At 57.1% G+C, this 189,687-nt stretch carries 155 protein-coding genes, 1 tRNA gene, 2 pseudogenes and 1 riboswitch; of the genes and pseudogenes, 62 read left to right on the plus strand and 96 right to left on the minus strand.

The window, feature by feature from the left end; genetic code table 11:
* Positions 1–70 precede the first annotated feature (70 nt).
* The 21 genes from BBB56_RS11795 to wbaP all read right to left on the minus strand — a co-directional run bounded on the left by BBB56_RS11795 (position 71) and on the right by wbaP (position 25,195).
* Positions 71–967, minus strand: a complete 897-nt coding sequence (locus BBB56_RS11795; protein WP_158673936.1) for a glycosyltransferase family 2 protein — start codon at positions 965–967, stop codon at positions 71–73.
* Positions 968–1,051: 84 nt separating this feature from the next.
* Positions 1,052–1,600, minus strand: coding sequence for a dTDP-4-dehydrorhamnose 3,5-epimerase (gene rfbC / locus BBB56_RS11800; RefSeq protein ID WP_123801151.1), 549 nt, complete (start codon positions 1,598–1,600; stop codon positions 1,052–1,054).
* A complete protein-coding gene (gene rfbA, locus BBB56_RS11805; RefSeq protein WP_123801152.1) occupies positions 1,600–2,481 on the minus strand; it encodes a glucose-1-phosphate thymidylyltransferase RfbA in 882 nt (293 codons plus the stop codon). The genes rfbC and rfbA overlap by 1 nt, the downstream gene beginning before the upstream one ends.
* 37 nt (positions 2,482–2,518) lie before the next feature.
* A complete protein-coding gene (rfbD, locus tag BBB56_RS11810) occupies positions 2,519–3,406 on the minus strand; it encodes a dTDP-4-dehydrorhamnose reductase (protein WP_123801153.1) in 888 nt (295 codons plus the stop codon).
* Positions 3,406–4,485 carry a dTDP-glucose 4,6-dehydratase gene (gene rfbB, locus BBB56_RS11815; protein WP_123801154.1) on the minus strand — a complete coding sequence of 360 codons (1,080 nt, stop codon included), beginning with the start codon at positions 4,483–4,485 and terminating at the stop codon, positions 3,406–3,408. Before rfbB ends, rfbD begins: the two co-directional genes overlap by 1 nt.
* A gap of 432 nt (positions 4,486–4,917) precedes the next feature.
* Positions 4,918–5,931, minus strand: coding sequence for a UDP-glucose 4-epimerase GalE (gene galE / locus BBB56_RS11820; protein ID WP_123801155.1), 1,014 nt, complete (start codon positions 5,929–5,931; stop codon positions 4,918–4,920).
* A 52-nt stretch (positions 5,932–5,983) separates the two neighbouring features.
* Positions 5,984–6,880 carry a UTP--glucose-1-phosphate uridylyltransferase GalF gene (galF, locus tag BBB56_RS11825; protein ID WP_123801156.1) on the minus strand — a complete coding sequence of 299 codons (897 nt, stop codon included), beginning with the start codon at positions 6,878–6,880 and terminating at the stop codon, positions 5,984–5,986.
* A gap of 275 nt (positions 6,881–7,155) precedes the next feature.
* Positions 7,156–8,496 (minus strand): MOP flippase family protein, encoded by a 1,341-nt coding sequence (locus BBB56_RS11830; RefSeq protein WP_123801157.1) that lies wholly within the window; start codon positions 8,494–8,496, stop codon positions 7,156–7,158.
* A complete protein-coding gene (locus BBB56_RS11835; RefSeq protein WP_123801158.1) occupies positions 8,493–9,716 on the minus strand; it encodes a glycosyltransferase in 1,224 nt (407 codons plus the stop codon). Before BBB56_RS11835 ends, BBB56_RS11830 begins: the two co-directional genes overlap by 4 nt.
* Before the next feature lie 4 nt (positions 9,717–9,720).
* Positions 9,721–10,983 (minus strand): colanic acid biosynthesis pyruvyl transferase WcaK, encoded by a 1,263-nt coding sequence (gene wcaK, locus BBB56_RS11840; protein WP_123801159.1) that lies wholly within the window; start codon positions 10,981–10,983, stop codon positions 9,721–9,723.
* A 185-nt stretch (positions 10,984–11,168) separates the two neighbouring features.
* On the minus strand, positions 11,169–13,379 hold the full coding sequence (locus BBB56_RS11845) for a phage tailspike protein (RefSeq protein WP_123801160.1): 2,211 nt from the start codon (positions 13,377–13,379) through the stop codon (positions 11,169–11,171).
* Positions 13,380–13,468: 89 nt separating this feature from the next.
* Positions 13,469–14,503, minus strand: coding sequence for a glycosyltransferase (locus tag BBB56_RS11850; protein WP_123801161.1), 1,035 nt, complete (start codon positions 14,501–14,503; stop codon positions 13,469–13,471).
* A 40-nt stretch (positions 14,504–14,543) separates the two neighbouring features.
* A complete protein-coding gene (locus BBB56_RS11855; RefSeq protein WP_123801162.1) occupies positions 14,544–15,296 on the minus strand; it encodes a glycosyltransferase family 2 protein in 753 nt (250 codons plus the stop codon).
* A 65-nt stretch (positions 15,297–15,361) separates the two neighbouring features.
* On the minus strand, positions 15,362–16,279 hold the full coding sequence (locus tag BBB56_RS11860; protein WP_123801163.1) for a glycosyltransferase family 2 protein: 918 nt from the start codon (positions 16,277–16,279) through the stop codon (positions 15,362–15,364).
* Positions 16,280–16,355: 76 nt separating this feature from the next.
* Positions 16,356–17,558, minus strand: coding sequence for an acyltransferase family protein (locus BBB56_RS11865; RefSeq protein ID WP_123801164.1), 1,203 nt, complete (start codon positions 17,556–17,558; stop codon positions 16,356–16,358).
* Positions 17,559–17,590: 32 nt separating this feature from the next.
* A complete protein-coding gene (locus BBB56_RS11870) occupies positions 17,591–18,316 on the minus strand; it encodes an SGNH/GDSL hydrolase family protein (RefSeq protein WP_123801165.1) in 726 nt (241 codons plus the stop codon).
* Between the two features lie 13 nt (positions 18,317–18,329).
* Positions 18,330–19,466 (minus strand): EpsG family protein, encoded by a 1,137-nt coding sequence (locus BBB56_RS11875; RefSeq protein ID WP_123801166.1) that lies wholly within the window; start codon positions 19,464–19,466, stop codon positions 18,330–18,332.
* A 227-nt stretch (positions 19,467–19,693) separates the two neighbouring features.
* Positions 19,694–21,871, minus strand: coding sequence for a tyrosine-protein kinase Wzc (gene wzc, locus BBB56_RS11880; RefSeq protein WP_123801167.1), 2,178 nt, complete (start codon positions 21,869–21,871; stop codon positions 19,694–19,696).
* Between the two features lie 12 nt (positions 21,872–21,883).
* On the minus strand, positions 21,884–22,318 hold the full coding sequence (locus BBB56_RS11885) for an arsenate reductase/protein-tyrosine-phosphatase family protein (protein WP_123801168.1): 435 nt from the start codon (positions 22,316–22,318) through the stop codon (positions 21,884–21,886).
* An 8-nt stretch (positions 22,319–22,326) separates the two neighbouring features.
* Positions 22,327–23,466, minus strand: coding sequence for a polysaccharide export protein (locus BBB56_RS11890; protein ID WP_123801169.1), 1,140 nt, complete (start codon positions 23,464–23,466; stop codon positions 22,327–22,329).
* A 295-nt stretch (positions 23,467–23,761) separates the two neighbouring features.
* The gene (wbaP, locus tag BBB56_RS11895; RefSeq protein ID WP_123801170.1) at positions 23,762–25,195 is read right to left on the minus strand and encodes an undecaprenyl-phosphate galactose phosphotransferase WbaP; all 1,434 of its coding nucleotides are present in this window, start codon (positions 25,193–25,195) and stop codon (positions 23,762–23,764) included.
* An 800-nt stretch (positions 25,196–25,995) separates the two neighbouring features.
* Between wbaP and BBB56_RS11900 the strand changes: the two genes are divergently transcribed.
* Positions 25,996–27,570, plus strand: a complete 1,575-nt coding sequence (locus BBB56_RS11900; RefSeq protein ID WP_123801171.1) for a TerC family protein — start codon at positions 25,996–25,998, stop codon at positions 27,568–27,570.
* Between the two features lies 1 nt (position 27,571).
* On the opposite strand, the gene asmA is transcribed toward BBB56_RS11900, so the two are convergent.
* From asmA to udk, 3 genes are all read right to left on the minus strand, one after another.
* Entirely contained in the window at positions 27,572–29,389 is a 1,818-nt protein-coding gene (asmA, locus tag BBB56_RS11905; RefSeq protein ID WP_123801172.1) for an outer membrane assembly protein AsmA, read from the minus strand.
* Between the two features lie 20 nt (positions 29,390–29,409).
* Positions 29,410–29,991, minus strand: coding sequence for a dCTP deaminase (gene dcd, locus BBB56_RS11910; protein WP_033750209.1), 582 nt, complete (start codon positions 29,989–29,991; stop codon positions 29,410–29,412).
* A gap of 84 nt (positions 29,992–30,075) precedes the next feature.
* Positions 30,076–30,717, minus strand: coding sequence for a uridine kinase (gene udk / locus BBB56_RS11915; RefSeq protein ID WP_081140483.1), 642 nt, complete (start codon positions 30,715–30,717; stop codon positions 30,076–30,078).
* A gap of 296 nt (positions 30,718–31,013) precedes the next feature.
* Between udk and BBB56_RS11920 the strand changes: the two genes are divergently transcribed.
* From BBB56_RS11920 to yegD, 3 genes are all read left to right on the plus strand, one after another.
* Entirely contained in the window at positions 31,014–31,628 is a 615-nt protein-coding gene (locus tag BBB56_RS11920) for a phosphatase PAP2 family protein (protein WP_123801173.1), read from the plus strand.
* Between the two features lie 166 nt (positions 31,629–31,794).
* Complete coding sequence (locus BBB56_RS11925; protein ID WP_123801174.1) at positions 31,795–34,359, plus strand: diguanylate cyclase; 2,565 nt, start codon at positions 31,795–31,797, stop codon at positions 34,357–34,359.
* A gap of 63 nt (positions 34,360–34,422) precedes the next feature.
* Positions 34,423–35,775: a molecular chaperone gene (gene yegD, locus BBB56_RS11930; protein ID WP_123801175.1), complete on the plus strand. Its 1,353-nt coding sequence runs from the start codon at positions 34,423–34,425 to the stop codon at positions 35,773–35,775.
* A 209-nt stretch (positions 35,776–35,984) separates the two neighbouring features.
* Here yegD and BBB56_RS11935 read toward each other — a convergent pair whose 3' ends face one another.
* Both BBB56_RS11935 and BBB56_RS11940 read right to left on the minus strand, forming a co-directional pair.
* A complete protein-coding gene (locus BBB56_RS11935; RefSeq protein WP_123801176.1) occupies positions 35,985–37,325 on the minus strand; it encodes a carbohydrate porin in 1,341 nt (446 codons plus the stop codon).
* A gap of 215 nt (positions 37,326–37,540) precedes the next feature.
* Positions 37,541–38,500, minus strand: a complete 960-nt coding sequence (locus BBB56_RS11940; RefSeq protein ID WP_123801177.1) for an aldo/keto reductase — start codon at positions 38,498–38,500, stop codon at positions 37,541–37,543.
* Between the two features lie 237 nt (positions 38,501–38,737).
* On the opposite strand from BBB56_RS11940, the gene BBB56_RS11945 reads away from it, so the two are divergent.
* The 13 genes from BBB56_RS11945 to BBB56_RS12005 all read left to right on the plus strand — a co-directional run bounded on the left by BBB56_RS11945 (position 38,738) and on the right by BBB56_RS12005 (position 58,519).
* Positions 38,738–39,964: an MdtA/MuxA family multidrug efflux RND transporter periplasmic adaptor subunit gene (locus BBB56_RS11945; RefSeq protein WP_123801178.1), complete on the plus strand. Its 1,227-nt coding sequence runs from the start codon at positions 38,738–38,740 to the stop codon at positions 39,962–39,964.
* Positions 39,964–43,086 carry an MdtB/MuxB family multidrug efflux RND transporter permease subunit gene (locus BBB56_RS11950; protein ID WP_123801179.1) on the plus strand — a complete coding sequence of 1,041 codons (3,123 nt, stop codon included), beginning with the start codon at positions 39,964–39,966 and terminating at the stop codon, positions 43,084–43,086. The genes BBB56_RS11945 and BBB56_RS11950 overlap by 1 nt, the downstream gene beginning before the upstream one ends.
* Positions 43,083–46,157: a multidrug efflux RND transporter permease subunit MdtC gene (gene mdtC, locus BBB56_RS11955; protein WP_123801180.1), complete on the plus strand. Its 3,075-nt coding sequence runs from the start codon at positions 43,083–43,085 to the stop codon at positions 46,155–46,157. The genes BBB56_RS11950 and mdtC overlap by 4 nt, the downstream gene beginning before the upstream one ends.
* A 15-nt stretch (positions 46,158–46,172) precedes the next feature.
* Positions 46,173–47,579 carry an MFS transporter gene (locus tag BBB56_RS11960; protein ID WP_123801181.1) on the plus strand — a complete coding sequence of 469 codons (1,407 nt, stop codon included), beginning with the start codon at positions 46,173–46,175 and terminating at the stop codon, positions 47,577–47,579.
* The gene (gene baeS / locus BBB56_RS11965; RefSeq protein WP_123801182.1) at positions 47,576–48,964 is read left to right on the plus strand and encodes an envelope stress sensor histidine kinase BaeS; all 1,389 of its coding nucleotides are present in this window, start codon (positions 47,576–47,578) and stop codon (positions 48,962–48,964) included. The genes BBB56_RS11960 and baeS overlap by 4 nt, the downstream gene beginning before the upstream one ends.
* A gap of 6 nt (positions 48,965–48,970) precedes the next feature.
* Entirely contained in the window at positions 48,971–49,678 is a 708-nt protein-coding gene (gene baeR, locus BBB56_RS11970; protein WP_123801183.1) for an envelope stress response regulator BaeR, read from the plus strand.
* Between the two features lie 121 nt (positions 49,679–49,799).
* Positions 49,800–51,161 carry a prephenate-dependent tRNA uridine(34) hydroxylase TrhP gene (gene trhP / locus BBB56_RS11975; protein WP_123801184.1) on the plus strand — a complete coding sequence of 454 codons (1,362 nt, stop codon included), beginning with the start codon at positions 49,800–49,802 and terminating at the stop codon, positions 51,159–51,161.
* 222 nt (positions 51,162–51,383) lie between these two features.
* A complete protein-coding gene (gene yegS, locus BBB56_RS11980) occupies positions 51,384–52,283 on the plus strand; it encodes a lipid kinase YegS (protein WP_123801185.1) in 900 nt (299 codons plus the stop codon).
* Between the two features lie 331 nt (positions 52,284–52,614).
* Positions 52,615–53,829, plus strand: a complete 1,215-nt coding sequence (manD, locus tag BBB56_RS11985) for a D-mannonate dehydratase ManD (RefSeq protein WP_123801186.1) — start codon at positions 52,615–52,617, stop codon at positions 53,827–53,829.
* Positions 53,830–53,839: 10 nt separating this feature from the next.
* Positions 53,840–54,850 (plus strand): Zn-dependent oxidoreductase, encoded by a 1,011-nt coding sequence (locus tag BBB56_RS11990; RefSeq protein ID WP_123801187.1) that lies wholly within the window; start codon positions 53,840–53,842, stop codon positions 54,848–54,850.
* Positions 54,851–54,924: 74 nt separating this feature from the next.
* The gene (locus BBB56_RS11995) at positions 54,925–56,208 is read left to right on the plus strand and encodes an MFS transporter (RefSeq protein WP_123801188.1); all 1,284 of its coding nucleotides are present in this window, start codon (positions 54,925–54,927) and stop codon (positions 56,206–56,208) included.
* 64 nt (positions 56,209–56,272) lie between these two features.
* Positions 56,273–57,733 carry a mannitol dehydrogenase family protein gene (locus BBB56_RS12000; RefSeq protein WP_123801189.1) on the plus strand — a complete coding sequence of 487 codons (1,461 nt, stop codon included), beginning with the start codon at positions 56,273–56,275 and terminating at the stop codon, positions 57,731–57,733.
* A 99-nt stretch (positions 57,734–57,832) separates the two neighbouring features.
* Complete coding sequence (locus tag BBB56_RS12005) at positions 57,833–58,519, plus strand: GntR family transcriptional regulator (protein ID WP_123801190.1); 687 nt, start codon at positions 57,833–57,835, stop codon at positions 58,517–58,519.
* A 631-nt stretch (positions 58,520–59,150) separates the two neighbouring features.
* On the opposite strand, the gene fbaB is transcribed toward BBB56_RS12005, so the two are convergent.
* From fbaB to BBB56_RS12025, 4 genes and pseudogenes are all read right to left on the minus strand, one after another.
* A complete protein-coding gene (fbaB, locus tag BBB56_RS12010) occupies positions 59,151–60,203 on the minus strand; it encodes a class I fructose-bisphosphate aldolase (RefSeq protein ID WP_123801191.1) in 1,053 nt (350 codons plus the stop codon).
* 148 nt (positions 60,204–60,351) lie between these two features.
* Entirely contained in the window at positions 60,352–61,152 is an 801-nt protein-coding gene (gene thiD, locus BBB56_RS12015) for a bifunctional hydroxymethylpyrimidine kinase/phosphomethylpyrimidine kinase (RefSeq protein ID WP_123801192.1), read from the minus strand.
* Complete coding sequence (gene thiM / locus BBB56_RS12020; protein WP_123801193.1) at positions 61,149–61,988, minus strand: hydroxyethylthiazole kinase; 840 nt, start codon at positions 61,986–61,988, stop codon at positions 61,149–61,151. Before thiM ends, thiD begins: the two co-directional genes overlap by 4 nt.
* Positions 61,978–62,074: riboswitch (TPP riboswitch) on the minus strand. It overlaps the preceding gene by 11 nt.
* 268 nt (positions 62,075–62,342) lie before the next feature.
* A pseudogene (locus BBB56_RS12025) lies at positions 62,343–62,711 on the minus strand (integrase); the annotation flags it as partial.
* A gap of 640 nt (positions 62,712–63,351) precedes the next feature.
* Here BBB56_RS12025 and BBB56_RS12030 point away from each other — a divergent pair.
* Together BBB56_RS12030 and BBB56_RS12035 are read left to right on the plus strand one after the other, a co-directional pair.
* Positions 63,352–63,549, plus strand: a complete 198-nt coding sequence (locus BBB56_RS12030) for a hypothetical protein (RefSeq protein ID WP_123801194.1) — start codon at positions 63,352–63,354, stop codon at positions 63,547–63,549.
* A gap of 77 nt (positions 63,550–63,626) precedes the next feature.
* Entirely contained in the window at positions 63,627–64,586 is a 960-nt protein-coding gene (locus BBB56_RS12035; RefSeq protein ID WP_123801291.1) for an AEC family transporter, read from the plus strand.
* Positions 64,587–64,635: 49 nt separating this feature from the next.
* On the opposite strand, the gene ahpF is transcribed toward BBB56_RS12035, so the two are convergent.
* Together ahpF and ahpC are read right to left on the minus strand one after the other, a co-directional pair.
* Positions 64,636–66,204: an alkyl hydroperoxide reductase subunit F gene (ahpF, locus tag BBB56_RS12040; RefSeq protein ID WP_123801195.1), complete on the minus strand. Its 1,569-nt coding sequence runs from the start codon at positions 66,202–66,204 to the stop codon at positions 64,636–64,638.
* Positions 66,205–66,275: 71 nt separating this feature from the next.
* Positions 66,276–66,839: an alkyl hydroperoxide reductase subunit C gene (gene ahpC, locus BBB56_RS12045; RefSeq protein WP_033750273.1), complete on the minus strand. Its 564-nt coding sequence runs from the start codon at positions 66,837–66,839 to the stop codon at positions 66,276–66,278.
* Between the two features lie 227 nt (positions 66,840–67,066).
* Here ahpC and BBB56_RS12050 point away from each other — a divergent pair, with 227 nt between their 5' ends.
* Entirely contained in the window at positions 67,067–67,495 is a 429-nt protein-coding gene (locus BBB56_RS12050) for a GNAT family N-acetyltransferase (RefSeq protein ID WP_123801196.1), read from the plus strand.
* A gap of 23 nt (positions 67,496–67,518) precedes the next feature.
* Here the strand turns inward: BBB56_RS12050 and apbC are convergent, their stop codons facing one another.
* Positions 67,519–68,631 (minus strand): iron-sulfur cluster carrier protein ApbC, encoded by a 1,113-nt coding sequence (gene apbC, locus BBB56_RS12055; RefSeq protein WP_123801197.1) that lies wholly within the window; start codon positions 68,629–68,631, stop codon positions 67,519–67,521.
* A 163-nt stretch (positions 68,632–68,794) separates the two neighbouring features.
* Here apbC and metG point away from each other — a divergent pair, with 163 nt between their 5' ends.
* The 6 genes from metG to sanA all read left to right on the plus strand — a co-directional run bounded on the left by metG (position 68,795) and on the right by sanA (position 75,936).
* On the plus strand, positions 68,795–70,825 hold the full coding sequence (gene metG / locus BBB56_RS12060; RefSeq protein WP_123801198.1) for a methionine--tRNA ligase: 2,031 nt from the start codon (positions 68,795–68,797) through the stop codon (positions 70,823–70,825).
* Positions 70,826–71,144: 319 nt separating this feature from the next.
* The gene (locus BBB56_RS12070; protein WP_123801200.1) at positions 71,145–71,534 is read left to right on the plus strand and encodes a CidA/LrgA family protein; all 390 of its coding nucleotides are present in this window, start codon (positions 71,145–71,147) and stop codon (positions 71,532–71,534) included.
* Entirely contained in the window at positions 71,527–72,219 is a 693-nt protein-coding gene (locus BBB56_RS12075) for a CidB/LrgB family autolysis modulator (protein ID WP_123801201.1), read from the plus strand. Before BBB56_RS12070 ends, BBB56_RS12075 begins: the two co-directional genes overlap by 8 nt.
* Positions 72,220–72,336: 117 nt before the next feature.
* Positions 72,337–73,227 (plus strand): cytidine deaminase, encoded by an 891-nt coding sequence (cdd, locus tag BBB56_RS12080; protein WP_123801202.1) that lies wholly within the window; start codon positions 72,337–72,339, stop codon positions 73,225–73,227.
* Positions 73,228–73,385: 158 nt separating this feature from the next.
* Positions 73,386–75,083, plus strand: a complete 1,698-nt coding sequence (locus tag BBB56_RS12085) for an NAD-dependent malic enzyme (protein ID WP_123801203.1) — start codon at positions 73,386–73,388, stop codon at positions 75,081–75,083.
* 133 nt (positions 75,084–75,216) lie between these two features.
* Complete coding sequence (gene sanA / locus BBB56_RS12090) at positions 75,217–75,936, plus strand: outer membrane permeability protein SanA (protein WP_123801204.1); 720 nt, start codon at positions 75,217–75,219, stop codon at positions 75,934–75,936.
* 291 nt (positions 75,937–76,227) lie between these two features.
* Here sanA and mglC read toward each other — a convergent pair whose 3' ends face one another.
* The 7 genes from mglC to BBB56_RS12125 all read right to left on the minus strand — a co-directional run bounded on the left by mglC (position 76,228) and on the right by BBB56_RS12125 (position 84,494).
* Complete coding sequence (gene mglC / locus BBB56_RS12095) at positions 76,228–77,238, minus strand: galactose/methyl galactoside ABC transporter permease MglC (protein WP_123801205.1); 1,011 nt, start codon at positions 77,236–77,238, stop codon at positions 76,228–76,230.
* 19 nt (positions 77,239–77,257) lie between these two features.
* Positions 77,258–78,778, minus strand: coding sequence for a galactose/methyl galactoside ABC transporter ATP-binding protein MglA (mglA, locus tag BBB56_RS12100; protein ID WP_123801206.1), 1,521 nt, complete (start codon positions 78,776–78,778; stop codon positions 77,258–77,260).
* Between the two features lie 69 nt (positions 78,779–78,847).
* Positions 78,848–79,843 carry a galactose/glucose ABC transporter substrate-binding protein MglB gene (gene mglB / locus BBB56_RS12105; protein WP_123801207.1) on the minus strand — a complete coding sequence of 332 codons (996 nt, stop codon included), beginning with the start codon at positions 79,841–79,843 and terminating at the stop codon, positions 78,848–78,850.
* Positions 79,844–80,158: 315 nt separating this feature from the next.
* Positions 80,159–81,199 (minus strand): HTH-type transcriptional regulator GalS, encoded by a 1,041-nt coding sequence (gene galS / locus BBB56_RS12110; protein WP_123801208.1) that lies wholly within the window; start codon positions 81,197–81,199, stop codon positions 80,159–80,161.
* A 143-nt stretch (positions 81,200–81,342) separates the two neighbouring features.
* The gene (gene yeiB / locus BBB56_RS12115; RefSeq protein ID WP_123801209.1) at positions 81,343–82,506 is read right to left on the minus strand and encodes a DUF418 domain-containing protein YeiB; all 1,164 of its coding nucleotides are present in this window, start codon (positions 82,504–82,506) and stop codon (positions 81,343–81,345) included.
* A gap of 69 nt (positions 82,507–82,575) precedes the next feature.
* On the minus strand, positions 82,576–83,241 hold the full coding sequence (gene folE / locus BBB56_RS12120) for a GTP cyclohydrolase I FolE (RefSeq protein WP_033750312.1): 666 nt from the start codon (positions 83,239–83,241) through the stop codon (positions 82,576–82,578).
* Positions 83,242–83,363: 122 nt separating this feature from the next.
* Positions 83,364–84,494, minus strand: coding sequence for a YbfB/YjiJ family MFS transporter (locus BBB56_RS12125; RefSeq protein ID WP_123801210.1), 1,131 nt, complete (start codon positions 84,492–84,494; stop codon positions 83,364–83,366).
* Between the two features lie 105 nt (positions 84,495–84,599).
* On the opposite strand from BBB56_RS12125, the gene ptrR reads away from it, so the two are divergent.
* The 3 genes from ptrR to fghA all read left to right on the plus strand — a co-directional run bounded on the left by ptrR (position 84,600) and on the right by fghA (position 87,579).
* Positions 84,600–85,511, plus strand: coding sequence for a putrescine utilization regulator PtrR (ptrR, locus tag BBB56_RS12130; RefSeq protein ID WP_123801211.1), 912 nt, complete (start codon positions 84,600–84,602; stop codon positions 85,509–85,511).
* Positions 85,512–85,600: 89 nt separating this feature from the next.
* The gene (locus BBB56_RS12135) at positions 85,601–86,725 is read left to right on the plus strand and encodes an S-(hydroxymethyl)glutathione dehydrogenase/class III alcohol dehydrogenase (protein WP_123801212.1); all 1,125 of its coding nucleotides are present in this window, start codon (positions 85,601–85,603) and stop codon (positions 86,723–86,725) included.
* An 11-nt stretch (positions 86,726–86,736) separates the two neighbouring features.
* A complete protein-coding gene (gene fghA, locus BBB56_RS12140) occupies positions 86,737–87,579 on the plus strand; it encodes an S-formylglutathione hydrolase (RefSeq protein WP_123801213.1) in 843 nt (280 codons plus the stop codon).
* A gap of 169 nt (positions 87,580–87,748) precedes the next feature.
* On the opposite strand, the gene BBB56_RS12145 is transcribed toward fghA, so the two are convergent.
* From BBB56_RS12145 to BBB56_RS12165, 5 genes are all read right to left on the minus strand, one after another.
* Positions 87,749–88,537, minus strand: coding sequence for an ABC transporter ATP-binding protein (locus BBB56_RS12145; RefSeq protein ID WP_123801214.1), 789 nt, complete (start codon positions 88,535–88,537; stop codon positions 87,749–87,751).
* Positions 88,534–89,592, minus strand: coding sequence for a FecCD family ABC transporter permease (locus BBB56_RS12150; RefSeq protein ID WP_123801215.1), 1,059 nt, complete (start codon positions 89,590–89,592; stop codon positions 88,534–88,536). The genes BBB56_RS12145 and BBB56_RS12150 overlap by 4 nt, the downstream gene beginning before the upstream one ends.
* A gap of 142 nt (positions 89,593–89,734) precedes the next feature.
* A complete protein-coding gene (locus BBB56_RS12155) occupies positions 89,735–91,201 on the minus strand; it encodes an amino acid permease (RefSeq protein WP_123801216.1) in 1,467 nt (488 codons plus the stop codon).
* 129 nt (positions 91,202–91,330) lie between these two features.
* Complete coding sequence (gene yieE, locus BBB56_RS12160) at positions 91,331–92,197, minus strand: DNA-binding transcriptional regulator YeiE (protein ID WP_123801217.1); 867 nt, start codon at positions 92,195–92,197, stop codon at positions 91,331–91,333.
* A gap of 9 nt (positions 92,198–92,206) precedes the next feature.
* A complete protein-coding gene (locus tag BBB56_RS12165) occupies positions 92,207–92,587 on the minus strand; it encodes a YkvA family protein (RefSeq protein ID WP_123801292.1) in 381 nt (126 codons plus the stop codon).
* A gap of 100 nt (positions 92,588–92,687) precedes the next feature.
* Between BBB56_RS12165 and BBB56_RS12170 the strand changes: the two genes are divergently transcribed.
* Complete coding sequence (locus BBB56_RS12170; RefSeq protein WP_123801218.1) at positions 92,688–93,740, plus strand: YeiH family putative sulfate export transporter; 1,053 nt, start codon at positions 92,688–92,690, stop codon at positions 93,738–93,740.
* 54 nt (positions 93,741–93,794) lie between these two features.
* Positions 93,795–94,640 (plus strand): deoxyribonuclease IV, encoded by an 846-nt coding sequence (nfo, locus tag BBB56_RS12175; RefSeq protein WP_123801219.1) that lies wholly within the window; start codon positions 93,795–93,797, stop codon positions 94,638–94,640.
* Between the two features lie 260 nt (positions 94,641–94,900).
* On the opposite strand, the gene fruA is transcribed toward nfo, so the two are convergent.
* From fruA to BBB56_RS12195, 4 genes are all read right to left on the minus strand, one after another.
* Positions 94,901–96,592: a PTS fructose transporter subunit IIBC gene (fruA, locus tag BBB56_RS12180; RefSeq protein WP_123801220.1), complete on the minus strand. Its 1,692-nt coding sequence runs from the start codon at positions 96,590–96,592 to the stop codon at positions 94,901–94,903.
* Between the two features lie 16 nt (positions 96,593–96,608).
* A complete protein-coding gene (gene fruK, locus BBB56_RS12185) occupies positions 96,609–97,547 on the minus strand; it encodes a 1-phosphofructokinase (protein WP_123801221.1) in 939 nt (312 codons plus the stop codon).
* Positions 97,544–98,674 (minus strand): fused PTS fructose transporter subunit IIA/HPr protein, encoded by a 1,131-nt coding sequence (gene fruB, locus BBB56_RS12190; protein ID WP_123801222.1) that lies wholly within the window; start codon positions 98,672–98,674, stop codon positions 97,544–97,546. Before fruB ends, fruK begins: the two co-directional genes overlap by 4 nt.
* Positions 98,675–98,949: 275 nt before the next feature.
* Positions 98,950–99,204 (minus strand): YkgJ family cysteine cluster protein, encoded by a 255-nt coding sequence (locus BBB56_RS12195; RefSeq protein WP_123801223.1) that lies wholly within the window; start codon positions 99,202–99,204, stop codon positions 98,950–98,952.
* A 160-nt stretch (positions 99,205–99,364) separates the two neighbouring features.
* Between BBB56_RS12195 and yeiP the strand changes: the two genes are divergently transcribed.
* The 9 genes from yeiP to yejF all read left to right on the plus strand — a co-directional run bounded on the left by yeiP (position 99,365) and on the right by yejF (position 110,244).
* On the plus strand, positions 99,365–99,937 hold the full coding sequence (yeiP, locus tag BBB56_RS12200; protein ID WP_123801224.1) for an elongation factor P-like protein YeiP: 573 nt from the start codon (positions 99,365–99,367) through the stop codon (positions 99,935–99,937).
* 73 nt (positions 99,938–100,010) lie between these two features.
* A complete protein-coding gene (locus tag BBB56_RS12205; RefSeq protein ID WP_123801225.1) occupies positions 100,011–100,988 on the plus strand; it encodes a CobW family GTP-binding protein in 978 nt (325 codons plus the stop codon).
* 42 nt (positions 100,989–101,030) lie between these two features.
* Positions 101,031–101,750 carry a phosphatase PAP2 family protein gene (locus BBB56_RS12210; RefSeq protein ID WP_123801226.1) on the plus strand — a complete coding sequence of 240 codons (720 nt, stop codon included), beginning with the start codon at positions 101,031–101,033 and terminating at the stop codon, positions 101,748–101,750.
* Positions 101,751–102,278: 528 nt separating this feature from the next.
* Positions 102,279–102,848 (plus strand): bifunctional murein DD-endopeptidase/murein LD-carboxypeptidase, encoded by a 570-nt coding sequence (gene mepS, locus BBB56_RS12215; RefSeq protein ID WP_123801227.1) that lies wholly within the window; start codon positions 102,279–102,281, stop codon positions 102,846–102,848.
* 228 nt (positions 102,849–103,076) lie between these two features.
* The gene (gene pdeN, locus BBB56_RS12220; RefSeq protein WP_123801228.1) at positions 103,077–104,657 is read left to right on the plus strand and encodes a cyclic di-3',5'-guanosine monophosphate phosphodiesterase PdeN; all 1,581 of its coding nucleotides are present in this window, start codon (positions 103,077–103,079) and stop codon (positions 104,655–104,657) included.
* Positions 104,658–104,722: 65 nt separating this feature from the next.
* Entirely contained in the window at positions 104,723–106,522 is a 1,800-nt protein-coding gene (locus BBB56_RS12225) for an extracellular solute-binding protein (RefSeq protein ID WP_123801229.1), read from the plus strand.
* A 10-nt stretch (positions 106,523–106,532) separates the two neighbouring features.
* A complete protein-coding gene (locus BBB56_RS12230) occupies positions 106,533–107,621 on the plus strand; it encodes a microcin C ABC transporter permease YejB (protein ID WP_123801230.1) in 1,089 nt (362 codons plus the stop codon).
* Positions 107,621–108,643, plus strand: coding sequence for an ABC transporter permease (locus BBB56_RS12235; protein WP_123801231.1), 1,023 nt, complete (start codon positions 107,621–107,623; stop codon positions 108,641–108,643). Before BBB56_RS12230 ends, BBB56_RS12235 begins: the two co-directional genes overlap by 1 nt.
* Positions 108,640–110,244 carry a microcin C ABC transporter ATP-binding protein YejF gene (gene yejF / locus BBB56_RS12240; protein ID WP_199756233.1) on the plus strand — a complete coding sequence of 535 codons (1,605 nt, stop codon included), beginning with the start codon at positions 108,640–108,642 and terminating at the stop codon, positions 110,242–110,244. Before BBB56_RS12235 ends, yejF begins: the two co-directional genes overlap by 4 nt.
* Here the strand turns inward: yejF and BBB56_RS12245 are convergent.
* The 3 genes from BBB56_RS12245 to rsuA form a co-directional block, all read right to left on the minus strand.
* Positions 110,231–110,551 carry a YejG family protein gene (locus BBB56_RS12245; RefSeq protein WP_123801233.1) on the minus strand — a complete coding sequence of 107 codons (321 nt, stop codon included), beginning with the start codon at positions 110,549–110,551 and terminating at the stop codon, positions 110,231–110,233. The two genes, yejF and BBB56_RS12245, sit on opposite strands and share 14 nt — an antisense overlap.
* Before the next feature lie 396 nt (positions 110,552–110,947).
* Complete coding sequence (locus tag BBB56_RS12250; protein ID WP_123801234.1) at positions 110,948–112,144, minus strand: Bcr/CflA family multidrug efflux MFS transporter; 1,197 nt, start codon at positions 112,142–112,144, stop codon at positions 110,948–110,950.
* A 10-nt stretch (positions 112,145–112,154) separates the two neighbouring features.
* Positions 112,155–112,874 (minus strand): 16S rRNA pseudouridine(516) synthase RsuA, encoded by a 720-nt coding sequence (gene rsuA / locus BBB56_RS12255; protein ID WP_123801235.1) that lies wholly within the window; start codon positions 112,872–112,874, stop codon positions 112,155–112,157.
* A 164-nt stretch (positions 112,875–113,038) separates the two neighbouring features.
* Between rsuA and radD the strand changes: the two genes are divergently transcribed.
* Positions 113,039–114,793, plus strand: a complete 1,755-nt coding sequence (gene radD / locus BBB56_RS12260) for a DNA repair helicase RadD (protein ID WP_123801236.1) — start codon at positions 113,039–113,041, stop codon at positions 114,791–114,793.
* A 142-nt stretch (positions 114,794–114,935) separates the two neighbouring features.
* The gene (gene rplY, locus BBB56_RS12265; RefSeq protein ID WP_123801237.1) at positions 114,936–115,220 is read left to right on the plus strand and encodes a 50S ribosomal protein L25; all 285 of its coding nucleotides are present in this window, start codon (positions 114,936–114,938) and stop codon (positions 115,218–115,220) included.
* Positions 115,221–115,276: 56 nt separating this feature from the next.
* Here rplY and yejK read toward each other — a convergent pair whose 3' ends face one another.
* Entirely contained in the window at positions 115,277–116,281 is a 1,005-nt protein-coding gene (gene yejK, locus BBB56_RS12270) for a nucleoid-associated protein YejK (protein WP_123801238.1), read from the minus strand.
* A gap of 158 nt (positions 116,282–116,439) precedes the next feature.
* Here yejK and BBB56_RS12275 point away from each other — a divergent pair, with 158 nt between their 5' ends.
* The 3 genes from BBB56_RS12275 (at position 116,440) to BBB56_RS12285 (ending at position 118,592) form a co-directional block, all read left to right on the plus strand.
* Positions 116,440–116,667 carry a YejL family protein gene (locus BBB56_RS12275; RefSeq protein ID WP_123801239.1) on the plus strand — a complete coding sequence of 76 codons (228 nt, stop codon included), beginning with the start codon at positions 116,440–116,442 and terminating at the stop codon, positions 116,665–116,667.
* Between the two features lie 22 nt (positions 116,668–116,689).
* Positions 116,690–118,444, plus strand: a complete 1,755-nt coding sequence (yejM, locus tag BBB56_RS12280; protein ID WP_123801240.1) for an LPS biosynthesis-modulating metalloenzyme YejM — start codon at positions 116,690–116,692, stop codon at positions 118,442–118,444.
* Between the two features lie 71 nt (positions 118,445–118,515).
* A tRNA-Pro gene (locus BBB56_RS12285) sits at positions 118,516–118,592 on the plus strand.
* A gap of 1,298 nt (positions 118,593–119,890) precedes the next feature.
* Here BBB56_RS12285 and BBB56_RS12290 read toward each other — a convergent pair.
* Together BBB56_RS12290 and BBB56_RS12295 are read right to left on the minus strand one after the other, a co-directional pair.
* Positions 119,891–120,754: an ATP-grasp fold amidoligase family protein gene (locus tag BBB56_RS12290; RefSeq protein WP_123801241.1), complete on the minus strand. Its 864-nt coding sequence runs from the start codon at positions 120,752–120,754 to the stop codon at positions 119,891–119,893.
* 1 nt (position 120,755) lies between these two features.
* On the minus strand, positions 120,756–122,000 hold the full coding sequence (locus BBB56_RS12295; protein ID WP_123801242.1) for an oligosaccharide flippase family protein: 1,245 nt from the start codon (positions 121,998–122,000) through the stop codon (positions 120,756–120,758).
* Between the two features lie 890 nt (positions 122,001–122,890).
* Between BBB56_RS12295 and BBB56_RS12300 the strand changes: the two genes are divergently transcribed.
* Complete coding sequence (locus BBB56_RS12300) at positions 122,891–123,094, plus strand: hypothetical protein (protein WP_123801243.1); 204 nt, start codon at positions 122,891–122,893, stop codon at positions 123,092–123,094.
* 63 nt (positions 123,095–123,157) lie between these two features.
* Positions 123,158–123,895, plus strand: coding sequence for a 4'-phosphopantetheinyl transferase family protein (locus tag BBB56_RS12305; protein WP_123801244.1), 738 nt, complete (start codon positions 123,158–123,160; stop codon positions 123,893–123,895).
* A gap of 121 nt (positions 123,896–124,016) precedes the next feature.
* Here the strand turns inward: BBB56_RS12305 and BBB56_RS12310 are convergent, their stop codons facing one another.
* The 3 genes from BBB56_RS12310 to apbE form a co-directional block, all read right to left on the minus strand.
* On the minus strand, positions 124,017–125,687 hold the full coding sequence (locus BBB56_RS12310; protein ID WP_123801245.1) for a multidrug ABC transporter permease/ATP-binding protein: 1,671 nt from the start codon (positions 125,685–125,687) through the stop codon (positions 124,017–124,019).
* 84 nt (positions 125,688–125,771) lie between these two features.
* Positions 125,772–126,413 (minus strand): DNA oxidative demethylase AlkB, encoded by a 642-nt coding sequence (alkB, locus tag BBB56_RS12315; RefSeq protein WP_123801246.1) that lies wholly within the window; start codon positions 126,411–126,413, stop codon positions 125,772–125,774.
* Positions 126,414–126,432: 19 nt separating this feature from the next.
* Complete coding sequence (gene apbE / locus BBB56_RS12320; protein ID WP_123801247.1) at positions 126,433–127,464, minus strand: FAD:protein FMN transferase ApbE; 1,032 nt, start codon at positions 127,462–127,464, stop codon at positions 126,433–126,435.
* 374 nt (positions 127,465–127,838) lie between these two features.
* On the opposite strand from apbE, the gene BBB56_RS23635 reads away from it, so the two are divergent.
* Positions 127,839–127,997 (plus strand): hypothetical protein, encoded by a 159-nt coding sequence (locus BBB56_RS23635; protein WP_199756234.1) that lies wholly within the window; start codon positions 127,839–127,841, stop codon positions 127,995–127,997.
* Here BBB56_RS23635 and BBB56_RS12325 read toward each other — a convergent pair.
* Positions 127,978–128,163, minus strand: coding sequence for a hypothetical protein (locus BBB56_RS12325; protein WP_123801248.1), 186 nt, complete (start codon positions 128,161–128,163; stop codon positions 127,978–127,980). The genes BBB56_RS23635 and BBB56_RS12325 overlap by 20 nt on opposite strands.
* A 452-nt stretch (positions 128,164–128,615) precedes the next feature.
* Positions 128,616–129,728, minus strand: a complete 1,113-nt coding sequence (ompC, locus tag BBB56_RS12330) for a porin OmpC (RefSeq protein ID WP_123801249.1) — start codon at positions 129,726–129,728, stop codon at positions 128,616–128,618.
* A gap of 953 nt (positions 129,729–130,681) precedes the next feature.
* Here ompC and BBB56_RS12335 point away from each other — a divergent pair.
* From BBB56_RS12335 to rcsB, 3 genes are read left to right on the plus strand one after another with little or no spacing between them, the layout of a single operon-like run.
* Positions 130,682–131,836, plus strand: coding sequence for an MFS transporter (locus BBB56_RS12335; RefSeq protein WP_123801250.1), 1,155 nt, complete (start codon positions 130,682–130,684; stop codon positions 131,834–131,836).
* 20 nt (positions 131,837–131,856) lie between these two features.
* Entirely contained in the window at positions 131,857–134,511 is a 2,655-nt protein-coding gene (gene rcsD / locus BBB56_RS12340) for a phosphotransferase RcsD (RefSeq protein WP_123801251.1), read from the plus strand.
* A 1-nt stretch (position 134,512) separates the two neighbouring features.
* Positions 134,513–135,163 carry a response regulator transcription factor RcsB gene (gene rcsB, locus BBB56_RS12345; protein ID WP_013509853.1) on the plus strand — a complete coding sequence of 217 codons (651 nt, stop codon included), beginning with the start codon at positions 134,513–134,515 and terminating at the stop codon, positions 135,161–135,163.
* Between the two features lie 40 nt (positions 135,164–135,203).
* On the opposite strand, the gene rcsC is transcribed toward rcsB, so the two are convergent.
* Together rcsC and gyrA are read right to left on the minus strand one after the other, a co-directional pair.
* A complete protein-coding gene (gene rcsC, locus BBB56_RS12350; protein WP_123801252.1) occupies positions 135,204–138,056 on the minus strand; it encodes a two-component system sensor histidine kinase RcsC in 2,853 nt (950 codons plus the stop codon).
* A 200-nt stretch (positions 138,057–138,256) separates the two neighbouring features.
* A complete protein-coding gene (gyrA, locus tag BBB56_RS12355) occupies positions 138,257–140,896 on the minus strand; it encodes a DNA topoisomerase (ATP-hydrolyzing) subunit A (RefSeq protein WP_123801253.1) in 2,640 nt (879 codons plus the stop codon).
* A gap of 177 nt (positions 140,897–141,073) precedes the next feature.
* On the opposite strand from gyrA, the gene ubiG reads away from it, so the two are divergent.
* From ubiG to yfaE, 4 genes are all read left to right on the plus strand, one after another.
* Positions 141,074–141,802 (plus strand): bifunctional 2-polyprenyl-6-hydroxyphenol methylase/3-demethylubiquinol 3-O-methyltransferase UbiG, encoded by a 729-nt coding sequence (gene ubiG, locus BBB56_RS12360; RefSeq protein WP_123801254.1) that lies wholly within the window; start codon positions 141,074–141,076, stop codon positions 141,800–141,802.
* 397 nt (positions 141,803–142,199) lie between these two features.
* Positions 142,200–144,485, plus strand: a complete 2,286-nt coding sequence (nrdA, locus tag BBB56_RS12365) for a class 1a ribonucleoside-diphosphate reductase subunit alpha (protein WP_123801255.1) — start codon at positions 142,200–142,202, stop codon at positions 144,483–144,485.
* Positions 144,486–144,563: 78 nt separating this feature from the next.
* The gene (nrdB, locus tag BBB56_RS12370) at positions 144,564–145,694 is read left to right on the plus strand and encodes a class Ia ribonucleoside-diphosphate reductase subunit beta (RefSeq protein ID WP_123801256.1); all 1,131 of its coding nucleotides are present in this window, start codon (positions 144,564–144,566) and stop codon (positions 145,692–145,694) included.
* Positions 145,695–145,696: 2 nt separating this feature from the next.
* Positions 145,697–145,957, plus strand: a complete 261-nt coding sequence (gene yfaE / locus BBB56_RS12375; protein ID WP_123801257.1) for a class I ribonucleotide reductase maintenance protein YfaE — start codon at positions 145,697–145,699, stop codon at positions 145,955–145,957.
* A 68-nt stretch (positions 145,958–146,025) separates the two neighbouring features.
* Here the strand turns inward: yfaE and BBB56_RS12380 are convergent, their stop codons facing one another.
* Both BBB56_RS12380 and elaB read right to left on the minus strand, forming a co-directional pair.
* Entirely contained in the window at positions 146,026–147,222 is a 1,197-nt protein-coding gene (locus BBB56_RS12380; RefSeq protein WP_123801258.1) for a nicotinamide mononucleotide deamidase-related protein YfaY, read from the minus strand.
* Positions 147,223–147,388: 166 nt separating this feature from the next.
* Entirely contained in the window at positions 147,389–147,700 is a 312-nt protein-coding gene (gene elaB, locus BBB56_RS12385; RefSeq protein ID WP_123801259.1) for a stress response protein ElaB, read from the minus strand.
* 272 nt (positions 147,701–147,972) lie between these two features.
* On the opposite strand from elaB, the gene BBB56_RS12390 reads away from it, so the two are divergent.
* On the plus strand, positions 147,973–149,631 hold the full coding sequence (locus tag BBB56_RS12390; RefSeq protein ID WP_123801260.1) for a glucan biosynthesis protein D: 1,659 nt from the start codon (positions 147,973–147,975) through the stop codon (positions 149,629–149,631).
* A 32-nt stretch (positions 149,632–149,663) separates the two neighbouring features.
* On the opposite strand, the gene BBB56_RS12395 is transcribed toward BBB56_RS12390, so the two are convergent.
* The 15 genes from BBB56_RS12395 to lrhA all read right to left on the minus strand — a co-directional run bounded on the left by BBB56_RS12395 (position 149,664) and on the right by lrhA (position 166,900).
* The gene (locus tag BBB56_RS12395; protein ID WP_123801261.1) at positions 149,664–150,113 is read right to left on the minus strand and encodes a GNAT family N-acetyltransferase; all 450 of its coding nucleotides are present in this window, start codon (positions 150,111–150,113) and stop codon (positions 149,664–149,666) included.
* Positions 150,114–150,177: 64 nt separating this feature from the next.
* Positions 150,178–151,635, minus strand: coding sequence for an NADH-quinone oxidoreductase subunit NuoN (nuoN, locus tag BBB56_RS12400; RefSeq protein ID WP_123801262.1), 1,458 nt, complete (start codon positions 151,633–151,635; stop codon positions 150,178–150,180).
* Positions 151,636–151,641: 6 nt separating this feature from the next.
* Complete coding sequence (gene nuoM, locus BBB56_RS12405) at positions 151,642–153,162, minus strand: NADH-quinone oxidoreductase subunit M (protein ID WP_123801263.1); 1,521 nt, start codon at positions 153,160–153,162, stop codon at positions 151,642–151,644.
* 207 nt (positions 153,163–153,369) lie between these two features.
* On the minus strand, positions 153,370–155,205 hold the full coding sequence (gene nuoL / locus BBB56_RS12410; protein WP_123801264.1) for an NADH-quinone oxidoreductase subunit L: 1,836 nt from the start codon (positions 155,203–155,205) through the stop codon (positions 153,370–153,372).
* On the minus strand, positions 155,202–155,504 hold the full coding sequence (nuoK, locus tag BBB56_RS12415; protein ID WP_120453094.1) for an NADH-quinone oxidoreductase subunit NuoK: 303 nt from the start codon (positions 155,502–155,504) through the stop codon (positions 155,202–155,204). Before nuoK ends, nuoL begins: the two co-directional genes overlap by 4 nt.
* On the minus strand, positions 155,501–156,040 hold the full coding sequence (gene nuoJ / locus BBB56_RS12420; RefSeq protein WP_123801265.1) for an NADH-quinone oxidoreductase subunit J: 540 nt from the start codon (positions 156,038–156,040) through the stop codon (positions 155,501–155,503). Before nuoJ ends, nuoK begins: the two co-directional genes overlap by 4 nt.
* Before the next feature lie 10 nt (positions 156,041–156,050).
* Positions 156,051–156,593, minus strand: a complete 543-nt coding sequence (gene nuoI / locus BBB56_RS12425; RefSeq protein WP_123801266.1) for an NADH-quinone oxidoreductase subunit NuoI — start codon at positions 156,591–156,593, stop codon at positions 156,051–156,053.
* 12 nt (positions 156,594–156,605) lie between these two features.
* Positions 156,606–157,583 (minus strand): NADH-quinone oxidoreductase subunit NuoH, encoded by a 978-nt coding sequence (gene nuoH, locus BBB56_RS12430; protein WP_033750471.1) that lies wholly within the window; start codon positions 157,581–157,583, stop codon positions 156,606–156,608.
* Entirely contained in the window at positions 157,580–160,303 is a 2,724-nt protein-coding gene (gene nuoG, locus BBB56_RS12435) for an NADH-quinone oxidoreductase subunit NuoG (RefSeq protein ID WP_123801267.1), read from the minus strand. Before nuoG ends, nuoH begins: the two co-directional genes overlap by 4 nt.
* Positions 160,304–160,406: 103 nt before the next feature.
* The gene (gene nuoF / locus BBB56_RS12440) at positions 160,407–161,747 is read right to left on the minus strand and encodes an NADH-quinone oxidoreductase subunit NuoF (protein WP_199756235.1); all 1,341 of its coding nucleotides are present in this window, start codon (positions 161,745–161,747) and stop codon (positions 160,407–160,409) included.
* 2 nt (positions 161,748–161,749) lie between these two features.
* A complete protein-coding gene (gene nuoE, locus BBB56_RS12445) occupies positions 161,750–162,265 on the minus strand; it encodes an NADH-quinone oxidoreductase subunit NuoE (RefSeq protein WP_123801269.1) in 516 nt (171 codons plus the stop codon).
* 2 nt (positions 162,266–162,267) lie between these two features.
* A complete protein-coding gene (gene nuoC / locus BBB56_RS12450; RefSeq protein ID WP_123801270.1) occupies positions 162,268–164,067 on the minus strand; it encodes an NADH-quinone oxidoreductase subunit C/D in 1,800 nt (599 codons plus the stop codon).
* Between the two features lie 117 nt (positions 164,068–164,184).
* The gene (locus BBB56_RS12455) at positions 164,185–164,862 is read right to left on the minus strand and encodes a NuoB/complex I 20 kDa subunit family protein (RefSeq protein ID WP_033750488.1); all 678 of its coding nucleotides are present in this window, start codon (positions 164,860–164,862) and stop codon (positions 164,185–164,187) included.
* A gap of 15 nt (positions 164,863–164,877) precedes the next feature.
* Positions 164,878–165,315, minus strand: a complete 438-nt coding sequence (locus tag BBB56_RS12460; RefSeq protein WP_033750490.1) for an NADH-quinone oxidoreductase subunit A — start codon at positions 165,313–165,315, stop codon at positions 164,878–164,880.
* Positions 165,316–165,976: 661 nt separating this feature from the next.
* Positions 165,977–166,900, minus strand: coding sequence for a transcriptional regulator LrhA (gene lrhA / locus BBB56_RS12465; protein WP_123801271.1), 924 nt, complete (start codon positions 166,898–166,900; stop codon positions 165,977–165,979).
* 963 nt (positions 166,901–167,863) lie between these two features.
* Here lrhA and BBB56_RS12470 point away from each other — a divergent pair.
* Together BBB56_RS12470 and yfbR are read left to right on the plus strand one after the other, a co-directional pair.
* Complete coding sequence (locus BBB56_RS12470) at positions 167,864–169,081, plus strand: pyridoxal phosphate-dependent aminotransferase (protein WP_123801272.1); 1,218 nt, start codon at positions 167,864–167,866, stop codon at positions 169,079–169,081.
* Between the two features lie 68 nt (positions 169,082–169,149).
* Positions 169,150–169,749 carry a 5'-deoxynucleotidase gene (gene yfbR / locus BBB56_RS12475; protein ID WP_123801273.1) on the plus strand — a complete coding sequence of 200 codons (600 nt, stop codon included), beginning with the start codon at positions 169,150–169,152 and terminating at the stop codon, positions 169,747–169,749.
* Positions 169,750–169,766: 17 nt separating this feature from the next.
* On the opposite strand, the gene BBB56_RS12480 is transcribed toward yfbR, so the two are convergent.
* From BBB56_RS12480 to yfbV, 3 genes are all read right to left on the minus strand, one after another.
* Complete coding sequence (locus tag BBB56_RS12480) at positions 169,767–170,426, minus strand: sugar phosphatase (RefSeq protein ID WP_123801274.1); 660 nt, start codon at positions 170,424–170,426, stop codon at positions 169,767–169,769.
* Positions 170,427–170,438: 12 nt separating this feature from the next.
* Positions 170,439–170,933, minus strand: coding sequence for a YfbU family protein (locus BBB56_RS12485; protein WP_123801293.1), 495 nt, complete (start codon positions 170,931–170,933; stop codon positions 170,439–170,441).
* A gap of 143 nt (positions 170,934–171,076) precedes the next feature.
* Complete coding sequence (gene yfbV, locus BBB56_RS12490; RefSeq protein ID WP_123801275.1) at positions 171,077–171,529, minus strand: terminus macrodomain insulation protein YfbV; 453 nt, start codon at positions 171,527–171,529, stop codon at positions 171,077–171,079.
* 338 nt (positions 171,530–171,867) lie between these two features.
* Here yfbV and ackA point away from each other — a divergent pair, with 338 nt between their 5' ends.
* The 3 genes from ackA to gabT all read left to right on the plus strand — a co-directional run bounded on the left by ackA (position 171,868) and on the right by gabT (position 176,724).
* Entirely contained in the window at positions 171,868–173,070 is a 1,203-nt protein-coding gene (gene ackA, locus BBB56_RS12495; RefSeq protein WP_123801276.1) for an acetate kinase, read from the plus strand.
* Positions 173,071–173,137: 67 nt separating this feature from the next.
* Positions 173,138–175,282 (plus strand): phosphate acetyltransferase, encoded by a 2,145-nt coding sequence (gene pta, locus BBB56_RS12500; RefSeq protein WP_123801277.1) that lies wholly within the window; start codon positions 173,138–173,140, stop codon positions 175,280–175,282.
* 179 nt (positions 175,283–175,461) lie between these two features.
* Complete coding sequence (gene gabT, locus BBB56_RS12505; protein WP_123801278.1) at positions 175,462–176,724, plus strand: 4-aminobutyrate--2-oxoglutarate transaminase; 1,263 nt, start codon at positions 175,462–175,464, stop codon at positions 176,722–176,724.
* Positions 176,725–176,906: 182 nt separating this feature from the next.
* Here the strand turns inward: gabT and yfcD are convergent, their stop codons facing one another.
* Both yfcD and yfcF read right to left on the minus strand, forming a co-directional pair.
* Positions 176,907–177,425: an NUDIX hydrolase YfcD gene (yfcD, locus tag BBB56_RS12510; RefSeq protein WP_123801279.1), complete on the minus strand. Its 519-nt coding sequence runs from the start codon at positions 177,423–177,425 to the stop codon at positions 176,907–176,909.
* 113 nt (positions 177,426–177,538) lie between these two features.
* Positions 177,539–178,180 (minus strand): glutathione transferase, encoded by a 642-nt coding sequence (yfcF, locus tag BBB56_RS12515; RefSeq protein WP_123801280.1) that lies wholly within the window; start codon positions 178,178–178,180, stop codon positions 177,539–177,541.
* A gap of 172 nt (positions 178,181–178,352) precedes the next feature.
* Between yfcF and BBB56_RS12520 the strand changes: the two genes are divergently transcribed.
* Complete coding sequence (locus BBB56_RS12520) at positions 178,353–179,261, plus strand: TIGR01777 family oxidoreductase (protein ID WP_123801281.1); 909 nt, start codon at positions 178,353–178,355, stop codon at positions 179,259–179,261.
* Between the two features lie 51 nt (positions 179,262–179,312).
* On the opposite strand, the gene hisP is transcribed toward BBB56_RS12520, so the two are convergent.
* From hisP to truA, 12 genes and pseudogenes are all read right to left on the minus strand, one after another.
* Complete coding sequence (gene hisP, locus BBB56_RS12525) at positions 179,313–180,086, minus strand: histidine ABC transporter ATP-binding protein HisP (protein ID WP_123801282.1); 774 nt, start codon at positions 180,084–180,086, stop codon at positions 179,313–179,315.
* 8 nt (positions 180,087–180,094) lie between these two features.
* On the minus strand, positions 180,095–180,811 hold the full coding sequence (locus tag BBB56_RS12530) for an ABC transporter permease (RefSeq protein ID WP_033750535.1): 717 nt from the start codon (positions 180,809–180,811) through the stop codon (positions 180,095–180,097).
* Positions 180,808–181,494 carry a histidine ABC transporter permease HisQ gene (locus tag BBB56_RS12535; RefSeq protein ID WP_123801283.1) on the minus strand — a complete coding sequence of 229 codons (687 nt, stop codon included), beginning with the start codon at positions 181,492–181,494 and terminating at the stop codon, positions 180,808–180,810. Before BBB56_RS12535 ends, BBB56_RS12530 begins: the two co-directional genes overlap by 4 nt.
* 106 nt (positions 181,495–181,600) lie before the next feature.
* Positions 181,601–182,383 carry a lysine/arginine/ornithine ABC transporter substrate-binding protein ArgT gene (gene argT, locus BBB56_RS12540; protein WP_123801284.1) on the minus strand — a complete coding sequence of 261 codons (783 nt, stop codon included), beginning with the start codon at positions 182,381–182,383 and terminating at the stop codon, positions 181,601–181,603.
* A gap of 268 nt (positions 182,384–182,651) precedes the next feature.
* Entirely contained in the window at positions 182,652–183,221 is a 570-nt protein-coding gene (locus BBB56_RS12545) for a UbiX family flavin prenyltransferase (protein ID WP_123801285.1), read from the minus strand.
* Between the two features lie 112 nt (positions 183,222–183,333).
* On the minus strand, positions 183,334–184,851 hold the full coding sequence (gene purF, locus BBB56_RS12550; RefSeq protein WP_123801286.1) for an amidophosphoribosyltransferase: 1,518 nt from the start codon (positions 184,849–184,851) through the stop codon (positions 183,334–183,336).
* A gap of 36 nt (positions 184,852–184,887) precedes the next feature.
* Complete coding sequence (gene cvpA / locus BBB56_RS12555; RefSeq protein ID WP_021509181.1) at positions 184,888–185,373, minus strand: colicin V production protein; 486 nt, start codon at positions 185,371–185,373, stop codon at positions 184,888–184,890.
* A 252-nt stretch (positions 185,374–185,625) separates the two neighbouring features.
* Complete coding sequence (gene dedD / locus BBB56_RS12560) at positions 185,626–186,387, minus strand: cell division protein DedD (RefSeq protein WP_123801287.1); 762 nt, start codon at positions 186,385–186,387, stop codon at positions 185,626–185,628.
* Positions 186,377–187,651 carry a bifunctional tetrahydrofolate synthase/dihydrofolate synthase gene (gene folC, locus BBB56_RS12565; RefSeq protein ID WP_123801288.1) on the minus strand — a complete coding sequence of 425 codons (1,275 nt, stop codon included), beginning with the start codon at positions 187,649–187,651 and terminating at the stop codon, positions 186,377–186,379. The genes dedD and folC overlap by 11 nt, the downstream gene beginning before the upstream one ends.
* 86 nt (positions 187,652–187,737) lie before the next feature.
* The gene (accD, locus tag BBB56_RS12570) at positions 187,738–188,649 is read right to left on the minus strand and encodes an acetyl-CoA carboxylase, carboxyltransferase subunit beta (RefSeq protein ID WP_123801289.1); all 912 of its coding nucleotides are present in this window, start codon (positions 188,647–188,649) and stop codon (positions 187,738–187,740) included.
* A 164-nt stretch (positions 188,650–188,813) separates the two neighbouring features.
* Entirely contained in the window at positions 188,814–189,464 is a 651-nt protein-coding gene (locus BBB56_RS12575) for a DedA family protein (RefSeq protein ID WP_123801290.1), read from the minus strand.
* Between the two features lie 28 nt (positions 189,465–189,492).
* Positions 189,493–189,687: pseudogene (gene truA, locus BBB56_RS12580) on the minus strand (tRNA pseudouridine(38-40) synthase TruA); the annotation flags it as partial.

Consider the following 189,687-nt stretch of genomic DNA (forward strand, 5'->3'; position numbering starts at 1 on the left):
TAAATTACTATCTTCAGAAAAAATCTGATAATCATAAAAACAATTCGTTTCATATTCACACCATCATTCATTAAACCAATTTTCTAAAGACATTCATGATAAAAAAGGCACATGTTTCAACGAAGCTTTGTCTGTAAAAACCGCCAAATATAAAACTAGCAATCCTTTTTACCAGACCTTTCTTTAAAGACTTAAACCTAACATAATTAACCTGATTCTCATTCGGCATACTCTCTTTAATACAATCCAGCGCCGTACAGTTCATTCTGCTCCAGATTTTGAATTCTCCAGAAAAAAGTCGATTAAATCTTCTAAATTTTGACAGCAACCCTATGTTACTCCCGACAAGATTATGTGCATGTTGTCTGTAAAGAATTAGAGGTTCTCGATCATAAATAACAACGCCATTCATAGCACTGCAGATAATGTAAAGAATCCAATCGTGGGAGACGATTTTTAAGTCGGCAGGAAACGTTTCAAAGAGTTGCTTCAATCCCCGACTGAACACCATAGTATTCCCACCAGCATAGCTTTGTAAAAGTGCATTATTGAAGCAAAATGCTTTCTTAAAACACGGTGAATAACCGATACAATTGCCATTTGAGTCGATCAATTTGGTACGCGAGCCATACAATTTGTATTTATTCTGCGGCACTGAGTTTAACTGCATGACAGCAGATTCAAGCTTGCCATCCAGCCAAATATCATCCTGATCACAAAATGCATAATAATCGGAATCTATATCGCTACGTTGCAGCATACTTAAAAAGTTCGCTGCGAACCCTTTCCCTGGTCCTTTATGTAGTACGACTTTATTAGGATACTTTAGCGCAAAATGCTCAATAATTTCACAGGTACTATCTGTTGAACCATCATCAGAAACAATAAGATTCCAATTAGTGTACGTTTGTGAAGCAATTGACTGGAGTTGCTCTGCTAAATATTTTTCACCGTTATAAGTACCCATCAGGATACTCACTGTACCTTTATTGCTCATCATCATTAGCTACATAAAAAGGATGCATAAATAACGCATCCTTAGTTTTAGGAATCAATCAAAGGTTACTGCTTGTGAAAATGCTATTCCGTCTTTATCTTTAGCGGAAAGAGCAGGACTATCACCTTCAGGGATCGGCCAATTGATATTCAAATCTGAATCATTCCATAGCAAAGAATGCTCATATTGTGGATTGTAGTAATCGGTGCATTTGTAAACAAATTCGGCACTTTCAGAAGTCACATAAAAACCATGAGCGAATCCTTCTGGCACCCATAGCTGCCGCTTATTTTCTGCCGAAAGGTATACGCCTACCCAGTTTCCAAATGTAGGCGATGACTTTCTCATATCAACTGCCACATCAAAAACTTCGCCTGCAACTACCCGGACAAGCTTGCCTTGTGTATTTACGGTCTGGTAGTGCAAACCACGCAAAATTCCTTTTGAAGATTTTGAATGATTATCTTGTACAAAAGTTCGTGGTGAAACTTGTTCTTCAAATTTCTTTTGCTGCCACGTTTCCATAAAGAAACCACGTTCGTCGCCAAACACTGACGGCTCTATTATCTTTACGTCAGGAATTTCTGTATCAATGATTTTCATTATAGTTTCCCGTTGTATAATGCCATCAAATATTTGCCATAATCATTTTTAAGTAGCGGTTTCGCGAGCTCTTTGAGCTTTTCAGCATTAATGAATCCCATACGATATGCAATCTCTTCCGGGCAAGCGACTTTTAGCCCTTGGCGGGTCTCAATAGTTTGAATGAAGTTATTTGCTTCAATCAGACTTTGATGCGTGCCAGTATCCAACCACGCGTGACCACGGCCCATAATAGAAACCGATAGTTCGCCTTTTTCCAAATACAGGTTGTTGATATCGGTAATTTCCAGCTCTCCACGTGGAGAGGGCTTTAGGTTCTTCGCCAATTCAACCACGCTGTTGTCATAGAAGTACAAACCAGTCACGGCATAGTTGCTTTTCGGCTCGGTGGGCTTTTCTACCAGTGATATGGCTTTGCCAGATTTATCGAACTCAACAACGCCGTAACGCTCTGGATCATGAACATGATAGGCGAAGACCGTCGCACCCTTCTCTTTATCAGAGGCATCTTCAAGCTGCTTATGCAAGTCATGACCATAGAAGATGTTATCGCCCAGTATCAATGCGCAATTATCTTCACCAATAAATTCTTCACCCAAAATAAATGCCTGTGCCAGACCATCCGGTCTTTCCTGAACGATGTATTTCAGATTAAGACCCCACTGTGAACCATCACCTAGCAGGCTTTCAAAACGAGGGGTATCTTGCGGAGTACTGATGATCAAAATGTCACGAATGCCCGCAAGCATAAGCGTGCTGAGCGGATAATAGATCATCGGTTTGTCATATATAGGCAGGAGCTGTTTACTTACCGCCATGGTGACCGGATAGAGGCGCGTACCTGAGCCGCCTGCGAGAATTATTCCTTTTTTACTTTTCACAACGTTACCCTTAGAATTTTACAGGACCTGAAATGACTCAGTCATATAGTTCATTCAACATGCGAATAACACCTTGTTGCCATTCCGGCAGTGTTAAACCAAATGCGGTCGTCAGTTTTTCAGTATTGAGTCTGGAGTTAGAGGGACGCTTAGCGGGTGTTGGAAACGCTGCGGTATCTACAGTATTAATTGCAGTGATCTTAAGCGGCAGCCCCCTATCCCGGACATATCCAATAACCAATTCTGCATACTCGTACCAAGTTGTAACACCTGAGGCAATCAAGTTGTAAATGCCTGCTTTTTCAGGCTGAGCCAAGGTTGCTTTGATTGCATGCACAGTACAGTCAGCAATCAACTCGGCACCAGTGGGTGCGCCATACTGATCGTTAATTACAGATAGCGTTTCTCGTTCCTGTGCCAGGCGGATCATGGTCTTGGCAAAATTGTTACCTTTTGCCGCGTATACCCAACTGGTGCGGAAGATGAGATAGTTAGGCACATGCGCAATTATTGCCTCTTCGCCCTGGCGCTTAGTTTTGCCATAAACATTCAGGGGAGAAGTGACATCGTCTTCCCTCCAAGGGCGCTCACCGCTGCCATCGAAAACATAGTCGGTAGAATAATGAACCAGCAAAGCGTTCACATCCTTCGCTGCACATGCCAGCGCCTCCACACTGACGGCATTAATTAACTCAGCATTATGGAAATCAGTTTCTGCCTTATCTACGGCGGTATAGGCTGCGGCATTCACAATTACGTCAGGTTTTATATCCCGCACGGTTTTTGCAATGCCTTCTGGATTTGTCAAATCACCACAGTGATCACTAGAATGACGGTCCAGCGCCACAACTTTACCCAACGGAGCCAGCGCACGCTGCAATTCCCACCCTACCTGACCATTTTTACCGAACAGAATAATATTCATCAGCTGCGTTTCTCATAGTTCTGTTCGATCCAGTTCTGATAGGCCCCACTCTTTACGTGCTCAACCCACTCTGAATTGTTGAGGTACCATTCGACCGTTTTTTTCAGGCCCGTTTCAAAAGTCTCTTCCGGTTTCCAGCCCAGATCTTTTTCAATTTTAGCGGCATCGATCGCGTAGCGACGATCGTGCCCCGGCCGATCCTGAACGTAAGTAATCTGGTCGCGGTAAGGCATTGCTTTTGGACGCAGTTCATCAAGCAGGTCGCAGACTTTCATCACAACATCGATATTTTTCTTTTCGTTGTGTCCACCAATATTATACGTGGTGCCAGTCTTTGCGTTTTTAACAACGGTATAGAGCGCACGCGCGTGATCTTCGACATAGAGCCAGTCACGAATCTGGTCGCCTTTACCATAGATAGGTAAAGGTTTGCCTTCCAGCGCATTGCTGATAATCAGCGGGATGAGTTTTTCCGGAAAGTGATAAGGACCATAGTTGTTTGAGCAGTTGGTCACAATAACCGGCAATTTATAGGTGCGTCCCCATGCGCGAACCAGATGATCGCTGGCCGCTTTAGTCGAGGAGTAAGGACTGCTGGGCGCATAAGGGGTTTCTTCCGTAAACAGCGGCAAATCGCCGTCCATTTCATCTGGATGCGGTAGATCGCCATACACTTCGTCAGTAGAAATATGGTGGAAACGAAATGCCGCTTTTCGTACTTCAGGCAATGCGCTCCAGTATTGACGGGCCGCTTCTAACAGTGTGTAGGTACCTACCACGTTCGTCTGAACAAATTCGGCCGGGCCGGTGATCGAACGGTCAACATGGCTTTCAGCGGCCAGATGCATGATGGCATCAGGCTGAAATTCATTTAATGCTTCGGTGATAGCCTGGCCGTTGCAGATATCGATCTGCTTAAAGGTGTAGCGTGGATTGCCGCTCACCTCTTTCAACGATTCAAGATTGCCTGCATAGGTTAGTTTATCAACGTTTATGACTTCATCATTCGTATTGTTAATAACATGACGAACAACTGCCGAACCGATAAAACCTGCACCACCAGTGATAAGTATCTTCATAACGTGTTTATTCCTGAAAAGCTATCTGAGGCATGAGCGCCCGAATAAAATGCATACAATTATATGCGCTTAGGGCACGCTACCGCCCTTGGGTTACAGCTCCCACAATGCTAATTATCTTTAGACGAATGAGTATGCTGGTAATGTGAACTTCAACATAATCAGCATTTCATTGATTGATATCACTTTATTAATGAAATTGTTTGACTGGGTTTATCATTCAACAATCTTAAATTCTATCACTCGGGTATAGCTATTACGAATAAAAAGCGATTATGACACAGGTGTTAGTTCAACTCTTGAGCGCTTCACTGGCGCAGGAGATGGTTGCTGATGCGTCAGGGCGATGCAATCAGAATAGTGGGAAAGAACTGATAAGATAATTCAAATCAAATATAAGAAAGGCGAACCGGAGTTCGCCCTTCTTTTCAACTAACGAAACCCGTTCGGGTTCTTGCTCTGCCAGTTCCACGTATCGCGCATCATCTCTTCGATCCCGCGCGTCACGCGCCAGTCCAGCTCTCTGTCAGCCAGGCTGGCATCCGCCCAGAAGGCGGCCAGATCGCCGTCGCGACGCGGTTTGATCTCATAAGGAATCTGCTTACCCGAAGCCGCTTCAAACGCCTTGATCATCTCCAGCACTGAGTAACCTTTACCCGCGCCCAGATTGTAGGCTTTGTAACCTTCAACTTTCGGTAAATGATCCAGCGCTTTCAGATGACCTTCCGCCAAATCGACGACGTGAATGTAGTCGCGCTGACAGGTGCCGTCCGGCGTCGGGTAGTCACCGCCGAATACGCCCAGCTGCGGCAGACGGCCAATCGCCACCTGAGCGATATAGGGCAGCAGATTGTTGGGAATGCCGGTAGGATCTTCGCCGATTTCGCCCGACTCGTGCGCGCCGACCGGATTGAAATAGCGCAGCGCAATAGCTTTAAATTGCGGTTCAGCAAAGGCGAAGTCGCGCATCACTAACTCAATCATCAGCTTGGAAGTGCCGTAAGGGCTGGTGGTGCCGCCAATCGGCGTGGTTTCCACATAGGGAACCGGCGCGTCAGCGCCGTAAACCGTGGCGGATGAGCTGAAGATAAAGTTGAATACGCCTGCGGCGCGCATCTCTTCCAGCAATACCACGGTGCCCGCTACGTTGTTCTCGTAATACTCCAGCGGCATACGGGTGGATTCCCCTACCGCTTTCAGCGCGGCAAAGTGGATCACCGCCGAGATGTCGTTGCTGGCGAACAGGTCGCGCAGACAGGCGCGATCGCGAATATCGCCTTCGACAAAGGTCGCTTTTTTACCCGCCAGCTTCTCAACGCGGTTAATCGCCTCGCGCGAGGCGTTGCACAGGTTATCCAGTACCACAACGTCGTCGCCGCGCTGCAATAACGCCAGCACCGTGTGCGAGCCGATATACCCCGCCCCGCCCGTTACCAAAATTGCCATGTCAGCTCCTGTCAAAGCTGCCGCGTCGGTGCGCGGCAAAACCTAAGAAAACTTATTTTGCCAGAATTTTTTCGATGGCGGCGCGGAATTCTTGTCCCATGCCGTTGCTGCGCAGACCGTACGAGACAAACGCCTGCATGTAGCCGAGCTTGCGACCACAGTCAAAGCTGCGCCCCGTCAGCAGCGCGGCATCGACCGGCTTCTTCTTGCCCAGGCTGGCGATGGCGTCGGTCAGCTGAATACGGCCCCACGCGCCCGGCTCAGTGCGCTCCAGTTCGCCCCAGATGTCAGCTGACAGCACATAGCGGCCAACCGCGGCCAGGTCGGAGTTCAGCGGCGCTGGCTCTTCCGGCTTCTCAACAAAGTCAGTGATGGCGCTAACGTCGCCTGGGTTATCCAGCGGCTGTTCAGTGGTGATCACCGAGTACTCTGAGAGGTCGGCAGTCGGCATATGCTGCGCCAGCACCTGGCTATGGCCCGTCTCTTCAAAGCGCGCCACCATGGCCGCCAGGTTGTAGCGCAAATGGTCAGCGGTAGAGTCATCCAGCAGCACGTCCGGCAGCACCACTACGAAAGGATTGTCGCCGATCATCGGGCGAGCGCACAGAATAGAGTGGCCCAGGCCCAGCGGCTGCGCCTGGCGCACGTTCATAATCGTCACGCCCGGCGGGCAAATGGACTGCACTTCGCTCAGCAGCTGACGCTTAACGCGCGCTTCGAGCAGGGCTTCCAGCTCGTAGGTGGTATCGAAGTGGTTTTCCACCGCATTTTTGGAAGCATGGGTGACCAGCACAATCTCTTTGATGCCCGCGGCAACGCATTCATCAATGATGTATTGAATCATCGGCTTATCAACGACAGGCAGCATCTCTTTAGGAATTGCTTTTGTCGCCGGAAGCATATGCATACCGAGACCCGCAACCGGGATTACTGCTTTAAGCTTGGTCATATTTTTTCCATTTCATGAAGTGAATACGTGCGGTCGATTATGCAGGATCGGCCAGAACTGCAAGTATAATCTTTATCCGAAAATCCGACACTAAATGCCTGTCATCCCTTAGAAATTCATCTTTTTCCCACTGTTCAGACGCGCCATAAAGTGAGTAAAGACAAACGCTAACCTGTGCGAAAAAAACCTCGCTATCCGCATTCGGCGCTGCAGGATAAGGCCAGGCTAAAAAAGAACCGGGCGGCACAGTGGCCGCCCGGAATAACATCGACAGATTACAGCCAGCGTTCAAACCATTCCGGCATGATAAACAGGTTAAAGTGGCTCACCAGCACAATCACCGCGACAAAGATTGCCGAGACCGACACCCACTGACGCGCATAGGGCATAAAGCGGATGCCGATTACCGGTTTGATAAAGAACGGATGCGCAAAGGCGGAGATCAGCACCTGTGAGATGGACAGCGTCAGCGCGACATAGAGCACATTCGGCCAGATAAAGGTGGTCGCCAGTACGGCAAGCACCACCAGGCTGGCGACGATATTCCAGTAGAACTCCACGTTGGTCCGCCCGTTCGCCTGGGAAATCGCGCCGGTCAGTCCGCCCATCGGGCGCAGCATACCGAACAGCAGCATCAGCGGGATCAGATGATAAACCTGCTCGTGCGACGCGCCGTAGAGCACCCGTACAATCACCGGCGAGAGGATGCCGATCGCGAGGTACATGGCGCTGCTGAACAGCATGATGACGAAGGTTCCCTTCAGGAACAGCTTTTTCAGCTGCTCCGGGTCCTGCTGTTTCTCGGCGAAGCGCGGCAGCGCCAGGCGGTTAATCACCGGCGATACCAGCTTCAGCGGTTGCAGGATGAGCTCTTTCGCCAGCGAGTAAATGCCGAGCATCTCCGCGCCCATCACCTTGCCGACAATCAACGCATCCGCCTGAGTGCGCAGCTGGTTAATGGTCTGCGAGCCAAGCTGATAGATGCCGTAGCGTACCGCGCTGATAAAGGTCGCTTTATCGAACTCCCAGGTGGGTCGCCAAGACTTCTCGCCGAAAGCGATCATACACAGGATGCGGGTAAAGGCGTTGATAAACAGGCCGAGGATAGCCGCCGCTACCGTCAGCGAAGTGAAATAGAGCATCGCCACGGTGCAGAGAAAAGCAAACAGCTTGGTGGCCATCTCGATTTTCGCGAGCAGCACCATGCGTTTGGTTTTAATGTAGTGCGCCTGATACTGCGACAGGTGGCCCAGCACGAGGAAGTTCAGGCTGGTGAGCATAATCAGCCCCACCAGCTCCGGCAGATGATAAAACCAGGCGATCGGATACGCGATGCCCAGCAGAATCAGGCCGGTCGCCAGACTCAGCGAGACGTTGACCCAGTAGATAGTGCTCTGCTCACGGCGCGTAATCTCCTGGCGATGCACGATATAGCTGCTCATCCCCATATCCTGAAGCACGGTTGCCACCGCCAGGATAGCATTAATGATCGCCAGCAGGCCCAGCTCGTGCGCCTCCAGCTTGCGCGCCAGTACGCTGAGTTGCAAAACCTGAAGAAGCGCGGCGAAACAGGTGCTGCCAAACAGCCATACCGCCTGTTTTTTTAAACCACTCACGCCAGTCGCTCCAGAAGCTGCGCCAGCTCACCGTAGGCAATATGCTGGTTGAATTCCGTTTCGACTTTACGACGCGCCGCTGCCACCACCGGCGCGACGTCCACATCGCCCTGCGACAGCTTCAGCAGCGTATCGGCCAGCGCCTCGGCGTCATCTTCCGGCACCAGCCAGCCTGAAACATTGTTTTCAATCAGCTCTGGAATGCCGCTGTGAAAGGTCGAGACAACCGGCAAGCCTACCGCCATCGCCTCCATCAGCGCCACCGGAATGCCTTCCATATCGCCATCCGCGGCGGTTTTCGACGGCAGCAGGAAAATATCCGCTTCGTTCAGCGCGGCGCGGATCTCTTCCTGCGGCTTAAAGCCCGGCATGGTGACGCAATCCTCCAGCCCGGCGCGAGCGATATGCTCCCGCATCATCTCATCCTGATCGCCGTTGCCGATGATAGTGAACTCAAACTGGCCGCCCCGCTGCTTCAGGATTTCACTGGCCTTCACCGCCACATCCAGCCCTTTCTTTTCGGTAAGGCGCGCCACGGAAACAATGCGCAGCGGCGAGTGAAACGCCTGGCGCGGCTGGAAGTTGAACTTCTCCGGCTCAATGCCCATGCGCGTGACGTGAATCTTCTCTGGCGGGCAGCCCATCTCAATCAGCTTGCGCTCCCAGAGATGGCTAATCGGCAGCAGCAGCTCGCTCTGCTCGAACAGGTTAACGTAGTCCTGCTTGTGCTCTTCCAGAATATGACGACGCGAAATATCGGCGCCGTGAAACACCGTCGCCTGCTTGCCAATCAGCACGCCCAGCTCACGCAGCTTGTTGGCCAGCGCGCCCGCGTAGCCAAAGTGCACCAGAAACACGTCAGCGGTATAGGGCTGGCTGGTATTGGCCACGATAGAGGGCAGCAGCAGCTTGCTGGACTGGGCGCCGTAGCGGCGCACGTTCAGCGAGCGGATCAGCGCCGGTTTCGCCACCTTCGGCAGCACCAGCTTCAGACGCTGGTTCAGCTTGTCGATGTTCGACACTTTCTCTTCAGGCAGCAGATAGTGCGTCCGCGCCGCCAGCTGATACTCATCAAAGGCGGCGTGGCGATTTACCATATCGCCGGGGAACACAGAGATAATCTCTACGTCATAACCGGCGTCGATAAAATGGGTCACCTGATTCAGCACGAAGGTCTCAGAGGCGACCGGGAAACGCATGGTGAAAAAAGTCAGTTTCATAGCATTACCCCAATACGTTGAGGATCTCTTCTGTGATCCGGTTTCCGACTTCGCGCTCGTGCGCCACCGCCGCATCGACCTGCTGTTTAATGGCGTCATGATTCGCCAGTACATCTTTGACTTTGTTAATCAGCGAACCGTCCATCAGGCTCTTCACATCCGTCGCCATCTGCGGCAGGCCAAGCTGATTCATGACGCCCATCGATTTGTGTTCATAGTTAATGGCAACGGCCGGAGTGCCGAAGTTCATCGAAATAATGGCGGAGTGCAGACGCGTGCCGATGGTGAGGTGGCAGTGGCCCAGCAGAATGCCTAGCTCCAGGTCGTTAAACTCATCCATGATGACGTGATAATGTTCGGGCTGTTCAACGCTGTCACGCAGCGTCAGCGCGACCATGCGGTCATCTTTGGCATAGCTGTCGATGCCGGTACAGGTTGAAAAAGCCACCACCTGATAGCCTTCGGCAATCATCGCATTGATGACGCGGCCAAACGCGGCCTCATACTCTTTCTGCGTCACGCCCAGTCGTTTATCGAAGGGAGCCAGCTCGCGCACGGTAATCGCAATGGTTTTGCGGCTGCTGATGATGTTTTGCCAGTGCAGCAGGTTATGGCTGGGCTGCTCTACGCTGCGCGCGCGCACCAGAAAGGCGGTATCCACCCCAGGCGCGACTTTGCGCGTGGTGACGCCATCTTTTTTCATCAGATCCAGGCTAACCGATTCACGCAGCACCAGACTGTCGACGCGATCAAAAACAAAATTAGCCAGCGCGTTAGTGCGCGGATTCTGGAAGGGACCGACCGAATGGCCGATCATATAGAGAGGTTTTTTTGCCATCAGGGCGCACAGCGCATGATCGAACTGGGTGACGCCATACAGATCGACGAAGAAAGAGCCGCCGACCTGAATAATGGCGTCGTACTGTTTCAGGCTGTCAGTGAAGGCTTCCAGATGCGCCGGCACGGCGAAGGATTTAAACAGGCCGCCTTTACCCAGATGCGCCATCATAATATTCGGCATCAGGCGATTGGCGACTTTACGCTTTACCGTCCCGACCAGGCCTTTCGCCCCTTTACTGTTGTGTAAAAACAGCGAGTCCTGCTTGATGTCTTGCTGGAGCAAATACCCAGAGCTAGTTGGATAACGGCTAATCACATCGATTTCAAGATCGCTGCGCGCAGCATTCATTGAATCGATCAGCCCACGAAGAATCGCGCCATCCCCGCGATTTCCACACGTATGGTTACCCACCAATAAAATTTTCATCAAAAAACTCCGAAAAAATTTCTTTTAATTTTTTACCCGACCGGTTGCTGCTGCGATGTGTCGGATAAACAAGCCGCCATGTCCTGAACTGGCAAAGTGAACTCTGTGTTTAAAAAAAACCAAAATACAAAAAAAAGCTCCAGAGAGTGCTGCTCGCGCCCTTCCCTGCGCGCGATAAAGAAGCGTTAACTTTTAATAGCGAAGTAAGGCACGGCGCAGGGTTCGCCATTAATGACCATCGAGATAAAGCCTTTGGGTTTGCTGGTATCCACCTGCTCTGCATTGAGCGCGCGCGAGGCCAGCAGCAGATCGCCCTGCTCATTGCCGCCGATGCCCGCTTTACCGTTATGCAGACTAAAACGCTGCGGCGCGGCCACGTTGCCAGAGGGCGGCGTCGCTTTCTCCATACGGGCGCTGACGCGTGCGCAGCGACCCGTGGCGAAACGGTCTTTGCTGGTGGTTTTCATCAGCACGACCGCCGACGGCGTCCAGCCCGCCAGCTTAACGAAGAGGCGCACTTCGCTGTCGTTCGCCGCCACGTAGCGCACCTCAGCTACCGGGCTGCTGCCTTCCGCCGACCAGCTCGCTTCCGCCTTGTTCTTTTTGCGCTGCACATGAATCACTGCGCGCCCGCCGGTTGAGCGGTCGGAAATCGGGTTCATCAGCGGCTGGCTGGTGCTGCCGTTGCTAAATTCCGACTGACCGAAAATTTCGATCTCCCAGGCGTCACCCACGGTGGGTGAATAGAGCGTGCCCAGCTCAAACCACGTCTGCTGATCGCTGTTGTTTTCCAGTCGCCAGCGCGACGTGATGTAGTTGTATTTCAGGCTGCCGTCGATCGCGACGCCATACGACTCCACGCGCGTGGAACCCATCTCCCAGACGTTCAGCCAGCGATCGCCCTGATCGGAGTTGTCAATCCAGCTCCCGGATTGCAGATTGGTCTGGCGCATATTCAGGCGCGAGTTGTGGGCGATCAGCGGATTTTTACAGTCTTCAAGGCTCAGCGCGTCGACGATCCACTGACCGTTAGAGATGTCGCCCGGATGGTCGCAGTGCTCGATCCAGCCGTTGTGAATAATCGACTGGCTACAGCGCGGCAGGTTCAGCACCATGCCGCCGCGGCAGTTTTGCGCATTGAAGTTAGAGAGTTCGATAGCGGTGCTGTGATCCCAGGCGCCCGCCTTGCGGCCTGACCAGCCCGCTTTAATCACATCGCCGGTGCAGCGCGAGGCGTACCACTGGTCGATTTTGCAGTCCAGCGTGTCGAGCAGGCTGAGCGCCGTGCCGCCCACCGCGTTGAAGCGCAGGCAGGCGCCGCGGAAGAACTGGCCGCCATCGCAGGTATTGCGAAACAGCCCCTGCTGGTTAGGACGTTTGTCCGTATTGCCGTTGAAGATCAGGTTGGAAATCTCGACCCAGCGCGCGTTGACGCTGAAGACAAAGTCTGACTTTCCGTCAGAAACAATGGTGGTCGCCGGGAAATAGCCAAAATTAACCATGGCGCCGGAAATACGGAAGAAACGGCGACCTTCCTGGCCAAAGTCACAGGCGGAAACAAAGAAGGTTCCGGCGGGAAACTGTACGCAAATCGGCTGCTGCGCCTGTTCCGACCACTGATACATCGCCTTAATCGCGGGCGCCGCGTCGGTTTTACCATCGGCGATGGCGCCGAAGTCAAACAGCGACAGACGGTTAAAATCGTCAACCACGCGACGCCAGGAAAAACCGTCGCCGGCGATGTTGACGCCGCCGTCATCTCTGACGTTCTGAAAGCTGCCGACGAACTCCCCGCCGCCCACTTCCAGCCCTTCATGCCAGCTTTTCAGCTTGATCTTCGCCCCTTCGAACAGCGGACGGGTTTTACGCAGCTCGTCCACCGAGGCGATTTCGCCGATCAGCTGATAGCCGCCCGGCTGCGCCAGCCGCTGGCTGAACGCCGCCTGCCCCGGTCGGCTGACGTCAGGGATAGCAAACAGGGTGGCGCCGTCGTTATCCTTCACCGTCATAGAGTGCGCCGGATCGGCGATCAGCGCGGCGTTGTCGTGAATAAAGCGGGCGAAGCTGCCTTTATTGAGGGCGATCGGCTGGGTAATCTGCGACAGCTTGCCGCTGTCGTCGCGCAGAAACACCGGAATCTGGTTTCCGGCCTGGCTGGCATCGCTGCCGGCTTTGCCGATCCATAGCTGGCCTTCGAAGCTCTGCCAGAACTGCGGCGGCATCGCGTAGAGGTTTTCCGGCGTCAGAATCGGCACGTCCCCTTTCGGCACTGCCGACGGATCGACCGTTTTCAGCGCGACGCCGCTGCTTTTCGCTGCGTGGCTGGAAAATGCGCTGACGGACAGCGCGGCGACAATGGAGGAGGCTGCGGTTTGCAAGACTTCTCTTCTTTTCATGCATCAAATCCCGTAGTCAGTGGGGCCACGCAATGGGCCGTAACAGTGTCCCCTGAGGCACGTTCCAATAGGCCTGCTCTTTGCCGCGGCTAAACCAGCGCCAGCCAGCTCTGCTTAATCTGCTTACCGTCGAATTTCAGCGCGGTAATTTGCGTGTTTTGACTCATGGCGTAGAACAGCGCGTCATCGCTGGCGAGCCGATCCATACGCGCCAGGAAGGTCGCTTTATCGTTCATCGGCACCAGGAAACCGTCTTCGCCCTCGTTGATAATCTCTTGCGGACCGGTCGGACAGTCGTATGCCACCACCGGCAGCGACCAGGATTTCGCTTCCAGCAGCACCAGCGGCAGCCCTTCGTAGCGCGACGTCATCAGCGCCATATCGCTGTCGCGATAGTAGTCGTTGATGTTGCTGACGCGGCCAACGAAGTTAACGCTGCCCGTAATGCCGAGCGCCGCCGCCTGATCCTCCAGCTGCTGACGCAGTTCGCCATCGCCTGCGATCACCAGCGTCCAGTCCGGATGGGTTTGCGCAAAGTCACGCCAGATGTCCAGCAGCAGATCGAACCCTTTTTGATGATCGAGACGGCCCACCGCCAGCGCCTGACGGCTGCGCGAACGACGCTCAAAGGCTTTGTACACCACCGGGTTGGGAATTTGCTTGCTTGGAATGCGCCAGCGAGAGAAGACCTGATGGTCTTTGTCGGTCAGGACGATAACCTGATCGTAGTAGCGCAGCAGCAGGTACTTGAGGAGTTTGATCGGCTTGCTGAAGGAGTTAATCGCAATGTGTTCGCAGGCGTAGGCCTTGAAGCGTTTTTTCTTGCCGGAGAGCAGGCTCCAGAAGGCGAACATTACGCTTAAACGCCCCATGCTGATCAAAAACACGCTGTCGACGTCTTCTTCGTGAATACGCTTTACGATGCTTTTGATCGGGTTACTGTGTCCTTCGAAGCTGACAATCGATTTCGCATGTTCAAAGGGGTAGAAAGGTTTACCGCTGCCTTCCAGCGAGTAGATAGTGACGTCGTGCGTTTCGCCCAGACACTCAGACATAAAGTTACAGATGTTCTCAGTGCCGGCGTATGAGTAGGCATCTTTGATCACCAGGACGATTTTTTTCATTTAACGCAACCCACCTCAAAAGAGTAAAAAGACAATCCTGTTATCGATGCTTCAGGGTAAACAGCACGCCGTTCACCATATACCAGCCGTAATAGTAATAGATTTTTAAAGGATTGTTTTTATAGATAATTCTTAATAATTCGAGATGCCATTTCGCCGCTTTATTCTTATTGCGCGAAAGGGAATCGCCTAACTCGTAATAATTGACCAGAATGCTCTGAATCACGCGCGCCTGTTTATAACGGGTGAACAGTTCATAAAGAAACAGGAAGTCTTCGTGCCCTTTGCGCTGGAAGAAAATGCCCTGCGGCGGACGACGGAAACAGACCGACGAGAAGCAGACGCGATACTGCTTCTTCACAAAGTTTTCCTGCTGAAGATAGGGTTTGCTGTAGGTAATGTCGTGATCGGCTTTTTTGGTTTTATAGTGATATTCCGTGATAACGAAATCGTCGCCCGCAGCGATAGCCGCAGCCTGCTGCGCCAGCTTATCGACGTGCCATTCGTCATCGCTGTCGAGAAAGGCGATGATCTCTTCTTTCGCCGCACGCAGCCCAACGTTGCGCGTCTCCGCCGCCCCAAGGTTGACCTCATTATCGAGAATGGTGATGCGCGGATCGCGACAGTGCTCGCGCACCAGCGCCAGCGAATCATCGGTCGATTTGTCGTTGATCAGGTAAAGGTGCCAGTCTGGCCACGTCTGGTTCATCACCGACTGCACGGCGCGCAAAACCGTCTGATGAGCGTTATACATCGGCATCACAATGCCTACGGTGCCAACATGATTCGTCATATTCATACCTGAATAAAAAGAGTCGTTCCGGGAAAACGCTCCCGCAGCGGGGAGCAAAGTTAAAATCAGGAAACCGCTTTTTCACCACCCAGCCGCGCTCTTAACTTGTCTTTCAGACGGTTAAGAAAATAGGCCCGGTTATCTTTGTTGGTGAGAAAGAAGTAGCGCGCAAAGCTGAGGCTCGCCATCAGCGACTTGCCGTCCATTTTGTAACGCAGCGGCAGCTTAAAGGCTTTATAGGTGTGAACGTCGCGCGCGGTGAGATGCGGCTTCATCGCATCCAGCCAGAAAAGCGAATATTTCACCGATTCGCCTTTATGCCTGGAGCCAAAACTTGTCACCAGGTGATAGGTCGCCAGCGGCCGCGCAATCATCACAAACTCATAGCCGAGACGATCGGCGCGAATGCAGAAGTCGTAATCCTGATGGCGGATGTAGCGGGTATCAAACTGAATGCGCGCCGCATCTTCGCGCTTTAGCACGATGGTGCTGGTCTGGATAAAGCCGTAGCAGCCGAACAGGTACTCCGCCACGGTTTCATTTTTACCCGGCGTCTGCATCGGCATAACCTTCAGGAAGCTGCCGTCCTGATAGATATTGACCTGGCTGTAGATCACGAATTTGCTTTTGCCCTGGGCTTCCAGCTCGTGAATTTTGCGGCTGGTCTCCAGCAGCTTGTCGGCGTGCCATTCGTCATCGGCGTCAAGAAAGCTGATGTAATCGCCGGTCGCCAGCTCAATACCCTTGTTACGCGCGCCTGCGCCGTTCAGTTTCACCTCAGACAGCACCAGATTGATGCCCAGATCCTGATAGCGCTCACTGTTGACTACCTCCGCCAGCGCCGCCGCATCGGCGGATTTGTCGTCAACGATAATCACTTCAAAATTGCGATAGCTCTGCGCCTTGACGCAATCCAGCGTCGCGACGATCGACTGCGACGCGTTATACGCGGGTATTACAATGGAGAAACGAATGTCCTTCATGCCAGTACCTCTTAAATACAGGGCCGAAATCTAAAAAATGGACTGCGTGCGGCGGCGACGGACGCAGTCCCGTTAATCAGTAGGGGTTACCGGAGCGATCCTGGCTGGCGGGCGAGACTTCAGCCGCCACCTTTTTCTTATTGCTGCTGCCGATAAAGGGTTTTTCGACACAGAGATAGGTCATCTTTGCCACGTAGAACGAGATGATGAAAAACAGCGTGGAGATCAGGGTGTAGACCACCATATTGTGCGGTATCCAGCCGAGCGGAACCTGCTTAATGAAGTAAAGCACCACGCCGTGGATCAGATAGAGGCTATAGCTCACCTCGCCGATCGACATCAGGGTTTTGTTCTCCAGCATCCCCAGCAGACTATTGCCGCTGCTCACCACAAAGAAGATGGCGGTCAGACAGCAAAGGAAGACCAGATACCAGAAGGCGTTGCTGGTGAAACCCAGCGCGAAAATCGCCAGCAGCATGCAGGCGACGCCCGCCGTACGCACATTTTTCAGGCGCGCCAGCTGGTCGCGCCAGGCGTAAGCGAAATAGCCCATCGCGAAGCCAAGCACCGGACGCGGATCGGTGTAGGTTTTCCCCCACAGGCGCAGACCGACGGCAATAATGAAAATCACGCCGATAGAGCCGAGGATCAGCAGCGTCTTGTATTTGCCCCGCGTCGCGCGGTTGATCACATAGATAAGCGGGATAGAGAGATAAAGCAGCCACTCAAGGCGCAGCGTCCACTCTACGCCGGCGTTTACATCGGCGGTTAAAAAATCGCCTATATGATAGCTGCCGATGAAAAACAGCCAGAGCACAGCGTCGGTCACACTCTGCGCGTTAAGCTGCAGTCCGCCCTGCACCAGGCCCACCAGAATGATCACCAGGCCGGAGAACCAGAACATCGGAACGATGCGGCGCACGCGCGACTTCAGCAGTTTCCAGGTAAGCTGGCTCGCTGGCATGGCGTCATTATCCAGCCAGCGATAGAACAGAAACGCCGAGATCATAAAAAACAACAGTACGCCGAACTTGCCGGCGTTAACGAAGAAGTTACCTTCGGAGAACCAGACGAAATAATCCTTATCGAAGATCCAGTTGCCGTCGAGCGAATAGAGATAGTGCACCAGATGAGAAAACGCGACGATGCTGGCCAGCAGCGCGCGCAGTCCGGAAATGCTTTTGATGCCGCTGCCGTTGTAGATCCCTTTGTGAAAAGAGGTCGCGCGCAGAAAGAGCAGCGCCAGGCAAAATGACACCACCATGATTAATACATACATGACAACTCCTGAAGCCACAGAGAAGGTTGGATTTAACTGCCAGGCTGCGACAGCTGTTTACCGAAGTTGGCACTGATCACATCAAAGGTTTGCTGCGCTTTCTGCTGGTAAAGCGTCTCGGAAGGATGGATACAGTCCGGCGACATGGCGCTTTGCCAGTTGCGCTGCGCTTTAATCGCGGTCCACTGCTTCACGATGGGCACGCCCTGCGCTTTGGCGACTTCATTAAGCTGGTAAACGTAAGGCCAGACATTCCAGCGCTCGACCTTGCCGCAAATCGGGTTTGGCTCCTGTAACACCACCAGCTTGTTATGGGCCTTTGCCTCTTTCACCAGCGCGGTCATGATGCGCCCATACTCTTCCGGGCTTTCCAGGTGCGCGTTTTTATCCTTGAAGTAAAAATGGCGCGCATCGTTAATGGCGTAGTTCAGCAGGATCAGCTTCGCATCGGAATTGGCCATGCGTTCCGTCCAGCCGCTGGGATCCTCTTTGCCCTTGTTATAGAGCAGCTCTGCCGCCTGCGCGCCCGGCACGCCGTGGTTTTTCACTTCAATTTCGCTGCCGTATTTGCTTTGCAGCAGCTTTTGCAGATACGCCATCTCGTTGCCCGGCGTAATGATATTTTTCCCGCCCGAAGACATCACGCCTGCGGTGGTGGAGTCGCCGTAGGCGGCAATAATAAAGGCGCCGCGATCGTCGGCCGCCTGCGCCAGGCAGGACGCCGACAGGATCGCAACGGCAATAAGCGATTTAGTCATGTTACCTCTCCGGTTAGTGGAACAGCCTGAATTCCTTCGCCACTTCATAGCCGACAACGGCCTGCTTAAGGGAAATCGTGTTGTAGTAGAGGTAGTAGACAAGAAAGAAAGCGAACATGGCGAACATAGCCGGCTTCAGTACCGGTCTGACCTGATACACCAGCGAGGCCAGAATAATCGGCTCGACCTGCAACAAATAGTTAGAGAGGCGCGCGCCCGATGAGTAGTTATAAAAGAAGATACGAATGCCGCCGCCGATAGCAAAGGTCAATACCAGCAGATAGTTAAGGCGATACTGCTGATAGTTATATTTTTTGATTTCGTCGCTCAGCAGGAAATAGACGAAGATAAACACCAGCATGATGTTCTTCAGGTTCGACACCGAGAAGATGCTGCCTTCGCCGGTGTTAGAGGTTTCGTTGCTGTAGCCTTCCGCCCTCTCCCCCAGCGATCCCAGATGCGACGAGATCAGCGCGATAAAGCTGGTGCCGCCGACTTTCGAAGCCGGAACGCTCAGCAGAATAATGGCCACCGGCCACCAGCGCGAATCGCGGATAAACAGGAAAGGAATAAGGGTGACAACCATCACCGCCGTGTTATGGCTGAAAAACGATAACAGGGTAAACGCCAGCGCCATCCAGTAGCGCTTCTGGTAGATATACCAGATCACGCCGAGAAACAGCGCAGAGCTCAGGCCAAAGCGAATCTGGTTCATATCTTTGTTGATAAAGATATGCGCCGAATAGAGCGCCAGCGCCAGAATCGGATAGGGCGACATCTTTTTAAAGAAAACCGCGTTTACCGCGACCGCCAGCAGGCAGAAGACAAACAGGAAGATGTCGGCGTTGTGAGAAAACAGGCTGACCAGATAGGCCAGGCCAAAAATCAGCGGCTCATAGCGAAAGAATGCGACGGTTTCAGCGAAGCCGTTGACCTGAATACGGTTGATAAAATCAGCAAAAAAGCTGCGGTACTGATAATCATCCATACCGGTGCCGAGACCGCGGATACCGCCAAACACCACCAGCGTTGCGGCGGCGATGCAGAGCAGATAAGTCAGGAGATGAGTTGTACGTTCGTCTTTTTTCAGCAGGATTTCCACGATGGAAATCAGCAGCAAAAAACCTGATATATACCAATATGGAGCCATGGTGTGATTCCTTAATTCCACACGTTGTCAGCTCAACAGACCGTCGCGCCGCACGCGGCGACAAAGCGGTCCTGTTGCTGACCCATTCTGTTATGGACGCCCGCCCGGTTATGCGTGTTATTCGTGGCGTCTGGCGCGAAACACAGAATCACCTGTGTACATCGTTGCGTGTTGTCTTTATGGGACGATAAAAAGGGGCGGTTACACCGCCCCGTCATCGTCAAACCTTAGCTTTTCGTCGGCTTGCCGTACTCGTAGTCGTAGTAGTCGTAGCCATAACCGTAGGCATTCGCGGCTTTACGCACCACGGCGTTCAGGATCACGCCTTTAATCTCAATGCCATTCTGCGCGAAGCGTTTGTAGCTGACGTCGATCTCTTTGGCCGTGTTGGCTTCGAAACGCGCCACCATCAGCGACGTACCCGCCAGTTTGCCGATAATCGACGCATCGGTTACTGCCAGAATCGGCGGCGTATCGATCAGCACCAGGTCATAGTTTTTGCTTGCCCAGTCCAGCAGCTCGCCCATGCGGCGATGCATCAGCAGCTCAGACGGGTTCGGCGGCACCTGACCACGCGGCAGGAAGTCGAAGCCGTAAACGCCGCGCTGAATCAGCGCCGGAGAAAACTCGGTTTTGCCTGACAGGATGTTAGACAGACCGGATTTGTTATCCGCGCCGATCAGCTCGTGGGTATAACCACGACGCATATCGCCGTCGATGAACAAGACGCGCTGACCGGCTTTCGCCACCAGCGTGGCCAGGTTGGCGCAGATAAAGGTTTTACCAATACCTGGGCTGGCGCCGGTGATCATCAGGACATTGTTCTTCGCCTCCATCATGGCGAAGTGCAGGCTGGTGCGCAGGCTACGAATCGCTTCGATGGAGAGATCGGTCGGGTTGCCCAGCGCCAGCAGCGTTTCGTGCGGGTCGAGCTTCGTTTTGTGACCGCGACGCGCCAGCGCTTCGGTGTCTTTCTTGCGCTGCCATTCAGAGAGCGGCACGCTGGCATAGACGTTCATACCCAGCTCTTCCAGCTGTTCCGGGTTCTCGATGCCGTGATGCAGCAGCGCTTTCAGCAGCACCAGACCCACAGAGACCACCAGGCCCAGCAGCAGGCTCGCGGCGATGATCAGCGTTTTCTTCGGCGCGACCGGCGAGTTAGCTGTTTCAGCGTTGTCGATAATGCGCACGTCGCCGACGGTGCTGGCTTTGCTAATGCCCAGCTCCTGCTGACGGTTCAGCAGCTGCATGTAAATCTCCTGCCCTGCCTGCACGTCGCGGGTCAGACGCAGAATCTCTTGCTGAGTCTGCGGCATCTGGGAGATTTTCTTGTTGAGCTGCGCCTGCTCGCCTTCCAGCGTTTTACGCTTTTCCAGCAGCGCGCGATAGGTCGGGTGATCTTTGGTGAACAGCTGAGACACTTCGGCCTCGCGGAAGGTCAGCTCGTTCAGCTGGCTCTGCACGCTGACGGAGGAGTCGAGCGCCGATTTCGCTTCCAGCGACATATCCACCGATTCGTTCTGACGACGGAACGTATTCAGCTTGTTCTCCGCGTCGTCCAGCTTAGCGCGTACCTGAGGCAGCTGGTTGCGCAGGAATTCCAGGCTCTTCTCAGCCTGTTCAGACTTGCGCTCAACGTTTTGCAGCAGATAGTTGTTAACGATCTGGTTCAGCACTTTGCTGATGTGCTCAGGATCTTCACCCAGATACTCCAGGCCCAGCACGCCGGTGTCTTTGCCCTTGTCCGCAACGGTCAGGTTCGCCAGCACCGAGTTAATCGCCTGCAACTCGTTCAGCTTGGTTACAGTAAAGCTGGTGCCTTCATCAGCCTGAATATCGCTGACCAGCATGGTGATGTCGCCGTGTTGCTCCAGACGTCCCACCTGACCTTTAAACAGCTCGTCGCCGTCTTTGCTGACGGTATAGGTAGTCGGGCTGTTAACTTCCAGCTCAACGTTGCGCTTGTCGATGGTGCGCGGGATTTCCAGACGCGAAATAGCGATCTGAGCGGGTTTATTACCCATCAGGCGCGACAGCCCTTTCCCGATAATCGGGAAGTAGTTCTGCTCAACAACGGTATCCAGACCGAGATCGCTCACGGTCTTGCCAATCACCATGCGCGATTCCAGGATCTGAATTTCAGTATCAGATTCCGGCGTCGCAGGCAGGATGCTTTGCAGGTCAGAGAGCACGGTACTGGTGTTTTTTTGCTCCACCTGCACCATGGCGTCGGCGCTGTAAATCGGGGTAGCGAACAGTGTGTAGAGCGTTCCCACCAGCATAAAGAAGGCGGTTACGGCGACAATGATCCAGCGATGATCGATCAGCTGACCCAAAAGATGCCCAAGATCGAACCCTGTCGACTCCTCTCTTGGCGCGGTCATAACCTTATTTTTAATATTCATGGATAATCCCAACTATCGGCTTAGTACGTTGACCCATTTCTGGGTAGCGTTTTCCAGTAACCCGTAAACCTCTTCAAAGGCCTCACGACTCTTTTTATACGGATCCGCGATTTCCTGTTGGTTGAGCCAGTGCCCAAGCAGCATGGTTTTTCCGCGCGCGGCTGGATCGATGCGATTGACCTGTTCGATGTGGCGTTTTTCCATCACCAGAATCAGATCGTAATCGCGGCACATACTGGCAGTTAACTGCTGCGCATGATGTCCCTCCAGCGAGAGACCATGACGCGCGGCCACCTCGCTGGCGGTTTGATCCGCCGGATACCCCTTCAGGGCGCCAAGCCCTGCCGAAGCGATTCGCTTTTCCGGCAATGCGCGCTTCAGTAAGCGCTCTCCGGTAGGAGAGCGACAGATGTTGCCGACGCAGACCACTAACACGGACGTAATCATGGCTAAACCTAGTTCGACCAGTTGCGGAAACGCAGCGCCGCCTCGCTCGCATCGTTGATACCGGCGATAGTCGGCAGCAGCTGCGAAATCACACGGTTCCAGCGCGTCAGCGGCGTAGAGGTGACGTAGACGATGTCGTAAGGTTCAAGTTGGAATTCGGTACCCATCACCATCGCCGCCGCATCTTTGGTATTCAGCTGATAAATGTTGGCGATTTTGGTGCGGTTAGAACCGCGAATCGGACGGATAACAAACACGCCGGTAGCGTCGGCCGCCGTCTGATCCATACCCTGCGCATTACCCAGCGCTTCCGCCAGCGTCATGCCGCTGCGGTCCATTTTCAGCGTGGACTGCTGGCGCACTTCGCCCATAACGAACACTTTGAGATCGTCGTTGCGCGGCACATACAGAATGTCGCCAGGGTAGAGCAGATGGTTCTGGCTCAGGTCGCCGTTCTGCATCAGCGCCTGTAACGAGATACGCTGTTCGGTGCCGTTGTGCGTCAGCACGACGTTGCGCCAGTCGGCATCGGCAGCCAGGCCGCCCGCGGCGTTGATGGCGTCCAGCACCGTCAGCGGCACGTTGGTGATCGGCTGCTGACCAGAGGTCGTTACCGCGCCGGTCACGTAGGTTTTCTGCGACTTAAAGGAGGCGATGCTGACATCGACCTGCGGGCTTTCGATAAACTGGGCAAGGCGGCGGGCGATCTCGCCGCGCACTTCGGTGACCGTGCGGCCAACGACGCGAACTTTGCCGATATAGGGATAGAAAATGGTGCCGTCAGAATGTACCCAGTTGCCGGTGTCGCTGGCGCTGCGGTACTGACCGGCCGGCGTGGTCAACTCCGGGTGATCCCAGACGGTAACGTTAATGACGTCGCCGATGCCGATGCGGTACTCATAGTTCTGAACTTCGTTCTGTAGCCCTGGGTTAGCCTGCGCCACCAGCGGCTTGGGACGCATCTGTTCCACCAGGCGCGGCGTTAACGGGAAAACGTTGACATATTTGTCGATGTCATAGTTGCTGTCCTGCTGCTCAACGACATCTTTTCCGCTAGTGGAAAGGTGCTGGCCTGGAACAACCGTACACCCTGAGAGAAATGTGGCGGATACCAGCATGGGTATCAATTTCGTTTTGATTGTAATCATCTAGATCTTCGCTATCAGTTATTGATTGATAGAGGCGAAAACGCCGCTGTGTAAGCGCTGAAAAAAAATAAACTCGCCAGCTTAAGCACTGAAAATATCTGTCATTATCACTTCTCCCTAACTCTTTTTTTGCTGCCGTTTAACAGGATGAAATAAGCAAACGCGTATTTTTACCTTCTGAATGAATTAACGGCTTCCTTCAGCCACGATAATGGCAGCTATCGCCAATGAGGTTGCCCGCTATGGCGCTCAGAATCAGGGACTGTTTGCATTTCGCTCCCCGTCCCGCCTGCTATCAATACGCCCCATCGCGCTTCAGTACCACACCCACCGTTTTGAACAAAATGGCGATGTCGTTCCACAGCGACCAGTTTTTTACGTACCACGAATCGAAGTAGACGCGCGTTTCGTAATCAACGTCGTTACGACCGCTGACCTGCCACAATCCCGTCATGCCTGGTTTCGCCATCAGATAGTAGTCAACATCCCCGGCATAACGGCAAAGCTCATCTTCAATAACCGGGCGCGGGCCGACAAGACTCATGTCGCCGCGCACCACGTTCCACAGCTGCGGCAGCTCATCCAGACTGGTCTTACGGATAAAGTGGCCGACTTTGGTAATGCGTGGATCGTTTTTCAGTTTGAAATCTTTGTCCCATTCGGCGCGAGCGACAGGATCGGTCCGCAGGACCTCTTCCAGCACCTCTTTCGAGTTGATCACCATCGAACGGAACTTCAGGCATTTGAACTTACGGCCGTTAAGGCCCACACGCTCATGTCCATAGATCGGCGGGCCGCCGTCGCGTCCAACCAAAAAGCCGAGCACCAGCAGCGCAGGCAGCAGCATGATGATAATCGACAGCGCGCCGACAATATCGAACGCCCGCTTGAGGAAGCGTGAGGTGCGCTTCGCCAGATTGTTATTCACGCGCAGGATCATCACTTCATGGCTGAAGATATACGCCATATCCGTGCCGTAGAGCGGCACGCCGCGCAGCGTAGGAATAACCGAAACTGAACGGCAGTTATGCATCGCCAGAGTCTTCAGCCACATGTCGCGATACTGGCTCTGCTCGAACTCCACCGCCACGATAAACTGGGTTTCGCTGTGGGTCAGGCTCCACAGTTCCGCCTCTTCACGCAGCACCGGCACGCCGGAGATGCTGCCCTGCGGACAGGTGCCGTCCACATCGTAAAAGGCGATGACGTCAAAGCCCATAACCTCTTCGCTCTGCAACGCCTGCCAGGCTTCCTGTGCGTTCTTGCTGCTGCCGATGATAATGGTCTGCTTCTTCCACAGGCCGTAGTGATTCAGCACATGCTTGACGATCGCGCGGCTCAGCGGAATTAAAATCAGCGCCAGTACCCAGGTCAGCAACCAGACGAAGCGCGACATTTGCCACTGTGAAAGCGCCGTGATCGACAGGTCGATAATAGAAAAAATAAGAATGGTACGAAAAACTTCCTTCAGTTCGAACCAAAAGGGTTTGCGATAGGTAAAATGACGCAGCCTGACCCAGAACCATCCAACGCAAATTACCGACAGGAAAACATGCGTCGCGATTTTCAGATGCAGATCTTTTTCGGATATATCTGCCAGTGGCGAATCAGACATCATATTAATTAATGCCAGCGCGATGAATAACGCCGCGTTAAAACAAATTAAATCCGAACCGGCTAACAACAATTTAGTGAAAAGACTTTTAAACGTAATTTCGGTATCGCGCATATTTAACTCTTTATTTTATTTCCTTTAACCCGTGACGCCCTGAGCTGTGTAATATTTGAACGGGTCTGTTTCTTGTCGACACTGGCGTAACTGAAGGGAGTTACAGGATGCGTTCACGCCAGTTCCCTGAGTAAGAAAACAAGAAAATTGTGATAAATACCAACAGATTACTCTGACTTCGCCACAGGTGGCACACTGCTTGTTTTTTCTACGCAAAAGGCGTTTCAGGCACGCTACCGCCCTTGGCTGTCGCTGCCAATACCACCTTTGATGTCCTGTTTTCCCGACCTTTCATTCCCGCCCAGGCGCGCCGACCCAGACTACGGCGCCCGATCACAATTCATAACATTGGGTGCTAAATCTGGGGGGCGAATATCAACTTAAGCGCAGACTTTTACCAGCACGTTGCTATACTAGTTATTACTGGCTTCTTTACAAGTAGGCCCCGCCGTCCCCTGACTATTTTAGGAAAAAGACTACCAGCCATTAGTATTGCGTCCCAATGACGGATAAAACTCAAAGTGCAATACCCTTGCTAAAAATCAGATTTATTCCATATCGCATCATCAATAAATCGGCATGTTTAACTTAATACCCGCCTGCGGTTCTCTCTTCTGCTCTTTACTATAAGCACACGCCTGTTTTCGAAAACCTGTCATATTCCTGATTAAAAAAGCTCACCACCCTAAGGCTATTTCGAAAGAGAGGTTTATGCAGCGCGTAGAAAGCGGGTTGTGCCCCGCCCTGCCCTCCACTATTCTCAGATTTTCCCAATTCAGACTGATTCAGGTGGCTTAGGCATGTTGGAGGTGTTGGCAGATCCCTCATTGTGGGCAGGATTAGTGACGCTAATTGTTCTTGAGCTGGTGCTGGGAATCGATAACCTGGTGTTTATCGCCATTCTGGTAGAAAAGCTGCCCGGTAAAGATCGCGATCGGGCGCGTATTATCGGTTTATTGCTGGCGTTGCTGTGCCGTTTGCTGCTGCTGGCCTCGCTCTCATGGCTGGTTACGCTGACCCGGCCGCTGTTTACCCTGTGGCATCACCCCTTTAGCGCGCGCGATCTGCTGCTGCTGTTGGGCGGATTGTTTCTGTTATTTAAGGCGACCACGGAGCTGAATACCCGGCTTGAAGGGCAGGATCACGCGGAGAATCAACAAAAACGCGGCGCTAAATTCTGGCCAGTGGTCGCGCAAATCGTGGTGCTGGACGCTATTTTTTCGCTGGACGCGGTGATCACCGCCGTCGGCATGGTTAACCAGCTGCCGGTTATGATGGCGGCGGTGACCATCGCCATTCTGCTGATGCTGCTGGCCAGTAAGCCCCTGACGCGCTTCGTTAACAGCCACCCCACCATCGTTATTCTCTGTCTGAGTTTCTTGCTGATGATCGGCTTTAGCCTGGTGGCGGAAGGTTTCGGCTTCGCTATTCCAAAAGGCTATCTCTATGCCGCTATCGGCTTCTCGGTGCTGATCGAAGCCTTTAACCAGCTGGCGCAGCATAATCGCCGCCGCGCGCTCTCCGCCGGACGTCCGCTCCGCCAGCGCACGGCGGAAACCGTGTTACGTCTGTTGCGCGGCGAAGCGGACCACGCCGAACTGGACGCCCACAGCGCCTCCCTGATCGCCGACAGCGACAGCCAGGCGCTGTTTAATCGCCAGGAGCGCGTGATGATTGCGCGCGTGCTCGGCTTCGCTCAGCGCCACGTCAATAGCGTGATGACATCTCGCCATGATGTTGAACACATTAATCTGGATGATGATCCGGCCGAGATAATGGCACGCCTGGACCGCAATCAGCACACGCGGCTGTTGATTACCGATCAACATAATGAGCTGCTTGGCGTCGTGCACGCCATCGATCTGCTGCATCAGTCGCTACATCAGCAGTCGCTGGATTTACGGGCGCTAATCCGTCAGCCGCTGGTGTTTCCTGAACGTCTGACCCTGCTTCAGGCGCTGGAGCAATTCCGTCAGGCGCGCACCCATTTTGCCTTTGTGGTGGATGAGTTTGGCTCGGTGGAGGGCGTGGTCACGCTAAGCGATTTAATGGAAACCATCGCGGGGAATCTGCCCCTTGAGGGCGAAGAAATCGATGCCCGCTACGATGTGCAGGCGCAGGGCGAAGGTCGGTGGATCGTAAACGGAAATATTCCGCTGGAGGATTTAGCGCTTTACGTCAGGCTGCCGCTGGATGAGCGACGCAGCTATCACACGCTGGCCGGGCTGCTGATGGATAGTCTGCAACACGTGCCCGAAGAGGGCGAAACGCTACAGGTCGGCAGCTACCTGCTGCGTACCTTGCAGGTTGAAAACCATCGCGTGCAGAAAGTCGAGATCCTGCAACAGCCTCAGGACCCCGACTATGAAGTGTAAATCAGGGGCGCAGCACCTTTTTAAGGTTGTCGCTGCCGCTGTTTTTTGGCTGGCGATCCAGCCACTGATTAAGACGGGACTTAGCTTCATCCTGCAATTGCTGACGCAGCACCTGATCGACCGGCAGCGAATACTGCACATTATGCCAGTCGCCGTACATCCGCAGCGGTATGGCCTGCTGCGACAGGACGCTGGACAGTCGCTCATCCCCTTTCCAGCCGCTGAGCGTCAGGCCAAAGGTGACGTCCAGCTGCTGCTTCGGCATATTAATGTCGCCACCGCCCTGTAAACGCAGGCGATCGCTTTCGCCGCTGAGATCGGCCAGCCGCAGCACGCCATTATCCAGCGCCATATTACCGCCAAGCTGACGAATACCCTGATCGCCGCCCTCATCGCTGCTGACGCGATCGCTGACGCGCTCAACCGCGCGACGCACCATCTGTTGCAGATCCAGCTGCGCCAGTTTAACGTTGCTGGCCTGAAACTGCGCCGTACCGCGCCACTGGCGCCTGGCCGCATCCAGCGTCAGCCCTTCCCCGCTGAGATCGCCCCGCAGGGAAAGCGTGCCCTGCACCGTTTGCGGTATCTCAAAGGCGGCCAGCAGCGGCTGAATAGCGACGTTGGTCAGCACTGGCTGTAGCGCGACGCGCGTTTCAGGCTGACGAATATCAACGGTGCCTGGCACAGAGAAGGTGCCCTCGCCCAGCTTGCCGTTCAGGGTATGCAGCGTCATCAGCCCCCGCTGGTTAGCGGCGGCCAGCTGGAAGTTCTGTAGCGTCAGACCGCGCCATACGGCGCTGTCTGCGTTAAGGTTCAGCAGCAGCTCCATATCGTTAAGCGGCGAATCCATATTGGTCTGCACGCGCGGCGCGGCAATAACCGGCGCGCGCGCCACCGTGGCAAGCTGCTCGCCGTCAGCGTCGGGCTGCGGCGCATTGGGCATCAGGTTATCAAGGTTAAGCTGACTGGCATGGAGCTGAAGCGTCAGCTGCTGCGGCAGGGTGCCGTTCGCATCGCCCGACAGCGCGCTGTCATTGGCGGTTAGCTGCAACTGCGTCACGGCGAACTGCCGGGTATCGGCGCGCCAGTTGCCCTGGGCGCTCAGCGTGCCCTTGATGCCCTGCGGCGGCATATTGGCTCCGCTCAAGGCATAATTTAATTCCTCGATTTTTCCGCTCAGGCGTTGCGGATACTGCGCCGCATCAAGCTGGCCTTTCAGCGAAACCGTTGCGTTACGCTGATTGCGCGTCAGGCTGGTGCTGAGTTCAATACTGGCCTGATGCTGAGCATTCTGCGTCAGATTAAGGGTAAAATCGCGGAAGTTAAATTCATCGCCGCCCGGCTCGCGCCAGATCAATAAACTGTCGGCGACGCGCAGCTGACTGATATCAAATGACCAGCCGCTGGCGGATGCGCCGGCCTCGCTGCGCGCGGGCGCAACCGGCGCGTTTTGCGGCTGCTGCGCCGCGCTTTCCGGCGTCGCGCGCACCACGGCGTTACGTAGCATCACCTGGCTGACGCTGAGCTGGTGCGACAGCAGCGGCCAGAGATTGACGTCGAGACGCATATTTTCCGCCGTCACCAGCGGCTGCGACGCGCCGGGCGCGGTCAGGCTCATGCGCCCGGCCAGAATGCTGAGTCTGGGCCAGACGTGCCAGCGAAGATCGCCGCTCACCTCCAGCCGATAACCACTGCGCTGCTCGACCTGCTTCACCATATAGGATCGAAAATCGTTTGGATTGACCAGCAGCACCAGCGCGGTCATTCCGGCAACGATGACCACCAGCAAAATGGCCAGCGTGGTTATCACTCTTCTCATCACATCCCCGTCTTCGCGATTTAATCTTTGTCGATACGACTGGCGACAGCGCCCTGCTGTCCGCGATATTTGGCGTCTTCACGACGGTTATAAGGCCGCGCCGCCGGGCCGGAAAGCGGCTCGAAACTCAGCGCGCCGATAAGCATGCCCGGACGCAGCGCCAGCGGCAGCTTACCGGAATTATAAAACTCCAGCACAATGCGCCCCTGCCAGCCCGGATCGATGCGGTGCGCGGTCACGTGCACCATCAGGCCCAGACGCGCCAGCGAAGAGCGGCCATCCAGCCAGCCCACCAGATCGTCTGGAATCGTCACCGATTCAAAGGTCACCGCCAGCGCCAGCTCGCCGGGATGCAGGAAAAACGCTTCGCCTTCCGGCAGCACGATTTCGTCGCTCATCACGCGATCGAGCGCGGCGCTGACTTCATCTTTCGGACCGCTTAAATCGATAAAAGCCGCCGTATGGCCGCGAAAGGTGCGGAACTGGTTGCCCAGACGCACATCAACCGTCGCGCCATTGATGCGTTCTACCGGCGGACGCGGATCGATAGCTAACCTGCCGTCATCCAGCCAGGCCTCAATATCGCGGTCGCATAATCTCATTAACCTGTCTCCATGATATAAGTGTAGCGAACAGCCTGAAACCTGCGTGTCAGGCGGTTCGCAGCGCGTCAGACCTGACGCGTTCTATTCGAAAAACTGATTTATTTTGGCCTTGAGAATATCAATTGCAATACGGTTTTTCCCGCCGCGCGGCACAATAATGTCGGCGTACTGCTTGGAAGGCTCAATAAATTGCAGGAACATCGGACGCACGGTTTTCTGGTACTGGCTCATCACTGAATCCATAGAGCGACCGCGCTCGTTGACGTCGCGCTTCATTCGACGCATCAGACAGATGTCCAGCGGCGTATCAACAAAGATAGAGAAGTTAAGCTCCTGGCGCAGACGCGCGTCGGTCAGCAGCAGAATGCCTTCCAGAATAATCACCTTTTTCGGCTTCAGGTGAATGCTGTCGCGCGTGCGGGTGTGCTCCACATAGCTATAGACCGGCAAATCAATATCCTGGCCCGCTTTCAGCGCCTGTAAATGCTGTAGCAGCAGGTCGTGATCCATCGCGCTGGGGTGGTCATAGTTGGTTTTCACCCTCTCTTCCATGGTGAGGTGGCTCTGGTCCTTATAATAGGCATCTTCCGGGATGACCCCAATATGCTCGTCACCGACCTGGTCACGGATTTCACGATAGAGCGTGCTGGCGATTAAACTTTTTCCGGATGCGGAGGCACCGGCAATGCCCACAATCACGCACTGATGAGACTTGTCAGTCATACTTTTTAAAGACCTGATACTGGAGCCTGCGCTGTACGTAGAGTAGACGTTTTTACGCAGGACGAAATGGAGAGGGTTTGGTAGGCGCTAAGTATAGGGATTTCATTCTTTTGACGCCAGAGAAAAGCCATTCCCGGCATTTCAGAATTTCCCCTTTTTAAACTGGATCGTTTCCCCGATAAACTGGTGTTGGGTTTTGTATTAACTTAAGCGGCTGGCGCATCAGACAGCAGAGGATGAGTCTGCGCCCGCGCCAGCGCGGGTTCTTTCCTGCCAGCCCGCACTAAAGGAAGCATATGCACTGGAGAACACTGACCTATTTTGGCGACAGCATGCTGTTAATCCCGACGGCGGTGATTATCGCGCTGATCCTGCCGTGGAAAAGCGATAATCGCCGCACGGTATGGTACTGGCTGTTGGCTTTTGGTCTGGCGGGGCTGCTGGTCAGCCTGTCAAAAATTCTGTTTCTCGGCTTTGGCATTGGGAGCGCTCGTTTCAATTTTACCGGTTTTAGCGGCCACAGCGCGATGTCGGCGACGCTCTGGCCGGTAATGCTCTGGCTGGTTTCCGGGCGCTGGTCAACGCCCTGGCGCGGGCTGGCTATCGGCGTGGGGTATATGATTCCGCTGATGGTGGGCTTTTCGCGTCTGGTTATTCACGCGCACTCCACCAGCGAAGTGGCCACCGGACTGCTGCTGGGCTTTACCCTCAGCTCGGCCTTTTTGCTTAGCCAGCGCCGCACCGCGCTCAAGGGATTTAGCTGGCAGCAGGTCGGCGTCGCCTTTTTAGTCCCGCTGCTGCTTATAGGCCACGGCCGCGTCGCCACAACACAACAGTTTCTTGAACGTTTCTCTGCCGACCTGGCCGGTCTTGAAAAACCGTTCACCCGTGCCGATCTGTTCCGTCAGTAACCCCTTCCCGCCCTTCTGCATGGCAAAAGGGCCAGTCAATTGGTTGAATATCGACTTGATTTGATTTATCGGACGCATTGAGACGGCAATGTGCTAGCATGCCCCTAAGAGTATGACTGGCGCATTTCTCGTCTTTTCGGCGCGATGCGCGTTGCCGGATTAGTGAATGAGCGTTGAACTATTATCCTCGCCGGATAGACCGCAAAACCGCCTGCTTAACGCGCTGATTTTAGGCGTGGTCGCCTTTCTGCTGACCCTTTTTTGTCTGGAATTGATTGTCGTCAGCGGCCGTATATCTCCCCTCTGGTTCGCCACTGCGCTGATGACCATCGTCGTGTTTCGCTCGCCGCCGCGCGACGCGCCGCTGCTTCTGCTGGGCTGCCTGGTGGGCACCGTGCTGGCTAACGCGCTGATCCTCGGCCCTCAACTGGCTAACCTGAAATTTTCGCTTATCAACCTGACGCAGGCGCTTATCGGCGGCGCGCTGCTGCGCATGCTGCTTAAACCTCAGGCTCCGCTGAATTCCCTGCTCGACTGGCTGCGCTTTGTGCTGTCGGTGGGGATCGTCACGCCGCTGCTCGGCAGCATGCTGGCGCTGTGGGCTTTTCATGTCGGCAGTGAATCGACGCTGTCGTTTTTCTACACCTGGGTTATCTCCGAGATTATCGGCATGCTGGCGCTGGGTCCGGTGCTGCTGCTGCTGCCCTGGCCGCTGCGTCCCCCCGCGCTCAGCCTGCGCCGCCTGGCGACGTTTCTGTTCTCGCTGCTGTTAACCTTCGGCGCCAGCTGGCTGGCGCTGCGCTTTATGCCCTGGCCATTCACCTTTATCGTGGTGCTTCTTTTCTGGTGCGCGGTGCGTCTGCCCAAGCGGGACGCTTTTTTACTGTTTCTGCTAAACGCCTGTTTTATTTCGCTGCTTCTGGCGCTGAGCCTGGTGACGCTTGAGCAGCGTGACTACTCGCCCGGCCAGATAGCCAGCTGGCTGCCCTTTCTGCTGGTGCTGATCCCCGGCCACGTGATGGCGCTGGTGATGGACGCACTTCAGCGCGAAAAACATCACATCAGCGAGAGCGAAACCCGCTTTCGCCATGCGATGGAGTATTCCGCTATCGGCATGGCGCTGGTCTCGCCTGAGGGCGCCTGGCTTCAGGTTAATGACTCGCTTTGTCAGACGCTGGGCTTCCCCGCCGCCGAGCTGAAAAAGCTCACCTTCCAGCAGATCACCCATCCCGACGACCTGGAGAGCGATCTGCAACATGCGGACAAACTACTGCGCGGCGAGAGCCAGGCCTACACCATAGAGAAGCGCTACTTTCGTAAAAGCGGGGAGATTGTCTGGGCGCGCCTGACCGTGTCGCTGGTACGGGACGGCGAGCGTCGACCGCTCTACTTCATCGCGCAAATTATCGACATCTCTGAGCTGAAGCAGAGCGAGCAGGTCAACCGTCATCTGATGGAGCGCATTACGCTGGCCAACGAAGCGGGTGAAATCGGCGTCTACGAATGGAATCTGATGAGCAATGAGATGATGTGGGATCGCCGCATGTACGCGCTGTTCGGTCTGAGCGCCCATGAGCAGCCCAGCCGGGAGCGGTGGCGCAGCCTGGTGCATCCGGCCGATCGCGATCGGCTCGATCAGGCGCTGCTGCGATCCACGGAAAAACCCGGCGCTGTAGATATGGAGTATCGCATCCTGCACCCTGACGGCGTGCGCACGCTGCGTACCCAGGCGCGTCGCTTTTTCAGCCCGGACGGCCGTATCGAACGGATGCTGGGCATTTGTCAGGACGTGACCCATCTGCGCAACCTGACCGACGCGCTGTTTCAGGAGAAAGAGCGAATGGCTATCACGCTGGACTCCATTGGCGAAGCGGTGATCAGCACCGACAGCGATATGCGCGTCATCTTCATGAATCCCGTGGCGGAGCAGATGAGCGGCTGGCAGCAGGAAGCGGCGGCAGGCAAACCGCTAAGCGAACTGTTGCATATTACCCAGGGTCGTCATGGCCCGCCGATTGAAAACCTGCTGCTTTGCCGCCTGCCCACCGAGAAGACCATCCCGGATCTGGATGATGAGCTGGTGCTGCACGCTGCCGACGGGCGCGAGGTAGAGATTCACTACAGTATTACGCCGCTGCGTACGCTGGAAGGCGATAAGATTGGCGCGGTCATGGTCATTCAGGACGTCAGCGAATCGCGCAAGATGATCAAGCGCCTCAGCTACAGCGCGCTGCATGATGCCCTGACGCGTCTGCCAAATCGCGCCAGCTTTGAGCGGCAGCTTCAGCGCTTACTGGATGATGAGGAGCAGCGCGACCGGCAGCATGTGCTGGTGTTTATCGACCTTGATAAGTTCAAAGCGGTCAACGATACCGCCGGACACGCCGCAGGCGATGCGCTGCTGCGAGAGCTGGCCGATCTGATGCAGCGCCATTTGCGCAGTAGCGATTTTCTCGCGCGGCTGGGCGGGGATGAATTTGCGCTGCTGATGCCGGGATGCGCCATGGCGCAGGCGAGCGACGTGGTGCAGCGCCTCGTTCAGGCGGTGAACAGCTACCCCTTTCGCTGGCAGGGCGGCACCTACCAGGTGGGCGCCAGCGCCGGGCTGACGCAGATTACAGCCGCTAATGCCGTAGCCTCAGACCTGCTGTCCCAGGCGGATATTGCCTGCTATCACGCCAAAAATTCCGGGCGCGGCAGGCTGGCCGTTTACCCGCCGCAAAGGAGCTGACCCGCTTGCCAGCCCTGAAAAGCTGCGCTAAAGTCGCCCCCTTTTTTTCGGGAGGGGCATCAGATGTTCATTGGATTCGATTACGGGACGGCGAACTGTTCTATTGCGGTGTGTGAAAACGGCACGCCGCGTCTGCTGACGCTGGAAAATGGACAGCGCCTTCTGCCGTCAATGATTGCCGCGCCCACGCGTGAAGCGGTAAGCGAATGGCTGTACCGTCACCATCAGGTGGAGACGCCGGATGCCGAAACCACGGCGCTGTTGCAGCGCGCGCTGCGCTATAACCGCGAAGAGGACATCGAGGTGTCGGCCGCCAGCGTACAGTTTGGCCTGACCGCGCTGCAACACTATATGGTCGACCCGGAAGAAACCTGGTTTGTTAAATCCCCTAAATCCTTTCTCGGCGCCAGCGGGCTGAAGCCGCAGCAAATCGCGCTGTTCGAAGATCTGGTGTGCGCCATGATGCGCCATATCCGCGCGCAGGGCGAAGCGCAGCTTGATGCCGCTATCGATCAGGCGGTTATTGGCCGTCCTGTCAACTTCCAGGGACTCGGCGGCGATGACGCCAACGCGCAGGCGCAGGCTATTCTGCTGCGCGCCGCGAAGCGCGCCGGTTTCCGCGACGTAGAATTTCAGTTTGAACCGGTCGCCGCTGGACTCGATTTCGAGGCGACGCTGACCAAAGAGACGCGCGTGCTGGTGGTGGATATTGGCGGGGGAACGACCGACTGCTCGATGCTGCTGATGGGACCGGAGTGGCGCAGGCAGTCCGATCGTCGCCAAAGCCTGCTTGGCCACAGCGGCTGCCGCGTGGGCGGTAACGACCTGGATATTATGCTGGCGTTCAAGACCCTGATGCCGCTGCTCGGTCTGGGCGGCAAAACCCAGAAAGGGACCGCCCTGCCCGCGCTGCCGTGGTGGAATGCGGTTGCCATCAACGACGTTCCGGCACAGAGCGATTTCTACTCCGCGGCCTGCGGCAAGCTGTTGCGCGATCTGGTGCGCGATGCCGAACAGGGCGAGCAGGTCGCGCATCTGCTGAAGGTCTGGCAGCAGAAGCTCGGCTATCGCGTGGTGCGCGCGGCGGAAGAGAGCAAAATTGCCCTTTCCGATCGCGCCACCTTTGACGCCAGCCTGGATTTTATCGCGCCGCAGCTGCACGCTGTTATCAGCGACGGCATGTTGCAGGAGGCGATCGCGCAGCCGCTGGAGCGTATTCTCGAACAGGTGCATCTGGCGCTCGCCGGCAGCGATACGAAACCGGAAGTGATCTATCTGACAGGCGGCAGCGCACGTTCGCCGGTATTGCGCGCCGCGCTTCAGCAGGCGCTGCCGGAGACGCCGATCGCCAGCGGCGATGATTTCGGTTCAGTAACCGCCGGTCTGGCGCGCTGGGCAGAGGTGATGTTCCGCTAACAGAGCGGCTCGAACGGGGTAAAGGCCCTGAGCAGGTCGCGCAGGGGCAAGGCATTGCGCGGCTGGCCGCCGCGCCGGGCGCGTTATCGCTCAGCGCGGCGCGCGGATTGAGGGAAGCGCAAGCGATCCTGAGTCACGCCGGTTTTGCCTGCCGCGATGCCCGCGGACGGCAGCGTTAAGCGGCCCGCAATGGGCCGCTCGCTGTTTGATCAGAAGTTGATATTCGCGCTGATGCCGCCGACAAAGGCGTCTTTCACTTCGCTTACCGCCCCTGGCGCCACGATATATTGCAGATTCGGACGCAGCTGCAACCATTTCGCCAGCTTCACATTGTAGTAAAGCTCGTAGTTATACTCGGAGCCATCCTGAATCGGCAGATAGGTGGGGCTGTCGAAGTCGGTTTCACCGTTAGCCGCGTTCTGCTGGCGCTGCGCTCGCGTATAGTCGCTGTTGACGTGAATACGTGCCGCCGCAATACCAATCTCATCCTCCGGACGCGCATCAAAAGGCCCCGCCCAGGTAAAGGCGATGGACTGATAGTTATCGGTCTTCGAGGTTTTGTGGTCGTTCATTACCGCCTGAACGGACACGCCGATACCACGGCTCACGTCGCCGCCCTGCGCGGTCAGCTGCTGCTGCAACAGCACATAGCCGCCGTAGGCGTGATCTTTCTCCTGATAGCCGCCGTTGCGCCAGCTGCCGTATACGTCGCCGTCGACCGACGAGTAGTAGCCGCCAATGCGGTAGTTGCCCGGCAGTTTGTCCGGACCGAACGTCGGTTTCCAGCCCAGCTCCACTGGCACCATATTGCCTTCGGAGTTGCTGGTGTCCAGACGGAAACCGTCGCCGCGATCGTAGTTTGCCGGGTTCTGGTTATAGAAGCCCACCTGGAAGAAGACCTCCGGCGTGAAATTCACCTTCACGCGGCCGCCCCACTGGGATACGGGCCAGTTAAACCAGCGATCGCCGCGCCAGTTGCCCGCCTGGCCGCTACCAAAGGCCAGGTTCTGGAATTTACTGTCGAAGTTATCGAAATCCTCGCCCACGGTGACGCGACCGGCCTTGATGTTAACCACATCGTCAAACAGCCCTTTGCTCAGCCAGAACTGCGTCAGACGCCAGGTTTGCCCGCGGCCATACACTTCCTGCACGGAAGAGAGCATACCGGTGCGAGGATCCGCGACCTGATCGGAAATGTTGCGTCCATTACGGTCGGTGATGGTCATCTGGAACTGCGCATCCTGCCAGTCGAGCAGTTTTTCCAGATCGAGATTAACGCCAAACGCCCACTGATCGCTGTAGCGCATGGACGTATTGGTGTCAGCGCCGCCGCCGAGGTTCGATGCGCTCTCCATGGTGTAGTTGACGTCAAATTTAACGCCCTCATTTTCCAGCTGCGTTCGCGAGCCGCCCCAGTCGCCGAACATATAGGGCGAGTCATAGCTGAACGCCTCTGCCGCCGCCGCAGAAGCGCTTAACATGGCAAATATCAGGGAGCCGGCCGCAACGCGGCGCAGCGGGAAGCCTTGCACTGCTTTTTTAGTGTTCATCACTGTTCTTCTTATCTGGTTTTAAAAAGTAAGCCGTGCAGAGGATAGTGCTGAGGAATCTTCAACTTTTGTAAAAATGTGCGCTGGAACAGGCGCTGAGACAGTTTCTTTGAACAATTGTGAGGGGGATCGCTGAACAGAAACGCGCTGGCGCAAACCGCATAATTTGACACGCAAAAAAATGATCGGGGCGCTAATAGCGCCCCGCTGAGCTTTTAGCGGCTGGCCTGCGCCAGCGTTTCAATTTCCCCGGCGGTGAGCCGCAGTTGGGTTGCGCCAGTCAGATCATCAAGCTGCGCCAGCGACGTGGCGCTGACGATCGGCGCGGTAATGCTCGGTCGGGCAATCTGCCATGCCAGCGCCACCTGCGTCGGCGTCACGCCATGCGCGCCGCTGATGTCATCGAGCGCGGCAAGGATAGCCAGACCGCGCGGGTTAAGGTACTTCTCGACGACGCCCTGCCCGCGCGCGCTTTTGCTGGCGTCAGCCGCGCGGCGATATTTACCGCTCAGGAAGCCGCTGGCCAGCGAATAGTAGTTAATGACGCCCAGGCCATGCTCCGTAGCGACCGCCTCCAGCGCCGACTCATAGCCTTCGCGATCGTAGAGGTTGTACTCAGGCTGCAGGGTCGCATAACGCGCCAGACCATTTTCTTCACTGACCTTTAGCGCTTCCTGCAAACGCGGCGCGCTGTAGTTTGAGGCGCCGATTGCCCGCACCTTCCCCTCTTTGATCAAGGTATCGAAGGCGGCGAGGGTTTCGGCCAGCGGCGTGTCCCGATCGTCGCGATGCGCCTGATAAAGATCGATATAGTCGGTTTGCAGGCGACGCAGCGAATCCTCAACGGCCTGACGGATATACTGCGGTTTTAGTCCGGTTTTCTCCGGCGACAGCTCCATACCCACCTTGGTCGCCAGCACAATACGATCGCGCTTGCCGCTCTTCTTCAGCCAGTTGCCGATAATGGTTTCCGACTCTCCGCCTTTATTACCGGGCGCCCAGCGTGAATAGACGTCGGCGGTGTCGATAAACCACAAACCTTTCTCAACCAGCGCATCCAGTAAAGAAAAAGAGTGCGCCTCATCCAGCGTCCAGCCAAACACGTTGCCGCCAAACGTCAGCAGCGGAACCTGAATACCGGTATCGCCGAGCTGACGGGTTTCAACCTGACTCATCGTTTTCTCCTTTTACAACTTATGATCTGTCAGAAAGCATAGCAAAAGCCTGCCTGCCGCTTTATGCGTAATTCATCGATAAGTTTGTTCTGGAAGGGATACTTACTTCGTCCTGACAGTTATCCTTAATTCCTTCAACTTTCACCCGCTTCGCGGGTCTACACTCTGCTATTTGCAGGCTGTCGCGTTTCAGCCTGCGTTTGGGGATTTCGCTACTGCTGGAGAGCAAACGATAAGATGAACCGATCTTCCTTGTTAAAAAAAAGCCTGATTGCGCTGGTGGTGATTGCCGCTGCCGCAGGCGGATACTACGGGTGGCGCCATTCAACGCAATCTGAAACCAGTCACCAGGCCGACGCGCGGCCACATCGCGGCAAAGGCGGCGAGAGCGGCCGGACGCTGGCCCCGGTTCAGGCCGCGACAGCCGTTAGTCAGAGCGTGCCGCATTTTCTCAGCGGGCTTGGCACCGTTACCGCCGCCAGCACCGTCACAATTCGCAGCCGCGTCGACGGCGAGCTGATGGCCATTCACTTTCAGGAAGGACAGCAGGTCAAGGCCGGGCAGCTGCTGGCGGAGATCGATCCTCGCCCTTATCAGGTGGCTCTGACCCAGGCACAGGGGCAGCTGGCGAAAGATCAGGCCACGCTGGCGAATGCCCGCCGCGATCTGGCGCGCTATGAAAAGCTGGCGAAAACCTCTCTGGTGTCGCAGCAGGAGCTGGATACCCAGCGCTCGCTGGTCAGTGAAACTCAGGGCACCATCAAGGCGGATGAAGGCAGCGTCGCCAGCGCGCAGCTGAATCTTACCTATAGCCGTATCACCTCTCCTGTCGACGGCCGCGCTGGCCTGAAGCAGGTCGATGTTGGCAACTACATCACCAGCGGCGATACCAGCGGGCTGGTGGTGATCACCCAGACGCACCCCATCGACGTAGTGTTTAGCCTCGCGGAAAACACGCTCCCGGAGATTATGCAGGCGCAAAAAAGCGGACAGCCGCTGCTGGTTGAAGCCTGGGATCGCAGCAATCAGACGCTGCTGACCCAGGGCGAGCTGCTCAGCCTCGACAACCAAATCGACGCCACGACCGGCACCATTAAAATGAAGGCGCGCTTTACAAACCAGGATGACAAACTCTTCCCCAACCAGTTTGTTAACGCGCGGCTTAAGGTCAACACCCTACAGGATGCGATTGTCATTCCCGCCGCCGCGCTGCAAATGGGCAATGAAGGCCACTTCGTCTGGGTGGTGAACAGCGACAATAAAGTCAGCAAAAAAAGCGTGACCGCGGGCCTTCAGGACAGTCAGCAGGTGGTGATTACCGCCGGGCTGAGCGCGGGCGAACGCGTCGTTACCGACGGACTGGATCGTCTGACGGAAGGCGCGCAGGTTGAGGTTGTTGCGCCGCAGAGCACCGAGCTGAAAAGCAGCCGCGCCGCGCAACCGGCGAAAGGAGCGCGCGAGTAATGCAGGTCATGCCTCCTGACGCCAGCGGCGGGCCGTCGCGTCTGTTTATTCTGCGCCCGGTCGCCACCACGCTGTTGATGATCGCGATTTTACTGGCGGGCATACTCGGCTACCGTTTTTTGCCGGTTTCCGCGCTGCCGGAAGTGGATTATCCCACCATACAGGTCGTTACGCTCTATCCGGGCGCCAGTCCGGACGTCACCACCTCCGCTATCACCGCCCCGCTGGAGCGCCAGTTTGGGCAGATGTCCGGCCTGAAGCAAATGGCGTCGCAAAGCGCGGGCGGCGCGTCGGTGATTACCCTACAGTTCCAGCTGACGCTGCCGCTTGACGTTGCCGAACAGGAAGTGCAGGCCGCCATCAACTCAGCCACCAACCTGCTGCCCAACGATTTGCCCAACCCGCCGGTGTATAGCAAGGTTAATCCCGCCGACCCGCCGATTATGACGCTGGCGGTCACCACCAGCAGCATGCCGCTCACCCAGGTGCAGGATATGGTGGAAACGCGCATTGCGCAGAAAATCTCTCAGGTTTCCGGCGTCGGGCTGGTCACCCTTTCCGGCGGGCAGCGCCCGGCGGTGCGCGTTAAGATGAATGCGCAGGCGCTGGCGGCGCTGGGTCTGACCAGCGAACAGGTAAGAACCGCCATCAGCAACGCCAACGTCAACTCGGCGAAGGGCAGTCTTGATGGTCCGGAACGCGCGATTACCCTCTCCGCCAATGACCAGATGAAATCTGCGGAAGATTATCGCCAGCTGATCATCAGCTACAACAACGGCGCGCCGGTCAGACTTGGCGACGTCGCCACTATCGAGCAGGGCGCGGAAAACCGCTGGCTGGGCGCGTGGGCCAACAGAGAGGCCGCTATCGTGCTTAACGTCCAGCGCCAGCCGGGGGCGAATATTATCGCCACCGCCGACAATATCCGCGCGCTGCTGCCGTCGCTGACCGCCACCCTGCCCAAATCGGTCAATGTACAGCTGCTCACCGACCGCACCACCAATATCCGCGCCTCGGTTACCGACACCCGCCACGAGCTGATGCTGGCGATTGGCCTGGTGGTGATGATTATCTATCTGTTTTTGCGCAACGTGCCTGCGACCATTATTCCCGCCGTCGCCGTGCCGCTGTCGCTGGTCGGCACCTTTGCCGCCATGTATTTTCTTGGCTTCTCCATCAACAACCTGACGCTGATGGCGCTGACCATCGCCACCGGCTTTGTGGTCGATGATGCTATCGTGGTGATCGAAAACATCACGCGCTATCTGGAAAAAGGCGAAAAGCCGCTCGCCGCCGCGCTGAAGGGCGCGGGCGAAATCGGCTTTACCATTGTCTCCCTCACCTTCTCGCTGATCGCGGTGCTGATCCCGCTGCTGTTTATGGGGGATGTCATTGGCCGTCTGTTCCGTGAGTTTGCCGTGACGCTGGCGGTCGCCATTCTGATCTCGGCCGTGGTCTCGCTGACCCTGACCCCGATGATGTGCGCGCGCATGTTGAGCGTTGAGTCGCTACGCAGGCAGAATCGCTTTTCCCGCGCCAGCGAGGCCTTTTTCGACCGCGTTATCGCTGGCTACGGCCGCTGGCTGCGCAAGGTGCTGGCGCATCCCTGGCTGACGCTGTCGGTGGCGCTGGGTACCCTGCTGCTCACCATTCTGCTGTGGATTGTCATTCCGAAAGGCTTTTTCCCGCAGCAGGACAACTCTATTATTCAGGGCACGCTTCAGGCGCCGCAGAGCACTTCCTATGCCAGCATGGCGGAACGCACGCGCGACGTCGCCTCGCTGATTATGAAAGACCCGGCGGTGCAGAGCATGACCTCTTTTGTGGGCGTTGACGGCACCAACGCGTCCCTCAACAGCGCCCGGCTGCAAATCACCCTCAAACCGCTGGACGAGCGCGAGGATCGCATTCCGCAGGTTCAGCAGCGTCTGCAACAGCGCGTGAGCCAGATCCCCGGCGTCTCGCTGTGGCTCCAGCCGGTACAGGATCTGACTATTGATACCCAGGCGAGCCGCACTCCCTACCAGTTCACGCTTCAGTCCGGTTCACTGGGCGCGCTCAGCAACTGGGTGCCGAAACTGCTGGAGGCGCTGCGCCAGTCGCCAGCGCTGCGCGATATTAGCAGCGACTGGCAGGATCAGGGGCTGGAGGCCTACATTAATGTCGACCGCGACAGCGCCAGCCGCCTCGGCATCAGCATGGCCGATATTGATAACGCGCTGTATAACGCGTTTGGTCAACGTCTGATTTCCACCATCTATACGCAGGCAAACCAGTATCGCGTCGTGCTGGAGCAGGATAACCGCGCCACGCCGGGACTCGCCGGTCTGGAAGGCATTCGCCTCAACAGCACCGACGGCGGCAGCGTGCCGCTCAGCGCCATCGCGAAGGTTGAGCAGCGCCACAGCGCGTTAAGCGTTAACCATCTCGATCAGTTCCCCTCAGCCACCTTCTCCTTCAATGTGGCCGACGGCTATTCGCTGGGCGATGCGGTGAAGGCGGTCAGCGCGGCAGAAGCGCGGCTTGGCATGCCGGCCGAGATGATGACGCAGTTTCAGGGCAGCACGCTGGCGTTTGAGGCGGCGCTCACCAGCACCGTCTGGCTGATCGTCGCGGCCATCGTCGCCATGTACATCGTGCTCGGCGTGCTGTACGAAAGCTTTATTCATCCCATCACCATTCTGTCGACGCTTCCTACCGCGGGCGTCGGCGCGCTGCTGGCGCTGATGCTCAGCGGCGGCGAGCTGGATATTGTCGCTATTATCGGCATTATCTTGCTGATCGGCATCGTGAAGAAGAATGCCATCATGATGATTGACTTCGCGCTGGCGGCCGAGCGTGAACAGGGGATGAAGCCTTACGACGCCATCTATCAGGCCTGCCTGCTGCGTTTCCGTCCGATCCTGATGACCACCCTGGCGGCGCTGCTCGGCGCGCTGCCGTTGATGCTCAGCACTGGCGCAGGCGCCGAGCTGCGCCATCCGCTGGGCATTGCGATGGCGGGCGGGCTGATCCTCAGCCAGGTCCTGACGCTGTTTACCACGCCGGTGATCTACCTGTTGTTTGACCGCCTTGGCCGCGCGACGCGTCGCCGCTTTAGCAGGCAGGAGGCAGAGCAGTGAGGTTTTTCGCCCTGTTTATTCATCGCCCCGTGGCCACCACGCTGCTGACGCTGGCTATCGCGCTGGCGGGTATAATGGGTTTTCGCCTGCTGCCGGTCGCCCCGCTGCCGCAGGTTGATTTCCCGGTGATTGTGATCTCGGCGTCGCTGCCAGGGGCCTCGCCGGAAACGATGGCGTCGTCGGTGGCGACGCCGCTGGAGCGCTCGCTGGGGCGCATTGCCGGCGTCAGCGAGATGACCTCCACCAGCTCGCTCGGCAGCACGCGTATTATTCTGGTGCTGGATTTCGATCGCGACATTAACGGCGCGGCGCGCGACGTGCAGGCGGCGATCAACGCCGCCCAGAGCCTGCTGCCGACCGGAATGCCCAGCCGTCCGACCTGGCGCAAGGTCAATCCCTCGGACGCGCCCATTATGATCCTGACGCTGACCTCGGACATTTATAATCCCGGCCAGCTCTACGACTACGCGTCAACGCAGCTGGCGCAGAAGCTGTCGCAAATTGAAGGCGTCGGCGACGTCACGGTCGGCGGCAGCTCGCTGCCTGCGGTGCGGGTGGCGCTGAATCCGCAGGCGCTGTTTAATCAGGGCGTCTCGCTGGACGCCGTGCGCGAGACCATCGCTAACGCCAACCAGCGTCGACCTCAGGGCGCGCTGGAGGATCGCCAGCAGCGCTGGCAGCTGCGCACCAATGATGAGTTAAAAACCGCCAGCGATTACGCGCCGCTGGTGGTGCACTACCACAATGGCGCGGCGGTTAAGCTCGCCGACGTCGCCAGCGTGCAGGACTCGGTGCAGGACGTGCGCAACGCCGGGATGGCGGACGGCAAGCCTGCCGTGCTGCTGCTGGTGCGCAAGACGCCGGAAGCAAACGTGATCGACACCGTGGATCGCATTCGCGCCGAAATGCCCGTGCTGCGCCAGACCATTCCCGCCGCGATCGATCTGCAAATCACCCAGGACCGCTCGCCGACCATCCGCGCCTCGCTGCATGAAGTCGAGCAGTCGCTGATAATTGCGGTGGTGCTGGTGATTATGGTGGTGTTCGTTTTCCTGCGTTCCGGCCGCGCCACGCTGATCCCTGCCGCCGCCGTGCCGGTGTCGCTGATTGGCACCTTTGCCGCCATGTACCTGTGCGGCTTTAGCCTGAATAACCTGTCGCTGATGTCGTTAACCATCGCCACCGGGTTTGTGGTAGATGATGCCATCGTGGTGCTGGAGAACATCGCGCGCCACGTCGAGGCGGGAATGAAGCCCTTGCAGGCGGCGCTGACCGGCGTGCGCGAGGTCGGCTTTACCGTGCTGTCGATGAGCCTGTCGCTAATCGCCGTGTTCCTGCCGCTGCTGATGACCGGCGGGCTGATTGGCCGCTTTTTCTCGGAATTTGCCATTACGCTGTCGGTCGCCATCGCCATTTCGATGGTGATTTCGCTTACCCTGACGCCGATGATGTGCGCATATCTGCTGAAGCCGCACAGGCCGCGCAGCCAGCCGCGCAGGCGCGGCGCTGGTCGCCTGCTGCTGGCCATCCAGCAGGGCTATGGCCGATCGCTGGGCTGGGTGCTGAACCATGCGCGCTGGGTGCTGCTGCTGCTGGCCGGCACGGTGGCGCTGACGATCTGGCTGTTTATTCAGGTGCCGAAAACCTTTATGCCGGAGCAGGACACTGGCCGTCTGTCCGGCTTTATCTCGGCTGACCAGAGCATCTCTTTTCAGGCGATACGTCAGAAGCTTCAGGATTTTATGGTGATCGTCAAAGCCGATCCGGCCGTTGAGAGCGTAGTGGGCTTCACCGGCGGCATGCGCACCAACAGCGGCTCGATGTTTATTTCGCTGAAGCCGCTGTCAGAGCGTAACGAGAGCGCCCAGGCGGTGATTGCCCGCCTGCGCACTAAGCTGGCAAAAGAGCCTGGCGCGAACCTTTACCTCAACGCGGTGCAGGATCTGCGCGCGGGCGGCCGTGAATCCAACGCCAGCTATCAGTATTCTTTGCTCTCTGACGATCTCGCCGCCCTGCGCGAATGGGAGCCGAAAATTCGCCAGGCCTTCGCCGCCCTGCCTCAGCTGGCGGACGTTAACTCGGACCAGCAGGATAAAGGCAGCGAGATGGCGTTGATTTACGACCGTGAAAGCATGGCCCGCCTCGGCATCGACGTTTCCGAGGCGAACGCGCTGTTGAATAACGCCTTCGGCCAGCGGCAGATATCGACGATTTATCAGCCGCTCAACCAGTATAAAGTCGTAATGGAAGTGGACCCGCGCTACACCCAAGACATCAGCGCGCTGGATCAGATGTTTGTGATTAACAGCGACGGTAAGGCGATACCGCTGTCGTGGTTTGCCCGCTGGCAGCCTGCCAACGCGCCGCTGTCGGTGAATCATGAAGGGCTGTCGGCCGCCTCGACCCTGTCGTTTAACCTGCCGGAAGGCGTCTCGCTGTCGCAGGCGTCTGCGGCGATCGATCGCACCATGACCGCCATCGGCGTGCCTTCCAGCGTGCGCGGCAGCTTCGCCGGGACCGCGCAGGTGTTTGAACAGTCGCAGAGCAGTCAGCTGTGGCTGATGCTGGCCGCCATCGCCGCCGTCTACATCGTGCTGGGAATACTGTATGAAAGCTATGTGCATCCGCTGACGATTCTTTCGACGCTGCCTTCCGCTGGCGTTGGCGCGCTGCTGGCATTAATGCTGTTCAACACGCCGTTCAGCCTTATCGCCCTAATCGGCATCCTGCTGCTTATCGGCATCGTCAAAAAGAACGCCATTATGATGGTGGATTTTGCGCTCGACGCGCAGCGCAGCGGCAATCTGAGCGCGCGCGACGCCATTTTCCAGGCCTGTCTGCTGCGTTTTCGCCCTATTCTGATGACTACGCTGGCCGCGCTGTTCGGCGCGCTGCCGCTGGTGATCACCAGCGGCGACGGCGCGGAGCTGCGCCAGCCGCTCGGCATTACTATCGCAGGCGGGCTGATCATGAGCCAGCTGCTGACGCTCTACACCACGCCGGTGGTCTATTTATATATGGACAAGCTGCGGCGCAAGCGCGGCGCTGTCGTCAGCCCAGTGGAGAGCTAAGGAGAGAGCAGAAAAATGAACGCCCAAAACGCTACGGTTCGCTGGCAGCTCTGGATTGTCGCTTTCGGTTTCTTTATGCAGACGCTGGACACCACGATCGTCAACACGGCGATCCCGTCAATGGCGCATGACCTGGGCGTCAGCCCGCTGCACATGCACGCGGTCATCGTCTCCTATGTGTTGACGGTGGCCGTTACCCTGCCCCTGAGCGGCTGGCTGGCGGACCGCTTCGGCGTACGCAATATCTTCTTCAGCGCCATCGTGCTGTTTAGCGTCGGTTCGCTGCTGTGCGCCCTCTCCTCAACCCTGGACCAGCTGGTGATGGCTCGCGTAGTGCAGGGCGTCGGCGGCGCGATGATGGTGCCGGTCGGAAGGCTGACGGTGATGAAAATCGTGCCGCGCGAGCAGTATATGTCCGCCATGACCTTTGTGACGCTGCCGGGCCAGATTGGCCCGCTGGTCGGCCCGGCGCTCGGCGGCGTGCTGGTGGAGTACGCCAGCTGGCACTGGATCTTCCTGATCAATATCCCCGTCGGGATCGTCGGCGCGATCGCTACCCTGATGCTGATGCCCAACTATTCGATGCAGACGCGGCGCTTCGATTTTATCGGCTTTCTGCTGCTGGCCGCCGGGATGGCTACGCTGACCATGGCGCTCGACGGCCAGCGTAGCAGCGGCGGCTCTCCCCTGCTGCTCGGCGCGATGATCCTGACAGGCGTCTTCTCGCTGCTGTTCTACCTGATGCATGCGCGCCACAACGACAACGCGCTGTTCAGTCTGAAGCTGTTCGACAACCGGCTCTACTCCATTGGCCTGCTCGGCAGCTTTTTAGGCCGTATCGGCAGCGGCATGTTGCCCTTTATGACGCCGATATTTTTGCAGGTCGGCATGGGGTTTACCCCGTTTCATGCCGGTCTGATGATGATCCCCATGGTGCTCGGCAATATGGGCATCAAACGCGTGGTGGTGCGCATTGTTAACCTGTTTGGCTACCGCAACGCGCTGGTCGGCACCACGCTGGCCCTCGCCGTCGTCGTGCTGCTCTTTCCGCTGGTAGCGCTGTTCGGCTGGATATGGCTGCTGCCGCTGGTGCTGTTGATGCAGGGCATGATAAATGCGCTGCGCTTCTCTTCTATGAACACCCTGACGCTGAAAGATCTGCCGGACGAGCTGGCCTCCAGCGGCAACAGCCTGCTGTCCATGATTATGCAGCTGTCGATGAGTATCGGCGTGACTATCGCCGGTCTGCTGCTGGGCGCGTTTGGTCAGGATGCGCTGGGCAGCAGCGACAATGTGCACAGCCTGTTTATCAGCGCCTGGGCCTGTATGGCGTTGATTATCGCTCTGCCCGCGCTGGTATTCTGGCGCGTGCCAAAGGAAACCAGTAAAAACGTCGATCTACGACGCCGGAGAAAACCATGACGTCCCCTCTGCGCCTGGGTATCAGCGCCAAACTCTTTTTAGCTATTTTTTCCACCTGCATGCTGGTGCTGATCACCATGCACTGGGGCGTTCGCCTTAGTTTTGAACACGGCTTTGTGGACTACATCAAGCGCGGCAACGAACAGCGGCTGGCCATGCTCGGCGACGCGCTGGCCGACCAGTACGAACAGCACGGCAACTGGGATTTCCTGCGCCATAACGATCGGCTGATCTTTACCATGCTGCGCTCGCTGGAACAGAATCCCGACAGCAGTAACCAGCTACCGCCGCACGGCTGGCGCACGCAGTTCTGGGTTATCGATCAGCAGTACAAGGTGCTGGTCGGCCCGCGCGCGCCGGTGCCGCCGGAGGGTTCGCGCCGTAATATCACCACCAGCAACGGCAAAATCGTCGGCTGGGTGGTGGGTTCGCCGCCGGAGCGTCTGACGCGCAGCACCGATATTAACTTCGATCATCAGCAAAAGCGCACCAGCTGGCTGATTGTGGGCCTGTCAACGCTGCTGGCGGCGCTGGTGACCTGGCTAATGTCGCGAGGTTTGCTGGCGCCGGTAAAACGGCTGGTCGCGGGGACGCATCATCTGGCCGCAGGCAATTTCGCGACGCGCGTTGAGGTCGGCAGCCATGATGAGCTGGGCCAGCTGGCGCAGGATTTTAACCGCCTCGCCAGCTCGCTGGAAAAAAACGAGAGTATGCGGCGCGCCTTTATGGCCGATATTTCTCATGAGCTGCGCACGCCGCTGGCCATCCTGCGCGGCGAGCTGGAGGCGATGCAGGACGGGGTGCGCAAGCTGACGCCGGAAGCCATTGGCTCATTGCAAAGCGAAGTCGGCGTGCTCAGCAAGCTGGTCGACGACCTGCATCAGCTGTCGCTGTCCGATGAGGGCGCGCTCGCCTATCGCAAGCAGGCCACCGATCTGGTGCAGCTGCTGGAGATCACCGCCGGTAGTTTTAACGAACGCTATCGCAGCCACGGCCTGACGCTGTCGCTACAGATGCCGGACGAAGCCCCCTTTTTCGGCGATCCCGATCGGCTGATGCAGCTGTTCACCAATCTGCTGGAGAACAGCCTGCGCTACACCGACGCGCCCGGTCAGGTTATGGTGCGGCTGTGGTATGACGCGCCCTACTGGCAGATGAGTTTTTGCGACAGCGCGCCGGGCGTCGATGCTGAACAGCAGGCGCAGATTTTCGAGCGTTTTTTCCGCACCGAAGGATCGCGCAACCGCGCCAGCGGCGGCTCTGGCTTAGGGCTGGCCATCTGTAAAAATATCGTCGACGCGCACGGCGGCCACATTGCTGCGGCGCACTCTGATTTAGGTGGACTGAAAATCACGCTACAATTGCGCTATGTTCCCCAGCCGTAACTGACGATGAACCCAGAAAAAAACGACCCGCTCATTCTGGTAGTGGAAGATGAGCCGAAGCTGGCGCAGCTGATGATCGACTATTTGCAGGCTTCCAACTACCGCACCCATCATATTGCCCACGGCAGCGAGGTGCTGCCTTTTGTTCAGCAGACGCCTCCCGACCTGATGCTGCTGGATCTTATGCTGCCCGGCAGCGACGGCCTGACGCTGTGTCGTGAAATCCGCCGCTTTTCAGAGCTGCCGATTATCATGGTCACAGCGCGCACCGAAGAGATCGATCGCCTGCTTGGGCTGGAGATTGGCGCAGATGACTATATCTGTAAGCCGTTCAGCCCTCGTGAGGTGGTCGCACGCGTAAAGACGATTCTGCGCCGCGTGAAGCGCGCGCCCGAAGAGGCGGATAGAGTCTCGCTGCTGAAAATCGACGAAGGCCGCTTTCAGGCCAGCTGGCGCGACCAGCCCCTGGAGCTGACGCCGGCTGAGTTTCGTCTGCTGAAAACCCTGGCGCTGGAGCCAGGCAAAGTGTTCTCGCGCGAGCAGCTGCTTAATCACCTTTATGACGATTATCGCGTCGTGACCGATCGCACCATCGACAGCCATATCAAAAATCTGCGTCGCAAGCTGGAAAACCATGACGCCGACCAGCCGTTTATCCGCGCCGTCTACGGCATGGGGTATCGCTGGGAAGCGGATCTGGGTCAGTTGATCTAGATCAATTGACTCAGGGCGCGCCCTGCCTACAATTCCGCACCTTTTGCAGGGCCGCGCCTTTTAGCGCGGCCCTGCACATGCCGCCTCAGACGGCATGCTGACCTGACATCAGTGAGAACATATGAAACCAGAACTGCTTTCTCCAGCGGGAACGCTGAAGAATATGCGCTACGCGTTTGCCTACGGCGCCGATGCGGTTTACGCCGGCCAGCCGCGCTATAGCCTGCGCGTGCGTAACAATGAATTTACCCACGATAACCTCGCCAGAGGCATTGCCGAAGCGCATGCGCTGGGCAAGAAATTTTATGTGGTGGTCAATATCGCCCCGCATAACGCCAAGCTGAAAACATTTATTCGCGACCTGACGCCGGTGATCGAGATGCAGCCGGACGCGCTGATTATGTCCGATCCCGGCCTGATTATGCTGGTGCGCGAGGCGTTTCCACAAATGCCAGTTCATCTTTCCGTACAGGCCAACGCGGTCAACTGGGCGACGGTGAAATTCTGGCAGCAGATGGGGCTGACGCGCGTGATCCTGTCGCGCGAGCTGTCGCTGGAGGAGATCGCCGAGATTCGTCAGCAGGTGCCGGAAATGGAGATAGAAGTTTTCGTCCACGGCGCGCTCTGCATGGCCTATTCCGGTCGCTGCCTGCTGTCAGGCTATATGAACAAGCGCGATCCCAATCAGGGAACCTGCACCAACGCCTGCCGCTGGGAGTATAAGGTTGAAGAAGGCCAGCAGGACGAGGTGGGGAATATCGTTGAGGTGCAGGAGGTTACGCCGACGCTGGGTCTCGGCCAGCCCACCGATAAGGTGTTTCTGCTGGAAGAGAAAATGAAGCCGGGCGAGGTCATGAGCGCCTTTGAGGATGAGCACGGCACCTACATTATGAATTCCAGAGATTTGCGCGCGGTGGCGCACGTCGAACGCCTGAGCGAGATGGGGGTTCATTCGTTAAAAATCGAAGGACGCACCAAATCTTTCTACTACTGCGCGCGCACGGCGCAGGTCTATCGTCGCGCCATTGATGACGCAGCCGAGGGAAAACCCTTCGATCCTCAGCTGCTCACCACGCTGGAAGGCCTGGCGCATCGCGGCTATACCGAAGGCTTTTTACGCCGCCATACCCACGACAGCTATCAGAACTACGCGCAGGGCTATTCCATTTCGGAGCGCCAGCAGTTTGTCGGCGAATTTACCGGCGAGCGGCGCGGCGACTGGGCGGAGGTCGCGGTTAAAAACAAGTTTCTGCTCGGCGACAGCCTGGAGATTATGACGCCGAACGGCAACCTTAACTGTACGCTGGAGGCGATGCAGGATGCGCGCGGCGCGCCTGTTGAGGTCGCCCCCGGCGACGGCCATCGCGTCTGGATGCCGGTGCCCGCCGATGTTGAGCTGGCGTTCGCGCTATTGCTGCGCAATTTTACCGACGGCAGCAGCACGCGCGATCCCCATAGCAAATTAGCCAGATTCTGCAAGTAAAAAGGCGAAGTTAGAACAGGATCACAGACCGCCGCTGCGCGCTCCTTTATAGTCGCGCCTGCTGCTAACGAGTAACAATTAATAGCTGTTGTACCAGGAACCACCTCATTCACCCGCCCGGCTCCCCCGTGCGGGTTTTCTTTTTTCCGCTTTTCTCCCGTAAATTTTCCGTCCTGACTATGCTATAAGCAGAAATCTTTGTGGATTCTCCAGGAACGGATAATGGAAAAACAACCGCTTACTCTGTTAATTCTTAATGGTAAAGGCGCAGGCAACGAAGAGCTACGCACTGCAATCACCACGCTGCGCGATGAGGGATTTGATGTCGCGGTACGCGTCACCTGGGAGAAAGGCGACGGTGAGCGTTACGTCAGGGAGGCTATCCGGCTGGGCGCGGAGACGGTGGTCGCCGGCGGCGGCGACGGCACCATCAATGAGATAGCTACCGCGCTGGCCGCTATTGAAACCTCTCAGCGCCCGGTTCTGGGTATTCTTCCTCTCGGCACCGCCAACGATTTCGCCACCAGCGTCGGTATTCCCACCGAAATGGAGCCTGCGCTGCGTCTCGCCGTTCAGGGCAAAGCCCACGTTATCGATCTGGCGCGTGTGAATCAGGATCGCTACTTTATCAATATGGCGACCGGCGGCTTCGGCACGCGTATCACCACAGAGACGCCGGAAAAACTGAAGTCCGCGCTGGGCGGCGTCTCCTATTTTATTCACGGTCTGATGCGCATGGATACGCTGAAGCCCGACAGCTGCGAGATCACCGGACCCAGTTTTCACTGGCAGGGCGACGCGCTGGCGATTGGCGTCGGCAATGGCCGCCAGGCCGGCGGAGGGCAGCGCCTCTGTCCGTCGGCGCTGATTAATGACGGCCTGCTGGACATCAGCATTGTGACCGCGCAGGAGCTGCTTCCCACGCTGCTGCACTCCCTGACCAGCAACGATGAGAATCCGAATATTGTCACTGCGAAACTTACCTCGCTGCATATTGTGTCGCCCAATGAGATGACCTTTAACCTGGACGGCGAACCGCTGTCCGGCCGCGAGTTTCAGATTGAGGTGATGCCGGAAGCCTTAAGCTGCCGCCTGCCGCCGCAGTGCGCGCTACTGGCCTGAGCGCCTCGCTCCGGCCAGTAGATTGTTCCCTGCCGCAATCGCGGGGGCAAAAACGCCTTTCTCGGCTGGCCGCTCTGCTGTCATGAGCGGCCGCAACCCGTCTCCCGCTCTCACCTGGCTTCGCGCGCCGTTATCCCCGCCGCGGCACATTTTGCGCTTCCGGATGCTGTTTCAGGCGCGTCCGCAGCGGTCATCCTGCCCTCGCGGTCATGCCCTCTGCTTTCCTGAACAGGCTCTGTGATTGTCTTCACAACTCTGCTAACTGAACTTGTATGGTAGTATAAATGCGCGTACTTTTTCAGCATCGACTGTTGAATGAAGGCTACCAGAGATGAAAATTGTAAACGCCGAAGTGTTTGTCACCTGCGCAGGCAGAAACTTCGTTACGCTGAAAATCACCACCGACGAAGGCCTTACCGGCATCGGCGACGCGACGCTAAACGGCCGCGAACTGCCGGTCGCCTCTTATCTGAAAGATCACATCTGCCCCCAGCTCATTGGCCGCGACGCACATCAGATCGAAGACATCTGGCAGTACTTTTATAAAGGCGCCTACTGGCGTCGCGGACCGGTCACGATGTCGGCCATTTCGGCTGTGGACATGGCGCTGTGGGACATCAAAGGCAAGGCGGCCAATATGCCGCTCTACCAGCTGCTGGGCGGCGCGTCGCGCACCGGCGTCATGGTCTATTGCCATACCACCGGCCACACCATTGACGAAGTGATGGATGACTACGCGAAGCACAAAGAGCTGGGCTTTAAGGCGATTCGCGCGCAGTGCGGCGTACCGGGCATGAAAACCACCTACGGCATGGCCAAAGGCAAAGGTCTGGCCTATGAACCGGCGACCAAAGGCAACTGGCCGGAAGAGCAGCTCTGGTCGACCGAAAAGTATCTCGACTTTACGCCGAAGCTGTTTGCCGCTATTCGCGATAAGTTCGGCTTTAACGAGCATCTGCTGCATGACATGCACCACCGCCTGACGCCGATCGAAGCGGCGCGCTTCGGCAAGAGCGTGGAGGATTATCGCCTGTTCTGGATGGAAGATCCGACCCCTGCCGAGAATCAGGAGTGCTTCCGTCTGATCCGCCAGCACACCGTCACGCCCATCGCGGTCGGCGAAGTGTTCAACAGCATCTGGGACTGCAAGCAGCTAATCGAAGAGCAGCTGATTGACTATATCCGCACCACCATCACCCACGCAGGCGGCATTACCGGCATGCGCCGCATCGCGGATTTCGCCTCGCTGTATCAGGTGCGCACCGGCTCGCACGGCCCGTCCGATCTCTCGCCGGTCTGCATGGCGGCGGCGCTGCACTTTGATCTCTGGGTGCCGAACTTTGGCGTGCAGGAGTATATGGGCTTCTCTGAGCAGATGATGGAACTGTTCAACGCGAACTGGACCTTTGAAGACGGCTATATGCATCCGGGCGACAAGCCGGGTCTGGGCATCGAATTTAACGAAAAGCTGGCGGCGAAATATCCCTATGAGCCAGCCTATTTGCCGGTTGCCCGTCTGGAAGACGGCACGCTGTGGAACTGGTAAGGAGCGCATCATGAAAAGTGTCGTGATAGAACAACCCGGCGAACTGGTGCTGGCCGAACGTGCAGTGCCGACGCCCGCGGCGGGCGAAGTCCGCGTCAGGGTGAAATATGCCAGCATCTGCGGTTCCGACGTGCATATCTGGCACGGTCATAACCCTTTCGCCAGATACCCGCGCGTTATCGGCCACGAGTTTTTTGGCGTGATTGACGCGGTGGGCGCAGGCGTCGACGCCAGCCGCATCGGCGAACGCGTCGCGGTCGATCCGGTCGTCAGCTGCGGCCACTGCTACCCCTGTTCGGTGGGCCGTCCTAACGTCTGCACCACGCTCAGCGTCATCGGCGTGCACCGCGACGGCGGCTTCAGCGACTATGCCGTCGCGCCAGCCAGTAATGCTTATGCGCTGCCCGCGACCATCCCGGACAAGCTTGCCAGTCTGGTCGAGCCGTTCACCATCGCCGCCAATATTACCGCCTTCCTTCAGCCGCAGCCGCAGGATGTGGCGCTGATTTACGGCGCGGGACCGATGGGCCTGACGGCGATTCAGGTGCTGAAAGGCGTTTATAACGTAGCGCAGGTGCTGGTGGTGGATCGCCTGCCGGAGCGTCTGGCGCTGGCGAAGGCTAACGGTGCGGATGGCGTCTTCAACAACGCTGAGGTGCCGCTGGCGGCGCAGCTGGAAGGCGTGCAGCCCACGCTGATTATCGATGCCGCATGCCATCCCGCTATTCTGGCGGAAGCGGCGGCGCTGGCCTCGCCCGCCGCGCGCATCGGTTTGCTGGGTTTCTCCGGCGAGCCGAGCAGCATCACGCAGCAAAGCCTGACCAGCAAAGAGCTGTCGCTGTTTACCTCTCGCCTTAACAGCCATCGCTTCCCGCAGGTGATTGCGTGGATGGAGCAGGGATTGATTCAGCCGGAAAAACTGGTTACCCACTACTTTCCGCTCGACGACATCGAACGCGCCATGACGCTGTTCGAAAAAGACCCCCGAACCTGCTGTAAGGTGATTTTACAGATGCAGTAACCTTGCCTCACCGGGGATTCAGCCGACAGCGCGCTGTCGGCGTTACATCACTATAAAAAAGCGTTGGAGCCACTATGTTTAAAAATCTGCGCTGGACAATCGTACTGCTGTTATTTCTTGTTTACATGATCAACTACCTCGATCGTGTTGCCCTGTCCCTTACCCTACCGCTGGTTGAAAAAGACCTGGCGATCAATGCTGAACAGTTCGGCATGATCTTTGGCAGCTTCTTTTTCGGCTATGCCCTGTTCAACTTCGTCGGCGGCGTCGCCACGGACCGCTTTGGCCCTAAAATCGTGCTCGGCCTGGCGGTGGGCATGTGGTCGCTGTTCTGCGGTATGACCGCGCTGGCAACCGGCTTCTGGTCGATGCTGATCCTGAGGGTGCTGTTCGGCATGGCGGAAGGTCCCATCTGCGCCTCGGCCAACAAAGCCATCAACGGCTGGTTCCCGAAAAAACAGGCGGCAACAGCAATGGGCTTGCTGAGCGCCGGTTCGCCCTTAGGCGGCGCGGTTGCCGGTCCCATTATCGGTTATCTCGCCCTCGCCTTTGGCTGGCGTCCGGCTTTCGTCATTATTTGTCTGATTGGGCTGGTGTGGATGGCGATCTGGCTGTTCGTCTCCGCAGACAACCCGGCTAAAAGCCGGCATGTTTCCGCAGAAGAGCGCGCGCTGGTTGAGAAGCTGAAAGCAGAACAGCCAGGCGAAGAGGCCGATCTGGCGCAGGCATCGCACGGTTTCGGCTACTATCTGCGTCAGCCGATTATTCTGGTCACCGCCTTTGCCTTCTTCTGCTACAACTACATTCTGTTCTTTTTCCTGAGCTGGTTCCCGGCCTATCTGGTGCAGGCGCACGGTCTCGACATTAAATCCATGTCGATAACCACCATGATCCCGTGGATTGTCGGTTTCGTCGGGCTGGCGCTGGGCGGCTGGATCTCCGATAAAATCTTCAATATTACCGGCAAGTTACTGTTGTCACGAAAAATTGTGCTGGTGGTCTCACTGTTCGCCGCTGCCGTTTGTGTGGCGCTGGCGGGTACGGTACAAGACGTCAATTCCGCGGTGATAATGATGTCGATCTCGATTTTCTTCCTCTACATCACCGGCGCTATTTACTGGGCGATTATTCAGGACGTGGTCCACAAGAGCCGCGTCGGCAGCATCAGCGGCTTTATTCATCTGGTTGGCAGTCTGTCGGGCATTATCGGACCCATTGTGACCGGCTTTATCGTCCAGCATACCGGCAAATTCGATAGCGCCTTCGTGCTGGCTGGCTGTGTGGCCGCCATTGGCGCCTTCCTGGTGCTGTTCGTGATCCGCAGTCCGAAAGCGAGCAACAAGCCGGTCTCAGTATAAGCAGGCCCTTTCACATAACTGATTCACGGGGCGCAGGACGCCCCGTTTGCTATAAGGACAGACTATGTTAGAGATTGATCGCCTTCCCGCTGACGTACAGCGCCCGCGCTACGATCGCAGCAAACTGAAAACCCGTATGGTGCATATTGGCTTCGGCGCGTTTCATCGCGCGCATCAGGCATTGTGTAGCGATAAACTGGCGGAACAGGGCGGCGACTGGGGCTATTGTGAAGTTAACCTCAACAGCGGCGAGCTGATTCAGGCGCTGCGTCAGCAGGATCACCTGTACACCCTCACAGAGATGGCCGACGATTCGCTCAGCACGCGCGTTATTGGCGTCGTGACCTCCTCGCTGCACGGCAAAGGCGACGGCATTGAGGCGGTCATCTCCGCCATGAGCCAGCCGGACGTCGCTATCGTTTCCATGACGGTAACGGAAAAGGGCTATTGTCATCATCCAGCCAGCGGCGATCTCAACCCGGATCATCCCGATATTGTGCACGATTTAGCGCATCCCGACGCGCCGCGCTCGCTGCCCGGCCTGATTCTGGCGGCCATTCGCCGCCGCCGCGACGCGGGACTGCCGCCGTTCAGCGTGATGTCGTGCGATAACATGCCGGAGAACGGCCACGTTACGCGCAATGTGATTGTCCAGCTGGCGCAGCGACAGGACGCGGCGCTGGCCGACTATATTCAGCAACACATCACCTTCCCTTCCACGATGGTGGACCGTATTGTTCCGGCGATGACCGACAGCGCGTTCGCTCAGCTGGCTGAACGTCTCGGCTGTAGCGATCCCGTCGCCGTCGAAGCCGAACCTTTTTTCCAGTGGGTGATCGAAGATAACTTCGTCAGCGGTCGCCCGGCCTGGGAACAGGCTGGCGCAGAGCTGGTGAAAGATGTGCTGCCGTTTGAAGAGATGAAGCTGCGTATGCTTAACGGCAGCCACTCTTTCCTGGCCTATCTCGGCTATTTATCCGGCTATGAATACATCAGCGACTGTATGGCCGATGCGAACCTGCGCGCCGCTGCGCGTCAGTTGATGCTTGAGCAGCAGGCGCCCACGCTGCGCACTCAGGGCGTCGATCTGACCGCCTACGCTGACTCGCTGATTGCGCGCTACGAAAACCGCGCCATCAAACATCGCACTTATCAGATTGCGACAGACGGCACGCAAAAACTGCCGCAGCGTATGCTGGACAGCGTGCGCTGGCATCTGCGTAACGGCAGCAACTGCGACCTGCTGCTGCTGGGCGTGGCGGGCTGGATGCGCTATGTCGGCGGAGTGGATGAGCAAGGCGCGCCGATTGAGATACGCGATCCTCTGAAAAGCGAGCTGGCTGAACGCGTGGCCAGCAGCGCGGAAGGCGAAGAGCGTGTGCGGGCGCTGCTGGGCATAAAAGCTGTCTTTGGCGACGATCTGGCGCAGAATGAGGCGGTAGTCGCAACCTTAACGCGTTTTTGGCTACAGCTGCGCGAACAGGGCGCGCGCGCTACCCTGGCGCAGGTTGTTAATGCGCGGTAATTTTTCTGTGCCAAAAGCGCTGGCGCAGTGGCAGCGCGCTGATTAGACTGACACTTTCCAACGGGCTGGCTGCGGCCAGCCGCAATACGGATATGCAGCATGTCAATCGCCTATACCATTACCACCAGCGAACCGGTTAACCAGCAAATCTATCGTTATCTGCGTAGGGATATTGTGACCTGCGCGATCCGACCGGGTTCGCTGCTGTCAGAGAAAGAAGTTTCCGCCCGATTTAACGTCTCGCGACAGCCGGTACGCGAAGCCTTTATCAAGCTGGCGGAAGCAGGTCTGGTGCAGGTGTTGCCGCAGCGCGGAACCTTTGTGCGGAAGATCTCCGCGCGTCGCGTTGCGGATGGCCGCTTTATTCGCGAGGCGGTCGAGGTGTCGGTGGTGCGGCGTGCCGCGCAGGAGATTGAACCCGCCGCGCTGATGGCGCTGGACCACAATATTCAGCTGCAAAAACTGGCAGCTGAGCGTCACGACAGCCAGGCCTTTCTCAGCCTTGACGATGAGTTTCACCGTCTGATTGCGGAAAGCATCAACTGCGCGCTGGCGTGGGAAACGGTGGAGAATATCAAAGCGGCAATGGACCGCGTGCGCTTTCTGACGCTCAGTGAAGTCTCGCCGCCGGAAAGTCTGATTGAGCAGCATGAAGAGATTCTGGCGGCGCTGAAGGCGCATGATGCCGACGCCGCCGAAGCCGCGATGCGTCGTCATTTGCAGGAGATGATTTTTTCCATCACGCCTGTCGCCGAGCGCAACAGCGAATGGTTTGAGTCGCCATAATGCCTGCTGAGCAGTAAATAAGGCCAGCGCATTGCTGGCCTTTTCGTTGCGCTAAACCGGCGGCGGTGAAGCCCGTTCCTGTCCGGCCAGCGCGCAGGTCTGGGAGCATACATAAGTCTCTGACCTCAATAAGCCTTGCGAATTAAACCGTCTGCGGCTAAGCCCGTTCCCGTACGACCAGCGCTCAGGGTCTGGAGCATATATCTGTATTCGGCCTCAATAATCCTCTGGGCATTAAACCGTCTGCGGCGAAGCCCGTTCCTGTACGGCCAGCGCAGGGTCTGGAGCATATATCTGTATTCGGCCTCAATAATCCTCTGGGCATTAAACCGTCGGCGGCGAAGCCCGTTCCCGTACGGCCAGCGCGCAGGGCCGGGAAGCATACATAAGTCTCTGACCTCAATAAGCCTTGCGAATTAAACCGTCGGCGGCGAAGCCTGTTCCCGTACGGCCAGCGCGCAAGGTCTGGAGCCTATATCTGTATTCGGCCTCAATAATCCTCTGGGCATTAAACCGTCGGCGGCGAAGCCCGTTCCCGTACGGCCAGCGCGCAGGGCCTGGGAGCATACATAAGTATGTGACCAGGCACGAGCACTGCCCGGACGGGAACGGGCAAGTAAGCCAGGTTTAATCAGGCGATAGTCACTTCCTTAGACAAATACACATCCTGCACCGCATTGATCAGCGCCACGCCATCCTTCAGCGACTTTTTAAATGCCTTGCGTCCCAGTATCAGCCCCATGCCGCCTGCACGTTTGTTGATGACTGCCGTGCGTACCGATTCAGCAATATCGGTTTCACCCGCAGACGCGCCGCCTGAGTTAATCAATCCTGCGCGACCCATATAGCAGTTCGCCAGCTGATAGCGCACCAGATCGATCGGGTTATCCGTAGTCAGCGTGCTGTAGACTCGCTCGTCGGTATGTCCAAATTTTACCGCCTTGTAGCCGCCATTATTCTCTGCCAGCTTCTGCTTAACGATGTCTGCGCCGATCGTGGCCGCCAGATGGTTGGCCTGTCCGGTCAGGTCGGCGCTGGCATGATAATCGACGCCGTCTTTTTTAAAGTCGTTATTTCGCAGGTAGGCCCAGAGCACCGTCACCATACCCAGCTCATGCGCGCGCTCAAACGCAGCGGAGATCTCTTCTATCTGACGACGCGACTGCTCGGAACCAAAATAGATCGTCGCTCCCACCGCCACCGCGCCCATGTTGAACGCCTGCTCGACGCTGGCATAAAGCGTCTGATCGTACTGCGTGGGATAGCTCAGGGTTTCGTTGTGATTAAGCTTCACCATAAAGGGAATACGGTGCGCATAGCGGCGCGCTACCGAAGCCAGCACGCCATAGGTTGAGGCGACGCAGTTACAGCCTGCCTCTATGGCCAGCTCGACAATATGTTTAGGATCGAAATAGTGCGGGTTAGCCGCGAAAGAGGCGCCTGCTGAATGCTCAACGCCCTGATCGACCGGCAGGACAGACAGATAACCGGTACCCGCAAGGCGTCCGGTGTTGTACAACGTCTGCATATTGCGCAGCACCGCAGGGGAGCGGTTATTGTCGATCATCACGCGATCGACATAATCCGGACCGGGTAAATAGAGGTTTTCCGCGGGCAGAGCCAGACAGCGATGCTGAAGAAGAGAATCCGCGTCCTGGCCCAGTAACTGTACGATGTCCGTCATGTTAACTCCTGTCAGAAATGGGGTGATGCGCCGACCCAGGCCGGCGCGCGCCATCACAGCCTGACCGCCGCACCAGGACGACGCAAATTGCTGACTCCATTTTTCAGACGGATCCGTAGCAAAATTATCCAGATCAGGGCATTTTTCCCTACCACCAGCGATGGAAATGGTGCACTGGCCCAATGCCCTTGCCGACCTCCAGCGTATCGGCCTGCATCAGCGCCTGTTGCAGCCAGGCTTTGGCTTCGCGCAGCGTCTCCGCCCAGTCAGCGTGACGCGGCCGCAGCGCCGCCAGCGCGGCAGAGAGCGAACAGCCGGTGCCGTGCGTATGTCGGGTATTGACGCGCGGCGCGGTGAATCGCTCGGCTCCGGCGCGCGTGATCAGCCAGTCCGGGCTTTCAGTGTTGCCCAGATGTCCCCCTTTCATCAGCACCGCCGGACAGCCGAACGCCAGCAGGGCTTCCCCCTGCGTCAGCATTTCGTCCTCATTTTGCGCTGGCGCACAGTCCAGCAGCGCCGCCGCTTCGGGCAGATTGGGGGTGATCAAGGATACCTGCGGCAGCAGCAGCTCACGTACGCTGGCAATGGCGTCCGGCGACAGCAGCGCATCGCCGCTTTTCGCCACCATCACCGTATCCAGCACCACACAGGGGATGTCGGCTCGTTTCAGCTTTTCCGCCACCACCTGCACGATGGCGGTTTCAGACAGCATACCGATTTTTGCCGTGTCAATGCGCACATCGTTTAAAACGGAATCGAGCTGGGCGCCGACAAACTCAGGTTCAATGCGGTAGACCGACTGCACGCCACAGGTGTTTTGCGCCACCAGCGCGGTAATCACGCTGGTGCCATAAGCCGCAAGCGCTGAAAAGGCCTTGAGATCGGCCTGCACCCCTGCCCCGCCGCTGGGATCGGTGCCGGCAATCGTCAGAGCGTTGATACGTTTCATACGCGCGCCTCCTGTGCCTGTCGCCACAGAGCGTCAATGAAATGCATGGCGAAATGACCCGGCGCATCAGCCTGCGCGGCGGCACGCTCCCCCGCCAGCGCCATCACGCGGCAGGCGCTGGCAACGTTGTTCAGCCGCTCGCCGGGCAGGCTGCAAAAAGCCGCGACCACGGCGGAAAGCGCGCAGCCTGTCCCCACGACGCGCGTCATCAGCGGGTTGCCGCCGGATATGGTCAGCGTCTGGCTGCCGTCGGTAACATAGTCAACCTCGCCGCTGATCGCGACCAGCGTGTGATGCGTTTTAGCCAGCTCACACGCGGCCTCCAGCGCCGCTTCCGCCTGATGCTGGGTATCTACCCCGCGTCCGCCGCGGCTTTGCTGTGCCAGCGCCAGAATTTCAGAGGCATTACCGCGTACAGCAGCGGGTTGCAGAGCCAGTAACTGCTGACAGAAGTCGGTGCGCAGCGTCAACGCGCCGACCGCGACAGGATCCAGTACCCAGGGCGTCTGGGCGTGATTTGCGGCCTGAACCGCAGCCAGCATGGCATCGCGACGCTCGCGGGTTAAGGTGCCCACGTTGATGAGTAAGGCATCGGCCGCAGCGGCAAACTGCCTGGCTTCATCAGGGTCGATCACCATAGCGGGCGAGGCGTGCAGCGCCAGCAAAACGTTTGCGGTGAAATTTTGTACGACATCATTTGTCATGCAGTGCACCAGCGGCGACTGTTGAACAAATCGGGAGAGAACGGGCGCGAACTGCGCATCAGAAAAGCGTTGAGGCTGGTGGATCATCATAGCTCCCAACCGGCGAACAAGAAGGCGAATGCGGTCAGGCATCTGACTTCCCTACGCTGGCATTATCCAGATCAGGTAATACGGGTTTTTCTCAGCCTTCACAAAGAAGGGCACCCCGAGTCATTTACTGCAAAATCAAAATATTGCGATTAATGCTTCTCATTAATCCCTGCTCAGGATAGTAATGCCAGCGGGAAGTCTTGTAAACGGCAAATGCGCTCCTCCTGGATCAGGTGTGACAGATTGAGTGGCACAACTAACCATTCATTCTTTAGCCATAAATCCTGACGAACAGTAGAATAGGGTAAGTTAAATCAGGAAGATTCGTTTTTATATCAGCTGTAAATATTTACAACAGCCCGACGCCGCTGTTCTTTGTTACCCAAATGGCGGTATCGGAAGCTTCTCCAGAATATCTTTATTGCCAGTCAGAAAGGTTTTAAACAACATCTTCAAAGGCTTGTGGATTGACTCAGCGCCAGCCAAATCTTCAGGCGGCACATCATCACACTCTGTCAATTGCTGAACAGCCATCGACCGGTATGGATGCACAGCGCGCTTTGGCAAGTTTTCAACGATTTCCATTACCTGCTTAATATCTTGTCTGGTAATCGTCGTTACGTCTGTAAATGCGCCCAGGACTATCTACAGGACCTCAATAAAGCGTTCATTGGCTTGTGAGATAGCCTTAGTCCAGCTTTTGGACTTTGCCTGTTTATACATATTCCATGCGCCAGCGAGTGTTAATACATGCTCTGGTTGTGCTTCAGTTTATTCTTCCTGCTCTTCTGGAGGAGCAACGACCTTGCGGTATTCCTGAACAGTCATCGGCTGAATATTGCTCTGGTCCTTATTGATGGAATGCTTTATCTCTTCCCCTATAACATAACCGCTTCTCCTTATTGAGTTTATCTCTTAAAACCTTTTCCAGCACTCAGTCAAATCTACCTGACTATTCTCTACCCCCTCACTTTGAGCAAGATCAAGAACAACCAGAACATAAACTTTAGGTTTTACCCTGCCATCTCAAAATCAACTGAAACCCGTTTAATTATTCGCAGCCGGTTATTACACACGTGACATAAAAAAGATGAGATTCGCAATGAAACCCCTACCTCTTAAGAGGTATTACCAGTTAGCGCGATTCAGCATGATCACGATCAACTATTGAGAGGCAGAAAAAAGGCCTAATGCTGCGGGTTCAGATTATAGCGACCAGTAGAAACAGCATTTTTTTATTAAAAAACGAGCCAATATTTACGCTGTCACTGAAGAGACAAGTCGTTTTTTTAACTGACTTTTTTGTCGCGCTAAAGCCTGTCTGTCTTATCTCATTATAACTATTACTATTCCGTCATCACGCTAAATAGCTTTATTCAATCGCAGTCGACATTTGGGAAGCAAAATGAGGTTTTTTTCGTTTATTCCGCATCGTCACCGCTGGCAGGACATCGTAATCTCCCGCGCCAATGCCATTGCCCCCAGCGGCAGAACCTACTATTCCACCCTGATTTCCGCACGCTGTCGAACCTGCAACCAGACGCTTTATCGCATCTACTATAGCGATATCAGCGATGCGCAGGCGCGTCGCTGGCTGGGCTAAAACCCTTTGTCGCCAGGTTACGCATTTAGCAACAACATGTTAGGCTGATGTTACCTATTGCCGATAACAGACGCGCTATGCCTGGCTTGCTTGATACGCTGACCCACCAGATTTATCTTTCCGCTCCGCTGTTTATCTTAATTTTTCTTGGCTATGCCCTGACGCGCTTCGGCAAATGGCCCATTAGCATCAGCGAAGGCATGAACCGATTTGTCTTCAATGTCGCCCTGCCCTGCATGCTGTTTCGCGTGATGAGCGACTTCTATAAAAGTCCGCCAGTGGATGTTCGTCTGCTGCTGGCTTTTTTCGGCAGCTGCCTGCTGATCTTCATTCTTGGCCGCGTGCTGGGCGCGCGCCTGTTTAAACTCGACGGCGTGGCGGGAACGGTGTTCGCGCTCGGCGGCATCTTCTCCAATAACGTTATGCTGGGCATTCCGGTGGCGACGGTGCTGCTCGGTCCGCAGGCGCTGCCCTCGGTGGCGCTGGTGCTGGTATTCAACAGCCTGATCCTGTGGACGCTGCTGACGCTCTCGGTGGAGTGGGCAAAACAGGGTAGCTTCTCACTAAAGGGGATCGGCCGCACGCTGCTCAGCGTGGCGAAGAACCCGCTGATCGTCGGCATTCTCAGCGGCACCGGGTGGAGTTTTTTAAAGCAGCCGTTACCCGCCATCGCCGCCGAACCGCTGCGGATGCTTGCGTCAATCGCCGCGCCGCTGTCGCTGGTCACGCTTGGCATGAGTCTGGCGCACTACCGCGTGCGCGACGGGCTGCGAGAAAGCTACGCCATCTGTTTGCTGAAGCTGATTTTACAGCCGATGACCGTCTGGGCCATCGCCTGGCTGGTGGATTTACCACCGCTGGAGAGCCGGGTGGTGGTGTTACTGGGATCGATGGCGGTGGGTATTAATGTCTATCTGATGTCGCAAAAGTTTAACGTTCTGACCGGACCGGCAGCGGCCAGTATGCTCTTCTCTACGGTGTTTGCGGCGGTGACGACGCCGGTATGGATGATGCTGATGACGCTGGCGGGCTATTAAAAAAAAGCCCCGGAACAAAGTTCCGGGGCCGTTGCATGGCTATCGCAAATTATTCAGCCGGTTTGGTGCGGATCAGATAGTCAAACGCGCTGAGCGAAGCTTTCGCGCCTTCACCGCTGGCGATAATAATCTGCTTGTACGGCACTGTAGTGCAGTCGCCCGCCGCGAACACGCCTTTCAGGCTGGTTTCGCATTTCGCGTCGATGAGGATTTCACCCATCTTGTTGCGCTCTACCGCGCCTTCCAGCCAGGTGGTATTCGGCAGCAAACCGATTTGCACGAAGATGCCGCTCAGCGCAATGTCGTGCGCCGTCTGGTTGGTGCGATCGATATAGGCCAGGCCGGTCACTTTACTGCCGTCGCCTTTAACCTCAGTGGTCTGAGCGTTCAGGATCACGTCAACGTTTTTCAGGCTGCGCAGTTTGTTCTGCAACACCTGGTCAGCGCGCATTTCGCCCGCAAACTCCAGCAGCGTCACGTGCTCAACGATACCAGCCAGGTCGATTGCCGCTTCCACGCCAGAGTTACCGCCGCCGATAACCGCGACGCGCTTGCCTTTAAACAGCGGGCCGTCACAGTGCGGACAGTAGGTCACGCCTTTGGTGCGATACTGCTCTTCGCCAGGCACGCCCATGTTGCGCCAGCGCGCGCCGGTGGCGATGATGATGCTGCGTGATTTCAGTACCGCGCCGGAGGCGGTTTCAACCGCGTGCAGGCCGCCCTGTTTTGCCGCCGGGATCAGTTTGATAGCGCTCTGGGTATCGATCACATCCACGTCATAGTCGTCTACGTGAGCGCGCAGCGAGCCAGCCAGCTTCGCGCCTTCGGTTTTCTGTACGGAGATGTAGTTTTCGATGTCCACGGTGTCGAGCACCTGGCCGCCAAAACGTTCGCCCATCAGACCGGTGCGAATACCTTTACGCGCAGAATAGATTGCCGCTGCCGCGCCCGCCGGGCCGCTGCCGACAATCAGCACTTCATAGGCGTCGCGCTTGTTCAGCTCTTCTGCTGCGCGTTTGTCGGCATTGGTGTCGACCTTGCCGACGATTTCAGCCAGGCTCATGCGGCCCTGACCGAACTCTTTGCCGTTCAGATATACCGCCGGAACGCCCATCACGTTGCGTTCGGTGATCTCATTCTGGAACATGCCGCCGTCAATCGCCGTGTGCGAGACGCGCGGGTTAATGATCGCCATCAGGTTCAGCGCCTGAACCACGTCAGGACAGTTGTGGCACGACAGCGAGTAATAGGTTTCGAAATGCAGGTCGCTGTCCAGCGACGCAACCTGATCCAGCAGGCTCTGCGTCTCTTTTGACGGATGGCCGCCAGTTTGCAGCAGCGCCAGCACCAGCGAGGTAAACTCATGCCCCATCGGCGAACCGGCAAAGCGCGGGCCGCTGTGTGAGCCTGGGTTAGTAATCAGGAATGAAGGTTTGCGCACCGGACGATCGTTCTCTTCGCGGAAGCTGACTTTTTCAGACAGGCTGGCGATCTCCGTCAGCAAATCGCGAATTTCCGCTGATTTGGCACCCTCGTCCAGGGTAGCGATCAACTCAACAGGCCTGGTTAATTTCTCAAGGTAAGCCTTGAGCTGGGTTTTTAAGTTAGTGTCGAGCATAGTGAGTTCCTGTCAGAAGAAATCGGGTGCCGCAGCACCCGATAGAGAAAGATCGAAAACCGGTAGGGAAATTAGATTTTGCCAACCAGGTCCAGAGACGGAGCCAGAGTCGCGTCGCCTTCTTTCCATTTAGCCGGGCAAACTTCGCCTGGGTGAGAAGCAACATACTGAGCCGCTTTCACTTTACGCAGCAGGTCAGACGCGTCGCGGCCGATACCTTCAGCAGTGATTTCGATTGCCTGGATGATGCCTTCCGGGTCAACGATGAAAGTACCGCGATCGGCCAGACCTTCAGCTTCACGCATGATTTCGAAGTTACGGGTCAGCGCGCCAGTCGGGTCGCCAATCATCGCGTACTGGATTTTCGCGATGGTTTCAGACGAACCGTGCCAGGCTTTGTGGGTAAAGTGGGTGTCGGTAGACACAGAGTAGATGTCTACGCCCAGTTTCTGAAATTCTTCGTAGTGATCGGCTACGTCGCCCAGTTCAGTCGGGCAAACAAAGGTGAAGTCAGCCGGATAAAAGAAGAAAACACTCCATTTACCTTCAACGTCTTTCTCAGTTACGTCGATGAACTCGCCGTTTTTAAACGCAGCGTTTTTGAACGGTTTGATTTTGGTATTAATGATAGACATCTGAAGTCCTCCGCTAAAAGATGTGATCCACGTTACATAATTTTCGGGCCAACTTCTAATATGCAGTCGTTATCAATCAGATAAACGAAAGCTATCAAACGCGGCAGGCTGTGCCGCTCGTGACGCCGCCCCGGCATTCTACACGCAAAGCGTATTGATTTAACGAGGTTTATCTTTTCTCGCCAGAACTGCTAATTTTGAAGAAAAGGCAATGCAGGAGTTTATCTGTGCTTATACGATCTTTTACTGAGGCCGATCGCCCTTTTCTGAGAACGCTGTTTCTGGCGGTGCGTCGTCATAACTGGCGCTGGCTTGATGACAGCGAATGGAAGCTGGAAGATTTCGATAGCGTTATCCTGGGAGAAACCGTGTGGGTCGCTGAACTTGACGGGCGCCGCGTCGGTTTTGCCGGCGTGCTGGAAAACGACAATTTTTTGCACAGCCTTTATGTCGACCCCGCTTATCAGGGACGCGGCGTCGGCGGCGCGCTGCTGGAAAAGGTGCAGGAGCGCTTTACCAGCACCGGCGCGCTGAAGTGCCTGTTAATGAACAACGCGGCGCAGGCGTTTTATCTGCGGCACGGCTGGAAAATCATCGCGCAGGGCGAGAGCGACCAGGGAAAATATGTGCTGATGCACTTTCCGCTGGCGTCCTGACTCGACGCCAGCGGTGCGTAACGCTACAGCGCGCGGAAGGCGATGTCGCCGGGAATGACCTCTCCCTGCCAGTAGAGCCGCGCCGCCACGCGGCCCGCCAGCTGACGATAGAGCGCGGTAAACTCACTGTCCGGACGGCGGATAACCGTTGGCTCGCCGTCGTCCAGATCTTCCCGCAGATTAATATGCAGGGGAAGCTGCGCCAGCAGCTGCGTCTGGTAATCCGCCACCAGCTTCTCTGCGCCGCCAGTGCCGAAAATCGGCTCGTGGAAGCCGCAGTGGCTACAGATATGCAGGCTCATGTTTTCCACCACGCCCAGCACAGGCACGTTCACCTTTTCAAACATCACCATACCCTTGCGCGCATCGATCAGCGCAATGTCCTGCGGCGTGGTCACCACGATGGCGCCCGTCACCGGCACGCTTTGCGCCAGCGTCAGCTGAATATCACCCGTCCCAGGCGGCATATCGAGCACCAGATAGTCGAGTTCGGGCCACAGCGTCTCGTTGAGCAGCTGCATCAGGGCTTTGCTCGCCATCGGTCCTCGCCACACCATGGCATTATCGTCCGTCACCAGATAGCCGATGGAATTCGTCGCCAGACCGTGCGCCATAATGGGCGCCATATGCGTGCCGTCGGGCGAGGTGGGACGCTCGTGCTCGGTGCCGAGCATATTCGGCACCGACGGGCCGTAAATATCCGCATCCAGGATGCCGACGCGCGCGCCTTCCGCCGCCAGCGCCAGCGCCATATTGACGGCGGTGCTCGATTTGCCGACGCCGCCTTTGCCTGAACTGACGGCAATGATGTTTTTCACGCCGTTAACGCCCGGCTGACCTTTTACGCGTTTGAGCGTGGCGATGTCGTGACGCAGCCGCCAGTCAATGGCCTGGGTGCCGGTCAGGCGCAGCAGTTCCGCGCTGGTCTGCGCTTTCAGCTCCTCAAACGCGCTCGCCCACGCAAACGGCATACAGAGTTCGATATGCAGTTTGCCGTCGAGCTGGGCCACATGATGCAGCGCCTTTAGCGTAGTGAGATTATGATCGAGGGTCGGATGCCGGAAGCCGCTCAACACGCCCATAACCACGGCGCGCAAGGCTTCAGGTGAATGTGATGTCCGGGATTGTGCTGTCATCCCCACTCCTTTTTGACTTTTCTTTCGCTGGGTTCAGCGGTAACACAACAATCATATCAGATGTGGAGGTGGGCGACGTGAGACCGCCCTTGTGTTTACGCCTGCCAGGGCATGAGTTACCATCTAAGCCCGTTTTTTCAATCAACAGAAAGCTACGCAAACTATGACTCAAGTCGCTAAAAAAATAATGGTAACGTGCGCCCTGCCGTACGCGAACGGATCGATCCATCTCGGCCACATGCTCGAGCATATCCAGGCAGATATTTGGGTGCGTTACCAGCGAATGCGTGGCAATCAGGTTTACTTCATCTGCGCCGACGACGCGCACGGCACGCCGATTATGCTGAAAGCGCAGCAGCTGGGCATTTCGCCGGAGCAGATGATTGCCGAAATGAGTCAGGAGCATCAGGTCGATTTTGCCGGATTCAACATCAGCTACGACAACTACCACTCGACGCACAGCGACGAGAACCGCGAGCTGTCCGAGCTGATCTACTCTCGCCTGAAAGAGAACGGTTTTATTAAAAACCGCACCATTTCTCAGCTCTACGATCCGGAAAAAGGCATGTTCCTGCCGGACCGTTTTGTTAAAGGCACCTGCCCGAAATGTAAGTCGCCGGATCAGTATGGCGATAACTGCGAAGTGTGCGGCGCGACCTATAGCCCGACCGAACTGATTGAGCCGAAATCGGTGGTCTCTGGCGCGACGCCGGAAATGCGCGACTCTGAGCACTTCTTCTTCGATCTGCCGTCGTTCAGCGCCATGCTTCAGGCCTGGACGCGCTCTGGCGCGCTGCAAGAGCAGGTCGCGAACAAAATGCAGGAGTGGTTCGAGTCCGGCCTGCAACAGTGGGATATCTCTCGCGACGCGCCCTACTTCGGCTTTGAAATCCCGGATGCGCCAGGCAAATATTTCTACGTCTGGCTGGATGCGCCTATTGGCTATATGGGCGCGTTTAAAAACCTGTGCGACAAGCGCGGCGACATCGACTTTGACGAGTTCTGGAAGAAAGAGTCCACCACCGAGCTGTATCACTTTATCGGCAAAGACATTGTCTACTTCCACAGCCTGTTCTGGCCAGCGATGCTGGAAGGCAGCCAGTTCCGTAAGCCGAACAACCTGTTTGTTCACGGCTACGTAACGGTGAATGGCGCCAAGATGTCAAAATCGCGCGGCACCTTTATTAAAGCGAGCACCTGGCTACAGCACCTGGATGCGGACAGCCTGCGTTATTACTATGCCGCCAAGCTTTCGTCACGCATCGACGACATCGACCTTAACCTGGAAGATTTTGTGCAGCGCGTGAATGCCGACATCGTTAATAAGGTGGTGAACCTCGCGTCGCGCAACGCGGGCTTCCTGACGAAGCGCTTTAACGGCCAGCTTTCGTCTGAGCTGGCGGATCCATCGCTGTACCAGACCTTTGTCGACGCGTCGGAGAAAATTGGCGAAGCCTGGGCGAGCCGCGAGTTTAGCCGTGCGATCCGCGAGATTATGGCGCTGGCCGATCTGGCTAACCGCTATGTGGATGAGCAAGCTCCCTGGGTGGTAGCGAAAGAAGAAGGCCGCGATGCTGACTTGCAGGCCATCTGCTCAATGGGCATTAACCTGTTCCGCGTGCTGATGACCTGGCTGAAGCCGGTGCTGCCAGCGCTGAGCGAGCGCGCCGAGGCGTTCCTTAACAGCGAACTGAGCTGGGATGCGATTGCCCAGCCGCTGCTTAATCACCAGGTTGCGCCGTTTAAGGCCCTGTATGGACGTATTGAAATGACTAAAGTGAACGCGCTGATCGAAGCGTCGAAAGAGGATGCGGCGGCCGCCAGTAAACCGGCTGCCGGCCCGCTGGCGGATGCGCCGATTGGCGATACCATTACCATTGATGACTTTGCGAAGGTCGATATGCGCGTAGCGCTCATCGAAAACGCGGAGCTGGTAGAGGGTTCTGACAAGCTGCTGCGCTTGCAGCTGGATCTGGGCGGCGAGAAACGCCAGATCTTCTCCGGCATTCGCGCCGCCTATCCGGATCCGTCGGTGCTGATCGGCAAAATGACGATTATTGTCGCCAACCTTGCGCCGCGTAAGATGCGCTTCGGCGTGTCGGAAGGCATGGTGTTGTCGGCCGGACCGGGCGGAAAAGATCTGTTTGTGCTCTCTGTCGACAGCGGCGCACAGCCAGGTATGCCGGTTAAGTAAAAAGTTACAGGCGATCGCCCTGATGGCCGCACGTCAGGCCGCGGAGCGCGTGGCCGGGACCGAAGCGCAAAGCGTCGCGCGACAAGGACAAACCACCGAGGCGTTTTAGACAACGCAGCGCGTTGGCCCGGCTAAACGCGCATTTCAGAGATGAGGTGCGTCATAGCGCGGGCCAGGCGCGCAGGGATGCCTTAAGCGACGTTGCGATCGACCTGGTCACCCGCAACGGGCGCGTAGTTAACGCCCCAGGGCGACAGCAATGTCGCCTTTTTTTATGCGATGTCGCGTATGATGTTGTGCTGTAAAACAGGAGCCTGCTATGCCCACCGTGCTGTCGCTGTGCTGGCGCTACGTGCGCGCCTTCGCCATCATTTATCTCTGCCTCTACGCAGGCAACGCTATCGCCGTGCTGCTGCCGATCACCATTCCCGGCAGTATTCTCGGCATGCTGACGCTGTTCACCCTGCTGGCGGCCCAGGTTCTGCCCGTGGACTGGGTGAAGCCGGGCTGCCATCTGCTCATCCGTTATATGGCGCTGCTGTTTGTGCCGATTAGCGTCGGCGTCATGAATTACACCGACGTGCTCAGCGCGCAGTTTGGCCCGATTGTGGTCTCTATTGTGGTCAGTACCTTTCTGGTGCTGGCCATTGTCGGCTGGAGCGCCCATAAAATTCATACGCGCCGCACGCAGGAGAAGCCCAGTGAGTGACATCTGGTGGTCGCTGCCGCTCAGCGTCGGTGTCTTTATGCTCGCGCGCCAGCTGGCCGCAAAAGTAAAAATCTCGATAATCAATCCGCTGCTGGTGGCGATGGCGATTATTATTCCGCTGCTGCTGGTGCTGAACATTCCCTACACGCGCTATTTCGCCGGCAGTCAGATCCTCAATCAGCTGCTGCAACCCGCCGTGGTGGCGCTGGCGCTGCCGCTCTATGAACAGATGCATCAGATTCGCGCGCGCTGGAAGTCGCTGATTGGCGTCTGCTTTATCGGCAGCCTGACCGCGATGACGTCCGGTACGGCAATCGCGCTGTGGATGGGCGCAACGCCGGAAATCGCCGCCACGATCCTGCCCAAATCGGTGACGACGCCGATTGCGATGGCCGTTTCCGCCTCGCTTCAGGGGATTCCTGCTATCAGCGCTATCTGCGTGCTGATCGCTGGCGTACTGGGCGCGGTATTCGGGCATATGGTGTTAAACCTGCTGGGCGTGAAAACCCGCGCGGCGCGCGGGCTGGCGATCGGCAACGCCTCTCATGCGCTCGGCACGGCGCGCGCGGCCGAAGTGGATTATCAGGAAGGGGCCTTCAGCTCTCTGGCGCTGGTGCTGTGCGGCATTATCACGTCGCTGCTGGCACCCTTTATTTTTCCGCTACTGCTGCGCGCGCTGGGTTAAAACTTGCGAGAGATCTCGCAAAGTTGAAACGATGCAAATCTGTTGCATTGTCAGAGCGATACAGATCACATATAAACCTCTGGCGGCAATCGGCCGCCTGAAATTAACGAGGCTATCATGCATCCACGTTTCATCTCCGCCTTCGGCGCGCTGCCTGCTGAACTGCAAAGCGCACTACGTCCGGTTTTTGACGACGCACAGTTTCAGGCGGTGCTGACGCCGGAGCAGGTCGCCGCGCTAATGCAGCAGACCCAGCTGGATGCCGATGCGCTGGCGCTGGCGCTCCTGCCGCTGGCGGCGGCCTGCGCCGTCGCTCCGGTTTCCCGCTTTAACGTGGGCGCGATTGCGCGCGGCGTCAGCGGCCACTGGTATTTCGGCGCTAATATGGAGTTCGCCGGCGTCGCGCTCCAGCAAACGGTGCACGCCGAGCAGAGCGCGATTACACACGCCTGGCTGCGCGGCGAGCGCAGCCTGGAAGCCATGACCGTCAACTACACGCCGTGCGGCCACTGTCGTCAGTTTATGAACGAGCTTAACAGCGGCACCGGGCTGCGTATCAGCCTGCCTGGGCGCAGCGTCAGTACCCTCGGCGACTATTTACCGGACGCTTTTGGTCCGCGCGACCTCAATATCACCACGCTGCTGTTAGACAAGGTGGACCACGGCTATCTGATGCAGGGCGACGCGCTGGCTCAGGCGGCGATTGCGGCGGCCAGTGAGAGTCACGCCCCTTACAGCGGATCGCACAGCGGCGTCGCGCTGCGCACCGCCAGCGGCGCGCTGGTCACCGGGCGCTACGCCGAAAACGCCGCCTTTAACCCCAGCCTGCCGCCGCTCCAGGCTGCGCTGATCCTGCTGAATATGCAGGGTGAAGCCTGTGAAAATATCGAGGCCGCGGCGCTGGCCGAGGTGGAGAACGCGACGCTGGATCAGTTTGCCGCCACTCAGGCCACGCTGGCCGCGCTGGGATGCACGCAGCTGACGCGCGTAACGCTGCGCAAAGCCTGAGTGAGCCACGGCACGCTTTTCAACACTTACAATATCTTTTATTTACAAAAGCTGTACATCAGCGAGAAATTTCATAGGATCGTGCGCCAGCTACACAAAAAAAGAACGACTGGCGTCTGCATTTTAGCCAGACAACATTGCAACCGGAGCATCAATTCATGGAACACGAGTACGAAAGTAAACGTCCACTGTACATCCCCTACGCTGGCCCGATCCTGCTGGAATTTCCCCTGCTGAACAAAGGCAGCGCCTTCACGCTGGAAGAGCGCAACGAATTTAACCTCAACGGCCTGCTACCTGAGGCGGTTGAGAGCATTGAAGAACAAGCAGAGCGCGCCTGGCGTCAGTTCCAGGACTTTAAAAACAATAACGATAAGCACGTCTATCTGCGCAACATTCAGGACACCAACGAAACGCTGTTCTATCGGCTGCTCGACAACCATCTCGAAGAGATGATGCCGATTATTTATACCCCAACCGTTGGCGCGGCCTGTGAACACTTCTCGGAAATCTACCGTCGCGCGCGCGGCGTGTTTATCTCCTACCCGAACCGCGCCCACATTGAAGATATGCTGCAAAACGCCACCAAGCAGAACGTGAAGGTGATTGTGGTCACTGACGGCGAGCGTATTCTCGGCCTCGGCGATTTAGGGATTGGCGGCATGGGCATTCCTATCGGCAAACTCTCCCTGTATACCGCCTGCGGCGGCATCTCTCCGGCCTACACCCTGCCGGTGGTGCTGGATGCGGGCACCAACAATCAACAGCTGCTGAACGATCCGCTTTACATGGGCTGGCGTCATCCGCGTATTACTGGTGAAGAGTACGACGCCTTTGTAAACGATTTTATCCAGGCGGTAAAACGTCGCTGGCCCAACGTGCTGTTGCAGTTTGAAGACTTCGCGCAGAAAAACGCCATGCCGCTGCTGCAACGCTACCGCGATGAAATCTGCTGCTTTAACGACGATATTCAGGGCACCGCCGCCGTCACCGTCGGCACGCTGATCGCCGCCAGCCGCGCCGCAGGCAGCCGTCTGTGCGAGCAAAAAGTGGTGTTCCTGGGCGCAGGCTCCGCCGGTTGCGGTATCGCCGAGCAGATTATTTCGCAGATGAAGTCGGAAGGCTTAAGCGATGAAGAAGCGCGCGCCCGCGTGCTGATGGTAGACCGTTTTGGCCTGCTGACGGATAAGCTGCCGAACCTGCTCGACTTCCAGAGCAAGCTGGTGCAGAAGAGCGAAAACCTGAAAGAGTGGGATACCGCCAGCGACTCGATTTCGCTGCTGGACGTGGTACGCAACGCGCGCCCCGATATTCTGATTGGCGTTTCCGGTCAGCCAGGACTGTTTACCGAAGAGATCATTCGCGAGATGCACAAGCACTGCGCGCGCCCTATCGTGATGCCGCTCTCTAACCCGACCTCGCGCGTTGAAGCCACGCCAGCGGATATTATCGCCTGGACTGACGGCGCAGCGCTGGTCGCCACCGGCAGCCCCTTCTCGCCGGTCAGCTGGAAAGGCAAGACCTATCCCATTGCGCAGTGCAATAACTCCTATATTTTCCCTGGCATTGGGCTGGGCGTCATTGCCGCTGGCGCGACGCGCGTCACCGATTCGATGCTGATGACCGCAAGCCGCGCGCTGGCTGACTGTTCGCCGCTGGTTAACGAAGGCGAAGGTCCGGTGCTGCCGGAGATTAAGGATATTCAGGGCGTATCGAAAATTATCGCCATGGAAGTCGGCAAAGCCGCGCAGCTGGCAGGCGTGGCGGTCGTCACGTCAGAAGACGTCCTGTCGCAGGCGGTCGCCAACAACTTCTGGCTGCCTCAGTATCGCCACTACCGCCGCACCTCTATCTGACCTCAGGCTGCCGGGTCGCCAGACCCGGCAGCTGCGCAAAAAGCCATCAGCCAACCGGCGGTAACTTGCTTCAGCGAAGGTCCTCAAGTAGCCTTGATGCACCGATTTTTCCCTATGTTGAGCGCCTGCGCGTATGTTAAAACGCGTTTTTATTGGTCTTCTGTTCATCATCTTACTGATGGTGGCGACTGCGCTCGGCCTGGATCGCTGGATCAGCTGGAAAACCGCCCCTTTTATTTATGAAGATGTCGCCTCATTACCGCATCGTCAGGTTGGCGTGGTATTGGGCACGGCGAAGTATTACCGTACCGGCGTTTATAATCAGTATTACCTTTATCGTATTCAGGGCGCGCTGAACGCTTATAACAGCGGCAAGGTCAATTACCTGCTTCTGAGCGGCGACAACGCCGCGAGCAACTATAACGAACCTATGACCATGCGCCGCGATCTGATCAAAGCTGGCGTCGACCCGCAGGACATTGTGCTGGACTATGCGGGTTTCCGTACGCTGGATTCCATTGTGCGCACGCGCAAAGTGTTCGACACCAACGACTTTATTATTATTACCCAGCGTTTCCACTGCGAGCGCGCGCTCTATATCGCCCTGCATATGGGTATTCAGGCGCAGTGCTATGCCGTGCCGTCGCCTAAAAATATGCTCAGCGTGCGATTCCGCGAGGTCGGCGCGCGTCTCGGCGCGCTGGCGGATCTCTACCTGATGAAGCGCGAGCCGCGCTTCCTCGGTCCGCTGGTGCCGATTCCTGCGGTGCACGAGGTGCCGGAAGATGCTCAGAGCTATCCGGCGGTGACGCCGGAACAGCTGCTGGAAAGCGAGCAGAAGGCGCGTAAATAAGTCAGCGGCTTAAACAGCTTAAACGGACAGGGGCTGTGGAGCATGGCGTCCCGCGCCAGGAACAAATACGCCGGGAGCGTTTTCAACAGCGCAGCGCGTGGCCCGTGTACGGATGCCTCTCAGGCATAAGTGTATGTCATCATGCGGGACGAGCGGGCAGAGATGCCTTAAGCGGTTGCGCAACTGCCTGCGTTAGCGCCCAGCCATCCCCCTTTTAACGTCTGATTTTCCCTTTACGCCGGACAAAAAAAAGCGACCCGAAGGTCGCTATTTTTTAACTCATCTTTACTCTTACTTCTTACGCGCGTATTTCAGCGAGTCCAGCGCGACGGCGAAAATAATGATGCCGCCCTTGATAATGTACTGCCAGTAGGGGTTAACGCCGATATAGGTCAGGCCGTAGTTGATAACGGTAAAGATAATCACGCCGGTCACGACGCCGGCCACCGTACCTACGCCGCCGGCAAAGGAGACGCCGCCCACCACGCACGCCGCGATGGCGTCCAGCTCATACATAAAGCCGAGGTTGTTGGTGGCGCTGCCGATACGACCGGCTTCCAGCATCCCGCCAAACGCATAAAACACGCCGGAAAGGGCATACACCAGGATCAGGTTGAAATTAACGTTAACGCCAGAAACTTTCGCCGCTTCCGGGTTGCCGCCGATAGCAAAAATGTTTTTGCCGAAGCGCGTCTTGTTCCAGAGCACCCAGACGAAAACAATGGCGACGATGGCGTAGAAGGTAATGTACGACAGTTTAAAATCGCCAAAGCGGAAAAAGCCCTGAGCAAATTTCGAGAAGCCGCTGTCGAAACCCGCGATTGGCGAGGCACCGACGAAGTCATAATAGAGCGAGTTGATGCCGTAGACGATAATCATGGTGCCAAGCGTGGTAATAAACGGCGTGACCTTGAGATAGGCGATAATGACGCCGTTCAGCAGGCCGATCAGGCCGCCAATCACGCACACCACCAGGATCACCAGCGGAATCGGCACGGTATCCAGCGTCGGGAACACCTTATTGGCGTTCTCCATTGACTGGAGCAGCGTTGCCGCGACCACGGCGGCCAGGCCGACCTGACGTCCCGCAGAGAGATCCGTACCCTGAGTAACGATCAACCCCGCCACGCCCAGCGCGATGATAATACGTACTGATGACTGGGTAAGAATATTACTCAGGTTCATCAAACTTAAAAACGTCGGATCCTGGAAAATAATAATAGCCAGTAATACCAGCAGAACGACATAAATGCCGCCCTCTTTCAGCCAGGTTAGCGCATTCTTTTTTGTAGTCGCTTTCATGTTAACAGCCCTTGCTTCATTAAAGGTGTAATGACGCTAAACGCAATATTTCGTTCTGCGTGGTTGTCTTGGTATCTACAATGCCCGCCACCTGGCCGTTGCTCATTACCAGGATACGATCGGTAATGCCCAACAGCTCCGGCATTTCGGACGAAATAATAATGATGCCCTTCTCTTTTTTCGCCAGCTCGGCAATCAGCTGGTAAATTTCGAATTTTGCCCCGACGTCAATACCGCGCGTCGGTTCATCAAGCATCAGGATTTCAGGCTGCGTTAATAACCAGCGGCCAATAATGACTTTTTGCTGGTTACCGCCCGAAAGCGATCCAATTTGCGTATGATGTCCCGGCGTTTTGACGCGCATGGCGTCAATCACCCACTGGGTATCGCTCTTCATACGTTTATTATCCAGCAGCCCGATACTGGTTTTATATTTTTTGATATTCGAGATTAACGAGTTAAACCCGATATCCAGGAAGGCGTAAATACCGGTTGAGCGGCGCTCTTCCGTCACCAGCGCAAAGCCGTGGTTAATGGCTTCGTTAGCGCTGTGGTTATTAATCGCCTTGCCGTGCAGCTTAATGGTGCCGCTGACCTTTTCACGAATGCCAAACAGGGTCTCGACGATATCGGTGCGTTTTGCGCCCACCAGCCCGGCAATCCCCAGAATCTCCCCTTTATGCAGATCGAACGAAACGTCGCGAATCGACGGCTGACGCAGCGAGGTTAAATTACGCACTTCCAGAATGGTTTCGCCCGGTACGTTGGTTTTATCCGGGAAGCGCTGGTTCAGGGAGCGACCGACCATCATGGCGATGATCTTGTCCATATCCAGCCCTTCCAGCGGCTGGGTGGCGATCCACTGACCGTCGCGCAGAATAGTGATCTCGTCGCATAGCTGGAAAATCTCTTCCATCTTGTGCGAGATGTAGACTATGCCGCAGCCGCGATCTTTCAGCTTACGAATAATGGTGAACAGGTGGTTCACCTCTTTCTCCGTCAGCGACGAGGTCGGTTCGTCCATGATGACGATTTTGGCGTCATAGGAGAACGCCTTGGCAATCTCAATCATCTGCATCTGGGAAACCGACAGATTCGCCACTTTGTCGCGCGGATCGATATCGATATCCAGCTCTTCGAATATCGCTTTGGTATCGCGATACATTTTATCCTGATCGACAAACGGCCCTTTGCGCGGATAGCGGCCCAGCCACATGTTGTCCATAACGGTGCGCTGTAATACCAGGTTCAGCTCCTGGTGCACCATAGAAACGCCATTTTCCAGCGCTTCTTTAGAACTTTTAAAATCGATTTCTTCACCCTGAAACAGGATGCTCCCCGTGTCTTTTTTATAAATGCCAAACAGGCATTTTAATAACGTTGATTTCCCTGCGCCGTTTTCACCCATCAGTGCATGAACGGAGTGAGGCCGCACTTTTAAATTCACATTATCTAAGGCTTTAACCCCTGGAAATGATTTTGACACATTCGTCATTTCCAGCAGATATTCACGCTGCGCGGTCGGATTATCACTGGCCATAATTTACCTGGCTAAAAAAAGCGTTGGTCACGTAAAAACAGGGCGCGACCTGGCCGCGCCCGGACAGGATTACTTCTGGAACTGAGACAGGTTCTCTTTATCCACCGCCACGTAAGGGACGCGGACAATCTTGTCGCTGATTTTAAAGCTGGTGCCCTCGGTGGCGGCTTTGCCGTCAGCCAGGTTTTTCGCCATATCCAGCGTCGCTTTCGCCTGGTTCTCCGCATCGTTCAGCACGGTGCCGGCCAGCGCGCCGGATTTCACCAGCGCCAGCGCTTCCGGCAGGGCATCGACGCCGAATACCGGAATAGAGGTTTTGTTGTGCGCCTTCAGCGCTTCAACCGCGCCCATCGCCATCGCATCGTTGTTGGCGATAACCACTTCGATCTTGTTAGCGTTCGGACCTGAGAGCCACGCGTCCATCTTGTCTTTAGCCTGAGCGGTGTCCCACATGGCGGTATCCATCGCCAGCTGCTGCGTTTTCAGGCCGTCCTGATTCAGGGTGTCGATGACGTATTTGGTACGCGCTTCCGCATCCGGGTGACCCGGTTCGCCTTTCAGCAGCACGAACTGAATCTGACCATCTTTGTTCAGATCCCAGTTCGGCGAGGCTTTCCAGTGCTTCTCAATCAGTTTGCCCTGAATAATGCCGGACTCTTTAGAGTCGGTGCCCACATAGTAGGCTTTGTCGTAGCTGGCCAGCACTTTTGCGTTAGGTTCTTTGTTGAAGAACACCACTGGCACATCGTTGCCGCGCGCTTTATCGATCACAACCGCCGCCGCTGCCGGGTCTACCAGGTTAATCGCCAGCGCCTTCACGCCTTTCGCCATCAGAACGTCAATCTGGTCATTCTGTTTTGACTGGTCATTCTGCGAGTCATTCATCAGCAGCTGCACGCCGCCGACGGCTTTCGCTTCTTTCTCAATATCCTTGCGCACCATCGACATGAAGTTGTCGTCATATTTATAGATGGTCACGCCGATACGCGTGTCCGCTGCGTGTGTTGTCGCGCCGAACATCATGCTGGCGACTAAAGCAGTAAGCGTGAAAACCTTCTTATTCATGGTATCTCCGGTTTTTTGCAGGGTAGTACTGGCTCAGCCGCGTCAGGCGCGAATGAGCTTTCGGTAAAAGATGATTCGGCGAATCAAAAAGAAGCGGGTGACATCACGCTACGCCGCTGAACCGCCGTCCAGAAACCTGACTTCCTTGTGCGACAACGCGTCCTGAAGATGTTTGAACCTTTTTTCACGGCTGACTGAAACCGCGCCATCCGGGAGTTAATACAGCGTTACATAATGTTTCAGTCCAGTAAGACGCTGCCATCATAGTAAGGGCCATGTTAATTAACTGTGAATACAATCACAGATTGAAAACGGTTACATGGCGCTATCGCCTGAATTAGTGACCGACTCCACATTTTGTCTTTGCGCCACAGAATGACGGCGTACCAGCGTAGGCATAAAGACATGCTGCGCGCTGGCATCCAGCTGCCCCGCCGCGCCGCTCAGCGCCAGTTCGGTCGCCAGTTTCGCCATGGAAACAATAGGATAACGGACCGTTGTCAGCTGCGGGTCGGTGTAGCGAGAGATGGGAATATCATCGAAGCCAATCACGGAAAAGTGTTGCGGCACCTGAATGCCATTGTCTTTTAACGCGGTGAGCGCGCCTGCCGCCATACTATCGTTGTAGGCGAAAATGGCGCTGAGATGCACATTGCGTCCCAGCAGTTCGACCATCGCCGCCTCGCCGCCTTGCATATCGGGTTCGGCGCTGGCTATCCAGCTTTCGTGCGGGCTAATCCCCTGCTCCGCCAGCGCCTGCTGCCAGCCATCGCGCCGCTGCTGCACATCTTCGATAGGATGGCTGGAACAGAGGTAGCCAATACGGCTATGCCCCTGCTGCATCAGCATGCGGGTGGCCATCAGCGCGCCCGCGACGTTATCCAGACTGACGCAGCGGTGGGCAAAGCCCGGTACAATGCGGTTGACCATCACCATACCCGGCACCTGCTGCATAAAACTCGCCAGCTCGTCATCTGAAAGCGTTTTCGCATGCACCACCAGCGCGTTACAGCGCTGACGGATCAGCACTTCGATGGCGTGGCGTTCTTTGTCTTCCTGATGCCAGGAGTTGCTGATCAGGACATGCTTTTGCAGGCGCTGCGCGACGGTATCCACCGCCTTGACCAGCGCGCCGAAGAAGGGATCGGAGACATCCATTACGACGACGCCGATGGTATCGCTGACCTGTGTCGCCAGCGCCTGCGCGTTGGCGTTGGGGCGGTAGCCCAGGGACTCCACGGCCTGTAGCACCGCTTCACGCGTGTCGGCAGTGACGGCGCTGCTATTATTCAGCACGCGTGAGACGGTCGCCACCGACACCCCGGCCAGACGGGCAACATCACGAATCGTTATCATGCAGCTGTTCCACAGAGGAAATAAAGGCATCACGCCAGGAAGTAATCCGGCGCTATTCTGTCAGGCGCAGCCAGGCAGCAGCGTGAATTGCGTCACACTGATGAAAACGGTTACATACAATTATGTAACCTTTGTGATGAATATCATTTTCTGAGCGAGGAGCGGGTCGACGGCTTGCCGGCCGCCAGCGTGGTCAGGCGACGCCACAGCCACTCAAGCGGTCCCTGCGGGAAAAACCGCAGCCAGAGGGTAGAGAAAAGGAGGTTAATCAGCCAGATAGCCGGAACAAACGCCAGCAGTTGCAGGCGGTCGAAACGCATAAAGAGGTCAAAGCGGTAAAACAGCGTGGTGCAAATCAGCGTCTGCAACAGGTAATTACTCAGCGCCATGCGGCCAACGCACTGGATAGCATGGCTAAAACGCCAGCGCGCCAGCTGCGGCCAGAATCCCAGTATCGCCGCCGCGTAGCCCAGACTGATAAAAGGGCTGGCGAGATCGCGCGGCACCTGCAAATAAAAGCCGCTCCAGCGAAACGACCAGTGCAGCATCCACTGCGACACCACGCCCGATAAGGCGATCGCATAGCCCACCGCCAGCAGCAGCGCGGCGCAGCGCCGGTAGTGCGCGAGCGGATAATCACCGGTTAGCCAGCCAGAGCGCAGCAGCGCCGCGCCCATCATCATCAGCCCCGCCAGCTGCCAGCCATACTGCGACGCCAGCGCCATCAGGCTGGAAGAGAGGTGATCGAGTCGGTTATCTACCGCTTCCCATCCTCCGGCCAGCTTCCAGAAGCGTTCATACTCCAGTTCGGCTGCGCCGGGCAGCCATGAGCCGCTGGGTTCAGGATCGGAGATAGCGCCGAAGATCAGCAGCACGCCGCAGCCCATCAGATAGAGCAGCGCGCCCGTATGAAACAGGCTGCGCGTCGAGGGCGCGTCGCGCAGCATGCGCCAGACAATCAGGCCCACGATGGCATAATCGAGCAGGATGTCCCCTTCCCACATCGCCACGGCGTGAAACAGGCCGATCAGCGCCAGCAGCGTCAGGCGCGCCGACAGCCAGCGGCTGCCGCGCGGTAGCTGCATCTGTAAGCCCGCGCCGAACAGCAGAGCAAAAAGGGTCAGAAATTTCAGCTGCGCCAGCGTATCCAGCACCGCCCAGGTCCATACCTCATCGCGGGCGGGATCGCCCTGCCAGGCAGGATTAAGATAGGCGGCGGAAGGTAAGGCGAAGCCAACGATATTAAGCAACAGAATGCCGAGAATGGCGCAGCCGCGAATAAAATCCAGCGCTGGATAACGTTGCATATCGATCCCTGTTGACGTGAGACGCCGCCGCCAGAAGCGGCAGGCGGCGGCTAAGGCTGACGGTAACCTTTAGATATGGCGCACCGCGCGCAGGAACTCCTGGCGGGTATTCTGGCTCGATTTAAACAGGCCGCCCAGAGACGTCGTCGTGGTTGCGCTGGTGGCGTCTTTCACGCCGCGCGCCTTGACGCAGTAGTGCACCGCATCGATAGAGACCGCGACGTTATTGGTGCCAAGCAGCGTTTGCAGCGCAACCAGCACCTGTTGAGTCAGGCGCTCCTGCACCTGCGGACGCTGGGCGAAGAACTGCACGATACGGTTAATCTTCGACAGGCCGATGACCTTCTCTTTCGGGATATAGGCCACCGTCGCTTTACCGTCGATAATAACAAAGTGGTGTTCACAGGTGCTGGTCAGCGTGATGTCGCGAACCGTCACCATCTCATCCACTTTCATCTTGTTTTCAATAACGGTAATTTTCGGGAAGTTGGCGTAATCCAGGCCAGAAAACACCTCATCCACATACATTTTGGCGATGCGATGCGGCGTCTCCATCAGGCTGTCATCCTCAAGATCCAGATTCAACAGCTGCATGACCTCAGTCATGTGGCCGGCAATCAGGCGCTTACGGGTTTCATCATCCATTTCACGCGTCGGCGCGCGTAACGGCGTTTCCAGGCCTCGCGCCAGCAGCGCTTCGTGAACCAGGATTGCTTCCTGACTAAGGGTGCTCATCGTACTCATCTCCGCAGGTGTAACGCCCGCCGGAGAGACCGGCGGGTTCAATTCCAGGCGCGTATTGTGAAGCTTTCCGTCAGGGTAATCCAGTAATCAATCCAATCGGCAATGAAAGCTTTTCATGACGATCGCCGCCAGACCAGCAGACCGCCAGCGGCCAGCCCCAGACCGGCAATCCACAGCGCAGGCTCCAGCCGATGCAGCAGCGCGGTTGAGAGCGATGACAGCACCGGTCCCACCAGCTGACCGACCGCATAGCCGGTAGTAAGCAGGCCGGCCATATAGCGCGTATGCAGAGGCGCCAGCTCGCGCGCGTACGCCAGTGAAAGCTGCACCACGCAAAGGAACCCGCCCCCGACCAGCAGCGCGCCGATCAGCAGACCGCTAAAGCCCGACAGCCAGGCCGCCGCCACGACCCCCAGCGCCTGCGCCCAGAGCACCAGCGCCAGCCGCCGGTTGTTGCTGGAAAAGCCGCGCGTCAGGATGCCCAGCGCGATGCCCACTATCGACGCGCCGCCAAAGATCGGCCAGACAAACTGGGCAAAAACGCCATCGGGAAAGCGTGCCGCCGCCATCTGCGACAGAAAAGTCGCGGGCAAGATGTAGCCAAAACCGGCCAGGCTGTAGCTCAGCACCAGCCGTCGCAGATCCGGGGTCAGCACCAGCGGCTGCGGGGCCTGCTCAGGGCGATGCAGATCGCCGAGGCGGCGCGGCAGATTACGCGCGATAGCGGCGATAAACAGCAGCGCCAGCGCGCCATAAGCCGCCCACGCCAGCGCGGCGGAAGCCTGAAAGGCATGCAGCTGCACCGCCAGCAGACCGCTGATAAAAATCCCCGCGCCAGGTCCGGCGAACACCGCCGCCGACAGGCCGGGACGACCATAGTGATACAGTTTTTCACTGCTCCAGGCGGCCACCAGCACCAGCGCGACGCCGCTGGCCCAGCCGATAAGAAAGCGCACCGCGCCGTGTAGCCAGGGGCCGCTGACGCAGGCGGAAAGCAGCGTCAGGATCACTGCGCCCCAGACGCCCAGCTGTAGGCGCAGCTCAACGTGGCGGCGCGCCCGCATCGCATCAAAAGAGCCGCACAGATAGCCGAGATAGTTGAGCGCCGCCACCAGGCTGGCGCTGGTCAGCGTCAGCTGACCGTCATGTATCATTAACGGCACCTGCGGCGTAAAGGCAAAACGTCCTATCCCCATCACCACAACCAGCGCCAGAAAGGCGCTAATCGCCACGCGAAAAGCCATGTCCCTACTCCTGCATTTTTATTATCGCTTGCTTATACCATGCCAGCTGATTAAACTCACGAAAACTGAATAATTCACATCAAGTTGTTTACGAGAAGAGAACATATGGATCTTGTCCAGCTACGTATGTTCTGTTCTGTGGCAGAGACCGGTTCGCTGGCCCGTGCCGCGGAGCAGCTGCATCGTGTCCCCTCTAACCTTACTACGCGGCTGCGCCAGCTCGAAGAAGAGGCAGGCGTTGACCTGTTTATTCGCGAGAAGCAGCGCATTCGATTGTCGCCGATGGGCCACAACTTTCTCAACTATGCGCAGCGCATCCTGGCGCTGAGCGAGGAGGCGCTGAACATGGCGCGCGCAGGCGAACCGGCCGGAAATTTCGCCCTCGGCTCAATGGAGAGCACGGCCGCAACGCGCCTGCCGGGTCTGCTGGCGGCCTATCATCAGCGTTATCCGCAGGTGGCGCTGTCGCTGATCACCAGCACCTCCGGCGAAATCATCGACAAGGTGCGCGAAGGCACGCTGGCCGCCGCGCTGGTGGACGGCCCGGCGCCCTATGACGATCTCAACGGCTGCATCGCCTTCCGTGAAACCCTGACGCTAATCACCAGCCTGGATCACGCGCCCGTTCAAAGCGCGCGCGACGCGCAGAACGACACGCTGTTCGCCTTTCGCAACAGCTGCTCCTACCGCGTAAAGCTGGAAAGCTGGTATCGCGACAGCGGGGTCGCGCCCGGCGGCGTCATGGAAATTCAATCCTATCACGCCATGATGGCCTGCGTGGCGGGCGGCGCAGGCGTGGCTATGATCCCGGAATCGGTGCTGAAGCAGATGCCTGAACGCGCCCGCGTGCAGGCGCATGAGCTGCCGGCGCAGTATCGCGATACGGCAACCTGGCTGATGTGGCGGCGCGATGCCTTTACGCCCAACGTCGAAGCCCTGAAATATTTAATTATCGATATGTTTGACGACCGTCCGCAGGACGATCAGCTGCTGCATCCGCTACCGATCGCAGACTGATTACGCTTTTACGCGCTACTTTTAATGATATTACGACCCACGGACGCGACCGCTCCGGCGCGTTCCCATCTGACTGCAAGAGGGATTGCATGAACATGATTAAAACCCGCGCCGCCGTTGCCTGGGCTGCTGGCGAACCGCTGAAAATCGAAGAAGTGGATTTGATGCCGCCGCAGAAAGGCGAAGTGCTGGTACGCATTGTCGCCACCGGCGTCTGCCATACCGATGCCTACACCCTGTCAGGTAAAGATCCGGAAGGCGTATTCCCGGCGATCCTGGGGCATGAAGGCGGCGGCATTGTGGAAGCCGTCGGCGAAGGCGTTACCAGCGTTGAAGTTGGCGACCATGTTATCCCGCTTTACACCCCGGAGTGCGGCAAGTGTAAATTCTGCCTGTCAGGCAAGACTAACCTGTGCCAGGCCATTCGCGCCACGCAGGGCAAAGGACTAATGCCGGACGGCACCACCCGCTTCTTCAAAGACGGCAAGCCGATTTTTCACTATATGGGCACCTCGACCTTCTCGGAATACACCGTCGTACCCGAAATTTCGCTGGCGAAAATCAGCAAAGAAGCGCCGCTGGAAGAAGTCTGCCTGCTGGGCTGCGGCGTGACCACCGGCATGGGCGCGGTGATGAATACCGCTAAAGTGAAAGAAGGCGATACCGTGGCGATTTTCGGCCTGGGCGGCATCGGCCTGTCAGCGATTATCGGCGCGAAAATGGCCAAAGCCGGGCGTATCATCGGCATCGATATTAACACCAGCAAGTTCGACCTGGCGCGCAAGCTGGGCGCAACCGATCTGGTGAACCCGAAAGATTACGAGAAGCCTATTCAGGACGTTATCGTCGAGATGACCGACGGCGGCGTGGACTTCTCTTTTGAGTGTATCGGCAACGTCAACGTGATGCGTTCGGCGCTGGAGTGCTGCCATAAAGGCTGGGGCGAGTCGGTGATTATCGGCGTGGCGGGCGCAGGCGAAGAGATTTCCCCCCGCCCCTTCCAGCTGGTCACCGGACGCGTCTGGCGCGGCTCCGCCTTTGGCGGCGTGAAAGGCCGCTCTCAGCTGCCGGGCATCGTGAAGGATTACCTCGACGGTAAATTCGCCCTGAACGATTTTATTACCCACACCATGCCGCTGGAAGAGATCAACGAGGCGTTTGATCTGATGCATGAAGGGAAATCGATCCGTTCGGTGGTGCACTTTAACAAGTAATCGGAGGCGATATGGCATCCACGCTGGAACTGCTGGAAGAACACCGGATGTTTGGCGGCTGGCAGCAACGCTGGCGTCATCAGTCAGCCGTGCTGAACTGCCCGATGACCTTCAGCATCTTTTTACCCAATCCCAAAGGCGACATGCCGCCGCCTGCGGTGTGGTTTTTAGCCGGACTGACCTGTACGGACGAGAACTTCAGCACCAAAGCCGGGGCGCAGCGCGTCGCGGCGGAGCTGGGCCTGGTACTGATTATGCCGGACACCAGCCCGCGCGGCGAGGCGGTCGCCAATGACGAGGGTTACGATCTCGGTCAGGGCGCGAGTTTCTATCTCAACGCGACCCAGGCCCCCTGGTCGGCGCACTATCGTATGTTCGACTACCTGAGCCAGGAGTTGCCAGCGCTGGTCGCTGACAACTTCAGCATCAGCGAGCGTCAGTCGATTATGGGGCATTCGATGGGTGGACACGGCGCGCTGATGCTGGCGCTGCGCCTCGGCAATCGCTTTGCCTCAGCGTCGGCGTTCGCGCCCATCGTTAATCCCTGTGAAGTGCCCTGGGGGCAAAAAGCCTTCAGCGCCTACCTGGGCGACGATCGCGCGGCCTGGCGCGGCTATGACAGCTGCGCGCTGATGCGCGAAGTGCAGGAACGTCTGCCGATCCTGATCGATCAGGGCGATAGCGATCAGTTCCTGGCGGATCAGCTTCAGCCGGAGCGGCTGGACAGGGTAGCAAAAGAGGTGGGATTCCCGCTGACGCTGCGCGTGCAGCCTGGCTATGACCACAGCTACTACTTCATTGCGACCTTCGTTGAGGATCATCTGCGCTTCCATGCGCAGCATCTGCTGGTGTAGAACATTCAGGGCCGCGATGCGGCCCTGAACTTTTTGTAAAGCGCACCAGCGGCAAGCACAGCGCGCATACGGCTGGCATGGCGCGATCGCAAAAACGGCATCTCGTCCCGCACATCTTTATGCGGGACGCTTTGCTCTTCGGACCCGGTCAGTCGCGGGCGCGCGCTGCTTAAACCAGCGCCGAGTCGGCCAGCCCGTCGATCATCACCTGCGGCATCCCCTGCGAGCAGCGCTCAATACGCCCTCTTACGCCGTACACCTGCGCCAGCGTTTCCGGCGTGATCACCTTGTCCGGCGCGCCGTCGGCGATCGGCGCGCCCTCTTTCAACATCAGCGCATGATGCGCATGGCGTAGCGCGATATTAATGTCATGCACCACTACCACGGTGACGATATTGCGCTGCGCCGTTTCACGCCGCACCAGATCCATCACGTGAAACTGGTAGTTGAGATCCAGCGCGCTCAGCGGCTCATCCAGCAGCAGCAGTTCCGGGCGACGGATCAGCGACTGCGCCAGCCCAACCAGCTGCTTCTGGCCGCCGGAGAGCTGATCGAGATAGCGCATCGCCAGGTGTGAAATGCCGAGCTGCTCCAGCAGATACATCACCTCTGCTTCGCTGGCCGCGTTATGCAGGCCGCCAGAGGCGCGCTGCGCCACGATAATGGATTCCAGCACATGCAGATGCACGCCCGCAGGCAGCGACTGCGGCAGGTAAACCACGCGCTGAGCGCGGCGGGCGAACGGCTGCTGCATCAGCTCTTCGCCGTTCAGCCACAGTTCGCCCTGCCCTTTATTCAGTCCAGCCAGCGCGCGCAGCAGCGTCGATTTGCCGCAGCCGTTGGGACCCAGCAGCACGGTAATCTTGCCGCGCGGCAGCAGAGCGACGTTGAGATCCTCAATGACTTTGCGTTTCGGATAGCCCGTCGTGAAGTGCTTAAGCGTCAGCCCCTGACTCATACATTCCCCCGATGACGCAGAATAATACTCAGGAAGAACGGCACGCCGACCAGCGAAGTGACGATCCCGACCGGGATAATCACGCCGGGGATCAGGTTCTTCGAGGCGACCGACGCCATCGACAGCACCAGCGCGCCGGTCAGGGCGCTGGCAGGCAGATAGTAGCGATGGTCTTCGCCAAACATCATGCGGGCGATATGCGGCGCCACCAGTCCGATAAAGCCGATAGGTCCGACGAAAGCCACCGCCAGCGCGGAGAGGATACTGATGCGCAGCAGCGTCGCAAGACGCAGGCGACGCACGTCGATGCCGAAACTCACCGCGCGATCTTCGCCGAGGCGCAGCGCGGTCAGCTTCCAGCTGCTGAGCAGCGAAAAAGGCAGCAGTAGCGCAAAGGCCGCGCTCAGCACGCCCAGCTTCTCCCATGAGGCGCGCGCCAGGCTGCCCATGGTCCAGAACACCAGCCCCTGCAAGGTATCTTCGCTGGCGATAAACTGCATCATCGACACCAGCGCGTTAAAGGTGAACACCAGCGCAATGCCGAACAGCACCACGCCGGAGGTGGAAACCCGCGTCCAGCGCGTCACGCCGTCCAGCATCAGCGCGGCAAACAGCGCAAAAACAAAGGCGTTGGCGGATATCAGCCACTGATCCGGCACGCCGGGAATGCCGATGCCAAGAATAATCGCCAGCGCCGCGCCAAAGGCCGCCGCCGACGAGACGCCAAGGGTAAAGGGACTGGCGAGAGGGTTGTTGAGGATGGTCTGCATCTCGGCGCCTGCCAGCCCAAGACAACATCCCACCACGACCGCCATCAGCGCATAGGGTAAACGAATGTCCCAGACGATAACGCGCGTTCCGGCGTCAACCGCCGCGGGATGAAGCAGCGACTGCCACAGGGTCGGCAGCGAAAGTCCGGCCGGGCCAAGGGTAAAGTCCAGCACCAGCGAGGCGACAATCGCCAGCGCCAGTACGGCGATCATCAGCATGCGACGACGCAATACCTGCTGATAGCGGCCCATTGCGCTCTGCGCGGGCAGTGTAGAGTCCGTCATAAAAAGCCTGTCTAAAGGGTTCGATCGAAAACGCTGCAACAATAGAGCAGATGATAATAATTATCAATTCTTCAACTTAAACAAACCGGCTCTGCAACAAAAAAAGCGCGGCCAGGCCGCGCTTTTCATTCTGTTCGACGGCTTACTCTTTATGCGTCGGAAATTCCATCTCGCTGTATTTCACAAAACGCGTTCCGCGCGTCAGCTTGTAACCCATCCAGATAAGCAAAAACAGCGGAATACCGATATAGGTTGCGGCCACGCCGTACCAGTCGATGCTGTCGTTAAGGAATGCCTGATAGTTCTGACCCAGCGTAATGATCAGACAGAGCACGAAGGCGAAAACAGGCCCTACCGGAAAAAAGCCCGACCGGTACGGCAGATCGCTCAGGCTATGGCCCTGCGCAACGTAGCCGCGGCGGAAACGATAGTGGCTGATGGCGATCCCCAGCCAGGCGATAAAGCCGGTCATACCTGAGGTATTCAGCAGCCACAGATAAACTTCCTGATTGCCAAATTTTGAGGTCAGGAAGCAGAGCGCGGCCACCACCGTGGTGGCGATCAGCGCGTTGCGCGGCACCCCGCCCTTCGACAGCTTCGCGAAGATGCGCGGCGCTTTGCCTTCGCTCGCCAGGTTGTACAGCATACGCGTCGAGGCATACATGCCGGAGTTGCCCGCCGACAATACCGCCGTCAGGATCACCGCATTCATCACCGCCGCCGCCGACAGCAGGCCTGCGTTCTGGAATACCAGCGTAAAGGGGCTGACGCTGATGTCGGTGACATCGTTATGCAGCAGCTGCGGATCGGTATACGGCAGGATCAGACTGATAATCAGAATGGCGAAGATATAGAACAGCAGAATACGCCAGAACACCTGACGCACCGCGCGCGGAATATTTTTTGCCGGATCTTCTGATTCGCCCGCCGCGATGCCGATCAGTTCAGTTCCCTGGAACGAGAAGCCGACAATCATCGCCACGCCGATCATCGCGGCAAAGCCTCCGGCGAAGGGCGCGTCGCCCACCTGCCAGTTTTGCCAGCCAGCGTGCTCGCCGCCGCGGAAAATGCCGAGGATCATCAGCACGCCGACCACGATAAAGATAATCACGGTGGCGACCTTAATCAGTGAGAACCAGTATTCCGCTTCGCCGAAGCCTTTCACGGAGATGAAGTTGAGCAGGAACATCAGACCGAGGAACAGCGCGCTCCAGATCCAGCCCGGCGTGTCAGGGAACCAGTAATTCATCACCAGCTGTGAGGCCACCAGATCCACCGCGATAGTCACCGCCCAGTTGTACCAGTAGTTCCAGCCCAGGGCGAAGCCGAAGCCTTCTTCCACATATTTCGAACCGTAGGTGGCGAAAGAGCCGGAAACCGGCATAAAAGCCGCCAGCTCGCCAAGGCTGGTCATCAGAAAGTAGACCATCAGGCCAATCAGCGCGTAGGAGAGCAGCGCGCCGCCCGGTCCCGCCTGAGAGATGGTGGCACCCGATGCCACAAAAAGGCCGGTGCCAATCGATCCGCCAATGGCGATCATCGTCAGGTGACGCGCCTTTAACTCGCGTCGTAACGCAGGTTGTTGTGTTGTATTTGTGTCGTTCTGCATGTGTAAACACTAGGCTCGCTAAAAATGAGGCGCGATTGTAGCAATTCACCCTGCTCTGTATAGCACTGACGCCCTGTTATTAGTTACCTTCATAATCGCCACTGAATTATAAGCAAAAACCTTTTGCCGCTACTCGCGGCAGTAGGAAAGAAAGCGGTTGAGCGCTCTGGAAAGGTGCTTTTGCCGGTGATGAATGCGATAGAGAGTACGCGTCAGGCGCGGCAGCGGCAGAGTCAGTTCCACTAAGGTGCCCGCCTCCAGCAGATCGGCGATAACGCGACGCGACAGGCAGCTGATCCCCATATTGTGCCGTACCGCATGTTTGATCGCCTCGGAATTACCCAGCTCCATGCCCAGCTGAAAGCTGGGCAGATGCGACAGCAGCAGATAATCGACAATTTCTCGCGTGCCGGATCCGCGTTCGCGCAGGATCCAGGGCGCATGGCCCAGGCTCTCCAGCGTCACTGGCTGGCGCAAAATCGCGGCGTCCGGCGCGGCGAAGACCACCAGCTCATCCTCCAGCCAGGCTTCGCTCACCAGTTCCGTCATATGACAGGGACCTTCGATCAGGCCGACATCCACGCGAAAATCCGCCACCGCATTGATCACGTCCTGACTGTTGCCTACGCTCAGCTCCAGCGGCAGGTCGGGAAAGTCGCGGCGGTAGGCGGCGATCATGCCCGGCAGCAGATAATTGCCGATGGTGCTGCTGGCATAGATGCGGATTGCGCCATTGTCCTCTTTAAACAGCTGTTCGATTTCGCCTGCCTGTTCCAGCAGGCCAATCGCGCGCGGATAAAGCAGGCGCCCATGTTCATTCAGCGCCAGCCGCTTGCCGACGCGGTCAAACAACTGCACGCCAAGCTGGTTTTCCAGATCCGCCAGCGCCGCGCTCACCGCAGACTGTGAGAGCGCCAGCACCTGAGAGGCCTGGGTGGTCGAGCCGCTTTTCAGCACCTCGGTGAAGACTTCTATTTGCCGTAGCGTGATATGCATAACGCTTCCCTACATGGCATAGCGGTGTATGAGATAAACCAGCACCGCCAGCCAGATCGCCAACACCAGCACCAGGCCAAAGCCGCTGACCACTTTTTTGCCGCGCGCGCGCTGTACTTCGGCGCGCTCGGCGCTGCTGATGCGCACGTCGCGCGGCAGTAGCCGCAGCAGAAGCAGCACGCCGAGCGGAACAATAATCGCATCGTCCAGCAGGCCGATAATGGGGATAAAATCGGGAATAAGATCGATGGGGCTAAGGGCATAGGCGACCAGCCCAAACGCCAGCAGCCTGAACCACCAGGGCGTGCGCGGATCGCGACAGGCGAACCACAGCGTCAGCACATCTTTTTTTATCAGGGCGGCCCAGCGGCGCAAACGGGCAAATAACATCATCCGGCCTTATCGTTTAATCTGGTTAATTATAAATATATTATCAATTTCACTTTTAAGCCAGCGCGACGCATGCTTCTCTCAACATAAGGAGCGCATTATGGCAGAGCTGAGTTTTCCCAGATTTCCCTTGGTTGTTCAACACCGTTTTCCTGGCCTGCTGCTGACCGCCGCGATTGCCGGCGGCGCGGCCTGGCTGGCGCAGCGTCCGGCGTTTAGCGCCCTGGGGCTGGGTGCGCTGACGCTGGCCATTATGCTTGGCATTGTGCTGGGCAACACGCTTTACCCTGCGGTTGCCGCACAGTGCGACGCCGGGGTGCTGCTGGCAAAGCAGAAGCTGCTGCGTCTTGGCATCATACTGTTTGGCTTTCGCATTACGCTACAGCAACTGGCGGATGTGGGCCTGGGCGGCGTGATCATCGACCTCCTCACGCTCAGCAGCACCTTCCTGATAACCTGCCTGCTGGGGATCAAACTGCTGAAACTGGATCGCGACACAGTCTGGCTGATCGGCGCGGGCAGCAGCATCTGCGGCGCGGCGGCAGTGCTGGCGACGGAGCCGGTCGTGAAAGCGGCCCCGTCAAAAGTGGCGGTGGCGGTGGCGACCGTGGTGCTGTTTGGCACGCTGGCGATAGTGATCTATCCCCTGCTCTGGCCGCTGGCGCAGGCTGAGTTTCCGCAGCTTAGCGCCGCGCAGTTTGGCGTCTATACCGGCTCGACCCTGCATGAGGTCGCGCAGGTGGTGGCCGCCGGACATGCCATCGGTCCCGACGCCGAGAACAGCGCAGTGATTGCCAAAATGCTGCGCGTGATGATGCTCGCGCCCTTTTTGCTCTGTCTGAGCGGCTGGCTGCGCCGCGAGACGCGCGCGACGCCGCGTCAGGGGATCGTGTTTCCCTGGTTCGCGCTGGGGTTTACTGGCGTGGCGCTGTTTAACTCACTGCACTTACTGCCTGCGGCCTGGGTCGCCGACATTAACCAGCTGACGAATGTGCTGCTGGCGATGGCGATGGCGGCGCTTGGCCTGACCACCCGTTTCAGCGCGCTGCGCCAGGCGGGCGTCAAACCGCTGCTGCTGGGGCTGATGGTCTTTCTCTGGCTGATCGTCGGCGGCGGCGCAATCAATCTGCTGGCGCAGCATTTCACGCGTTAGACGCATCGGGTATGATGCGGGCTTCTTTAAGTCAGCCTTTTCAGGAGAAGCGGCATGAAATATATCGGCGCGCACGTCAGCGCTGCTGGCGGCGTAGATCAGGCAGTCATTCGTGCCCACGAACTGGAAGCGACGGCATTTGCTCTGTTTACCAAAAACCAGCGGCAGTGGAAGGCCGCACCGCTTTCCACGGCCACGATCGATGCGTTTAAAGCCGCCTGCGAGAAATATAATTTCGGTCCGCAGCAGATCCTGCCGCACGACAGCTATCTGATTAACCTCGGCCATCCGGTAATGGACGCCCTGGAAAAGTCGCGCGAAGCCTTTATTGACGAGATGCAGCGCGCTGAGCAGCTGGGTCTGACGCTGCTTAACTTCCATCCGGGCAGCCATCTGCACCAGATCGAGGAAGAGACCTGTCTGAAGCGCATTGCCGAATCCATCAATATCGCCCATGAGAAAACGTCGCAGATGGTGGCGGTGATTGAGAATACGGCCGGACAGGGCAGCAATCTGGGTTTTCGCTTTGAGCATCTGGCGACCATCATCGAGCATGTGGAAGACAAATCCCGCGTCGGCGTCTGTATTGATACCTGCCATGCTTTTGCGGGCGGCTACGACCTGCGTACCGAAGCGGACTGTGAAGAGACCTTCGCGGCATTCGAACGCATCGTTGGCTTTCAGTATCTGCGCGGTATGCACCTTAACGATGCCAAAAGCGCCTTCGGCAGCCGCGTCGACCGTCATCACAGCCTGGGCGAAGGCAATATCGGTAAGACCGTGTTTAGCTGGCTGATGAAGGATAAACGCTTTGACGGCATCCCGATGATTCTGGAAACCATCAATCCGGACATCTGGAAAGATGAGATTGCCTGGCTGAAGTCAGAGCAGAAGCGGTAAAAACCGCCTGGCCGCGTCTGAATCGCACTGAGGTGCAACACAGGCGGCACAGACCCAGGCTAAGGATGCCGCGACGTCGGAAGCGCGTTGAGTCAGCGCAGCACGCTGGGTCCTGAGGGGCGCGCCTCAGGAATAAGATGCCTGTGCGCAGGCCGGGCGCGCAGGGATGCCCTGAGCGCATGGCCGTCGAACCGCGCCCTTCGCGTAAGCGCCATAAAAAAGGGAGCCAGCCGGCTCCCTTTTTTTATTATCCGCAGAAATCAGGCTTTCGCCAGCTCCTCTTCCGGACGTTTCAGCACGGCATAGCTTAATCCCGCCACCGCAGTACCCGCGATAATCGCCACCAGATAGCCCAGTACCGGGGTAATCGCGCCAGGAATCAGCAGAACAAAGAGTCCGCCGTGCGGCGCCATCAGTTTCGCGCCGATGTACATAGAGATCGCGCCGGTAAGCGCTCCGCCAGCGATACAGCAGGGCAGAACACGCATCGGATCTCGCGCCGCGAACGGAATGGCGCCCTCAGAGATAAAGCACAGGCCCAGAACCAGCGCCGCTTTACCGCCCTCTTGCTGCCCTTTATTAAACTTACGGCGCGCCACCAGCGTCGCAATGCCCATCGCCAGCGGCGGCACCATGCCCGCCGCCATAATCGCCGCCATAGGTCCGTAGGTTTGCGAACTCAGCAGGCCGACGCCGAAGGCATAGGCGACTTTGTTGACCGGACCGCCCATATCAGTACACATCATGCCACCCAGGATCGCGCCCAGCAGCACCGCATTCGCCGTGCCCATATTCGCCAGCCACGCGGTCAGACCAGACATGATGGCCGCTACCGGTTTGCCGACCACGTAGATCATCAGCAGGCCGGTGATCAGGCTGGCGACCAGCGGAATAATCAGAATCGGCTTCAGCGCTTCCATACTCTGCGGCAGTTTGAGTTTGCCGCTAATCAGCTTCGCCGCATAACCGGCAATAAAACCGGCGATGATACCGCCCAGGAAACCGGCGTTAATGCTGGTGGCGATCATGCCGCCAATCAGACCTGGCGTCAGGCCCGGACGATCCGCGATGGAAAAGGCGATAAAGCCCGCCAGCACCGGCACCATCAGCGCGAACGCGCTGCCGCCGCCGATCTGCATCAGCGCCGCCGCCAGGGTTCCCGGCTCTTTAAACGCGGTAATCCCGAAGGCAAACGAGAGCGCGATGCTCAGGCCGCCCGCCACCACCATCGGCAGCATATAGGAAACCCCGGTCAGCAGATGACGATACGCGCCGGCTTTCTCTTTCTTGTCGCCCTGCGACTCGCTGCTCTGCGCGCCCGTGGCTTTGTAAGGTTTGGCTTCAGCCACCGCCTTATCCAGCTCCTGCGCGGTCTTTTTCAGCGCCAGGCCGGTAGAGGTGCGGTACATCGGCTTACCGGCAAACTTCGCCAGGTCCACTTCAATATCCGCCGCCACGATCACCAGATCGGCCGCCGCGACCTCTTCCGGCGTAATGGCGTTGCCTGCGCCGACTGACCCGCGCGTTTCAACCTTCACCCACCAGCCGCGCTTCGTGGCCTCGGCCTGAATCGCCTCGGCCGCCATAAAGGTATGCGCGACGCCCGTTGGGCAGGCCGTGACGGCGACGATGCGTTTTGGACCACCCGACTGCGCGGGGGCGGGCGCGGCGGCGACAGTTGCGGGCTGCCAGGGTCTGGCTTCCGCTTTCGCCTGCGCCAGGAACTGTTCCGGCGCGCGCACCGCCTGTTGTACATCGCCTAGCCAGACATTTTTGCCGGTTAGCGCGCTATCGTTCGGCAGTTCACGACCGGCGACCACCACCAGCTCCGCTTCTGCCGGATTGTCCGTCAGGGTTAAACCAGCCTGCGCGGCCGCAGCGGCCAGGCGCTGTTGCGCCATATAGCCAGAGGCCAGCCCAGTGGAAGGATCTTTTATCAGCAGCGTTTTCATTATCGCTCTCCTGCTGTCAGTTAACGGGTTGTAAGTCGACGCGCGCCATCATCGCGGCCAACTGAGTACGATCGGTGACGCCAACGTTGCTCTGGCTGACGGCCATCGCCGCGACAGCCGTGGCAAGACGCAGCGTATGCTCGCTGGATTCGCGCATCAGCAGGCCGTAAATCAGGCCGCCGACCATCGAATCGCCCGCGCCGACGGTGCTGACCACGTCACACACCGGCGGTCTGGCGAGCCATTCGCCTGAAGCGTTCACCCACAGCGCGCCTTCTGCGCCCAGGGAGATCACCACATGAGCGATGCCCTGTTCGCGCAGTTCATGCGCGGCGCCGATCACATCCTGAAGGGTCGGCAGTTTGCGCCCAGCCCAGATTTCCAGTTCGCGGCGGTTTGGCTTCACCAGCCAGGGCGCGGCCTTCAGGCCCGCCACCAGCGCTTCGCGGCTGCTGTCGAAAATGATGCATGGACAGTGCGTACGCAGTTCGCTCATCCAGCGGGTAAAGGCTTCCGGCTGCACGCCTGACGGCAGGCTGCCGCTAACGCACACCATGTCGAACTGGCCCAGCCAGGTCAGGGAGTCGCTGGTAAAGCGGTCCCAGTCCTGCTGCGTGACATCAAAGCCCGAAAAATTGAGATCGGTGACGTCGTTGTTCTGCTCGGTAAGTTTAACGTTGATGCGCGTACGGCCCGGCACCACCTGAAAACGGTTGGCGATACCCAGCTCGCTAAACAGCTGCTGAAAGCCGTCCTGATTCTCTTTGCCGAGAAAGCCGCCTACCGTGACGTCAATACCAAGATCTTTCAGCACCTTCGCGACGTTAATGCCTTTACCGGCGGCGTGCAGGCCAGTGGTTTTAACGAGGTTGACTTCGCCGCGCTCGATCTCTGGCGTAAAGCCCACGAGATCGTAGGCCGGGTTCAGCGTAATAGTTGCGACGCGTCTGCTCATGCTACCCCCTCGCCAAGCCCGGAATTGATCGCTTCTTCAATCGCGTTCAGCGCCTGCTGCGCATCTTCGCCGCTGGCGGTAAAGCGCAGGCGATGGCCTTTCTTCACGCCCAGCGCCACCACTTTCATCAGGCTGCGGCCGTTTGCCGGTTTGCCGCTGCCGTCAAGATTCGTCACGGTAATATCGCTGTTAAACTGTTTGATAATGCTTACCAGCGCCGTGCCCGGACGCGCATGCAGCCCGTGCTCGTTACGAATGGTGAACTCGGCGCTCAGCACGTCGGCCTGCTCGTCTACTTCGCTGGTCAGCAGCGCATAAACGCCCGCCGCATCCGCCTTCAGCAGGCGATCGGCTTTGTTGTTCAGCAGCAGCGCGCTCAGATAGCTCAGCACTTCCAGCGGACGGTCGTCGGTGGCGGAAACCGTCACCAGCAGCGCGACTTTTTCGCCATCCTGCTCGCCGGGCGCGGCGGCGCGGCTGACCGCCACGGCGCTGCGCAGATTGCCGTTGCGGCTGTCGCTCAGCCAGATGCCCTGCCCCAGGCTAAGCGGCGTCGAGGCCATGACGTCGGCCACAAAGCTGGCGTCCACGGCGCCTGCCGCCTGAAGGCGGCCCGCATTCAGCGCCTGAAGGGTAATCAGGTCGCTGGCGGCGACGTCCAGGGTAATCAGGGAGGTATCAAAGCTAAATTCAGCCGCCTGCTTTTCGCCCATCAGCAGCGCGCGCAAATCTTCCGCCGACGCGGTTTTTAGCTGTTCCGCGACGCTGTCGTCACTCAGCACATGCGTCAGCTGGCGCAACAGGGCCAGGTGCTCGTCTGATTTAGCGGCGATGCCAATGGCGACGTAAGCGATTTGATCTTCGCCCCAGGCGACGCCCTGCGGAAACTGGAATACCTGCACGCCGGTTTTCTGTACCAGGTCGCGCGTATCGGTGGTGCCGTGTGGAATGGCAATGCCATTGCCCAGAAAGGTGGAGGTTTGCTGCTCACGCGCCAGCATGCCGTTGACGTAGCCTTCTGCGACGTTGCCTGCCGCAGTCAGCGCCGCCGCGACCTGACGGATTGCCTCTTCTTTATTTTGTGCGCTGGCTCCGGTATGGATGGCCTGCAATTCGAGCTGGAACATATTTCTCCTCGCTTACTGAAATTGAATCGTTTCAGCCAGGTGGCCGTTAAAAGCGCTGCGGTTGGGCGCAAGGCGCGGTGCTACAACGCTGAAACGTTTCAAGAAGTCTGGTACAGCGCATAAGGCCATGCAAGAAAATGCGTAAAATGCGTAGCAGATTTTTGACGTTACGCACATTTCAAATGGCGTAGTCTTATCCGATCGGGAAAAAGCTGAAAATTATGCTGTAACGGACGCGACGGCAGCGGAGAAAAACGTCAGCAGGTTCAGCCATATCAGGGAGCGGTATCCGCCTCCAGCTGCAACAGATAAATCATCGCCTCGCGTCGCGTGTCGCCGCACATGTCGCGCGACGGCTGTAAACCGGCGCAAACCGCGGGCCGCAGCGGCGATCCAAACAGCTGGCAGCGCTGGTCAGCATCCAGCTGAACGCAGGGCGTATTGGCGGGTTTGCCGTTGGGCATGCCGGGAATGGGAGAGGAGATCGAGGGCGCGGTACAGCAGGCACCGCACTGACTACGGCATTGCATGATGCGCTCCAGCGAGAAAGAAGCCGCGACAATAGCAGTCCGCGTGTGGGAAAGCCACGCCTGCGTGAAGAGACGCATTTTTTCCAGCCGCATATTGCCTGTTTAATCCGGCGCGAGTAACGTGGCGCGCATTAGCATTTTCCTTTAAGTGAGAGTTGCAATGCCAAGAGCAAATGAGATTAAAAAAGGGATGGCGGTTAACTGGAATGGCAAGCTGCTGCTGGTCAAAGACATCGACATCCAGAGTCCCAGCGCGCGCGGAGCCGTTACCCTGTACAAGATGCGCTTTACTGACATTCGCACCGGGCTGAAGGTTGAAGAGCGCTTTAAGGGCGACGATATTCTGGATGTTATTCAGCTCAGCCGCCGCAGCGTGACCTTCTCCTATATTGACGGCGATGAGTATGTCTTTATGGATGATGAAGACTACACGCCCTACACCTTTAAGCAGGATCAGATCGAAGAAGAACTGCTGTTTATCCCAGAAGGCGGGATTCCGGGCATTCAGGTGCTGACCATGGACGGCCAGGTGCTGGCACTGGAGCTGCCGCAAACGGTAGATATGGAAATTGTCGACACCGCGCCAGGCATTAAAGGCGCCTCCGCCAGCGCGCGCACCAAACCCGCAGGCATGAGTACCGGACTCAGCATTCAGGTGCCTGAATACCTCAGCAACGGCGATCGTATCCGCATTCATATCGCTGAGCGCCGCTACATGGGCCGCGCCGACTAACCGACGCAATATGTGTTATAACATATCATTTGAGGCCGCTCTCGCGGCCTTTGTTATTTCATGAGGCACTAAAATGACGCGCGTAAATCTGATCACCGGCTTTCTCGGCAGCGGTAAAACCACGCTGCTGCGGCACCTGCTGGCAGGTAAACCAGAGCAGGAAAACTGGGCGATTCTGGTTAATGAGTTTGGTGAAATCGGTATTGACGGCGCGCTGCTGCGTCAACAGGGCGCCGTGCTGAAAGAGATTCCCGGCGGCTGCATGTGCTGCGTTAACGGCCTGCCGATGCAGGTCGGGCTGAATATGTTGCTGAAGCAAAGCCGCCCCGATCGTCTGCTGATCGAACCTACCGGTCTCGGTCATCCGCGCCAGCTGCTGGACATGCTGAGCGCGCCGGTCTATCACGCCTCGCTGCAACTCAACGCCACGCTGACGCTGCTGGATGCGCGTCAGCTTGCCGACCCGCGCGTAACAGCCAATGAAAATTTTCGCGATCAGCTGGCGGCGGCCGATGTGATTATCGCCAATAAACGCGACCGCTGGGACGACGGCGACCGCCAGCGCCTGCAACAGTGGCAGGATGCGACGCTGCATGGCCGCCTCCTGATCGCCACGCAGTTCGGCGCCATCGACCCGGCTTTGCTCGATCTGCCGCGCACAAATACACAAGCGCTGCCGCAGCCTGCCCATCATCATAGCCACCGCCGCGAGGAGAACCCCCTTGCGGCGCTGCGGCTGGAGGGCCAGACACGCTGGCGACGCGCGGTAAACCAGGGTCAGGGCTATGTGGCCTGCGGCTGGGTCTTTGACGGCGACACGCTTTTCGATAGCGAAGCGCTGCTGGCCTGGGCGCGCCTTGCATCGGTTGAGCGTATTAAAGGCGTGCTGCGTACGCCGGCGGGTTCGATTCGCCTTAATGGTCAGAACGGCGAGGTGCATGTTGAAGCTCTGGCCGCCGTTCCGCCTGACAGTCGTATCGAGCTGATCCATTCCCAGCCGGTTGACTGGAATCGCTTACAGTCTCAGCTGTTGAAGATTCGTTTAAACTAACCAGGTTAGTTTCTGCCGTTATTTTTTATTTGAGTGAATACGATGCGCGCAACTCGTCTTGTCACAATTCTGCTGCTCAACGCGCTTGGCGTTGTTCTGTTTCTCTCCTGGTATCTGCCGCCCGATCACGGATTCTGGGCGGGGATCGATAAAGGCATCTTTTTTAGCTTTAACGATCGAATGGTCGCCCATCCCGGCTTTGCTCTGCTGGTGGCGATTACCAATTTCCGCGGTTTCGATCTGGTCTCGCTGCTGGCGATGGGCGCGCTTTATCTCTTTTACTGGCGCGGCGAAACGCCCGCTGGCCGCCGCCGCATGCTGGCGATCGGCATCACCATGCTGCTCAGCGCGGTGATCCTTAACCAGCTCGGCCATCTGCTGCCGGTTCAGCATAAAAGCCCCACGCTGTTCTTCGATAATGTGCATCGCGTCAGCGAGCTGACCGGTATTCCGGCCAAAGACGCCTCAAGCAACAGCTTCCCAGGCGACCACGGCATGATGCTGATGATCTTCGCCTGCTTTATGTGGCGCTATTTCGGCTTCCGCGCCTTTGTTACCGGGGCAGCCATTGTGGTGATTTTCGCCCTGCCGCGCGTGATGGCGGGCGCGCACTGGTTTACCGATATTGCCGTAGGCTCGCTTTCCGTGCTGCTGGTAGGGCTGAGCTGGGTGTTGCTTACCCCGCTGAGCGACGCAGTAGCTGACTTTTTCTATCGCAAACTGCCGGGCAAACATAAACCTGTCACTCAGGGCCAGCCCTGAGTTCCCTGCCTCATTGTTAAGCGCGGATAAAAGAATGGCACTATTCTGATGACTCCGCGCTTAACTAAATCCCGCCATGATTATTAGTAAGCTAATCAAATTGCTTTATTAAGAAAATAATATGACGTTTTCCGCTAATAACTGCCCCTCTCTTTCCGCTGTCCAGCGTCAAAGTTCCTAAAAACAGTTCTAACAGCAGAATTGGCCTTATTTGAGGCCTTTATTTTAGGGATAATTTCCTAAAATTGTAGATAAAGTAACCAGCATGTTACGGATTGATTTCTCATCAAAAAAAGCTATCAGAAATTACATAAAACCGCTCGCCACGGCGTCTGTAATCGGTTAACCTCCTTACCGTTGAGGCTTTGGCAGCAGAAAATGCGGTTCTTTTCTATACAAAAACGTGTTCATTAACACATTTTAGTAATTAAGGAATTGTCTTAGGGCGCAGCACTTATTAATCTCAATCCGTTTTGTCATCTGGCTGGCGACATTCTGTCGTAAGGACATCGAAGGAATATACGTATAATGGTCAAATCTCAACCAATACTGAGATATATCTGGCGGATGGTGCCCGCACTCGCGCTGGCCACTCTCCTCTCAGCATGTAGTAGTACCGATCATCACGCAAAAAACGAGAATCATGAAGTTAACAACCAGAATGGTTTTTTACTTCAGGCGTCTCAGGATGAATTTGAAGAAATGGTGCGGAGCGTGGATGTTAAGTCCCGCATCATGGAGCAATATGCCAGCTGGAAAGGCGTGCGCTACCGCCTCGGCGGCGATACCAAACGCGGCATTGACTGTTCCGCCTTTGTTCAGCGCACATTCCGCGATCAGTTTGGTCTTGAGCTGCCGCGCTCGACCTCTGAACAGCAGGATACCGGCCGCGAGATCTCACGCAATAAATTGCGTCCAGGCGATCTGGTGCTGTTTCGCGCAGGTTCAACCGGTCGTCACGTCGGGATTTATCTCGGCAATGACAATTTTGTCCATGCGTCCACCAGCAGCGGCGTAATGATTTCCAGCCTGAACGATAGCTACTGGAAAAAGCGTTACCGCGAGGGACGTCGGGTATTAAGCCGTAATCCCAGCTAGCCACTGACTTTCGATCGTCTCTCAGCCAGAGAGAAAAATGAAACGCTGCCTCGGCAGCGTTTTTTTTCGTCCGGATACCGAACATCTGCGTGTTAATAACGTAAAAGCAGTTGATTATCAGAAGAATAACGAGACATTTCCTGCGGTCTCGTTATATTCTCATGACCTTCGCCAGAGAGCAGTCGTGCACAGTCAATAATAAAAGATAAGACAAGGGGAAAGCACCTCATGCCACTGTCCAGGGCGCTGATGCGCCAGGCCACCTATCCGCGCCGTATCGCCTGGAGCAGCGTGATTTTTGGTAGCCTGTTCTTTATTTTGTTTACCCTGATCCTGCTGACGTTCACCTGGCATAAGCGGCAGCATCAGCATCAACAGTTGCTGAATGACAGCCGCGCCGCATTACAGCACTCGCTGGATGCGCTTATTTCAAATACGCTTAATCCTCTGCTCTCTTTTACCCGTTTCGACTGCCATACCATTAGCCAGGAGCTGACCTCCCGCGCGGCCTTTGCCGAAAATCTGCGTGCCATATTACTGGTGCGCGAAGGCTACGCCTTTTGCTCTTCCGCCACCGGGGCATTTTATCTGCCGCTTAACGCTATTTCCGAGCACACCGATCTCAGCCGGGATCAGGACCTGCGTCTGCTGAGCGGCACGCCGTTGCAGCCTGATAAACCGGCGTTTGCGCTGTGGCTGCGCAACCCGCACAGCGCCCAGTCCGGCGTACTGGCGACCATTAATCTTAATCTGGCGCCCTACCAGCTACTGGCCTCTTACCATCCTGAGATTTCCGGCATGGCGCTGGTGGCGCAAAACACGGCGCTCACCAGCTGGCAGCCCGGCCTGGCCGCCAATAGCGAACTGCCGCCGCAGCCGCTGATGAAACAAACGCTGGAGGGGTATCCGCTGCAATTTGTTCTTTACGGCGATACGCTGTCGATGCGCGATATTCATTTAATCGTGCTGACTGGCATTCTGCTGTCGCTGCTGGTAGGCGGAGGCTGCTGGCTGCTGCTGTCGCTGAATCGGCGCCCCGGTAAAGAGATCCTGCTCGGCATCAAGCGCGGCGAGTTCTACGTGGAATACCAGCCGCTGATCAGCACCCTGAGCGGGCGCGCCTACGGCGTGGAAGCGCTGCTGCGCTGGAAACACCCCAGCGAAGGCCTGATCCCGCCGGATATGTTTATCAGCTACGCGGAATCGCTGAACCTGATTATTCCGCTGACCCGCCATCTGTTCGAACTGGTGGCGCGCGATGCGCACCGCCTCAATCCTTATCTTCCCGTCGGCACCCATATGAGTCTCAACCTGTCGCCGCTGCATCTGGCCGCCGAAAGTTTTCGCCAGGATGTCCTGCGCTGGATCGCCGCGATGCCGGATAATCATTTTAACTATGTTTTTGAAGTCACTGAACGCACCATGGTGCGGGATAAAAACGCCGGCGAAATCTTTGCCTGGCTGCATGAAAATAATATTCAGATCGCCATCGATGACTTTGGCACCGGCCACAGTGCGCTTATTTATCTGGAAAAGTACCCTTTTGATTATCTGAAAATCGATCGCGGCTTTGTGCAGAGCATCGGAACGCAGACCCTGAACTCGCCGGTGCTGGACGCCGTTCTGCATCTGGCTAACAAGCTGGAGCTGAAAACCGTGGCGGAAGGGGTGGAAACCGGCGAACAGGCGGCGTGGCTGGTAAAACACGGCGTCAGTCATATGCAGGGCTATCTGTTCAGCCGTCCGCTCCAGCCAGACAGACTGATTGACTATTACCGCTGCCGCAGTCTGGCAACCATGGCGGGATAACTGGCCGCGCGGCGGCAAATACTGCTACGCTGGCCTGCGAATTACCACAGGAGACCGCGAATCTTATGCTGTTTCGCCTGATCGTTCTGCTGCTGCTCAGCGCGCCGCTGCACGCTGAGACCGTGCATGAAAGTCGCGCCTTCGCGACGCTGGGAGAGCCGAAATACGCGGCTGGCTTTAGCCACTTCGACTACGCCGATCCCGCCGCGCCCAAAGGCGGCAGGCTTACCCTGGCGGTAGTGGGCACCTGGGACAATTTTAACCGCTTCGCCTCGCGCGGTAATCCCGGCGCAGGTACCGAAACCCTTTATGACCGACTCTTTACCTCCTCAGACGACGAGCCTGGCAGTTATTATCCGCTGATTGCCGAGTCGGCGCGCTACAGCGATGATTTTCGCTGGATGGAGATCCGCCTTAACCCGCACGCGCGGTTTCATGACGGCACGCCGATCACGGCGCAGGATGTCGCCTTTACCTTCGATAAATTTATGCGCGAAGGCGTGCCGCAGTTTCGCGTCTTTTATCGCGGCGTGACCTTTACGGCGCTCAATGCTGCGACGGTGCGTATCCAGCTGCCAAAACCCGACAGAGACATCATGCTGGGACTGCTGACGCTGCCCGTGCTGCCGCACACCTTCTGGCAAAGCAGAAAATTCAACGAGCCGCTAAGCACCCCGCCGCTCTCCAGCGGTCCCTATCGCATCAGCCGCTACAAGCCGGGGCAGTATATTGAGTACAGCCGGGTGAAAAATTACTGGGCGGCGGATCTTCCGGTCAATCGAGGCCGATTTAACGTCGATATTCTGCGCTACGACTATTACCTGGATGATAACGTCGCCTTCGAAGCCTTTAAGGCCGGAGCGTTCGACCTGCGTGAGGAAAGCTCGGCGAAAAAATGGGAGACTCAGTATCGCGGCCGCAATTTCGACAATCAGCAGATCGTCAAAGAGACGACGCCCAATACGGTCTCGACCAATACCACCTGGCTGGCGCTCAATAATGAAAAGCCGCTGTTTCAGGATCGCCGCGTGCGCCAGGCGCTGACGCTGGCGTTTGATTTCGAGTGGATGAATAAGGCGCTGTTCTATGGCGCCTATAAGCGGGTAACCAGTTATTTTCAGAATACCGAATACGCGGCGCAGGGTCTGCCGGACGCGGCGCAGCAGGCGCTGCTGACGCCGGTTAAGGACCAGCTGCCGCCCGCGCTATTCAGCCAGGCCTGGGCGCCGCCGCACACCGACGGCAGCGGTTATGATCGCAACAATCTGTTAGCGGCGCTCAGTCTGTTGCAGCAGGCCGGCTGGCAGGTAAAGAACCGCCAGCTGATTAATAGCAAAACCGGCCAGCCGATGCGCATTGAGCTGCTGCTGCGCAGCGGAGCCAGCAACGACTGGGCGCTGCCTTATCAGCACAGTCTGTCGCGGCTCGGCATTAGCCTGACGCTGCGCGTAGTGGACGCCTCTCAGTATCTGCGCCGAATGCGCGAGGGCGACTACGATATGATTGCCCGCCTTTACCCGGCGATGCCGATCCCCAGTTCAGATCTGCAAGTCAGCTGGCAGTCTGACTACATCAACTCATCCTGGAACAGCGCCCGCCTCAAGGATCCGCTGGTCGATCGCTTTGTAAAAGAGATCGTGGCGCATCAGGGCGATAAGGCCGCTCTGTTGCCGCTGGGCCAGGCGCTGGACCGCATTCTGCTGTGGAATGCGTATATGATCCCGATGTGGTACAACGCCGAAGACCGCATCGCCTGGTGGAATAAATTTTCCCACCCTGCGGTGAAGCCCGCTTATGCCAGCGGGCTGGAAAACTGGTGGTATGACGTGAACAAAGCCGCGCGTTTGCCGGCAGAACGACGTTAAGGAGCCGGAATTGGCCGCCTACTTTTTGCGCAGAATGCTGTTAATTATTCCCACGCTATGGGCCATCATCACGCTGAACTTTTTTATCGTGCAGATCGCGCCCGGCGGTCCGGTCGATCAGGCGCTGGCGAATATTCAGTTTGGCCAGACCACCGGCCTGCCAGGCGGCGGCGGCGAGAGCGGCACCCGCGCGGCCCTTAACCGCGCCACGCCCGGCGACAGCCAGTACCGCGGCGCGCGCGGTCTTGATCCGGAGGTGATCGCCGAAATCAAAAAGCGCTATGGTTTCGATAAGCCGATGTGGCGGCGCTACGTCGAAATGCTGTGGAACTATGTGCGCTTCGATTTTGGCGACAGCCTGTTTCGCAGCGCATCGGTGTTACAGCTCATCAAAGAGAGCCTGCCGGTCTCTATCAGTCTGGGACTCTGGAGCACGCTGATTATCTATCTGGTGTCGATTCCGCTGGGTATTAAAAAAGCAGTGCGCAACGGCAGCGCCTTTGACGTCTGGAGCAGCACCTTTATTATTATCGGCTACTCCGTGCCCGCTTTTCTGTTCGGCATCATGCTGATCGTGCTGTTTGCGGGCGGCAGCTATCTCGACTGGTTTCCGCTGCGCGGTCTCACCTCGCCGCAGTTTGATACGCTGCCCTGGTATGGCAAGGCGCTGGACTATCTGTGGCATATCAGCCTGCCGGTGCTGGCAACGGTCATAGGCGGTTTCGCCACCCTGACCATGCTGACCAAAAACAGCTTTCTTGATGAGATCCGCAAGCAGTATGTGGTGACAGCGCGCGCCAAAGGAGTGGCCGAGCGCCGTATTCTCTACCATCACGTTTTTCGCAACGCGATGCTGCTGGTGATCGCCAGCTTTCCCGCCACCTTTATCAGCATGTTTTTTACCAGTTCGGTGCTGATTGAGGTGATGTTCTCGCTGAATGGTCTCGGCCTGCTGGGCTATGACGCCACGATTCAGCGCGACTACCCGGTAATGTTCGGCACGCTCTATATTTTCACCCTGATTGGCCTGCTGATGAATATTCTCAGCGACCTGACCTACACGCTGGTCGATCCCCGTATCGATTTTGAGGGCCGCTGATGCGCTTGTCTCCCGTCAATCAGCAGCGCTGGCTGCGCTTTCGCCACAACCGACGCGGCTACTGGTCGCTGTGGATGTTTCTGGTGATTTTCGTCCTTTCTCTCGCGGCCGATCTGCTGGCCAATGAGAAACCCTTGCTGGTGCATTACCAGCAGCGCTGGTACGTGCCGCTGCTGGTCAGCTACAGCGAAAGCGATTTCGGCGGCGCGCTGCCGACCGCAGCCGATTATCAGGACCCCTGGCTGCAACGGCAGCTAAAAGAGAAAGGCTGGGCGCTGTGGGCGCCGATTCGCTTTAGCGACAGCACCATTAACTTCGCCACCTCGCAGCCCTTCCCTTCGCCGCCGTCGGCGCAGAACTGGCTGGGCACTGACGCCAGCGGCGGCGACGTGCTGGCGCGCCTGCTGTATGGTACGCGCATCTCGCTGTTGTTCGGCATCCTGCTGACGCTTTTTTCCAGCGCAATCGGCATTATCGTCGGGGCGCTACAGGGCTACTTTGGCGGTCGGGTCGATCTGATCGGCCAGCGCGTGATTGAAGTCTGGTCCGGCATGCCCTCGCTGTTTCTGCTGATCCTGCTCTCCAGCGTGATCCAGCCAGGCTTCTGGTGGCTGCTGCTGGTGACGGTGATTTTCGGCTGGATGGGACTGGTCAGCGTGGTGCGCGCCGAGTTTCTGCGCACGCGCAATTTCGACTACATCCGCGCCGCGCAGGCGCTGGGCGTCAGCGACGGGCGCATTATGCTGCGCCATATGCTGCCGAATGCGATGGTGGCGACGCTGACCTTTCTGCCCTTTATTCTCTGCGGCTCAATCACCACGCTGACCTCGCTCGATTTTCTCGGTTTTGGCCTGCCGGTGGGGTCGCCATCGCTGGGCGAGCTGCTGTTGCAGGGCAAGAATAATTTGCAGGCTCCCTGGCTCGGCCTGGCCGGCTTCTTTACGCTGGCGATCCTGCTGTCGCTGCTGATTTTTATTGGCGAGGCGGTACGTGACGCCTTCGACACGGCTAAGGGAGTATGACGATGCCGCTACTGGATATTCACCATCTTTCCATCGCCTTTGCGCGCGGCGGCGTCGCGCATAATGTCGTTGACGGGGTATCGCTCAGCGTTGACGCGGGGGAAACCCTGGCGCTGGTAGGCGAATCGGGTTCCGGCAAAAGCGTGACCGCGCTGTCGATCATGCAGCTGCTGCCTACGCCGCCGGCCAGCTACCCTGACGGCGCGATCCTGTTTAACGGCGAGGATCTGCTGCGCGCCAGCGAACACAGACTGCGCGGCATTCGCGGCAATCAGATCGCGATGATTTTTCAGGAGCCGATGGTGTCGCTTAATCCGCTGCATACCATCGAAAAACAGCTCTATGAAGTGCTGTCGCTGCATCGCGGCATGCGGCGCGAGGCGGCGCGCGGCGAGATCCTCAGCTGCCTTGACCGGGTCGGCATTCGCCATGCAGCCTCGCGGCTGAATGATTTTCCTCACCAGCTTTCCGGCGGCGAGCGCCAGCGCGTTATGATTGCGATGGCGCTGCTGACCGAGCCTGCGCTGCTGATCGCCGATGAGCCGACCACCGCGCTCGACGTCACCGTGCAGGCGCAAATCCTGCGGCTGCTGCGTGAGCTTCAGCGCGAACGCAATATGGGGCTGCTGTTTATTAGCCACGACCTGGGCATCGTGCAACAGCTGGCCGACCGGGTGAGCGTGATGCGTCAGGGCAGGATCGTCGAGCATAACGCCTGCCGCGCCCTGTTTAGCGCGCCGCAACACCCCTATACCCAACAGCTGCTGGCCTCGGAGCCGGAAGGCCGCGCCGTTCCGCTGCGCGCCGATGCGCCACAGCTGTTGCAGGTACGCAACCTGCGCGTCGGCTTTCCGGTGCGGCGCGGCCTGTTTAAACGCCAGGTCGCGGAGAAGGTGGCGGTGAATAACCTCAGCTTTACGCTTCGTCGCGGCGAAAGCCTCGGGCTGGTGGGCGAATCCGGGTCCGGCAAAAGCACCACAGGCCTGGCGCTGCTGCGGCTGCTTAGCGCTCAGGGCGAAATCTGGTTCGACGGCCAGCCGCTGCACGCCCTGACCCGTCGGCAGCTTCTGCCGCTGCGCCGCCGCATTCAGGTGGTGTTTCAGGATCCCAACTCGTCGTTAAACCCGCGCATGACGGTACAGCAGATTATTACTGAAGGGCTGGCGGTGCACCGTCCCGATCTTGACGCCGCACAGCAGGAAGCGCGCGCCATCGCGGTGATGGAGGAGGTGGGATTAGCGCCTGAGAGCCGCCATCGCTACGCGGCGGAGTTTTCCGGCGGTCAGCGGCAGCGTATCGCCATAGCGCGCGCGCTGGTGCTGGAGCCGCAGCTGATGGTGCTGGATGAGCCGACCTCATCGCTGGATCGCTCAGTGCAGAAGCAGATCCTGACGCTGTTGCGACGGCTTCAGCAGCAGCATCAGCTGGCTTACCTGTTTATCAGTCACGATTTGCAGGTGGTGCGCGCGCTGTGTCATCAGCTGATCGTGCTGCGCCAGGGCGAAGTGGTCGAACAAGGCGAGTGTGAAACGCTGTTTGCCGCGCCCGGCGCAGACTACACGCGCGAGCTGCTGGCTTCGGCGCGGCTCAGTGACCGATAAAGGTCTCCGCAATGGCCACGCCCTGGTTTTTCAGGCAGCAGTTAGTGGCGCTCTCATCGCTGTGCAGGATAAACAGGCAGGGGGAACCTTCACACTCCGCGACTTTACACTCGACCTGAATGGCCGCCAGCGCATCCTGCAACTGATGCATAATCTCCCAGGCGGGATGGCCGTCGTGGCTGATCAGGCGCAGCGCTATGAGATCCTGCTCGTTAGCGACGCCCTCTTCCGCCACGATAGCGCTATGAAGATCGCTGGCCCAGCGGAAACGCTGCGGCAGGCGATGCACGATGGACAGTTGCAGCATAGTTAATTTATATCCCCAGAGCGGTTATATCTATTCGCGATAAACGACAGATTGCTTCTCGTTACTTACCCGTAAAAAACGTTCGTCAAGGCCAGCCTTCTCGTTTTCAAAAACATGTCGCGCTGTCTAGTTGTTATTTGCGAATCGGCTCGCATTTTGGCCTATTAGTACCGCGTTCATCGGCAGTTAACAATCATTTTAGACGCAATATCGTTACTTTCTTAATCATTAATTTTCACAACTAAGAAACATAAAGGTAGCGGATCTGGCGTAAAGCGGGAGACAGGCGGTCAGATTGCGGGGTAAAGCGGCGGCTATCGCCGCGACGGGACGACAGGGTTTATTCCCGTCATCCCGCGCCTGTAGCCTTGTCGGCGAGCGGAAAAGAGCGTCCGGTTAGCCTTTGATCGGCCGGGGACGCGAGGCGTAGAAAAAGAAAAGCACGGAACAGGTGGCGCAGGCCGCGATAGTGCCGACCATCGGCCAGGCGCTGGTAAAGCTGGCCATGGACAGCAGCGCCCCCACCAGCGCGCCAACGCCGAAGCGCAGCGTACCCGCCAGCGATGACGCGGTGCCCGCCATATGAGGAAACTCATCCAGAATCACCGCCATCGCGTTCGACGACACCATCGACACGCAGCCGATAAACATCGCCACTCCCAGCACCATCGGGATGAACCCCATGTGCAGCGCGCTCACCGCCAGCAGCCAGATGCCCATCGCAAACTGGATCAGCAGGCCGGTGCGGAACATCGCCAGCGGGCCAAAACGGCGCACCGCGCGGCTGTTGATCAGCGTCATCACAAACAGGAACACGACGTTAAGCGCAAAGTAATAGCCGAAGTCCTGCGGCGAAACGTGATTGACCTCGATATAGACGAACGGACCGGCGTTGAGAAAGGTAAACAGGCCGGCAAACGAGAAGCCGCTCGCCAGCATATAGCTGAACGCGCGCTTATGGCGAAACAGGGTAACGAAATTGCCCAGCATGGTGCGCAGATGGAAGCGCTGGCGCTGCTCTGGCCTGAGCGTCTCGCGGATCTGCGTCATCACCATCACCGTGGTAATCAGGGCCGCCAGCGACAGCGTCCAGAAAATCGCGTGCCAGTCCCACGCCAGCAGCAGCCAGCCGCCGATAATCGGCGCCAGCAGCGGCGCGATCGTGGTGATCAGCATGACAAAGGACATCATGCGCGAGAAGTCCTCTTTCGAGTAGCTGTCGCGCATCAGGGCGTTAATCACCACGCTGGCCGCGGCAGCGGACAGGCCGTGCAGGAAACGCATAATAATCAGCTGGTCAATAGACTGCGACAGCGCACAGGCCGCCGCCGCGCAGGCGAAAATCAGCGTGCCGGGCACGATCACCGTTTTACGGCCATAGCTGTCCGCCAGCGGACCGTAGACCAGCTGGCCGATGGCAAAACCCAGGATATAGAGGTTAAGCGTCATCTGCACGCTGCCCGCCTCTACGCCAAACTCGCGGGCGATCTGCGGCATGGCGGGCAGATACATATCAATAGAGAGCGGCATCAGCATTGCCAGCAACCCTAAAATCACCACCAGTCCCGCTGCTGAATTTTTTTCCTTGCGCACGGCCGCTCCGCTATTTCTGTTTTAACTCGTCAGGCAGCCCGATGCTGGCAATCTCATCTTCCGTCAGAGGACGATACTCGCCAGGCGCCAGATCCTCATCCAGCACAATACCGCCGATACGTTCGCGATGCAGTTCGACCACGCGGTTGCCCACGGCGGCGAACATACGCTTCACCTGGTGATAGCGCCCTTCGCTCAACGTCAGTAGCACTTCGGTAGGGGTAATCTCTTCCAGCTGCGCCGGTTTGGTCAGCGACTTTTCGCCATGCAGCTGGATGCCGTCGGCAAACTGTTGCGCGACCTCTGCGGCGACCGGATGCTCCAGCGTCACGCGATAGGTTTTCTCGCAGTGGTGACGCGGCGAGGTGATACGGTGCGACCACTGGCCGTCATCGGTGAGCAGCACCAGACCGGTGGTGTCAATATCCAGTCGGCCAGCGGCATGCAGCTTCCAGGCGGTCGGCTCTTCGATAAAGAACAGGATCGTCGGGTGATCGGGATCGTCCGTGGAGCAGACATAGCCCTGCGGCTTATTCAGCATAAAGTAGCGCGGCCCCACCTGAAGCTGTAGCGGATTGCCGTCATACTCCACCTCATGTTCAGGCAGGATTTTAAAGGCGGTGTCGCGCACGATTTCGCCGTTAACGGTGACTTTTTGCCCCCGGATTTCGCGACCGGCGATAGCCCGGCTGACTTCCAGTTGCTGAGAGATGAATTTGTCGAGTCGCATGAATTTGCTTTGCCTGTTACTGCGGAGAAAAACTGAAACGGGGTTTTACCCGTTGAAAAAGTGCGGGAAGTATAGCCTGAACCGAGGCTGCCGCACAGAGCCGTTCCTGCGTTTCATTCAGTTTCATGGCATAATCTCGCTCGGTTTCGCAAAAGTGACTGGTCATGGCTTTTACTCTACGTCCCTATCAACAAGACGCGGTTAACGCGACCCTCAACCATTTTCGTCGTCACGCCGACCCCGCTGTCATTGTGCTGCCGACCGGCGCGGGCAAAAGTCTGGTGATCGCCGAACTGGCGCGGCTGGCGCGCGGACGCGTGCTGGTGCTGGCGCACGTAAAAGAGCTGGTGGAGCAAAACCACAGCAAATACCAGGCGTACGGCCTGGAAGCCGATATTTTCGCCGCCGGCTTGCAGCGTAAAGAGAGCCTGCGCAAAGTGGTCTTTGGCAGCGTGCAGTCGGTGGCGCGCAATCTGGCGCAGTTCGACAGCGCGTTTTCGCTGGTGATCGTCGATGAGTGCCACCGTATTAGCGATGACGATAACAGCCAGTATCAGCAGGTGTTTAACCAACTGCGCCGGCACAATCCGCAGCTGCGCCTGCTCGGCCTGACGGCGACGCCCTTCCGTCTCGGTAAAGGCTGGATCTATCACTTTCACTATCACGGTATGGTGCGCGGCGACGAAAAAGCGCTGTTTCGCGACTGCATCTATGAGCTGCCGCTGCGCTATATGATCAAACACGGCTTTCTGGTGCCGCCAGAGCGCCTTGATATGCCGGTGGTGCAGTACGACTTTAGCCGTTTGACCGCGCAGGCCAGCGGGCTATTCAGCGAATCGGATCTTAACCGCGAGCTGAAACAGCAGCAGCGCGTCACGCCGCATATCATCAGCCAGATTGTTGAGTTTGCCGAAGATCGCCGCGGCGTCATGGTGTTTGCCGCCACGGTCGAGCACGCGCGCGAAATCCTGACGCTGCTGCCCGCCAACAGCGCGCTGATTTCTGCGGAGACGCCGGCGAAAGAGCGCGATGCCACTATCAATGCCTTTAAAGCGCAGCAGCTGAAGTTTCTGGTAAACGTGGCGGTTCTGACTACCGGCTTTGATGCGCCCCATGTCGATCTTATCGCCATTCTGCGCCCGACCGAATCGGTCAGTTTATATCAGCAGATTGTCGGGCGCGGGCTGCGCCTGTCGCCGGGCAAAACCAGCTGTCTGATCCTGGATTATGCCGGTAATCCTCACGACCTCTTTACGCCTGAAGTCGGCGCGCCAAAAGGCGCCAGCGATAACGAGCCGGTTCAGGTCTTCTGTCCCGCCTGCGGATTCGCCAACACCTTCTGGGGCAAAGCCACCGCCGACGGCACCATCATCGAGCACTTTGGCCGTCGCTGCCAGGGGGTGCTGGAGGATGACGAGGGCAACCGCGAACAGTGCGACTTTCGCTTTCGTTTTAAAAGCTGTCCAGAGTGCGGCGCGGAAAACGACATCGCCGCGCGGCGCTGCCATCAGTGCGACAAGGTGCTGGTCGACCCCGACGATATGCTGAAAGCGGCCCTGAAGCTAAAGGATGCGCTGGTGCTGCGCTGCGGCGGCATGACGCTGACGCACGGGCGCGATGATAAAGGCGAATGGCTCAAGGCCACCTATTTCGATGAGGACGGCACCAGCGTTGATGAGCGCTTTCGGTTAAGCACGCCCGCGCAGCGCAAGGCGTTCGAACAGCTGTTTATGCGCCCCCATCAGCGCGCGCCCGGCGTGCCGCTCGGCTGGCAAACCGCAGCCGACGTCGTGGCGATGCAGCCGCTGCTGCGTCACCCGGACTTTGTGGTGGCGCGCGCGAAAGGACAGTTCTGGCAGGTGCGCGAAAAGGTTTTCGACTATGAGGGCCGCTTCCGTCGGGCCAATGAGCTGCGCTAAGGTTTCGCATCAGGGGGCGGAATCATTTGCCCGCCCGGCCCATTGCGGCTATAATGCCGCCCGCTTTTGCATCCGCATCAGCATTTAGACAACCTCCTGTTGCTGGGTCGCCTGTAGCAGGAATAATTAAAGAGACATTACGATGTTTACTATCAATGCAGAAGTACGTAAAGAGCAGGGTAAGGGTGCGAGCCGCCGCCTGCGCGCAGCGAACAAATTCCCGGCCATCATCTATGGCGGTAAAGAAGACGCTGTTTCTATCGAACTGGATCACGACTCTGTGATGAACATGCAGGCTAAGCCTGGCTTCTATACCGACGTTCTGACTATCGTTGTCGACGGTAAAGAAACCAGCGTTAAAGTGCAGGCTGTTCAGCGTCACCCGTTCAAGCCAAAACTGCACCACATCGACTTCGTTCGCGCGTAAGCGACCTACGACATCGAAATAAAAAACGCCGCTTATGCGGCGTTTTTTTATGCGGATTATTTGCTGCTGGTGCGACGTTGCAGCTGATCGCGCAGGTTCGGCGGTGTGCCTTTGATGGTTAAGGTATCGGTGGCCGGATCCCAGAAAATACGCTCGCCGAGCAGCGTCGCATCAAAGTTGAGCGTCAGACCGCCGCCGCTGCCGGCAAATTTGGTCAGCTGGCGCAGCGTGCTGCGATCCGCCGGGAAGTGCTCTTCCAGCTCATAGCCCTGCTCCTGAGTAAACGCCTGAAACGATTTCTCGCCGAGCGGCGGCAGCTCTTTCGACAAATCTTCCAGCGCAATCTCTTCGCCCGCCTGAAGCTGCTCATTACAGTAGCTGTAAACCTGCTGGCGATAGTTCTGCCGTTCGCTTTTGTCGAGCTGCGATTCTGCGCAGTAGTCATCGACCGCCTGTAGCAGGCCGCGGTTTTGCGCTTTGGTATCCAGACCAACGCTGGCGCCGAGGAAATCCATAAAGAAATCGGCCACCTTGCGCCCTACCCGGCCGCGTAAAAAGGTCAGGTAGCGGGTCGAGTCCGGCGTCAGCTCCCATTCGGTCAGGTCGATGCGCGCCACGATATCCGCGTGGTTGATGTCGAGATAGTGGGTGCTGCTGATGTCCAGCTGTTCATTGACGCGCATGCTGCTCTGGCTGTTCAGCACCGCCATCAGCAGATACTCTACCGCCAGATAGCGATAGTGGACAAACAGCACCACTCCGCCTTCCGCGAAGGGATATTTAGCCAGCTCATCGCGCAGACGCCCTGTGGCGGCGCGGCTGAATGCCAGGAAGTCGTCATTGCCCTGGCGGCAGTTGCGCAGCGCTTCCGCCAGCTCGCTCTCGTCATTAAACAGGCCGTAGGCTTTATTTTTAGCGCTATAAACGCGGTGCAGCTCCTCGACCATCGCCTCCACGGTGGCGTTGGCGGGCAGCAGCGTATCACGCAGTACCAGCTCAAGCTGATTCTCGTCGCGTTTGATTAGCTGATGCAGAGCAATCTGGTCGATATCCAGACTCATGGTAGACTCTCCTTTTAGTTCAGCGCGTATTCAAACACTGCCCGCTGCCGCTTTCAACATCCGTGCTACTGCCTGACGATGCGCTTTCGATAAAGTTGCAGAAAAAAGCCTGTTGTTACGCTACTATATCGCCCTTTGAAACGAGATTAATCGACGATATGCCACAATCATCCCGCTACAGCGACGAACGCGTGGAACAACTCCTCGCACAACTGGCCCAGGTGCTGCAAAAAGACAATGCACCCACCGATCTTTCCCTGATGGTGTTGGGAAATATGGTGACCAACGTGATTAACAGCGATGTGGCGCCAGCCCAGCGCCGTTCGCTGGCCCGATCTTTTGCGGAAGCCTTGCAGGCCTCCGTGCGTGACGACAACGCCCATTAATTCGCTGATTTGACCGCATAATATGGTAACCAACCGACAGCGCTACCGCGAGAAAGTGTCCCAGATGATTAGCTGGGGGCACTGGTTTGCTCTGTTTAATATTTTCTTCGCGTTAATTTTAGGCAGCCGCTATCTGTTGGTCGCCGACTGGCCCGCTTCGCTTGCTGGACGCATTTACGCCTTTAGCAGCTGGATCGGCCATTTCAGCTTTATCGTGTTTGCTGTTTATCTGCTGGTTATTTTCCCCCTGACCTTTGTGGTGATGTCGCAGCGGCTGCTGCGCGTGCTGTCAGCGATTATCGCCACCGTCGGGCTGACGTTGATCATGGTGGACAGCGCGGTATTTAACCGCTTCCACCTGCACCTGAATCCGGTGGTGTGGGAGCTGGTGATCAACCCTGACCAGAGCGAGATGGCGCGCGACTGGCAGCTGATGTTTATCAGCGTACCGCTGATCTTCCTGGTTGAGATGCTGTTCGCAACCTGGAGCTGGCAAAAACTGCGCAGCCTGAACCGGCGCTCTTTCGGCAAGCCGCTGGCGGCGCTGTTTATCAGCGCCTTCTTCGCCAGCCACCTGCTTTATATCTGGGCGGACGCCAACTTTTATCGCCCAATAACGATGCAGCGCGCCAACCTGCCGCTCTCCTACCCGATGACCGCACGTCGCTTCCTTGAGCGCCACGGTCTGCTGGATGCGCAGGCTTATCAGCAGCGTCTGGTTCAGCAGGGCGATCCGGAAGCGCTTTCCGTGCAGTATCCGCTCAGCGATATTACCTTCCGCGACGGCGGTACGCGCAATAACCTGCTGGTGATCACCGTAAAAGGGCTGAACGGCGGCGATATGGCCAAAGCGCTGCCGCAGCTTAATCAGTTCGCCAGCGCAAACCTGCGCTTTACGCAGCACTACAGCGCGGGCGATGTCGCAGAAAAAGGCTTGTTTGGCCTGTTCTACGGCATATCCGCCAGCTATATGGACGGCGTGCTGGCCGCGCGCATGCCTTCAGCGCTGCTGGGCGCGCTCAGTTCTCAGGGTTATCAGTTTGGCCTGTTCTCTTCTGAGGGCTTTAACCAGCCGCTCTATCGTCAGGCGCTGCTGACCGATTACACCTTGCCTGCTACCGATCGCCAGCCTAACGCCAGCACCATCGCCCAGTGGCAAACCTGGGTGAATGGACAAAAGCCCGACGGTAATCCGTGGTTTTCCTGGCTGGCGCTGGACGGTATTGATCTAAACAGCGCCACGGCGAAAACGCGTCAGCGCAGCTACCTGCGTCAGGCCTCGGCCATCGATGAGCAGATTCATAGCGTGCTCGCGACGCTGGAACAGCGTGACCTGCTGAAAAACACCGTGGTGGTGATTACGGCGCAGCAGGGTCTGGCGCTGAACGGTAATCCTGATAGCGTGGGCAACCGCGAGAATTTGCGCGTTCCGCTAGTGATCCACTGGCCGGATACGCCTGCGCAGACGATTAATCGCCTGACGGACCATCAGGATGTGATGGCGACGCTGATGCAGCGCCTGCTGCATGTGCGCACCAACCCGGTAAATTATTCGCAGGGGGAAGATCTGTTTGCCGCACAGCGCCGACGCGACTGGGTGGCCAGCAGTGAAGATAACCGTCTGGTGATAACCACGCCGCAGGTGACGCTGGTGCTGAACGGTAATGGCAGCTATCGCGCCTATGACGCGCAGGGTAATTCCTTGAAAGATCACAGGCCGCAGCTGGCGTTATTGCTTCAGGTGCTGACGGAAGAGAAGCGTTTTATCGCTAACTGATTATTTATGAGGCAGTTAGACGCCAGTAGCTTGCATTCCGCTGAAGAAACAGTAGACTAAGCCCCACTGTTCGGCACGTAGCGCAGCCTGGTAGCGCACTGTCATGGGGTGTCAGGGGTCGGAGGTTCAAATCCTCTCGTGCCGACCAAAATTCCCAACTAAAGCAGCCTGCAAAGGCTGCTTTTTTTATGCGTGGATTTTGCCAGGGTAAAATGACGGTAAAACCCGTCATCGATATTTCAGGCTGGTGATGACGAAACAGGCTCATTATCACGCCATACGCTCATGATTCTTCAGTTACCTTTCCCGCTGCGCCACCGTCATCAAACGCCGCTCCTGCCATCCTTTGAGCGCTATCTGTGATAACACGCCGATCGGCAGGTTCAGGTTAACTCTCTGTTCAGAAAATTAACTGAGATTTCATCCGACGTTTCGTTGTCTGGCCGTCAGGTATTTTCCATGCCGATCGTCAGCTTATTAGCCGGTCCGGGCTGGCCTGTTTACCCCTCCCCCTCTTCGCTCTCTTTCTCTTCTCCGCCATCCTGAGCGCGCACCAGAGATCCGCTGGCGCTGCTGACGGCTCTGTGTCTTTCAGCCCGATACTCCTCACCCGCGCTGAACTGAATCAGTTGCGCTGTATTCGATCTCTTTTTTTACTCTTCCCTGTGCTGTGCTGGTTCGGCACCAGACTCATGGTAAAAAAGCGTCCTTGTCCGTTGTAGTGGAAACCTGACCAGGCCGCGTCGCCTGGTCTGAGTGACAGGAGGTCGCCTAAATTCGCTCTGTTTCAGACAGGTTGCTGAGATGGCGCAGTTAGATATATGGCATCTGTTTAATCAGGCGGGCGTGGTACGCGTCAGTAGTGACGTCAGGCTGACATCCGGCGCGCCAGTCTGTCACAGAGCGGTTTAATCTCCACCCGGCACGCCACATATGCGCATAACCAGGGGCGACAGTAGCCATCCATTGTTTCAGACAACGCCGTCTGCACCCCGCTATCGGCTCAGGGACACCCGTTGCCGCCAGTCAGGGGGCTGCGGAGATCGGAGATGCCCGTCTTCTCGTGCCGACGCAATTATTCCAGTAAAAAAGGGTTAATCTTGTGATTAACCTTTTTCTTTAGGTCTGTTTTGTGCATAAGCTATCCCCTGCCGCACAGCCTCATTGCGCCCTTCTTTCCAGTCCCGGAAACACTATTGCTTCGCCTCCTGCCTGTGGTCGCAGGCTTTGCTGCGCGCTGTCAGGCAGCTTTTGCTACCGCCGAATCTGTCGTACGCGCCTCTCTGTACAGGCCGCCGTTAACTGCGCGCCATCTGACCGCCTTGCGCCGTCAGACGCGTCCAGAAACCGCGCCGCAGACAGTATAAACACAGAGCCAGTGCGCATCTCAATCACACCCGCAGTAACGCACTTTTCCAGGTCAGAGAGAACGATTTTCCCGCTTTTCTACAGTTTTAACTGGCTGCCTAAAATGACATCGGCTTCCTGTAGGGTAACATCCAGTCCCGCTGAGGGCGTAAAGGTCAGCTCGCCAAAAATGACTTTACTGTTGAGCAAATAGAAATCCGCCCGAACGAATTTAAAGTCAACCGCTAACTTCTGCGCATACTCTTTCATTTTGTCGAAACCCTCAGGCTTCTGCGGATACTGGTTCTCTTTAATCAGTTCAATGGTGTCCTCGAAAGGCAGAGGTTGCCAGTTCATATCAAAATAATAGAACTTAGGCGTTCCCTTTTCTCGTCCGACGCAAACCATGACCGCGTAAGGTTTGCCGTTGAAACAGTAGAACTTATAGTCATCCGGGAAACCGCCGCGTTCGTTTTCGATAAATTTTTCACACAGAATTTTCCTTTCAATCTTTTTATATTGCGGCTCAATAAAAAGCGATGAAAAATCCTGCTTTAACCATCGGTCAAGCTGTCGGTTTGTTTTTTCAATGTCCAGTGAAGACTTATCATCACAGATGATATTGTAACCGGCGCCATGGTTGCACTTAAGCGCAAATTTCTTCGGCAAGGCCGCGTAGTCGATACTTTCGGCGCTGTCGTACACGCCATACAGCTCATTGAGGATCTCGCTACACCCTTTAGCAGCCACATACTCCCTGACACGGTATTTGTCGGCGCACAGGGTATAGATATGGTTATTAAGCTCATTAAACTTGAGCCACTGGATCTTTTCGTTAAAGTTTCTGGGGTTGGTTAAGTTAAGCTTCTTCTTGAACTTAATAAAATAGTGAGCTTTTGCACAAGATTCAGGGAACATATTAGCACTAATTTTCAGAGCTGATTTAACTGTTTGCTTTATCATTTTAGTTTAATTCTCTCAGTTTAAAAATGTTAAGGTGCATTTTGGCGATGGTTTTATTTCTGAAAAAGTAGTTAAGAAGCGTACAGGATAAAATCTCAACCAGTAGAAAACAGTAGGCAGCCCCGTTAATGCCAAACGTATTAATCATGACCCAGGATAACGGGACGGTTAACAGACAGCACAGCACCATTTTTTTAGCCAGGTAGTTATAACCGGACTCTTTAATGATATAGCGGTAGCAGATCGTTCCTAAGGAAGAGAACATCGTGCCGATGATAATGACGGGAATAATTTTAACGGCTTCCATATAGCTTTCGCCGTAAAGTAAGCGGATAAAAAACTCGCCAAAAAGCGCGAATCCGCCCAGCGCAAACAGAGAGAGCAGGATTGCCATGCGGTTGATTTTCATCAGCAGTTTATCAACGGCTATTTGATCTTTCTCGCTGTATATCTTTGAGAAAAAACTGGTGATCAGCGCCAGTACAATAAATGACCAGGCATTTCCCAGGGTAAGCGCGACGCTGTAAATGCCCAGAGCAGAGTATGAAAGCACCTTAGCCAGAAAAATGCTTGATATCTGCGTATAGATGTCTGTTGCCAGGGTTGACAGAATCAGCGCGCTGCCGGTGTAGAGCATGTAGCGGCTATAAGTCCCGGTTCCTTTACTGCTCTGTTTGATTTCGGCGGTGTGTTTAAAATAGATAAGGCGCATCACGTAAGGAACAAAAGGGATAATCACAATAGGCAGGGTCAAGTAATACAGCGGCAGCTGGAACCAGGAGATGCCGAACCGAATCAACAGCGCCAGCATTAACCCAATTACATTAGTGATGGTATTTATCTTTGATTTTAACTGGGTGTTGTTATAAATAGAGAAAAAGTCCATCACTATGTAGTAGGTGGCGATGCAGTTCGCCACACCAAAAATGAACACGACAGGGTCGGTAAACAGATAGAGATAAAGCAGTATCGCGCCTGATGACAGCAGGAAGAATATACGCCGCAGGTTTTGCGTCTGCATCGCCAGAGCGATGCCGGACCTGGCGTTTTCGCTCATGCGTTTGAATATAATGCTCTGCCCGCCAAACCAGGACAGGGTTTGCACAAATAAAAACAGTGAGGTAGATATATTTATCTTACCGAAATTATCAGGTCCAATGTACTTTGCCATAAGCGAATTAACATAGAGCAATCCAATAATGTTAATTGACTTTTCCAGCATGATCCATATTGCGTTAGAGTACATTTCATATCTCACATAAACATAATTTTGCTGATGTTGTCATTGTTCACCAGACGGTTTGCCGTCTGAAAGAGAGACCTTATTAATAAATGCTATATCTTTTTGTGTAATAGTTATTAAGCTTTGCTCTTCACGCCACTCGTTATTACTGGCCGCGTTATTTTATTTGGTTGATAGTGTGGCCGCTGATATAAAAATAGTGAAGATATTTTTTAATTTATCAGAATAATGACAGCGTTTTTCACGCGATAATTCCAGCTATTAATAGTGTTTCCGACGTTGTAAGGCTATCCTCAGCGCGCTCTGTTCTTTTAGACATTCGTTGCAGGCGCTGACGGCAAAGAAGTTTTCATGCCGGATCGCCCTGAAGCGATAATAGTCAGCGGCTGACATTCTCACTAAGCGCGGTCTCGCCATTTACGCCCGCGTTCATAGTTAAGAAGTATTGTGGTGAACAGGCGAAACGCAGCTCTGCTGCGCCGGTTGCGGTACGGGTTAACGCCGGGGCGAGCCATGCATAAAGAGCGCCCTTGACCTCTTTGCCAGAATCATGGTCTATACTTAGCTGCGTGTGGGTAACAAGAGGAGAGTTCATGCATTACATTGAAAAAGACGATCCAAATAATGCGCCTGAGTCAGGTGACAAGCGTCCCGAACCGGACCAGAAGCAGTAACCCACAAGGCCGCCATGCGCGGCCTTTTTGCTCTCTGCGGCCAATCCGCAACACCTCCCGACAGCGTTATCTCCAGCGACCTCTGCCTTTACGTTGTACAGCTGACTTCGATCTACCTCACAAATCTGCCATCCGCTGCGCTTGTTTAACCTTACTGAAACAAAAACGTCATAAAAGGTCACTATTCTAAAGCCCTCTGATTTTCAGATGGAGAACATAATGGTCGTCAAAGCAAAGAGCCTACAGGATGCAGAAGAGCTGCTTCACTCAGGCATCAGTAAAGTGGAACTGGCGTACAACATTGGCAGCGATGATTTTTTTCGTCTGGCGTCACGCTGGTGCGATCGCGGCGCGCGTATTACCAGAGGCCACAACCATTTTGTCGTTTCCGTAAAAGGCTTCGCCATTCCCCCTAACGACTGAGCGGTTGCCGTGGCCGCAGCGGGCTGTTTTAATGCCCTTTTACGAGCCCCGCTGCGAAACCGCATGAATGTCTTAAACCCCGTTCTGCCGCCTCCTGAAGGCGGTTTTATCACTTCCGCGTCTGTGCGCCATGGCGAACTGCTACTGGCGCAGGCGCGCTTCGATGTGAATCTGTATCACGACCCGCTCAGCCTGGCCTGGCATCTGCCGCTGCCATCTGCTCTACAGCAGGCGGTAAAAAAGCGGCGCGCCGAGTTTCTTGCCAGCCGCTGGCTGACGCGCGAAGTCATGCGTCTGTACGCTATCCCCGATTTTCAGTTGCAGAATCACAGCGATCGATCGCCGCGCTGGCCGTCGGGCATACAGGCCTCGCTCTCGCATACCGAGGGAGCGGTGGCGCTGGCCGTTACGCGCCAGCCGCTCTGCGTTGGCGTCGATATTGAAACGATCATGAGCGCGCGCACCGCAGAAGAGACCGCCGCGATGCTGATGAGCGAGAAAGAACAAGCGCGGCTGCGCTCGCTGCCGCTGCCCTTCCCTCAGGCCGCAACTCTGCTGTTTTCGCTGAAAGAGAGCCTGTACAAGGCGCTCTGGCCGCAGCTGCATCAGCCCATGGATTTTCATCAGGCCAGCCTGCTGGAGGCTGATTTAACGGCGCAAACGGCCGTGCTCTGTCTGAATCAGACGTTTAGCCCGGTGTTTACCCAGGGGACGCGGCTGGAAGCGAGCTTTCAGCTGGAGGCGGATCGCGTGTTGACCGTGCTGACGCACCCGATTTCAGGCAATAAAAAACCGGCTTAGCAAGGGGGCTAAGCCGGTATAAACACAAGACGACAGAAAATTCCAGGGAAGCAAAAACCGCTGTTTTTGCTGATGTTCATCTTAGCGTCAGCCGCAAAGCAAAGGCCAGTGCCTCTTTCCGCTAAGCTTTTTCGCTCTGCTGATAAGCCACCTCGGTGCGCTGCACCGCATCCAGCGTCGCCATTTCACGTTCGCGTCCGGTTAGCTCGCTGAGCTTGCCTTCGCGCATCTCCAGCAGACGATCGGCATGGGTAAAATAGTTATCATCGTGGCTAATGGCGAACACGGTTTTGCCCGACGCCTGCAACCACGGCAGCAGTTCGCGATAAAACACGCGACGGAAGTGCGGGTCCTGATCGGCTGCCCACTCGTCCAGTAGCAGAATATCGCGCTCTTCTGCCGCTGCCAGCAGCAGCGCGACGCGCTTGCTCTGCCCTTTTGACAGTTGCAGATTAAGGATTTTATTGCCCTCAATCTTTAGCTTATCCTGCATTTTCAGCCGTTCCAGCCACGCCTGCACCAGCGCAGGATTAGCCGGTGCGCCTTCGCGCCCAATCAGGCGATCAAACAGGTGAACGTCGGTAAAGACGGCGGAGAAGTGTTTACGCCAGTGGTCGAGTTCCTCTGCGCCGATCGGCTTGCCGTCAAGCAGCAGACTACCGGAATGGGGCTGATACAGCCCCGTCAGCAGCATCGCCAGGGTGGACTTGCCGCTGCCGTTGCCGCCAATCAGAAATATCAGTTCGCCACGCCGTATCGTCAGGTTAATCGGACCCACTTCGAAGCCATTCTGTCCGTAATGGAACCTGACGTCGCGCAGTTCCAGCGTGCGCCACTCCTGTAACGGCGGCAGCGTATGGAAGCCCTCCTGCCACGGGGTCAGGTCGAAGGCGTTGAGTTTACGAAACGCCACCTGAGCGCTGAGCAGCGTCGGCAGCGCGCCGACCGCCGACAGCAGCGGCGTGCGCAGAAACAACAGCGTCAGCGAAAAGGTCGCCGCCACCGCCGTATTCGCCCAGCCCAGGCTGTTGGCCATAAAAAACACCATGCCAATCGCGCCAAGCGTCATAATGTTCGACCAGTTCACCGCGCTGAGGTGATAGGTATCGGCGCGCACAATATGGTGACGGTAGGATTTCGCGTCCTCCTGATACACCGTTTCGTAAATCAGCTGGGCGCGTTCGCGGTTCAGGTGCAGCTCTTTGCGCCCTTCTGTTATGGTCTGAAAGTCACGATAAAGATCGTCTTCTACTTCGCGCAGCTTCGCCATATGACGATAAACGCGCGACACCAGCAGCCAGCCCCCCACCAGCGTAACCGCCATCCACAGGCTGGAGACCAGCAGCATTTTCGGCGACAGCCAGGCGAGGTAAACAGCCGAGCCGAGGGTAATGATAATGCCCTGAATCAGCTCCGGCAGGCGTACAAAAGCAATGGTAATGGCGCGAATATCGCTGGTCAGCCCGGCCAGCAGCTGGGCGTTGCCAATCTGTTCCAGCCGCTCGATGCGGGTATCAAGAATGCGTTTAATAAACTCGCCGCGCAGCCGCCAGACAAAATGGTGACCCAGCTGCGTCAGCGCCAGCTGTGAAGCGAGCGTCACCGCCATCAGCAGCGCCAGCTGTAGCAAAAACTCCGGCAGAACAGAAAAAGAGGTATTGATGGCCGCAATCATTTCACTGTTGATATAGGCAATCATGGCAATGCCGAGCACGGCGCTGAGCAGCGTCAGCAGGATGACGCCCGTGAAAGGCCAGCGATACTGGCTAAAAACAACCTTGAGCAACGCCATAAAAAAGTCCAGCAGTCAGGAAAGCAGCCAGCAGTTTAAAGCGATGCGAAATGATAGCAATAGTTATTCGCAATGACGCCGCGCTCAGAAGGCGCGGCGGAAGGTCAGGTTGTAGCGAAACGCCCCAGCCTGCGGATGGACGCCGGGTTTAAGCGGCAGGATACCGTGATAGCGCAGGCGCGACGGCCCGCCCCATACCGCGACATCGCCATGTTCCAGCAGCACGCGCTGGGTGGCGTCGCCGCGTTCAAAGCCGCCAAACTGGAACACCGCCGGCAGCCCCAGCGAAACGGAAACGATCGGCTGACGTAAATCCTTTTCATCTTTGTCCTGATGCAGCGTCAGCTTTGCCCCTGGCTCGTAGCGATTAATCAGGCAGGCATCAGGATTAAAGCCAGGGAAACCCGCCTCGCGCGCGCAGTCGATCGTCAGCTGACGAAACAGGGCCGGCATTGGCGGCCATTTGCGGCCGTTCTCCGTATCCTGCTCGCTATACTGATAGCCGCGCGAATCGCTTGACCAGCCGAAGTCGCCGCAGTTGGTCATGGCGACCGACATCCGGTGGCCGCCCGGCGTAATGCGATGATGAAACGGATTTTGCTGCGCCACCGCCAGAATAGCCGCTATCAGATCCGGCGCCGCTTCACGCGCGCGGCGGCGCAGGATCACCGCCCCTTCAGCCAGCGGCTCCTGCCAGGGCGCTTCGTCACTAAACAGATCCAGCATACTCTCTCCTTACTTCTCTTTACTTACTGTCGATGAGAAAAGCAGAAAATTGTGGTGACATCCAGCTGACAAACTTATCGCCCTCTTTACTAATAAGGTAGACCGCCAGATGCTGCTGGCGCGCCAGCGCCTTCGCCTTCTCGCTGCCCAGCACCATCAGCCCAGTATCCCAGCCGTCGGCTTCCAGCGCCGTGGTGGCAATCACGGTGGCGGAAACCAGCTTGTGCTCAATGGGCCGCCCGGTGGCGGGATCGATGACGTGTGAGATGCGCTTGCCGTCCAGTTCATAATAGTTGCGATAGCTGCCTGACGTGCTGATGCCATGCCCCTGCAAATTCACGCGCGCCTGTACGGCATTTTCACTGTCGGTCGGTTTCTGAATCGCCACGCGCCAGCCCTGGCCCTGCGCGTTCTCTCCCCGGCTCAAGACCGCTCCCCCGACGGACACCAGATAGTTGTTAATCCCTTCCCGCTCCATCAGGCGCGCCAGATGATCGGTGGCATAGCCCTCTCCCATGGTAGAGAGATCGACATAGAGTCCAGGCAGATCTTTCTGAAGCCACTGCCCCTCGACCGTCTGAATCACCCGCAGGTGCTGTAATCCTGTCAGCGCTTTCGCTGCGGCAATTTGCGTATCCGTTGGGCTGTGCGCCGGTTGTCTGGTCGGGCCAAAGCCCCACAGGTTAACCAGCGGACCGACGGTAATATCCATCGCGCCGCCGGTTTTTGCGCCGATACGCAGCGCTTCGGTGACAATATCTGCCATGTCAGCGCTGATCGGCTGCGGGGCTTCGCCCTGATAGCGGTTAAACCGTGACAGCACCGAATCGGGTTTCCAGGTGGAAAGCGTCTGGTCGTCGGCGTCAAGCTGCTGTTGAATCGCCTGTTGCAGTGCCGCTTTACGCGCGCTGTCAACGCCTGCCAGCGTCACGCGCCATACCGTCCCCATGGTTTTGCCTTCCAGCACCATGTTTTGCTGCGGCGTCGCGCTATCACAGGCGCTTAAAACCCAGCTCGCCGCTATCAACAGTGGAATCTTCCAGTTTTGCATCTTTCCCTCATCTGTAACGCTTTATTCCAGCCTGAAACAAAGCATAACCAGTCAGTAAATTAACCAAAAGTAAGTTGTCTGCGCTCTTTTCATCACGCAATATCGGCAGCTGTATCAGCTGATAACAGGAGGTTCTATGACCTGGCTACTTCTGACCCTTATCGCGGGCGTATTTATTTTCAGCCTCGGTAAACTGCTGCAACAGCGGCGGCAAAAGCGTCTTGCCTGGAGCGCAACGCGCCAGCGTTGAGCAGCCTGCACCAAAAAGCAGCGGCAGTGTAGCAAACTCCGCAGCAAATCCGTGGCTGTGAGAGCCTTCAGACTGGCATGAATGCTGCACGGTTTAACCCGAATCTATTTTCGGGAGATGCAGCATGGCTAAAACAGCGCAAGAAGATTCATGGCGTCAGTGGCTGAGTTTTTCCGCCTTTACGCTGGCGGGAACGGCATTTGAGGGCGGCGCGCCGTCGCTGCCCTCAAATGCAAAACCTGTGGCGCAGGCCACGCGCAAATTTACCGGTTCAGCTCGCTGAGTCCCGGCTGCCCATCCGGGCCTCTGGCGAGCGGCCAGCGATAAAGAGGTTCGCTGGCTGCCATCGGCAGCTCGTTGATACAGGCGAAGCGTTCCAGTATCTGAGCGTCAGCGCCGAAACGCCCTTTCTCATTGCCATAGCAGCAAAACCCGCTGCCGCCGCTCACAGGCGAAACACACCGTCAGCGAGGTGTTTTGCCGCATCGGTAATGTGTTAATCGGTCGGTCATCCCGCTCTCTGTCGCCTTTCGACGAAGAAAAGCCTCCACCGCCTCGCGCTCCTGCGCCGTTTCGCTACCAATGCGCCAGCAGGTCGGCCGATCAGAGACTGGCGACTTGCGGCTGCGCTGTTATCAAGGCCAGCGCCGAACCGGGCGATCGCCGGCCTGAGCTCTGCGCGCTGATTAAGGGACGCAGGCGAAAGATGGCGAAGGTCATTGCGCCCAGGCTGCCAGAAAAGGCGCGCGAGAAAACGGTCAGATTATGCTGCTGGCGGAAGGGACTATCGTGCAGGCGCAGTTGAGGCAACGGGCGGAGAGAGTAACAGCGGACTGGGCCGCCGCGCTGGCGGCGACAGGACTAACGGGAGCGTAGCCCACAGGCTACGCTCCTGACGGGTTTAGAACTGATAAACCAGACCCAGCGCCACGGTGTCATCGGTGTTGATGCCGGCCGCGTCGGTGAAGTCATTGTCGTCCATCAGGTTGATCTGGTAATCAACATAGGTCGACATGTTTTTGTTGAAGTAATAGGTCGCGCCCACATCAACATATTTTTTCAGGTTCTGCTTGCCCCAGTTCTGCACGTCGGTGCCGCGTGAGGTCACGAATGCCAGAGACGGACGCAGGCCGAAGTCGAACTGATACTGCGCAACCAGTTCCCAGTTATCCGCTTTATCAGCGTAGCCGTACACCGCATCATCAGTCGAGCCGAAGCGCGTTGCGTTGAAAGAGCGGCTGTACATAGCGGCCAGGTAGATGTTATTGGCGTCATATTTCAGGCCGCCGGTGTACACTTCGGCCTTGTCGCCGCGACCCAGGATACCCGGCGATGCGCCGTTCTGGTTGTTGGTACGGTCAGACTGGAACATTGCCGCGCCGATACCGAAGCCAGAGCCAAGATCGTAAGTGGTGCTCAGACCCCAGCCGTCGCCGTTCTCGCCCAGTACGCTACGCCCAGAGGTTTCGCGGCTTGGGTTGTCGTTTTTGCCCTGATACTGAACGGCGAAGTTCCAGCCGTCCACCAGACCAAAGAAATTCGAGTTGCGGTAGGTCGCCATGCCGTTGCCGCGCTGGAACATAAAGTTGTCCGCGCCATAGGTGTCGCCGCCGAATTCTGGCAGAACGTCGGTCCATGCGCCGATGTCATAGGCTACGCCGTAGTTACGACCGTAGTCGAAAGAGCCCGCATCGCCGAATTTGATACCGGCGAAGCCCACGCGGGTAAAGCTATTGGCGGTGCCTTCGCTTTCAGCCGTGTTCAGCGCCGCCTGATATTCCCACTGGCCGTAACCGGTCAGCTGCTCGGAAATCTGGGTTTCGCCTTTAAAGCCGAAGCGCAGGTAGGACTGATCGCCGTCATTGCCATCGTTATCTGAGAAATAGTGCAGACCATCAACTTTACCGAACAGGTCTAATTTGTTGCCATCTTTGTTATAAATTTCCGCTGCGCTGGCAGAGCCTGCTGCAACCAGCAGCGCAGGGATCATCAGGGAGAGAACGCGACGTTTCATTTTTTTACCCTCTGTTGTTATGTGCCTTATTTTTGCCACTGCAAACTGAACGCTTAAAAATTCAGCCGGCAAGCCATTGTTATTTTATAAAGAGCAATAAGCCATCACGAAAATGCTACGAAATTTCCGAAACTGTTTCAAAGTGCGAAACAGTTATTTCCAGATGTAAAAATTGCGGAACTAATAATCAGCACATATCGGTAAAAAATATCGCACAAAATATCAAATGGAATTTTAATTGTTTATTTTCATATGGTTGAGGTGCAGTTTACTTCAGCACTGAATGATAAAACATATCTGTCATACGGGAATACAATAGATCCCGCTATCATCATTTATTTCATTATTACCTTCATTCACCCCGAATGAGATGTTTACCCTAATTCCCGCCGGACATGTTTGTCCGGCTTTTTTTTTGCCCTGAACGCGCCCTCTCCTGACTACATAAATCGATATACCTTTCCTGAATTAATTTGATGCGGTCATCGCTGACATAATTCGCCAGCTATTCCTCTTCGCGTTAATTTATTTAATAAATTACCCAGTATTTAATTTATCACGGAAATAAACCGCTTCGTTTTCTGCCGTTGAGTTTATTTCGCTCTGGTGCCTTGCCCGCTATAAATTTGCCCGCCTAAAAACTGGTTAAACTATCATCGCGTTATCGCGACAGCGATCGATAACCCGCCTGCGCCAGCGCCGCGCCTGACAGCGCCTGGCTTCCCCTGTCGCCCGCTGATGGTTGTTCGCAGAGAGCGCAAAAATTTGTGTTAAGTGTTTAGGGACTTTTCAGATTATTGCCAGGAAAGTTCTGGAAAAGTTAAACAACCGGGTAAAAACCGCTAGAATGCGCGCTTTTCCGGCGATCCGTCACCCGCGGTCCTCTATTCGCAGCGCGTGCGGCTACGGCTTTGATGCTACACTTCGTCGCTTTAATACTTATGAATAACACTATGACCGCACTGGACGCCGCACCATCCCGTAAACTGCCTTCTCGTGTCAGTCAGGGAACTCGCATCGTTTTTCTTATTGCCGGTCTCGGCATGTCCTCCTGGGCACCTCTGGTGCCGTTCGCCAGCCAGCGTTTAGCCCTCAGCGGCGCGGCGCTGGGCGGGCTTCTGCTCTGCCTGGGAATGGGTTCGCTGGCGGCGATGCCGGTGACCGGCGCGCTGGTGGGCCGCTTTGGCTGCCGTCGGGTTATGTTCTACTCTACGCTGGTGATTCTGGCCATGCTGCCGCTGCTGGCGACGCTAAATGAGATGTGGATGATGGCCGCCGCGCTAATGGTGTTCGGCGCCGGTCTGGGCATGCTTGACGTGGCGATGAACGTGCAGGCGGTCGAAGTGGAAAAAGCCGCGCAGAAACCTATGATGTCGGGCTTTCACGGCTTCTTTAGCCTGGGCGGTATTCTCGGCGCGGGCGCCGTCAGCCTGCTGCTCACCCTGAACCTGTCGCCGCTGATGTCGGTCGCGGTCATCGCCATCCTGATGCTGCTGCTGTTAGCCGCCAGTTTTCCCACGTTAATGAGCGAGCGTCTGCATCAGCCCGATCAGCCCTGGCTGGTGGTGCCGCGCGGCTTTGTCGCCTTTCTCGGCCTGCTCTGTTTTATTCTGTTTCTTGCTGAAGGCGCGGTGCTCGACTGGGGCGCGCTGCTGCTGCTACAAAACCCGGCCATGTCTACCGCGCACGCCGGACTGGGCTATGCCATCTTTTCGGTGGCGATGACGCTGGGCCGTCTCAGCGGCGATCGTATCATTCACCGCTTTGGCCGCTTCCCGGTAATGCTGACCGGGGCGTTGACGGCAGCGGCCGGTCTGGCGCTGGCGGTCTGGCTGCCCTGGCCGCAGGTGGCTCTGCTCGCCTTCCTGCTGGTTGGCTTTGGTCTGTCCAACACAGTGCCCATGCTGTTCAATGCCGTCGGTAATCAACGAGATATGCCCTCGAACCTGGCGATTTCAGCCATGACAACGCTGGGATATGCGGGTATTCTCTCAGGTCCGGCCTTAATCGGCTTTATTTCTCAATGGCTGAGCCTCAGCGGTGCCTTTCTGCTCATCGCGCTGCTGCTGTTGGCTGTGGCCGCCAGTGCCAGACTGGTTGCGCGATGATTTCAGGTGCCTGAGACGCTATGTTGTATAAGTTCCCGCTGACATCCGGCAATGTCACCCGCTTTTTTGTGATTTTTAATCTGGTGCTGCTGCTGGCGCTGGGCTTTATGGTGCATAACTCGGTCAACGCCTGGCTGATGGAAAAGCGCTATGCCATGACCGATCTGGCGCGGGCGACGCAGAAGCGCATTGACGCCTACCGTTTCGCGACCTGGCAAATCTATGAAAATCTTGCCACCAGCGCGGCGGGAAGCCCGCCTGATAGCAGCCTGCAAGAAACCCGGCTGCGCCCGGACGTCTACTATCTGGAGAAAACCCGGCGCAAAACCGAAGCGCTGATTTTTGGTTCGCACGACAGCAGCACGCTCGATATGACCCTGCGCATGTCGAACTACCTGGATACGCTGTGGGGCGCAGAGAATCCCACCTGGTCGATGTATTTCCTGAACGGTCAGGATAACAGCCTGATTATGATCTCGACGCTGCCGCTGAAGGATATGGCCACGCGCTATAAAGAGAGCGCTATCAGCTCGCTGGTAGACAGCCGTCGCGCCGAGATGCTGCAACAGGCCAACGCGCTGGACGAGCGCGAAAGTTTCTCGCCGCTGCGCCACTTCGCTTTTCAGAACGATCACTATTTTACGCTGCGCACCACCTTTAACCAGCCGGGCCATCTGGCCACGGTAGTGGCTTTCGATCTGCCGATCAACGATCTGATCCCGCAGAATATGCCGCTAGAGAATTTTCAGCTGCGTCAGGACGCGGCGCTGCCGGCCACTAACGACCAGGAAACAGGCGAAAGCACTCAGATTGCCATCGTGAATCCCGATCTGGAGATTGCCGCCACGCTGCCAAGCACGCCGCTACAGCTGGTGTACCGCGTGCCGCTGACCAGCCTGATGCTGGATACGCTGCATAATTTGCTGTGGCCGCTGCTGGTTAACCTGCTGCTGTTTTTGCTCTCTTTCGCCGGTATGACGCTGCTGCGTCAGCAGTCGCTGCGCCCCAGCGAAAACCAGAGCGCCGAGCTGGATTCGCTGCGCGTGCTGAATGAAGAGATTGTCGCCAGCCTGCCGGTTGGCCTGCTGGTGTATGACTTCGCCAGCAACCGCACCATTCTCAGCAACAAAATCGCAGAACATCTTTTGCCGCATCTGAATCTGCAAAAGATCATTAATATGTCTGACCAGCATCAGGGCGTCTTGCAGGCCACCATTAACAACGAAGTGTATGAGATTCGCCACGCCCGCAGCGTGCTGTCGCCCCATACGCAGCTGTTTTTGATGCGCGATCAGGATCGCGAGCTGCTGGTTAACAAAAAGCTGCAAAAGGCGCAGCAGGTGCTGGATCGCAACCACCAGATGCGGCAACAGCTGCTGCACAATCTTGGCCACGCGCTTAATCGCCCGCTGGAAAAAATGGTGGCGCAGCTGGTGCAGCTTAGCCAGCGCGATGAAGATGAAACCGTGCTCGACGTGCTGGACGAGAGCCAGAGCCTGGCGCGGCTGGTGGACGACATCGTGCTGCTTAACCGACTGGAAGCGCATGACTGGTCGCCTGACGCCAGCGTGTTCAATCTGCAAGAGCTGCTGGATGAGATCGCGCTGGAAAGCCTGCCGCTGCTGCGTCGCAAAGGTCTGTCGCTGGTGGTGAACAATCAGCAACCCAACGATGAGCAGCGCTTCGGCGACCGACGCGCGCTGCGCAAAGTGCTCGCGACGCTTATGCACTATGCGCTGACCACCACGCGCTGGGGCAAGATTTCGCTAACGGCAAGCGCCGACGAGGCGCGTCCGGATCGGCTGCTGATTGAGCTGGTCGATACCGGCGCAGGCTTGAGCGTTGACGAACTGGCGAACGTCGATTTTCCTTTCCTTGGCGAAACCAGCCAGGATCGTTACGGTCAGGCGTCGGGCATGGCCTTTTTCCTGTGCAAACAGCTGTGTAAGCAGATGGGCGGCAGCCTCGACATTATCGCTAAAGCCGACATCGGCACGCGCTATAACATTCAGCTGCCGCTGGCGCTGGAGCCTCAGCCGGAAGAGAGAGAAGAAAAGCTGCTGGACGGCGTCACCGCGCTGATTGAGATTGCCGTAGAGGACGTGCATAAAATCGTCTGTCGCCACCTTGAGAACTGGGGCGCTCGCTGCCTGACCCCTGAAGAACGGCTGTCAGGCCAGGAACATGACGTACTGGTGACCGACGATCCCGCCAGGATGAGCGGCTGGGCGCTGCTGCTGGCGGAGGATGAGCTGGGTCATCATGCGCTAAACGATCGGCAATACCGGGTCAACTTCAATCTCAGCAATGCGCTTCAGGATGCGCTGCTGGCCCTGATTGAGAAACAACTGGCCCATGATTCAACGGAAGAGCATACAGAAGACGAGGAAATTACTCCGCTACTCAGCGGCGGCTATTTCCAGCTGTTTACCGAGACAGTACCGCCTGATGTAAAGAGACTGTATACTGAGTCAGCGGAAAAGGACTACGCCATGCTTGCTCAGACAGCGCATCGCCTGAAAGGCGTGTTTGCCATGCTTAACCTGACGCCGGGTAAACAGCTTTGTGAAGAGTTAGAACTGCACATCAAAGCATGTGACGATTCAAACATTACAAATACCACCAGTAACATTGACGCTTACGTCAATGAACTGCTGCAGCAAGGTAACCAATAAGATGAATAACTTAAATGTAATTATTGCCGATGACCATCCAATTGTTCTTTTCGGTATCCGAAAGTCTCTGGAACAAATTGAATGGGTCAACGTTGTAGGTGAGTTCGAAGACTCAACAGCACTGATTAACAGCCTGTCAAAACTTGATGCTAACGTCCTGATCACCGATCTCTCTATGCCGGGTGAGAAATATGGCGATGGCATCACGTTGATTAAGTACATTAAACGCCACTACCCGGATCTGTCGATTATCGTTCTGACCATGAACAATAACCCGGCTATCCTCAGCGCCGTGCTGGATCTGGACATCGAAGGCATCGTCCTGAAACAGGGCGCGCCGACCGATCTGCCGAAAGCGCTGGCCGCGCTGCAAAAAGGCAAAAAGTACACGCCGGAAAGCGTGGCGAAGCTGCTGGAGAAAATCAGTGCCGGTGGTTACGGCGATAAGCGTCTGTCGCCGAAAGAGAGTGAAGTCCTGCGTCTGTTCGCGGAAGGTTTCCTGGTAACGGAAATTGCCAAAAAACTGAACCGCAGCATCAAAACCATCAGCAGCCAGAAGAAGTCGGCGATGATGAAACTGGGCGTGGATAACGACATCGCTCTGCTGAACTACCTGTCGTCAGTCAGCGCCACTCAGGTGGACAAAGAGTAATTACCGGTCAGGCGGCGCTGTCGCGCCGCCTCCTTTTCTTCTACCCTTCCCGCGCTTTTCTCACTCGCTCGGCGTAAACGGCCAGCGTAGTTTTCAATACATCCAGCGTAACCGGCTTCGACAAACAGTTATCCATACCGGCTTCCATACAGCGTTGTTTCTCTTCCGCCAGCGCGTTTGCCGTGACGCCGATTACCGGGAACACGTGACCAAGCTGGCGCAGGCGCTGTGTCAGACGATAACCATCCATATTGGGCATATTGACATCGCTGAGCACAATGTCGATCTCGCTGCGGCTGATCACGTTCAGCGCATCGACGCCGTCCTGCGCGGTTTTCACCTGATAGCCTAGCGTGCCAAGCTGCTCCGACAGCAGCATGCGGTTGATAGGATGATCGTCGACAATCAGGATCATAATATCGTCGTTGCTGATCACCTCTTCGGTCGGCACCGGCAGCGCCAGGCTTGCTGCGGTATCGCTCTGAATATCGATGCGGTAGATGCGCGCCAGCAGGGTCGGCAGCTCATGCAGCGAAGCGGTGCTGTGCACCCAGCGTCCCGGCGCGATTTCACGCGGCATATCAATATGCGCGCCGCTGAACTCAATCACCGCGCGCAGCGGCTGCTCGGTTTCCTGCTCATAGTCGGTGAGTAACACGTCGTCGCTGCCTGCCGCGCCCCTGTAAGGCAGCGCCTGAATCCCCTGCTGATGCAGATCGCGCGTAATAAAGTCGGCGAGATAGTCGTTACGCATATCGATCCAGATGTTTTTTTCATGCAGCCCGTCGAGCAGCGGCGGCGCGGGCTGCTGGCCGTTATAGATGGGGATGCGCACGATAAACTGGCTGCCCATGCCCGGCTCGGAATCCACCTCGATATCGCCATCCATCATATTGGTCAGCTTTTCACAAATCGCCAGGCCCAGCCCGGTGCCCTGAAAGTTGCGCTGTACGCCGTTGCCCACCTGGAAGAAGGGGTCAAACAGACGCGTAATCTCTCTGGCCGGGATCCCCACGCCGGTATCCCGAATGCGAAACGCCAGATAGCCCTCTTTGACATAGGCGTGCAGGATAATGCAGCCGGTATGCGTGAACTTAATCGCGTTATTCAGCAGGTTGGAGATGACCTGCTGTAGCCGCAGCGGATCGCCGTCCAGCGCCAGCGGCACGTCATGTTCGATAAAGCAGTAGAGCGTGAGCCGCTTTTTCATGACCAGTGACAGATAGTTGCCGGCGATATGCGTAATCACCTCGCGCGGCGAGAAAGGACGCGGCTCGATTTTCAGCTGTTCGGATTCGATTTTCGAGAAATCGAGGATGTCGCTGATGATTTTTAACAGCAGGCTCGACGAGTTATTCATCGCCGTCACCAGCGAATCGACGCCTTTCGGCAGCTGTTTGGTCTGAAGCAGATCAAGGTTGCCGATAATGCCGTACAGCGGGGTGCGCAGTTCGTGGCTTACGGTCGCCAGGAACATCGATTTTGACTGGCTGGCCTGTTCCGCCGCCTGCGCCATCTCCTGTAGCGACTGCTCCATACGCACGCGCGCGGAGACGTCCACCAGCACGCAGATAGCCACATTCTCATTACGATAGCGCGAATGGACAAAGCTAATTTGCAGGTTGGTATTGGTGCCGGTCAGCACATCGACAAAGTTGACCTGCTGGCCGCCGATGATTTCGTTGAGGCGCTGGCGATCTTCCTGCGTCAGCAGCGTCAGGTAGTTATGCGCCAGCTCATTGCTCAGAATATTGGTGCCGTCGCTGGTGCGCAGAATACAGATCCCCACCGGCGCTGACGCCACGATTTTGCGGTTGAACTGCTCGTGCTCTTCCAGCCGGTGCGCATTCTCTTCCGCAGGCAAAAACATCCGGCGTTCAAACAGCCAGGCCAGGGTAAAGAGCAGGATGGCGCTTAACAGATTGAGCAGTAGCGCATTGATAATCATCAGCTTGAGCTGATCGACCAGCACGCTGGTCGAAACCGACCAGACCACATTCAGATCCGACGGCGGCAGCGGTTTTTTCAGCACCAGCTGGCGATAGCCGTCGAGATAGCCGAACCAGGTTTTATCGTCCGGCAGATTCGCCAGCGAGAAACCGGCGCCGCCGCGCCGCGACGTCAGCAGCGGGCGATTATTTTCATCCGTAATGGTGGCGACCACCGGCAGGCTGCCCGGCTGGATAAACTCATCCAGCCGAATATTCTGCTCAACGCCCAGCAGCGCCTGAAGTTTATTGGCGACATAGACCGGCATCATCATGTAAAAGGTGCCGACGCCGGGCTGCGTGCTGGCGTTGACCCAGTAAAGCGGATTGCGCCGCTCTTCATCGTTGCCGTTGCGATAGCCAAGCACCCGCTCGCGCAGCGCTTTCAGACTGCGCTCGCGATCGACATTGCTGCTGCCGATAGTGAAGTCCGCCAGACACTGACTCTCGCCGCCAATAAAGAACACGCGATTCAGCTCGTAGGCCGAGGCGAAATTGCTTTTCCAGTAGTTGATGTAGTAGCTGAGCGAATCGAGGGAATTGCGCCAGGTGTTGCTCATCGACGAGCAGTCGCCGTCAGAAAACAGCGGGGTAAACTGCGGCAGCGTCGATTTGCCCGGCATCACGCCCTTGAGCATATCAAGACCGCTGCTGGTGCTGGTCAGCCGGTTTTCTGTGATGTATTTCAGCTCGCGCATGACGTCGGCAGAGTGCCGCACATACCATTCAGCCTGACCGTAGTTGCTGGCAAACTCCTGCCGGACGCTGTTTTCTTTGTCATGCAGCACGCTGATGATAAAAAACGTCGTCAGCACCGCGCCCAGCGTCCACAGCAGCAGCGCCAGCGCGCGGAACAGGTAGCGTGAGATACGCAGCGTGGTTCGGAAAGAGACCAGATATTTCAAGGGAAACTCACTACGGCAAGGTTAAGGGCGGGCTGGCTTCAGGATGCTCATTACACTAGCTTTATCAGGCAAGAAAAGCCAGTCAGCTTCTGCGCTTAGCGAGCCGCGCCGCAAAAAGCGACGGCAGGTCGGGTCGCCCTTTCCTGCCGTAAAAATCAGTGCCGCCTTCCGTGGCGGCGTTGGCCTGACGCGTCGAGGAATTACTCCTCTTCGTCCGCCTCAGGCGCGTCGTCTTCAGCGTCCACTTCCGGCGCGATGTCTTCTTCGCCTTCCGCTACGCTGCCGTCGATGGCGTCCAGCTCTTCCTCTTCCACCGGCTCCGCAACGCGTTGCAGGCCGACCACGTTCTCATCTTCCGCGGTACGGATCAGGATAACGCCCTGCGTGTTACGACCTACAATGCTTACCTCGGAGACGCGGGTACGAACCAGCGTCCCGGCATCGGTAATCATCATGATCTGATCGCTGTCGACCACCTGCACCGCGCCGATCACCGGTCCGTTACGCTCGGTCACTTTGATCGAGATAACGCCCTGCGTCGCACGCGAACGGGTTGGGTACTCGCTAATCGCGGTGCGCTTGCCGTAGCCGTTCTGCGTCACGGTAAGGATGGCGCCCTCTTCGCGCGGCACGATCAGCGATACAACGCGATCGCCTTCCGCCAGCTTGATGCCGCGCACGCCTGAGGCGGTGCGGCCCATGGCGCGGACGGCGCTTTCTGCAAAGCGCACCACTTTACCGGCCTGAGAGAACAGCATCGCTTCGTCGTTGCCGTTGGTCAGCGCTACGCCGATCAGCTCGTCATCTTCACGCAGGTTCACGGCGATAATGCCCGCGCTGCGCGGACGACTGAACTCCTGAAGCGCCGTTTTCTTCACGGTGCCGCTGGCGGTCGCCATAAAGATATTGAAGCCTTCGGTGTATTCACGCACCGGCAGAATAGCGGTGATGCGCTCGTCAGGCTGTAGCGGCAGCAGGTTAACAATCGGCCGACCACGCGCGCCACGGCTCGCTTCCGGCAGCTGATAGACCTTCATCCAGTAGAGACGGCCGCGGCTGGAGAAGCAGAGGATGGTATCGTGGGTGTTGGCCACCAGCAGACGATCGATAAAGTCTTCGTCTTTGGTGCGCGCTGCCGACTTGCCTTTGCCGCCGCGGCGCTGCGCTTCATAATCAGACAGCGGCTGATATTTCACGTAGCCCTGATGCGACAGCGTGACCACCACATCCTGCTGGTTAATCAGGTCTTCAATATTGATGTCGGCGCTGTTGGCGGTGATCTCGGTGCGACGGTTATCGCCAAACTGGTCGCGCATGGCGATCAGCTCTTCACGGATCACTTCCATCAGACGCTCGGCGTTCATCAGGATATTCAGCAGCTCGGCAATCTGCTCCAGCAGCTCTTTGTACTCATCGAGCAGTTTTTCATGCTCAAGGCCGGTGAGCTTTTGCAGACGCAGGTCGAGGATCGCCTGCGCCTGCTGTTCGGTCAGGTAATACTGGCCGTCGCGGATGCCGAACTCTTCGTCCAGCCACTCCGGACGCGCGGCGTCATTGCCCGCGCGCTCCAGCATGGCGGCGACGTTGCCCAGCTCCCACGACTGCGCCAGCAGGCCCGCTTTCGCTTCTGCCGGATTAGGCGCGCGGCGGATCAGCTCGATGATGGGATCGATGTTAGCCAGCGCAATCGCCAGGCCTTCAAGGATGTGCGCGCGATCGCGCGCTTTGCGCAGTTCAAAAATGGTGCGGCGCGTCACGACTTCACGACGATGACGAACGAAGGCCTCAAGGATCTCCTTCAGCGTCATGATCTTCGGCTGGCCCTGATGCAGCGCCACCATGTTGATGCCGAACGACACCTGCAACTGCGTCAGCGAGTAGAGGTTGTTGAGCACCACCTCGCCGACCGCATCGCGCTTCACTTCGATCACGATGCGCATGCCGTCTTTGTCTGACTCATCGCGCAGCGCGCTGATGCCCTCGACGCGCTTCTCTTTTACCAGTTCCGCGATTTTCTCGATCAGGCGCGCTTTGTTGACCTGATAGGGGATCTCGTGCACCACGATGGTTTCGCGGCCGGTTTTGGCATCGGTTTCCACTTCGCCGCGCGCGCGGATATAGATCTTGCCGCGTCCGGTGCGGTACGCCTCTTCAATGCCGCGACGGCCATTGATAATCGCCGCCGTCGGGAAGTCCGGACCGGGGATGTGCTCCATCAGCCCTTCGACGCTAATGTCTTCATCGTCGATATAGGCGAGGCAGCCGTTAATCACTTCCGTCAGGTTGTGCGGCGGAATATTGGTCGCCATCCCTACGGCGATACCGGAAGAACCGTTCACCAGCAGGTTAGGGATTTTGGTCGGCAGAACTTCAGGGATCTGCTCGGTGCCGTCATAGTTCGGAACGAAGTCGACGGTCTCTTTTTCCAGGTCAGCCAGCAAATCGTGCGCGATACGCGACATACGTACTTCGGTATAACGCATCGCCGCGGCGGAGTCGCCGTCGACGGAGCCGAAGTTACCCTGTCCGTCCACCAGCATGTAACGCAGGGAGAAAGGCTGAGCCATGCGGACGATGGTATCGTAAACGGCGGAATCCCCGTGCGGGTGATATTTACCGATAACGTCACCGACCACACGGGCGGATTTCTTATAGGGTTTGTTCCAGTCGTTACCCAGTTCGCTCATCGCGTAGAGCACGCGGCGGTGGACAGGCTTCAGGCCGTCACGAACATCGGGTAAGGCTCGGCCAACGATGACCGACATGGCGTAATCGAGATAGGAGCTTTTTAACTCTTCTTCGATATTGACCGGTGTAATTTCTCTTGCAAGGTCGCTCATGGAGCCGCTTTCCCTCTACATATGCCCGGATTTTAAAGGTGCGAAAGTATATCACACCCCAGCCCGCTGGTGAACGTTAACCACCGTTTTCACGCGCTTTTCCTGTTGCCTGAAAGGTGCGTCCGGGCGCAATAAGCGTTTATACTTAGTCAACATTTTGTCTGGAGTAATGATTCAATGAATGCACAACCGCAGGAAACGCAGCCCAACGTCGATGCGCAGGAGATCGCTAAGTTTGAGGCCGTTGCTTCACGCTGGTGGGATCTGGAGGGCGAGTTTAAGCCGCTGCACCGCATTAACCCGCTGCGACTGGGCTTTATCGCGCAGCACAGCAACGGGCTGTTCGGCAAAAAAGTGCTGGACGTCGGCTGCGGCGGGGGCATCCTGGCGGAGAGTATGGCGCGGGAAGGCGCAGAGGTGACCGGGCTGGATATGGGAGCGGAACCGCTACAGGTCGCGCGCCTGCACGCGCTGGAAAATGGCGTAACGCTCGACTACGTGCAGCAGACGGTGGAAGACCACGCGGAGGCCTTTGCCGGCCAGTATGATGTGGTGACCTGTATGGAGATGCTGGAGCACGTGCCGGATCCGCGTTCGGTGGTTCATGCCTGCGCCCGTCTGGTGAAGCCGGGCGGCGAAGTGTTCTTCTCTACCATTAACCGTAATCCCAAAGCCTGGCTGATGGCGGTGTTTGGCGCGGAATATGTGCTGCGCATGGTGCCGCGCGGTACGCACGACGTGAAGAAGTTTATCCGCCCTTCCGAGCTGCTGGGCTGGGTCGACGAGACCGCGCTGCGCGAGCAGCACATCACCGGCCTGCACTACAACCCGCTGACCAACGCCTTTCGTCTGGGCCGCGGCGTTGATGTGAACTACATGGTGCATACCCGCCACGTTAAAAAGTAATCTCTCCGGCGCGCAGGCTCGCTGCGCGTCGGCCTTCCCCTGCCCGCCCGCTTTTTGCTCTTCTGCCGCTTCGCCGCTAGTCGGTTGTCGGGAAAAAACACAACGGTGTGCGAAAAATCAGCGGTCGATCAAAATCTGCAATTTTTTAGCGCGGCAGTTGACACGCGATCGGGCCTTATAAGTCGCGGGGTTAAGAAATTTCGCACAAAATACAAGTCCCATAGCCATCATTTTTCTGTCTTGTTATCTGCCGTCAGGACACTAGAATAACCTCCATATTGTTACCTAATCTCTCCCGACCCCCAATATATAGTGTTTATCCACAGAATTATTCACATTGAATAACCCTGTGAATAAACAGGGGACTCTTTTTCACTTACGGATGGTATAACGCGACATGAATCAAAGTCTGCTCGTTACTAAACGCGATGGCCGCCAGGAACGCATTGATCTCGATAAAATTCACCGGGTACTCGACTGGGCTGCTGAAGGACTGAACAACGTCTCTGTTTCTCAGGTTGAGCTGCGCTCCCATATTCAGTTCTATGATGGCATCAGGACCTCTGATATTCATGAAACCATTATCAAGGCCGCAGCAGACCTGATCTCGCGCGATGCGCCGGACTACCAGTACCTTGCTGCCCGCCTGGCGATTTTCCATCTGCGCAAAAAGGCTTACGGTCAGTTTGAACCGCCGAAGCTGTATGATCAGGTGGTGCGCATGGTGGAGATGGGCAAATATGACCGTCATCTGCTGGAAGACTACTCGGTTGAAGAGTTCGAGCAGATGGACAGCTTTATCGACCACTGGCGCGACATGAACTTCTCCTACGCGGCGGTGAAGCAGCTCGAAGGCAAATACCTGGCGCAGAACCGCGTTACCGGCGACATTTACGAGAGCGCGCAGTTCCTCTACATCCTCGTGGCGGCCTGCCTGTTCTCCGGCTATCCGCGTGACACGCGCATGGACTATATCAAGCGCTTCTACGATGCGATCTCCACCTTCAAGATCTCCCTGCCGACGCCAATCATGTCTGGCGTGCGCACCCCGACGCGTCAGTTCAGCTCCTGCGTGCTGATCGAGTGCGGCGACAGCCTCGACTCGATCAACGCCACCTCCAGCGCCATCGTGAAATATGTGTCGCAGCGCGCCGGTATCGGTATCAACGCCGGCCGCATCCGCGCGCTGGGCAGCCCGATCCGCGGCGGCGAAGCCTTCCACACCGGCTGTATTCCGTTTTACAAGCACTTCCAGACGGCGGTTAAATCCTGCTCGCAGGGCGGCGTTCGCGGCGGCGCGGCCACGCTGTTCTACCCGATGTGGCATCTGGAAGTCGAAAGCCTGCTGGTGCTGAAAAACAACCGTGGCGTTGAAGGCAACCGCGTTCGTCACATGGACTACGGCGTGCAGATCAACAAGCTGATGTATCAGCGTCTGCTGAAAGGCGAAGAGATCACCCTGTTCAGCCCGTCTGACGTGCCGGGTCTTTATGACGCCTTCTTTGCCGATCAGGACGAGTTTGAGCGCCTGTACACCAAATACGAGCAGGACAGCAGCATCCGCAAGCAGCGCGTCAAAGCGGTCGATCTCTTCTCGCTGATGATGCAGGAGCGCGCCTCGACCGGTCGTATCTACATTCAGAACGTCGACCACTGCAACACCCACAGCCCGTTCGATGCCAGCATCGCGCCGGTGCGCCAGTCTAACCTCTGCCTGGAGATCGCGCTGCCGACCAAACCGCTGGAAGACGTGAACGACGAAAACGGCGAGATTGCGCTCTGTACCCTGTCGGCGTTTAACCTTGGCGCGATTGAGAGCCTTGACGATCTGGAAGAGCTGGCCACCCTGGCGGTGCGCGCGCTCGACGCCCTGCTCGACTATCAGGACTATCCGATCCCGGCCGCCAAACGCGGCGCGATGGGTCGTCGCACCCTGGGTATCGGCGTGATTAACTTCGCCTACTATCTGGCGAAGAACGGCGTGCGCTATTCGGACGGCAGCGCCAATAACCTGACGCATAAAACCTTCGAAGCGATTCAGTATTACCTGCTGAAAGCATCGAACGAACTGGCTAAAGAGCAAGGCGCCTGCCCGTGGTTCAATGAAACCACCTATTCACAGGGCATTATGCCGATCGACACCTATAAGAAAGATCTCGACGCCATCTGCAACGAGCCGCTGCACCTTGACTGGGACAGCCTGCGCGAGTCGATCAAAACTCACGGTCTGCGCAACTCTACGCTCTCTGCGCTGATGCCTTCTGAAACCTCGTCGCAGATCTCTAACGCCACCAACGGCATTGAACCGCCGCGCGGCCACATCAGCATTAAAGCGTCGAAAGACGGGATTCTGCGTCAGGTGGTGCCGGAGTATGAGCGTCTGAAAGATCAATACGAACTGCTGTGGGAAATGCCGTCTAACGATGGTTACCTGCAACTGGTCGGCGTGATGCAGAAGTTTATCGATCAGGCGATCTCTTCGAACACCAACTACGACCCGTCGCGCTTTGCCAACGGCAAGGTGCCGATGAAGCAGCTGCTGAAAGATCTGCTGACCGCCTATAAGTTCGGCGTGAAGACGCTCTACTATCAAAACACCCGCGACGGTGCGGAAGACGCGCAGGACGATCTGGCGCCTTCTATTCAGGATGACGGTTGCGAAAGCGGCGCCTGTAAGATTTAAGGTTGGGCGGGAGCGAGCCTCCCGCCTGCGTTATTTCACGGGGCCGCGCTGCGCCCCGTCTACATTTGGACAGTTTGTATGGCTTACACTACGTTCTCACAAAACAAAAACGATCAGCTAAAAGAGCCGATGTTCTTTGGTCAGTCCGTCAACGTGGCGCGCTTTGACCAGCAGAAATATGACATTTTCGAAAAGCTGATTGAAAAGCAGCTCTCTTTCTTCTGGCGTCCGGAAGAAGTCGACGTGTCACGCGATCGCATCGACTATCAGGCGCTGCCGGAGCATGAGAAACACATCTTTATCAGCAACCTGAAATACCAGACGCTGCTTGACTCCATTCAGGGCCGTAGCCCGAACGTGGCGCTGCTGCCGCTGATCTCTATCCCTGAGCTGGAGACCTGGGTAGAGACCTGGGCGTTCTCCGAGACCATTCACTCGCGCTCCTACACGCATATCATCCGTAATATCGTTAACGATCCGTCGCTGGTGTTTGACGACATCGTCACCAACGAGCAGATCCTTGCGCGCGCGCAGGACATTTCGAAGTATTACGACGATTTGATCGAGATGACCAACTACTGGCATCTGCTGGGCGAAGGCACCCATCAGGTGAACGGCAAGAGCGTCACGGTGAATGTGCGCGCGCTGAAAAAGCAGCTCTATATCTGTCTGATGAGCGTCAACGCGCTGGAAGCCATCCGCTTCTACGTCAGCTTCGCCTGCTCTTTCGCCTTCGCCGAGCGCGAACTGATGGAAGGCAACGCGAAAATTATCCGTCTGATCGCCCGTGACGAAGCGCTGCATCTGACCGGCACCCAGCATATGCTGAATCTGATGCGCACCGGCGAAGACGATCCAGAGATGAAAGAGATTGCCGCCGAGTGTCGCGACGAGTGTTTCGATCTGTTCAAGAAAGCGGCCGAGCAGGAGAAAGAGTGGGCGGAGTATCTGTTCAGCGGCGGCTCGATGATCGGCCTGAACAAAGATATTCTGTGCCAGTATATCGAGTACATCACTAACATTCGTATGCAGGCGGTGGGTCTCGATCTGCCGTTCCAGACGCGTTCGAACCCGATTCCGTGGATCAACTCCTGGCTGGTTTCGGACAACGTGCAGGTTGCGCCGCAGGAAGTAGAAGTCAGCTCGTATCTGGTGGGTCAGATTGACTCGGAAGTGGGCGAAGACGACTTCAACGACTTCCAGCTTTAAGTATGAGCCGTGCCGTTGTTATTCTGCGCAGCTCCGGCCAGCGGCTGGAGTGCGCAGATCATCACCCTAACCTGCTGACCACGCTGGAAGCGCACAACCTGTGCGTGGAGTTTCAGTGCCGCGAAGGCTACTGCGGCTCCTGCCGCACGCGGCTGCTGAAGGGCGAAGTGCACTATGCCGAAACGCCGCTGGCGTTTGTGCAGCAGGGCGAGATCCTGCCCTGCTGCTGTCTGGCGAAAGGTGAGATTGAAATCGAGCTGTAGCAAGTTTTGTTGCCTGCGATAACCGCTCCTGAGCTTTTTTGCGGTCTGTTAGCGATGACAGTGCCCCTTTACAGCTTTACCGACTCCAGCACATCAATCCAGCCGTGGCCGGTGCTGACTTCGCTGCCGTGCAGCCAGCGGCGCAGCATATTCATCGCCATCATCGCCACCACCTTCTGCCGCGTCTCCAGATTATGTCGGCCGTGGCTAAACTTCACCCGCTGACCCCAGCTCGCTTCTGGCGTATGCAGCGCCAGCGACACTTCTCCTTCGGTCAGCGCGCCGGTTGACAGCGCCAGCACGGTGCCCTGATGCGCCGCCAGCGCGCGCGTGCGCTGCACCAGCGCCTCCAGCTCTTCTTCGTGCGCTGGAAGAATCTCCGCCGCGCTCAGCGGCACGTCGGCCGCCGCCAGCTGCCAGTGCAGCAAACCGGCGGTGTACTGCTCGCTGAGCGCCAGACGGAAACCGCGATCCCTGATTTCGCGCGCCAGCAGCGCCGGTAAACCTTCGGTGCCTTCAAAAATAGTGCACTCCGCCAGCAGCAGACGCACCTGCCGCCACACCTGCTCCATCGCTACGCGCTGGCTGGCAGGGCCGGTCAGTTTGATCTCAATAATCGGCATTGACGAGCGATAGCCCATCACCGCCCCTTCCGGCAGCGCCAGCGGCTCCAGCTCGGCGGCAATATCGCTTTCGCCCCGGCCGAAGGTGGTCAGGCGCAGACAGAGCGGCGGCTCCGGCAGCTCGAACTGCTGTTTAAGGCGCGGCAGGATCTGCTGTTCCACCATCACCTTAAATTCCGACGGTACGCCAGGCGTGAAAAAGATCCAGCAGCGATTGAGCCGCAGCGCAAAGCCGCAGGCGGTGCCGACCGGGTTGTCGAGCATCTCGGCGTTAGCGGGGATCTCCGCCTGCTTGCGGTTGCTGGCGGCCATGGTACGGCCGCGGCTGGCGAACCAGGCCTCCATGTTGTCGAGCCAGCCCTGATGCAGCACCAGCTCGACGCCGCTCGCCTTTGCCGCCGCCAGCGCGCTGAGATCGTCGCTGGTGGGACCCAGCCCGCCGTTGACGATCAGCACGTCTGCCACCTGACTGCGCGCCTGCAAGGTCTCCACCAGCGACGACAGGGAATCCCCTACCGTGCTGCGGCTGGTCATCGGCAGGCCATGCTGAAACAGCACGTCCGCCAGCCAGGCGGCGTTGGTATCGACGATTTGGCCGTGCAGCACCTCATCCCCTGTAGACAGCATCTCGACTCTAATCACGATTGTTCTCCTTTTGTCCATCGACCTACTGTAGGAAGCGTGCAGAGTAAACTCAATATAATCCTGCGCTTTTCACGAGGAAGTATCGGGGGAGTTAACGGAATGGACAGGCAGAAAAGAAAAAACAAACGGCGGGGAAGCCCCGCCGTTTTCTGTGGTTCACGCCTTAGCGACGCGCCAGCAGCAGACCGAGCACCAGGCCGGCGGCAGCGCCGATGCCGATACCCTGCCAGGGCTTCTCGTGCACATAGTCATCTGCGCGGTAGGCCACGTTTTTGGCACGGTAGTAGTAGCTGTCCGAGGCGTGGCTGACGCGTGATTTCACATCTTCCAGCGCCTGCTCCGCTTTGGTTTTAAGCTCAATGTACTTCTGATCGGTCGGGTCGCCCGATGACTTCAACACCTCTTCCAGCGTTTCCGTCAGCAGCGTCAAATCATCATCCAGACTGGTGTCGAAAGCTTCTGTCTCTTTTACCATCTCTTCCTCCGTGTCATTTGCAAAGCAGTTCATTAACTATAGCGTCAAAATTGCCGTTTGCAGGAGGCTTTTACCAGGATTCCCCTGAGTTCGCTCCTGCGTAAGCCAGAACGAAATTCCGCAGCCTTCTTGATAAATCTGATAAATTTAACGGGGACTGAATTTTTCACCTGGCAGACTGTCGTACCCTGCTGTTATCTGCGCTTTTGCCTCACCTGCGCGCAGAACCGAACAGTCACAACACACTCGAACGCTAAGGACTAATTTCTGGCATGAATCGAAGAATGTTTATGAAAGCGTCAATGGCCTTTTCCGCCGTCAGCGGCATGACCGGCCTGTCTACGCTGTTTGCGCAATCCGCCTGGGCAGAAGATGGTATTGCAGACGGTGCCGCCGTTCGCTTCGATTTCGATGTACTAAAAAAGAAAGCCGCCGCGCTGGCGAAACAGCCCTGGAGCGGCGCGCCGGGCGCGCTGCCGGAGACGCTGGCCACCCTGACGCCGCAGGCGTACAACGAAATTCAGTACGATGCGGGTCATTCGCTGTGGAACACCATCCCGGACCGCGAGCTTGACGTGCAGTTCTTTCATGTCGGCATGGGCTTTAAGCGCCGCATCCGCATGTTCTCCGTGGACGGCGACAGCCGCGAGGCGCGTGAAATTCATTTCCGCCCCGAACTGTTCAACTATAACAATGCAAAGGTTGACACCCAGCAGCTGGCCGGTAAAACCGATCTGGGCTTTGCTGGTTTCCGCGCGTTCAAAAAGCCTGAGCTGGCGCGGCGCGACATCGTCTCCTTTCTCGGCGCCAGCTACTTTCGGGCCGTGGATGACACCTACCAGTACGGACTCTCCGCGCGCGGCGTGGCGGTAAACACCTTCAGCAACGGCAGCGAAGAGTTCCCTGACTTCACCGCGTTCTGGTTCGAAACGCCAAAAGCCGAAGACACCACCTTTACTGTCTATGCTCTGCTGGACGGCGCAAGCGTGACGGGCGCTTATAAATTCACTATTCATTGTGAAGCGGAACGCGTCGTGATGGAGGTGGAAAACCATCTCTATGCGCGCAAAGAGATCCGCCAGCTGGGCATTGCGCCGATGACCAGCATGTTCAGCTGCGGCACTAACGAACGCCGCATGTGCAACACCTATCACCCGCAAATTCACGACTCCGATCGTCTGGCGATGTGGACCGGCAACGGCGAGTGGATCGCTCGTCCGCTGAACAATCCGCAGAAGTTACAATTTAACGCCTATCAGGATGAGAACCCGCGCGGCTTCGGCCTGTTGCAGCTTAACCATGACTTTAAAGATTATCAGGACGTTATCGGCTGGTACGATAAGCGGCCCAGCCTGTGGGTAGAGCCAGTTGGCAAGTGGGGCAAAGGCGCGATTAACCTGATGGAGATCCCGACGACCGGGGAAACGCTGGATAATATCGTCTGCTTCTGGCAGCCCGCCGAGCCGGTTAAAGCCGGCAGCGAGTTTAGCTTCTCCTACAAACTTTACTGGAGCGGCCTGCCGCCGGTGCGCAGCGGTCTGGCGCGCGTAGACGCGACCCGCACTGGCATTGGCGGTTTCCCGGAAGGCTGGGCGCCTGGCGAACATTTCCCGGAGCAGTGGTGCCGCCGCTTTGCCATCGATTTTGTGGGCGGCGATCTCAAAGCCGCCGCGCCGAAAGGGATCGAGCCGGTTATCACCCTCTCGTCAGGCACCTTTAAACAGGTAGAAATTCTCTATGTGGAGCCGATGAACGGCTATCGCATCCTGTTTGACTGGTATCCCAATAGCGACGCGACCACGCCGGTAGAGATGCGCCTGTTCCTGCGCAGCAAAGAGGAAACCCTGAGCGAAACCTGGCTCTATCAGTATTTCCCGCCGCCGCCGGATCAGCGCAAATATGTCGATGACCGGCAGATGACGCCAGGTTAACCGATCAGACGGCGAGCAGCAGCTCGCCGTTTTTATTTGCGCATATCGATATGGGGAATATTGTCTTCGAGATAAATCTCGCCGCAGCTCTCGAAACCGTGGCGGCGATAGAAGTTCTGTAGATGGGCCTGCGCCGACAGATAAATACCGCGCTGCGGCCAGTGCCGTTCACAGCTGAGCAGCGTTTGCTCCATCAGTCGGTTGCCAAGATAGCGTCCGCGCGCGCGCGGCGAGACGATCACCCGACCGATTGCCACCGCACCCGTCGCCTCCTCTGGCGCCAGAATACGCGCGCAGGCCATCAGCTCCTCGCCCTGCATCGCCAGAATGTGTCGATTCTCCGCCACCAGATCCAGCCCGTCGACATCCTGATAGGGACAGGCTTGCTCAACAACAAACACGGCGCAGCGCAGCGCCAGAATGGCATAAAGCTGCCGCGTACTCAGCTCGCTGTGATGAAGATCGTGCCAGATTACATCCATACCCGCTCCTGAAGACAAAAAAAAATCAGGCCCGCAGGCCTGATTTCACAAGGGGAAAAGCAGTTTACATCAGCGGCTGGGCCATCTGCACCAGCGAAATCAGCGGCTGCGGGTAGACGCCCAGCATCAGCACCAGAATCGCCGAAATCAGCACTACGACACCGCCTGCGGTCAACGCCCAGTTGGCTGGCGTGTCGCGCGTATGCAACTCTGGCGGACTGAGATAGAGGCTGACGGTCACGCGCAGATAGTAGTAAAGACCAATGGCGCTGCCGACCACCACCGCCGCCGTCAGCCACCACAGCTGCGCGTTGACGCCTGAGGCAATCACGTAGAACTTGCCAATAAAGCCAAGCGTAGCCGGGATACCCGCCAGCGACAGCATCATTATCGTCATCACCGCCGACAGAATCGGACGATGCCAGAACAGACCACGATAGGAGTAGAGCGAATCGGCGTCCGGGCCGCGATAAGGACTGGACATCAGGCTCACGACGCCGAACGCGCCGAGGCTGCTGAACAGGTAACCGGCCAGATAAACACCCGCCGTCTCCAGCGAGAGCTGATGGGTTTTCACCGCAATCAGCGCAACCAGCAGATAGCCCAGATGCGCGATGGACGAATAGCCCAGCAGACGCTTGATATTGCTCTGCGAAATCGCCATCAGGTTGCCGAACAGAATTGAGACGAAGGCAATCAGACCCAGCACGGTGCGAACGGCCTCGCTATCGGTCAGCGGCGCATACATAAACAGACGCATGATCACGCCGAAGATAGCGATCTTGCTGGCGGTGGCCAGAAAGGTAGAGACCGGCGCTGGCGCACCCTGATAGACGTCCGGCGTCCAGAGATGAAACGGCACCAGCGACAGCTTGAAGCCAAGACCGATAATCATCATTCCCAGACCCACCAGCAGCAGCGGCTGCTGAATCATGCTGTCATCCAGGCTCTGACCCAGTTTGACAAAGCTCAGGCTGCCGGAATCGGCATAGACCAGCGCAATACCAAACAGCAGGAATGAGGAGGCCGCCGCAGACAGGATGGTGTACTTCAGCGCGGCTTCCAGCGAGCGCTTCTGGCGGAAGGCATAGCCGATCATGCCGAACAGCGGCAGTGACAGCAGCTCGACGCCGATAAACAGCGACGCCAGATGGTTAGCGCTGGCCAGTACGATCCCGCCCAGCGCCGCAATCAGCACCAGCAGATAGAACTCATCCTTGTTATCCGGAAAGCCAGACAGCCAGGGATAGGCAAAGGTACAGGTTGCCAGACTCGCCAGGATCACCAGCGCGGTGTAGAACACGGCGTAGGGATCGGCGCGCAGCAGAGGCGTCACGTCCATTGCCCCCGCACGCGCCACAAACCAGAGCGAAACCAGCGCCAGGTTAAGACCAATCACCGTCAGCGTGGCGTTAACAAAGTGGTTGCGTCGCCAGGCAATGGACAGCATCACCACCACCACTGTCAATCCGACGATCAACAGCGGCAGTAACGCGATCAATTGTTGAAGAGTTATTGTCATGGCGAATTACGGCCTTGTAGTTGAAATTGAAGCGGTAAACCACTGCTGAATATTGCTCATGGCGGCATGGGAGGTATCCAGAATCGGCTGTGGATAGACGCCCAGCAGCACCAGCAGAACCACCAGCACCATGATGATCGTAAATTCACGCGGCGACATGCCCGGCAGCGGATCTTTTGACTTCGCTTCACCGTAGTAGGCGCGCTGCATCATGATCAGCGAGTAAACCGAGGCGAATACCAGACCAAAGGTCGCCACCACGATAATGATCGGCACCACCTGGAAGCTGCCCGTGAGGATCATAAACTCGCCGGCGAAGTTTCCGGTGCCTGGCATCCCCAGGTTGGCGACCGCAAAGAACAGCGACAGGCCAGGGATCCATTTGATGCGCGACCAGAGTCCGCCCATCTGACGCATATCACGCGTATGCAGACGTTCGTACAGCTGACCACACAGGATAAACAGCGCGGCCGCTGACAGACCGTGGGCGATCATCTGCACCACCGCGCCCTGGAAGGCGAGCTGGCTGCCGGTGTAGATAGCGATGAGCACGAAGCCCATGTGCGATACAGAGGTGTAGGCGATCAGACGCTTGATATCGGTCTGGGAGAACGCCATCCATGCGCCGTAGAAGATGCCGATCACGCCGAGCCACATGGCGACAGGCGCGAACTCCGCCGACGCGTTGGGGAACAGCGGCAGACTGAAGCGCAGCAGGCCGTAAGCCGCGGTTTTCAGCAGGATCCCGGCAAGGTCTACCGAACCCGCGGTCGGTGCCTGGCTGTGCGCGTCCGGCAGCCAGCCGTGCAGCGGCACCACCGGCATTTTAACCGCGAAGGCGATAAAGAAGCCCAGCATCAGCATATATTCCACCGTGTGCGACATCGGCGTTTTCAGCAGCTGCTCGTAGTTAAAAGTCCAGACGCCGGTAGCGTTGTAGTGCACAAACACCAGCGCCAGAATGGCGATCAGCATCACCAGACCCGACGCCTGGGTGTAGATGAAGAATTTGGTCGCGGCGGTGATACGGGTTTTACCGTCGGATGCCTTATGTCCCCAGAGCGCGATGAGGAAGTACATCGGCACCAGCATCATTTCCCAGAAGAAGAAGAACAGGAACATGTCGATGGCAAGGAACACGCCGATCACGCCACCGAGGATCCACATCAGGTTGAGGTGGAAAAAGCCCTGATACTTCTCGATTTCATTCCAGGAGCAGAGTACCGCCATCAGGCCAAGCAGACCGGTCAGCACCACCATCAGCAGCGACAGACCATCAATGGCCAGATGGAAATTGATGCCGAAACGCGGGATCCAGGATGCCGTAAACTCCGACTGCCACTGCGGCATTCCTGCGGCCTGCGTCAGTGAATAACCGCCCTGTAACCAGAGCTGCATAGACAGCGCCAGCGTCAGGCCCATCGTAATCAGGGCTATCCAGCGCGGCGTTTTTGCGCCGAGGCGCTCAGCCAGCCAGCAGAGCAAACCGCCGACAAATGGAATTACTATTAGCCAAGGTAATAACACTGGGTTTTTCCCTTTTTTCTGCCTTTCATGAGCTATCTCGCTGACCAGTTTCGCCGCTGGCAGTGCTCGCAATCCTCACGTACTTTAGTACGCTCCGGTCGCTGTGCGCTGGCGGCAGCGAAACTGGCTGCGCCGATGACGCTCATTCCTCAGGTAATTTTTTGCATATTCAATGGGGTGAACATCTCTCTTCCCCCACTCATCTGTTTAAACCACCAGCATCAGCGCCAGCACCACAACGGCGCCGATGCTCATTGAGGCGACATACCAGCGCACATAGCCGTTTTCGCTGACCACCAGCCCTTTATTGGCAATACGCGACACCAGCGCAGGCAGGTTCATCAACGCGTTCAGCGGATCGCGTTGCAACAGCCAGGCGATGCCAAGATAAGGTTTAACGAACACCTTGTCATACAGCCAGTCGAAGCCCCAGGCCGCAAACCACCAGGTGCCGAAGAAACGGCCCGGCGCGCTGTTCGCCACCCGGCTCACCAGCTCGCGTTTGCCCAGCCAGAGCGCGGCGGCGATCAGAATGCCGATAACGGCAACGACGCCAGAGGCGATCTCCAGCCCGACTTTGCCCGCTTCGCCGGCGTCAGCCTCCGGCAGAACGCCTGCCAGCGGCGGCGTAATCAGTGCGCCAACAAAGGTCGAGAGAACCAGCAGCACGATCAGCGGCAGATGATGAGTAATGCCTTTGCCCGCATGGGCGTGAATCTGCTCTTTGCCGTGGAACACGATAAAGATCATACGGAAGGTATAGATGGACGTCAGGAAAGCGCCGACCAGGCCCGCCGCCATCAGGTTGATGTGACCATTCGCCAGCGCGCCGAACAGAATCTCATCTTTACTGTAGAAGCCTGCGGTAATCAGCGGCAGCGCGGCCAGCGCGGCGCCGCCTACCAGGAAGCAGGCGTAAACCAGCGGAATGCTTTTACGCAGGCCGCCCATTTTAAAGATGTTCTGCTCGTGATGGCAGGCGAGGATCACCGAACCTGATGACAGGAACAGCAGCGCTTTAAAGAAGGCGTGCGTCATCAGGTGGAAGATGGCCGCATCCCATGCCTGCACGCCCAGCGCCAGGAACATATAGCCGATCTGGCTCATGGTCGAATAGGCCAGCACGCGCTTGATGTCGGTCTGCACCAGCGCCGCAAAGCCTGCCAGCACCAGGGTTATCGCGCCGACGATGCCCACCAGATGCAGCACGTCCGGCGTCAGCAGGAACAGGCCGTGGCTGCGCGCGATCAGGTAAACGCCCGCCGTCACCATGGTGGCGGCGTGGATCAGCGCGGAGACTGGCGTAGGACCCGCCATCGCGTCCGCCAGCCAGGTCTGCAACGGCAGCTGCGCGGATTTACCTACCGCGCCGCCCAGCAGCATCAGCGTGGCCCATTGCAACATGTGGTTGTCCGCGGCAAAGTGCTGCGGCGCCAGCTCCATCATCTCGCGGAAGTTCAGCGTGCCCAGTTCGTTGTAAAGAATGAACAGCGCAAAAGCGAGAAACACGTCGCCGACGCGGGTGATGATAAAGGCTTTCATCGCCGCTTTGCCGTTGTCTGGATTGCTGTAGTAGAAGCCGATCAGCAGGTAAGAGCACAGCCCTACCCCTTCCCAGCCGAGGTACATCAGCATCAGGTTATCGGCCAGCACCAGCACTACCATGCTGGCGATAAACAGGTTGGTATAGGCGAAGAAGCGGGAGTAGCCCTCTTCTCCGCGCATATACCAGGAGGCGAACATGTGGATCAGAAAGCCGACCCCCGTCACCACCGACAGCATGGTAAGCGACAGGCCGTCCAGCGTCAGGTTAACTTTGATGTCGAAATTGCCGACCTGCATCCAGGTCCACAGCGCCTGTGTAAAAGGCTGCTGACCCTGAGCGAAGAAGTCCATACCGACATAGAGCGTGACCAGCGCCGCGAGGCCCACTGAACCCATACCCACTGCGGCAGACAGGTTCTCCGACCAGCGACCGCGGGAAAACGCCAACAGCAAAAAGCCGATCAGCGGAAAGAGAATTGTTAAGTAGAGAAGATTCATCCGCGCATCTCGCTCACAGTATCAATGTTCAACGTCAGACGACGACGATAGAGCTGGAGCAGCAGCGCCAGGCCGATGCTGGCTTCCGCCGCGGCGAGACTGATGGCCAGGATATACATCACCTGTCCGTCCGCCTGCCCCCAGTAGCTGCCCGCCACGACCAGCGCCAGCGCGGCCGCGTTGATCATGATTTCGAGACCAATCAGCATAAACAGCAGGTTGCGGCGTAACACCAGCGATGTCAGTCCCAGGACAAACAGAACGGCGGCAAGAATTAAGCCGTGTTGTAACGGGATCATGCGTGCTCCTCCTTATTGGCGTCGCGATTACTCAGCACCTCGCCCTGACGCTCTTCGCGTCCGACGTGGAACGCCACCACCAGACCAGCCAGCAGCAGCATAGAAGCCAGTTCCACCGCCAGCACGTAAGGACCGAACAGGCTGATACCGACCGCTTTCGCGTCAATAACCGTGCCGTCGATACCCTGGTCGTTGGCGGTCAGAATGGCATACACCATTACCACCAGCAGCAGCAGTGAAACGATGCCCGGTCCAATCCACAGAGAGGGCTGAAGCCAGTCGCGCTCCTGTTTCATCGTGGCGTTGCCCATATTGAGCATCATCACCACGAAAACGAACAGCACCATAATGGCGCCGGCGTAAACGATGATCTCCAGCGCCCCGGCGAAGTAAGCACCGAGCGAGAAAAAGACGCCCGCAACCGAGAGCAGCGACACGATCAGGTACAGCAGCGCATGCACCGGATTGGTATGGGTGATCACGCGCAGCGTTGTCAGCACCGCCACCAGTCCGCAAATATAAAACGCAATTTCCATGCCTGGCTCCTTAAGGTAACAAGCCTTTGACGTCGATAGGTTTGGCTTCGTTTTCCGCCTCGCCCTTCTCTTTTCCTTCGATCGCCATACCTGCCATGCGGTAGAAGTTATATTCAGGGTATTTGCCCGGACCGGAGATCAGCAGATCTTCTTTTTCATACACCAGGTCCTGACGCTTGAACTCGCCCAGTTCAAAATCGGGCGTGAGCTGAATAGCGGTGGTCGGACAAGCCTCCTCGCACATGCCGCAAAAGATGCAGCGCGAAAAGTTGATGCGGAAAAATTCCGGATACCAGCGTCCATCTTTGGTCTCGGCTTTTTGCAGCGAGATACAGCTTACCGGACAGGCCACCGCGCACAGGTTACATGCGACGCAGCGCTCTTCGCCGTCGGGATCGCGCGTTAATACGATGCGTCCACGGTAGCGCGGCGGCAGATAAACCGGTTCTTCCGGATACATCTGGGTTTCGCGTTTGGCGAAGGCATGCATGCCTATCATCCAGATACTGCGCACTGTCGTGCCGAAGCCAACGACAATATCTTTTAAAGTCATCTCAAAAACCCCTTACTGCGCGTTGTACAGAATCACTGCGGCGGTCGCCAGCAGGTTCAACAGCGTCAACGGCAGACAGACTTTCCAGCCGAACGACAGCACCTGGTCATAGCGTGGACGCGGGAGCGCAGCACGAATCAGGATAAACATCACCATAAAGAACGCCGTTTTCAGGGCGAACCAGATGAACGGCGGCAGGAACGGACCTTGCCAGCCGCCAAAAAACAGCGTGACGATCAGCGCTGACACGGTGGTAATGGCGACGTATTCGCCTACGAAGAACAGGCCAAACTTCATCCCGGCGTATTCGATGTGGTAACCATCGGCCAGTTCCTGTTCCGCTTCCGGCTGGTCAAACGGGTGGCGGTGACACACCGCAACGCCTGCGATGCAGAACGTCAGGAAGCCAAAGAACTGCGGAATGATGTTCCACAGATGCGCCTGGCTTTCTACGATGGCCGTCATATTGAAGGATCCCGCCTGCGCCACCACGCCCATCAGCGACAGGCCAAGAAACACCTCGTAGCTCAGCGTCTGGGCGGACGCACGCATCGCCCCCAGCAGCGAGTATTTGTTGTTGCTCGACCAGCCGGCGAACAGCACCGCATAGACCGCCAGACCGGCCATCATCAGGAAGAACAGCAGCCCGATGTTAAGGTCGGTCACCATCCAGCTCGGCGACACCGGCACGATAGCGAACGCCAGCAGCAGCGACACAAAGGCGATAACCGGCGCCAGGGTAAAGATAAAGCGATCGGTAAAGGGCGGAACCCAGTCCTCTTTAAAGAACATTTTGATCATGTCCGCCGCCAGCTGGAGCGAACCGCCCCAGCCCACGCGGTTTGGTCCGTAGCGGTTCTGCCACAGGCCGAGCAAACGGCGTTCGGCGAAGCTCATAAAGGCGCCGCAGGCCACCACCACCAGCAGGATAACGATCGCTTTTACGACGGTCAGAATGATGTCGATAACATCCGGTGTTAGCCAGCTCATTGCGCCGCCTCCTGCAATGTGTCAATGCTCGCGCCCGCCAGGAATGGCGGCACGCCCGGCATACCCAACGGCAGACCGATCAGCCCCGGTTGCAGCGCGCTGGAGAAACGCACCGGCAGACGCAGGGTCTCGCCTGAACAGCTAACCTCGACGGCCGCGCCTTCATTCACGCCCAGCTTCGCCGCATCCTGCTGGCTGATCACCAGCATCGGCTGCGCCATGCGTTTCTGGAACACGGCCGAACGCTGCGACATCTCTTCGCTACCGAACAGCTGATAGTAAGGCGCCACGCGCCACTGTTCGCCGCCTGCATACGCGGTCGGCACCTGGCTAAACCAGGGCAGCGACGTCTCGCCGGCTTCGAACAGGCGCACGCCTGGATCGCCGTTGCGCAGCTTGCCGCCCACCTCGGCCTGGAATTTATTCCACGCCTGCGGGGAGTTCCAGCCTGGCGCCCAGGCGAAGGGGATCTGCGAACGCGGCGCGCTCGGCTGATTGTTCCCTTCCATTGAGAAGGCGAACATGGTGTCCCGATCCTGAGGCTGACGCGGCTCGTGCACGCTGATGTTGGCGCGCGCCGCGGTACGTCCGCTGGAGCGAATCGGCGAACGCGCCAGTTTTTGTCCGCGAATGCGGAAGCTGGCGTCGGGAGCGGCCTCTTTAATGCCTTTCAGCTGCGGCAGCTTCGCCACCACGGCATCGATAACGTGGTCGAGCTGCGTCCAGTCGATATGACGGCTCTCCAGCGCGCTGTGCAGCGAGTGCAGCCAGCGCCAGCTCTCCAGCATCACAATGCTATTGTCGTAGTAGGCCGGATCGTAAACCTGGAAGAAGCGCTGCGCGCGGCCTTCATGGTTAATCGAGGTGCCGTCACTCTCGGCAAAGCTGGCGGTCGAGAGCACCAGGCCCGCTTTTTCCAGCGTGGCGGTGCGCTGATGATCGACCACGATCACATTTGAGGCGTTCGCCAGCGCGGCATCGACCAGCGCCTTAGCCGCGTGACGATAGAGATCGTTTTCCAGCACCACTACCGCGTCGGCTTCGCCGTCACGCAGCTGCGCCAGCGCGCTGTCGAGCGTATTGCCGCCCATCAGGCCCAGACCCATGCTGTTTGCCGCGTCGGCCAGCAGCGTAATGCCGACATCAGCGCCGCGCGCTTTCAGCGCTTTAGCCACGTTGGCCGCCGCTTCGATCATCGCCGTGCTGCCTGAGTGGGTGCCGGAGATAATCAGCGGTTTTTTCGCCCCGGCCAGCGCCTGCACGACCACGTCCAGCTTGCCGTTCAGGCTGCTGTCAAAATCGCTGACCGCAGGCGCGCTCTCATCCAGCGCGCTGGCGATGGCGAAGCCTAAACGCGCCTGATCTTCAACCGGCGCGCGATAGCTCCACGCGGCAATATCATCCAGACGGGTTTCATCGACGTTGGTGACAAACAGCGGATGTCTGGCGTGCTGGCCAATATTCAGAATGGCGGCAATCTGCCAGTCGGCGACCTTTTGCGCCGCCGCCATCTCGCGCGCTTTGCCTTTTACAGCCTGACGCACCGAAAGCGCCACGCGCGCGCCGACCTGAGTCAGATCTTCGCCCAGCACCAGCACCGCATCGTAGCTTTCAATTTCACGCAGCGACGGCGTATAGATGCCGCTTTCGCGCAGGATTTTCAGCATCAGCTCCAGACGCGCCTGTTCGCCTGCGGGCATACCGGTAGAAAAGTTCTCCGCCCCAACCAGCTCACGCAGCGCGAAGTTGCTCTCAATGCTGGCGCGCGGCGAACCGATGCCAATCACGCGCTTCGCCTGACGCAGGACGTCAGCCGCGGCGTTGACCGCCTGTTCCGCATTCAGCGTGACCCAGTCATTGCCGCGCAGCAGCACTGGATGACGCGGACGATCTTTGCGGTTGACGTAGCCATAGCCAAAGCGGCCGCGATCGCACAGGAAATAGTGGTTTACCGTGCCGTTATAGCGGTTTTCAATGCGGCGCAGCTCGCCGTAGCGCTCGCCGGGGCTGGTGTTGCAGCCGACGCTGCACTGCTGACAGATGCTCGGCGCAAACTGCATATCCCACTTACGGTTGTAACGCTCGGAGTGGGTTTTATCGGTGAAAACCCCTGTCGGACAGATCTCGACCAGGTTGCCGGAAAACTCGCTTTCCAGCGTGCCGTCTTCCGGACGACCGAAGTAGACGTTGTCATGCGCGCCGTAAACGCCCAGATCTTTGCCGTCGGCATAATCTTTGTAGTAGCGCACGCAACGATAGCAGGCGATACAGCGGTTCATTTCATGGGAGATGAACGGGCCGAGATCCTGATTCTGGTGGGTACGTTTGGTAAAGCGATAACGACGGAAGCTGTGGCCGGTCATTACCGTCATATCCTGTAAGTGACAGTTACCGCCCTCTTCGCACACCGGACAGTCGTGCGGGTGGTTGGTCATCAGCCACTCCACCACGCTTTCGCGAAACTCTTTCGCTTCGCCGTCGTCGATAGAGATAAAGGTGCCGTCGGAGGCCGGCGTCATGCAGGACATGACGAGACGGCCGCGGGTATCTTCGGCATTCTGGAATTGCTTCACCGCGCACTGGCGGCAAGCCCCAACGCTTCCCAGCGCCGGATGCCAGCAAAAATAAGGAATATCAAGGCCCAGAGAGAGACACGCCTGTAGCAGGTTGTCCGCTCCGTTCACATCATATTCTTTACCGTCTACATGAATTGTAGCCATAGTGAACATGCTTCCGTAAGGCTCGTCCAGGACGAGCGTTAATCATATTCTTGCCCCGCTATCGGGGCAGCGGCGAGGAGCCGTTTCCGTGTGCTGCGGCGAATTACCAGCGCGCTTTCAGCAGGTTAGGCTGAATACCGCCAATCGCGCGCGTATTGCCAAACACCTGCGGTGCCATACCGGCTTCAAACTCTTCACGGAAATATTTAATTGCGCTTTGCAGCGGCTCTACCGCACCGGGCGCGTGGGCGCAGAAGGTTTTACCTGGGCCGAGCTGGCGGCAAAGCTGCAACAGGGTTTCGATGTCGCCCGGCTGCCCTTTGCCTTGCTCCAGCGCGCGCAGGATCTTCACGCTCCACGGCAGACCGTCGCGGCATGGCGTACACCAGCCGCAGGATTCGCGCGCGAAGAACTCTTCGAGGTTGCGCACCAGCGACACCATATTGATCTCGTGGTCCACCGCCATCGCCAGCGCCGTACCGAGACGGCTGCCCGCTTTGCCAATGCTGGCGAACTCCATCGGCAGATCGAGATGCTGCTCGGTGAGGAAGTCGGTGCCCGCGCCGCCCGGCTGCCAGGCTTTAAAGCGCAGGCCATCGCGCATGCCGCCTGCGTAATCTTCCAGGATTTCACGCGCGGTAATGCCGAACGGCAGCTCCCAGACGCCTGGATTTTTCACGCGGCCAGAGAAGCCCATCATCTTGGTGCCGGCGTCTTCGCTTTTCGACAGGCCCTTGTACCACTCGACGCCGTTCGCCAGAATGGCCGGAACGTTGGAGAGCGTCTCTACGTTATTGACGCAGGTCGGCTTGCCCCATGCGCCCGCGCTCGCCGGGAACGGCGGTTTGGAGCGCGGGTTGGCGCGACGCCCTTCCAGCGAGTTGATCAGCGCCGTCTCTTCGCCGCAGATATAGCGACCTGCGCCGGTGTGGACGATCAGCTCGAAGTCAAAGCCGGTGCCGAGAATGTTTTTGCCGATAAAGCCCGCTTCGGTGGCCTCTACAATGGCGCGACGCAGATTTACCGCCGCTTCGATATATTCGCCGCGCAGGAAGATGTAGCCGCGATAGGCTTTCAGCGCGAAGGCGCTGATCAACATGCCTTCAACCAGCTGGTGCGGCATCTGCTCCATCAGCAGGCGGTCTTTATAGGTGCCCGGCTCCATCTCATCGGCGTTACACAGCAGGTAACGGATGTTCATGGACTCGTCTTTCGGCATCAGGCTCCACTTCAGACCGGTGGAGAAGCCCGCGCCGCCGCGGCCTTTCAGCCCGGAATCTTTCACCAGCGCGACAATCTCGTCCGGCGCCATGCCGTTGAGCGCTTTCTCCGCACCGGCGTAGCCGTTTTTACTGCGATATTCGTCGAACCATACCGGCTGCTGGTCTTCACGCATGCGCCAGGTCAGCGGATGGGTTTCCGCAGTACGAATGATCTGTTTGATGGTCATTGATACTGCTCCAGTAGCGAGGCGATGCCTTCCGGCGTCAGATGAACATGGGTATCTTCGTCCACCATCATGGTCGGCCCTTTATCGCAGTTGCCCAGGCAGCAGGTCGGCAGCAGCGTAAAGCGCCCGTCCGCCGTAGTCTGGCCAGGTTTGATATTGAGATTTTTTTCCAGCGCCGCCTGAATGCCCTGGTAGCCCGTGATATGGCACACCACGCTGTCGCAGTAGCGAATAACGTGGCGGCCCACCGGCTGACGGAAAATCTGGCTGTAGAACGTGGCCACGCCTTCAACGTCGCTGGCGGGAATGCCCAGTACCTCGGCAATGGCGGTGATCGCCCCATCCGGCACCCAGCCACGCTGCTTCTGCACGATCTTCAGCGCCTCAATTGACGCCGCGCGCGCATCTTCATAGTGGTGTTTTTCATGCTCAATCGCGTGATGCTCTTCCGCGCTCAGCACGAAGACCTCACTGGGGTCGATCGTATGAATGGCAATTTTTTGATCGTGCATAATTAGCGGTCCACGTCTGACATAACAAAATCGATACTACCGAGGTAAACGATCAGGTCGGATACCAGGCTGCCACGGATCACCGACGGGATCTGTTGCAGGTGGGGGAAGCTCGGCGTACGCACGCGGGTGCGGTAGCTCATGGTGCTGCCGTCGCTGGTCAGGTAGTAGCTGTTGATCCCTTTGGTCGCCTCAATCATCTGGAAGGATTCATTGGCCGGCATGACCGGTCCCCATGAAACCTGTAGGAAGTGGGTGATCAAGGTTTCGATATGCTGCAAGGTGCGCTCTTTCGGCGGCGGCGTCGTCAGCGGATGATCGGCTTTAAACGGCCCTTCCGGCATGTTGTTCAGACACTGCTCCAGAATACGCAGCGACTGCCACATCTCTTCCATCTTCAGCTGTACGCGCGTGTAAGCATCGCTGATACCTGCGCCGACCGGGATTTCAAAATCGAAATTTTCATAGCCGGAGTACGGACGCCATTTACGCACGTCGAAATCGAGACCGGTGGCGCGCAGCGCCGCGCCGGTGGTGCCCCATGCCAGCGCTTCGTCCATGTTGTAGGCCGCGATGCCTTTGGAGCGGCCCACCAGCACGCTGTTGCGCAGCGCCGCCTTGTCATACTCTTTCAGACGCTTCGGCATCCAGTCGAGGAACTCGCGCAGCAGGCGCTCCCAGCCTTTCGGCAGGTCATGCGCCACGCCGCCGATACGGAACCAGGCGGGGTGCATGCGGAAACCGGTAATGGCCTCTACAACGTCATAAATTTTCTGGCGATCGGTAAAGGCGAAGAACACCGGCGTCATTGCGCCGACGTCCTGAATAAAGGTAGAGATATAGAGCAGATGGCTGTTGATGCGGAACAGCTCAGAGAGCATCACGCGAATCACGTTAACGCGATCCGGCACCACGATGCCGGCCAGCTTTTCTACCGCCAGCACATAAGGCATTTCGTTAACGCAGCCGCCGAGATACTCGATGCGATCGGTATAGGGGATATAGCTGTGCCACGACTGGCGCTCGCCCATCTTCTCTGCGCCGCGATGGTGATAGCCGATGTCCGGCACGCAGTCGACGATCTCTTCGCCGTCGAGTTGCAGAATAATACGGAAAGCCCCGTGCGCCGACGGGTGGTTCGGGCCGAGGTTGAGGAACATAAAGTCCTCGCTGGTGGTGCTGCGCTTCATGCCCCAGTCTTCGGGCTTGAAGGTCAGCGCCTCCATCTCCAGATCTTCTTTCTGTTTGGTGAGCGTAAAGGGATCGAACTCGGTGGCGCGCGCCGGATAATCTTTACGCAGCGGATGCCCTTCCCAGGTCTGCGGCATCATAATGCGCGTCAGGTGCGGGTGGTCCTCAAAGGTCACGCCGAACATCTCCCAGGTTTCACGCTCGTACCAGTTGGCGTTCGGGAAGATCTTTGTCAGCGTCGGCAGATGCAGATCGTTTTCCGACAGCGCCACTTTAAGCATGATGTCGCGGTTACGCTCGATCGACAGGAAGTGATAGAAAACGGAAAAATCCGCGGCGGGCAGCCCGGCGCGGTGGGTACGCAAACGCTCATCCATGCCATGCAGGTCATACAGCATGACATACGGCTTCGGCAGCTTACGCAGGAAAGTCACGACATCCAGCAGCTGTTCGCGTCTGACCCAGACCACGGGGATGCCCGTGCGGGTTGGCTGAACGGTAAAGGCATCCGGCCCAAAACGGTTGCGCAGCTCGCCGATCACTGGGTCATCCAGGTGGTCCTGGGTTTGCCATGCGGGCTGAGCGAGATCGCGCGTGGTTAAATCTGTCATACGTTACTCACCATTCCGGCCTGTCGCCAGGCACTCAAAAGAAGGCGTCAGGATGGGGCCGCGCATTAAATTGTCATATTCTGCTGCGGGCCGGGGATCCATCCATGTACGGTGTTCTTATACTTCGTCAGGCGTGCGAAGGTTGGTTACCGCAATACGCTCGCCGCGTTTCCTTTCACGCTCCGACTGCATATTGGCGCGATACACGCCCTGATCGCCAACTACCCACGACAGCGGACGACGCTCTTTGCCAATCGACTCGCGCAGCAGCAGCAGCGCCTGCATATAGGCTTCAGGACGCGGCGGGCAGCCTGGAATATAGACGTCGACCGGCAGGAATTTATCCACGCCCTGCACCACGGAGTAAATGTCGTACATGCCGCCTGAGTTGGCGCAGGCGCCCATTGAGATGACCCATTTCGGCTCCAGCATCTGATCGTACAAACGCTGAATAACCGGCGCCATTTTAGTAAAGGGCGTACCGGCGATAACCATAAAGTCCGCCTGGCGCGGCGAGGCGCGCATGACTTCCGCGCCAAAACGCGCCACGTCGTGCACGGCGGTAAAAGAGGTGGTCATCTCTACGTAACAGCAGGACAAACCAAAGTTGTAGGGCCACAAAGAGTTTTTACGGCCCCAGTTCACCATGTCGTGCAGGGCATGCTCTAGCTTGCCCATGTAGACGCTGCGATGAACGTGCTGCTCAAGGGGATCGGCAACGATCTCCTGTTTTTGCAGAGGGTAACGGTCGTTCTCACCACCGTTCGGGTCTATGCGGGTGAGCGTATAGTCCATCAGATTGCCTCGCTTTTACTGCTTATGAGGGTTGGTGTGACCGATCGGGCTGGATTTGACCACCACGCGACGGCGTGCAGGCGCCCAGTCCAGCGCGCCGATACGCACCAGATAGACCAGCCCCGCCAGGAGCACCAAAATGAAAATTGCGGCTTCCACAAAGCCGACCCAGCCGCTTTCACGGATAGAGGTCGCCCATGCGTATAAAAAGAGTGCTTCGACGTCGAAGATAACGAAGAACATGGCGACGAGGTAAAACTTCGCCGACAGGCGGATATGGGTGTCGCCAACGGATTCGATACCGGATTCAAACGGCGTTTCTTTGTGACGGGCGCGAGCGCGGCCGCCTAAAAGCCATCCTCCGGTGAGCATAAAGGCGCAAAGGCCGAAAGCGATAATGACAAATATGATAAACGCCCAGTGATGAGCGACGACTTCGGTGGCTGTTGACATACTCTTTGCTTACTCATCAAAAGTGGCGATGGCATCCTGCGCGGGTCACTTGCAGCAAACGCACCACATCGATTTAAGGGAAGGATAAAAACCTTATAAATTATGCTGTCATTATCAATTAGGCAGCAATTTTATGGGGTTTTTTACTCCTTTCTATAACCTTTTGTCAACTTTGACAAAAGTATCCAAACATTATTTTACACGCGCATCAAAATTTTAACATATGATGCGCGCGTTACCAGCTAAATCGCTTCAGTCTGTAAGGTCTTTAGAATATAGCGGTAATTCAAATGCATGGATCGTGCATTTATCCAACATATTCTGGCAGGGTTTGCGGGGTTTTCCTTCCCCTTCGCAGGGGTATTTTTTTGATCCAGAACACAAAACTGGCCTTTTTGTCCTTTTTTTCAGCAAAAGCATGGCAAATACGAAACAGAGTTTTCACATAATCAGGTAAAGCGTTTCATCTTTTATCAAAAAGGAAACGTTGTTTTACTTTCGGGGCAGCTGTTGTGGCGATGGGCGTTAAAAAGGGTCTGGAAAGGAGAGTTAAGGGTATAAAAAAAGCCCTTCGATGCAAAAGCATTACAAAGGGCTTTTTTTTAACAGTTTTAACAAATGAAACAAAGGCTAGAATGAGCGCGCGCGCGATGCCTCTGAACTACTCTTCATCATCCAGCAGCAGCGTCCCGTCTGGGTTAGCACTCAGATTATAGGGATCGTTGGTAGACTGCATGGCGTTAAAGATAGCCAGCGCCAGTTCATTATCATTGTCAGCATTGCGGCACAGCAGATATTGCGTATCCGGCAGTACCGGCAGACCTTCCGCCGCGCCCATAACGCGCAGTTCAGGACTCATCATCTCAACCGGACGCGCGGTGACGCCCAGCCCGGCTTTCACCGCCGCGCGCACGGCCGCCAGCGTTGAGGCGACATACGAAATGCGCCAGGGAATGCCCGCCTCGTTGAGGTGATCGATCGCCATATCGCGATACGGGCTAGGCTCATCCAGCAGCACCAGCGGAATCGCTTCGCCGCGCTGAAAGATGTAGTCTGCCGCGCAATACCACAGCGTGGGAGAGGTGCGCAGCACCTGATGCGTAAAGCTGCCCGGACTGGAGGTGGTGACCACCAAATCCACTTCTCCCTGGTTCAGCATTTCCATCATAAAGGGGTTACGCTTAACGCGAACATCGATCGCCAGTTTTGGATAGACCGAGGTGACGCGGTTGAGCAGAAACGGCAGGATGGTGTCTGAGGTATCATCCGACGCGCCAATGGTCAGCACGCCCTGGATATTGCTGTACATCAGCGACGTACAAGCCTCATCGTTAAAACGCAGAATTTTTCTGGCGTAGCCCAGAAGCTGAATGCCGTGCTCGGTCAGTAACTTATTACGTCCATGTCTGGCAAACAGCTCTTTACCTACCAATTGTTCCAGACGCTGCATCTGCTGGCTGACGGCAGACTGGGTTCGGCATACGGCAGCCGCGGCCGCCGCAAAAGTGTTCAGGTCCGCAACAGCAACAAATGTTCTCAGCAGATCGAGGTCGAGATTCAGTATCGGACGATTTGCATTAGTCATGTTTTTTCTTCACTTATAAGATTTTTAAAAACTACTACCCTGGTGTTATTACACGTCTTATCAAAGTGATAAGCGGTAATGATGCTCATTGCCGGTCCTGTGTGAGACCGTCAAAGAAACTGGTGTCAGATAAAGACCGACAAACGCACATCCCGATAAAGCAGGATGGCAGCGTTAAGTAGACAGAAACAACTTCTGGGCTAACCGCGCGGGAGCGCAAATGCAGGAAGCTGCGTTGTTGTCTAAAGTCCCGTTCCGTTAACGAACAGAAAGAAAGCCAGCTACAAGAGTATGAAGTGCGTAGCGATAAAATGCGACAAATAATAAATTATACTTAATCATTTTTAAGTTCAAAATGGAAATGATTTTGTGAAAACCATCGTAATTTTTGACCAAATCGCATTTCAAGACCATTCGGGCGCAACCCCGCTCAATTTTTAACCAGCTCATTCCGGAAAAGCGAAACAAAGTGAGAAGATACGGCTTAAATACCTTTTATCAGGTGAAAAGTGGACCTTTTATACAGAGAACTTTTCCTGCTGCCTGCGCCTGCTGAAAGGGCAATAGCGCGCCTGTTGACACCCGGTTGGCTTAACCATCATACAGGAAGGCAGTTTTTTTCAGTATTTATGTAAAATATCTTAACTATTTCAGAGCGGATATTTCTGTGAAGTCACGCTATTACCAAACCAAAATTTCTCAGTTCACGACTGACGCGACGGACAGCGTTCTTTACAGTGAAAACGCCTTATAACAGATAAAAAAACTAAAATGAGCATATATTGCAGCCGATTAATCCAGAAAAAATCCACAAACTTACGATTCGCGCTGCGCTCAGAGTAAAAAGATGAGAAACGCGCCAAAACCTGCCGCTGCCCTTCTTTTGTCGCGATGAGGAGAGTACATTGTGCTGGTTTGATTTCTGCGGCAGCTAATGGATTCTGCCCATTAAGGCGATTAAAAATGACTTTTCAAATTGATAAATCCGGCAAGCTGGAAAATGTCTGTTATGACATTCGCGGTCCAGTACTTAAAGAGGCTAAACGTCTCGAAGAAGAAGGCAACAAAGTTCTCAAGCTCAACATCGGAAATCCCGCCCCGTTCGGATTCGAAGCCCCGGATGAGATCCTGGTCGATGTGATTCGCAATCTGCCCAGCGCGCAGGGCTACTGCGATTCCAAAGGTCTCTACTCTGCACGCAAAGCCATTATGCAGCACTACCAGGCGCGCGACATGCGTGACATCACCGTTGAAGACATCTATATCGGCAACGGCGTATCTGAGCTGATCGTACAGGCGATGCAGGCGCTGCTTAACAGCGGCGATGAGATGCTGGTGCCTGCGCCGGACTATCCTCTGTGGACGGCAGCGGTGTCGCTCTCCAGCGGTAAAGCGGTGCACTATTTATGTGACGAATCCTCGGACTGGTTCCCGGATCTTGACGACATTCGCAGTAAAATTACCCCGCGCACGCGCGGCATCGTCATTATCAACCCGAACAATCCGACGGGCGCGGTCTACAGCAAAGCGCTGCTGCTGGAGATCGTGGAGATCGCCCGCCAGCATAATCTGATCATCTTCGCCGACGAGATCTACGACAAGATCCTGTATGACGAATCACAGCACCACTCGATCGCCGCGCTGGCGCCCGATCTGCTGACCGTGACCTTTAACGGCCTGTCAAAAACCTATCGCGTGGCGGGATTTCGTCAGGGCTGGATGGTGCTGAACGGACCGAAAAAGCATGCTAAAGGTTACATCGAAGGGCTGGAGATGCTGGCTTCTATGCGTCTGTGCGCCAACGTACCGGCGCAGCATGCCATTCAGACCGCGCTGGGCGGTTATCAGAGCATCAGTGAATTTATCATGCCGGGCGGACGACTCTATGAGCAGCGTCAGCGCGCCTGGGAGCTGATTAACGATATTCCCGGCGTCAGCTGCGTCAAGCCGAACGGCGCGCTCTATATGTTCCCGCGAATTGACGCGAAAAAGTTCAACATTCACGACGACCAGAAAATGGTGCTTGATTTCCTGCTTCAGGAGAAAGTGCTGCTGGTTCAAGGTTCCGCCTTTAACTGGCCGTGGCCGGATCATGTGCGCATCGTTACTCTGCCGCGCGTCGACGATCTGGAGATGGCGATCGGCAAGTTTGACCGTTTCCTGCAAGGCTATCGCCAGTAAAACCTGCCGCGTATACTGACAGCATTTGGGGAGGCGTCATGCTTCCCCGCTTGCTGACAGGATAACGCATGACCCGAAGTCACTTTTTCGCGCATCTCTCCCGCCTGAAACTGATCAACCGCTGGCCGCTGATGCGCAACGTGCGCACCGAAAACGTTTCGGAGCATAGCCTACAGGTCGCTATGGTGGCGCATGCCCTTGCCGCCATTAAAAATACAAAGTTCAATGGCAATCTCAACGCCGATCGTATCGCGATGCTGGCGCTCTACCACGATGCCAGCGAAGTGCTGACCGGGGATTTGCCTACGCCGGTGAAGTATTACAACGCGCAAATAGCACATGAATATAAGAAGATAGAAAAAATCGCCCAGCACAAGCTGATCGAGATGCTGCCGGAAGAGCTACAGGACATTTATCGTCCGCTGCTGGATGAGCATCAGCACAGCGAAGAGGAGCAATCGGTGGTCAAGCAGGCAGACGCGCTTTGCGCCTACCTGAAATGTCTGGAAGAGCTGTCCGCGGGCAATAATGAGTTCTTACTGGCGAAGGCGCGGCTGGAGAAAACGCTGGAGCAGCGACGTTCGCCGGAAATGGACTATTTCGTCGAGGTGTTTATCCCCAGCTTTAGCCTGTCGCTGGATGAAATCTCTCAGGATTCGCCGCTGTAGTCAGCCTCGCGCAGCGCTCACGCTTTCAGACTTAGCGTGAAGCCGCCTTCTGCCTGCGGCGTCACCACAAGCGACGCCAGCGTGTCGAGTTGCAGACGTGTCTCGCTCAGGCGCGGCGTACCGGCGGGCGCGTTGATGGCGATAACCGCACAGCCTGCGTTCAGGCCGGAGAGGATCCCGGCAGGCGCGTCTTCTGCCACCACGCATTTTTCCGCCGCCAGCCCCAGCTTTTGGGCGCCAAGCAGATAGGGATCCGGCTCAGGCTTGCCCTTCGCCACCTGCTCTGCGGTGATAAACACCGAGGGCAGCGGTAACCCAGCGGCCTTATGACGCGCATGCGCCACCGGCATCGATCCAGAGGTGACGATCGCCCAGGGGATCTGCAACGCCTCTAAGGCACTCAGCAGCGCATACGCGCCCGGCAGCGCGCGCACGCCCGCCGTATCCTCCGCTTCCTCCTGTTCCAGTCGGCGAAACTCAGCCTGAATAACCGCCTCCGGCTGGCCCGGCATAAAGTGACGCAGCGAGGTGATGGCCTGTTTACCATGGATAAAACTCAGGACTGTCTCAGCCGCAATGTTGTGGCGCGCTCCCCAGTTGCTCCACGCCCGCTCTACCGCTGGCAGGGAATCCACCAGCGTACCGTCCAGATCGAATAAAAAACCGCTATAGATCACCGCTTACTCCCGTCAGGCGTTAATAATCTGCGCGATTTCCGTCGCGCTGAGATGATATTGACGCGGACAAGTGTGCCATACCGCGCGCATGCGCTGATACTTTTCCCACATCGGCGTCTGAGCATTGAAGCCATGGGTGCCGGAATCGAAATGGGTGTAGCGCCCTTCCGTGTTGACCATAAAGCGGACATAGCCGAGAAAGCGCGCTTCTGTCGCCGCATCAAACCCCATAAAGGCCAGACGGCGCTCATCAAGCCCGCCTTTATCTGTAAGGTTTGACCAGGAGACGTGGAGCGCGTGGTGCATCTCCATCACATCGATGATAATGCGGCAGGTCTCTTCCGGCAGTTCGCCAAACTCTTTATCCAGCTCGCGCATTTGCAGGCCATAGCCGCGTTCGATAATGGTTTGATAACGGCGGTAGCGCTCGGCATTATCCGGCTCCAGCATGGCCATAATCTTGTACTGGTTAGAAAGAATAAGACGCTGCGCGTGGGTCATTTCCATCATAGGCTCCAGGCCGACAGGCCGCTTAAGAAGTAGACGGAAATGATGTCATAAGGCGGGAGATGCGGGTATGCCCGCATCACTATTCTTTGATTTAACCCCAGTAGCGTGAACAATTCTCCGCAAGAGAAAGCGAAGGAGGATCAAAGATCGTCAAGAAAGGTGCGATCCAGCTGCTTAAAAGCACGCTTCAGCAGATCGGCCAGCGCCTGATAAGTGGGTTTTCCTTCAACGGGCGCAATGGCCTGGCCAGCTTCTTCAAGCCGGGCGCGCACCTCATGGAACCAATGTAATAAGGTGGGCGGCAGCGGCGTAACCGAACGCTTGCCCAGCCACCACAGCCCCTGCATCGGCAGGCTACAGGCGAAAAGCGCGGTCGCGACAGCAGGACCCAGTTGCCCGCCCAGCGCAATCTGCCAGGTCAGCGTAAACACCGCCAGCGGCGGCATAAAGCGGATAGCAAAGCGGGTAACGCTCGACACGCGGTTTTCAGGAAAGATCGGCGCGAGGCGTTTATCATTCGGCCAGGTCTTCATATAGTGCTGGCCGTTTTGAAAAATACGGAACCAGCCAGTATTGCCAGATTCGTTCGCCATGGCGGACCTCAACTAAAACAACAAAAAATAAAATAATTTTATAGCTACACAACTTTACGTGACATCCTTCAAAATTTTTTGTCTTTAAAGGGCAGTCTCGCTATTCTGACGCAGCGCTATCACCGTACTGGAAGCGGGTTACAAGGTAAATGCTTAAGGTAACGACCCGCTTTCAGACGGTTAATTTCAAAAATTTTTGTAAAAATACTGATTTTTTTTGCGGAGAAGCAACATTTTGTCTACCGCAAGGAGGTTATGATTAATCTCCCCGCTTTCATGGGCTACGCTGATAGTCTGATTGCCTTATTTTTAGCCACTTTTAACAAATAGGTACTTCCATGTCGAGTAAGTTAGTACTGGTTCTGAACTGCGGCAGCTCTTCACTGAAGTTCGCCATCCTGAATGCTGCCAGCGGAGAGGAATACCTTTCCGGCCTGGCTGAATGCTTCCATCTTCCCGAAGCGCGCATTAAATGGAAACTGGACGGAGAAAAACAGGAATCTCCTCTTGGCGCTGGCGCCGCACACAGCGAAGCCTTAAATTTCATTGTTAAAACTATTCTGGCACAAAAACCAGAGCTTTCGGCACAAATTGCTGCAATTGGTCATCGCATTGTTCATGGCGGCGAGCAACTGACTGAATCAGTGGTGATTACCGACGCGGTTGTGCAGGGCATCAAAGATAACGCCTCTTTCGCCCCGCTGCACAATCCGGCGCATCTGATCGGTATTGAAGAGGCGATGAAAAACTTCCCGCACCTGTCCGATAAAAATGTGGCGGTTTTCGACACCGCTTTCCATCAGACAATGCCGGAAGAGTCTTACCTCTATGCCCTGCCCTATAAACTCTATAAAGAGCATGGCGTTCGTCGCTACGGCGCGCACGGCACCAGCCACTATTATGTAACGCACGAGGCGGCGAAGATCCTTAACAAGCCCGTCGACGAGCTGAACATCATTACCTGTCACCTCGGCAACGGCGCCTCCGTCGCGGCGGTGCGTAACGGCAAATGCGTCGACACCTCTATGGGTCTGACCCCGCTGGAAGGTCTGGTGATGGGTACCCGCAGCGGCGACATCGATCCGGCCATTATCTTCTATCTGCATGACACCCTGGGCATGAGCGTTGACGCGATCAACAAACTGCTGACCAAAGAATCGGGCCTGCTCGGCCTGACCGACGTCACCAGCGACTGCCGCTATGTCGAAGAAAATTACGAGACCAAAGAAGACGCGAAGCGCGCCATGGATGTATTCTGCCATCGTCTGGCGAAATACATCGGCAGCTACAGCGCGATGATGGAAGGCCGCCTGGACGCGGTGATCTTTACCGGCGGCATCGGCGAAAACGCGGCGATGGTGCGCGAACTGTCGCTGAAAAAACTGGGTCTGCTCGGCTTCGAGGTTGACCATGAGCGCAACCTGGCGGCACGCTTCGGCAAGTCCGGCTTTATTAATAAAGAAGGCACCCGCCCGGCAATTGTTATTCCGACCAATGAAGAGCTGGTCATCGCTCAGGATGCGGCGCGTCTCACCGCCTGATGTTCCCTTCACCGTCAGCCCAGGCTGACGGTGTTGTTTTTGACACTACCTAAAGCGAGGTTAAAACGTGTCACGTACTATTATGCTTATTCCTACCGGCACCAGCGTCGGCCTGACCAGCGTCAGCCTCGGCGTTATTCGTGCCATGGAGCGCAAGGGCGTTCGTCTGAGCGTCTTTAAACCTATCGCGCAGCCGCGCGCCGGCGGCGATACGCCCGATCAGACCACCCTGATTATCCGTAAAAACTCCTCTATCCCAGCCGCTGACCCGTTAAAAATGTCGCGCGTCGAGGCGTTGCTGAGCGCTAACCAGCAAGACGTCCTGATGGAAGAGATCATCGCCCGCTACCACGAAAATACCAAAGATGCCGAAGTGGTGCTGGTGGAAGGCCTGGTGCCCACCCGTAAGCATCAGTTTGCCAACGCGCTCAACTACGAAATCGCGAAAACGCTTAACGCCGAAATCGTTTTTGTTATGGCGCTCGGCAATGACTCGCCAGCCCAGCTGAAAGAGCGTATCGAACTGACGCAAAGCAGCTTCGGCGGCAGCAAAAACAAAAACATCACCGGCGTTATTATCAACAAACTGAACGCGCCGGTTGATGAACAGGGGCGCACACGCCCGGATTTGTCAGAAATTTTCGACGACTCCACCAAAGCCAGCGTGGCGAACATCGATCCGAAGCAGCTGTTTGCCGACAGCCCGCTGCCCGTTTTAGGCTGCGTGCCCTGGAGCTTTGATCTGATCGCCACGCGCGCGGTTGATATGTGCCGCCACCTGAATGCTCAGGTCATCAATGAAGGCGAGCTGGCAACGCGCCGCGTCAAATCGGTGACCTTCTGCGCGCGCAGCCTGCCGCATATGCTGGAGCACTTCCGCCCTGGCTCGCTGCTGGTCACCTCAGCGGACCGCCCGGACGTGCTGGTGGCCGCCTGTCTCGCCGCGATGAACGGCGTTGAGATCGGTGCCATTCTGCTCACCGGCGGCTATGAGATCGACAGCCGTATTGCGAAACTGTGCGAACGCGCTTTCCAGACCGGCCTGCCGGTCTTTATGGTGAAAACCAATACCTGGCAAACCTCGCTCAGCCTGCAAAGCTTCAATCTGGAAGTCCCCAGCGACGATACCCAGCGCGTGGAAAAAGTGCAGGAGTACGTCGCGAACTACATTAACACCGACTGGGTTGAATCTCTGACGGCCGCTTCTGAGCGCAGCCGCCGCCTGTCGCCGCCGGCCTTCCGCTATCAGCTGACCGAGCTGGCGCGCAAAGCCGGCAAGCGCATCGTTCTGCCGGAAGGCGACGAGCCGCGTACCGTCAAGGCCGCCGCCATCTGCGCCGAACGCGGCATTGCCACCTGTGTACTGCTGGGTAATCCCGACGAGATCCAGCGCGTGGCCGCCGCCCAGGGCGTTGAACTGGGCAAAGGTATTGAAATCGTCGATCCGGAAGTGGTGCGCAACAACTACGTGCCGCGCCTGGTCGAGCTGCGCAAGAACAAAGGCATGACCGAAGTAGTGGCGCAGGAGCAGCTGGAAGACAACGTGGTGCTCGGCACCATGATGCTGGAGAAAGGCGAAGTCGACGGACTGGTCTCCGGCGCGGTGCACACCACGGCCAATACCATTCGTCCGCCGCTACAGCTGATCAAAACCGCGCCGAACAGCTCGCTGGTCTCTTCGGTCTTCTTTATGCTGCTGCCTGAGCAGGTGCTGGTGTATGGCGACTGCGCCATCAACCCGGACCCGACCTCTGAGCAGCTGGCGGAGATCGCCATTCAGTCAGCGGATTCCGCCCAGGCCTTTGGCATCGAACCACGCGTCGCCATGATCTCTTACTCGACCGGCAACTCCGGCGCGGGCAGCGACGTCGAAAAAGTGCGGGAAGCCACGCGTATCGCGCAGGAAAAACGTCCGGATCTGGTTATCGACGGTCCGTTGCAGTATGACGCAGCGATTATGGAAGATGTCGCGAAGTCCAAAGCGCCGAACTCCGCCGTTGCGGGTCGCGCCACGGTCTTTATCTTCCCGGACCTCAATACCGGCAACACCACTTACAAAGCCGTACAGCGCTCCGCCGATTTGATCTCTATCGGCCCGATGCTGCAAGGTATGCGTAAGCCGGTTAACGACCTGTCGCGCGGCGCGCTGGTGGATGACATCGTCTACACTATCGCCCTGACCGCGATTCAGTCGCAGCAGGCGGAAGGCTAACGACGCAGCCTGAGGCGCGGAGAGCGGGCTTCTGCCTTGTACTGTCCGCGCCAGCGTCCCAACCCACAAGAGCATGCCCGCGCATGCTCTTTTTTTTACCGCCGCCCCTACTGGCGAATCTTGCCCGCCACGCCAACACTGAAACCATCTCCTTTCGGTGAAATCAGCGAGGTCGGGTTATGCACAACAGCGAGCTTCATACCCGTCGCCTGAACGCCACGCCGCGCGGCGTCGGCGTTCTGTGCGACTTCCTGGTGGTTAAAGCGGAAAACGCGACGCTCTGGGACAGCCACGGGCGCGAATATACCGACTTTAGCGCGGGTATCGCGGTGCTGAATACCGGCCACCGTCACCCTAAAGTCATTGAGGCGGTGAAAGCGCAGCTCGACTGCTTTACCCATACCGCCTTTCAGATCGTCCCCTATGAGAGCTACCTGCTGCTGGCGGAACAGCTGAATAAGCGCGTCCCGATTGCGGGCGCGGCGAAAACGGCCTTTTTCACCACCGGCGCCGAAGCGGTAGAGAACGCGGTAAAAATCGCGCGCGCCGCGACCGGACGCCCCGGCATTATCGCCTTTACCGGCGCCTTTCACGGCCGCACGCTGATGACGCTGTCGCTTACCGGGAAAGTCGCCCCCTACAAAAGCGGCTTCGGTCCTTTCGCCAGTCCGGTTTATCACGCCCGCTATCCGGACGCGCTGCATGGCGTCAGCGTCGACGATGCGCTGGAGAGCCTGGCCGCGCTGTTCCGCAGCGACATCAGCCCGCAGCAGGTGGCGGCGATTATCTATGAACCCATTCAGGGCGAAGGCGGCTTCTACGTCGCGCCGCCCGCCTTCGTGCAGGCGCTGCGTCAGCTTTGCGACCAGCACGGGATTTTACTGATCGCCGATGAGATCCAGAGCGGTTTCGCCCGCACCGGCACCCTGTTTGCCAGCGATCATATTGCTGACGCGCAGCCGGATATGGTGACGATGGCGAAAAGCCTGGCGGGCGGCATGCCGCTGTCGGCGGTATCCGGGCGCGCGGAGATCATGGATGCGCCGCAGCCTGGCGGACTCGGCGGCACCTACGCGGGCAGTCCGCCTGCTATCGCCGCCGCGCTCGCGGTGCTGGAAATTATTGACGAGGAGAAGCTGTGCGAGCGCGCGCTGCTGCTCGGCGATCGGCTGCGTGAAACCCTGCTCGGCGCAGGCTGCCGCGCGCTGGCGGAAGTCCGGGGACGCGGCTCGATGCTGGCGGCGGAGTTTCATAACGAACAGGGCCAGCCCTGCGCCGCGACGGCGATCGCGATTCAGCGTAAGGCGCTGGAGCGAGGTTTGCTGCTGCTTACCTGCGGCGTGCACGGCAATGTTATCCGCTTCCTCTATCCGCTCACCATCCCCGACGCGCAGTTCAGCGCGGCGCTAAACCTGCTGGCGACGATTCTGGCGGAGCACTAGAACGGTCTCGCAATGCTTAACAAGCGGATGGCGAACAAAGGGATACCAGAGGCGCGGCGGCCAGGGCTATACAGAGGCGTTCACGCCGACGTTGCCTGACCGACCGTTTCTCTCCTGAAAAGCGCGATCGTTACAGGCTGCAAAAAAAAACGCCCCTGCGGGCGTTTTTAGTAGCGAACTGTTCAGGACTCGCCGTTGCGCGTCAGCCACAGCGACAGCGCCTTTAGCGAATCATCGGTAAACTCATCGCAGCGCGCGGTAATCTCATCGGGCGTCATCCAGAACACTTCATCCACCTCTTCTTCCTGCATGGCGAACGGACCGTGATAAACGCAGCTGAACAGACCGCCCCAGACGCGGACATGCTCATCTTCGAAGTAGAACTTGCCGTGCTCAGCGAAAGGCACATCGGCAATGCCCAGCTCCTCTTCCGCCTCGCGGCGCGCCGACTCCAGCAGATCTTCGCCGCTCTGCACTACGCCGCCTGCGGTAGCGTCCAGCATGCCAGGCATGAAGTCTTTCGTTGCGGTACGGCGCTGCACCAGAATCTTGCCTGCGCCGTCATGCACCACGATATAGGTCGCGCGATGGCGCATGCGCTGCGCCCGCATCTGCGCACGCGTTGCCTGCGCGATCACTTCATTCTCTTCATTGACGATATCGACCCACTCGATGCCGTCGCCCGCGGTTTGATCCACCATCCGGAAACCCTTATCTGTTCTGGCGTGCCGTGCGACACGCGCCTGATTGCCACGTCGTTGTTATAGTGTGCTGTAAGGTAATCACTTCCGCTCGCCTGAGCAAGCGGCGCCGCCTATCGTTGTTTGCCGCTTTCCGCCAGCCAGAGCTGCACAGAGGCGCGCTGCCACTGAAATTCAGCATAATCCCGCAGCTTAGCCGGCAAGGCGTCGCCGTGCAGCGCCAGACGGTTGAGCATCACCGCCAGGTCGGTATCGGCAATAGACCACTCGCCAAACAGATTCTGCTGATTATCCGGCAGCAGCCGCAGGCTGGCGGCAACCAGCTTCTCTGCCGCCTGCTGCGCCGCCGGGGTTAGCGGCGGAAAATGTTCGCCGGCAAACAGCACTTCTGTCGGGCGCTCCTGACGGATCGGCAGCAGATCGCTGCGCAGCCACGCCTGAACCTCACGCGCGCGCGCGCGCTTTTCGCGATCGCGCGGATAGAGACGCTCAAATTCCGGCGCCGGAAAGCGCTCCTCCAGATACTCGGCAATGGCGGAAGATTCGTTCAGCATCCAGTCATCAATCTGAAGCAACGGAACGCGGCAGGTCAGCGACAGCGCGCGATAGTCGCTGGCGAACTGCTGCTCCTGCGAAAGATCGAGGCGCTTCAGCGTAAAAGGTATTCCTTTTTCCGTAAGCGCAACGTAAACCGACATGGCGTAAGGACTAAAAAACGATGAATCAGACCACAGCGTAATGGACGGATAATTCATCTGCTACCTCAACTGGCTTATCAGGGTTGCCTGATTTTTACCGGTTTCCTTTCAGCAAAGCAACGCCAGGCTGGTCCGATGTTCTTAAACCGCGACGCAGCCCATCGGCGCAGACGCGCTCTTCTTCTATGCTGAATCAGTGCGTAGCAAAAAAATGATAAGGAGACGCAACATGCACATTCTCATTACCGGCGGCACCGGGCTTATCGGCCGCCATCTTATTCCCCGCCTGCTGTTACTCGGACATCAGGTTAGCGTGGTCACACGCGACGTCGCCGCCGCGCGAGAAAAACTCGACGCGCGCGTCGCGCTGTGGTCAGGTCTGGCACAGCAGCAGAACCTCGACGGCGTCGACGCCGTGATTAATCTGGCAGGCGAACCTATCGCCGACAAACGCTGGACCGAGCAGCAAAAACAGCGGCTGTGCGAAAGCCGCTGGCAGATCACCGAGCGCATCGCCTCGCTGATTAACGCCAGCCAGCATCCGCCGCGCGTACTGATTTCCGGCTCGGCCACGGGCTACTACGGTGACACCGGCGAGCTGGTGCTGACGGAAGAAGATAAGGGACAGGATGAGTTTACCCATCAGCTCTGCGCGCGCTGGGAACAGCTGGCGCTCAACGCGCAGAGCGATCGCACCCGCGTCTGCCTGCTGCGAACCGGCGTGGTGCTGGCCAGCGAAGGCGGCGCGCTAGGCAAAATGAAGCTGCCGTTTAAACTGGGCGTCGGCGGGCCGATCGGCAGCGGCAAGCAGTATCTGCCGTGGATTCATATTGACGATATGATCAATGCCATTATCTGGCTGCTGGACAACGACGACCTGCACGGCCCCTTTAATATGGTGTCGCCTTACGCGGTGCGCAACGAACAGTTCGCCGCCACGCTCGGCCATGTGATGCACCGCCCGGCCTTTATGCGCACGCCCGCCAGCGCCATCAAAATGATAATGGGCGAATCCGCCGTGCTGGTGCTGGGCGGACAGCATGTGCTGCCGAAACGCCTGGAGGCGTCTGGCTTTGGTTTTCGCTGGTATGATTTGCAGGAGGCGTTACAGGATGTTATCGCAAAAACCAGCCACTAAATTCACTGGCTGGCTTTTACCCGCTCTCCGCCGCTGCGGCGGAGAGCGCCTTTACTTCAGCGACCCCTTCAGGAATTGCTGTAAACGCGGGCTTTTGGGATTGCCGAACAGTTCGTCCGGCGGCCCTTCTTCTTCAATTTTGCCCTGGTGCAGAAAGATCACATGACTGGAGACGTGGCGCGCGAACTCCATCTCATGCGTCACCACCACCATGGTTTTTCCCTCTTCCGCCAGCTTCTGCATAATGCGCAGCACTTCCCCCACCAGCTCTGGATCGAGCGCCGAGGTAGGTTCGTCGAACAGCAAGACTTCCGGCTCCATCGCCAGCGCGCGAGCAATAGAGACGCGCTGCTGCTGACCGCCAGAAAGGTGCACCGGATATTTCGCCTGCGCGCGTTCGTCGATACCCACTTTATTGAGGTAGTTAATGGCGCGGTCGCGCGCCTCTGCCTTGCTCAGCCCCAGTACCTGAATCGGCGCTTCCATGACATTCTCCAGCACCGTCATATGACTCCACAGATTGAAGTGCTGAAACACCATAGTCAGGCGGGTACGCAGCGAACGCAGCTGCTCTTTGTTGGCGACTTTTAGCTGTCCATCGGTGTCGCGCACCAGCGTAATTGGCTCATTAGTCACGGAGATGGTGCCTTCGCTCGGCTTCTCCAGGAAGTTAATGCAGCGCAGGAAGGTACTCTTCCCTGAACCCGACGAGCCAATGATACTGATTACGTCGCCCGCATCGGCCTGCAAAGAAACGCCTTTTAATACTTCATGGTCACCGTAACGCTTGTGCAGTTCGGTCACGCTTAATTTGTTTTCAGCCATAGTTCTACTCAATGCGATGACGAAGGTTTGATGTGTGCGAGAAAGCGGCGCTCCGCCAGACGGAACAGGCTAATCAGCACATAAGAGATAATCAGATAGAGCACCGCCGCAATGCCGAACGCGGTAAACGGCTGATAGGTCGCCGAGTTAATATCGCGGGCAATCTTCAGCAGATCCGGCACCGTGGCGGTAAAGGCCAGCGCCGTCGAGTGCAGCATCAGAATCACTTCGTTGCTGTAGGCAGGCAGCGCGGTACGCAGCGCAGACGGCAGGATAATACAGCGGTAGAGCTTAAAGGTAGAAAAGCCATAGGCGCGCGCCGCCTCAATCTCTCCGTGCGGCACGGCGCGAATGGCCCCGGCAAAGATTTCGGTGGTGTAGGCGCAGGTATTGAGGGTAAACGCCAGCAGCGTACAGTTCAGGCCGCTGCGGAAAAAGGCGTTGAGCAATTCAGACCCTTTCACCACCTCCAGCGTATACATGCCGGAGTAGAACACCAGCAGCTGTACGTAGAGCGGCGTACCGCGAAACACATAGGTAAACAGCCAGACCGGCGTGCTGACGAACCGGTTGGGCGACACGCGCGCAATGGCCAGCAGCACTGCCAGACAGCCGCCGATGACGACGGACAGGATCAGCAGCCACAGCGTGATCGCCACGCCGGTAAAGCGATAGCCGTCGGTCCAGAGCAGGGATTTCCAGTACTCCTGAATAATATCGATCATAGCTCTGCCCTTTTTACACCCACCGAGTAGCGGCGATTCAGCCACCACAGCACGCCGTTAGAGAGCGTGGTAAAGATTAAATAGATCGCGCCGGCGACAATGGCGAAGTAGAAAGGCTGCCAGGTGCTTTTACCCGCCAGCTGCGTGGCTTTCACCACATCTTCCAGTCCCAGCAGCGACACCAGCGCCGTCGCCTTCAGGACTACCTGCCAGTTGTTGCCGATGCCGGGCAGCGCGTAACGCATCATGCCGGGGAACAGAATGCGGCGAAACACCTGCGAACCGGTAAACCCGAACGCGGTGGCGGCTTCAATCTGCCCTTTCGGCACGGCGAGAAACGCGCCGCGAAAGGTTTCGGTAAAGTAGGCGCCATAGATAAAACCGAGCGTGATAATACCGGCCACCATCGGGTCGATATCGAACTGGGCCATGCCCATCGCGTCGGTCAATGCGTTAAGGGCGATCTGCAAACCGTAAAAGATCAGCAGCATCAGCACCAGATCGGGCACGCCGCGAATAAGCGTGGTATAGCCTTCGGCCACCATCGCCAGCACGCGGCTGCGGGAAAGTTTTGCGCCCGCGCCAATCAGGCCGAGCACCACCGCCAGCAATACCGAGCTGAGCGCCAGCTCCAGCGTTACCAGGGTGCCTTTGAGGATAACCTCGGAATAGCCGTACAACATTTAATCGATCCTGTCGTGGAGAGAAAATCAATGTCCTGTCCGCTGACGAAGCAGCGGACAGACCTGATCGGTTCAGGCAGTCACCATCAGGTAAAGGTCGACAGGGTTAGTCACCGTACACATTGAAATCAAAATACTTTTTCGCAATCTTATCGTAAGTGCCATCTTTGCGCATCGCTTCAAAGGCTTTATCGATCGCCGCTTTCAGCTCGCTGTCCTCTTTGCGCAGCCCCATCCCCGTGCCGACGCCAAAAATTTTGTCGTCTTTCACTGCCGGGCCGGCGAAAGCGTAGTTCTTGCCGATTGGCTGCTTAAGAAAGCCTTCGCTGGCCTGAACTTCATCCTGGAAAGCGGCGTCAATACGGCCGGCGTTCAGATCCTGATAAACCAGATCCTGGTTGGCGTAAGGCGTGACGTTAACGCCTTTGGGACGCCAGTTCTGATTAGCGTAGGTTTCCTGGGTGGTGCCCTGCAACAGGCCGATATTTTTCCCCTTCAGCGACTCTATCGTCGGCTGAATCGACGAGCCTTTAGGAGCGACCAGGCGCGCGTTCGCCGCATAGAGCTTGTCGGAGAAGGCGATCTCTTCCTGACGTTTTTCCGTAATCGAGAGCGAAGAGATGATGGTGTCGATCTTCTTGGCCTTCAGCGACGGGATCAGCGCGTCAAAGTCGCTTTCTACATAGGTGCACTTCGCGTTAATGCGTTTACAGATTTCGTTAGCGAGATCGATGTCGAAACCGACTAACTGTCCTTGCGCGTTTTTCGACTCAAACGGCGGGTAAGTCGGGTCAGTACCAATGCGAATTGACGACGGCACCGCGGCGAACACGCTGGCGGCGCTGGTCAGGCCCAGCAGAAGAGAAAGAGCCAGAACTCGCTTTTTCATAGATTACCCTCAGTGAAGTGCTTTTTGTTATGGGTGCGTGATGTGTTTGCGCTTGTTAAGCCATCTATTTCTTGCACATTTCATGCCAGCAATGCAAGGCATTCGCGCGCCCGGCAGCGCGCCAGTCAGGCCATTCTGCCGGGTCGATGAGGGGAATATATCAGTGATGTAAAGGAGAAAAAGCGACTCTGTTAACTTTTGGTGCATGAAATGCACGAAGAGTGATCGCCAGCGCGCATTTGCCCGCTTTTAGTGCAAATTTCCGGCGCTATGCACCATTCCAGCGCGTGAAAAGATCCTGCGGCAGAGTGATATCAAACTGGTCGATAACCCGGTTAACCGTTTGATCAACCAGCTCCATAATAGACTGGGGACGGTGATAGAACGCGGGTACGGGCGGCATAATCACCGCGCCCAGCTCGGCTGCCGTGGTCATCATCCGCAGATGACCAATATGTAGCGGCGTTTCACGCACGCCCAGCACCAGTTTGCGCTGCTCTTTCAGCACCACGTCGGCCGCGCGCGTCAGCAGGCTGTCGCTGTAGCTGTGCACAATACCGGAGAGGGTTTTCATCGAGCACGGCAGGATCGCCATGCCCAGGGTTTTAAACGAGCCGGACGAGATACTGGCGGCAATATCGCGCACGTCATGCACCACATCCGCCAGCGCCTGCACGTTGCGCAGCGAGTAGTCGGTCTCCAGGCTCAGGGTCTGTCGCGCCGCCGGACTCATCACCAGATGGGTTTCCACCTCGCTGACCTGTTGCAGCACCTGGAGCAGCCGTACGCCGTAAATCGCGCCGCTTGCGCCGGAGATGCCAATGATGAGTCGTTTCATACCCCTTCCTTGCCTGTTCAGTAAGGCTTAATGATAACGCGTTGCCCGCTACGAAAACAAACGGGGCGGATTTCTCCGCCCCGTGGTGCTTTTATCATAGCTGAAAACGCGCTTAGCCTTCGTTATGCAGTTCGAGATTCTCGACTTCATTCTGACGCTGGATCGCCTTGGCGTCGTCGTTGCGCAGCGACTGGAGGTATTCCAGATACTGCTGATCGACATCTTTTGTCACGTAGACGCCGTTAAACACCGAACACTCAAACTGAGCAATATCCGGGTTCTCTTCGCGCACCGCTTCGATCAGGTCGTTGAGATCCTGGAAAATCAGCGCGTCAGCTTTAATCAGCTGACAGATTTCGTCTACTTCGCGGCCGTGCGCGATCAGCTCGGTAGCGCTCGGCATATCGATACCGTAGACGTTCGGGAAACGAATCTCCGGCGCGGCGGACGCCAGGTAAACGCGTTTGGCTCCCGCTTCGCGCGCCATTTCGATAATCTGCTCGGAAGTGGTGCCGCGGACGATAGAGTCATCCACCAGCAGCACATTCTTGTCGCGAAACTCGGCGCGGTTGGCGTTGAGCTTGCGGCGCACGGCGCTGCGGCGCAGCTGCTGGCCGGGCATAATAAAGGTGCGGCCGACATAGCGGTTTTTCACAAAGCCCTGGCGATAGGGTTTGTTAAGAATGCGCGCAATCTCCAGCGCGATGTCGGTAGAGGTTTCCGGAATCGGGATAACCACGTCGATGTCCAGATCTTCCCACTCGCGGGCGATTTTCTCCCCCAGACGAGTGCCCATGCGCACGCGGGCGCTGTAAACCGAGATCTTGTCGAGGAACGAGTCCGGACGCGCAAAATAGACGTATTCAAACAGGCAGGGATTGCTTTTGGGGTTCTCCGCGCACTGGCGGGTAAATAGCTGCCCCTGCTCGGTGACATAAACGCCCTCGCCCGGCGCGACGTCGCGCAGAAATTCGAAGCCCAGCGTGTCCAGCGCCACGCTCTCGGAGGCGACCATGTACTCCACGCGGCTGTCCGGCAGCACGCGCTTACCCAGCACCAGCGGACGAATACCGTTGGGATCGCGGAAGGCGACCATGCCGTGACCAATGATCATGGCGACCACAGCGTAGGCGCCGCGGACATGCTGATGCACCGCCGCGACCGCAGCGAAAATGTTGTCTGCTTCCAGCGGGTCATTGGGGAAACGGTCCAGCTCCTGCGCGAAGATATTCAGCAGGATCTCGGAATCGGAAGTGGTATTGACGTGGCGGCGGCCTTTTTCAAACAGGTGCTTGCGCAGCTCGTGCGCGTTGGTCAGGTTACCGTTATGCGCCAGCGTAATACCATACGGTGAGTTAACATAGAACGGCTGCGCTTCAGAGGCGCTGGAGCTGCCTGCGGTCGGGTAGCGAACGTGGCCGATCCCCATATTGCCCTGCAAACGCTGCATGTGGCGAGCTTCGAAGACATCGCTGACGAGACCGTTTGCCTTACGCAGGCGGAAGCAATTCAGCGCATCGATAGTACAAATGCCTGCGGCATCCTGCCCGCGGTGCTGAAGCACCGTTAACGCATCATAGATCGACTGGTTGACCGGCATAAACCCGGTGATCCCAACAATACCGCACATGTTGTCATTTCCTCATTAGCCGCACTCCCGATGGTGTCACCGGGGTAAAAAACTCGACGTGCTTTTCAGGTAGTCAAAAAACCATCTGATTATATAACTGAACTGGGGAATGAGCTGGGACTGCTGCCAGTCCGGACTTTTGGAAAAGCCGGTGAATGTGTCGAGGAAAAAAAGTATCGCACTGACGATCAGCACGCCACGCAACGCCCCGAAACAGACCCCCAACACCCTGTCGGTTCCCGACAGGCCGGTCTTTTCAACCAGCGAGCCGATCACATAGTTGACTATCGCGCCGACAATCAGCGTCGCGACGAACAGCACCGCGATGGCGATGCCGTTACGCACCAGTTCGTCGTCAAAACCTGTAAACCAGACTGCAAGGTAGGCGTAGTAGTGACTGGCGACAAAAAACGCGCATCCCCAGGTAACGAGAGATAAGGCTTCGCGGACAAACCCTCGAATCAGGCTGACCAGAGCCGAAAAACCAACTACCGCAATAATGACGTAATCAATCCAGATCATGAACTCTTCCAGCGCCAGTGCGTCTGCACCCCTGCATCCAGTTCGGGGCGCATTCTAACAGAAAAAGAAAACGTTTGCGTAGCGGTTTTCCTTTTCGCTTTCCATAAAAAGGGCGATGAAAAAAACTTTCCTCGCCCGACGGGTATTCAACCGATGAAGCCGTTGAATTTAAACAGATTAAATTTTCGCGCGTCGCGTTAGCACTCCGTGCGGCGCTGCCTTTTTATGCAATCGGCAGCGCCAATCGATGCGTTAACGCGCGCTATAAGGCTTCACGACGCCGCCCAGGCCGGAGACGCTTTGCAGCTCTGAAAGCGAACTTTGCAGCTTCGCTTTTGACGCATCCGGACCTACATAGACGCGGGTAATCTGCCCCTGAACCGGCGTAGAGGGCACGGTAAAGGCGCGATAGCCCGACAGGCGCAGTTTGGCCACAATTTCATTGACCTTCGCCGCGTTCTTTAACGCGCCGAGCTGCACAACGTAAGCCTGACCGGCTGGCGCGCTCTGCTCTGCCGCCTTCGGCGCTTCAGTGGTTTTCGCCGGCTCGCTCTGCTTCGTCTCCGCCGGCTTCGTTTCTACCGGCTTCGGCTGCGGTTTTGGCTGCTCGACCGGTTTCGCCTTCGGCTGTTCCACCGGTTTCGGCTTAGGCTGCTCGACCTGGCGCGGCTTTGCCGCTTCGCTCTGATGCACAGGCGGCGGCGTGACCACGCTCGGTTCGCTGTTGCTCTGCGGCGTGGCGCTGCCCTGCTCGGCTATATTATCGCTGGCGGCGCGGTTGCCGCTGCTGACTGCGTTGCCTGCGCCCTGCGGCGGCTGAGAAGGCAGCGGCTGCGTCACCGGCGGCACCATCTCGCTGTCCTGCTGATCGTCAGGCTTCGGCACCAGCGGTATCGCCGCGAACTCTTCTTTATAGTGCTTCTTTTTGCCGTCCAGCAGGCCCGGCAGCACAATCACGCCGACCGCCACCAGGATAATGGTGCCGACCAGACGGTTCTGAAACTTACTCGCCACGACCTTTCTCCGTTTCTGTCAACTCCATGACCTGCGCCACCGTGTGGAAAGAGCCGCACACCAGCACAATGTCCTGCGCCGCAGCCTGCTGACGCGCGGCCTGCCAGGCGTGGGCCACGTCAGTAAAGGCCTCTGCGGCGTCCGTGGGCAGATGCGCCATCAGTTCATCGGCGCTCGCCCCGCGCGGGCCGTCGAGCGGCGCGCAGTACCAGCGGTCGATTTGCGGCGCCAGCGCCGCCAGCGTCCCGGCAATATCTTTATCGTGCAGCATGCCCACGACCGCATGTACGCGACCGGTTTTCGCCAGCTGCGCCAGCCGTGACGCCAGGTAGCTGGCGGCGTGCGGATTATGCGCCACGTCGAGGATAACGCGCGGCGATTCGCTGACCGTCTGAAAACGGCCCGGCAGAATCGCCAGCGGCAGGTATTGCCGCACAATCGCTTCGCTGACGTTCAGGCCGGACGCGCGCAGCGCGGCCAGCGCCGTCGCGGCGTTCGGCAGCGGGACCTGCGGCAGCGGCAGATCGTTTAGCTCGCCCTGCGCGTCGCGAAACGCCCAGCTTTCCGCCTGCTGGCTGTAACGCCAGTCGCGGTCGCGCTGCAACAGCCGCGCGCCTTTCTCTGCGGCGACGGCGGCGATGCTGGCGGGCATCTCCGGTTCGCCTACCACCGCAGGCTTACCGCTGCGAAACACGCCCGCTTTTTCGCGGCCGATGCTTTCACGATCCGGGCCAAGCCAGTCGGTATGGTCCAGCGCAATGCTGGTGACGACGGCGACGTCAGCGTCAACGATGTTGGTCGCGTCCAGGCGGCCGCCCAGTCCGACCTCAAGGATGGCCACGTCCAGCTGCGCCTGCTGAAACAGGTTAAGGGCAGAGAGCGTGCCAAACTCGAAATAGGTCAGCGAAACGTCGCCGCGACCGGCTTCAATTTTCGCAAAACTGGCGCTGTGCAGCGAGGCGTCCAGTTCCTGACCCTGCACGCGTACCCGCTCGGTATAGCGCACCAGATGCGGCGAGCTATAGACGCCCACGCGGTAGCCCGCCGCCATCAGCAGCGTCTCCAGCGTTCGACAGGTGGTGCCCTTGCCGTTCGTTCCGGCGACGGTAAAGACAAAAGGCGCGGGTTTTAGCAGGTCGAGGCGCTGCGCCACGCAGCGAATGCGATCCAGCCCCAGTTCGATGGTCTGCGAATGCAGATGCTCAAGATAATAAAGCCACGTGGCCAAAGGCGACGTGGCTTGAGGAAGGTGAAGAGTGTCCATATGTCCCGTTTAACAGATTTTGACCCGGTTCAGCCGGTTCGACGGTGCATTGGTGAAAGGCGCGGCGCGCGCGCCTCTCTCTCCTGTCAGGCCTCGTTGCTTTCCGGCTCGTCCGCGGGTGCGGTCTGTTCGCCATCATGCAGCGGTGCGGGAAGATTCATCATCTTCGCCAGCAGGCTTGCCAGTTTATAGCGCATTTCCGGGCGGCGAATGATCATATCGATCGCGCCCTTCTCGATCAGGAACTCACTGCGCTGGAAGCCCGGCGGCAGTTTTTCACGCACGGTCTGCTCAATGACGCGCGGGCCGGCAAAGCCGATCAGCGCCTTGGGTTCAGCCACGTTCAGATCGCCCAGCATCGCGAAACTGGCCGACACGCCGCCCATAGTCGGATCGGTCAGCACGGAAATGTAAGGCAGACCACGCTCCTGCATTTTGGCCAGCGCGGCGCTGGTTTTCGCCATCTGCATCAGCGACATCAGCGCTTCCTGCATACGCGCTCCGCCGCTGGCGGAGAAGCAAATCAGCGGGCAGTTATCTTCCAGCGCCTGCTCAACGGCGCGTACAAAACGCGCGCCCACCACGGAACCCATTGAACCGCCCATAAAAGCGAACTCAAACGCGGCCGCCACGACCGGCATGCCGTGCAGCTGGCCTTTCATCACAATCAGCGCGTCTTTCTCGTCGGTGGCTTTCTGCGCCGCGACAAGGCGATCCTTATACTTTTTGGAATCGCGGAACTTCAGGATGTCCTTCGGCTCCAGCTCGCTGCCCAGCTCAGTCTGCGTGCCCTGATCGAGCAGGCTGTTGAGGCGCTCGCGGGCGTGCATGCGCATGTGATGGTCGCACTTCGGGCAGACCTCAAGATTACGCTCCAGCTCGGCGCGGTACAGAACCTGACCGCAGCTGTCACACTTGGTCCAGACCCCTTCCGGGATACTGGCGCGGCGTGCAGGCGTAACGTTGCTTTTATTAAGAATGCGTTCAATCCAGCTCATTGAAGACCTTTTTATTTAACTCTGACCTGGTCCAGTCATCTTATTTGCCGCTGAAAACCGCTTCAGCAGACATGAAATGTCGCTCATTAAACCACAACCGTTTCAGACTGTGGATAAAAATCTGGTCTAACCGCGACGCGACCGAACCTGTTACGGCTATTTTTTTATTGCTTCGCCTGACGACGGTGACGCCAGACCTCAATCACGCCAGGCAATACTGACACTACAATAATGCCGACAATCAGTAATTTAAGGTTGTCCTGCACCACCGGCAGGTCGCCGAACAGATAACCGGCGTAGGAGAACAGCAGCACCCACGCCAGCGCGCCGGCGACGTTAAACAGCGCAAAGTGGCGGTAAGACATATGGCCCATGCCCGCAACGAAAGGCGCAAAGGTACGCACTATCGGCACGAAACGCGCCAGGATAATGGTTTTTCCGCCGTGGCGATCGTAAAAGGCATGGGTTTTATCAAGATAGCTGCGGCGGAAAATGCGCGAGTTGGGATTGCTGAACAACCGCTCGCCGAACAGGCGGCCAATAGTGTAGTTCACCGCATCGCCCAGCACCGCCGCGACAACCAGCAGCGCCGCCATCAGATGGATATTGAGATCGTTGCCGGGCAGCGCCGCCAGCGCGCCCGCGACAAACAGCAGCGAGTCGCCAGGCAGGAAAGGCGTGACCACCAGGCCCGTTTCGCAAAACAGGATCAGGAACAGAATGGCGTAAATCCAGATGCCGTACTGCGCAACCAGCTCGGCCAGATGCACATCAATATGCAAAATAAAATCAACCAAAAAGTGGACGAACTCCATAACGCCTCTCTGACAATGACCTGCTAAGTTAATCCGCCAGGAACAAGGGTCCCATCGGCGGTTCGGGGAGAGCAAAAAGCGACGGGGAAACCACCGCCACTAAATAGAGTCCTTCCGCTCTGGCTGTCGCCGCCGCCAGCGTGCGATCTTTCGCCGCCAGCAGTGTCGCCATCCAGTCTTCCGGCTGATTTCCGCAGCCGATTTCCATCAAACTGCCCACGAT

The organism is Candidatus Pantoea deserta, assembly GCF_003813865.1.
GTDB lineage: Bacteria > Pseudomonadota > Gammaproteobacteria > Enterobacterales > Enterobacteriaceae > Pantoea > Pantoea deserta.

Excerpts from the sequence above, each read along its gene's own strand:
- BBB56_RS11795 (WP_158673936.1), bottom strand. The coding sequence starts at position 967 with ATGGGTACTTATAACGGTGAAAAATATTTAGCAGAGCAACTCCAGTCA.
- rfbC (WP_123801151.1), bottom strand. The coding sequence starts at position 1,600 with ATGAAAATCATTGATACAGAAATTCCTGACGTAAAGATAATAGAGCCG.
- rfbD (WP_123801153.1), bottom strand. The coding sequence starts at position 3,406 with ATGAATATTATTCTGTTCGGTAAAAATGGTCAGGTAGGGTGGGAATTG.
- rfbB (WP_123801154.1), bottom strand. The coding sequence starts at position 4,485 with ATGAAGATACTTATCACTGGTGGTGCAGGTTTTATCGGTTCGGCAGTT.
- galE (WP_123801155.1), bottom strand. The coding sequence starts at position 5,931 with ATGGCAATTTTGGTAACGGGCGGGGCGGGGTATATCGGCTCGCACACG.
- galF (WP_123801156.1), bottom strand. The coding sequence starts at position 6,880 with ATGACCAAGCTTAAAGCAGTAATCCCGGTTGCGGGTCTCGGTATGCAT.
- BBB56_RS11835 (WP_123801158.1), bottom strand. The coding sequence starts at position 9,716 with ATGAAACTGACTTTTTTCACCATGCGTTTCCCGGTCGCCTCTGAGACC.
- wcaK (WP_123801159.1), bottom strand. The coding sequence starts at position 10,983 with ATGAAAATTTTATTGGTGGGTAACCATACGTGTGGAAATCGCGGGGAT.
- BBB56_RS11845 (WP_123801160.1), bottom strand. The coding sequence starts at position 13,379 with ATGAAAAGAAGAGAAGTCTTGCAAACCGCAGCCTCCTCCATTGTCGCC.
- BBB56_RS11850 (WP_123801161.1), bottom strand. The coding sequence starts at position 14,503 with ATGAAAAAAATCGTCCTGGTGATCAAAGATGCCTACTCATACGCCGGC.
- BBB56_RS11855 (WP_123801162.1), bottom strand. The coding sequence starts at position 15,296 with ATGACGAATCATGTTGGCACCGTAGGCATTGTGATGCCGATGTATAAC.
- BBB56_RS11860 (WP_123801163.1), bottom strand. The coding sequence starts at position 16,279 with ATGAAGGACATTCGTTTCTCCATTGTAATACCCGCGTATAACGCGTCG.
- BBB56_RS11865 (WP_123801164.1), bottom strand. The coding sequence starts at position 17,558 with ATGTATGTATTAATCATGGTGGTGTCATTTTGCCTGGCGCTGCTCTTT.
- BBB56_RS11870 (WP_123801165.1), bottom strand. The coding sequence starts at position 18,316 with ATGACTAAATCGCTTATTGCCGTTGCGATCCTGTCGGCGTCCTGCCTG.
- BBB56_RS11875 (WP_123801166.1), bottom strand. The coding sequence starts at position 19,466 with ATGGCTCCATATTGGTATATATCAGGTTTTTTGCTGCTGATTTCCATC.
- wzc (WP_123801167.1), bottom strand. The coding sequence starts at position 21,871 with ATGAATATTAAAAATAAGGTTATGACCGCGCCAAGAGAGGAGTCGACA.
- BBB56_RS11885 (WP_123801168.1), bottom strand. The coding sequence starts at position 22,318 with ATGATTACGTCCGTGTTAGTGGTCTGCGTCGGCAACATCTGTCGCTCT.
- BBB56_RS11890 (WP_123801169.1), bottom strand. The coding sequence starts at position 23,466 with ATGATTACAATCAAAACGAAATTGATACCCATGCTGGTATCCGCCACA.
- wbaP (WP_123801170.1), bottom strand. The coding sequence starts at position 25,195 with ATGCGCGATACCGAAATTACGTTTAAAAGTCTTTTCACTAAATTGTTG.
- BBB56_RS11900 (WP_123801171.1), top strand. The coding sequence starts at position 25,996 with ATGTTGGAGGTGTTGGCAGATCCCTCATTGTGGGCAGGATTAGTGACG.
- asmA (WP_123801172.1), bottom strand. The coding sequence starts at position 29,389 with ATGAGAAGAGTGATAACCACGCTGGCCATTTTGCTGGTGGTCATCGTT.
- dcd (WP_033750209.1), bottom strand. The coding sequence starts at position 29,991 with ATGAGATTATGCGACCGCGATATTGAGGCCTGGCTGGATGACGGCAGG.
- udk (WP_081140483.1), bottom strand. The coding sequence starts at position 30,717 with ATGACTGACAAGTCTCATCAGTGCGTGATTGTGGGCATTGCCGGTGCC.
- BBB56_RS11920 (WP_123801173.1), top strand. The coding sequence starts at position 31,014 with ATGCACTGGAGAACACTGACCTATTTTGGCGACAGCATGCTGTTAATC.
- BBB56_RS11925 (WP_123801174.1), top strand. The coding sequence starts at position 31,795 with ATGAGCGTTGAACTATTATCCTCGCCGGATAGACCGCAAAACCGCCTG.
- yegD (WP_123801175.1), top strand. The coding sequence starts at position 34,423 with ATGTTCATTGGATTCGATTACGGGACGGCGAACTGTTCTATTGCGGTG.
- BBB56_RS11935 (WP_123801176.1), bottom strand. The coding sequence starts at position 37,325 with ATGAACACTAAAAAAGCAGTGCAAGGCTTCCCGCTGCGCCGCGTTGCG.
- BBB56_RS11940 (WP_123801177.1), bottom strand. The coding sequence starts at position 38,500 with ATGAGTCAGGTTGAAACCCGTCAGCTCGGCGATACCGGTATTCAGGTT.
- BBB56_RS11945 (WP_123801178.1), top strand. The coding sequence starts at position 38,738 with ATGAACCGATCTTCCTTGTTAAAAAAAAGCCTGATTGCGCTGGTGGTG.
- BBB56_RS11950 (WP_123801179.1), top strand. The coding sequence starts at position 39,964 with ATGCAGGTCATGCCTCCTGACGCCAGCGGCGGGCCGTCGCGTCTGTTT.
- BBB56_RS11960 (WP_123801181.1), top strand. The coding sequence starts at position 46,173 with ATGAACGCCCAAAACGCTACGGTTCGCTGGCAGCTCTGGATTGTCGCT.
- baeS (WP_123801182.1), top strand. The coding sequence starts at position 47,576 with ATGACGTCCCCTCTGCGCCTGGGTATCAGCGCCAAACTCTTTTTAGCT.
- baeR (WP_123801183.1), top strand. The coding sequence starts at position 48,971 with ATGAACCCAGAAAAAAACGACCCGCTCATTCTGGTAGTGGAAGATGAG.
- trhP (WP_123801184.1), top strand. The coding sequence starts at position 49,800 with ATGAAACCAGAACTGCTTTCTCCAGCGGGAACGCTGAAGAATATGCGC.
- yegS (WP_123801185.1), top strand. The coding sequence starts at position 51,384 with ATGGAAAAACAACCGCTTACTCTGTTAATTCTTAATGGTAAAGGCGCA.
- manD (WP_123801186.1), top strand. The coding sequence starts at position 52,615 with ATGAAAATTGTAAACGCCGAAGTGTTTGTCACCTGCGCAGGCAGAAAC.
- BBB56_RS11990 (WP_123801187.1), top strand. The coding sequence starts at position 53,840 with ATGAAAAGTGTCGTGATAGAACAACCCGGCGAACTGGTGCTGGCCGAA.
- BBB56_RS11995 (WP_123801188.1), top strand. The coding sequence starts at position 54,925 with ATGTTTAAAAATCTGCGCTGGACAATCGTACTGCTGTTATTTCTTGTT.
- BBB56_RS12000 (WP_123801189.1), top strand. The coding sequence starts at position 56,273 with ATGTTAGAGATTGATCGCCTTCCCGCTGACGTACAGCGCCCGCGCTAC.
- BBB56_RS12005 (WP_123801190.1), top strand. The coding sequence starts at position 57,833 with ATGTCAATCGCCTATACCATTACCACCAGCGAACCGGTTAACCAGCAA.
- fbaB (WP_123801191.1), bottom strand. The coding sequence starts at position 60,203 with ATGACGGACATCGTACAGTTACTGGGCCAGGACGCGGATTCTCTTCTT.
- thiD (WP_123801192.1), bottom strand. The coding sequence starts at position 61,152 with ATGAAACGTATCAACGCTCTGACGATTGCCGGCACCGATCCCAGCGGC.
- thiM (WP_123801193.1), bottom strand. The coding sequence starts at position 61,988 with ATGCCTGACCGCATTCGCCTTCTTGTTCGCCGGTTGGGAGCTATGATG.
- BBB56_RS12030 (WP_123801194.1), top strand. The coding sequence starts at position 63,352 with ATGAGGTTTTTTTCGTTTATTCCGCATCGTCACCGCTGGCAGGACATC.
- BBB56_RS12035 (WP_123801291.1), top strand. The coding sequence starts at position 63,627 with ATGCCTGGCTTGCTTGATACGCTGACCCACCAGATTTATCTTTCCGCT.
- ahpF (WP_123801195.1), bottom strand. The coding sequence starts at position 66,204 with ATGCTCGACACTAACTTAAAAACCCAGCTCAAGGCTTACCTTGAGAAA.
- ahpC (WP_033750273.1), bottom strand. The coding sequence starts at position 66,839 with ATGTCTATCATTAATACCAAAATCAAACCGTTCAAAAACGCTGCGTTT.
- apbC (WP_123801197.1), bottom strand. The coding sequence starts at position 68,631 with ATGACAGCACAATCCCGGACATCACATTCACCTGAAGCCTTGCGCGCC.
- metG (WP_123801198.1), top strand. The coding sequence starts at position 68,795 with ATGACTCAAGTCGCTAAAAAAATAATGGTAACGTGCGCCCTGCCGTAC.
- BBB56_RS12070 (WP_123801200.1), top strand. The coding sequence starts at position 71,145 with ATGCCCACCGTGCTGTCGCTGTGCTGGCGCTACGTGCGCGCCTTCGCC.
- cdd (WP_123801202.1), top strand. The coding sequence starts at position 72,337 with ATGCATCCACGTTTCATCTCCGCCTTCGGCGCGCTGCCTGCTGAACTG.
- BBB56_RS12085 (WP_123801203.1), top strand. The coding sequence starts at position 73,386 with ATGGAACACGAGTACGAAAGTAAACGTCCACTGTACATCCCCTACGCT.
- sanA (WP_123801204.1), top strand. The coding sequence starts at position 75,217 with ATGTTAAAACGCGTTTTTATTGGTCTTCTGTTCATCATCTTACTGATG.
- mglC (WP_123801205.1), bottom strand. The coding sequence starts at position 77,238 with ATGAAAGCGACTACAAAAAAGAATGCGCTAACCTGGCTGAAAGAGGGC.
- mglA (WP_123801206.1), bottom strand. The coding sequence starts at position 78,778 with ATGGCCAGTGATAATCCGACCGCGCAGCGTGAATATCTGCTGGAAATG.
- mglB (WP_123801207.1), bottom strand. The coding sequence starts at position 79,843 with ATGAATAAGAAGGTTTTCACGCTTACTGCTTTAGTCGCCAGCATGATG.
- galS (WP_123801208.1), bottom strand. The coding sequence starts at position 81,199 with ATGATAACGATTCGTGATGTTGCCCGTCTGGCCGGGGTGTCGGTGGCG.
- yeiB (WP_123801209.1), bottom strand. The coding sequence starts at position 82,506 with ATGCAACGTTATCCAGCGCTGGATTTTATTCGCGGCTGCGCCATTCTC.
- folE (WP_033750312.1), bottom strand. The coding sequence starts at position 83,241 with ATGAGCACCCTTAGTCAGGAAGCAATCCTGGTTCACGAAGCGCTGCTG.
- BBB56_RS12125 (WP_123801210.1), bottom strand. The coding sequence starts at position 84,494 with ATGGCTTTTCGCGTGGCGATTAGCGCCTTTCTGGCGCTGGTTGTGGTG.
- ptrR (WP_123801211.1), top strand. The coding sequence starts at position 84,600 with ATGGATCTTGTCCAGCTACGTATGTTCTGTTCTGTGGCAGAGACCGGT.
- BBB56_RS12135 (WP_123801212.1), top strand. The coding sequence starts at position 85,601 with ATGAACATGATTAAAACCCGCGCCGCCGTTGCCTGGGCTGCTGGCGAA.
- fghA (WP_123801213.1), top strand. The coding sequence starts at position 86,737 with ATGGCATCCACGCTGGAACTGCTGGAAGAACACCGGATGTTTGGCGGC.
- BBB56_RS12145 (WP_123801214.1), bottom strand. The coding sequence starts at position 88,537 with ATGAGTCAGGGGCTGACGCTTAAGCACTTCACGACGGGCTATCCGAAA.
- BBB56_RS12150 (WP_123801215.1), bottom strand. The coding sequence starts at position 89,592 with ATGACGGACTCTACACTGCCCGCGCAGAGCGCAATGGGCCGCTATCAG.
- BBB56_RS12155 (WP_123801216.1), bottom strand. The coding sequence starts at position 91,201 with ATGCAGAACGACACAAATACAACACAACAACCTGCGTTACGACGCGAG.
- yieE (WP_123801217.1), bottom strand. The coding sequence starts at position 92,197 with ATGCATATCACGCTACGGCAAATAGAAGTCTTCACCGAGGTGCTGAAA.
- BBB56_RS12165 (WP_123801292.1), bottom strand. The coding sequence starts at position 92,587 with ATGTTATTTGCCCGTTTGCGCCGCTGGGCCGCCCTGATAAAAAAAGAT.
- BBB56_RS12170 (WP_123801218.1), top strand. The coding sequence starts at position 92,688 with ATGGCAGAGCTGAGTTTTCCCAGATTTCCCTTGGTTGTTCAACACCGT.
- nfo (WP_123801219.1), top strand. The coding sequence starts at position 93,795 with ATGAAATATATCGGCGCGCACGTCAGCGCTGCTGGCGGCGTAGATCAG.
- fruA (WP_123801220.1), bottom strand. The coding sequence starts at position 96,592 with ATGAAAACGCTGCTGATAAAAGATCCTTCCACTGGGCTGGCCTCTGGC.
- fruK (WP_123801221.1), bottom strand. The coding sequence starts at position 97,547 with ATGAGCAGACGCGTCGCAACTATTACGCTGAACCCGGCCTACGATCTC.
- fruB (WP_123801222.1), bottom strand. The coding sequence starts at position 98,674 with ATGTTCCAGCTCGAATTGCAGGCCATCCATACCGGAGCCAGCGCACAA.
- BBB56_RS12195 (WP_123801223.1), bottom strand. The coding sequence starts at position 99,204 with ATGCAATGCCGTAGTCAGTGCGGTGCCTGCTGTACCGCGCCCTCGATC.
- yeiP (WP_123801224.1), top strand. The coding sequence starts at position 99,365 with ATGCCAAGAGCAAATGAGATTAAAAAAGGGATGGCGGTTAACTGGAAT.
- BBB56_RS12205 (WP_123801225.1), top strand. The coding sequence starts at position 100,011 with ATGACGCGCGTAAATCTGATCACCGGCTTTCTCGGCAGCGGTAAAACC.
- BBB56_RS12210 (WP_123801226.1), top strand. The coding sequence starts at position 101,031 with ATGCGCGCAACTCGTCTTGTCACAATTCTGCTGCTCAACGCGCTTGGC.
- mepS (WP_123801227.1), top strand. The coding sequence starts at position 102,279 with ATGGTCAAATCTCAACCAATACTGAGATATATCTGGCGGATGGTGCCC.
- pdeN (WP_123801228.1), top strand. The coding sequence starts at position 103,077 with ATGCCACTGTCCAGGGCGCTGATGCGCCAGGCCACCTATCCGCGCCGT.
- BBB56_RS12225 (WP_123801229.1), top strand. The coding sequence starts at position 104,723 with ATGCTGTTTCGCCTGATCGTTCTGCTGCTGCTCAGCGCGCCGCTGCAC.
- BBB56_RS12235 (WP_123801231.1), top strand. The coding sequence starts at position 107,621 with ATGCGCTTGTCTCCCGTCAATCAGCAGCGCTGGCTGCGCTTTCGCCAC.
- yejF (WP_199756233.1), top strand. The coding sequence starts at position 108,640 with ATGACGATGCCGCTACTGGATATTCACCATCTTTCCATCGCCTTTGCG.
- BBB56_RS12245 (WP_123801233.1), bottom strand. The coding sequence starts at position 110,551 with ATGCTGCAACTGTCCATCGTGCATCGCCTGCCGCAGCGTTTCCGCTGG.
- rsuA (WP_123801235.1), bottom strand. The coding sequence starts at position 112,874 with ATGCGACTCGACAAATTCATCTCTCAGCAACTGGAAGTCAGCCGGGCT.
- radD (WP_123801236.1), top strand. The coding sequence starts at position 113,039 with ATGGCTTTTACTCTACGTCCCTATCAACAAGACGCGGTTAACGCGACC.
- rplY (WP_123801237.1), top strand. The coding sequence starts at position 114,936 with ATGTTTACTATCAATGCAGAAGTACGTAAAGAGCAGGGTAAGGGTGCG.
- yejK (WP_123801238.1), bottom strand. The coding sequence starts at position 116,281 with ATGAGTCTGGATATCGACCAGATTGCTCTGCATCAGCTAATCAAACGC.
- BBB56_RS12275 (WP_123801239.1), top strand. The coding sequence starts at position 116,440 with ATGCCACAATCATCCCGCTACAGCGACGAACGCGTGGAACAACTCCTC.
- yejM (WP_123801240.1), top strand. The coding sequence starts at position 116,690 with ATGGTAACCAACCGACAGCGCTACCGCGAGAAAGTGTCCCAGATGATT.
- BBB56_RS12290 (WP_123801241.1), bottom strand. The coding sequence starts at position 120,754 with ATGATAAAGCAAACAGTTAAATCAGCTCTGAAAATTAGTGCTAATATG.
- BBB56_RS12295 (WP_123801242.1), bottom strand. The coding sequence starts at position 122,000 with ATGTACTCTAACGCAATATGGATCATGCTGGAAAAGTCAATTAACATT.
- BBB56_RS12300 (WP_123801243.1), top strand. The coding sequence starts at position 122,891 with ATGGTCGTCAAAGCAAAGAGCCTACAGGATGCAGAAGAGCTGCTTCAC.
- BBB56_RS12305 (WP_123801244.1), top strand. The coding sequence starts at position 123,158 with ATGAATGTCTTAAACCCCGTTCTGCCGCCTCCTGAAGGCGGTTTTATC.
- BBB56_RS12310 (WP_123801245.1), bottom strand. The coding sequence starts at position 125,687 with ATGGCGTTGCTCAAGGTTGTTTTTAGCCAGTATCGCTGGCCTTTCACG.
- alkB (WP_123801246.1), bottom strand. The coding sequence starts at position 126,413 with ATGCTGGATCTGTTTAGTGACGAAGCGCCCTGGCAGGAGCCGCTGGCT.
- apbE (WP_123801247.1), bottom strand. The coding sequence starts at position 127,464 with ATGCAAAACTGGAAGATTCCACTGTTGATAGCGGCGAGCTGGGTTTTA.
- BBB56_RS23635 (WP_199756234.1), top strand. The coding sequence starts at position 127,839 with ATGGCTAAAACAGCGCAAGAAGATTCATGGCGTCAGTGGCTGAGTTTT.
- ompC (WP_123801249.1), bottom strand. The coding sequence starts at position 129,728 with ATGAAACGTCGCGTTCTCTCCCTGATGATCCCTGCGCTGCTGGTTGCA.
- BBB56_RS12335 (WP_123801250.1), top strand. The coding sequence starts at position 130,682 with ATGACCGCACTGGACGCCGCACCATCCCGTAAACTGCCTTCTCGTGTC.
- rcsD (WP_123801251.1), top strand. The coding sequence starts at position 131,857 with ATGTTGTATAAGTTCCCGCTGACATCCGGCAATGTCACCCGCTTTTTT.
- rcsB (WP_013509853.1), top strand. The coding sequence starts at position 134,513 with ATGAATAACTTAAATGTAATTATTGCCGATGACCATCCAATTGTTCTT.
- gyrA (WP_123801253.1), bottom strand. The coding sequence starts at position 140,896 with ATGAGCGACCTTGCAAGAGAAATTACACCGGTCAATATCGAAGAAGAG.
- ubiG (WP_123801254.1), top strand. The coding sequence starts at position 141,074 with ATGAATGCACAACCGCAGGAAACGCAGCCCAACGTCGATGCGCAGGAG.
- nrdA (WP_123801255.1), top strand. The coding sequence starts at position 142,200 with ATGAATCAAAGTCTGCTCGTTACTAAACGCGATGGCCGCCAGGAACGC.
- nrdB (WP_123801256.1), top strand. The coding sequence starts at position 144,564 with ATGGCTTACACTACGTTCTCACAAAACAAAAACGATCAGCTAAAAGAG.
- yfaE (WP_123801257.1), top strand. The coding sequence starts at position 145,697 with ATGAGCCGTGCCGTTGTTATTCTGCGCAGCTCCGGCCAGCGGCTGGAG.
- elaB (WP_123801259.1), bottom strand. The coding sequence starts at position 147,700 with ATGGTAAAAGAGACAGAAGCTTTCGACACCAGTCTGGATGATGATTTG.
- BBB56_RS12390 (WP_123801260.1), top strand. The coding sequence starts at position 147,973 with ATGAATCGAAGAATGTTTATGAAAGCGTCAATGGCCTTTTCCGCCGTC.
- BBB56_RS12395 (WP_123801261.1), bottom strand. The coding sequence starts at position 150,113 with ATGGATGTAATCTGGCACGATCTTCATCACAGCGAGCTGAGTACGCGG.
- nuoN (WP_123801262.1), bottom strand. The coding sequence starts at position 151,635 with ATGACAATAACTCTTCAACAATTGATCGCGTTACTGCCGCTGTTGATC.
- nuoL (WP_123801264.1), bottom strand. The coding sequence starts at position 155,205 with ATGAATCTTCTCTACTTAACAATTCTCTTTCCGCTGATCGGCTTTTTG.
- nuoK (WP_120453094.1), bottom strand. The coding sequence starts at position 155,504 with ATGATCCCGTTACAACACGGCTTAATTCTTGCCGCCGTTCTGTTTGTC.
- nuoJ (WP_123801265.1), bottom strand. The coding sequence starts at position 156,040 with ATGGAAATTGCGTTTTATATTTGCGGACTGGTGGCGGTGCTGACAACG.
- nuoI (WP_123801266.1), bottom strand. The coding sequence starts at position 156,593 with ATGACTTTAAAAGATATTGTCGTTGGCTTCGGCACGACAGTGCGCAGT.
- nuoH (WP_033750471.1), bottom strand. The coding sequence starts at position 157,583 with ATGAGCTGGCTAACACCGGATGTTATCGACATCATTCTGACCGTCGTA.
- nuoG (WP_123801267.1), bottom strand. The coding sequence starts at position 160,303 with ATGGCTACAATTCATGTAGACGGTAAAGAATATGATGTGAACGGAGCG.
- nuoE (WP_123801269.1), bottom strand. The coding sequence starts at position 162,265 with ATGCACGATCAAAAAATTGCCATTCATACGATCGACCCCAGTGAGGTC.
- nuoC (WP_123801270.1), bottom strand. The coding sequence starts at position 164,067 with ATGACAGATTTAACCACGCGCGATCTCGCTCAGCCCGCATGGCAAACC.
- BBB56_RS12455 (WP_033750488.1), bottom strand. The coding sequence starts at position 164,862 with ATGGACTATACGCTCACCCGCATAGACCCGAACGGTGGTGAGAACGAC.
- BBB56_RS12460 (WP_033750490.1), bottom strand. The coding sequence starts at position 165,315 with ATGTCAACAGCCACCGAAGTCGTCGCTCATCACTGGGCGTTTATCATA.
- lrhA (WP_123801271.1), bottom strand. The coding sequence starts at position 166,900 with ATGACTAATGCAAATCGTCCGATACTGAATCTCGACCTCGATCTGCTG.
- BBB56_RS12470 (WP_123801272.1), top strand. The coding sequence starts at position 167,864 with ATGACTTTTCAAATTGATAAATCCGGCAAGCTGGAAAATGTCTGTTAT.
- yfbR (WP_123801273.1), top strand. The coding sequence starts at position 169,150 with ATGACCCGAAGTCACTTTTTCGCGCATCTCTCCCGCCTGAAACTGATC.
- BBB56_RS12485 (WP_123801293.1), bottom strand. The coding sequence starts at position 170,933 with ATGGAAATGACCCACGCGCAGCGTCTTATTCTTTCTAACCAGTACAAG.
- yfbV (WP_123801275.1), bottom strand. The coding sequence starts at position 171,529 with ATGGCGAACGAATCTGGCAATACTGGCTGGTTCCGTATTTTTCAAAAC.
- ackA (WP_123801276.1), top strand. The coding sequence starts at position 171,868 with ATGTCGAGTAAGTTAGTACTGGTTCTGAACTGCGGCAGCTCTTCACTG.
- gabT (WP_123801278.1), top strand. The coding sequence starts at position 175,462 with ATGCACAACAGCGAGCTTCATACCCGTCGCCTGAACGCCACGCCGCGC.
- yfcD (WP_123801279.1), bottom strand. The coding sequence starts at position 177,425 with ATGGTGGATCAAACCGCGGGCGACGGCATCGAGTGGGTCGATATCGTC.
- yfcF (WP_123801280.1), bottom strand. The coding sequence starts at position 178,180 with ATGAATTATCCGTCCATTACGCTGTGGTCTGATTCATCGTTTTTTAGT.
- BBB56_RS12520 (WP_123801281.1), top strand. The coding sequence starts at position 178,353 with ATGCACATTCTCATTACCGGCGGCACCGGGCTTATCGGCCGCCATCTT.
- hisP (WP_123801282.1), bottom strand. The coding sequence starts at position 180,086 with ATGGCTGAAAACAAATTAAGCGTGACCGAACTGCACAAGCGTTACGGT.
- BBB56_RS12530 (WP_033750535.1), bottom strand. The coding sequence starts at position 180,811 with ATGATCGATATTATTCAGGAGTACTGGAAATCCCTGCTCTGGACCGAC.
- BBB56_RS12535 (WP_123801283.1), bottom strand. The coding sequence starts at position 181,494 with ATGTTGTACGGCTATTCCGAGGTTATCCTCAAAGGCACCCTGGTAACG.
- argT (WP_123801284.1), bottom strand. The coding sequence starts at position 182,383 with ATGAAAAAGCGAGTTCTGGCTCTTTCTCTTCTGCTGGGCCTGACCAGC.
- BBB56_RS12545 (WP_123801285.1), bottom strand. The coding sequence starts at position 183,221 with ATGAAACGACTCATCATTGGCATCTCCGGCGCAAGCGGCGCGATTTAC.
- purF (WP_123801286.1), bottom strand. The coding sequence starts at position 184,851 with ATGTGCGGTATTGTTGGGATCACCGGGTTTATGCCGGTCAACCAGTCG.
- cvpA (WP_021509181.1), bottom strand. The coding sequence starts at position 185,373 with ATGATCTGGATTGATTACGTCATTATTGCGGTAGTTGGTTTTTCGGCT.
- folC (WP_123801288.1), bottom strand. The coding sequence starts at position 187,651 with ATGGACACTCTTCACCTTCCTCAAGCCACGTCGCCTTTGGCCACGTGG.
- accD (WP_123801289.1), bottom strand. The coding sequence starts at position 188,649 with ATGAGCTGGATTGAACGCATTCTTAATAAAAGCAACGTTACGCCTGCA.
- BBB56_RS12575 (WP_123801290.1), bottom strand. The coding sequence starts at position 189,464 with ATGGAGTTCGTCCACTTTTTGGTTGATTTTATTTTGCATATTGATGTG.